The sequence below is a fragment of the Streptomyces sp. NPDC053079 genome, from assembly GCF_044546695.1.
GTDB lineage: Bacteria > Actinomycetota > Actinomycetes > Streptomycetales > Streptomycetaceae > Streptomyces.
This window is the reverse complement of the sequence record NZ_JBITZJ010000003.1, coordinates 479,635-710,320: the sequence shown is the minus strand read 5'-3', so window position 1 is coordinate 710,320 and position 230,686 is coordinate 479,635. Positions and strand designations below refer to the sequence as shown.

The window sequence follows — 230,686 nt, the reverse complement described above, 5'->3', positions numbered from 1 at the left end:
GTCCCCGACCCCGTGATCCAGGAACCCACCGACGCGATCATCCGCATCACCTCCAGCGGGCTGTGCGGCTCGGACCTGCACCTGTACGAGGTGCTCACCCCGTTCATGACGCCCGGCGACATCCTCGGCCACGAACCCATGGGCATCGTCGAGGAGACCGGCTCCGAGGTGCCCGGCCTCTCGCCCGGGGACCGCGTCGTGGTCCCCTTCCAGATCGCCTGCGGCGGCTGCTTCATGTGCGGCCAGGGCCTGCAGACCCAGTGCGAGACCACCCAGGTGCGCGAGCACGGCATGGGCGCGCAGCTGTTCGGCTACACCAAGCTCTACGGGTCCGTGCCCGGCGCCCAGGCCGAGTACCTGCGGGTGCCGCAGGCCCACTACGGTCCGATCAAGGTGCCGCAGGGGCCGGCCGACGACCGGTTCGTCTACCTCTCCGACGTCCTGCCCACGGCCTGGCAGGCCGTGCGGTACGCCGGGGTCCAGCCCGGCAGCAGCGTGGCCGTCCTCGGCCTCGGCCCCATCGGGACCATGGCCTGCAGGATCGCCCGCCATCTGGGAGCGGCCCAGGTGATCGGCATCGACCACGTGCCCGACCGGCTGGGACGCGTACACGGCGAAGGTGTCGAGATCTTCGACCTCGACACCTTCGACAACGAGAAAGAGCTGCTGGCGGCCGTCGGTGACATCACCGACGGCCGCGGCCCCGACGCCGTCATCGACGCGGTGGGCACCGAGGCCCACGGCAGCCCCGCCGGGCGCCTGGCCCAGCAGGCCGCCGGGCTGATGCCGCCGCGCTGGGCGGAGAAGCTCATGCACCGGGCCGGCGTGGACCGCATGAGCGCCCTCCACCTGGGCATCGCCCTGGTGCGCAGGGGCGGAACCCTCTCCATCAGCGGCGTCTACGGCGGAATGACCGACCCCATGCCGATGCTCACCCTCTTCGACAAGCAGCTGCAGCTCCGCATGGGCCAGGCCAACGTCCGCCGCTGGGTGGACGACATCCTCCCGCTGCTCACGGACGACGACCCGCTCGGAGTCGACTCCTTCGCGACCCACCGCCTGCCGCTGGACGAGGCGCCGAGCGCCTACGAGCTCTTCCAGAAGAAGGCGGACGGGGCGCTGAAGGTGCTCTTCCGGCCGTAGGGGTCCGCTGCTCCCACCGCTACTAGGGGTACTGCCGGTGCTACGGGTTGAAGATCACGCTTGCGAACTTCACGCCCTTCGCCTTCTTCCCCGGCTCCAGGCGCGTCGCCGTGCCCTTGCACTTCTTGCCCGAGTAGACGGTGAGCGGCTTCTTCGTGAAGTTCTCGGGGGCGCTCGCCTCCTGCCCCATGTCCAGGCACTTGTGGTCCGGCGGGTTCTGGACCGAGTAGGGCTTTCCCTTGGGGCCGGCCCAGACGAACTGGCCTTCCGCGGCCACTGCCGAACCGGTGGTCAGCGATACGGAGAGGACGAGTCCTCCAAGGGTGGCCACTACGGTGCGGAACAGGCGCATCACAGCTCCTTGATCTCGACGGCTAGACAGGGGGCGCGAACAGGGGAACCGCCCCGAATACGGACAACGACGCTCATCGCCGCACGACACGCACCTAGCGGGTCGGATCGGGGTGGACGTCGCGCATGCGCATGCGCACTCAGGGTGAGATCGAGGGGTGTGGTGTGTGAGGCCGCCCATAGGGCCCGGATCACTGTCCCCTTTGTTTAGTAATGGGCGGGGTGTGTGTGGTGGGCTGGTCGGGGTTCTGTGTGGGTGTTTTACGGGGTGGGGTAGTAGGTCACATGATTGCCAGGGGTTTTGGCTGCCGCTAACAATTGCGGAGTCGCACGGCGCCGTCGATCGAGACGCGGCGCTCTTTTTGCGCCAATGACGGCCACTGCGACGTACGCGATTGGAAGAGGTTCGGTTCGTATGCGCTCCACCACGGTTTCCGGTTATACCCGTCTGGCCAAGGTCCATAAGTTCTCTGTCGCTGGTATCGCGGCCGTTGGTGTGGCTGCTGCGGCGTTCACGGCGGTCCCGGCCGTCGCCGCGGACGCGGGGTCGGCTTCGGTGAAGCCGGTGGCGTGGAGTGCGCAGTCGTTCGGTGAGACGCAGGACGCTGTTTTGGCGCAGCTGGAGGCCGAGGCGGCCACGCTGGCCAAGGCGGAGGCGAAGGCCGCTGTGAAGGCCGGTGCGGACGCTGCGGCGAAGGCGAAGGCCGATGCTGAGAAGGAGCGTGCTGCCAAGGAGGCTGCGAGCCGTTCGACCGAGCGCAAGCCGGTCAAGGCCGCCGCCCCCGCCAAGCCCGCTAAGCCCGCCGCTCCGGCCGCCAAGCCCGCCGCTCCGGCGAAGAAGGCTTATGCCGACAATCTGGACGGCTGGATCAATGAGGCCCTGGACATCATGAAGGCCAAGGGCATTCCGGGTACCTATGCGGGCATCAAGAAGAATGTGATGCGTGAGTCGACGGGTAACCCGCGGGCGATGAACAACTGGGACTCGAACGCGGCGGCGGGTATTCCGTCGAAGGGTCTGCTGCAGATCATCGACCCGACGTTCAAGGCGTTCCATGTCGAGGGCACCGCGTGGGACCCGTTCGACCCGGTCGCGAACATCGTTGCTTCCTGTAACTACGCTGCCGGCAAGTACGGCTCGATGGACAACGTCAACTCCGCCTACTGATCGCCGGTCGGACATCCATATGCGTCGAAAGGGCGGCGGCACCCCCACCGGGTGCCGCCGCCCTTTCGCGTGTCCGCTGCGGCAGCGGTCGGTCAGGTGACGTTGACCGCCGCCCACGCGCGGCCGGTCGCGTGGTACTGGGGGCTGGCCGTTCCGTAGAGTTCGCCGGCGGCCCACAGGGTCGCCGAGCGGGCGGCGTGATAGTTGGTGTTCGAGGTCATGCGCTGCGTGAGCGCCTTGAACCAGATCTTCTCGGCGGCGGTCCGTCCGATGCCGGTGACGGGCGTGCCGTCGTAGGTCGGGCTGTCGTACGACACGCCGTTGATCACCTTGGGGCCGCTGCCCTCGGCCAGCAGATAGAAGAAGTGATTGGCGGGGCCGGCGGCGTACCGGGGGTCCGTCTGGCCGATGTCGGAGGACCAGTAGTCCTTGGAGTGGCCGTCCCTCGACGGCCGGTCCATGCGGCGCAGGGGGCCGTCGCCGCCGTTGAGCCCGGTGCCCTCGGCGATGAGGTAGTCGCCCGGGTCCGCCGGATTCGCGGCGTGGAATTCGGCCGCAGCCGCGAACATGTCGCTCGTGGCCTCGTTGAGGGCCGCGGATTCCCCGCTGAAGCCCAGATTGGCGGTGGCCGCGGTGACGCCGTGGCTTGTCTCGTGCACGCCGACGTCGATTCTGGTGAGCGGGCCGTAGGGGGCCTTGGAATCGCCGTACGTCATGCAGACCCCGTAGAAGGCGTTGACGACGTCGACGCCGTGATGGACGCGGCTGCAGCCCGCCCGGCCGTCGCCGAAGACGCCTTTGCGGCCGTGGACGGAGAGGAAGTAGTCCCAGAACACGGAGTGGATGTAATGGGCGGCCACGGCGTCCGACTGCCGGCCGCCGTCGCACCAGACGTTGTCGTCGTCGGTGACCAGGCTGCCGGTTCCCGAGGTGCTCTGGTGCATGTCGTAGGTCTTGTGGCCGCCCCGCGTGGGGTCGCTGAGCTCGTACCGTCCCGTGCCGGGGTTGTAGGTGGTGTCGAGCGTGACCTTTCCTACCGTGGTCCCGCAGCCGACGCCGACGGCGTGCCGCGTCGGCGCGGCTGTGGGCCGGGCGCCGGCGCTCGCGGGAGCGCTCTGCAAGCCGGAGACGAGGACGACGGCCGCGACGAAGGCGCCGGCGGTCATGGCGCGGCGGCGGGAACGGGGGAGAGGGAGGGGCATGTCGGTTCCTTCCGGCATCGGCGGTGCGGGGAACGTGCCGCAGTCGAGCGTGCCAGCGCGAGCCCTTGATTGTCAGGGGCGTGACAATGGATCGCGTGAGGGTGAGGCCGGGGCCACCGACTGACTCAGCGCGCTGCCTGACCGGAGGCGCGCAGCAGGAGCAGGGTGTGGGGCCAGAGGCTGTCGAGGAGCTCGGGGGAGTTGGCGAGCTTGGCGAACATCACCATGCCCTCCAGCTGGGCCACGACGGCACGCGCGGTCTCCTCGCCGGCGCTCGTCACGGGGACGGAGCCCTCGGCGGCGGCCTGCTCGAGGGTCACCCGCACCAGTGCGATCTGCTCGTCGAAGATCTCCTGGAGACGGGCCTGGACGGCCGGCTCCTGGTTGCTGAGTTCGAGGGCGAGATTGCCCAGCAGGCAGCCGCTGACCGCGCCGGTGTCCTGGCGCACCTGGCGCTGCGCCCGCGTCATGTCGTCGAAGAGGTTCCGGAGCCGGTCCAGGGCGGGGGCGGCGGCGCCCAGCGTGGCGATCCAGTCGGAGCGCTGGCGGCTCCAGTGGGCGTCGATCACCTCGAGCGTCAGGGCCTGCTTGGAGGCGAAGAAGTGGTAGAAGCTGCCCTTGCGCACATCGGCGTGGGCGCAGATCTCGGCGACGCCGAGGGCGGTGTAGCCGCGCGTCCGCATCAGCTCGCAGGTGGCGTCGAGGAGGCGCTCGCGCGCGCTGCTGGTCCGTCCCATGGGGGCGAGTATACGGTCGGTCAACTATCAGGCGGGTACTGCTCTGGCCATTTAGTTGACCGGTCGTCTAGTGTGCCGGTGACGGCAGCGCCGCACGGCACGCCGGCACCGACTCAGGAGGACGACGCCCATGTCCGTACCGCCCCTGCCCCTCACTCCAGGCTCCTGCCCGCCAAGCCCGCACGGAGGCGACGGCATGAAGCCCGGCCGGCTCGGCGCACTGCTGGGGCTCGCGCACCCCATCGTCCAGGGGCCCTTCGGCGGCGGCCTGTCCTCGGTGGCGCTGGCCGTCGCCGTGTCCGAGGGCGGCGGCCTGGGCTCGTACGGGGCGCACATCCTGGAGCCCGACCGGATCACCGAGACCGTCGGGGAACTGAAGGCGGGCACCGGCCGGGCGTTCGCGGTCAACCTCTGGGTCCCGCAGCCCGGTGAACCCGGGCCGCACCCCGACCGCGCGGAGTGGGCCCGGCACGCGGACCGGCTCCGCCCGTACTACGAGGAACTGGGACTCCCATGGCCGCCGGAAGCCCCCGCGGCCGGCACGCCGGACTTCGACGACCAGGTCGACGCCCTGCTGGCGGCGCAGCCCCCGGCCATCAGCTTCGTCATGGGCATCCCGCCGCGGCGGGTGTTCGACGAGGCCCGGCGGCGCGGCATCGTCCTGATCGGCACGGCGACCACGGTGGACGAGGCCGTAGCCCTCGAAGAGGCCGATTTCGACGTCGTCGTGGCCTCCGGGAGCGACGCGGGCGGGCACCGCGGGGCGTTTCTGCGACCGGTGCACGAGTCGCTGGTCGGCACTTTCTCCCTGGTCCCGCAGGTGGCGGACGCGGTGTCGGTGCCCGTCGTGGCGGCAGGCGGCATCGCCGACGGCCGCGGCATCGCCGCGGCCCTGACGCTCGGCGCGGACGCCGTCCAGATCGGCACGGGCTTCCTCGCGACCCATGAGTCCGGCGCGAGCGAAATCCACCGACAGACCCTGCGCACACCGCAGGCCCGTACGACCGTACTCACCCGGCTCTTCTCCGGCCGCACCGCACGCGGCATACCCAACCGCTTCGTCCGCGACATGTCCGCCCACGAGAACGACGTGCCGCCCTACCCCCTCCAGAACACCCTGATGCGGCCGATCCGCCAAGCCGCCGCCGAACAGGGCAAGGCCGACTACGTCAACCTCTGGGCCGGCCAGGCGGCCGCACTGGCCGGCGCACCGCACGCGGACCAGTACCTGACGGACCTGCTGAAAGCCACCGAACAGGCCCTCGCCGCCCGACCGTGACAGGGGACCGGCGCGCCCGCCAAATCGGCTCGCCGTACGGCCCGTCGATGGCCGAGGATGGCCCCATGGTCACGATCGCCCTGGTCCAGGGCAACATCACCGAGCAGCACGTCGACGCCGTCGTCAACGCGGCGAACTCCTCCCTCCTCGGCGGAGGCGGCGTCGACGGCGCCATCCACCGCGCCGGTGGCCCCGAAATCCTCGCCGCCTGCCGCGACCTGCGCGCCTCCCACTACGGCAAGGGCCTGCCGACGGGCCAGGCGGTCGCCACCACGGCGGGCCGCCTCCCGGCCCGCTGGGTGATCCACACGGTGGGGCCGGTGTACAGCGCGGACGAGGACCGCTCGGCGCTGCTGGCGTCCTGCCACCGCGAGTCGCTGCGGGTCGCGGACGAACTGGGCGCGAAGACGGTCGCGTTCCCGGCCATCTCGACCGGCATCTTCCGCTGGCCGCTGGAGGACGCTGCGCGCATCGCGATCGAGACGGTGCGGGAGGCGAAGACATCGGTGGAGGAGGTCCGCTTCGTGCTGTTCGACGAGCGGGCGTACGATGCCTTTGCGTTGCAGATGCCTTGATGGCCGGACGGTCCGGAGGACTTCCGTCGCCCGGCCCTGCATCCCACCCTCAGGTGCCGTTTTCGCAACTGCGATCGATCGATCCTCGCCGTAATGGGCTTGGCGACATACCGCCCTTGGCGGCGGATCAGCCCGCCGTGAAGGTGGAGGGCGTGTGCCGGCGGGCCCGCCGCCGGTAGCGGAAGCGTGAGAGGACGTGCCACGCATGGCCCCGATCCCGGTCAAGCCCGGTAGGTACAAGATCCACGCGCACATCATCGGACCGACCTCGCTCCTGACGGCCACCGAGTACGCCGTCAAGCACGGTGCTCCCGTCATCACCGACCGCTTCAACCCCCTGCCGATCGAGCAGGAGTGGATCATCGACACCACAGAGCAGAGTGTCCCGGGGGCGCCTTACGTGATCCACCTCGCCCACCACCCGGAGGCGGGTCTCGTGGTCCCCGAGGACAAGCTCTTCGTGAACAGCGTTCCGCGCGCTGAATGGGCGAAGTTCACGTTCGAGCGGGTCATCGGCGGAATCAAGATCCTGTCCGACAAGGGCCTTGCCCTGCGCGCCGGGCATCGGGGTGCGCAGATCACGCTCGTGCCGCCCAAGCCCGAGTTCCAGGAGACCTGGACCCTTGAGTACCTGGGCCCGATCTCGGACGAGGAGCAGTAGGAGCAAGGAGGCGGGGCGACCGGTAGCCGTCGTGGCCCGGTCGCCCTGACGTTTCCTCGATCGACAACGGGCGCCGCGCGTCCGCGCTCCCGTCGTCGTACGCAACCCGGACGTGCCGCACGACGCGGCGAGCACGATGAAGGTGGCGGTGCCGGCCGCGCTCCACCGCAGCGGGATCGACCTGGACGCACATATCCCTGTGGTCAATCGCTTCACCTCTGTGACCGGTTCGGCCACCTACGTCAACTCGCGTGCGCACGACAGCGATCCGGCGCCGTGGGAACGACTCGGCTCGACCGCGTCGCTGCGCCGGCTCGCCGGGCGGATGGTCACGCACTCCTCGAACCTGGCCACCAACCTCTGCCTCGCCGAAGTCGGCCGGGACTTGAGCAGGTTGATGCGGATGTACCGGGATGGCCGTCCGGGCGAACAGGAAGAAGCCGGTCTCCACGGGCATCCGTGCGCTGAGTGCGCCGCTGTCCATCAGCACCCTGCGACGGTCGCGGACGTGCCGTATCAGCGCGCCATTGCCCTCGCCGAGCATGACGTCGGCCGCACGGTGCGCGAAGAGACGGTCGGAAACGCCACATCGCCATGCAGATTCAGGTGGCCGGAACGGGTCGCGCGAGGCCCTCATCGCGCGTCACTGCTGTGCGAAGTGTTTCTCGAGCCAGCTGAGCAAGGTCGCGAACGCCGGGGACATGGTGGTGTCCGACTGGGTGAGAACGGTCGAACGGCCGCCGTTCTCCACCGTGATCGTGTAGCTCATCGCGTCCCTGGCGCGGCCGGGCCGTTCCTCCTCGGCCGCCGGAACGGCCGCCGCCACCAGCTGGGCCAGCTCCACCGCGGCGTTCTCGGGCAAGGCGTCGGTGTCCAGCACCTTGGGCGGGAGGCGGAGGCGGATCGCGGCCGCCTGCCCACCGTGTGTCGTCAAAGACACCTTCATCGTCAGCGTGCCGCTTGCTTGGCCAGCCCTGCCACCTGGCTGCTCAGTGCTCCGAGCTGCTTGGCCAAGGCTGCCAGGCCGTCCTCCCGGCCCACGCCACCGTCCCGGCCGGCCGCGAGGCTCCGCGCCCGGGCGACCCCGACCGGGACACCGCTGATCTGGAGGCCCACCTCCTGCCACGCCGCCAGTACGGCCAGCTGTTCAGCGCTGCCGTCCCCGTACAGCTCCCCGGCCTTCTGGTAGGTGGTGTCTGCGAAACTCTGGAACTGAGTGTCGACGGTGGAGGCCTTGAGTGATTCGTACCAGATGAGTCCGGGAGCCCCCCAAGCGAATCCGCCGATGTTCATCGCCGTCAGATAGAACGCCTTGTTCGGAATTCCGGAGTTGATGTGCACCCCGCCGTAGTCGCCCATCTCGGTGTCCGGGAGGTTGACGAACTTGTTCATGTGGTCGGGCTGGGGGTCCTTGCCGAACAGGGCGTTGTCGTATGCCTGGCCCGGGGCCGCCAGCGATCGCAAGGCGTCGGCGTCGATGTCCGGGGTGAAGACCTCGGCCCCGATCAGCCAGCTCGCCTCCTCGGCCGACTGCTTCCGCGACCACTGTGTGACCAGCGCACCGAAGACGTCCGAGATGGACTCGTTCAGGGCCCCGGACTGATTGTGGTACTCGAGCCCCGCGGTGTGCTCGGTGACGCCGTGCGTCAGCTCGTGGGCGATGACATCGAGGGATCCGGTGAAGTCGGTGAAAATCATTCCGTCCCCGTCGCCGAAGACCATTTGCTGACTGTCCCAGAACGCGTTGTTGTACTTCGCGCCGAAGTGGACGTACCCATCCAGGCGCATGCCCCGGCCGTCTATCGAATTGCGATTGAACACCTCGCGGTAGAAATCGCGCGTCGTGCCGAGTCCGTCGAACGCCCGGTTGACGGACCCGTCCGCGGACGCCGGTCCGTCTTCCGGCCGGGCCAGAGCTGCGGAGGGGAGAAGCCGACCGTTCCGGCAGTCGAAGAGGGTCCGCCGGCCGTTGCCCGGGGTGGCGGCGCCGGCGAAGGACGCACGGACCGTGCGCTCACCCCGCAACCGAGCGGTGGTCAGCAGGGTGTCCAGGGCGGCCTGGTGCACGTCGCTGTCTTCGCTTCTCAGGAGCTTGTCGAGAAGGTGAGGGGGGATGATGCAATTGAGGCGGCAGGTCCTGGTCATGGGATACCTCATGTACAAGAGGATCGGTGGCGAACGGACATCTCCCGCGCGCAGTGGAGGGCGGGATACACCTCCCGGGCGCAGGCTGCGCCGTGTGGCGAGCGGCTCGTCCGTCTACGTCACACATGCGGTCGAAGAGGCGAAAAGCATGCCTACTTCGAGTAGACGCTCGATGCCGCCGACGCGCACCCCGAGCGGGGGTTGTCCCTCCCGGGCGCGCGTGGGGTTCCGCCTTATGACGTCAGAAGGGATTCCGCGGTCTCGCGCAGTGTCGCCCTGACGGCGCGGGGGTCGTCGAGGTAGCCGCCCACCATGGCTCCGTCCCGCAGGATGACCAGGGTCCGGGCCACGCGCTCGGGATCGGGATGACCGGCGTCGCGGACCACCGCGCACAGCACGCCGTGGAACCAGCGGCGGTGCTCGGCGATGAGGACGCGTACCCGATGCGTGGGGTCGGGGTACTCCGCGGCGGCGTTGAGGAAACCGCAGCCGTGGAACCCCGGCCGGCAGAGGTTGTCGCCGATCATGTCCATGATGGCGAGCAGGGCGTCACGGCCCCGATGGGCGGCGAGAACGGCCGCCACGGCGTTCTCCACCCTCGCTCCGCGGGCCTCCAGATAAGCGACGACCAGCCCGTCCTTGCTGGAGAAGTGGCGGTAGAACGTCGCCCTGGTGACCCCTGCCTCCTTGACCAGCCGATCCACGCCCACGGCCTGGATGCCCTGCTTGTAGAACAGACGTCCCGCAGTGTCCAGCAGGCGCTCTCTGGGGTGGGCTGGCTCGGTGGCTTCCGTGGTCATGGGCACAGCGTAGGGAAGGGACGGCCGGTCCCGTGCGGTCAGGGGCGTGATTTCGCGGGCACTACGCGGGCAGCCGCTCGTACGTGGTGACCAGGGGTTTGGTCTCGTCGACGACGTACGTGGACAGCATCATCGTGGTCACCGTGCCGACGTTGCGGGCGTTGTGGACGGCGCCGGAAGGGATGAAGAAGGGGTCGCCGGTACGCAGCCGTAAGACGTGGCCGTCGTCGAACACCATCAGCACGTCGCCGCGGACGATGTAGCCGACCTCCACCCCGGGGTGACTGTGCCGGCCGGACTCCCTGCCCCGGGGGATCTCCACCAGGGTCTGGACGGTGTCCCAGCCCTTGGCCGGGGAGGGGTGGCGTTGGAGCAGGGTCCGGGTGACTCCGGAGGTCGGGTCCTGGTCGATCATGATCGGGTTCCGTTCCAGTGATGGGGTCTTCCAGGAAGAACGATCGTTCTTTCTTCTTCGGCAGCCTGCCGTCCCGGCACGGGGGAGCGCAAGGGGGAGGGGGCGCCAGTTCCGGCCGTCCTCGAAGTCCAAGCACCCCTGATGTGCGGGGACTTGGCGTGCGTCACCTGTTTGACCAGTGACGCGTGCTGTGCCACAGTCGTCCGGTACGCCCACGGCGGCCATCGGACCCCTGTGTGCGTGGGATCTCCTGCGAGGCGCGGATCGCTCGCAGGCCGGCACTTCGAGACGCACGGAGGGCTTCATATGATCAACAGGCGTACGTTCGGCCAGGCTCTCGGCCTGGGTGCCGGTGGCGCGGTCGCCGCGACACTGGCGGGGCCGTCGGGACCGGCACATGCCTCGGCTCCGGCAGGGCAGGCGGCCGGCACGGCCGCCGCGCCCGCGGCCGGTCCCCGCAGGAGCACCGCGTTCCCCCCGCTCAAGAAGGTCAGGGCCGGTCTGCTCGAGATCGGCTACGCCGAGCTGGGGCCGGCTCACGGGGCGCCGGTCATCTGCCTGCACGGCTGGCCGTACGACATCCACAGCTTCGTCGATGTCGCGCCCCTGCTGGCGGCGGAGGGTCACCGAGTGATCGTTCCCTATCTGCGCGGCCACGGCACGACGCGTTTCGTCTCTCCCCGGACGTTCCGCAACGCGCAGCAGTCGGCCCTCGCCCTCGACGTCATCGCCCTGATGGACGCGTTGGGGCTGGAGAAGGCGGTGCTTGCCGGATTCGACTGGGGAGCGCGGACCGCCGGCATCATCGCGGCACTGTGGCCCGAGCGCTGCAAGGCCCTGGTATCGGTGGGCGGCTACCTCGTCATCAATCTCGAGGCGAACCTCCAGCCGCTGGCGCCGGCGACCGAGCGCGCCTGGTGGTACCAGTACTACTTCTCCACGGAGCGGGGCCGGATCGCCATGGAGGACAAGACCAAGCGGCACGACCTGACCCGACTGGTCTGGGACACCGTGTCCCCGACATGGGACTTCGACGACGCCACCTTCGAGCGCACGGCTGCCGCCTTCGACAACCCGGACTACGCCGCCATCGTGATCCACAACTACCGATGGCGGCTGAGCCTCGCCGAGGGCGAACGACGTTACGAGCCGTACGAGAAGCGGCTCGCCGCCCGGCCGGTCATCGCCGTGCCGACGGTGACGCTCGACGCCGAGCGCGACCCGTTCACGGTTCCGGGCGACGGGACCGCGTACCGGGACAGATTCACGGGCCCGTACGACCACCGCACCCTGAAGGGCATCGGCCACAACGTGCCGCAGGAGGCACCCGGAGCGTTCGCCCGGGCCGTCCTCGACGCCGAGGGAGAGGGAAGCTGACGATGAAAGACCTCAACACGCAGGACGACGGCAACACGCAGGACAGCGGCTCGGCGATGCGCCACGCGCGCTTCGGCGCGCTGCCCCAGCGGATCGCCTACGAGGACATGGTCGAGGTGAAGGCGGCCTCGCCGCGGGACCCGGCACGGGACAACCCCGAAGGAGCGAGGACTCTTCTCCCCTGCCTGGCGTGGGACCTGGTGCTCTGAACGTGCGCCCACGCCTGTGGGGAGAGCCGGAGTCCGCGGCGGGCACGGGCCCCGCTGCGGCGGCCGACGATCCTTGCGAGCGCCCTGGTCACCCGTCAAGATGGTGACGTGAATCTGGATCACGTCTTCGTGTGCGGCAATCCGGCCCTGGACTTCGTCGTCACGCTCCGGGCACGCCGCACGGCGCGATTCGAGATGTTCACGGCACCGGATCGCCTGGACGCCTGGTACGTGGAATCCGGCATCGTCGACTCCGTCTCACCCGCCCGGCAGGCCGACGTGGAGCGGGCGACGACCGTACGGGAGGCCGTCTACCAGTTGATCACGGCCCGGCGCCTCGGCGCGGACTTCGACGACGAGGCGCTGGCCGTGCTCAACGACGCGGCCCGCAGGGCTCCCGCGGCACCCCGGCTGACCCACTCCGGCCGCTGGACGGCGGCGACGCAGCGAGAAGCACTGTCCACCGTCGCCCGGTACGCGGTGGAACTGCTGAGCGGCCCGGACGTACCCCTGCTCAAGGAATGCGACAACCCCGAGTGCACCCGCGTCTACATCGACCGCTCGCGCGGCAGGCGGCGCCAGTGGTGCGGCATGGAGTCCTGCGGCAACAAGATCAAGGCCGCCGCGTACCGCGCCCGCAGGAAGACCGCCGTCACCCCGGCGGGATGACCGGGGCTACGGGCTACGGGCTACGAGGTGCGGGGCAGTGGGCGCGGGCGGCCCGTCATTCGCCCTCCACGACGGACCATTCGGTGACGAAGAAATACTGCCGGTCGACCTCGCCCTGGGCCTCCACCACATGGCCCGCAAGGTGGTTCTGGCCGCTCGGCTGGAAAGGGTTCTCGCCGGGCAGCCGCACCACGTAGTCGCGCTCCCCGCTGTGCAGGACCAAGGCGTCCCGTTCGCTCTTGGAGCCCACGTCGACGCGTTGGACGGAGACCAGACCGCGCAGGCGCGTCACGGTCACCTCGCTTCGTACTCGTCGACGGACAAGACGTTGCCGTCCTGTTCGCGGACGACCACGATGACATCAGTGTGCACGGGTGCGTCGGGTCGGCGCTCGGCGTGCAGGAGGTGTTGACGCGGCGGCGGACCGAAGGACTTCTGTGCCGCGCCGGTGTGTTTCCACACTTCCGCAAACGAGGAAACGGTCGCCGACGCCGGCAGGTCGTGCCGAGCGCCGATCTCACGGAGGCGTTCTTCGAGACCGGGGTCCCGTTCGCTGCCGGGAATCGGTTCGGGCACCGACACGGACTGGTCCAGCACGCGGGCGACGAGCTTCGCCTCCCGGCGGCGCTCGGCCCTGGCGGCGTTCGTGTCCGTCTCGGCCGTGACTCTCGCGGGCTGCACCACCTTGACCGAGGGGTCACCGAGGAGCACGAACTGAGAGAGCGTCTTGAGGTCCATCGGGCCGAGGCGGGACTTCTGCCTCACATAATCCAGTCTTGCCTTGAGCGCGGCGTAGCCGCTGGACTGCCCCTGAAGGAGTTCCCGTACGAGGTACTGGGTGATCAGGTCTGCCTGGTCACAGCTGTCCGACGGCCCGTACGCGATGGTCGTACTGCCGAAGAAGACCAGCGCGCCGCTCTGGAGGTAGGTATTGCACAGGGGCATCTGTGGGGCGGCGCCCGGCTGGTACAGCTCGGCGCCGTAGCAGCACTCCGCCGCCAGGAGCGTCCCCTCGGTGAGGCGCTGGTCGACGTCGTCGACCTTGAGGGCCACGGGATACGAGTCGCCCTGCTGCCCGTACCACTGGGGATTCCCACTGGCTCCATGACAGTTGACGAAGTGGCTCTTGGTCGCGAGGGGGTCCGGCTGCCACGGTGAGCCGTCGGGCGGTATCAGGTGAAGGACGGTGGCGTCGCCGAAGAGAGTCGACAGGTTCTCCTGTGTCGACTTCTGCCATACCGCGGCGGAAAGCCCGAAGTACCCCTGGTACACGTCACGCTCTGCCGGTGCGGCGGCAGCGGCATACCCGAGGAGGCGTACGAGGTACTCCGGGTCGTGCTCTCCCGTCACATCGGGGAGGCGGCCGACGACGCGACTGGGATTGGTGAATCGGCTCGACTCGTGACCGCCGGTTTCGTAGGTGGTCTCGCACGCGTACGGCAGGTCGCTCGGAACCGAAGGATCGCCGTCGTCGACCGCCTCGTTCTTCAGATCCTGGTGCGGGACGACGTCGCGGCTTCCCAGGAGCATCATGTAGTCGGGCTGGGCCGAGTGGAACACCGCGTCTATGGCGTCTTTGTTCTCCCTTTCATCGGTTTCGCTCGTGACCGCCGGGGTGCCGAACGGGGCCATGTCGCCCTCATCGCTGAGATCCACCACGGTGGTATCGATGCCACGGTCCCCATCGGCCGAGATCAGGCCGGCGAGCGCGTTCCGCACTGATTCGAGGTCGGATTCTCCGTACCCTTTGTTCCGCATGGCGGAGTAATTGGTGATCACGATCTTCGTCGCGTTCATGGAATCACCTTCTTGAGCAAGCGCGAGGGGCAGCTGACGGTTCCATGCGCCCACAAAGCTGCCTTAGTCCCACTGTGCACCCTCCTATGGGAATCGAGTCAAACGGTGGAGGGAGGCACCTGCCTGGTCCGGGCTCATCCCGGTGACCTCGACCAAGTGGGCGAAGGCCTGGGCCTCCAGGCCGCGGACCGGGGCGTATCCGAAGTGCGTGACGGTGTGGGAGTCGGTGAACAGGCAGATCAGCCGCTTGAGCGTCTGCACACGGCGCGCCTCGTCGTACACCCACCGCTCGTGCGCCTCAGCCACCGCTCGACCTGCCGGTCCTCTCCCGCTCCGCACGCTTCGCAGCGCCTTCCGGCCCGGCGGGTGATCATTCGGCGGAGCCGTTCCCAGTCCCGCGGGGCGACGCAGGAGCGGACGTTGGTGAACCAGCAACTGCTGGGCACCAGGTCGACGAACAGCCCGCTGCCGAGTGTGCGGTCCTCACCCGGCAGCAGGTCCGGGACGTGTGGGCACGTTCAGCGGAGGGCGGGAAGGCGGATGGCGGTGATGCGGCCGGCCGTGTCGAAGTCGATCTCTGCGGTGGTGTTGCCGGGGAGCTCGGCGACGATCCGGTGGTCCTCCCCCCGCCACAGGACATCGTGGTGCTCGAAGTATCCGGTCACCACCTGGCGGGCCGAGTGCCCGATGAGGGAGACGCCCGTCATCAGCGTCCTCGGCAGCGCGACGGGGTTCAGGCCGACGCGGGGGACCTGCGGGTCGTCGGGCAGGAAGTACACCTGAGTGGTGGGGCCGGCGGGCACGCCGATGTAGCCGGGGGCGCCGGTGACGCCCATTCCGGCGAAGGCCAGGGTCTCGGCCGCACGCCGCGGATCGGCGAAGCCGGACAGATCGAGGGTCTCGGCGGTGAACTCGGCTATGTCATGGGACCGTCCGAAGCCCTCGATCTCCTCGGTGAGGGAGACGACCGGGGTGCCGCGCAGCCCGGGGTTGGCCCAGCCCCACATCCACGAGCTGTCTTCCGAGTCGTACGTGCCGAGCACGGCGACGCTCAGCTCCACCTCGCCTTGCCGGTACAAGCACGCGGGCAGGTCCGCGGTCCACGGGCCCTGGGGCAGGAAGTCGGCCAGGGCCTGCAGCTGCGCGGCGCCCCACGCCGCGTGCCGCTCCGCCTCGCACAAGAACGCGTCACTGAAGTTGATCACGATCCGGGAGCTTACCGAGGGTCCGTGGAGACAGCGCGGGCATGACTGCCGGTCATGAGCGGCATCGCGGCGGCCCTTGCACCTGGCTACCGGCTTCCTGGGCCTGCCTCCGGCGGCGGCTCGCATTCCCGGCGCGGGCCAGGATAGGCATGTCCCGGAAGGGCTGCCGCTCGCCCTCCCGCATACGGGGTCGTGGCGCCGGCTGTGCGCCAGATGCCGTTCGGTCTCAGTCACGCATCCGGCAGGACGAGCCAGACTTCGGAGAAGGCGAGGCCGTGCTCGTGGGTCACCACGCCGCACCGGCAGCCCAGCGTGATCAGACGCCAGTCGCAGGCCACCGTCCACGGGCCACTCGTACCACCGCACCCTGGGCAGCCGACGGTCCGGGCCGTCCACACCCCTGGGGCGGGCCGGTCGTGACGACGGAACCGGCCCCCGTACGTGACCTGCCAGGCCACGGCGGGGGGCGTGAGTGGCACGGTCCCGGGCGGGCACGTCGCAGCCAAGGTGGTGAACAGTGCGATCAGGTGGGGGAGCAGGCCCTCGCCCGCTTCGGTCGGCGGCACCACCACGCCGTCCGTTGTCGTCGGCGCGGCCCCGTATCTCGGGGCTGCGGCCGCGGCCGGCGGGTTCGGGTAGGCGTGCCAGGGCAGGAGGGCGCGGGCGACGGCGGCCAGGAGGGCAGCGGTCGGCGGGCTGACGTCGCCCGCGTCCAGGTGGTGCAGGGCGGTGCGCAGGATGCGTTGGAGCCGCCGGTCCCGGTCCGTGGCCCGTTTCCGTGCCGTCGCGATCTGCTGGGGCGGGAGGGGAGCGGTGAGGCCGGCTAGGACGGCTGCCGCCGCCTCGGTGTCCGCCGGGGTGGGACGCCACTCCCCGGCGGCCAGGAGTCGCCGGGCTCGCCATGACTCACGGTCGAGGGCGCGCGTCAACAGCGGGCAAGCGCCCGAGGCTGCTACGTGGGCGTCGTGTCCGCTCGTCATGGTGTCCCCGTTTCCCTGTCCGGTGCCCCGTCGCGCCGTGTCCGCGCACCTGCCGTGGACACCGGTGGAGATTCCATCAGTTGGCGCTGCGAGTGCCACAGCTGGCATGCAGGGCACCCCCGGCACGCCGCTGATCTGCGGCGGGAGCGCCGGCCCGCCTCGCCTTACGCTGCCGCTATGGCTCTGGATCTCACGCTGTTCATGGCGGACTGGAGCGGTTGAGCGCCATCCCCGTCGAGAACCGTATCCGAGCCCTGGACGACACGGCCTGGCCACCGGATCGGGGTCTGCATGGTGCGCCGAGTACGACTTCTTCACCACCACCGGCTCCTATAGCCCGCATGCCCGCGCGGGCGACGCATGGGCCGACATGCGGCTCCGCGCGGAGTAGCGATCCCCGACGTGCGCGAGCGGCTCTTCGACGCCGCGGAGCGGGTTCTGGCCCGTGAAGGCGCGTCCGCGCTGACCAGCAGGGCGGTCACCACAGAGGCGGGCTGCGCCAAGGGCCTGCTGCATGCCCACTTCGACGGCCTGGACGAGCTCGTCGCCGAACTGGTCCTCGACCGGTTCGCGCGTACGGTGCGACGGGCCGAGGAACTGGTCGCGCGGGCAGGGCAGTCCACCGTGGCGGACAACCTCGTGACGGTCGCGCTCGCGCTCCTGCACTCCCTGAGTCCGACGGTCGTCGGCCTGGCGATGACACGCCCAGGCGCTTCTCTCCGGATCCGTCAGGCGCTTGCGGCAGGCGCCCCGAGTTTCACTGCGATCCAGGATTCCATCACCGGCTGTCTGGAAGCGGAGCAGCGGCTCGGGCGCTTCGCGGAGGGGGCGGACACTTCCTCGATCGCGCTCGCGATCGTCGGAACCGTCCACCATCTCCTGATGACCACCTGGGCCGATGCTCCCGCCCCCCGCGAACAAGTGGGGCGCCTGATCGTTCTCCTCGTCGGTGCCGGCATCGACGGGGCTGCGAGCGCTCGCGATCGGGCATAGCGAACGGGACGCCAGCCGGACAGCGGAGCGCCCGGTGCCGCGTGTGCGGCGCCGGGCGCGGGTGGTGGCGGTGGACGATCAGTGTGCGCTGCGGAAGCGGCGCAGGCGGAGGCTGTTGGCGACGACGAAGACCGAGGAGAAGGCCATCGCGGCTCCGGCGATCATGGGGTTGAGAAGGCCGGCGGCAGCGAGGGGGAGGGCCGCGACGTTGTAGCCGAAGGCCCAGAAGAGGTTGGACTTGATGGTGCCGAGAGTCTTGCGGGCGAGGCGGATGGCGTCGACGGCGGCGAGGAGGTCGCCTCGTACGAGGGTCAGGTCGCCGGCCTCGATGGCGGCGTCCGTGCCGGTGCCCATGGCCAGTCCGAGGTCGGCCTGGGCCAGGGCCGCGGCGTCGTTCACGCCGTCACCGACCATGGCGACCGAACGTCCTTCGGCCTGCAGGCGCTTGACGACGTCGACCTTGTCCTCGGGCATGACCTCCGCGATGACGTCGGAGGGGGCGATCCCGACCTCGGCGGCCACGGCCTCGGCCACAGCCTTGTTGTCGCCGGTGAGCAGGATCGGCGTCAGGCCGAGGGAACGGAGCCGGGTGAGGGCCTCGGCGCTGGTGGGCTTGACCGCGTCGGCGACCTCGAGGACCGCGCGGGCCCGACCGTCCCACGCCACGGCGATCGCCGTACGGCCCGCCGCCTCCGCGCCGGCCTTCGCCTGCCGTAGCTCGGTGGGCAGGGACAGTGCCCATGCGGCGAGGAGCTTCTCGCGGCCGACGAGGACGGCGTGGCCCTCGACGACACCCTGGACGCCGAGGCCGGCGACATTGGCGAAGTCCTCCGGTACGGGGAGGGCGCCGACCTTCTCGGTGGCGCCCGCGGCGACGGCCTGGGCGATGGGGTGCTCGGAGGCGTGCTCCAGGGCGCCGGCCAGGCGCAGCACCTCGTCCTCGGCCTCGCCCTCGGCGAGGTGGACGCCGAGCAGGGTCATCTTGCCGGTGGTGACGGTGCCGGTCTTGTCGAGGACGATCGTGTCGACCTTGCGGGTGGACTCCAGGACCTCCGGCCCCTTGATCAGTACGCCGAGCTGGGCGCCGCGCCCGGTGCCGACCATGAGGGCGGTCGGGGTGGCGAGGCCCAGGGCGCAGGGGCAGGCGATGATCAGGACGGAGACGGCCGCGGTGAAAGCGGCGGTCCAGCCTTCGCCGGTGGCGACCCAGAAGCCGAGGGTGGCCAGGGCCAGGACGATGACGACGGGGACGAAGACAGCGGAGATCTTGTCGGCCAGGCGCTGGGCGGCGGCCTTGCCGTTCTGGGCGTCCTCCACCAGGCGGGCCATGCGGGCGAGCTGGGTGTCGGCACCGACGCGGGTGGCGCGGACGACCAGGCGCCCCCCGGCGTTGACGGTCGCGCCGGTGACCGCGTCACCGGCGGACACCTCGACCGGCACCGACTCGCCCGTCAGCATGCTCGCGTCCACGGCCGAGCTGCCGTTCTCGACGACGCCGTCGGTGGCGATCTTCTCGCCCGGGCGGACCACGAAGGTGTCACCGACGGCGAGTTCGGCGACGGGGACGCGGACCTCGCGTCCGTCGCGCAGCACGGTGACGTCCTTGGCGCCCAGCTCCATCAGCGCCTTGAGCGCGGCGCCGGCCCGGCGCTTGGAGCGGGCCTCGAAGTAGCGTCCGGCCAGGATGAACGCGGTCACTCCGGCGGCGGCCTCGAGGTAGATGTTGCCGCTGCCGTCGCTCCGGGACAGGGAGAACTCGAAGGGGTGGGTCATGCCCGCCATGCCGGCGGTACCGAAGAACAGAGCCCACAGGGACCAGAGGAACGCCGCCGACGTGCCGACCGAGACCAGGGTGTCCATGGTGGCGGCGCCGTGCCGCAGGTTGGTGAACGCGGTCTTGTGGAACGGCCAGGCGCCGTACGTGACGACGGGGGCGGCCAGGGTCAGGGAGAGCCACTGCCAGTTGGTGAACTGCAGGGCGGGCACCATCGCCATGGCGATTACGGGCACGGACAGGACGATCGCGGTGATCAGACGCTGCCGCAGCGGTGCGAGGGCGTCGGGTGCGGCCTGCTGCCCGGCCTCGGAGCCGTCGGTGCCGGTGCCGGTGCCGGTGCCGGTGGCGGGGACGGCCGGGGGCCGGGGGAGGGCGGCGGTGTAGCCGGTCTGCTCCACCGTGGCTATCAGGTCGGCCACCTCCACGCCGGCGCCGAAGACCACCTTGGCCTTCTCCGTCGCGTAGTTGACCGTGGCCTCCACGCCGTCCATGCGGTTGAGCTTCTTCTCGATGCGGGCCGCGCACGAGGCGCAGGTCATGCCGCCGATCGCCAACTCGACTTCGGCTGGGGCAGTGGCAGGTGCGGTGATGCTCATGATGCTCCTCGTGCGCGGATGGGGCGGGCGGGACCGGGCCCCGGCGGATGGGCCGACGGCGGCGTGAGCGCCGCGCCGCCGGCCGGGGATCAGTGGGCGGAGAGGTTCACGGCCCGGCCGGTCAGCTCGTAGCCGGCCTCGTCGACGGCGTCGGCGATCCGGGCGTCGTCGGGCTCGTCGGTGGTCGTGACGGTGACCAGGCCGGTGGCCACGTCGACGGTCACACCGGACACGCCCGGTACGGCGGAGACCTCCTTGGTGACGGCGGTCTCGCAGTGGCCGCAGGTCATGCCCTTGACCTTGTAGACGGTGGTGACGCCTGCGACCGCCTCGCCGAGCGGGGTGGCGGAGCCGGAGCAGTTGTTTTCGGGGGAGCAGCAGGACATGGGTGCCTCCGGTCGTTGATCCGTCTGTGGGTGCCTCGCGGAGCACCCATAGAGATTTATACCCCCGGGGGGTATCTATGGCAACCCCCGGGGGGTATCCGGGGGCGAGGGTGGAGTCATGCCCGGTCGACGCGGATTTCCGCTGGTCAGGGTGGGGGGCTTGGCGGGGGGCGGCTTGCTCGTGCCGGCCCGGAGGCCGGCGTGATGGGCATGTGGGCCCATTACCCCTAGGGGGTATCCGGGCGCCAGCGGTCGACGCTTTATGTTTATTGAACATTCAAAGACGTAGGGTGTGCGTCGAGCGGGCTGCTTGAAGTTTCAAGAGCCAGAGATCCCCTCACCAAGGAGTTGCTGTGAAGTCCACCCGCAAGGCCTGGGCAGTAGCCACCGCCGTCGGCGTACTCGCCGCGAGCGGCGCCACCGTCGCTGCCGCCACCCCCTCCGCCCGCCCGGCGTCGCAGAACGCGAGTGAGGACGAGCAGCTGCAGAAGCTTTACGAGGAGGCCGTCGCCGAGGGCGGTCGTCTGGTCGTCTACGCCGGCGGCGACAAGCCGGGCCAGGCCGACTACCTCAAGAACGCGTTCGTCAAGAAGTTCCCCAAGATGAAGGTCGACACCGTCGTCGACTTCAGCAAGAACCACGACGCGCGCCTCGACAACCAGATCGCCGAGCACAAGGTCGTGGCCGACGTCGTCCACCTCCAGACCCTCGACGACTTCCCGCGCTGGAAGAAGGAAGGGGCCCTGGAGAAGTACAAGCCGGTCGGCTGGAGCAAGGTCTACGACAAGGTCAAGGACAAGGACGGCTACTACACCGGCCTGTTCTTCATCGGCTTCGCCAACGTCACCGCCACCACGCTCGGCGACAACGCCCCCGTCGAGGCCCAGGACTTCCTCAAGCCCGAGTACAAGGACAAGCTCGTCTTCACCTACCCCAACGACGACGACGCCGTCCTGTACTACTTCAAGCAGCTCACCGACACGTACGGCTTCGACTACCTGAAGAAGCTGCGCGCCCAGAACCCCAAGCTCGTCCGCGGCACCGCCGACGCCTCCGCCCTGGTCGGCAAGGACGGTTACGTGGCGAACTTCGGCAGCTCGGGCAGCTCCAGCGGCCTGTCGAAGACGAGCATCCCCGAGAAGTCGCCTTGGGTCGCGTGGCCGCAGACCGGCGCCATCCTCAAGGACGCCCCGCACAAGGCCGCCGCCAAGCTGTACATGAGCTGGATCCTGTCGAAGCAGTACCAGCAGACCTCGTACGGCTGGAGCGCCCGTACCGACGTCGCCGCCCCGGCCGGCCGCAAGGGCATCTTCGACTACGACAACATGAACCCCCTCGGCCTCGGCAACTTCATGAGCGACCGCGCCGCCCTCGACCGCTACAAGGCCCGCATCAACCTCTACGTCGGTGACGTCAAGGGCGCCAACCCCGCCGATCCCGAGAGCAAGCTCGGCCTGTACCCCGTCGACCAGAACGGCACCCAGGGCTGACGGAGGTAGGCGGGAGGGACGACCGCCCGATGAGGGGGGTGGGGCCCGCCCCGGGCAGGGGCGGCGCCCGCACCCCCTCCCACGTCACATGTGGACGTCGACGCAGGCCCGGCCGACGGCCCGCTTCACGGCACCGGAGGCGTCGTGCTCCACCCCCTCGGCGCAGAACTTGGTGTGGTTGCCCACGCCGTGGCCCACCGCGACGCCGTACCGCGAGCCCTTGTGCCAGTGCGCGACCGCGCTCTGGCCCTTGACGCCGGGGCCGTACAGGCGGAAGTGGCCGTAGAACTGGGAGCCCGGCGCGGGGGTGACGGTGAGGCGCGCTACGTACAGCCCCGAGCCCTCGACCTCCAGACAGGTCTGACCCCCGCACCCTCCCCAGTTCGCGGACGCCGGGGACGCCGTGGCGGTGAACAGGGCCGCGGCTCCGACTGTCGCGGCGACTGCCCGCAGGGCCCAGCGAGTTCGTACAGCGATGCGGTTCATCTGCTCCACCTTCTTCGATTCGTCCGCCACTGGCCTAAACGATCAGGGCTTTGACGGGTTACACGAACCACCGGACAGGCGGACGGGGTCGGGAGACGCAGGTCACATTCGCCCGTGTCACAGGGGGCAGGGCTGCCTCGTCTCAGGGGTGTAGGCATTGACGACCACTGAGGAGCACACCATGGACGCGCGACTGAACTTCTTCACCGCCCCGATGGCCGGCAAGGCCATCAAGCACCTCATGGCGGTGGGCAAGATTCTCAAGGACTCGCCGCTGCCGGCCGCGACGCAGGAACTGGTCTCGCTGCGCGTGAGCCAGATCAACGGCTGCGCCGTCTGCATCGACATGCACACCAAGGAGGCCGCTGCCGCCGGCGAGACCTCGGTGCGGTTGAACCTGGTGGCGGCGTGGCGTGAGGCCACGGTCTTCACCGAGGCCGAGCGTGCCGCGCTGGAGCTGGCGGAGGAGGGGACCCGGGTCGGGGACGCGGCCGGCGGGGTCGGTGACGAGGTGTGGGCGCACGCCGCCAAGCACTACGACGAGGAGCAGCTCACCGCCCTGGTGCTCCTGATCTCCTTCATGAACATGGCCAACCGGCTGAACGTCATCACCCGGCAGCCGGCCGGCGACTACGAGCCCGGGCAGTTCCACTGAGCGGCATCGACATCGGCATCGGCGACCGGCTCGGGGCCCGGCTGCGGCTCCGGGCCCTCGGGTCCGGGGCGTTAATCTGGCCCGCCGGTGGTGCGGATGATCACCACGAGACGCCTGGGCCGGTGAATACGGCCAGGTGAGAGGGTTTCAGGGGGAGAGGAAACGGCGTGAGCAAGGTTGAGGAGTTCGAGGAGCTGCGGCCGCTGCTGTTCTCGATCGCCTATCGGATTCTGGGCAGTGTGAGTGAGGCCGAGGACGCGGTGCAGGAGACATGGCTGCGCTTCGACGGCTCGTCGACCCGGCCCACGTCGACCAAGGCGTTTCTGTCGGCCGCGGTGACGCGGATCTCGATCGACGTGCTGCGCTCGGCGCGCGTGCGGCGGGAGGAGTACGTGGGGCCGTGGTTTCCCGAGCCGCTGCTGAGCGACCCGTATCAGGATCCGGCGCGGTCGGTGGAGCTGGCCGACTCGGTGTCGATGGCGGCGCTGCTGTTGCTGGAGCGGCTCAGCCCGCTGGAGCGGGCGGCCTTCCTGTTGCGGGAGGTGTTCGGCTTCGGGTTCGACGAGGTCGCCGCGGCGGTGGGACGTTCGGAGGCGGCGTGCCGGCAGCTGGTGGTGCGGGCGCGGCGGCACATGGAGGCCGGGCGGCCGCGCTTCGAGGCCGACCGTCAGGAGCGACAGGAACTGGCGAAACGATTCTTCGATGCGCTGAAGAACGGCGATGTGGGCGGGCTGCAGAACCTGCTGGCCGCAGACGTGCAGCTGGTCGGTGACGGCGGCGGCAAGGCGCCGCAGCTGGCCAGGGCCATCATCGGCGCGGAGAACGTGGCCCGGCTGCTGGGCACGGTCTACCCCTGGATGAGCCGGATCGAGGTGACGTTCGAACTGCACGAGGTCAACGGCCAGCCCGGTGCGATCTTCCGCGACCGGGACGGCAAGGTGATCCACACCATGGCCCTCGATGTGCTCGACGGACAGATCCAGGCGATCCGCTCGGTGCTCAACCCCGACAAGCTCGAGCACATCGGGCCGGTCGCCGACGCCTGGGCCATCAACCGCGAGCTCAAGCAGGCCCGTCGGCAGCGGGGCTGACCCGGGGAGCGGTGCGGGCCGAGTGCCGGTGCCCGGTCGCAACCCTGCGCCTGTGCACCGGGATTGCTCGGCCCGCTTCCGTGCCTTCCGGCATGGCCGGAACCGCTCGCACGCTCATCGTACGGCCAGGCGTATTTACCACCTGTCCGAATGAACGGCGGTTCCTCATCCCGGCAAAGCGGCCATGCATAGCACTGGGGGGCGATCCAGGGCGTGCCGTCGGTGCGCAACGCCGCAGCACACCCGGCCCGACTCCCGCGCGAGGCTCAAACCAGCGGTCTGACCTCATCTTTCTCGCACTCGTCATCCTTCTCGCACTCGTCGCTTGTCACTCGTCGCCCGGCAACGCACCAACGCCCCACCGCGCCATCGCTGACCGACACGCAAGTGGAAGGAGCGCCTCCCAATGCACGCCGGTGATCCCGTTCCGGACGTACACGCCGCGTACGACGCCGCCTGCGCGCGACTCCTCGGGCTTCAGTCCGACGACGGGTCCTGGGAGAGCGAGATGGAGTGGAACACCACCATCCTCTCCCAGTACGTCATCGTCACGCGGGTGCTGGGCCGCCCACCGGACGAGACGACCCGGCAGGGGATGATCACGCACCTCCGTAACACGCGTACCCCGGAGGGCGGTTGGGGCATGCACCCCGCGGGCCCTGCTTCGCCGTACGCCACGCTGCTGGCCTACGTGGCTCTGCGCCTGCTCGGCGTGGGGCCGGACGAACCGCCGGCCGCCGAGGCCGGGAAGTGGCTCGGCGCGCAGCCGGGCGGTGCGCGGGCCGTACCGCAGTGGGGGATGTTCTGGCTGGCGGTGCTCGGCCTGGTGCCCTATCGCGAGGTGGCCCCGTTCCCGCCGGAGGCGATGCTCCTTCCCCGGTGGGTCCCGCTCCATCCGGAACGGCTGCTCGGCTGGACCCGGATGCTCTACCAAGCCATGAGCTACCTCTACGGGGCACGGTTCCGCGCGGACCTGGGCCCGCTGGCCGACGAGCTCCGCGACGAGCTGTTCCCCGCCACGGCACCGGGCCCGGCGGACGGGCGCCGTCCCGATGTCGTCCTTCCACGCGGTCGCCTCCTGCGCACCCTCCAGCACGTCATGCGCGGCTGGGAACGCGTGCACAGCCGTCGGCTGCGCCGTGCCGCCCTGGAGCGCTGCCACCGCGCGGTCGTCGACGAGCAGCACGCGTCGCCGGTGCACGGCCTGTCCTCGGTGAACGCGCTGGTGGAGTGCCTGGTCCTGTTCGCGCACGACCGGCGTCACCCCTTGCTCGACGCGGCGGTGGCCAGGCTGGAGTACTGGCGCTGGGCCGACGAGAAGAACGGGGTGCGCGTCTGCGGCGACCGGGCCATCGTGTGGGAGACCTCCTTCGCCGTGAGCGCTCTCCTGGCAGTGGGGGCGGAAGACCGCTCGGAGCGGGTGGGGCCGGCGGTCCTCCGGGCGTCCGCCTATCTGCGTGACGCCCAGATCACCACCTATCCCGGACTGTTGCCACCCCTGCGCTCGGTGATCGGAGGCTGGGCGTTCTCCGACGGTGACAGCCGCTGGCCGGTCGGCGACTGCACGGCGGAGGCCGTCAACGCGCTGCTGAGCGTTCCGGACGCCCGGCACCTCCCGCCGTGGTCCCTGCCCGGTGCGCTGGACGTGATCCTCGACCGGCAGAACCGTGACGGCGGCTTCGGAACACTCGACCGCCAACGCGTCGGCCGGTGGCTGGAAGCACTCAACCCGACGGAGATGTTCGCCAACTGCATGGTCGATTCGTCGTCCGTCGACTGCACCGGCTCCGCGCTCACCGCGCTGGCCCGGATGCGCGCACTCCTCCCCCCGGAGGGGCGACGGCGGGCCGACGCGGCGATCAGGCGGGGAGCCGCCTTCCTGCGTTCGGTCCAGAACCCCGACGGATCTTTCACCGGTTCCTGGGGCATCAACTACACCTACGCCGCCTTCCACGCCGCCCGTGGCCTCCGCGCGGCGGGCGCCTCGCCCGGAGATCCGGCCCTGGGCGCCCTGGGGCAGTGGCTGGCCGCCACGCAGCTGGCGGACGGGGGATGGGGCGAGGACTGGCGGAGCTGTGCCGAGGGCCGCTACATCGCGCTCGCCCACGGCCTGCCCGAGATGACCAGCTGGGCGGTGCTGGCCGGGCTGGACACGCTGGGCCCCGGGCACCCGTCCGTCACCGGCGGCGTCCGGTGGCTGTGCGCCGCCCGGCGGCCCGACGGTTCCTGGCGCGACGACCAGGTCAACGGGGTCTTCTTCGCCACCATGATGCTCAACTACCACCTCTATTCGGCCTACTTCCCGACCCTGGCCCTGGGGCGCTATCTACGGGCGGTCGGCTCACCCGGCTCACACCACAAGGAGCGGCATGACCACTGAGACCGACGCGACGGCACGGTTCCAGGCCCTTACCGCCGACCCCCGGCGCCGCCGTGACGAGTCCACCGCGATGGTGGAGCAGTACTTCACCCTGACCGGGGACCTCTACCGGGAGAGCTGGGGTCCCCACCAGCACTTCCCCTGCTATCTCCCCGGACAGAGCCGCGAGGAGGCGACCGAGGCCCATGTGCGGGACCTGGCCGACCGGGCCGGGCTCACGGCCGGTTCGTACGTGCTGGACCTGTGCTCCGGCGTCGGCGGCCCCGCCTGTACCGTCGCGGCCCACACCGGCGCGCGGGTGGTCGGGGCCGACCTGGTGGCCGCCCGGGTCCGGGAAGCCGAGGACAACGCCCGGAAGCGGGAGCTGGACGACAAGGTCTCCTTCCGCGTCGCCGACGCCACCGCCCTGCCCTTCGACGACGCGGTCTTCACCGCCGCCTACAGCATCCAGGCGTTGTGCCACGTGGCGGACAAACCCCGCGCCCACCGCGAAGTCGCCCGCGTGCTGCGGCCGGGCGGGGTGTGGACCGGGTACGACTGGATGCGCGCGGCGGCAGCGGAGGCGGACGGGATCGCCGAGGACATCTGCCGGGCCCACGGCCTGCCCGCGCTGGCGACGGTGGACGAGCTCCGGCAGGACCTGACGGCTGCGGGCTTCACGGACGTTCACGTCAGCGACGGCCGGGACGTCGGCGACTGGTCACCCAACTGGGCCCAACTGGAGGAACTCGTCGCGCAACTGCCGCCCCGCGACGAGCTGCCGCCCCTGCTGCGCATGATGACCGACGGTGCCCGCGCGCTGTGCACGGGTGCACGCAGTGGCGCCTTCTTCATCGGACACTGGCACGCCCGCCGCGCGGAGGAAGGACCATGACCGGCGATCGCCCACCGAACCCCGCACAGAACTGCCCCGCCCACGCGGAACATCCGGGCTCCGGACCGGACACGGCCCGGGAACTGCCCACCGTGCCCGGGGGCCTGCCGCTGATCGGCCACGCCGTTCCCTTCTTCCGTGACCCCGGGGGATTCCTGCTGCGCCACCACGCCGCACTGGGCGAAGCCCTCGCCTTCAGGTTCCTGGGGACGAAGGTGGCCTCCCTCTGCAGTCCGCAGCTCAACGCCGCCGTCCTGGGACACGACGACAGCGAACTCAGCCGCGACGTCAGCAACGGCCGCCTCACCCCCTTGTTCGGCGAGGGGCATGCGCTCGACGACGCTCTCGAACTCGTCACCTGGCAGAAGAAGATCATGCGCCCGGTGCTGCGGCGTGAGGCCATGGCCCAGCACGTGACGACCATGTACGAACAGGCCGAGCGGTACACCGTGGGCTGGGGCACGAGCGGCGAGGCCGACCTCGTGACCGCCGTCCGTGAGGTGACGGCGCTCTTCGCCGCCCACTGCCTGATCGGGCCCCGGTTCGGCCGTGCGATGGGCCCGTCCCTCCCCGCCCTGCTGCAACACCTGGTGTCCGCCTTCTACTGGTCCTTCGTGATCGACCCCAGGGCGCCGCTGCCGGTCTACCGCCGAAGGGACCGGGCGCGTAACACCCTCGCCCGTGCGGTCAAGGACATCGCGCCCGGGGACCGTCCCCACGGCCTCGAACACGGCCTGTTCGAGACGATCACCGGCACGCCCCGGCCGGACGGCACCACACCCGACGTGAACGCCGCTGCCGCCGTCATGCTGAGCCTGCTGTTCGCCAGCTACGAGACCACCGTCGCGCAGACCGCGTGGACGGGCGTCCTCCTCCTGCGGCACCCCCGCTGGCTGGATGTCGTACGCGCCGAACAGGACGCGCTCTTCGGTGCGACATCGGTCCCGACCCTGCAACTGCTGAACGAGATGGACTGGTTGGGGCACTGCCTGATGGAAGCGGAACGCCTACGTCCGTCCGCTCGCGGCATCCTGCGCACCGCGACCCGTGACGTGACCATCGGCGGCCACCTGGTGCCGCGCGGTCACACGGTGGTGATCTGCCCGGCGGCCTCCCACCGTCTGCCCCAGGTCTTCCGCGACCCCGACCACTACGACCCCGACCGCTACGCCTCCCGCGCGGAACACCGCGCCACTCCCAGCCCGCTGATCGGCTTCGGCGGAGGAAACCACCCCTGCCTGGGGATGACCTTCGCCCTGCAGGCGATCAAAGTCTTCTGGAGTGTCCTCCTCCGCGACTTCGACCTCGAACTCGTCGACCCCGACGTCCGCCCGGCCCGCCTGGTGTTGATCGCTCCGCCCCGCCGCCCCTGCCTGCTGCGCTACCGCCGCAGGAAGCCATGAACCCGGTCGCGTACGACGTCGCCGTCATCGGCGCGGGACCGGCGGGCTGCGCCGCCGCCCTCGCGCACGCGCGGCGCGGCCTCGGCGTGCTGCTGCTGGAAGCGGCTCGCCGGCCGCCGGCGCGGCTCGCCGGTGAGTGGATCCACCCCACCGGCCTCGACGCCCTGCGCCGGCTGGGCGTCGACCTGCCGACGGCCCGCACGACCTCCGCTCTCGGCTTCGTACTGCACCCCGAGGACGGCGGTACGCCCATCACGCTTCCCTGCCCCGACGGCGAACGCGCCGTCACCATCCGGCACGACGACCTCGTCGCCACCCTCCGCGCCAGGGCGTCCGACCACCCGGGCGTCACCCTGGCCCTCGGCGCCCGGGTCCGGTCCGTCGAGCACACCACCGTCACGTACGACATGGACGCCGGCCCCACACGCCACGTCCGCGTGCGGCGCGTCGTCGGCGCCGAGGGGCAGACGTCCCTCCTCCGGCGCGTGCTGCGCCCCGCCCCCGCTCCCGCCACCATGGTCTCGCGCACGGCCGGGCTGCTGATACGCGGCGTCCCGCTGCCGAAGGAGGGCTACGGCCATGTCTTCGTCGGCGCCCCCGGACCCGTCCTGGCCTACCGGCTGGACCGTGACACCGTACGCCTGACCCTCGACGTCCCTGTACTGCCGCTCCGCTCCGACCCGTTGCCGGCCTACCTGCGCCGGTCCTACGCCCCCCTCCTCCCGGAGGACATGGCCGAGGCCCTGCGCGATGCGCTGGAGCGCGGCAGCGTCCAGTGGGCCGCCAACCGGCTGCGCCCGCGCCGCTTCCACGGGCGCGGCCCGTACGCCCTGGTGGGCGACGCGGTCGGCACCTGCCACCCGCTCACCGCGTCCGGGCTGAGCTTCGCGCTCCGGGACGCCGAATGCCTCGCGCACACCAGGGGCGTGGCCGAGCACGGCCGCCGCCGACGGGCCGCCGGCCGCGCGGGCGAACACCTCGCCACGGCCCTGCACCGCCTCTTCTGCGACCCCGGCCGGCCCACCACCGAGCTGCGCGCGAGCCTGTACGCGGTCCTGCGGGACAGCGCCGCCGAACGCGAGCGCATGATGCGGGTGCTGTGCGCCGAGGAGCACAGGACGACGGCGCTGGCCGGTGCGGTGCTGCGCGTCGCCGCACACGCCTTGGGTGAACGCCTCCACGCCCGCGAGGGCCACGCCCGGTGGCACGCTTCGGCGCGGGCCTGCGCCGACTATGCGGCCTGGTTGTGGTGGATATGCCGCAACCGCACCCATCCGGAACATCCGTCGGGCGGAGACGTGCCCGGAGCCGGTCCGTGACCCGCGGCAGCACCGTGGTGGTGATGCTTCCGCTGATGCTGGCGCTGTTCGTCGCGAGTCTGGACCAGACGATCGTCACGACCGCCCTGCCCCCGATCGCCCGGGACCTGCACGGCACCGCCACCGACGTTCCGTGGATCGCGACCGCCTATCTGCTGACGAGCGCCGTGAGCACGCTGGTCTTCGGCAAGCTCGGCGACATGTACGGCCGCAAGAGGATCTTCCAGTTCTCCCTGTCGGTCTTCCTGTGCGGCTCCCTGCTGTGCGCCACCGCCGACAGCGTGCCGTATCTCGCTCTCTGCCGCGCCCTGCAGGGCATCGGCGGCGGCAGCATCATCTCGCTCGTGATGGCCGTCACCGGCGATCTGGCGGCACCGCGGCAACGGGCCCGGCACCAGGCGCTTCTGGGCATGGTCGCCGCGCTCGCGCTCGTCGCCGGGCCGCTGCTCGGGGGCGCGTTCGCCGACGGGCTGTCGTGGCGCTGGATCTTCTACGTCAACCTGCCGATCGGCGCCGTCGCCTTCGTGGTCGTCGCGCTGCGGCTCCATCTGCCGCGGCCGGCGGAGGCGGCCGGCCGGGTGGACGTCCTCGGGGCGCTGGTGGCCGCCGTGTTCACCACGTCCGTCGTGCTGGTCACCACGTGGGGTGGCGACCGCTATGCGTGGGGCTCGCCCGTGATCCTGGCGCTGATCGCTCTCGGGGGCGCCTCCCTGGTCCTGTACCTGTTCGTCGAGCGCCGGGCGGGCGATCCGATCACGCCGCTGCGGCTCTTCCGCCGCCCGGTCTTCGCTCTGGCGTCGGCGCAGTACCTGCTCGTAGGGATGGTGCTGTTCGCCGGAATGCTCTACGTACCGATGTTCCTGCAGCTCGTGCAGCGCAAGTCCGCTTTCGAGGCCGGGCTGTTCGTCATCCCGCTGCTGCTCGGCCTCGTCGCCGCTGCGGCGCTCTCGGGGCCGGTGATCGCAAGGACGGGGCGCTACAAGTTCTATCCGGTGACGGGCGCGGTGCTGGCCGGTGGCGCGATGGCGCTCGTCAGCCGCGCCGGACCGCACACGGGGGCGCTGTGGCTGATCGTCCCGCTGGCGGTCGCGGGTGCGGGGACCGGCTTCTTCGTCCAGGTCGCGCTGCTGGCCGGCCAGAACACGGTCGGGCACGAGGACGTGGGCGCCGCCACGGCCGTACTGAACTTCTGCCGCACGCTCGGCGGCGCCTTCGGTACCGCCCTCTTCGGCGCGATCCTCGCCGCCGGACTCCACTCCCCACGGCCGGGCGCGGCGGAGAGCACCGCGGCCTTCCACGCCGTCTTCGGCTGGACCGTGCCGCTTATGGCGGTCGCCTTCGTGCTGGCGTTCGCGATGCGGGAGGAGCCGCTGTCCGAACGGCGGTCTTGAACGTTCGCCAGATGACCCGGGAGCGGGCCGCGGCGGAAACTCCGCCGTGGGTCTCAGCGAGCCGGAGCGACTCACCGGCCGCGCCCTAGGACGGAAGTCCTAGCGGGAGATCCGTACAGCGCCGGTGCCGGGGCCCGGCCGGCGGCTGGAAGGGTGGTGATCCTCCGGAACCCGCCGGAACCGCCCCTCCCCCCGGGAGATCATCGTGGAGACCTCGCCCAGCCGTCACTCAGCCGCCCCCGAACCGTCAGGGGCCCTGCGGCTGATGGAGGAGACCTTCGGGTTCCTCCATTCCGCCGCCCTGCGGACCGCCGCGTCGCTGCGGATCGCCGACCGGCTGGTCGACGGGCCGCGCACCGCCGCCGAGCTCGCCGCGGACACCGGCACCGACGGCGCGACACTGCACCGGTTGCTGCGGCTCCTGGCATCGCGAGGCGTCTTCCAGGAGGACGGGACGGGCGCATTCGGGCTGACGCCCGCGGCGTACGCCCTGCGCACCGACGTCCCCGGCTCGTTGCACTCCACGGTGCTCCTGCTCACCGACGACATGTTCGTGCGCTCCGCAGCCGACCTCGCCGAGACCGTACGCACCGGGGAATCCGCATTCCCCAGAGTCTTCGGCACCCCCTTCTTCCAACACCTCGAGGCCGACGGCGCGGCCCGGGAGGTCTTCGACGCCGGGATGGCGGCCTTCTCCGGTCCGCTCGACGACGCAATCGCGGCCGCGTACCCGTTCCCGGACCGGGGCACGGTCGTGGACGTCGGCGGCGGACGGGGCGGACTGCTGCGGGCCGTCCTGTTGCGCCACCCCGGCCTGTCGGGCGTCCTCTTCGACCGGGCGGCGGCGTTGCACGAACCCCTACTGGACGAAGAGGAGTTGGCCGGACGCCGGCGGGCCGAGCCCGGGGACTTCTTCGCCACCGTCCCGGACGGCGACGTCCTCCTCCTCAAGCATGTCCTTCCCGACTGGAGCGACGAGGACTGCGTCCGCATCCTGCGCTCCTGCCGCCGGGCCCTCGCCCCGGGCGGCCGGGTCCTGATCGTCGATGCCGTCCCGGCGCCGGGCAACGCCCCGCACCCGGGCAAGGAGCTCGACATCCTGATGATGACCGCCCTCGGCGGCAGCACCCGCAGCCCCGCCGAGCTCGACGCCCTCTTCGCCCGCTCCGGACTGCGCTACGTCCGCACGCTGCCGACGCCCGGCTTCGCGTCGATCGTGGAGGCGGCCGCCGACGCCTGTGATCGGTAACCGTCGTAGTCGTCCCAGTCGGTGGCGGCCCTGGTCAGTTGCTCCCAGGTCGGCCATGCGGACCCGGTCCGCTCGCGGTGGAGCTCGCCGGGCAGACTGAACAGGGGGATCTTGCCCGGATTGGCGAGTGTTTGGGCGACTACCGCGTCGCGCAGCACCGGTGCGACGTGCAGGCGCGGCAGCGCGGCGTGGACGCGGGCGACGTACGCGGCCGGGACGGGGTCCGGGCCGCCGGTGATGTCGAATCTGGAGCCGGCGGACACCAGGGCGATCTCGGGGCGCTTGCGGGTGGCGATGCCGTCGCTGGTGTGCAGGGCGATGGCGTCCCAGACGACCTCCACCTCGGCGGCCGGAAGTCCTTTCTGGGTGAGGAACTCGGCGGCCAGGTCGGCGCCGTCGACCTCGAAGCGCTGGTCACCGTTGCCCTGGGGGCTGAGTCCGGCGTCGTGCAGTACGGAGCCGAGGAACAGCAGCTGGTCGTCGTAGTCGTGGCCGGGGCGCAGGCCCTGCTGTTCGCCGAGCCGGCGACCGTAGAGATAGGTGCGCACGCTGTGGTGGAAGACGGCGGTGTTCACGATGCTCTCCGCGAAGCGCAGCGCGGCCAGCGCCACGTCGGTACGCGGCAACGACAGTCCGTCGTGGTCGAGGCCCATCGGGGTCATCCTTTCCGGACGGGTTCGGTATCGGGGTGGTGTGCCGGGAAGCGGTCGTCGCCGATGTGCCGGAGCACGAGCAGCCCGCCCAGTCCTGGGACCAGGGCGCGCCAACGGGCGCCCGGGGGAGAGGACTTCGCCATCGGCCAAGTCGTCGCGATGACGACGAGGTAGGCCATGCCATGCGTCGGTCCACCCAGCGCGGTGATCTCCCGTACGTGCCAGGTGAGCAGGTTGACGAGCAGGGCAGTCAGGGATGCGGCTTCGATGAGGGCCGCGATCCGTAGCGTGCGCACGAATGATCACGCTCCCGTCGTGGAGCCGGGACGGACGATCATGAGGACGACCACGACGGCCCACAAGAGGTTGAAGACGCCGGTGAGCATGCCCAGACGGGCCACGGCGGCGGGCGGCGACCCGGTGTCCGCCGCGGCGCCCTGGGGCAGCCCGAGGAGGCTCAGCTGGCCCGGCAGGACGGCCAGCACCAGGGTGGCCGCAGCGATCGCGGTCAGGACGAGCGAGGCGATCAGCCAGGCGTCGCCCAGGACGCCGAGTTGGACCGCGGTGGCGATCCCGAACACCGGCACGGCGATTCCGACGACGGCGTAGCCCCGGCAGATCCGGTGCAGGAGGGCGGCGACCTCGGCCGCGCGTCCGCCCCCGTCCTTGTCGCCGGACGCGGCCTGCCACGCGTAGCGCGGGAACAACGAGGCCGCCACGGCGACCGGTCCGAGGACCAGGATCGCCGCGAGCACGTGGATGGACAGCAGGAATTTGGTCACTTTGGGCTCCGGGAGGGGGGCGCGTCGGCCGACTGGGGTGCCCAAAGGTTCGGTCTGTGCATGTCGATCAGTCTGCTGCGGGGCGGAGCCGGCGAACAGTGGCAGGAATGCCTGCCAGGCGCAAGATACGGCCACCTCGGAATCCATTTGGTCAATGGCGGCGATTTGATGAAACTAGCTGCATGTCAGAAGCACAGCACTTGGTGGAACGGCACACGATTCTGTCGGTGGTCGTCGGATCGCGCGCGTTCGGGCTTTCCACGGCCGCCTCGGACGTCGACCGCCGTGGCGTGTACGTGGCCCCCACCGCCGACTTCTGGCGTATGGCCAAACCGCCGACCCATATGGAAGGTCCGCTGCCCGAGCAGTTCAGCTGGGAAGTGGAGCGGTTCTGCGAACTCGCGCTGTCCGGCAATCCCAACATTCTCGAAGTTCTGCACAGCCCGCTCGTCGAACAGCGCTCCGCGCTGGGCGCGGAACTGCAGGACCTCGCCCCGGCGTTTCTCTCCCGCAGGGTGCACAGCACGTTCGCGCGGTACGCCATGTCCCAGTTCACCAAGGCGGAGAACCGCCGCGAACGCGAGGGCGAGCCGCGCTGGAAGCACATCATGCACATGCTCCGCCTGATGATCAGCGGTAGCTCGCTGCTGGAGAGCGGCACGATGCACATCGACGCCGGCCCGTACCGCGAACGCCTGCTGGCCGTACGCCGTGGCGAACTGTCCTGGGACGAGGTCCGCACCTGGCGCGACGAGCTGACCGCACGCCTGGACCGGGCGCTCGCCACGAGCCCGCTCCCGGAACACCCCGACACCGCCTGCGTGGAGAACTGGCTGATCTCGGTCCGCCGTCGCTCCCTGACCACCGGAAGCACCCTCATATGACCACGCACGCCGTGAACCGCCTGCCCGACCTGACGCAGGCCGTCGCCGAGCAGCGGCACCCCCTGCTCTTCGCCACGGTCTACGTGCTGTCCCTGCACGACGTCGAGTCGAGGGTGACCTTGTGAAACGGGGCAAGAATTTCACTTCGGGCGATGGGTCGCAGTGTTCGTCAAGGGGTGCTGCGGACGCCGGCGCCGGGCGAGCGGCCTTCGCGGCCCGGACGGCGGTCCGTGACGTCGCGGCCCCGCTGGAAGCGGAGATCACTGGCACCGACCGCGCCGCCTCTCTGTCGCTGGTCGCGGTCGTGCCGCTTGTGGAAGGCTTCCCGCCCCGGTCCTCGTTGACGGAACTGGCCAACTCGGTGGCTTGTCCGGAGGCGGTGACGAGCGTCCGGCCGTTGAAGCCGCCCTCGCGCTGGGCCGATGAGCTGGGGCGGGCCATCGACGGGACGGCAGGGCCGGTCGCCTTCGGCGGCCGGCCGGCACCGGGCCGCCCCGGAGCGCTCGCCGTGGCCGGGGCCGTCGAGCGGCATCTGGGCAGTGTGCGCATGGCCGCAGAGGTCGTTGTCGCCGAAGGCGATGGATGTCCGGCGACCTGGCGCAAGAGCTTCGTGCTCGTCACGCGGTCGCACATCGCTCTGCTCATGCTGAGCGTCGACGACTGAAATGTGAAAGCCCGGACAAGAGGAGGGTCGCGTCATGAGCGAAGGCGCACCGGTTTTCTACATCTTCCTGGTGGCGGGGCATGACGCGTGCACGCGGATGGCCGCGGCGCTGGCGGAGATCTTCGCCGTGCCGGTCCACGACGTCGAGCTGTACGACGGTGACGACGTGACCGGCATGCAGGACTGCCGCTGGGACGCCCCCGTGCTCTGCGGCTACCAGCGGCGCAAGGGGGACCTGGACTGGGCGTTCGACGTCGGCCTCGCGAAAGAGGTGTCCTACCGCCCGGCCGAGCAGGATCTCGCCGTGCTCCTCGCCCGCACCATGGGCGTTCCTCTCCTCTTCTCCGGCGATGTGCACCTGCCCTGGATCTGGCAGGTCGCGACGGCGAACGGCGAGGTGGCGTACGCGCGCCTCGACGAGCCGGAGGAGGTGGGGGAGGGGCTGAAGATCCCGGCGGTGGAGATCGCGGTTCCACAGTTCCCGAACGCCGACGTCCTCGTCTTTCCGGAACTCGACCGACCGCCCGCGGTGAAAAACCCTTGGTGCCCTCGGCCCCCATCCCCCTAGAGTGATCGATATCCAGGTGCGAAGGCGGGACCTACTTCGACTCCACATCGGGAGGTCGCGGGTTCGAGTCCCGCCGCCGGTACTCATGCCGGCGTAGCTCAGGGGATAGAGCGCCTCGTCGGTTCCGCCGCCTTGATCTCTGGACATCGGCTTCACGCACCTCCCGGTGCGCGGGCCACGGCTACTTCGTTGTGATCGAATTCCATGCCGTGGCCACTTTGAACTCGGGAGGCGCGGCATCGGGGCGTCCGGTGCGCAGGTGACGGTTACTTCATTGGACAGCGGGTCGCGGGTTCGAATCCCGTCCCAGCTATGGGCTGGTGTAGCTCAGCAGGCAGAGCAGCTGTATGTACCGTCGCCGACCTCGTGATCTCGGACGCCCCACGCCGTGCTTCCCCGAACGAATTCGGGGGAATTCACATGGCACGCTTCAACGTACGCGCGCCCAAGGCGGCCCGTCCCGCCTCGCCCGTGACCACGACCGGGCGCACCCGCACCCACCTCGGCGGCAAGGGGTACGTGCGGGACGACCGCTCCGAGCTGTTCCTGCTCGCGGTCGCCAACTTCGTCTCCCAGCAGACCTACCACGAAAGCGGCGCCGGCCGTGACGACCGCTTCGCCGCGCTCGTACGCAAGCTCGCCGTTGAGGACGCCGCCTGGACCGCCGGTCTCCTTCGATGGCTGCGCGGCGACGGCCGGATGCGCACCGCCTCCCTCGTCGGCGCCGCCGAGTACGTCAAGGCCCGGCTGGAAGCCGGCGCCACCGACGGTCCCACCAACCGCCAGGTCGTCGACTCCGTACTGCGCCGGGCCGACGAGCCCGGCGAGATGCTGGCCTACTGGACCTCCGCCTACGGCCGTAACGTGCCGAAGCCGGTCAAGCGGGGCATCGCCGATGCCGTGCGCCGCCTCTACACCGGCCGCAACCTCCTGAAGTACGACACCGCCTCCAAGGGCTACCGCTTCGGTGACGTCCTCAACCTCGTCCACCCCACGCCCGACCCGGACAAGCCGTGGCAGGGCGACCTCTTCCAGTACGCCCTGGACCGCCGCCACAACCCGGACAGCGCCACCCCGCCCGCCGCGGACCGCATCCTCACCGCGCACCGCGAGCTGATGGCCGTCCCCGTCGCCGAACGCCGCGCCCTGGTCACGGGGCCGGGCGGCGCCGAGCGGCTCGCCGCAGCGGGCATGACGTGGGAGGCGCTGGCGGGCTGGCTGCAGGGCCCGATGGACGCGGCGGCCTGGGAGGCCGTCATTCCCTCCATGGGGACCATGGCCCTGGTCCGCAACCTGCGGAACTTCGACGAGGCGGGCGTCCGCGACGAGGTCGCCCGGCAGGTGGCCGCCCGGATCGCCGATCCGGAAGAAGTCGCCCGGTCGGGGCAGTTCCCCTTCCGATACCTGGCCGCGTACCAGCACGCGCCCTCGCTGCGCTGGGCCTACCCGTTGGAGCAGGCCCTCGGCCACTCGCTGGCGAACGTGCCGGCACTGCCCGGCCGCACCCTGATCCTGGTGGACCGCTCGGGTTCCATGTGGTCGCCGCTGTCGGACCGGTCCGAGCTCAACCGCGCGGACGCCGCCGCGATCTTCGGCACGGCCGTGGCGATGCGCGCCGCCGACGCCGACCTGGTGGAGTTCGGCACGACCAGCGCGCCCGTGGCGTACCGCAGGGGCGAGTCGGTCCTCAAGGCGCTGGAGCGGTTCGGGAGCCTCGGCGGCACCGACACCACCGAGGCCGTGCGCCGGCACTACCGCGGCCACGACCGGGTCCTGATCGTCACCGACGAGCAGGCGTCCTACCACCGCGCGGGCGACCCGACCGAGCAGGTCCCGGCCCACATCCCGGTCTACACCTGGAACCTCGCCGGCTACCGTCCCGGCCACGGCCCGTCCGGGTCCGCCCATCGGCACACCTTCGGCGGGCTCACCGACGCGGCGTTCCGACTGGTGCCGTTGCTCGAAAGCGGCCGGGACGCCCGCTGGCCCTGGGAAGACTGAGCGGGCGGCGGTCGGACGAGCGCCCTGCCTCCGACCGCCTGCCTCGATGAGAGGCAGACCGCTATCCCTTCTCACGATTCTCACGACGCTCGTTCTGCTGCCGCCGCCAGGCGTTCCCGAACCACATGGCGAGCACCACCGGCACCGCGCCCACCAGGGCGATCGTCTGCTCGTACCCCCGGTCCGTCCACGGGACGAGCACCAGCACGAGCGCGCACAGCGTGCCCCACGCCGCCTGCGCGAGGGGCAGTCGCGAGGGCCAGTAGCGTCGCAGCAGCGACCACACGGTGTTGCGCGCGCCCCGGGGGAGCTTGCGGTACGCGAAGAACCAGGCGCCGAGGCCCCAGGTGACGCTCATCAGCACCAGGGACCACAACCGGGTGTCGAGCGGCACGGGCAGTTCCCTCGGGGCGTCGCCCGTCGGGAAGGCCCGTGACGTCAGGGCGGCGATCACGAGGCAGATCAGGGCGAACCAGCGGGTGCGGCGCAGCAGCCGGAGAACGACCACGTTGAGCTTGTGCTCGATGTAAGGGGAGTCCGGCTTGGCGCCGAGGGCGGCGCTGTACTCACCGGCCAGTTCGGGCAGCTTGATGCGCTGCGCGTCGCTGTGCAGCTCCGCGAGCTGGGCGCGGGCGTCGGCGTAGTCGGGGTCCAGGCGCAGGGCGTTGCGGAGCGCCTGCTCCCGGACGTCGAGGCGGCCGATCAGCTCTGCGGGGTGGGCCAGGTTGAAGTGCGCCGTGGGGTTCTCGGGGTCGAGCTCGACCACCTTGCGGTGGGCCTTGTAGCAGCCCTGATGGTCGCCGGTGAAGAGCAGACACCTGGCGAGCACGCTGTGCGCGGACGCCTCCTCGGGGCCTACCCGGACGGCCTCCCGGGCCGCCTCGAGCGCCTCGTCGACGCGCATGAAGAACGGCAGCAGGAAGGCCCGCCGCTCCCACGGGTACCAGCACTCGGGGTCGGCGGCTATGCCCTCGTCCGCCGCCTTCAGGGCGCCCTCGTGATCGCCGGCGCGGAAGCGGCAGTGCGCCAGGTGGGACCACGCCCAGGCGTCCCCGGGCGCATCCACCAGATACCGGGCCAGGAGCTCGGCGGCCTGGTCGAAGCGCCCGATGTCCATGAGGGCGCCGGCGCGTTCCTTGAGCTCCGTTCCGGTGCCCATGTTCGTGTTCACAGCATCTTCCGCTTCTTGAGGTAGACCAGGAGTTCGTCGTACGCCCCGCCTTCGTTGGCGAACTGGGCGACGTTGCGGGCCGAGGCGAACCACGGGCCGGTGGAGGGCCTTATCTGGCCGAGGACGGCCGTGAAGTCGGCCATCCCGATCATCCGGGCCTCGCCGCTCCGTACGGAGTCCATCAGCGCGCGCTCGGCCGCCGACTCGCACAGGTGCTGCAGGTCCGCGCCCGAGAGGCCATCGGTCCGCCTGGCCAGCTTGCCCAGGTCGATGCCGGCGACCGGCCGGTCCTTGAGGTGGTGGCGCAGGATCGCCTCACGGGCGGACTGGTCGGGCGGCAGCACGAGCAGCATCCGGTCCAGCCGGCCCGGGCGGCGCAGCGCGGTGTCCACGTCCCAGGGATGGTTGGTGGCGGCGAGGACGAACACGCCGTCGTCGGCCGAAGCGCTCACCCCGTCGAGCTCGGTGAGGAGCTGGTTGACGGTGGTGCGCATGCCGGTGTGGCGTACCTGGCTGCGCTTGGCGCCGAGGGCGTCGATCTCGTCGAGGAAGAGCACGCAGGGGGCGTTGCGTCGCGCGGTCTCGAAGAGCTGGCGGAGGTTGCGTTCGGAGTTGCCCATCCACATGTCGAGGACGTCGCTGATGCTGACGGACATGAAGCGGGCCCCGAGTTCGCCCGCGACCGCACGGGCGATGTAGGTCTTGCCGCAGCCGGGCGGACCGTACATGAGCAGTCCGCCGCGCAGGTTCTTGCCGTAGAGCTTGCGCAGTTCGGGGTTGCGCATCGGGGCGAGGAAGGCGGCCTCCAGGCGCTCCTTCACCTGGTCCATCCCTCCGACGTCGGCGAGGGTGAGGGAGCCGCTCTCGACGTCCCAGGGGGAGATGCCGTCGTCGTCCGGGCCGGTGGTCTCTCCTTCATGGGCCGGTACGGGTGCGGGATCCTCGTCCCGGGCCGACTGGACGAAGCGGGGCGGGACGACGCCCGACAGCTCGTCCTCAGCACGCCGCCAGTCGTAGCCACCGGAACCGCCGGGAGCGGCATCGGGGCCGGGGGCGGGTGCGCAGTCCTGCTCCTGTACGTGCGGGGCCGCCGGCACGGCGGCCTGCGGCGCGACGGCCCGGGCCATCAGCGCCTGCGCCTCGGCGTTGCCCGGCTCGCGCTGAAGAGCCGCGGCGACCTGGACGATCCCCTCGTTCCGCTGCTCCTGCCCGAGCAGGAGCTCGGCGAAGTGCAGGCGCAGGGGCACGTCGTCGGGGGCGGCGTCCACGGCCGCGCGCAGGCTTTTGATGAGGGGGGACTCGTCAGGCATGGGCAAAGGTTAGTGCGAAGCGCTTCGGGCCTCGGATTCGTGGGCACCCGAGATGATCAATGCAGTCTCGGCACGGCCGTACAAGACGAGCTCCTCATCTTGACGGCTTCCGGATATGCCTCGGCCTTCTCGTGTTCGGCGAGCGCGCGGTGGTGAGGAAGTCCAGGACGAGGGGGCTGGCGTGGGTGCGGAACTCCTCGAAGTAGGCGTGCCGGGCTCCGGGAATCAGGTGCAGTCGGGCGTCGGGGATGCGGTCGGCGAGCAGGGGTGCGTTGGCGGTGGGGTTGAGCAGGTCGTCGCTCCCGTGGACGACCAGGGTGGGTGCGCTGATGTCCGGCAGGAGGTCCCAAGCGTTGTGCCGGTTACTGGCCGTGAGGTGCCGGCGTCGAGCGTGGGCGGGCATGCCGGGATCGCCGAGGGTGTGGTGTGGGCCGGGATGGGAGGCGAGCCATCGAGGGGTGTACATCAGCTCCAGCAGGGCCTGTCGCGCGGCTCCGGGCTGAGGTTGCGCCAGGGCTTGGCGGACGTCGTTGCCGCGTTCGACGCTGTGCGGTCCGCCGGGTGAGGTGCAGCCGAGAACCAGGGCGCCCACCCGGTGGGGGTGGCGGCCCGCGAGTTGCTGGGCCACCCGTCCGCCCATGGACGTGCCGTAGACGTCGGCCCGGTCGATGCCGAGTTCGTCGAGGACGGCGATGACGTCCTGGGCGAACAGTTCGGTGCTGTAAGGGGTGTCGGGCTTGTCGCTGTCGCCGGTGCCGCGGTAGTCGAGCGTGAGGGTGCTGCGCGCGGGATGGAAGTCGGCACGAACCACATCCCACCAGTGGTGGTTGCTGGCCTGGCCCGCCAGCAGGACCAACGGCGCCCCCTGGCCCTGGAGCTGGTAGGCGATGCGGGTTCCGTCCGGTGTCATAGCGTACGTCATCGGCTTCCTCGCTCCCGTGCCGTCGGGCAGAGTACCCGCGTGGCCCCGGGCCTGAGCGGACGGCGAAGCCGGGGCGATCATTTCGGGTGCTTCGTCGCCACCGGTCATGCAGGGCAACCTCATGGCTGCCGGTACACAAGGGCGGCGGATGGCCCGCGCGGTCGGGCGCTGGAAGAAGTACCGGCCCGGCCCTCAGACACCGGCTGCCACCGCAGCGCCCAGTCCCAGCAGGACGACGCCGGTGGTCACGCCGAGTCCCCGCAGGACGGTCGGCTTCGACACCAGGTCGCGCCCTCGGCTGACGGCCCAGGTGAGCAACATGTACCAGGAGGCGCTGACGAGCGCCCACACGACTCCCAGGGCGACGGTCGACAGGAACACCGGTCCCTTCGCGGTCACGAACTGGGGCAGCACCGAGATGGCGAACACGCCCGCCTTGGGGTTGCCGAGGTTGGTGCTCAGGCCGATGAGATATCCGCTAGCGAAGCCGGTGCCGCGCTCGCCCTTGTCGGTCGGGGTGGTGGAGACGGTGGTGTTGATCGTGGTCCGAAGCGTCTTCACCCCGAGGTACATCAGCACGATGCCGCCTGCGATCCGGAGCGCCGTGTACGCGGTGGGGCTGGCCAGCAGGACGGCGGACAGACCGGCTGCGGCGGCCGTGGACCACAGCAGGAAGCCGGTGGCATTGCCCGCGAGCGTGCCTTGGAGCGTACGTTGGCCGCCTTCCAGAACCTGCCGGATCATCAGGGCTGCACTCGCGCCTGGCAGCATCGCCAGCAGCAAGGTGGTGGCGATGAAAACGGGTACATGCGTGGGCATGGGAAAGAACCCCTCCCGGGGATTGCGGCCGATGGGTGCACCACCAGGCTTCCTCTCCCGTACTCATAAGAGAAGTTAAAAGAGAAGGGTGCAGCGTTAGGATTAGTGAATGGTGGTGGACCCGGGACAGCTCCGGCTTCTCGCGTTGATCGAGCGGCACGGCTCCTTGACGGCGGCGGCTCACGCCCTACGACTCACGCCCGCGGCGGTCACACAGCAGGTGGTCAAGGCCGAGCGCGACTGGCAGGTGCCCCTGGTCATCCGTGGTCCTCGCGGGGCAACGCTCACCGCGGCCGGTGCGCTGCTCGCCTCCCACGGTCGAACCGTGGAGGAGGCGTCGGACAAGGCCGAGGCGCAACTGGCCGCACTGCTCGGCCACCTCTCCCTACGGCTGCGGATCGGAACGTTCCAGGCGGCTGCCCTGCACCTGCTGCCACCCGCCCTGACGGCCCTGCGGCACCGTCATCCGGACGCCGACGTCTCGGTCGTGGACGTGGTGTCCGGACGCGGAGCGGACGAGATCAGCGCCGGGCGCCTCGACGTGGCCATCGTCGCGTCCTGGGGCACGCCGCTCGCGCCGCCCCCACACATACGGGCCCACTCGCTCCTGTTGGACCCGATGGTCGTGGTTCTCCCCGACGACCATCCACTGGCCACCGGGCAGCCCGCGGACAACGAACTTCACCTGGAACAACTGCGCGACGAATCGTGGGTCTCCATCCTGGCCGGCCATGCCGCCCGTGAACAATTCCACGACGCTGCCCGCGAGGCCGGCTTCACTCCCACCGTGCGGTTCGAGACCGAGTCCTACGATGTCGCCCAGGCCCTCGTCGGCACGGGCATCGCAGTGGCCCTGGTCTCGCGCCTGGCCCTGGCCCATGCGCCTGGCACCACCCACCGCGAACTGGCCCACCCCAGGCCCTACCGCCAGCTCTACGCCGTGACCAAAACAGACGCCAGCCTCACACCACTCGCACACATGCTCATCGACCTCCTACGCGATGTCGCCCGCGACATCACCGTCGCCTGGGAGGCTCCCCTGCAAGAGAAACAACGCTCATCGAACTCACCGCACGGAGCCTGAAAAGCCCCCGGTTCCGAATCGATACCGCCTGGTCCGGAGCGGCCGGCCCCGCTCCGACCGTCCATCGACGCCGGTAGAACAGGTCCTGGTTCGCTGAGTTCCGGGGCGCAGGATCGTCCACGCGAGGCCGGAGTCCTGGACGACCTGCTCGCCGTGGCGGTGGCCGGAGCTCAGCGGGTCGGTGGCGCCGTGGGTGACGCCGCTGGTGGAGAGCTTGACCAGGTGCTGGACGCCGGCTGCGCGGGCGGCGGCGACGAGGGTGCGCTCCTGGACCGGGCCCTCGGGTCCGTAACCCGGCGGGACGACGAAGACGCGGTCGATGCCGTCCAGCGCGGCGGGGAGCGTCTCGGGCTTGTCGAAGTCGCCGGCGACGACGTCGACACCGGAGGGGAGGCCGGACTTCTCGGGTGTACGGGTCGTGGCCCGCACGGGTACGCCATCGGCGGCGAGCCGTGCGACGAGTTCGCTGCCGACGTTGCCGGTGGCACCGGCGACCAGAATCATGCGTGGATCTCCTTTTAATGGCGAACCGCAGTTCCGGCCGCTCCCATGCGACCTTTGGGCGGCGACGGAGCAACCGTCCCCACCCGCTCGGCGCCCAGGCGGCGGTAGAACTTCTCGGCCGGGGGATGAGAGACCACACGCACGTCGCTCGCCCCGGCCTTCCCGGCCTGGCCGATCATCTGCTCCACCAAGAGGCGACCGACCCCCATCCCCTGGGCGTCATCTGTTGGGCGGAACCGTCCGCCTGCCGGAACGCCCGGGATGTTTCCCGCCCTCGTTCAGCCGGAGGCCGAGCCGCTGCCCCCGTTCCCCGAAGCGGCCTTCTCGGTCAGCATCGTGTGCGCGGCGCGCAAGGTCGTGGCGGCGCGCAGGTCCTCTTCGGTGACGTGGACGCCGTACTGCTCCTCGAGGGCGATCTGCATCTCCAGGGCGAGGAGGGAGTCGGCGCCCAGGTCATTGACGAAGTGGGCGTCGTCGGTGACCTCCTCCGGATCGAGTTCGAGGGTCTCGGCGATGGTCAGGCGCAGCTTCTCCAGGTCGATGACGACGCTGTCGGGGTTCATCGGTCCTCCCGGGTGTGGTGGGTGGTGGGGTGAGGGCGCACCAGCGTCAGGGCGCAGGTGCCCTCCGGGCTGGTGGTGGCCACGAGGCGGGGCGGGCCCTGGCCGGTGAGTGCGTGGATGACGTGCAGGAAGGGCAGGAGCGTGCCGGCGGCTGCCGGTACGGCGCGGGTGCGGGCGCCCACGTCACGCAGGTGCGCGGCGAGGGCGGTGCCCACCGGGCAGGTGTCGGTGACCAGGTGGACGGGTGGGGGGCCGTCATGGCCCTGGGGGGCGAGGAGGCGGGTGAGGGCATCGTCGACGGTGCGCCGGGCGACGGTCCGTGACGCGTCGGCGGGGAGGAAGAAGACGACGGTGCGACAGGTGCCGTATGCGGTGGCGCCGCGTGCGGCGGCCTGGGCGGAGGGCTCGAGCACCAGCACGGCCGCGCCCGCCTCGAGCACGCCGCGGCCGGGGGCGTGCCGGGGCGGCGGGGCCTCGGTGGAAGCGGCCAGGAACACGTCGGAGCGGCCGGCGACGACCGCGCGGGCCCCGGCGCCCAGCGCTTCCAGGGCGGCTGTGCGGGGAGAGGTCAGGGTGAGGTTCCAGCCCTTGACCCCGTGGTCCATCGCGACCCGGCCGGCGAGGGTGTTGATGGAGAAGTACGGGGCGGTCGCCGGGCCGAGCCGGGCGGCGCCGGGGCCGCTGATCGTCTCGTCCATGGCGTCGATGAGGGTGGCGATCCCGTTGTTGGTGCCGACGGCCATGCCGCGCCGTGTCTCGGGCACGCCCTGCCAGAGGTCCCCGGCGTCGGAGAGGGCCCTGCGGGTGGCGGCGAGAAGGTAGCGGCACGAGGGCGGGACGTACTTGTAGCCGCGGGGCCCGAGTTCGGCCGCGACGTCGAACCACGAGTCGGTGGGGTCGGGCCGTCCGTCGTCGTCCAGAGCGAGCCGGGACGGGTCGTTCCCCCAGGGGCTGACGATGCCGATGCCCGTTACGACCAGCGCGTCGGCGCTCATGCCCCGTGTCCTTCCACGTGTCCATCCGCGGGCCCTTCAAGGACCAGTGACACGTTGTTGCCCCCGAACGCGAACGCGTTGACCATGACATGTCGGCCGGTCAGCGGTATGGGCCCGCCCTGCGGCAGCCTGACGGGGCACTGCGGATCCTGGTCGGCGCCGAGCGGCAGGTTGGGCGGTACGGTGCGGTGGTCGAGGATGAGCGCACCGGTGAGGGCGCCCAGCGCTCCGGCGGCCCCAGCGGTGTGGCCGATGAGAGCCTTGAGGCTGTAGAGGGGCGGCGCCGGGCCGTCACCGAAGATGGCTCCCAGCGCCTCGCTCTCCACCACGTCGTTGAGGCGGGTTCCGGTGCCGTGCGGTACGACGCAGCCCACCGATGACGCGGCGGCGCCGGCGTCGTGGAGCGCGTCGGTCATGGCCCGCCGGATCTGGGCACCCTGCGGATCGGGCGCCGTGAGGTGGTGCGCGTCGCAGCTCCAGCCGGAGCCGGCCAGCGTGGCGTAGCGGCGTACCGCACCGCGGGCACGGGCGTGTTCGGCCGATTCCAGGACGAGGACGGCGGCGCCCTCGCCGAAGACCGTGCCGCCGCGCTCGCGGTGGAAGGGACGGCAGGCGTGCGGGTCGACGGCGCCCATGCGGTTGAAACAGCCGAGCGCGACCCGGCTGTACGCCTCGGCGCCGCCGGCCACCACGACGTCGGCCTCCCCGGACCGGATCGTGTCCGCGGCGATGCCGAGGGCGAAGCCGCCGGCCGCGCACGCGTTGCTGACGCTCGTCGCGCCGCCGCTCGCGCCGAGGTCGGCGCTGACCGCGGCGGCCACGGTGAAGGGGGGCGTGCAGGGGCGGGCGGGGTCCAGCGGCCGTTCCCACTCGTCGGCGTTGCCGCCGCCGGTGCCGATGACCACGTGAGCGCGCGCGAGCTGCCGGGAGTTCAGCCGGGCGTCGGCGACCGCCTCCCGGGCCGCGGCCAGGGCCAGGCGGGTGGCCCTGCCGTCGGGCCCGGGTTCGGCGGGGGCCATGTGGATCAGCGGAAGCGGCATCCGGGCGCCGGGGTCGTCGGCGCGCGCCGGGAGGCTGTCCGGGGCGGCGCACAGCGCGCGCCACATGGCCGTCACCCCCGCACCGAGGCAGGAGACCGCTCCCGCCCCGGTGATCAGGACCTGCGTCATCCGTCTCCTTGTGCTGCGTCGTCGAACGGTGCGGTGGTGAGCAGGACGGCGGCCGCGGCGTCGTCCGCGGGCCCGCCGCCGGCCGCGGCGAGGGCGGGGCCCGGGGGAGCGGCCGCGGCATCGAGCCAGGCGGTCGCCGCTACGCACTGGAACACTCCGAATGCGCCGGAGGCCGACGGCAGCGTGCGGCCGAGGTCGAGGACGGCGGTCGCGGGCAGGCCCGGTGGCCCGGCGTCACGTCGAGTGCCGGGACCGCCGGCTTCCGGCGGCAGCCACAGCCCCACCTTGCCGTCGCGGGCCGCCCCGGAGGCCGTGGCCGCCGCGACGGCCGCGGCCACGTCCCGCCGCCGCGCGTACCCCGTGACCGCCGTACGGGCGCGGCGGCCGCGTGCGGCCGCGGCCGCCCGGGTCTCCAGGACGAGCGCCGCCGCGCCGTCCAGCGGCACCGGCCCCCGCGCCGGCCGCCGTACCACGGGGTCGGCGGGTTCCACGCCGATGACGAGGACATGCCGGGCCCGCCCGGCGGCCAGGGCGAGGGCGGCCCAGCCGACCGCGTCGAGCCCCGAGGTGGCGCCGTTGCACAGCATGAGGTTGGCGCCGCGCAGCCCGAAGCGGATGGCCACGCTGGAGGCGGTGGCGTTGCTGCAGGCGTTGGGCAGGTCCATGGTGCGCAGGCCGGCGGGGCCCTCGTGGTCGAGTGTCCCGGCCACCCGGCAGACCGTCTCCAGGGTCCCCAGGTTGGAGCTGATGACGGTGCCCACCGTCATCCCGGGCACCGTGAGAGCGCCGTCGTCGAGCAGTCCGGCGTCGGTCAGCGCGGCCTCGCCCGCCAGCAGGGCGAGCCGGGTCGCACGGTCCTTGAAGCGTGACTCCCGCTCGTAGGGCGGCCACGGCCCCGCTTTCGACGGGGGACCAGGAGCGGGCCCGAACAGGTCCGCGGCGCACCGTGCGCCGCGGAGCGCGACGCCGGTCCCGGTCACGACCGGGTCGGCCGGGCGGGTCATGCCGCCCTCCCCACGATCGCCACGGCGTGAACCCCGCCGAAGCCGAAGGAGTTCACCTGCGCGACCTGCCCGACCTGCCCGAGCCGCGCTTCTTCTCCCTCCACCCGGCATCCGGTGCTGAACCGCAGCCCCGCCGCCTCCTCGATCGGCTCGCGCAGGCCCACCACGGGTGGCACGCGCGCGGTGCGCAGGCACTCGGTGGCGAGCACGGTGGACAGCAGCCCGGAACAGCCGGAGGCGTGGCCGGTCATCCCCTCGACGGCGCAGATCAGCGGGCCGCCGCTCCGCCCGAACACCCGGGCCAGGGCCTGCGCCTCGGCCCGGTCGTTGAGGGGCGCGCCCGTGCCCTGGGCATGGACGAGGCCGATCTCGCCGGGCGTGACGCCGGCGCGCTCGTGGGCCTGCCGCTGGGCGCTGACGAGCCCGTCCGGGTCCGGTGTGGTGACGTGGCCCGCGTCGCAGTGCAGGCCGACGGAGCGCAGCACCGCCCGGGCCGGGCCGGCGCCGGGGCGGCGCAGGACGACGGCGGCGGCGCCGTCGCCGAGCAACTGGCCGGCACTGCGGCGGTCGAAGGGGCGGACCTCGCGGGGAGCGCCGGGCTGGACCCGGTCGAGGAGGGCGTACATACCGGCCGTGATGGTGTCGGCGCCCGCCACCACCACCGTCTCCGCACGGTCGGCGGCGAGCAGGTCGGTGGCCAGGGCCAGCGCGTACAGGGAGGCGGAGCAGGCGCCGGCGAAGGTGTGGGTGTCACAGGCCCCGAACCGGTCACGCAGCGCACGGCCGAAGTGCGGATCGGGCGGGCTCGGGCTGCCGGCCAGCCAGTCGCGTTCCACCGCACGCAGGTTGCGCAGTCCGCTGCCGACCAGGACCGGGACCCCGGAGAGGTCCTCCGGCAGCGAGGCCTGTGCGAGGGCCTCCGCGACGGCCCGGCACAGCCAGGCCGCGGGCTGCTGCGGAGGGTCGCTGACCTCGAAGGCGTGCCGGGTGCGCAGCCGGGTGGTGTCGAAGGCCCGCACCCCGGCCGGTGCGCCGCGGCCCGCGCACAGGGCCTCGAAGACCTCGGCGGTGCCGGCGCCGACGCTGGTCACCAATCCGGTTCCGGTGATCGGCCAGCCCGTTGCGGTCTGCGTCACGGTCTCCCTCATCGCGTCCGCCAGGATGCGGCCACCTGGTCGGCCAGCTCGCGGAGGGTGGGCGGGTCGCCGAACGAGGAGGTCAGGGAGCAGCCGAGCGCCGTGCCCAGGGTGGCGACGATGTCGATGAGGATGAGGGAGTCGGCGCCGAGCCGGAAGAGGTCGTCGTCCACGCCGGGCAGCCGGCCGTCCTCCGGTTCGAGCAGGCGGGCGGCCTGGTGGCGCAGGAACTCCTGCAGGATCGCACCGCGTTCGTCCGGGTCCGCCTCCTCGACGCGGCGGCGCAGGTCGTCGGGGCGGGCGGCGGGCCCGGTGCGCCGGGAGGCCGGCTCGACCCAGTGGCGTCGCCGCTCGTAGGGGTACGTGGGCAGGGGCACCCGGCGCCGTCGCCCGGGCCCGAACCACTGCTCCCAGCGGACGTCGGCGCCGTGCGTCCAGGCACGGGCCAGGGCGTCGAGCAGGACTTCGGTGACCGTCCGGCAGGCACCTTCGGACACCCCGAACGGCAGAGGGACCATCCCGGCGTCCTTCAGCAGAGCCTCCGTCGCCTGCTGATCCCCCTGCTGGTCACCCCGCGCCGCGTCCGGCCGCGTCCAGGTGCCCGGGTCGGTCGCCCGGTGCGACGGCAGCCAGCCCTCCCCGAGGCTCACCGGCAGACCCGGCGTGCCGCCGCACGGCACGACGGTGGCCCTCCCGGTGACCAGCGACAGGGCGTCGCCCGGCCCGAACACCCCGGCCAGGCACCCGGCGACGATGCGCCCGCTCCCTCGGCCCACGACCGCGTGCGGGCGCACACCCCACTCCTGGCACACCCGGGCCAGCGCGTACGGCACGACGAAGGCCGCCGAGTCGCGGTCCGCGAGCAGGGCGGCGGCGTCCGTCCGCAGCTCCTCCGCGCAGGCGTCGACCACGTCGCGGAACGCCGCCAGCTCCTCGTACGACTCGGCGGCGCCCGGCATGTCCGCGACGTCCGCGACGTCGGGCAGCACGAAGGCGAACCCTGCCGGGGGTTCGTCGGCCTGCCCGGTCCGTACCCGTTCGGGGTCCAGGATGGCCAGGCCGAGGGCCGCGTCACCGGTGTCGGTGCAGACCACGGCCCGTCGGTGCGCGTGGTGCCGGCGGCCCGCGGCCAGGGTGTGCGCGACCGCGTCGAGGTCCAGACCCGGGCGACGGCGCAGGTGACGGGCCAGGTCACCGGTGGCGCGGGCCAGTGCCTCGGGGGTGCGTGCGGAGAGCAGCAGCGGCTCGGCCGCCCGTGCCGCGGGACCGGGCCCGGGGGCGGGCGGCTCCTCAAGGACGACATGGGCGTTGGTGCCGCCGACGCCGAACGAGCTGACGCCCGCCCGCCGTGGCCCGTCCCCGTCCGGCCAGGGCACGGTGGCGGCGCCGACGCGGAAGGGGCCCGCGGCGAAGTCGATGTCCGGGTTGGGGGTACGGAAGTGAAGGCTGGGCACGAAGGTGCGGTGCCGCAGCATCAGCACCGCCTTGATCAGGCCCGCCATGCCGGCGGCCGCGTCGAGGTGGCCCACGTTGGTCTTGACCGAGCCCAGCACGGTACGGCCGGCTCCGGTCGGGCCGAACGCCCGGTTGAGGGCGCTCACTTCGATGGGGTCGCCCAGGGGGGTGCCGGTGCCGTGCGCCTCGACGTAGCCGATGGTCTCCGGCGGGCAGCCGGCGACGCGCTGGGCCTCGCGGACGGTCGCGGCCTGCCGCTCGACGCTCGGGGCGGTGAACCCCGCCTTGGCCGAGCCGTCGTTGGTCACCGCCGTCCCCTTGATCACGGCATGCACGGTGTCGCCGTCCGCCAGGGCGTCGGCCAGCGGCTTGAGGACGACGACACCGACCCCGCTGCCGAGCACCGTGCCGCGGGCGTCGGCGTCGAAGGCGCGGCAGTGCCCGTCCGGCGAGAAGATCATCCCTTCCTGGTGGAGGTGCCCCTCGTCCTGCGGCATCCGCAGATGCACGGCACCGGCCAGGGCCGTCCCGCATTCACCGGACAGCAGGCTCAGGCAGGCCAGGTGCACGGCGACCAGGGAAGTGGAACAGGCCGTGCCGACGCTGACGCCCGGCCCGCGCAGGTCGAGCTTGTAGCAGACACGGGTGGCCAGATAGTCCTTGTCGTTGGCGAGCATGAGCCGGTAGCGGCCGAGCGAGGAACCGGCGGTGTAACGGTCGGAGAGGTTGCCCGGCAGGTAGGTGTTCATGCCGGCACCGGCGAAGACGCCGATCTCGCCGGGGTGGGTGCCCGGGTCGTACCCGGCGTCCTCCAGGGCGGCCAGCGCGCACTGCAGGAAGTGCCGGTGCTGCGGGTCGAGCATCTCCGCCTCGTCCTCCGGGATCCCGAAGTGGGCGGCGTCGAACAGCTCGATGCCCTCGATGCCCTGCACCGCCCGGACGAAGCCGGGGCGCGCGAGCTCGGCCGGATCGGCCCCGGCGCTCAGCAGCTCCTCCTCGGCGGGGAAGCGCACCGCCTCCCGGCCCTCCCGCAGCAGCTCCCAGAACGCCTCCACGGTGGAGGCCCCCGGGAACCGGCAGGCCATTCCGATGATCGCGACGTCGCAGTCCGTCATGTCCCCGTCCCGTTGCTCCGCGTCCCGTTGCTCCGCAAGGTGATGCCCAGCTCCGCCGCCGTCTCGCGCATGGCGAGGAACCCCTGGGCCACGAAGCGCGCCGCTTCCTCCGAGGCGTCCAACCTCCGGAAGACATCGATGAGTTCGCGTTCCTGCGCCGCCGGGTCACCGCGGTTGCCCGCGATGTCGAGCACGACCCACTTCAGCCGCTCCTCGATCGACGGGAGATCGGCGGCGCGCGGGAAGGCGATGCTGAAGGTGGAACGGCGGTGATTCGCGTCCCTACGCACCGAACGCCGGTGACTGGCCGCGTTGAGCTTGTAGAACATGCAGTCCCAATTCACGAACGAGTAGTAATTCAGCAGCGGGAAGAGGGTGCAGTGCGTCTCCATCGGCGACGAGGTGTACAGCCCCTTCGCCTTGAGCTCGGCGACGATGCGGTCCGGGTCGTACGCGTAGCGCATGGCGATGAACGGAAAGACGATCCGCGGCAGCTCCTCCTCGTCGGCGAAGAGCACCTCCTCCAGCTCGCCGCGGAACAACTCACCGGTCAGCCGCCGCCCGAAGGTCCGGTAGAAGCCCCGCACCACCTCGCGGGTGTCCGACTCCATGGTCAGGATCTGCTGCGGGTCGGCGCACAGCACGATGTAGGGGATGCGGTGCCGGAAGGCGTGGAGAATGGCCCGGATGACGAAGAAGGAGCGGCAGGAGACGCACGGCAGCTTCTCGTCCAGATAGGTGCCGGGCTTGGCGGGGGTGCGGTTGAAGACCTCCCGCATCATCGCCTTGATGTTGTCGTCGTCGGAGTCCAGGACGAACGTGGCGGGGATCCGCTCCCTGGCAAGCCGGATGTTCTCGGCGGCGTGCGCGCTCTCGAAAGGCACGTCGAAGGTGTAGGCGAGCACGCGTTTGCCGTATTCGTTGACGAACTTGTCCAGCATGTAGGTGCTGTCCTTGCCGCCGCTGTACATGAACAGGCAGTCGTGGTCCGCGCGCGGATCGGGACTGCTGCGGGTGAATTCCTCGAAGATCCGCCGGGTGTAGGCGAAGTTCTCCATCAGGTCCCCGGCGACGTCGAGTTTGCACAGGCTGCACACTCCGTCATCGCCGAGAGTGACCCCGGGATGGCTGTCCTTCAGAGCGCAGACGGTGCATATGGGCATGCGCTTCTCCTCTTCCGTTTCCTGTTCCTTTCCTGCACGGCCGGTCGGTGCGGCTCAGCCGCGGCGCCGTCTGCGGAGCTCGCTCAGTGCGCCCCGGGCCGGCACCGCTCTGCGGGACGCGACCGGGGTCGGTGTCGGTGTCGGTGTCGGTGTCGGTGTCGGGGCCGGGGGTTCCGGGCGAAGGGTCAATGAGCGGGCCATGGAGCGGATCGTCGGGTGCGTGAACATCTCCACCCGGGTCAGCGGGAGCCGGGCCCGGGTGCGCAGCCGGGCCATGACGCGCATCAGCAGCAGCGAATTACCTCCCACCTCGAAGAAGTTGTCCTCCACGCCCACCTGGTCGAGCCGGAGCACCTCGCGCCAGATCTCGGCGATGGCCTGCTCGGTGCGGCCGGCCGCCGCAGCCACGTCGTCGGTCCTCACCGCCCGGGGGGAGGGGAGGGCGCTCCGGGCGGTCTTGCCGTTGGCGGTGCGCGGGATGCGCTCGAGCGTCACGAAGAGGGAGGGGATCATGTAGCCGGGCAGTACGGCACCCAGGTGCTCGCGCAGCCGGGCCGGTGCGGCGGGGGCCCCGCACGGCACCACGTACCCCACGAGCCGGTCCTCGCGCACGGCGACCACCGCGTCGGCGACCGACGGATGGGTGCGCAGCGCCGTCTCGACCTCGCCCGGCTCGATGCGGTGGCCGTGCAGCTTGATCTGGCTGTCGGTCCGTCCCAGGTACTCCAGGTGCCCGCCCGGCAGTTGACGGACCACGTCTCCGGTGCGGTAGAGGCGTTCAGCCGCGTCGGCAGTGGTCACGAACCGCTCGGCCGTGGTCTCCGGCCTGTTCAGATAGCCGGAGGCGAGCCCTTCTCCGCTGATGTGGAGCTCGCCCGGGATGCCGGGCGGCAGCGGCCGCCCGCGCGCGTCCAGTACGTGGAAGCGGGTGTTGGCGATGGGCCGGCCGATCACGGGAGGCCGGTCCGGCAGCACTTCGGCGACCGCCGACCAGATGGTGGTCTCGGTGGGCCCGTACATGTTCCACAGCCGGCCACCGCGACGCAGCAAGTCGGCCGCGAGGTCGGGCGGCAGTGCCTCGCCTCCGCACAGCATCCGCAGCGGGGCATCCTCGGGCTGTCCCTGCCAGCCCGCCTCGAGCAGCATCCGCCACGTTGCCGGGGTGGCCTGCATGACGGTCGGGCGGCGGCTCTCCAGCAGCCGGCGCAGGCGGAAGCCGTCGGCCGCGACCTCGGCCGGGGCGAGTTCGACCTGCCCGCCGACGGCCAGCGGAACGTACAGCTCCAGGCCGGCGATGTCGAAGCAGACGGTGGTGACGGCCAGCAGCCGGTCCCGGTCGGTGAACCCGGGGTCGAGAGCCATCGCGCACACGAAGTTGGTCAAAGCGCGGTGGCTGATCCGGACGCCCTTGGGCCGGCCGGTGGAGCCCGAGGTGTAGACGACGTAGACGTCGGCGTCGTCCGGTACGTCCGTACCGTGCACGGGCTCGGCCGCCTCGATCGCGGCCCGGTCGCGGTCCACCAGCACCGTGCCGGTGCGCGGCAGTGCGCCGGCGAGGCCGGAGGAGGTGACCACCAGCGTCAGGGCGGCATCGCTGATCACGTCGGCGACGCGCTGCGGCGGGTAGAGGGGATCTAACGGCACGTAGGCGGCCCCGGACTTCATGATGCCGAGGAGAGCCACCACCAGGTCGGCCGAACGCTCCAGACAGACCCCCACCCTGCGCCCCGGTCCCACGCCCCGGTCGCGCAGGTGCCCGGCCAGGGCCGAGGAGCGCCGGTCCAGTTCGCCGTGGTGCGTCGTCCCCCGCTCGTCCACCACCGCGGGGGCGTCGGGGCTCAGCCGGGCGCGACGGGCGACGAGCCGGTGGACGGGGGTGGCGAGCGGGAAGTCGGCGGCGGTGTCGTTCCAGGCGGCCATGGCACGCCGGTCCTCCTCGGTGCCCAGCGGCACGCGGGCCGGGTCGGCGTCCGGCGCCTGGGCGAGGGCGCGCAGGTACGCCGCCGCGTATCCGGCGGGCGGCCCGTCCGCGGTGGTTGCCCACCGGCAGTCCCCCTTCCCGCGGGGAATCCCGATCCACAGCGCGGTGCCGGGAGGCGGCGGCGCCGACTCGTCGCCGTCGGTGAACTCCACGGTGACGGGCAGAGCGCCGTCGGCACCCCGGCCCCGAAGCCGCGGGTAGCGCGTCCACACGTCCCGGGCGAAGCGGCCGCGCCCGGTCGCCTCCCGCAGCCCCCGGGCCACCTCGGCGCGCAGCCGCGCGAAGCCCCGCCCGCCCAGGCGGGGTACGCGCAGCGGCACCCAGTCCGCGTAGAGCGCGTCGACCACCGGATGGCCGCCCTCCGGCACCGGCAGACGCAGCCGTACGTCCGTGCCCGGCGCCACTCCCACACGCACCAGAAAGGCCAGGAACGCCGCCAGCAGCCACTCCGCCCCCTCCGCCCCGTCCGGCACCGGGATGCGGGCGGGCTCCGGGGCGGGCCCGGTCTCCGACCGGTACGGCAGGTCCCCCGGCGTCGGATCCGCCAGCCGCCGGATCCAGAACGCTTCGCTCCGCAGGGCCTCGGCCTCGGCGCGCTGCGCGGCGTCCAGCAACTCCGGCCCGGGCACGGCGATCCGGGTCCGCGGCCGTACTCCGCGCTCTGCGAGTTCCCGGGCGCCGAGCGGTGTGCCGTGGGGTGTCGCGAGACGGGAGAGGCGTACGTCCTGCCCTGCCGTGGCGACCACGACGGAGCCGTCCTCCCCGACGGCCAGCACGGTGCCCGGAGGCCGTGCCGCGCTGCCGGGCAGCACGTCCAGCCGGCCTACGATCGCGGGCCGGTCGCCGACGACCGCCTTGGCGGTGCCGAAGGCGTTGGCGTGCGGGCCGAAGTCGGTGGCCCGCACGGCGGCCGCCAGCTCCTCGGCAGGGCGGTCCCAGCGCAGGAAACCTCCTCCCGGCGGGCGCTCGAAGCGGCCGTGGGAGCTACGTCGGGCCAGGTCCTGGGGCTGCCGGCGGATCCGGCCCCCTTCCAGGGCGTCGAGCAGTTCGGCGAAGGAGTCGACGCCCGCCTGGAGGCACTTGACGTTGAGGGTCTCGCTGGTCTCCCCCCGCTCCACCGGGACGGACCGGCTCGCCAACACGTCCCCGGCGTCGGCCTGTTCGGTCATCACATGCCAGGTGACGCCGTGCGTGCGCTCGCGGGCGAGCACCGCCCATGTGGTGGCGTACAGTCCGGCGTGGCGCGGCAGCGGCCCGTCGTGGAAATTGACGGGCAGTTCCCGCGGCAGGTCGAGCACCTGCGCGGGCAGCATGCGCAGGTTGGCGACGCTGAAGAGGTAGTCGAACGGCTCGGCCGAAAGGAACGCCACCAGGTCCGGCCCGAATCCGGTGGCCGGCAGGCCGGCGCTCTGTGCCCAGGCGCGGATGTCGGTGTCGGGCGAGACCACGCCGAGCACGCGGTGCCCCCGCTCCAGCAGCAGCTCCGCGCAGGAGACCACCATGGAGTTCTCGCCGACCAGGTGGCAGCCGAAGCGTCGTTCGCCGGTCATCACAGCCCCAGCCTGGCCATCGCCCTGCGCAGGGCGGTCAGCCGTGCGGCGTGGCGTTCGGCGCTCGTCCCCGGCCGGGGATCGAAGAGGTTCGCCCGGGTGTGGGCGACGACTTGGAGGTCCGTGTACTGCAGCAGGCCCTCGGCGCCGTGCCGGTAGCCCGTCCCGGAGTCCCTCCGGCCGCCGATGGGCGCGTCATAGCAGGCATGGGCCGTGCGGAAGCCCTCGTTGACGCTGACGGCGCCGGCATGGAGGCGGGCGGCGACCCTCGTGGCGTGGGCGGCGTCGCGGCTCCACACGCTGGCGGTCAGCCCGTACTGCCCTTCGTCGGCGAGGGCGACCGCTTCCTCGTCGTCGTGGAACGGGCCGACCGACACCACGGGGCCGAAGGTCTCCTCTTCGTGCACGGTCATCCCGGTGCTCACGTCCGCCAGTACGGTCGGCTCGTGGAACAGTGGCCCGATGTCCGGGCGCGGGCGCCCGCCGCACAGCACCCGAGCGCCCTTGGCCACGGCCTGGTCGATGTGTGCGGTGACCCGTTCGAGCTGGGCCCGGGTGGTGAGCGAGCCCATGCCGGCGCTGAAGTCGAAGGCGGGGGAGAGGCGCAGCGCGGTGGTGTGCGCGACGAAGCGTTCGACGAACCGGTCGTGCAGCGCCTCGTGGACGAGGATCCGCTCGACGGACATGCACAGTTGTCCGGCGCTGGTGAAGCAGGCCCGTACCGCTCCGGCGGCCGCCCGTTCGACGTCGGCGTCGGCGAGCACCAGCATCGGGTTCTTGCCGCCGAGTTCCAGCATGCTGCCGATGAGCCGGCCGCCCGCCATGCGGCCCAGCGTGCGCCCGGACGCGGTGGAGCCGGTGAAGGCCAGGTGATCGGCCTGCTCCAGCAGGGCCGGACCGATGTCCGCGGGGTCGCCCACGACGACCTGCCACACGTCCCGGGGAAGGCCCGCCTCCACGCACAGCTCCCGCGCCCACAGCGCGGTGCACGCGGCCTGCGTGTCCGCCTTGTGCACCACGGCGTTGCCCGCGAGCAGGGCGGGAACGACGTCGGCCACGACCAGACTGAGCGGATAGTTCCAGGGGGTGATGACGGCCACGACGCCCTTGGGGTGGCGCAGCACGCGGACCGCGGTCACCAGCGGCAGCGCACCGGCCCGGCGGCGCGGGGCGAGCAGGGCGGGGGCGCGTCGCGCGCAGTAGTGGCAGACCCCGGCCGCGTCGGCCACCTCCTCGAAGGCGTGGGCGCGGGCCTTGCCGGTCTCCCACTGGATGAGGTCGAGGGCCTCGCGCTGCCGGTCGAGCAGCAGGTCGTGCAGCCGGCCCAGGATCCGGGCCCGGACGCGGGGCTCCCGTGCGGCCCAGGCGTGCTGCGCCGCGCGGGCCCGGTCGTGGGCGAAGGACACGTCGGCGCGCGTGGAGGAGGGCAGACGGGCGATGACGTCGAGGGTGAACGGCGCCCGGGGAGCGAGGACGGGGCCGGTTCCGGCCAGCGTCGCGGCCAGCCGCCCCGTGGTGGAGGACAGGGCCGGTGCGGGCCCCGGGCGGCGCGTTGCTGCTGTCATGGGTCAGTCCTCGAGGTGAGTCGGGCCGCCGTCGGCGTAGAGGGAGTCGATGAGCTCCCGGTAGTGGTGCTCGATGCGCCGGCGCCGCATTTTCAGCGTGGGGGTCACCAGCCCTGTCCGTGGTGTCCAGGTGTGGTCGAGGACGGCGAACCGCCGGACCCGCTCCGGCCGGGACAGCCGCCGGTTCGCGCGGGCGACGGCTTCCCGGACGCACGCGGTGCCCTCGGGACCGGCGTCGCCGCTCACGGTGATGAGGGCGACGTTGTACGGGCGGCCGTCGCCGATCACACAGACCTGGTCGATCAGCGGTTCGCCGTCGCCGATGTGCTCCTCGATCCTGGTGGGTGCCATGTTCTTGCCGTACGCGCTGACGATCAGGTCCTTCTTGCGTCCGGTGATGCGCAGCCAGCCGTCGGCGTCGATCGCGCCGAGGTCTCCGGTGCGCAGCCAGCCCTGGTCGTCGAGGACGGCGGCGGTCTGCCGCGGCCTGTTGCGGTAGCCGCGCATCGTCAGGGGCCCGCGGACGAGGATCTCGCCGTCGGCCTCGGTGCGCACTTCCACGCCGGGCAGTGGCGGCCCGATCCGGCCCGGCCGGTACTGCCCCGGCACGGTCACGCACGCGGCGGCGCACAGCTCGGTCATGCCCCAGATCTCGCCCGCCGGCAGCCCCAGCGCGTGCAGGAAGCGCATGGTCTCCGCGCGTACGGGCGCGGCTCCGACGTGGACGAACCGGGCCTCGTCCAGCCCGAGCAGGGCACGGACGGGGGCGAGGTGGGTGCGGTCCAGCCGGTCGTACTCGGCGCGCGCCGCCCGCGTGCCGGGGCCGTCGTCGCCGTCGGTCAGGGTGCCGCCCAGTTCCAGGGCCCGCAGGGCGCCCCGCCGGAAGTCCTCGGGGGCCCGGCCGAGTTCGTCGAGCAGCCGGGCGCGCAGCTTCTCCCAGATGCGGGGCACCGAGAACAGCCAGTGCGGCCGGACGGCCGGCAGGACGGCGAAGATCCGCTCCGCCTCCGGGCAGCAGGTGACGTCGGCGCCCAGAACCATGGGCAGGTAGTGGGAGCAGCAGCGCTCGGCGATGTGCGCCATGGGCAGGTACGACACCAGCCGGCTGCCCGCCTCCAGCGGCACACGGTCCAGGAAGGCCCGCCCGGTGGCGCGGATCGCGGCGTGGGTGAGCTCGACGCCTTTGGGCCGCCCGGTGGTGCCCGCGGTGTAGACGAGGGTGAGGACGTCGTCCGGCCGGGCGGCGCGGGGGCCCGTGTCCGCTTCCGGGGCCGTGGCGTCCAGCAGTTCGGCGAGCGGGCGCACCCCGGCGTCCGGGCCTGCCGCACCGTCGACGACGACCAGGTGCCGCAACCCCGTACAGGCCGACAGCAGAGCGGTGGCCCGCTCCCGGCCCGGCTCGTCGCACACCAGGACGCTCATCCGCGAGTCGTCCACCAGGAAGCGCAGTTCCTCGTCGGCAGCGGAGGGGTAGAGCGAGCAGGTGGTCACCCCGAGCGTCATCGCGGCGGCGTCCGCGATGTGGAACTCGGGCCGATTGCCGAGCAGCAGCCCCAGCGTGTCGCCCGGCCGCATGCCCAGCCGGGCCAGACCGGCGGCGCAGCGCCGCGCCTCGGCCCGGTAGCGCCCCCATGTGTACGGCTCCCGGCCGGGGGCGCGCAGGGCGGGGCGGTCGGCGAAGGCCCGGGCGGTCAGGTCGAACGCGTCGGGGAGGGAGGGGGCGTCGAGCGCGTGCCGAAGGTGGTCCGCGGGGATGCCGGTTCCGGTGGCGTACGTCATCTCACCCATCAGGTCAGCTCTTCTCCCTCAGCGGCCGGCGGGGTGCCGGCGGCGGTACGCGCGGCGCTGGGGGATTCGGGCAGGTGGCGGTACTCCAGGGCGCCCAGGGCGAGCCGCAGCCGGGGAGCGGCGACGCCGAGCAGTTCCCCGAGGGTGCCGAGCCGCGTGGAGACCCGGGGGCGTCCGGTGACCAGCGCGGTGGCCACCATGCGTGCCGCCTGCCGGGGGTCGAGGGCGGGCAGGCGGGCGAAGGCCGTGGTGGGCGCGCTCATCCGGGTGCGCACCAGCGGCAGGTGGACCGTGCTGACGGCGATGCCCTCGCGCCTGAGCTCGGGGGCCAGGGACTGGCCGAAGGCTTCGAGGGCCGCCTTGGAGGGGTTGTAGGCGGTGAAGCGGGACATGCCCAGCTGCAGCCCGATGGTGGTGATGTTGACGATGTGGCCGTGACCGCGCTCCCGCATGCCGGGGAGCAGGCCCAACGTCAGGTCCACCGCCCCGAAGTAGTTGACCGCCATGGTCCTGCGGTAGTCGTGCGGCCTGTTCGCGGCGTGCACGGTGCCGCGCCGGATGGACCGGCCGGCGTTGTTGACCAGGACGTCGGCCCCTCCACCGTCGGCGGTCAGTTTGTCCGTGAACGCCGTCACCTCCTCGTGAGCGGTCAGATCGACCGGGAAGACGCTGACCTTGCCGGCGCCCTCCCGGGCCTGCCGTGCCGTCTCGTACAGGGCCTCCAGGTCGCGTCCCAGCAGGATCAGCTCGGCCCCGGAGGCGCCCAGCAGGATCGCGAGCTGCCGGCCGATGGCCCCGGAGGCACCGGTGACCACCACCCGGCGGCCGCCGACCCGCGCGGCCAGCCAGCGGGTCAGCCGGCTCCCGCGGCCCTTCTGCCGGGTCACTCGGGAGCGCCCCGCCGGCTGCCCTTGGCCACCGAGACGCCCTGCAGGTGCGAGGTCCGCAGGATCGGGTAGTTCAGCTCGCCGAACGGTCCGCCGGTACGGCCGGTGCCGCCGTGCGTGCCGAGGTAGGGGGCGAAGCCGATGTGGGATTCGTTGACCTTCAGCAGCCCGGCGTTGCTCACCCGGCGGACGAAGGCGTCGATGACCTTGTCGTCACCGGACCACAGCGAGTTGCGCAGCCCGTACTCGTTGTCGTTGACGAACGCGATGACCTCATCCATCAGTTCACCGATCCCGTCCCGCTCGTCGGGGACCACGACCGCCAGCAGCGGGAAGAACGTCTCCTCGCGCACGGCCCGGACGCGCCGCGCGTCGCGCAGACCGGCGATGCGTACGACGGTGGGCTCGAGGAACGGTCCGGTCAGCGACGCCTCCCCCGCGACGTCGACGCGCTGGCCGCCGCACAGGACCCGGCCGCCGTGCCCGCGGGCGTCGGCGAGGACCTCATGGAAGCGGTCCATCTTCCATACCGGGCTGAGGAGCACGTCCGGGTCGCCGGGGTAGCCGGGGCGCAGCCCGTGGCAGCGGGTGACGAGGCGCTCCAGCAGGGCGTCGGCGACGTCCGGGTGGACGACGGCGCACTTGGGCACCATGCAGATCTGCCCGGAGCCGTAGAAGCACTCGGCCAGCGCCTCGGCGGCCCCGTCGAGGTCGGCGTCGTTCCACACCACCAGGGTGTCGTTGCCGGACAGCTCCAGCACCGGCTTCTTGCCGTGCGCCACGCACTCGTTGCCGAACTCCAGGCCGACGTCGCTGTCGCCGAAGAACATGATGTCGTTCACGTACGGGCTGGCCAGCCACTGGCGGAGCATGGGGCGGGTGGCGCCGGAGACCAGGTTCACGGTGCCGGGCGGTGCCCCGAGCTCGTCGAGGACGGGTACGACCAGCTCCCGGTAGATGAAGGCCACGCCCAGGGGTGCGGTGCGGGGGGCCTTGACCACGAGGGTGTTGCCCGCGCCGAGACTGGCCGTGCCCAGGAAGGAGTTGGAGGCGGCGGCGTTCTGCGGTGGGTTGAGGCACACCACCCCGTCGGGCTTGCGCAGCAGGGCCAGGGTGCGGTGGGGGTCGTCGAAGCGCTGCTCCAGCTGGCTGCGGTAGAAGGAGACGGTCTCCTCGCTGCTGCCCGTGAGCAGGCCGGCGATCTCCCATTCGGCCAGGCGGCGCGGGTGGCCCTCGGAGATGAGGATCGACAGCAGCTCGTCGTAGTGCTTCTTGAGGGCCGCGTGCAGCCGTGGCCCGAGCTGCATCCGGGTGTCCAGGTCGAAGGAGGACCACTCCGGCTGGGCCCGGTGCGCGGCCAGCAGGGCGTCCGTCACGTCGTCGGCGCTGCTGAGCCCGACGCGGCCCACGATCCCGGCGGTGTCGCCGTCGGGATCGCCGCCGGCCCGCTCCAGGCGTCGTTTGCGGGTGAAGGTGCCCCGGGGGTCGGTCAGGAAGGCGCCGGCGTCCGGGCAGTACGTCCAGCGGGTGCCGGGCCGGTCCTGCCCCGCGATGTACTGAGCGTAGGAGTACATCCGGTCACCGCCCGCCCCGGCCCGCGAGCACGGGGTCGCCCGCGGCGAGAGCGCACTCGTACGGTTCCGTATCCGCCATCTCCCCGGCGGTGAACGATCCGTAGGCGCCCAGGTCGAGCAGGCCGTGGCCGCTGTAGCAGAAGACGATCACGGCGCGGCGCCGTGTGCGGCGGCACTCCTCGGCGACGTCCATGGTGGCCCGGATGGCGTGCGCGGTCTCGGGCGCGGGCAGCAGGCCGTGCAGGCGCGCGAAGAGCGAACCCGCCTCGAAGACCTCCTTCTGCGCGTACGCCCGGGAGTCCAGGATCCCTTCGTGGCGGGCGAGGCCGACGAGCGGGGCGGCACCGTGGTAGCGCAGCCCGCCGGCGTGGATGGGCGGCGGGACGAAATCGTGCCCGAGGGTGTAGGTGCGGGCCAGCGGGCCCAGGCCGCTGGCGTCCGCGAAGTCGTAACGGTACTCGCCCGAGGTCAGCGTGGGGCAGGCGGCCGGTTCGGCGGCGAGGATGTGGAGGTCCGCGCCGGCCAGCTTGTCGCCGACGAAGGGGAAGGCGAACCCTCCCATGTTGCTGCCGCAGCCCACGGAGGCGACCAGGAAGTCCGGCTGCTTGCCGATGTCCTCCAGCTGCTCGCGGGTCTCCAGGCCGACGACCGTCTGGTGGAGCAGGACGTGGTTGGCGAAGGCGCCCATCGAGAACCGGTCGCCCGGGTTCTGCCGTACGGTCTCCAGCGCCTCGCTCACGGCGGTGGCCTCGGAACCGGGATGGTCGGGGACCTTCTCCAGCAGGGAGCGGCCGTAGGCGGTGTGGGGTCCCGGGCTGGGCAGCACCTGCTGGCCGAAGGTCTCCATGAAGTGCCGCCGGTAGGGCTTGGTCTCGAAACTGGCCCGGACCATATAGACGAGGGCCTTCACGCCGAACAGGCTGCACGCCAGCGACAGGGCGCTGCCCCACTGGCCCGCGCCGGTGTCCGTGACGAGCCGGTCGACGCCCTCCAGCCGGGCGTAGTAGGCCTGCGCCAGCGCCGAGTTGAGCTTGTGCGACCCCGACGGGCTGGCGCCCTCGTACTTGAAGTAGATCTCCGCCGGGGTGTCCAGGTGGCGCTCCAGGGCGTGCGCCCGGAACAGCGGCGTCGGCCGCCACAGGCCGTACGCCGAGCGGACCTCCTCGGGGATGGTGATCCACCGCTCCGGGGACATCTCCTGAGCGATCAGTGCCTTCGGCAGCAGTCGTTCCATGAAGCCCTGGCCGACCGGCTCCCTCGTCGCCGGATCGAGGTAGTCGTCCGGCACACGTGGCAGATCGGGCAGCACGTTGTACCAGCGCTTCGGGATCTTCGGGAGCGGAAGATCGTGACGCTCCAGAGCATGCACGGTGCCGTACTTCCCTTCGTCGTCTCGCACGTCGCCATCACGCGGCCCGGGCCCCGGCCGCGCCCGGCTCATCCGGGCAGGGCCTTGCAGTGGTACGTGAACTCGGCCTCGGCCACGCACGTGTCGTCGGTGTCGTGGAGGCGCGAGACCACGACCACCTCGAACCGCTCGCCGTCGGCGAGAACCGGATACCCCTGGGGCAGTGCGCCGGCCGGCACGTCCGCGACGGCCCGGATGTCCCCACGGGCCTTCTTGCGGTAGTCGATCCGCGATTCCCGGAGGACGAAGACGCTGGTGGCGATCCTCTCCCGCAGCATTCCGGCGAGAGCCGCCCCGGCCGCCGCTTCGGCGAGCAGGAAGAGAGCCCCGGCGTGCCTGGTGCCCACGTGATTACCGGTGTCACCGGAGTCCGGAAGCAGGGCCACGGCGCGATCGGCGCCGAGCTCGACCACTTCCACACCGACGAATTTCTGAAACGGAACCAGTTCATTGACGTACGCCCGGATCTCTTCCAGCGACGGAAGGGTCTGCGGGGCGGAGGGTAACGGCTGGGAACTCAGAGAAATCTCCCATCGGCCTGTGGGTGCCAGGGAAAGCCGAGCGGGAGACGTGGGCTGACGCCTCCCGACTGCGCACAACGGTCCCGGGACCTGCTGGGCAGCGTCAAGTGAATTCCGGGTTGATGCGTAAGTGAGATGAGAGGGTCATCGGATAGTCGTACTGCTCATATTTATTGGGGTCGGGTTTACCGATCACCTGCTTGGGGAGGTCTGCACTCTGCGAGTGCTCAGGACGATATCCGGAATCCCGCTCACCTACGCGATGTGGAGTTTCCTTGGAACGCCAAAAGAGCGAAGGTGTCGTGCCCACGGGAGAGAAGACCAGCCCCGCGGGACGGATCGTCGGCGAAGAGACGGCCGAGCCGCCGGTCTTCCACCGCCGCTGGCGGGTGCTCGCCTGTCTGGTCGTCAGCCTCGTCCTGGTCGTGCTCGACACGTCCATAGTCAGCGTCGCCCTGCGCACCCTCGCCCTGCCCGCGCCCGAAGGCCTCGGCGCCACCTCCGGCGAACTGCAGTGGGCCGTCGACTCCTACACCCTCGTCTTCGCCACCCTGCTGGTCTCCGCCGGGCTCTTCGCCGACCGGTTCGGACGCAAACGCACCCTCCTGGCGGGACTGCTGATCTTCGGCGCGTTCTCCGCGGCGTCCGCCTACTCCGACACCGCCGGCGAACTCATCGCCGCACGCGCGGCGATGGGCATCGGCGCGGCGCTCGTCGTCCCCGCCACCCTGGCCGTCATCACCAACGTCTTCCCGCCCCGGGAACAGGCCAAGGCCATCGGCCTGTGGGCCGCCTCCGCCGGGCTCGCCGTGGCCATAGGCCCCGTCACCGGCGGCCTGCTGCTCGAGCACTTCTGGTGGGGCTCCCTCTTCCTCATCAACGTACCCCTCGTACTCGTGGGCACCGCCGCCATCGCCCTGACCGTCCCGGAATCGGCCGACCCCGTCCGCCGGCCCTTCGACCCCGTCGGGGTACTGCTCTGCATGGCGGGCCTGGGCACCCTCGTCCTCGGCATCATCAAAGGCGGCGAGAACGGCGACTGGACCACCCCGGCCGTCTGGGCGACCATACTCGCCGGTGCCATCCTCCTGGCCTGCTTCGTCCTGTGGGAACGCCGCACCGCCCACCCCGCCCTGGACCTCCGCTGCTTCCGCGACGCCCGCTTCTCGGCCGCGGTGGGAGCCATCAGCGTGGTCTTCTTCGGGCTGCTGGGCTCTTCCTTCTACATGATCTTCTACCTCCAGAGCGTACGCGGCTACACCGCCCTCCAGGCCGGCTGCTGCCTCCTTCCCCTCGCCCTCGCCCAGATCGCCTTCTCCCCGCTCAGCACGGTCACGGCCCGCACCCTCGGCCCACGCCCCGTCTGCACGGCGGGCCTGGCACTGACCGCCCTGACCTTCCTCGGCGTGAGCTTCCTCGACCAGAACTCACCGCTCTGGCAATGCGAGGTCCTCTTCTTCGTCATGGGCGGCGCCATGGGACTCGTCATGCCCGCCGCCACCTCCTCCGCCATGGCCACCATGCCCCGGCACCGGGCCGGCACGGCCGCCGCCATGCTCAACTCCCTGCGCCAGGTCGGTGGAGCCCTCGGCGTCGCCGTCCTCGGCTCCCTCCTCGCCTCCCGCTACCACGACCACCTCCAACCCCACGTCCAGCCCCTGCCCGCCGAGCTGCGCCCACTCGCCCAGGAGTCCGTCGCCGGCGCCCTCAGCGTCGCCGACCACCTCGGCCCGGCCGGCGCCCGCCTGACCGCCCACGCCGTGGACGCCTTCATATCGGCGATGCGCCTCACGTCACTGGCGGCGGCCGGCGTGATGCTCCTGGGCACCCTCGCCGTATTCGCGGCGCTTCGGGACGATCGGAAGGACGGCCCCCTGGACACCTAGGCTGTACAGCGCTTCACCCATGGGGGAGTGCTCTCCGGCGACGTGGGCACGGACCGAGGCGAGGTAGTCGTCACGGCTGACGCGCCCGTCGCCGTTGGTGTCGAGTGCGGCGAAGGCCGTTTCGATGTTGCCGACCGGGTTCCCCAGTGCCGTGCGCAGCTTCGTGAACTCCGGGAGGGCCAGAACGCCGTCCTCGTCGGTGTCGACGAGGTCGAACAGCGCACTGAGCACGGGCTTGCAGACGGTGTCGAACGCCTCGGGGCCGGCCCACGCTGCGTACTCGTCGAAGGTCACTCCTCCGTCGCCGTTCGCGTCCATCGACGCCCACGCCCGCTCACCGGCTGTGCGCGCGGCGGTGACCAGAGGATCGTCCTCGGCGCGTCCCGAGGCCAGTGCCACCCGCTCGGCCCGGGCGGAGTATTCGTCCTTCGAGATGACCCCGTCTCCGTCGGCGTCGAGCATGGCGAAGACGAGTCGCTTCGCGGTGATGTCGTCCATGGAAGACCCTTCCGCTGGGTTCATTCGGGTTTGTTGCGTCATGGGGCGCTGGGTTCGGCTGTCCCTACCCCGCACCCCGGTGTTCACGCTTTGGGTGCAGCCCCCGCGCCACCGGTCCGCGGTGTGCGTGGCGCATATCCCGCGCACGGGGCGGACATGCGCTGGTGCGTGCTGCCAGGAGCCTGGGTGGCGGAGTCGCCCGGGGGTAGTCAGTGGGCCGGTAGTGGATCCGGACTTGCTGGAGGATGCGTGGTCGGCAGGCGTGGTGCGGCGGTGGCGTTGAGTTCTCTGGCCTTGGTGGGCTCGATGTGGGTGGGGGCACCGGCCGGTCAGGCCGACGAGGGCAGACACAGAGGCGTCGTCCTGTGCACGGGCGCCAGTAACAGTACGTACGACCCGCCCCTGGGCCTGGTTCCACGCGAGACCCGCGTCCGCACCGAGGCCCAGTACACGTGCACCATCGCACCCGGCCGGACCGTACCGGCCACCGGCTCTCTGGACGGGGCGTCGCCGACAGCGTCCTGCAACGGTTTGAGCAACCCCCGTATCACGGAAACCGTGCGGTACGGCGACGGCAAGAGGTCATTGATCGTCTACGACAGCGGCACCACCACCCGTGTCGCCGGCGCTCTCGACGTCAGCCTGTCCGGCCGGGTCACCGAGGGCCGTGGCAAGGGCCAGTCGGCACAGCGGAACGTACTCCTCGCGCTGCCCCGCCAGCTGCCCACGGAGTGCCTTTCTTCCGGCCTGCAGGGGAACAGCGGCCACGCACAGTTGGAGGTCAAGCCGTGACCCCGGCCTCCGTGGGGCTTCCCACCGAACCCATCGGCAGCATTCCCCGGCCCCCTGAGCTGCTCGCGGCCATGACGGACCGTGCCGCCGGCCGGATCAGCGACGACGAACTCGCCGCCGCCCAGGACCGCGCGGTCCGCGACACCGTCCGCCGCCTGGAGGAGATCGGCTCGCCGGTCGTCACCGACGGCGAACAGTCCAAGCCCAGCTTCGCCACCTACCCCCTCGACGGGCTGGACCGGTTGGCACCCGACGGCGTCGTCATCCCCTTCGCCGACGGGCACCAGCGACAGCTGCCCCGCCTGACGACCGGACCGCTGCGCTACGCCGTGCACGCCGACCGCTATCTGCGGGCCGCACGCCGGCACGCGACCGTCCCCGTCAAACAGGCCGTCATCGCCCCCTCGGCGCTCAGCCTGCTCTATCCGGCGGACGGCATCGACGGCTACCCCCGCGAAGCCTTCCTCGACGATCTCACCGCTGAAGCCGAGGCCGACATCCGCGGCTGCCTGGACGGCGGCGCCCACATCGTCCAGCTCGACTTCACCGAGGCCCGCCTCGCACTGAAACTGGACCCTGGCGGTGGCCTGCTGGAGCAGTTCATCCTGCTCAACAACCGCGTACTGGACCGCTTCTCCATCGCCGAACAGGCCAGGATCGGCGTGCACACCTGCCCCGGCGGCGACCAGGACTCCACCCACAGCCTCGATGTGGACTATGCGGCTCTGCTGCCCAGGCTGCTGCAGCTCAAGGCCGGAAACTTCTATATCCAGCTGGCCAGCGAGCCGGACCCGGACAAGGTCCTCAGCGTCCTGGCCGACCATCTGCCCGGCCACGGCCGGGCGTTCATCGGTGTCACCGACCCCATCGACCCGCGCGTCGAGACCCCCGAACAGGTCCGCGACCGTGTCCTGGCCGCCGCCCGCCACCTGCCCGTCGACCGCCTGGGCACATGTGACGACTGCGGCTTCGCACCCTTCGCCGACGACACCTCCACCTCCCGCGACACCGCCTTCGCCAAGATCCGCGCCCGGATCGAGGGCACCGCCCTGGCCTCCCGCGAGCTGGGCGTCTGACGGCGCCCAGGCTATTCGTGGGGAGTCGCTGCGGGGGTGTGCGGGATGGGGATGACCCTGGCCATCACCGAGGAGATCGGATCACCGCCGAGGACGTCCCGCAGTTCCTTGACGCCTTGCTCCCGCTGCGCCGGGGTGAGGGAGACGTAGCGTTCGATCCGTTCGTTGAACGTCTGTCGGAATCTGGCGTAGAGCTCGTCGTCCTCGCGGATTCGGCCGGCGATACGGACGAGGTCCGCGGTGCCGGCGAAGTCGTCCTCGGAAAGGTGGTGATGCGGTAGGACGTCCGCGAACCGGCCGGCCATCCGGCCGAAGAGCGTGCCGTCGAGCTGTCGCACGGTGAAGACGTGTGCGTAATGCTGCTCGTGGATTGCCAGGGGAAGCTGTGCGAGTGCGATCGACTCGTGAAGCGCGGTGAGCCCGGGCGCGAGCAGGTGATGAGGCGTGCTCGCCACGTGCCTCAGCAGTTCGCGCTGCGGCACGAAACGGCATTCGGCCCGTCGGTTCGCGGCGGTGACGGTCTGCTCCCGGTGCGCACCGAAGGGGCCGCCGCAGACCAGGACGCGCGCGAACCGGCGCCAGTCGCGCAGGAGGTCCACCACCCATCGGTGGAGCAGCCGCAGGTAGTCGTTGTTGACGTCGAAGTCCAGGAGGAAGTTCTTGAATCCGCCGACGTTGATGAGTAGGTCGTACTCCGGTTCCGCGTCACGCGGCAGGGTCCGCAGGCCCTCGACGTCGATGACCGAACCCGTCACATGCATCGCCGGGCCCATGCCCCCACCGGGATCGATGAGTTCGGCCATGCGCTGCGGGACACCGGGAAAGTTCTGCACCACGCTGTGTGTGGCGAGCAGGTGGGCCGCGATGACGCGCTCGTGCGGCGAGAGAGCGCCCAGGTGCCGGTCGGCGGCGGCGAAGGAGTCGCGCGGCATGCGTTCGCAGAGGTCGCGGATCTCGGTGAGTGGACGTCCGACCTGCCAGAAGCTCAGCAGACTGTCCACCATGACCACCGGCCGGCCCGCCACGACGGCCCGCACGACCAGATCGGCGTCCATCACCGAGACGACCTGATCGCATCTCTCCAGCAGGCCGTCGAGCACCGTGGACGCGGTCCCGGAGGTCTCGGAGGTCTCGCGGATTTCGTCGAAGGCGTCCGCGTTGCGACGGGCGAACGCCGCCGCCACGTCGTCGCCCACGAATATCCGCTCGTGACCGGAGAGCAGCCGGGATACGGCGACGAGCTCGGCTGCCGGCCCGAAGCCGCAGTTCTGGGCTCCCATCACGATGCGCACGGCCCGGAGCCCCTGTGTCGTTGCGCGTACGCATTCGTCGCGGGCGTGCCGGCCAGGACGTCGACGAGACGCCCGGCGAATTCGACCGGGTATTTCGCGTAGCCGACGTGGCCGCCGGGGAACTCCGCCAGTTCTTGGCCGAGCCGTTCCGCGAGGACGAGCGCCGGCTGGTGGATGAGGTGCGTGCGCGATTCACGCCCCCCTGCCACGACGATGAGGTCCGCCGCTGCAGCGAGCGCGGCGAGGTCGGGAACGAAGCGCGTGGACGGCCGTACCATGTGGGCCAGGAAGAACGCGCTGTTGTCGTACGCCTCCGGCAGCACCGGCGCGGGCCGGCCGCCGAAGAGGGGCTCGAGCATGCGAAGCGCCGGCGCGACGCCCTCGCGCCGGAACACCTCGTGCACGTCGTCGAAGAACGCCCGGTGATGCGCGGCGTCCGGAAGGAGCCCCATCGCGGGCGGCTCGTGCGTGACCACCGACCGCACCCGGCCCTGATGACGCATCGCGAGTTCGAGGGCGACGAGCCCGCCCGAGCAACTGCCGAACACCTGCGCAGGCTCGTCCGCGACGGCCACGTGGTCCAGGAGGCGACACGCGTCGTCGGCGTGCACCTCGATCCGCTGATCCGTCGGCGGGCCGTCGAGCGGACTGCGTGAGTAGCCCCGCGGATCGTAGGAGACGACGCGATGGCACGCGGCGAGAGCGGCGGCCAAGCGCTCGAAGACGGCCGCATCGGAATTGCCACCGGGGATGAGCAACAACAGCGGCCCGGAACCGCGTACTTCGAAGTAGAGGCTTGCACCTGGTACCGCCAGAGTGCCGGTCTCCAAGGCGTCCATCACCCTCCAGGGCCAGCAGCCGGGTGGCGTCGTAGCGTCCCGCCCACACTACTTACGGCAAGGCGTCCCGAGAACCACTCCTCTTCCTTCGGGAGCCGCCCCGTGGGGCGCTTCCCGTCGCAGGGCGAGGCGTGCTCATGCCTACGCGCGCCTCACCGCGACCGCACGTGCCTTCCCGCCACTCCCGCGAGCGGGTCTCGCAGGCGGACGAGCAGGGCATCGCACACCTCACGCCGCCCACCGCGAAGGAGACCCATCATGGCCGTCATCAGATCGTGGACGCGTTCCGCAGCCCTGGCAGCCCTCACCGTGCTCGGTACGGCCGTACCGGTCACGGGCCCCGCCCATGCAGCCCATGCAGCCCACGCAGACTCGCCCGCACAAGTGCAGTGCCAGGGAACCGAGTCCGTCACCTACCGCCCGGGAGTCACCCTCGCGCCGCGGAACATCGAGGTCACGACCAAGGGACGGTTCGGCTCCTGCACCGACAGCGCGGGCAAGGTCACGAGCGGGTCGTACGGCGAACGGTTCACGATCTCCGCCGGCTGCAACGACCTCCTCGGCCCGTTCGAGGACCGGCGGACCATCAAGTGGAGCACCGGCGACACCAGCGTCATCCAGGCCACCGGCAACAGCACCGCCGTGGCCGGCCAAGTCGTCACCACCATCACCGGCACCGTCACACAAGGCCGCTTCCAGGGCCGGACCGCACTGCAGATCATCACGCTTCCCCAGCCGGGAGCCCTGCAGTGCCTCACCACCGGGTTCACGGGGGCGACGGGCGTGACGACGCTGACGATCACCTGAGGTCGCCGCCTTTGCGAAACGAGTACGGCCGGCTCTCGTACGAGCCCCCCTTCCCGGGCGGTGGCTCCGGCCATCCCGCCGCGCTGCCCGGCGCCGCCGAGATGGCCTGCTACGGCATGAAGGCACCCGAGACCACCCGCTATTACAGCCGCGGCATGGCGCTGAACCACCGGGCGATGGAGGCCGCCCGCCCCGGCGGACGCGGCCGTGGGGCTCGCCGCATGCCACAGCGGGGAACGCAGGTCCGGCCTTCACTCATAGGGGTGATGATGGCGTCTTCGTGCCGACCGTCGGGAAGTCTTATGACGGTAGTACGGGACGGTCTGCCGGGGGGCAGAGGGGGGCTCGTGTGATGCCGCAGGAACTCGACCGTCGCCTTTCCCGGGACCCGGTGGCCATCGTGGGGCTGGCCGGGATGTTTCCCAAGGCCCGTGACGTCCGCGCGTTCTGGGACAACATCGTGGCGGGTCGCGATTGCACCGAGGAGGTTCCCCCCGCCTGGTGGGAGCTGGAGGACTACTACGACCCCGACCCCTTCGCCCCGGACAAGACCTACGGTCGGCGCGGTGGCTTCCTCACTCCGGTGAGGTTCGACCCGATGGAGTTCGGCATGCCGCCGAAGACCCTCGATTCCACCGGGCTCGTCCAGTTGCTGAGTCTCGTCGTGGCGCGCGAGGTGCTGCGCGACGGCGCGCACGGCCGTGACGGCTGGTACGACCCGCACCGTACGGGCGTGGTGCTGGGCGTGTGCGGCACCAACACCACCCTCATGCCGCTCGCGGCCCGGCTGCTCGCACCCCTCCTGGTCAAGGCGATGCGGGCCCGCGGCAGCGCCGAGGAGGAGGCGCGGCAGGCCGCGCGCGACTACCTGCGGGAGCTTCCGCCGTGGACGGAGGACTCGTTCCCCGGGATCCTGGGGAACGTCGTCTCCGGGCGGGTCGCCAACCGCCTGGACCTGCGGGCGGCCAACCACACCGTGGACGCGGCGTGCGCCAGTTCGCTGGCGGCCGTGCGGGCCGCGGTCGACGAGCTGATCTGCCGCCGCGCCGACCTGGTGATCACCGGCGGGTGCGACGCGGACAACTCCATCGTGTCGTTCATGTGCTTCAGCAAGACGCCGGCGTTGTCCTTCAGCGGTCGGGTGCGTCCCTTCGACGCCGAGGCCGACGGCACGCTGATCGGCGAGGGCATCGGGATGCTGGCGCTCAAGAGGCTGGCCGACGCCGAGCGCGACGGGGACCGCGTCTACGCGGTGCTGCGCGGACTCGGAAGTTCGAGCGACGGCGTGGCCAAGAGCATCTACGCGCCCAGCAAGGAAGGCCAGTTGACGGCGCTCCGGCGTGCGTACGACGACGCCGGGTGCCCGCCGGACTCGGTGGAGCTGGTGGAGGCGCACGGCACGGGCACCCCCACCGGCGACGAGGTGGAGGTCACAGCGCTCAACGAGCTCATGGGCGTGCCCGGCGACAGCCGGCACGTGGCCGTGGGCAGCATCAAATCGCAGGTGGGCCACACGAAGGCGGCGGCGGGTGCGGCAGGGCTGATCAAGGCGGCGCTGGCCCTGCACCACAAGGTGCTGCCGCCCACCGTCAATGTGTCGTCACCCGCGCCGGCCGTCACCGCGGACGGCGCCGTCTACGTCAACACCACTGCCCGGCCGTGGGTGCGCGACCCAGGCCGCCCGGTGCGGCGCGCGGGCGTGTCCGCCTTCGGGTTCGGCGGGGTGAACTACCACGCCGTGCTGGAGGAACACCACGCTGGCATGGCGCAGGAGCGGGCGGCGCACCTCGTGCCCCGGGCCTGTCTGTGGCACGCCCCGGACCCCGGGGAGCTGCGCTCGCTCCTCGAAGCCGGCGCGGAGCCTGCCGAGGGCGGCCACGTGCCCCCGGAGCACGCCCGGCTGGGGTTCGTCGCGGCGGACGAGGAGCACCGGGCGTGCCTGCTGGCCGCCGCGATCGACAGGCTCCGCACGTGCGGAGCGGAGGAGGAGTCGTGGCGGCTTCCCGAGGGCGTGCACTACCGCCGTACGGCGCTGCCGGCCGGTACGAAGGTGGCGGCGCTGTTCACGGGGCAGGGCAACCAGTACCCGGAGATGGGGCTGCGGGCGCTGCTGGCCGTTCCGCCCCTGCGGGCGGCCTTCGACGAGGCCAATGCCCTGTCCCCGCCCGGGGACACGATGGCCCGGACGGTGTTCCCGCCCCCGGGCGACAAGGACACCGCCCGCGCGGCCCGCGAGCGGCTGAACCGTACCTCCTATGCCCAGCCGGCCATCGGGGCCCTGGCGGCCGGGCAGTACCGGTTCCTGCGGGAGCTGGGGTTCGCCCCGGACGGCGTTCTGGGGCACAGCTTCGGTGAGCTGACGGCACTGTGGGCGGCCGGAGTGCTGGGCGACGACGCGTTCCTGTCCCTGGCACGGGCCCGGGGGCGGGCGATGGAGGAACGGCCGGAGGTGGGATCGGACCCCGGGGCGATGGCCGTCGTCCGGGCCGCGGACGGGACGGTCGCCGACCTTCTGGCAGCCCACCCGGAGTTGTCGGTGTGCAATCGGAACGCCCCCGACGAGCAGGTCGTGGGCGGTCGCACCGATGCCGTCGAGCGCTTCGTGACCCACTGCCTGCGGGAGGGCGTACCGGCGAAGCGGCTGCCGGTCGCCGCCGCGTTCCACACCCCGCTCGTCGGGCACGCGGCCCGTCCGTTCGCCGAGGCCTGCGCGCGGGTGGACTTCGCGGCTCCCCAGGTGCCCGTCCACGCCGGTGCGGCTGGCGCGGCCTATGGGCGCGGAGCGGACGCCGACCGGCGCACCCTGGTGGAACAGCTGCTGAGGCCGGTGGACTTCGCGGAGGCTCTGCGGCGGATGCGGGCCGACGGCTTCGGCGTCTTCGTCGAGTTCGGCCCGGGCAGCACGCTGACCCGCCTGGTGGAGCGCACGCTCGACGCCGACGCGGTGGTGGCGGTCCCCTGCGACCGGGGCGAAGGCGGTCCCGACGGCGCCGCCGTGCTGAAGGAGGCGGCCCTGCGCCTGGCGGTGCTGGGACTGCCGGTGGCCGGCATCAACCGGTACGACGCCCCGGCGCCGGACGAGCGGCCGGCCCCGTCGGCGGTGGCCCGGGTGCTGGAGGGGCCGAACTTCGCGCTCCGGGCCCGCGAGGAGCGGTTCCGGCAGCGGGAGGGCCGGCTCGGCGGGCCCGCGAGCGGGCCGCTCCTGCCCATCGCCGACGGCGTGCCGGCCCCCGCAGGGGCCGCCCCGGACCCGCTGGCCCGGGCCGCCGCCGACCATCTCGCCGCCCACGTCCGCTACCTCGACGGGCAGTTGGCGACCCAGCGGGAGCTGGTGGAGCTGCTGCGCTCCCGGACGAGCGGCGGCCAGGGCCCCGACGCGGCCCTGGCCGCGACGGTGGGCGCGATCACCGAGCACAGCCTGGCCGTGGGCGAGGCCCATACCCGGGCGGGCGAGGTGGTCGCCGAGCTGCTGGGCGGACCGGGCGCGGCGCCGACGGCATCCCCCGCACCGCCGGTGACGGGCGGCAGGGCCGTTCCCCCGCCCGGCTCCGGTGCCGTACCGCCCCCCGCCGCGGACGCCATGGAGCGGGCGCCCGCCGTCGACGGGACGCCCGGTACCGGCCCGCAGGAGGACGACCGGTCGGCCCTGGCCGCGTTGATGGCCGATGACAGGACGCTCCACGGGCCCGTCCGGGACATCTCGGACATCGATCCGGTGGAGGTGGAGCAGGTCCTCCGCCAGATCGTCGCGGACAAGACCGGCTACGACGTCGGCATGCTGGAACCGGACATGTACATCCAGGAGGACCTGGGCATCGACTCCCTCAAGCAGGTGGAGATCGGTGCCGAGGTGTGGCGCCGGTACCCGGTGATCAAACGCGAAGAGCTCTTCCGCTTCAGCGAGGCCCGTACGGTCGGCGACCTGAGCACGATGCTCAAGGAGTTGTTCACCTCCCCGCGGTCCGGCCTGCGGCACACCGGCGGTGTGCCCCTCGGCCAGGCGTACGTCTCGTTGCGGACCCTGCCGCCCGTGGACGTCCTCACCGGTGTCCATGACGAGCAGCCGTGCGCCCTGATGCTCGACGACGGCGGCGAGCTGTGCGCCGCCCTCGGGCGGGCGCTGGCCGGCCGCGGCTGGAGCGTGCGGCGTCTGACCACGCCCGGCGTGCCCGCCGACGGCCGGGACGCCCATCCGCTGGACGGCTGGTCGGACGGCGAGCTGCGCGACCGTGTCGCCGAGGCCCTCGGCGAGGTCTCCCGCATCGACCTGTGCCTGCTGCCGCTGAGCCGGTCGCGCATCACCAACGCCGACGAGGCGGTCAACCGGCTGACGCACGGGCTGCTGTTCGCCAAGCGCGCGAGGGCGGTGCTGCTGGAGGCCGCCCGGACGGGCCGCAGGGCGGCGTTCGTCACGGTGACGCAGCTCGACGGGGCCCTGGGGTACGCGGGCTCCGGCGCAGAGCCCGTGGCCGCACTCGCCGGAGGTATGGCGGGCCTGGTCAAGTCCGTCGCGCTGGAGTCGTCCCCGGTCTTCTGCCGTGCGCTCGACCTCGCCCCGGACATGGCACCGGACGCGGTGGGCGAGGCGCTGCTGGAGGAGATCGCGGACGTGGCCACCGATGTGCTGGAGGTGGGCCGGGACGGGAGGCACCGGCGCACTCCGGCCCTGTCGGACGGCCCGCAGCGGCTCCTGCCGCACGCCCCCGGCGGCCCGCCCGGCCTCACCGAGGACGACACCCTTCTCGTCACGGGCGGCGCGAGCGGCATCACGGCGTGGTGCCTGGAGGCCCTGACGGAGGACCACCGGTGCGGGTACGTGCTCATGGGCCGGCGGCCGGGCACGGACGACGGCGTCCGGCAGACGCTGGAGACGCTGCGCTCGCGCGGCGTCCGGGCCGACTACGTCAGCGCCGACGTCCGGGACGCGGCCGCCGTACGGGCGGCGCTGGAGCCGCACACGGGGCGCATCACGGGGGTGCTGCACGCGGCCGGTGTGCTCGGCGACCGGCCGCTCGCCGAGATGACGGCCGAGTCCGCGGCCCCCGTGATCGGGGCGAAGCTCTCCGGCCTGCAGCACGTGCTCGACGCCGTCGGCCCCGAACGGCTGCGGCATCTGGTGGTGTTCGCCTCCGTGGCGGGGCTGTGGGGCAACGTACGGCAGGCCGACTACGCCCTCGCCAACGAGGCCATGGTCCGCCACGCCTGCGCGGCGCAGGCGGCGTACCCGGCCCTGCGGGCGACCCCCGTCGTCTGGGGGCCGTGGGAGGGCGGCATGGCCGAGGGCGTGCACCGGCTGTTCACCGAGGCTGGCGTACCCGTGCTCTCGCGCGCGGCCGGCACGGCCTATTTCCGTGGCCTGATGGGGCCGGAACACCCGTCGGGCGAGGTCACCGTGGTGGGTCCCGTGGCGCCGTGGCTGTGCCGGAAGGACGACCTGCCCCCCGAGGGGCTGACCGCCGTGCGCTCGCTCACCGGCCTGGAGGACGAGCCGATGCTGCGCGACCACAGCGTGGCCGGCCATCCCCTGGTGCCGATGACCGCCCTCCTCGGAGGAGTCCTGCACACCCTGGAGCGTGCCCGGGGCGGCGGCCCTCCGGCCGTACGGTGCCTGGACCTCCGCATCGTCCGGGGCCTGTACCTCGACGGCCACCACCCGCGGGCCGTGTGCTTCCGCCTCGTGCCGGACGAGCAGGCCGACGCCGTCCGGGCGCGGATGCACAACGCGGACGGAACCGGCGGCCAGACGCACTTCGAGGCGCTCGTGGTGTGCGCCGACGAGCCCGGCGAAGCACCGCGCCTCACCCTTCCCCGGTACGAGCCCACCGGCACCCCGCACCCCTGCTACACGGAGCGGACCATCTTCCACGGACCGTCCCTGGCCGGGCTGTGGGACGTACTCGAGGAGGACGCGGAGCGGCTCGTGCTGTCCGCGCGGCTGCGCGACCCTGCGTTCGCCTCCGGGGCGTACGCCGGACAGCTGTTCAGCCCCGCGCTCTCCGACCTCCTGCTGCAGGGAGCCGCACTGGTCACCCACCGGCTCAAGGGCAGCGGCGGCATCCCCGTGAGCGCCGAGCGCGTCGACCTTTACGCGCCCCTGCCCGACGACGAACCGTTCGTGGTCGTCGCCGAGGCTGACAGGACGTCCGTGCTGGACACGTACTGCACCGTCACCGCGTGCGAGCCCGGCGGCCGGGTCCTGCAGAAGTGGACCGGGCTGCGGATGCTGGACGTGAACGACGTCCAGGCGATCCGCCTGCTCACGACCTACGTCTCCTCCCACGCGGCGTCCGGCCGTACCGGCACCGGGTGAGGGCGGCCGCCATGGACGAACTCCGCTTCGAGGGCACGCCCGTGGGCCACGTGCCCGGTCCCACCGCCGCCGGACCGGCCGCACCCCCGGACACCGGCGCGCCGGTGTCCGGACCGGCCGCGCGGGACCGCGGCCATGTCACGGACCCGGACGCCCTGGCCGTACGCATGGCTCAGCAGGTGCAGCGGGCGCACGCTGCCGTCGTGGAGGCCCACCGTGCGATCAGCGCCTGGCAGGTGCGGCGCCTGGTCTCTCCCGCGCCGTACGCCGCGCCACCGGAGGCGGCACCGCCCCCGGCCGTACCCCAGCGCTCCGCGCCGCCGCCACGGGTCCCCGGCAGCGCGGCAGCCAGCCACGCCCTGAGCAGCCTGAAGGCGCAGTGGTCGGCCCACGCGGCGGTCACCGCCCCGAGCCGGGAACACGCGCACCCCGACCGCACCGCCCTCCTCGCCCCGTCGCCCTCCGACTGGTCCCGCCTCGGCGGACCGGGCGTCGTCATGCGCGCGGCGGCGGTACGGCTTCGCGAGGCCGGGCCCCTGACGCCCGGGCACATGGAGGTCACATGGCACGGCCTGCCGCCCTCCGGGCCGGTGCCCCTGCGCACGTCGTACTCCGCCACCGGAACCGGCGGCCCGGACCACTGCGACGTGCGCGACGGGGACGGCCGCACGCTCCTGACCGTGTCCGCCGGTACGACGGGCGGCGGGCCCGCCCGGCCCGCCGTACCGCGCCACCCGCGGGAGTTCAAGCCGCCGGCCCGTACGTCCGTCGGCCGGCTGTCGGCCCACGACCTCGACGCGCTGGCCCGCGGCGAGGTGGCGGCGGTCCTCGGCAGTGCCTTCGGCCAGCAGCACGTGGCGCCGGAGCTCCGGCCCGAACCGTGGCCCGAGCGGCTGCTGGAGGAGGTGGGCGGGATCGCGCCGCGCGGCGGGCACTGGGGGCAAGGACTGCTGACCGCCACCACCCTGCCGGCCGGCGACGGGGACGCCTGGCCCTTCCTGCTGGGGGCCGTGACCGAGGCGCTGCGGGTGTACCTCTTCCACCGGGGCGTCCATCTGTGCCTGCCGGGAGCGCACGCGGTCCCCCTGCCGGGCGGCACGGCCCACGTGGAGCTGCTCGGCCCGTTCGGCGGGCCGCTGGGACTGCGGGCGGAGATCAGCGGCACGGGCTGGATCCCGCGCCCCTTCGTCACCGCCGACGCGGAGGTCACGTCCGCGGACGGAGAGGTGGTGGCCCGGCTGCGGGACGTGGGCGTGGCGCTCTACGGCAGGCCCGAGCTCGACCCCCGGCTCCACATCGACGACGCGGGCATCCGACTGACCTCCGGCGGCGGCCCGGCGTACTCCAGCGAACTGCACATGGCGCACGCGTCCGAGGGGGACGTGGCGCAGCTGGCCGCCGCGAGCGGGACGTACGACGCCTCACTGTGCCCGGTACGCCCCCGCCTGCCCCGGGGCGACTTCCTGATGATCGACCGTGGAGTGGAGGTGGCGCAGGGGACGGCAGCGGACCGGACCGGCGCGTGCGGGATCACCGAGTACGACATGCCCCCCGCCCCGTGGTACTGCCGGGAGAACGGGACGCGGTCCGTACCGGCGCTGGCGCTGATGGAGATCTCGCTGCAGCCGGCGGGCCTGCTGAGCGCCCTTGCCCTGGGGGTGGCGCTCCAGCACCCCGACGAGCCCTACGTCTGCCGCAACCTCAACGGCACGGCGACGCTGCTGCGCGACGCCGACCCCCGCGGCACGACCGTCACCCAGCGCATCACCGTCCTGTCGGTCACCGACCTGCCCGGCGCGACACTGCACCGCTACCGCTTCGAACTGAGCACCGGCGGCGAGGTGTTCTACGGGGGCGAGGCGCTGCACGGCTACCTCACCCAGGGGGTGCTGGACCTCCAGCAAGGCATGGACAACGGCCGGTGCGTCCCGCCGTGGCTGGACCGGCAGGGACCGCCGCCGGCCGGGCTGCGCCGGCTGGACGCACAGGGCGACGCCCGGCTGGGCACCGGACGGCTGGCACTGCTGGAGGACCTGGTGCTGGTGCCCGGCGGCGGCGAACACAAGGCGGGGTACGTGCTGTGCACCAAACCGGTGCGCCCGGACGACTGGTACTTCGACCACCACTTCTTCCGTGACCCGGTGATGCCGGGCTCGGCCGGCGTACAGATGCTGTTCCAGGCGGTGCACGCGTTCGCGCTGCACACCGGGCTCGTCGACGACCTGCCGGACCCTGAGCTCGGGCTGGTCACCGGGGAGCGGCTGAGCTGGAACTACGGCGCGCAGATCCTGCGCGAGCACCAGCAGGTCCGCGGCGAGGTGCACATCCGCAAGGTGACCCGGAAGCGGGACCGGCTGCTGATCCGCGCGGACGGCAGCGTATGGCGCGACGACCTGCGGATCTACCACGTGCGGAACATCGTCCTCGGAAACCGGCCGACGGACCGCGAGGGCGGTGACTGATGGACCGCGCGACCGCCGTGCACAGCGATCCGGAGGGCGTGTACCGGGTGCTGTCGTCGCTGGAGGTGCCCTGCCACCTGGTGCACAGCGGGGGAGCGGTGGGCATGTGCCATGTGCCGCCGCGGGGAGCCGAGGTGCTGGCCACCGCGGGGGCGATGCCGCCCGAGCGGCTCGGCTCTCCAGACTTCCCGCGCCGGCACGGCGTGCGGCTGCCGTACATGGCGGGGGCCATGGCCGGCGGCATCGCCGGTACGCGCCTGGTGGCCGCCCTGTCCCGGGCCGGCGCCCTCGCGGCGTTCGGCGCGGCGGGACTGCCGGAGACACGGATCGACACGGCGCTGGGCGAGCTGGCGCGGGAGCTGGGCGACGGGCCGTACGCGTGCAACCTTATCCACAGCCCCGTCGCGCCGCACCTCGAACGGATCGTGGTGGACCTGTGCCTGCGGCACCGGGTGCGGTGCGTGGAGGCGTCGGCGTTCGTCCAGCTCACGCCGGAGCTGGTGCGCTACCGCCTCACCGGGCTGCGGCGCGAGGGGACGGGCGGGGTGCGCGCGGAGCACCGCGTCATCGGCAAGGTGTCCCGGGAGGAGACGGCGGAGATGTTCCTGCGGCCGGCGCCGCAGGCGCTGGTCCGCGCGCTCCGGGAGCAGGGGCGGGTGACCGCCGAGCAGGCGGAGCTGGCCCGCGGGGTGCCGATGGCCGACGCCGTCACGGTCGAGTCCGACTCGGGCGGCCACACGGACCGCAGGCCGCTGGCCGTGCTGCTGCCCGCGCTGGCCCGGGTGCGGGCGCGGGTCGCGCGGGAGTACGGCGACGGGCTGCCGCCGGTGCACCTGGGGGCGGCCGGCGGCATCGGCTCGCCGCACGCGGTGGCGGGGGCCTTCGCGCTGGGCGCCGACTATGTGGTCACCGGCTCGGTGAACCAGGCCACGGTGGAGGCGGACACCTCGGCGGCGGTCAAGCGGCTGCTGGCGGAGGCGGGGATCGCCGACTGTGTCATGGCGCCGGCCGCCGACATGTTCGAACAGGGCATCCAGGTGCAGGTGTTGGGGCGAGGCACGATGTTTCCCGCCCGAGCCGGCCTTCTGTACCGCCTCTACCACGAGCACGGCGGCCTCGACGAGTTGCCGGACGCCGAGCGGCGGCGCCTGGAGGAGCGCGTGCTGCGCCGGTCGCTGGACCGGACGTGGGAGGAGACGGCCGCCTACCTGAAGGAGCACCATCCGGACTGGCTGGCCCGGGCCGAGCGCGATCCGAAACACCGTATGGCCATGGTGTTCCGCTGGTACCTCGGCATGACCTCCCGGTGGGCCGTCACAGGAGCACCGGACCGCGCGGGGGACTGGCAGATCTGGTGCGGCCCGGCGATGGGGGCGTTCAACCTCTGGACCGCCGGCACGGCCCTGGCGGCACCCGCCGGCCGCGGGGTCGCGGTGGTGGCGGGGCACCTGATGCGCGGCGCCGCCTACCAGACGCGGGCCGGCCACCTGCGGGCCACCGGCGTCCGGATTCCGGCGGCCGGCAGCGAGTACCGCCTTCCCGCGGCACCCGTCGGCTGAGAGAGACGGCTCCGTCCTGCTGGTTCGCTCAACTCCGGCGTCGGGGGCCTCGGCGGGTCCGGTCCACTCACTCGTGCGCAGGTTCGGCGTCGCCGTATTCGTCGTGCCAGTTCCACCATTCGTAGGGCGGCGTCTTGGGGTAGCCCTCGGGCGAGTCCTCCCAGGTCTCCTGCCGCCCGAGTGCCGTCATGTCGAGGTAGCTCCAGGTGCTCCCCAGCGCCTCGTCGCCGCGGGCGTTGATGAAGTAGGTGCGGAACACGCGGTCGCCGTCGCGGATGAAGGCGTTTGTGCCGTGCCACTCGTCCACACCGAAGTCGGCGTCGAAGTCGTCGGTGATCGTGTACCAGGGCATCGTCCAGCCCATCCGCGCCTTCACGCGCCCGATCTCCGGCTGCGGCGCGCGCGAGGCGAAGACGAGCGTGGTGTCGCGGGCGTTGAGATGGGCGAGGTGCCCGACGTGATCGGCCACCATGGAGCAGCCGCTGCAGGCGTGGTCGGGCCAGCCGGACACGCCGGGCTCGAAGAAGGCACGGTAGACGATCAGCTGACGGCGCCCGCCGAACAGGTCGAGCAGACTCGCTCTGCCCTCGGGCCCGTCGAACTCGTACTCCTTCTCCACCGCCGTCCACGGCATCCGCCGGCGCTTGGCGGCCAGCGCGTCACGGGCGCGGGTCAGCTGCTTCTCCTCCACCAGCAGTTGCCGGTGGGCGGCCTCCCACTCCTGCGGCGAAACGATCGGGGGTGTCTTCATGATGACGTCCGCCTTCCGACTCGGTCCGCTCAGCGGGACCCGGTTCCAGGGTCGGGCGTCACCGCCCCGCGCGCACGCCGATGCCCACAGAATCGAACGTGCGACCTAATGTGTGCGGTTGCGCAGATCCTTGCTGTAGACGTACCGCAGGCCGCACCCGTCCTCGTACGGGTCGCCGTCAGAGCCGAGCCATCCCCATATCGGCTGCATCGGGAGCCAGGTCAGGCCGAGGAGCCAGCGGCCCACGGCCTGCCAGAAGCGCGGCCGTCCCGCGTCCGCTTCGCGGACCACCCGTGTCGCCAGGAGGAACTTGCCCACGGTGGTCCGGAAGATCACCGCCCCCAGCACGTGGTGGACGAAGGACACCCCGAAGACGCACGCCACGACGTAGATCCAGTAGTTGTCGGCGGTCTTGTCCGCAAGCTGGAGCGCCAGGCCGCAGCCGCCGAAGAGCGTGATCGCACCGTCGACCGTGGCGAAGAGCATGCGGCGGACGTCGCCGACCTCCTCCGGGACGGCGGGGGGCGACGGAGGCTGCTGCGGGTGCGGATGCGGGTACTGCTGCGGGTGCTGCTGCGCGTACGGGTGTGCGTACGGGTGTGGCTGTGCCTGTGGGTGTGCATAGGGCTGTGCGTACGGATGCGGGGGCTGGGGAGCGTACGGCTGGTGCGGAGGTGGCTGATGGGGCTGCTGTTGGATCACGGGGCGCCATCTTGCCTTACGTGAGACGTGCCGGCGGTCGCGGTCAGGGGAGCTGAGCCGTGATCACCGTCACCGTGCAGAGCAGGGCCCGCCTCGTCGACGAAACGGATGATCAGCCACCGATTTGCCCTCGTGAGCGAGTCCAAGGTGGATCAGGCCCCCTTGTACGCTGAGCCGCATCTCTTGGAAGGACAAGTCTCATGCCCGACAAGCCCTTGCGTGAAGAAGACGGGCTCACGTCCCGGACCGTCCTCGCCTCACGGGAGGGTCTCGTGCTCGCTGAGCCGCTGGCCGCGGACGAAGAGATCCTCGCTTCCCGAGGAGACGGCGCGTTCGACGTCGACAGGGACACCGATGCCGGGCCGCTGCCCATCAGCACCCCGATCGAGCGCGCCTGCATACTCGACGGTGCGACGGGAGAACTGCTCGGCAGTGCCAGCTGGCACGCGGTCAGTTACGGTCCCGCCGTGTCATGCCTGGCGTGGAACATCGGTCTCGGGTTGCTGCCGTCCGCCCGCGGGCGCGGCATCGGCGGCACGGCCGCCCGTCTGCTCGCCGAGCACCTCTTCGCCACGACCGAGGTGTTCCGGGTGGAACTCTCCACCGACGTCACGAACGTGGCCGCGCAGCAGGCGGCGCAACGCGCCGGCTTCCACCGGGAAGGCGTCATCCGCGGCGCCCAACTGCGCGATGGACTCCGCCGGGACCTCGTCGGCTACAGCCTTCTGCGCAGTGACCTGCAGCCGAGCCGTTCCGGTGAGGACGCCGGGCGGTATCCCGTCGTCCGGCCGGGGGGTGGGGCATGAGTGTCCGCCGCGCGCCGTCGGAGTCCGGCCGCGTCCCGACGCCGAAGGCCGCGCCCCCCTTCGACCCCGAACTGGGCGCCGTGCTCGCGGGCTTGGGCAAGGGGTCGAGGGAGCCGATCACCCCGGACAATCTCGAGGCCCGGCAGGAGCGGGATGCCGCGGCCCGGCCCAGGCCGACTGCCGAGGATCTTCGCGCCGACGGCCGTTTCGAGGTGACGGAGATCTGTGTGCCGGGACCGCCCGGCGGACCGGACGTCACACTCGTGAGCGCGCGGCCGTCCGGGCTCACCGGACCGCTGCCCCTGCTGTATTACATGCACGGCGGCGCAATGATCATGGGCAACGCGTGGTCCGTGCTTCCGCGGATTCTTCGCGAGTGGGCCCTCCCGCTGGGGCTGGCCGTCATCTCGGTCGAGTACCGATTGGCACCGCGGGTGCAGTTCCCCGAGCCGCTGGAGGACTGCTACGCCGGGCTCGTCTGGGCGGCCGAGCACGCGGCCGAACTGGACATCGACGCGGACCGCATCATCATCGGAGGCAAAAGCGCCGGCGGCGGGCTCGCCGCGGCCCTCGCCCTGCTGGCCCGTGACCGCGGCGGTCCCGGGGCACTGGGACAACTGCTGCTCTGCCCGATGCTCGACGACCGCGCCACATTTTCCGGTGATCAGATGTCGGGCCTCGACGTGTGGGACGTCACCTCCAGCGCGACGGCGTGGAAGGCGCTGCTGGGTGACCGCTACGGTGCCGCGGACCTACCGCCATACGCGGCCCCCGCCCGCGCCACGGACCTTTCCGGACTTCCCCCGGCCTATGTCGACGTCGGGTCGGCCGACATGTTGCGGGACGAGGACGTGGCCTACGCGAACGCGATCTGGCAGGCAGGCGGCCAGGCCGAATTGCATGTGTGGCCCGGCGCCTACCACGGCTTCGACAGCATGGCACCGCGGGCGGCCCTCAGCCAGGACGCCCGCGACGCCCGTACCCGCTGGCTCCAGCGCCTCCTCGCGCAGGCCGCCACGGGGCACCGTCCTGCTGGATGAGCGGGTCCTGTTCGCCCGGGGTTCACCACGGCTCTGCGGCCGGTGCCGCCGAGCGGCTCACCGGCCCAGGCGGGCGGCCTTGACCTCGCGTCGCGCGAAGACGTCCTCACGACGGTCCGCCATCTGCCGCAGCGCGTCCTTGCGGTCCCGCTTGGACAGCCGGTCGAGATAGGTGTGACCGAAGAGATGGTCGGTTTCGTGCTGCAGGCACCGCGCGAAGTAACCCGTTCCTTCGATGACAACGGAGTTGCCGTCCTTGTCGAGCCCGCGGACGACGGCACGATCAGTACGGGGGACCGTCATGGTGGCACCGGGCACGGAGAGGCAGCCCTCGAATTCGTCGATGAGCCGGCGGCTTCCCGGATCGGGCAGGTCCAGGACAGGGTTGATGACATGACCGACGTGCCGGATCCCGTCGTCGTTCGGGCAGTCGTATACGAACAGCCGTAGGTCGACGCCTACCTGGTTGGCCGCCAGGCCGGCGCCGTCCGCCACGTGCATCGTCAGGAACATGTCGTCGATCAACGCCGACAACTCGGGAGAGCCGAATTCGGTCACCTCCTGGCACGGACGGCTCAGGACCTCCTCGCCGACCACCGTGACCCGCCGCACCGAACCCCGTGCCACCTCCGGTGGCAGAGCGGGATACGAGTCGACGGGTTGGCCTTGCACACGGACCCGCCGGTCCATGGGACGGGACGGCTCGTGACGAACAGGCATCGCTGTCTCCCCTTCTGCGTACGCCGCGTACGCCGTGGCTGAGCAAGATCGTCTTGCCAAGGCCTTTGCAAAGTAGCAGACTTTGCAAAGTGACTGAAGATGATCTCAGGTCCCAGCCCGACCGGAACCGGCACACCGGCGACGAACTGCGAGAGCATGAGGTCCGCACGGCCCTGCTGAGCCTGTTGGCCGAGGTCGGCACCGCCACGGCGACCGAAGCCGCCGCCCGGCTGGGCTACAGCTCCGGGCTCTGCTCGTTCCACCTTCGGCAGCTCGCGCGCCACGGGCACATCGAGGAAGCCCCTCACCGCGGGGGCCGCGCACGCCCCTGGCGCCTGCGGCAGCACAACCCCACCGCCGGTGCACCCGGGGAGGACGAGTTCGGTGACTTGGCCCGAGGGCTGGAGGACGAGAGCTGGCAGCGGTGGCTCGCCCGACGCGATCAGGCGCCGGGCGAATGGCGCCATGACGAGGCCTTCAGCGCTGTCGCCTACCTGACACCCGAAGAGATGACCCGGGTCGCGGACGCCGTCCGACGGGCGCTCGCCCCCTACCAGGACCGCGAACAACGCCCCCTGGCCCGGCCCGACGACGCCCGACCGGTCGCCCTCATCACCAGGCTGTTCCCCTTGCTTCCCCACGGGCAGGACGAGGCGGGCCAGGCCTGAGAACGCCAAGGGCGCCCTCATCCGAGGGCGCCCTTGGCGATATAGCAGCTACAGCTTGTGTCAGTACGCGGAGTTGACGTTGTCCATGGAGCCGTACTTGTCGGCGGCATAGTTGCAGGACGCGGTGATGTTGGCGACCGGGTCCCAGATGTCCCAGGACGTGCCCTCGACGTGGTAGGCCTTGAACGTCGGGTCGATGATCTGCAGCAGACCCTTCGACGGCACACCGTTCACGGCGTTGACGTCCCAGTCGTTGATCGCACGCGGGTTGCCCGTGGACTCACGCATGACGTTGCGCTTGATGCCCTCGTACGAGGCCGGGATGCCCTTGGAACGCAGGACGTCCAGGGACTCCGTGATCCAGCCGTCCAGGTTGTCGGCGTACTTCTTCGGCGCCGGAGCGGCCGGCTTCGCAGCGGGCTTCATCGGCTTACGGGCCTCGGAACGGCTCGCGCGCTCCTGGTCGGCCTTCGCCTCGGCCTTGACCTCGGCCTTCGCGACAGCGTCCGCGGCAGCGGCCTTGGCCTGCGCGGCCGCGGCGTCCGCGTACTGGGTCAGCTCGGCGCTCTGCGTCTCACCGAAGGACTCGGCGCTCCAGGCCACGGGCTTGACCGTCGTCGTCTCGGCGGCGTGGGCGTTCGGGACGACCGCGAGCGCCACGGCGGCGGAGGCGGTGGCGACGATGCCGGCGGCGGAGAACTTGTGGACCTTGGTCAGACGGGTATAGCCGGAGATGGTGGAGCGCATAACTGAGCTGAACCTCTTCCAGTAGGGGACGTCGCAGTGGCCCGTGCGGCGCATAAGAGAAGCGCCGCGTCTCGAACGACGGCGCCGTGCGACCCCGTAATTGTTAGCGGCGGGGAAAACCGCTGGCAATTGTGTGACCTACTATCCGTTTGCATTCCGGCGTGCTCGATCAACGGGTAATCCATGCAATAGGGGGGCCGGATATCACTAAGCGATTTCGTATGTGATCCGCGCCCCATGGCCGGCCTCACAGCGGGCACCCCGGATCGTCACGCAGTGTGCGCGGACGTAAGCGGTCGGTCGACCCCTCGGCGGCGGTGTTCACCCGTCAGGGCGAACACCGCCGGGGCTCGCCGGACCGTGGGCCCGGGGGTGGCACCCTCTCGGAACATGACCGACATCATCAAGAACGCCGAGCTCGTGCCCGCCCAGGAATTCCAGCGCATGGACGCGGACGGCGACGGAGCCGTCGACCTGACCGACTTCCTGCGGGCGCCGCACCGGCTCCTGGCCGAGCTCGGCATCCCGGAGGAGTCGGACAAGGGGCGGGCGCTCCTCGACGCCAACAGGACCCAGTGGACGTTCCTGCTGTCCCTCGGCGACGCCGACGGTGACGGGATCCTTACGGTCGGTGAGTACGTGGCCGCCCGTACGTCGCCCGGATTCCGTTCGGCGGACCGCCCCGGCAAGGGGGAGGTGTGCCGGACCCTGTTCGACGTGCTCGACCGCGACGACGACGGCTCACTCGACCGTGACGAGTTCCTCCGGGCCGGCGACTTCCTGGGCATGTCGGCCGCCGACGCCGGGGCGTACTTCGACGAACTCGACACCGACGGCAGCGGACGCATCAGCCCCAAGGAGTTCCTTAAGGCGGTGAAGCGCTTCTACACCAGCTGAGCTGCACCAGCTGAGCCCTCAGGCGGCCGGGCGCCAGGGGCCGACCGCCAGCTTCCCCGTGCTGCCGAGGTCCACACCGCCGTCCGGCGTGAGCCGCTGCCACGTACCGCCGGGGGCGGGGGCCACGTTCAGGTGCGTACCGTGCAGCGGGGGCCGGCTGGTGTCGTCGTAGGTGTTGCGCCACAACACCACCGCTTCGGCCGCCTGGCCCGGCCGCAGTGTCACCGGGCGCGGTACGGAGTCGTCGACGCCGCTGCTGGCGACGGCCGCGAGGCCGTGGTGGACGGCTACGTCGAGTGCCTGTCCCCGCTCGTCCAGGACGCGGACGTCCGGGTAGCCGTTGACCGTGCGGGAAGTGCTGCCGCAGTTCACCAACCGCACCTCGAACGAACGCAGGCCCATGGCGCCGTCCACGGCCCCGGCCGTCACCCGCAGGCCCTCCTCGGCGCAGTCGGACGGAACCGAGGTCGGCGCGGAGGGAGCGTGAGAGCCGGTGCTGGGCCTGGTCGGCGGACTGGGCGAGTAGGGGCGGAACGATTCGGGAGACAGCCGGTCGGGCCTGACGACGTGATCCGGTACGGGAGACGCGGGCGCGGGTGCCGCCCTGGCGGTGGGGCCCGCGTCGGACGGCGCACCGCATCCGGTGAGCGCGACGCCGCAGACCGCGAGCGCCAGGCCGATGGGGCGGCGCGTCGTGGACCCCTTCACACCCGTCCGTTTCATCGGGCGATCGTCTCATGCCGCCCCCCACGCTCCCTTCAACGGTGCCTCGCCTCAAGGGAACTCACGTAGCGGCTGTCGCCACCGCGCCGCGGCGCTACGGCCCGTTACGGCATGATCGTGACGGACGAAAGCGTCGGATCGCGACGCGAACGGAAGAGCTGAAGGATGAGGTGTGGCGCATGGATGTCGACGCCGCTGTGTTCGATGTCTTCGGGACGATGACCGACTGGCGCTCCAGCGTGAGCGAGGAGCTGGCCGACATAGCCGGCCGGGCCGGGTTACGCGCCGACTGGCCCGCCGTCACGGACGCCTGGCGGCACCGTTACCGCCCGTTCCTGCACAAGGTCCTGGCCGGGGACCTGCCCTGGCGGCCGCTGGACGAGCTGCACCGGCTCGCGCTCGACGACGTGCTGACCGAACACGGACTCGGCGCCCTCGGCGAGGCCGATCGGGACGAGCTGGTGCGGGCCTGGCACCGCCTGCGCCCCTGGCCGGACGCCGCCCCCGGCCTGGAGATTCTCCACGGTTCACGCATCGTCACCGCGACCCTCTCCAACGGGGGAGTCGGCCTGCTCACCCGCCTCACCAAACAGGCCGGGCTCCGCTTCGACTGCGTCCTGTCGGCCGAGCTGGCCACGTCCTACAAGCCCGACCCGCGCGTCTACCTCATGGCCGCCGAGCTGCTGGAGGTCGAGCCGCGACGGCTCCTCATGGTGGCCTGCCACCCCGATGACCTCGAGGCGGCGGCCAAGGCCGGGCTCCGCACCGCCTACGTCCCGCGCCCGCGGGAGTGGGGTCCGGACGCCGCCCCGGTCGAACCGCCCGTCGACGTCGACCTCATCGCCGACGACATCGTCGACCTGGCCCGCGCCCTGGCGGGAACGCCGTGACCGCCTGGCCGGGGCACGGGCCGCACGCATCGGGGCTGCCGCGATATGGGCAGGCCGTCAGGTCTCGTCCTCCATCGCGGCGTCGCAGGTGCTGCAGACCCGGTCGGCGTATTCCGGGGCGTACCACGAGGAGCCGGGGTGCTCCGCCGGTTTCCACGGGGCCGTCTCCATGGCGAAGGTGTCCTTGCCGCAGTACGTCCGTGGACCCAGCGCCGAGGAGCCCGGGGCGGTGGGTGCCGCATGCACCCGGCGGACGACCGGGGCCGCATCGCCGCCGGACGCTCTGCCGACCGCGGCCGGCGCCCTGTCGAGCTCGTACACCACGACGATCTTCATCATGTGTCCGACGGTAGACCGCCGTGCGGGAAATCGCCGTGCGCGAGTACGCCGAGTGCAACTGCGCCGGGGAGGGAAGCCGGGCTCCACCGCCTCGCGCTAGCGTGGCGAACGTCAACAGAACGGATCAAGAGAGAGCGGTGCCCAATGCCCAGCATGACGCTTGACGTTCCCACCCCGGACGGTACGGCCGACGCCTTCCTCGCCGTCCCCGACGGCGGCGGCAGCCACCCCGGCGTCCTCCTCTACATGGACGCCATAGGGCTGCGGCCCATGCTGCGCGAGATGGCGGAGCAGCTGTCGGCGCACGGCTACTGCGTCCTCGTCCCCAACGTCTTCTACCGCACCGGACGCGCGCCCGTGGTCGAGCTCCCGGACCTGACGGACCCGGAGAACCGCAAGGCCTTCATCGCCCGCATCATGCCGCTGCTGCACGAGCACACCCCGCAGCGCGCCCTCTCCGACGCCCAGGCCTACCTGGACTTCCTGGCGGCGCGGCCCGAGGTCCGCCCCGGTCCGATCGGTGCCGTCGGGTACTGCATGGGGGCGGCGCTGGCCCTGCGGACCGCGGCGGCCCACCCCGGGCAGGTGGCCGCCGTCGCCGGCTTCCACCCCGGCCCCCTGGCCACGGACGCGCCCGACAGCCCGCACCTGCTCGCCCCCAAGGTGAGCGCGGAGGTCCACTTCGGGATCGCCGAACACGACGAAGCGATGCCGCCCGAGGCGGTCGCCCGGCTGAGCGCGGCCCTGGACGAGGCCGGAGTGCGCAACAGCTGCGAGGTGTACCCGGACACCGTGCACGGCTTCACCATGGCCGACACGTCGGCCTTCAACCAGGCCGGGCTCGACCGGCATTGGGGCCGCCTGCTGACCCTCTTCACGCGGACCCTCAACGTCGGCTGAGACCCGCCTTCGCCGGTCGCTCACCGATGACCGGGGGATTCAGGACCCGGCCGCTGGAACAACCGTGCTGCGCCTGATCGTTGTACGCATGTACGACCAACTACTGTTCCTGATCAGGAAGGCGTTCCTGTGATCGTAGTAACCGGTGCGACCGGCAACATCGGACGTAGCCTCACCCGTCAGCTCCTCGCGGAGGGCGCGTCCGTACGTGCCCTGAGCCGGAACCCCGAGCGTGCCGGGCTGCCGGCCGGGGCCGAGGTCGTGCGGGCCGACCTCACCGAGGACGGGTCCCTCGAACAAGCCCTCGGAGGAGCCGAATCGCTCTACCTCAACCTCGCGGCGGGTGGCGACCGGGCGGTGGGCCAGGCCGTCGACGCCGCCGTCAAGGCGGGCGTGCGTCGCATCGTGCTCAACTCCTCGTTGTCGGTGGCCGTCGACGGCGGGAACTTCATCGCGCGCATGCACGCCGCAGCCGAGGAGGCGGTCCGTGCCAGTGGCCTGGAGTGGACCTTCGTGCGCGGTGGGATGTACGACACCAACGCACTCCAGTGGGCCGAGGGGATCAAGGCCGCCGGTGTCGTCCGCGGCCCGTACCCGGAGGCGGTCGCCGCGCCCGTCCACGAGGACGACCTGGCGGCCGTGGCCGCCCGCGCCCTGCTGGACGGCAGCGGTGAGCTCCTCGGCAAGGCCCCCGGCCTCACCGGCCCGCAGGCGGTGACCTTGGCGGGGCAGGTGGCCGCGATCGGGCGGGCCATCGGTCGCGAGATCCGCTTCGAGACGATCTCCCCGGAGACGGCCGCCGAACAGTGGGCCTCCTCGGGCCTCCCGGTGGAAGCCGCCCGTCAGCTCATCGGCTACTTCGGTGCCTCGGTCGGTACCGAACCGCTGATCACCGACGAGGTCCAGCGCATCACCGGGCGGCCGGCCCGCACTTTCGAGGAGTGGGCGCGCGACCACGCCGACGACTTCCGCTGACGGGCGGCCCGGGAGACACCGGGTGGGCGGCGGGTGCGAGGGAGGACGTGACGTCACACGCCACGGATCACGCGGCCGCTCACCCGGCCCGGGACGATGCGGATCCAGAGGTCGCGGGTTCCGCCCGCCCAGGGCCGGGCCCCCGGACGCCGGGCGAGGGCGCGTACGGCGTCGGGGTCGGTGATGTGTGCGGCCGTTCCCGTCACGAGGACGCTCCAGCCGGTGCTCAGGTGTTCGTCGAGGCGGTCGGTCTCGAAGGCCAGCTCCGACCCGTCGGCGACGGCTGCGGTGCTTCCGGCCTCGGTCCGGTAGACGATCGCGTGCGCGTCGACGAGGAAGTTGACCGGGAGCAGCACCAGTTCCGCGCCGGAGGAGAATCCCAGGCGGCCGATGCCGTGCGTGCCGAGTCTCTCCCAGCACTCGCCTTCCGACAGCCGCATGAGCACGGGATGGGCGCCCGGCCCCGGCTGCCCGGGCGGGGCGTCGCTGCGGCCGTTCAGCAGCTCCTCGTACGGCATCTCCAGGGCGGCGGCGAGGCGCATCATGGCGGCGGGATCGAAGGTGCCGCTGAACTTCTCCAGCCGGCGCAGGTAGGCGAGGGACATGCCCGCGCGGGCCGCCACCTCCTCCTGGGTCATTCCCAGCTGCTCGCGCCTCAGCGCGCTGCGCGTGGCGAAACCGTCCCCTTGGGCAGAGGGGGCGTCCGGTCTGTCGGGCTGTGGCTCTTCGCCCCGCATGGACCGCCCACCTCCGCTCGCTCGATCCCCTGTCCGGCCAGGGGATCAGACGGAGTGGCCACGCGCCGGCGCCGGTCCGGTGCGGTGGCCGGCAGTTGCCCGGAAAGGGTGACGACGCCCTCGTCCACCTGGACCGCGCACCGCGTCGGGGGCGGGCGGCCCTCTCCCTCACGCGTGCGGGACGACGGAGACGGGACAGGCGGCGTGGTGCAGCGCCGTGTGGCTGACCCGGCCGAGGTGCAGGCCCCGGTGGTCCTGCCGCCGGGCGGCGCCCAGTACCAGGAGGTCGGCGTCGGCCGACGGCTTGAGCAGTGCCTTGTGGACGGGGCCTTCGATGACCGTGCGCTGGACCGTGACGTGGGGGTACTCGCTCCGCGCTTCGCTGAGCACCTCGTCCAGGATGCCGGTGGCCTGTTCCTCGTAGGCGCGTACGGTCTCGTCCAGGACGATGAGGGGGTCCGTGGGCTGCTGCGGTGCGCGCCACGCCCGTACGGCCTCGACCCCGCATCCCCGCGCCTCGGCCGCACGCAGGGCGAACCGCACGGCGGTCGCCGCCTCGTGGGCCTCGCCGACCCCGACGACGACCTTGTGGCTCATGCCGCGTATGTTGCGTTCCCTGCCGCGCACGACCGTGACCGGGCAGTGAGCGCGGCCTGCCACGGCCAGGCTCACCGACCCCAGCAGCATTCCTTTGACGACTCCCCGCCCCGAGGAGCCGGTGACCAGCGCGGCCGCCTTCCGTGACTCTTCCACGAGCGCGTCCACCGCGTCGTCCGGCACCGTCACGGCCCGCACGGTCACGCCCGGGGACAGCTGTCCCGCGCGCTGCCCGGCGGAGGCGAGGACCCGCTCCGCCATGACCTCGTCCGCGGGGCGTTCGCCGCTGAACGACTGCTCGGAGCCCTCGTAGCGCTCCCACAGCGATGCGTAGACGACGCGCAGTGCCAGACCGAAGCGCGCCGCCTCCTCCACCGCCCAGTCGAGCGCCGCGATGCTGCCGTCGGAGCCGTCGACCCCCACGACCAGAGGAAGCCCTCTCACCGCTGCCCGCCGCTCCCGTACGGGCCGTACAGGTCGAGCAGCCGGGTGCGGGCGGACCTCAGCCGGTGGCCGATGACTCCCACGACGTAGGTGAGCAGCGCGTGGTCGATGACCGGATCCCGGGCGCACAGCTCCAGGACCGCTTCGGCGTCGAACTCCCAGGCGTGCACCGGGCTGGTGGTCCCGGCGCCCAGGTGCCACTGCCGTGGCGGGCACACCCAGGACCAGCCCAGCAGTTCCCCCGCCCCGATGGTCTCGACGACGGCGGCCTGCCGGCCGGGGACGTGCACGTCGAGGGCGACACCGCCGGTGTCGACGACCCAGAAGCGGTCGGCCTTGGTGCCCTCCTCGAAGATGCGGGCCCCGGCCGGGAACGAGACCTCCTTGGCGAGCGCCATCAGCCGGTCGCGGTGGTCCTCGGGAATGGTGGAGAAGAGGCCGGTCCTGGCCATGGCGAGCCGTCCTCCCGCGCCGTGGGGCCGACCGTGCCGGTCGGGTTGCCCTTTCAGCGTGACCACACCGCCCGGAACCTGCACGCCGAGCGCGGCGGGAGTGAGCCACACGGTGCGTGCTGCGCCACCACCCCGGACCGTCGTCTCACAGCGCGCGGACGCCGACGCGCCTTTCGGTGAACGGGCCGAAGTCGTCGGGGATGCGGAAGCCGGCCAGTACCACCTTGCCGCAGCCGTGCGTGGCGGGCTCCACGCTGAGCGTGCCGTCGTAGGCGGCGGCCAGGCCGGCGACCGTCCGCAGGCCGTCCCCCGTCGTGTCCGGGGACACGTCGGGGAGACGGGGGTCCTGGTCCGCCACGCCGACGACGAGCCGGCCGCCCCCCACCGCGATGGTCACGTCCGCCGTGGGGGAGCGGTCGGCGGCGTGGCGGACGGCGTTGGCGACCAGTTCGCTCACCACCAGCAGGACGGCGCCGGCGAAGGCGCTGTTCGTGGGGATCGCGTACTCCGAGAGGGCCATCGCGGTATCGCGCCGTGCGTGGCGCACGGCCTCGGGGACCAGGGGAACGGTCAGGACGCGGCGCCTGGCCGGCGAAGGGTCGTGTTCGCATGCTGCCGTGGGGATTCGCCTGTGGTGCCGCTTCATCGCACTGCCTCCGGCTCCGCGTCGAGGAGGCCTTCGAGGCGTTCGTTCTGCCCGGCCAGCATCTCGGTGAGGATGCGGCGTGCGGCGCGCAGGAGCTCGGCCACGTCGCCGCCGGCCAGTGCGTAGACGACGGTCGAGCCGGTGCGGGTGGAGGTGACGATGCCCGACCGGCGCAGCACGGCCAACTGCTGTGACAGGCTGGAGGGTTCGATCTCGATGGCGGTCAGCAGATCGCGCACCGGCGTCGGGCCGTCCTGCAGCAGCTCAAGTACCCGGATGCGCACCGGATGCCCCAGCATGCGGAAGAACTCGGCTTTTGCCTGATACAGCGGAACCGGCATCCCTGTCACGGCCCGACCTCCACGTCCGGATCGCATTTTTGACCAATGCGGAAACTGGTGAATTGAAGAACTCTTCAAGTCTAGCGGGGGTCGAGGCCGGTGCTTCCTCTCCGGAGCGGCGGGCAACGGCAGCGGCCTCCGGCGTGCGAGCAGCGGGGGTCCGGGCAGCACTGAACCGCGAAGCGGGTCGGAATCGGAAGCCGCGGACGGGCCCATGGGGCCGTCCGCGGAGGGAGACCGGAAGGGCCGGCCCTGACCGGCCTACGGTCAGGACCTGCCTGGCTGCATGTTTCCCTGCGGAGTGAACCGCAGTTCCCGCCGTCAACCTGAGGGTGTCTTTCACTCTTTCGGGGGATGTCTATGCCGCGTCACTCGTCATGACGGACGACACAGAGGGCCCAGATCACGAACGCGCACAGGGCGATGACGACGATCGACCACAGCGGGTAGTAGGGGATGAAGAGGAAGTTGGCGATCAGGAGCAGCGCGGCGATGCCTACGCCCAGCACTCTGGCCCAGGTGGAGACCTTGAACAGGCCGACGCCCACCATGACCGCCGCGATGCCGAGGAAGAAGTGCACCCAACCCCAGCCCGCCACGCTGAACTTGTAGATGTAGTCGGGTGTGCTGACGTACACCGCGTCATGGACTATCGCCGAGATTCCCCGGAATATGTCCAGGAATCCCACGAGCAGCAGCATCACGGCCGCGAAGACCGTCAGTCCGGCTGCTGCCGCCAGGGACCGTTCGCTGTGCTGATGGAACGAGGAGGTCATGTCCTTCTCCTTTTCAGTGCACTTTTCAGTGCAGGATCTTCTCCTTCGCCCTGCGGAATTCCTCGTCGGTGATGTCTCCTCTGGAGCGGATCTCCGAGAGTTTCAGGAGTTCGTCCGCCTGGCTCCTTTGGCCCGTGCCGCCGGCCGTCTCGCGGACGTACTGGTCGAACGCCTCCTGCTGTGCCTGGAGGTGGCGCCGCTCACGGGTGCCCATGCTCCGGCCCCGGGCCAGGATGTAGACGAAGACGCCCAGGAAGGGCAGCACGATGGTGAGAACGAGCCAGCCGGCCTTGGCCCATCCGCTCAGCGTGTCGTCACGGAAGATGTCGGCGATGACACGGAACAGCAGGATGACCCACGCAACCCACAGCACTATCCACAGAACGGTCCAGAAAGCTCCCAGAAGCGGGTAGTCGTAGGCCAGTTCAACGTATGCGCTCATGATGCGGACCCCTTGTCGGTTCGGCTGTCACGCCCCGGATTTCCCGCCGTTCGTGGTGGAGGCGGCGCCCAGGATCTCGAGGATCACCAGGACGAGGACGGTGATGAGGAGGACCAGGGCCACCGCGGCCGCGGTGGGGTAATTCCAGAGGAACAGGACCAGTGCCGCCGCCGCGATGACGATGCCGGTGGTCCAGCGTCGGTGCGTCCGCAGCCAGTGGCCGGTCGCGCCGGTGCGCAGACCGGAGTGGGCCATGGCCCGGCCGGTCGCACCGGTGGCCCGGGAGCTCATCGAGCGGACGAACCGGGCGCCGCGTCCGGGACCGTAGAGGTATGCGGCCACTGCCGTGATGACCGCCGCGACGAGGACCGTGCGGGTGCTGTCGCGCAGGAAGCGGACGAAGGTGTCGTAGATCGCGGCGGCGGCGTCCGGGGGCAGGGTGGTGGGCGGGACGGAGTCCAGGTAGATACGTCGTGCGACGACGAGGCCCACGAGGAGCAGGACCATCATCACGCCGATGCCGACGGCCGCCACCATGAGTGTCACCCTGTGCGCGGGCGCCGTCCACACGGCGAGTGCGGCCAGGATGATCGCGGTGACGGGCAACCACGTTCCGACGACGTTGAGCAGGCGCATGCCGCTCTGGGCATCGTCGAGCTTGTCGGTCTGGAACAGGGTGATGGATTTGTCGACGTCGGGGATGCTCGCGGCCTTCTCGTAGCCCTCGTCGACCAGCTTCTGCTTGACCTTGTCCACGACCGTGCCCAGATCCAGGACGACGGCGTCGCCCTTGGCCTGGACGGCGCTGCCTCCCTCGCCCGTGAGGGTCTTGACGACGGCCGCGTGGGCCCGCTGGTTCGCTTCGTTCCACAGCTGGGCGAACTGGTCGCTCGTGACGACCTTGTTGACCACGTTGTGGACGGCGGAGGTCATAGCGCTCTTCAGCGGACCCTCGAGGAGGTGCGACTTGTCCACGATCGCCGGCGGGGCATCGGCCTTGGCGAGCGCGTTGCTCAGGGCGTCCGTGATGCCTTTGACGTCGACGTTGTCGACCACGCGCGTGGTCAGCCGGTCGGTGACGGCGTTCTGTACGGCCGGGTCCTTGGCCAGTGGCGCGACGGTCTGGACGTAGCGGTCGGTGTCCGAGACCTGGCTGTCGGCCCAGGCCGCCACCACCGCGAGCGGCGAGAGGACGAAGGCGAGGATCAGGAGGACGGATGTCGCCGCATACCGCAGACGCCGGTGGTGAACGGCCTCGCGGGCTCGTAGGCGCGCGTAGTCGTCGCGCTCGGCGGGCGTCAGCGGACGGTCACCGGGCGCGGGACCGGGGCCCTGGGGGCCGGGAACGCGAGGCGGGTCCATGGCCTGTTCCCTCCTGGACGGGTATGTCCCGGCGCTTGCGGGACGACGTCATTGGCAGCGTGACCGGGCCCCCCTACGCGCCGCATCACCCGCACCGGGTGAGCCGGCAGCAGAAGGGCGGCCTCATTCCGGCAGGCGCCGCATCTCCTCGACCCGTAGCCCGAGGTCCTGGAAGCGGGCGAGGAGCCCGTACAGATGGGCCTCGTCCATGACCGGGCCGGAGAACAGCGTCTGCCGCGGCACCGGTTCTGCTCGCAGTTCCGGGAACGCCTCGGCCATGAGAGGGGAGACGCTGCCGGTCACGCGGAATTCGTAGCGCATGGTCGTGCTGCTCCCGCCGCTTAGGGAACGTCCTCAGAGGCAGGTTGCGCCGGCCGGGGACCTGTGCCACCACCCGGAACAGGTGGAATCGACCCTGCGGAGCGGAGCCGGAGAAGCGCGGAGACAGAGGATATGCGGAGTCAGAGGATGTGCAGTTCCCTGCCCCGCTCCACGGCCTCACGGCGCCGGGAGACGCACAACTTGCGGTAGACGCTGCGCAGATGGGTCTTCACGGTGTTGACGGAGAGGGTGAGCTCGGCGGCGATCTCGTCGGCGGACATCATCCTCTGCACGCACACCAGCACATCGCGTTCACGGCTGCTGAGGGGCTGCATCGCGCCCGGCAGCTCCGCGCCCTCGTGCGCGGTGAGCCAGGCGCCCCGGCCTTGCGTGGGGCCGGTGCCGTCGGCCCCGTTCAGCAGATGCCGCAGCCAGGGGCCGGCTTCGGTGAAGGGCCGGCGCAGCCGCTCGGGCCGGGCGGCGTCCAGTGCCTGGCCCAGCAGCCGCTGGGCGGCCGCCCGGTCGTCGGCCAGGAGCGCGGCGTGGGCTCGCAGCAGCCGAATGCTCACCCGGTCCGACAGGCCCGCGTCGGGAAGGCCGTCGGCACGAGCCAGCAGCCGCAGCGCGCGGTCGGCGCGGCCGGCGACGAGGTGGGCCCGGGCGAGGGCGATGAGCGGGGCCGGTCCGTCGGCGTGGGCGCTGTGCACGGCGGCGACGGCTGCCTGGTGGTCACCCCGGACCAGCGCCACGACCGAGCGCGTGAGGGCGAGCCGCTGGGCGGGCCACCGCTCGTCTCCGGCACCGGCGAGGGGGAGCGCGGTGAGGGCCGCCTCCCAGCGTCCCCGGGCCAGTTCCAGGCGGGACCGCAGCACCGTCGCCTCGGCCGCCAGGGCCGGGTCCTCGTGGACGTCAGGACAGGCGAGGGCCTGTTCGAGGCGACGGCGGGCGACTTCCTGGTCGTCGCGTTCGCACGCCACCACGGCCAGCGCGAGGTAGCCGGACCCGGACCGGTGGTCCGGCGGGAGACCGTGCTCGTCGGCGCTCATCAGGGACCGCAACGCGTGGTCCTCCGCCGAGGTCAGGGCGCCCTCGACGCTTTCGGCCAGCGCGAGCAGGCCCAGGGCCGCGTGGCGCAGGGGAAGGAGCCGTTCGCTCGTGCAGGCGTCGACGGCCTCGGCGCACAGGCGGCGGGCGTCGAGGAGACGGCCGGAGCCCAGGAAGGCGCGGGCGAGCCCGTGGAGCCGCAGTGCTTCGAGCTCCGGGTGCGCCCGGACCCGCTCGAACCCCACACGCCGCATCAGGTCCGAGACGGCACGTGCCGCGTCCTCGGCCGCCCCGGGCCGCCCCGCGTCGCCGTCCCCGCCGCGGCCGTCACACTCGTCCGCCGGCTTCGTTTCCTGCGGCTCGCACAGCAGGCGCAGCAGGGCGTAGGCGAGCTCGACCTCCGGATCCGGCTCCTCGCCGTCGCGGTGCAGGTGCCGCCCGGCCACGGCGAGGCGTTCGCGGCAGCCGGCGCGGTCGCCTCGCGCCAGCCGGCACGCGGCGGCCACCAGGGCCGGTTCGGCTCCCGGTACGGAGGGCGGCATACGGGCGAAGGCCCGCTCCACGCGTTCGGCTTCCGCCGTGGCCAGCAGGGTGCCGACCAGCAGCCGGTGCACGGCCTCGGAGGCGCCGTACTGCCAGTCACCGGCCTGTGCGGCGTGCTCCAGCGCCTCGGTGACGTGGCCCGCCTCGGCCAGCCACCGGGCGGCCCGGGCGTGCAGCCGTGGAGCGAGGCCGGGATGGCGGATCCGCAGCTGGGCGCGGAGCACCTCGGCGAACAGCGGGTGGACCCGGCACCAGGCCGTGCCGGCGACGGGCTCGACGAAGGCGTTCTCGTGGGTCAGCCGCGCCAGGACCGCCTCCGCGTCCCCGCCTCCGGTCAGGGTGTTCGCCAGGTCCGGGTGGAGGCGGTCGAGGACGCTGGTCCGCAGCAGCAGTTCTCTGGTGGCGGCAGGCTGGGCGCCGAGCACCTCGGCGCGCAGGTAGTCGGAAACGGCCTGCTCGGAGCAGGTGAACGAGCGGGCGAAGCCGGCCGGGTCGCCGGACTGCCCCATGGCCAGGGCACACAGCTTGAGACCGGCGGCCCACCCCTCGGTGCGCCGGGTGAGGGTGCGGACGTCCTCGTCCCCCGGCCGCAGGCCGTGTCCGCGCAGCAGCGCGGCCGCCTCGTGCGGGGTGAAGGCCAGGTCGGCACCGCGGAGCTCCGTCAGCCGGTCCTCGGCCCGGTAGCGGTGCAGCGGCAGCAGGGGGTCCACCCGGCTGGTCACGACCAGCCGCAGCGGGGGTCCGGCGTGGTCGAGGAGGAACTCCAGACCGGCCGGCACCCGCCGGCCCGCCACCTTCTCGAACCCGTCGAGCACCAGGACCACGGGTTCGGCCAGCTGTTCCGTCGCGGCGGCGAGCCGCGTCAACAGCGAAGAGCCGACGCTGCCGGGGCAAGCGGGCACGGTGATTCCGGCGGGCAGATGGGGGAGGGCGCGCCGCAGGGCTTCCACGACGTAGCTCCAGAAGACGCCCGGTGCGCCGTCGTGCGCGTCGAGGGTCAGCCACGCCACGTGCCCGGCCGGCCCGATATCGCGCGCCCAGACGGCCGCGAGCGCGGTCTTCCCCGCGCCGGCCGGGCCGGTGACCAGCGTCAGCGGCCCGTTCGTACCGTCACCGAGCCTGTCGAGCAGCCGGTGCCGGCAGACGTGGGCATGGGGAACAGGGGGTACGGAGAGCTTCGCGTCGAGCAGGGGATCGCCGGACCAGGCCAGTCTCGCCCCGCGCCCGTCGTCGGAGAGCGGGAGTTCGGTCGCAGGCATCCGATCACCGCCGTGCCATGGGGAAAGCGCGGCCCCGAAAGCGCGGCACCGGCTGCGCACACCCGCACCATGCGGCCGGGCCGTCGCAGCGGACCGCTCAGTCCATCTTCACCACGGACGGCCGGTGATCGCACACGGACCCCTCGCCGACCGGCGGGCGACACACCCCCGCCCAAAAGCGCCGACCGGTCGCCCAGCGGTTCTAGGGTGCGGACAAGCGGCCGCTCGCTCGCCCGTCACCGTGGCGCACCGGAAAGTGAAGAGGGCACAGGCATGAAACGATGGCGGGCCCTGATCGTGCTAGGGACGGCCCAGTTCCTGATGGTGCTGGACACGTCGGTGATGAACGTCTCGATCAGCACACTGGTCAAGGACTTCGACACCGAGGTCACGGCGATCCAGGCGGTCATCACCCTCTACACGCTGGTCATGGCCGCCTTCATGATCACCGGCGGGAAGCTCGGCGACGCGTTCGGCCGCCGCCGGGCCTTCGCCGTCGGACTGGTCGTGTACGGAGTCGGCTCCGCCCTCACCTCGCTGGCACCGTCGCTGTGGGTGCTGGCGCTGGGGTGGTCGGTGATCGAGGGCCTGGGCGCCACCCTCGTCCTCCCGGCGCTCGCGGCGCTCGTCGCCGGCGCGTACCGCGGCCGGGAACGGTCGGTCGCCTACGGCGTCATCGGCGGGCTGGCCGGTGCCGGCATCGCGGTGGGGCCGCTGCTCGGCGGCTGGGTGACGACGTATCTGACCTGGCGGCTGGTGTTCGCCGGCGAGGTCGTGCTGGTCATCGCCATGCTGTGCGTCGTGCGGTGGATCCCGGACGCCCCGCGGGGGCCGCGCACCGCGCTGGACAAGGGAGGCGTCGTGCTGTCCGCGGCCGGGCTGGCCCTGGTCGTCCTGGGCGTGCTGCAGAGCAGCTCCTGGGGATGGCTCAAGCCCCGCAACCCGCCCTTCACCCTCCTCGGTTTCTCCCCGACCGTGTTCGTCATCGCGGCGGGGGCCGTCCTGCTGTGGCTGTTCTGCTGCTGGGAACGCCGGCAGCGGACGCGGGGGAGGGAACCCCTGGTGCGCCTGCCCCTGTTCGGGATCCCGCCGCTGCGGTCCGGGCTGACCATGCTGCTCTGCCAGAACCTCGTCCTGCTCGGCCTGTTCTTCGTCATCCCGCTCTACCTCCAGGTCGTCCAGGGCCTCGACGCCTTCCAGACCGGACTGCGCCTGCTGCCCGTGTCGGTGACGATGCTCCTGTCCGCCATGGCCGGCCCGCTGCTCGGCCGGATCGCCGCACCCCGGACAGTGGTCCGCTGCGGACTGCTCGTGCTCGTCGTGGCGGCCGTGTGGCTCCTGGCCACGATCGAGCCCGAGATCGACAACCTCTCCTTCGGCCTCGCGATGGCCGTCCTCGGCCTGGGCATGGGGCTCCTGGCCTCCCAGCTGGGCAATGTCGTGCAGTCCAGCGTCGGGGAGGCCGACCGGAGCGAGGTCGGCGGCCTGCAGTACACCGCGCAGAACCTCGGTTCGTCCCTGGGCACCGCACTCATCGGCTCCCTGCTGATCGGAGCCCTGGTCCACGCCTTCACCACACAGATCGACAGCAACCCGAAGGTCTCGGACGCGGCCCGGCAGCAGGCGGGCATCGCCATGGAGGCGGGGGTGAGCTTCGTCAGCACGGACCAGGTGCGCACCGCCGCCCAGCGGGCCGCGCTCCCGTCGTCCGAAGTCGACGCGATCGTCGACTCCTACGCCACCGCGCAGCTCAACGCCCTCAAGGCCGCCGTCCTGGCCGCCGCGGCCATCCCCCTCGCCGCCTTCCCGTTCACCCGCCATCTGCCGGCCGGGCGGACGACCGGGAAGGCCGCCCCATGAGCGCGGTCCTGCGCCCCCTCGGGACCGCGACCGGCCTCGTCGTCGCCTACTACCTCCTGCCCCTGGACAAGAGGTTCGAGGGCAGCACCGCCGTCGGCCTCGTCCTCGGCCTTGCCGTCGTGGCGGCCCTCTTCACCTGGCAGATCCGCTCGATCCTGCGGTCCACCAGGCCCCGGCTGCGCGCCGTCGAGGCGCTGGCCACCACGGTGCCGTTGTTCCTGCTGCTCTTCGCGGCCACCTACTACCTCATGGAGCAGGCCGAGCCGGGGAGCTTCACCGAGCCGCTGAGCAGGACCGACGCCCTGTACTTCGCGCTCACGGTGTTCAGCACCGTCGGCTTCGGCGACATCACTCCCCACGAGGAACAGGCCCGGATCGTCACCATGGTGCAAATGCTGGGCGACGTCCTGCTCGTGGGCCTCGCCGCCCACGTCGTCGTCGGCGCGGTCCAGTCCGCTCTCGCCCGCGGATCAGCCGACGGACCGCCCACTGCCACGGGAGGGCCCCCGGACTCCGGGGACGCCGGCCGGCGGTAGGGCGCGGCCCGCGGTGAAGGCGAGCGTCCACAGGCGCCGCCAGTCCAGGCGTGGTCGCGCCGGCGGAACACCCGGACGGTTCCGGGGAACCCGTACGAGCAGCGCACCGGGCTCCGACGCGCAGCGCACGGGCGTGGGCAGAGCCAGCGCCTCGCCGTCGACGCCGACCTGGACCTCCGGCTGATCGGCGTCGATCACCAGCTCGCCGGCGGTCAGGGAGCGAAGGCCCGGCGCGTGCCGGCCGCGGAGCAGGTCGGCCGCCTCGACCGCACTGTCCACCGTGATGCTCAGCACGCCCAGCACTCCGCCGTCGAGCCGGTCGCGTCGGCCCAGCCCCGCACGGTCACCGACCCGGTAGGGGTTGTTGCTGACCAGAACGGCCTGCGGGCCGTCGACGGTGACGGCATCCGCGCGGACCGACAGCCGCGGGCCGTGCTGACGGGTCAGCACGCCGGGGAGCAACTGCAGGACGGTGCCGACCTTGTCGTCGCGGTACGCCGGGCTCTGCACGACCTCCGCGTACGCGCCGAAGGAGGCGTTGTTGACGAAGACGCGCCCGCCGACCCGTCCGAGGTCCACCCGGAACTCCACCCCGTCGGTGAGGGCCTCCAGGCTCCGCGACGGGTCGTCCCGGTCGAGCCCGAGGTCCAGGGCGAAGTGGTTGCGTGTCCCGGCCGGCAGCACCATGAACGGCACCCCGCGCTCCGCCGCCACGTCCGCCACCAGCGCCTGCGTCCCGTCGCCACCCGCCACCCCGAGCAGGTCCGCGCCCCGGTCGAGGGCGTCGCGGGCGAGCTGGGCGACGTCCCTGTGGCGGGCGGTGTCGAGGAGCAGCACGTCCGCGCCCATGGCTTCCGCCTTCTCCTTCAGCCGGAAGCGCCCCACCTTTCCGCCGCCCGAGCGCGGATTCATCAGCAGACAGGCATGCCCGGGGGGTGGAACGGGACGGCCGGGGGCCGTGCCCGGCGTCGCGTCCGCCCTGAGGGCGGCCCAGCCCGCGGCCGCGGCCAGCGCCCACAGCGCCAGACAGACGAGGACGACCCAGAGCAGTCGCGCCGCGACGTACGACACGAGCACGGCCACCGGCGCCGCGGCCGCCAGCGCCGCGGCGACGCCCCTCACCACGCCCCGGCGGGTCAGCGCCCACCACCCCGCCGCCGCCGCGACGGCCAGGCCCGCCAGCCCTACGGCCACCAGTGCCACGCTCTTGAGCCCCGCCACGCACAGCAGGAGCACCCCCGCGCCCACGGCCGCCGCGACCGCCAGACGCGCGCACCAGCGCTGCCCGGCCCCCCGGTGTGCGGCGACGTGTCCCATGGCGCCTCCAGGGCTCGCGGCGTGTGCCCTCCTTCGCCCATGGTGGCCGCCCGACGGGGCCACCACCGTCACCCGCGACGGGTGAGGCAGGCCCGGTCGGCGGGGGCCCACAGTGGGACTGCCACAGGGCCGGGTTGACCGGTGAGCGCCCCCTGTGGTCCCCGCCCACGGCGACAGCGGAGGAAAGCGGACCCGGATGAACGGCGACGGACTTAACGACGGTGGGCCGGGCCCGGCCCACCCGGACGAGTCGGCAACCGTGCAGGCCCAGGCGCTGCTGCCGATGATCTGGGCCGACCCGCAGCACATGCCCGAGCAGCTGGCCTTCTTCGCGGTGCGGCGGTTCGGCCCCCGGGCCGTCGCCTCCGTGGCCCGCCGGAAGCAGCGCAAGCCACTGGCCGGCGACGACGAGCTCAGACGGGACGCCATCGCCCACGGAACGCGCATGACGATCGCCGACGGCGCCGCGCTGGGCGGGCCGTTCATGGTCCTCATGCCGGTGAGTTTCGTGGCGGCCCTGCTCTCCCAGGCCCGGATGGTCCTCGAACTGGCCGTTCTCGCCGGGCACGACGCCCGCAGCGAACGACGGGTGGCGGACCTGCTGGTCCTTCAGGACGTGTATCCGTCGACCGAGGCGGCCACCGGGGCCCTGAACGAGGTGAAGCGTCATCCGCCGGGGGGCCGCGGCCGGCTTCCCCGGCGGACACGATGGTCGCTGGTCGTCAGGATGGCGGAGATCCTCGGGATCATGGGCGGGGGCGAGAAGCGCGGCAGGCTCCAGCAGGTGGTGTCGACGGCCCTGATCGTGGCCCTGTTCCTCGTGGGCATGGTGCTGCCGCTGATATGGGTGCCCGCCCTTGCCGCGATCTACCGGCAGAACACCTTGCGGCTCGGAGCGAAGGCCGTGCAGTACTACACCCCGGGAGCCGCGGGGGACCGCATCAGTAAGCGGAAACGGTTCGTCCATGTGCCCAGGGCGGCGGGGATCGCCGCCATTCTGCGGGTCCTCTGTCTCGCCGTGGTGCCCTTCGTGGCCGCCGCCGCGGTGGTTCTGGCGGGGATCCGGCTGGCCGGCGGGTTCTGGGGCACCGCCCTGATCGTCCTCGTCGTGCTGTCCCTGCTCGCCGCGGGCGCCTGGTTCGTACACCACCGCAGGTCACGCCGGCGATGAGGACGGAAGACGCCGGCGATGAGGACGGAAGAGGAAGGAAGGAGACGGCCGTGAACACGGAGGACCTCCATCCGGCGCCCCGCGAGCGCGCGGCGCGCGGCAAGGCGGCACGCGGCCGGGTGCCGCGCTCGGCCCATGCCGGACTCGACCCCCGGCCCGACCGCGTCGACCCGGTGCGGATCCTCGAACGGCAAAGCGCCGACCGCCTCCCGGAACTCGTGCCGGTCCGCTACGGGCGCATGCTGGAGTCGCCGTTCTCCTTCTACCGCGGCGCCGCCGCGGTCATGGCCGCGGACCTGGGCACCCAGCCCCGTACCGGCATCGAGGCGCAGCTGTGCGGAGACGCCCACCTGCTGAACTTCGGGCTCTTCGCCTCACCCGAACGCCGTCTGGTCTTCGACCTCAACGACTTCGACGAGACCCTGCCCGGGCCGTGGGAGTGGGACGTGAAACGGCTGGCCGCCAGCCTGGCGATCGCGGGACGGGAGAACGGTTTCCCGCGGAAGCGGCGCGAGGACGTCGTCCGCGGCACCGTGCGCTCGTACCGGCGGGCGATGCGCGTCTTCGCGGGGATGCGTGACCTCGACGTGTGGTACGCGCACGTCGATGCCGAGCGCCTGCGCGAGCTGTTCTCCGACCGGCTCGACAAACAAGGACGCCGCCGGATGTCCCGGGCGCTGGAGACCGCCCGGAGCCGCGACCATCTGAAGGCCTTCCAGCGGCTCACCGTGGTCGTCGACGGCACCCGGCGGATCGCCGCCGATCCGCCGCTGCTCGTCCCCCTGAGCGACCTGATGGCCGACGACCGGAGGACCGAACTCGAAGGCCGCCTCCGCCTCCTCGTCGAGCAGTACGGCAACAGCCTCGCCTCCGACCGGCGGCACCTCCTGAGCCGGTTCCGGATGGCCGACGCCGCGCGCAAGGTCGTGGGCGTCGGCAGCGTGGGCACCCGCTGCTGGATCGTGCTGATGCTCGGCAGGGACGCCGACGATCCCCTGTTCCTGCAGGCCAAGGAGGCCGGCCCGTCGGTCCTCGCGCCGTACACGCGCCCGAGCGGCTACGCCAACGAGGGGCAACGCGTGGTCTGCGGGCAGCGCCTGATGCAGGCCGCCAGCGACATCCTCCTCGGCTGGGAGCGCGCCGCCGGGATCGACGGCAGGGAGCGCGACTTCTACGTACGGCAGTTGCACGACTGGAAGGGCGGCGCCCGGCCCGAGAGGATGTCGCCCGGGCAGCTGCGGGCCTACGGCGAGCTGTGCGGCGCCACCCTGGCCCGCGCCCATGCCCGTTCCGGCGACCGCATCGCGATCGCCGCCTACCTGGGGAGCGGGGAAGCCTTCGACCGGGCCCTGGCCGACTTCGCCGAGGCGTACGCCGACCGGAACGAGCACGACTTCCGGGCACTCGCCGACGCCGTGCGCGACGGCCGTGTCGCGGCCCGGCGGGTCTGACGGACGCGGGCCCGCCGGGCCTCGGTCACCGCTCCTTCCACTCGGGCGGGCCGGGTTCGCCAGGCAGCCCGTCGGCCACGCTCTCCCGCAGGGACGGCCGGCGGGCCCGGGCATCCTCGTACCACCGGCCGTACCGGTCCGCGAGAGGGACGGACGAGAGGCCGTGCAGGAGGACGCTGAGCCCGACGGTGACCGCGATCACGGTGCCCATGAGCCGGGTTCCGGGGGCCTCCTCGGTCGCCACGAGGAGCCCGAGGACGAGGGAGGGCAGGCCGCGGGGGCCGAACCAGGCGGTGTAGGCCGCGGTGGGCGCGCCCAGCCGGGTGCCCGCGAGGGCGAGGGCGGTGGGCAGCATGCGCACCACCGTCAGGCTCAGCACCGCGTAGGTGACGACGCGCCAGTCCAGGTGCGTCAGAGCGGGGCCGAGCAGCACCGCGCCGAAGACCAGGAAGCTCAGGGCGGCCGCGAGCGCGGCCAGATGCTCCACCGAATCGAGGGTGTCGTCCTCGTCCTCCGGAGCGAGGCCCGGCCGCGGCCCCACGCGCACGGCGAACGCGAACGCGAAGCCCGCCACCCAGGCGGCGACGAACGCGCTGCCCCCGGTGGCGGCCGCGAGCGCCCCCGCCAGCGTGACGAGGGCGAGCGGCAGGATGCGGCGCCACTCGTGGGTGATGCGGCCCGAGGCCCGCGCCCGGCACAGCAGCCGCCCGCCGAGACCTCCGGCCGCCAGGCCCAGCGCGGTGCTGAGCAGCAGGACGTGCAGGAGCACCCCCGTCGGCCCCTGATGGGACGCCGCCGTCCCGGGCAGGCCGGCGAGCAAGAGGGCGAAGACCGGCAGGACCAGGCACTCGTTGAGACCGCACTCGGCGTTCAGTCCGTGCCGCACGACCGCCGGGATGCGCGGCGAGAACACAGCGGCCTTCCCCACGGACGCGTCGGTGGGCGCGAGGATCACCCCGACGAGCGCCGGCTCCCAGCCCGTCAGCCCCGGCACCAGCCCCCACGCCAGCAGCCCGCCGCCCACGATCGTCAGCGGCAGCCCGACGACGAGCAGCCGGGCCGGCAGGAACCAGCCGCTGCGGAACTCCTCCGAACGGACGGTGGCGGCGTCGGTGAACAGGACCAGTGCCAGGGCCACCTCGGCGAGGGTCAGCACCGGACCGGCGTCGCGCTCCAGATTCAGGAGGCCGAGGCCGACCGGGCCGATCAGCACGCCGGCGGCGGTGAACACCATCGGCGCCGACACGACGGTGGCGGCCAGACGCCGGGAGACCAGCGCGTACCCGCCGCTGACGGCGGCCACCGCGGCCACAGCCCACCCGCCGCTCCCGCTCACGTCTCTCCTCCGACCGCCCGTGGCGCGCGCCGGGCGCCGGCCCGGCCGCGAACACCGGCCGGGGATCGGAGCGTAACGCCGTCGACGCGCTGTCCGGCGGAGTACGGGCGGGGTGTGGCGGCCGGCTCCCCTGAGTGGATGACGCGGCAGGCTGATCGACGGAGGTCACTGGTCGGGCGCCGCGCGCAGCGCGTCCTGGTAGAGCCGGAAGACGCGGGGCAGAGGTCGGCCACGCGCGTCCTCCCGGGCCCGGGCCTTGAGGAGAGCGTTCCAGCAGGAGGCGGTCAGGCGGCGGGCCCGGCTGCCGGGCCAGGACTCCGGGAGGAGCTCGGGCGGTAGGAGGGGATCCGGTTCCATCGCCCGGGTGAACTCGGCCGCGAGTTCGACGGCCATGGTCAGTTGCTCGGCCTCCGACAGCGGCGTACCCCCCGAAAGGTGTGCCAGGCAGCTCTCGGCGAAGGCGGCGAGCCGCCGGTGCCGTTCGGCGATCTCCTCCAGCGGCCAGAGGGCGGCGGCCAGGCCCGGCGGGTCGACGAGGTCGCCGATGCGCAGGTCCGTGCTGGTGAGGCGGGTGAGCGAGTCGCCCACGCCGAGGTGGCGCGCCTGGGCCTCGACGAGCTCTCCGATGGGGTTGGCGCTGACGTACAGGCCGCCCTGGACGGGAGCGGCGCCGAGATGGAGGAGGGTGTCGCGGAGCGCGTCGCGGGCGCCTCTGCTGGATTCGGGGATGGCGAAGGCGAACAGGTGCCATGTGCCGTCCCACGGGGCGAGCCCGTGGTCCTGGCGGTAGGCGTGGCGTACGTAGGCGGCATCGGGCGCGAGGGAGCCGGTCACGTCGGCGACCGCGCGCAGTACGGCCTTGCGCCCCCGGCCCTCGTGGGTGAACCGGCCCTCGGCGGCCAGCCGTTTGACGCACAGCCGGACCTGCTGGTCGGTCATGCCGAGGATCCCGGCGACGGTGTACAGCTCGCCGGCGTCGACGGTGCCGTCCTCGCGGACGAGGGCGTGGACCAGCAGGCGCGTGGGAATCTCCGGTCTCCCGGCCCGGCCGGCGGCCCCGTCGGGGGATGTGTCGGCGGTCTGACGCGCGGTCATCGGCCCTCCTCGCTGTCCGCCGTGTCCGCGGCCGTGACCGGGCGGTGCATGGTGGTGACGGCACCGAAGCCCATCAGGCCGCGCAGGTACGGCGTCCGCTCCGTGCGCACGGCGGTGAAGCCGCGGCGCTCGTACAGGGCGCGGGCCCGGGGGTTGACGTCGATGACGTCCAGCCGGATCCGGTGGCAGCCGGCCTCGGCGGCCACGGCGGCGACCTCGCGGAGCAGCAGGGTGCCGATGCCGGAGCCCCGGTGCGCGGCGTCGACGGCTATGCCGTCCATCACGAGTTCGCCGGCGGCGGGTCTCCGCTCGAACAGGGCGAGGACGGCCAGCCGCGGCAGGCCGCGGACGGGGCCGTAGGCGGACAGTACGTCCTTGACGTCTCCGCCCGTCAGGGCGCGGTCGCCCAGTTGGTACCCGGCCACGCCGACCACGTGTCCGTCGGCGAGCGCGGTGACGCCGCGGTCGTGGTGGAGGTGGGCGGCGATGAAGGCCCGTGCCTTCTCGGGCGGGTTGAGCGCGGGGCCGAGCTTGCGGCCGAACGCCTCCCAGTACAGGTCGGCGACCCGGCTCTCGGCTCCTGTGGGCACCCCCCGGCGCACCACCAGTCCTTCGCGTGCCGCGGTTCCGCCCCGTCCGACTGTCGTGTTCATCGTCGCCCCGCCTCCCTCGATCGACTGCCCCTTGCGCGTTTGACTCTATTACGTTCATGCTCAGAACGAGCGTTTTTCAAACGATAGATTTTGGGGTGGGTTGTGAGGCTCGGCAGACGGGACGGGGCCGACGGGCGCCGGCTCGACGGCGTGCTCGCCAGGCCGGCGTCGGGAGCCGGTCCGTTCGGTCTGGTCGTCTTCGTCCATGGCGACGGGCCGGTCGACGCGACCCATGAGACGTTCTACCGGCCCCTGTGGGAGTCCTTCGCCCGGGCGGGCTACGCCTCGCTGTCCTTCAGCAAACCCGGTGTCGGCGGCTCGGAGGGCGACTGGCTCGATCAGAGCATGGCGGACCGGGCCGAGGAGACCCTGGCCGCGGTGGCGTGGGCCCGTGCCCGGCCGGACGTCGACGGCCGGCGGATCGGTCTGTGGGGCGCGAGCCAGGCCGGGTGGGTGCTGCCGAAGGTCGCCGCCCGGGACCGGAGCCTGCGGTTCGTCATCGCCGTCTCGCCGGCCGTCAACTGGTTGCGTCAGGGCCGCTTCCACCTCCTCGCCCGATCACGCGAGGACGGCGCCTCCGAACAGGAGGTCCGGGCCGCGTTGCGCCGGCGGGAGACGACCTTGCGACTGCTGCGACGCGGTGCGTCGCCCGGATGCCGCGCACTCCCTGGTCCGGCACGCCGTCGAACGCTCCGGGGCGCGGCTCACGCTCACCGCGGTGCTGGCCCCCAGGTCCCTGTTCGCCGCCGGATTCCTCGCAGACCAGGGCCGGTACGTGCGGGAGAAAACGGAGCGGCCCGGCCCTCGATAGGGCCGGGCCGCTCCGGATCGGGCATGCGCGGAGGTCAGACCACCGGAACCGGGAAGGTCGGGTACTCCACCCCGGAGACGTGCTGGACGACGCGGATGACCTGGCACGAGTAGCCGAACTCGTTGTCGTACCAGAGGTAGAGGATCGCGTTGTCGCCGTCGACCTTGGTGGCGCCGGCGTCGACGATCGACGCGTGGCGCGAGCCGATGAAGTCGCTCGAGACCGCGTCGGGGGCGGTGGTGAAGTCGATCTGGCGCTTGAGCGGCGAGGTCAGCGACACGTTGCGCAGGTAGTCGAGGACCTCCTCGCGGGTGGTCTCGCGCCCGAGCCGCAGGCTGAGGATCGCGATCGAGACGTCCGGCACGGGGACGCGGATCGAGCTGCCGGTGATCGGCGCCTTGAGGTCGGGCAGCGCCTTGGCGACGGCCGAGGCGGCACCGGTCTCGGTGATGACCATGTTGAGCGGCGCGGAGCGGCCGCGACGGTCGGCGCTGTGGTAGTTGTCCAGCAGGTTCTGGTCGTTGGTGAACGAGTGGACGGTCTCCACGTGGCCGCGCAGCACGCCGTACTCGTCCTCCATCGCCTTCAGCGGCGGGACGATCGCGTTGGTCGTGCAGGACGCGCAGGACAGGACCCGCTCGTCCGGCTTGATCATGTCGTGGTTGACGCCGTGCACGATGTTGGGCACGTCACCCTTGCCGGGCGCGGTCAGGACGACCTTGTCGATGCCGGGGCGCAGGTGCTTCGACAGACCCTCGCGGTCGCGCCACTTGCCGGTGTTGTCGATGAGGATGGCGTCCTTGATGCCGTACGCCGTGTAGTCGACCTCCGACGGGTCCCCGGCGTAGATCACCTTGATCTCGTTGCCGTTGGCGATGATCGTGCTGTTCGCCTCGTCGACGGTGATCGTGCCCTGGAACTGGCCGTGGATGGAGTCGCGGCGCAGCAGCGAGGCGCGCTTGACGATGTCCTGCTCGCCGCCCTGGCGGACGACGATGGCCCGCAGCCGCAGACCGTTGCCGGAGCCGGCCTTCTCGATGAGCAGGCGCGCGACGAGGCGGCCGATGCGGCCGAAGCCGTAGAGGACGACGTCGCGGCCCTCGGAGCGCTCGGCCTTGTTCTCGCCCGTGGCGCCGGCGACGGCGCCGGCGGTGAACTCCTCCACCGACAGGCCGCGGTCGTCGGTCTTGTACGTCGCGGCGAGCATGCCGATGTCGATCTGGGAGGGGCCGAGATCGAGCGTGGTGAGAGCCTGCAGGAACGGCAGGGTCTCGGTGACCGAGAGCTCCTCGCCGGCGATCTGGCGGGCGAACCGGTGGGTCTTGAGGATGCTGACCACCGACTTGTTCACCAGGGAGCGGCTGTGGAGCAGGACGGTGACGTCGCGCTCCCGGTGCAGCTTCCCGATGATCGGGATCATCGACTCCGCGATCTCCTCGCGGTTCTTCCAGCTTGTGAACGAGTCTTCGTTGACTATCACAGGTGGTCCATCTTTCGAGCTAGGCGGCGCTCATATGCTAACCCCACGCCAGTTCGACCCTTCACATGGTGCGGCCCAGGGGAGAATGTCCCAGTTTGGGATGCCCTTTTGGTCGGGTGTGGGCGATGCGCCGTGTTTGGGAGGGAGGGTGGGAGCGACGACTGGAACATCGGAGGTCCAGGGCGCAGGCTTGAATCATGCGGTCGCTCCTCGGCTCAGCTCCGCGACCGCGAACGGGTACCCCTGGCCGGGTCCTCTTCGCGTTCGGGCAGTGCGTGCCGTTCGCGATCGCCCTGCTCGTGATCGCGATCGAGCTCTCACCCGCGCACTTTCTGTATACGGGCCCTCTGCTGACCGCGACGCCGGCCCTGGCCGCGGTGACGATGGGCCCCAAAGGCACCCTCCTGGCCGCGGCCGTCGCCGTGGCCGTCAGCGTGATGACCGCCACGTACAACGACGCATGGGGCAGCCAACAGGTCTACACCAATTTCCTGGCGCTCTTCCTGGTGTCCGTGGCCAGCATCACGACCAGCAGCGCCGTACAGACGCGCAGGCGGAACGAGCTCGACCAGGTCCGCCGCATCGCCGCGGCGGCGCAGGAGGTCATCCTGAGACCCGTGCCCCCTCGGCTGGGCCCGGTGCGGCCCGCCAGCATGTACCTCGCGGCCGAGGCGGGGGCGCAGATCGGCGGTGACCTGTACGACGCCGTACAGACCCGCTACGGGGTCCGGATGATCGTAGGGGACGTCCGGGGCAAGGGGCTGCCCGCCGTGCGCGCGGCCGCCGCCGTGCTGGGCGCGTTCCGGGAGGCCGTGCACTACGAGGACGACCTGGTGGAGGTCGTGCACCACTGCGTGGCCGCGCTGCAACGGGAGTGCGCCGTACCGGGCGCGTTCGATCAGGAAGCCCTGATGGAGGGGTTCGTCACCGCTCTCGTGGCCCAGGTGCCGGACGAGGCCGTGGTCGAGGTGGTCAATCGCGGCCACCCGCCTCCCCTGGTGCTGCGCGACGGCAAGGTCCGGACCCTGATGGCCGCCTCCACGCTGCCGCCCCTGGAACTCGAGGAATTCGTCAACGACCTCCCCGACAAGGCGGAGAGCTACCCGTTCCTGCCCGGTGACCGTCTGCTGCTGTACACCGACGGCGTGATCGAGGCCCGCAACCACGACAGCGACTTCTTCCCCCTGCCCGAGGCCATGGAGGCGGTGCACGCCCGCACCCCGCAGGAGTTCCTGGAAGGACTGCACCAGGAACTCGTCCGGCACACCGAGGGCTGCCTGACGGACGACGTGGCGATGCTCGCCTTCGACCGCGTCGACCACACCGCGTAAGGAGGCGCCATGACCATCCGCATCGCCACCTTCAACGCCGAGAACCTCTTCCGGCGGCCCGTCGTCTTCGGCATCGAGGACGCCGCGAAACGGCGGGGCGTACTCGACGCCTTCAACAGGCTCATCGAGCTTCTCGACCATTCCGAATACACGCGCGACGACAAGACGGAGATCCTCGGCATACTCGCGGCGCACGGCGTCGACAGTGCCCAGGAGACCTCCACGCGGGCCATCGCCCTGAACGAACCCCGCGGCGGCGCGAGGCTGCTCAGGATCCAGGGCGGCGTCGTCGAGGTCAGGGCCAAGGGGCGGCCGCACTGGGTCGGCTGGGTCGAGCTCGTCCGTGGCGACCTCAGTCTGGAGGGCGTCAAGAACACCGCCCGGGTGATCGCCGAGGTGGACGCCGACCTGCTGCTGACGGTCGAGGTCGAGGACCGGCTCACCCTGCACCGCTTCAACGAGCAGGTGCTCGCGGGACAGTTGGGCGCGCGGCCGTATCCGTTCAATCTGCTGATCGACGGCAACGACAGCCGCGGCATCGACGTCGGCGTGCTCAGCCGTCACCCCATCACCTCGGTGCGGTCGCACATCTTCGACACCAAGGAAGGGGACCCGGTCTTCAGCCGGGACTGCCCGGAATTCGAGGTCGACTTCGGCCACGGGGTCCGCCTGTGGCTGCTGGGGAACCACTTCAAGAGCAAGATAGGCAACCCGGCCGACACCCTCCGCCAGCGCAAGCGGCAGGCCGAGCGGGTCGCGGCGATGTACCGGGCGGCCCTCGACCGCTGCGCGCGCGTGGTGGTCGCCGGAGACCTCAACGACACGCTCGACAGTGAGCCGCTCGCGTTCCTGCTGACCGCCGGGCTGCGGGACGCGATGACCCACCCCAGCTACACGGGGGATCCGGGGACCCACGGCGACGGCGAGTCGCCGGGCGACAAGCTCGACTACCTCATGTTCTCGCCCGAGCTGTGGGACACGGTGCAGGCGGTGGACGTGGAGCGGCGCGGGATCTTCACCCCCGGCAAGTGTTTCGACACCGTCACCTCGAAGGGCGACCAGGCCTCCGACCACGCCGCCCTCTTCGCCGACCTGGCGCTGTGAGCCGTCGACCTGCCCCCCTTGGCCGACCTGATGGTGCGTTATCAGCCACCTCGGCCATCTGGCGCGATGCGACGGCATCGTCGCCCGCGCCTCGGTACCCGCACGATCGAAACAGGGGCATTCGCGACATGGCAGACGTGATCGCCGTCCGTTCGGTGGCGTGTCGGTGGCGTGATTGCGACGGTGCCGCTCCGGTCGTCTCGACCAACATCATCAGGCGCTGCTTCACTTGCGCGGCGGGAGCTCCTCGTAGCCCGATCGGGCTAGTCAGGGGGGCTCCCTCTTGACGCACGCGCCCAGATGGAAGGTACCCGGGATGTCGACCGCCGCGCACCGGCAGCAGCCTCACCAGCCCGAACAGCAGGCAGGCCGGGCACAGCTCGGCCTGGGGATCGCCGCCGCGCGCAACCTCGCGACCACCACCAAGAGCGTCCCGCAGATGCAGGGCACCAGCTCGCGGTGGCTGCTGCGCATGCTGCCCTGGGTGGAGGTGAAGGGCGGCGCGTACCGGGTCAACCGGCGTCTGGTGTACGAGGTCGGCGACGGCCGGGTCACCTTCGTCCAGGACGGATCCGCGGTCAGGGTCGTCCCCGCCGAACTGGGGGAACTGCCGCTGCTGCGCGGGTTCCACGAGGACGAGGTGCTGCGGGCCCTGGCCGAGCGGTGCCGGCGGCAGGAGTTCGAACCCGGCCAGGTGATCGCCGAACGCGGCCGGGCCGTCGACCACGTCTATCTGATCGCCCACGGCAAGGTGGAGAAGGTCGGCGCCGGGAAGTACGGCGAGGAGACCCGGCGCGGCGTGCTGGCCGACGGAGGGTTCTTCGGCGCGCAGGTGGTGGCCGAGGAGCCGGGGGAGTGGGAGTTCACGGCGCGCGCGATGACGGCGTGCACCGTACTGGCCCTGCCCCGGTACGCCTACGAGGAGGTGGCGGGCCGCAACGAGCGGCTGCGGGCCCACGTCCGGCGCCGCGAGGCCGAGAAGGCGCGGCCGCAGAACAAGAAGGGCGAGGCGAACATCGCCCTCGCCTCCGGCCACACCGGCGAACCGGTCCTGCCGGGCACCTTCGTCGACTACGAGCTCGCGCCCCGCGAGTACGAACTGAGCGTGGCCCAGACGATCCTGCGGGTGCACAGCCGGGTCGCCGACCTCTACAACGAGCCGATGGACCAGGTCGAGCAGCAGCTGCGGCTGACCATCGAGGCGCTGCGCGAGCGCCAGGAGTCCGAGCTCGTCAACAACCCCGAGTTCGGCCTGCTGCACAACGCCGACTACAGCCAGCGCATCTCCACCCACTCCGGCCCGCCCACCCCCGACGACATGGACGAGCTGCTGAGCATGCGGCGGGGGACCAGGGCCTTCTTCGCCCACCCCCGCGCCATCTCCGCCCTCGCCCGCGAGTGCAACAAGCGGGGCCTGGCCTTCGACAGCGCCGACGTGGGCGGCCACCCCGTGCCCGCCTGGCGCGGCGTGCCGATCCTCCCCTGCGGCAAGATCCCCGTCTCCGACGAGGGCACCTCCTCCATCCTCGCCATGCGCCTGGGCGAGGCCGAGCAGGGCGTGATCGGACTGCGCCAGACCGGGATCCCCGACGAGTACGAGCCCGGCCTGAACGTACGGTTCATGGGCATCAACGACCAGGCCCTCATCTCCTACCTGGTCAGCACCTACTACTCGGCGGCCGTTCTCGTCCCCGACGCGCTCGGCGTCCTCGAGAACGTCGAGGTCTTCCACACCCCGTCCTGACGGGCACCACCCCCGACGGAGAGAAGAACCTGTGTCACTGCTGTCCAGGGTCACCGCGCCCACGGCCCGCCACGACGTGGCGCGGCTCGTGGCCACGCTGCTCACCCACCACCAGGGCGTCCGCCGTTCCGCGCCGGGCACGCTGCCCGGCACCGCCGCCCGCCCGGCGGGCCCCGTCCTGCCCGCCGGGCCGACGGGGCTGGGCACCTCCGCCGCCCGCATCGCGTCCCGCGGGCCGGCCCGTGAGAGCGCCGCCACCCCGGACGGGCGCGGTGCGGCCGTCCCCGAGCTGTACTGCCCGCCCGCGCTCCGGGACGACCCGGCACTGGGCCGGGAGGTCAACGACCGGCTGGTGGAGTGGGCCGACGGGGCCGGCATCTACGCCGGACGGCTCGACCGCGTCCGCGCGGCCGACTTCGGACGCCTGATGATGCTGGCGCACCCTGACACCGACGACCCGGATCGGCTGCTCGCGGCGGGCAAGTGCGCGCTCGCGGAATGGGCCACGGACGACTACTACTGCGACGACGAGACCGTGGGCTCCCGCCCCGAACTCCTCGGCTCGCACCTCGGACTCGCCTACGCCGCCCTCGACCCCGCCCACCTCCCGTCCCGGTACGCGGCCGCCTGGGAGAGGGACCTGCGCGACGACCCCGTACGGGTCGCCCTGCGCTCGGCCCTCGACCACCTGGACCGCTACGCGGAGCCGTCCCAGGTGGGCCGGCTGCGGCACGAGGTCTCCGTCCTCTTCGTGGGCTACGGCCAGGAAGGCTCCTGGCGGTCCCGGGGCCACATGCCCAGCGTCCACGAATACCTGGCCCACCGTCAGATCAACAGTTTCCTCCCCTGCATCGCCCTGACCGACGTGGTGGGCGGCTACGCCCTGCCCGCCACCGAGTACGCCGACCCGCGCGTGCGCCGCGCCGTCACGACGGCCGCCACGGCCGCCACGCTCGTCAACGACCTCTACTCGATGACGAAGGAACACGACTCCTCGGGCGTGGAGTTCAACCTGCCCACCGTGATCGCCGAGGAGGAGCGGTGCTCACCGCGCGAGGCGATCGAGCGCAGCGCCGACATCCACGACGAGCTGGTCCACGCCTTCGAGACGGAGGCCGCTGCCCTCGCCCTCACCGGCTCGCCCCAGCTGCGCCGGTTCCTGGCGGGCGTGTGGGCCTGGCTCGGCGGCAACCGCGAATGGCACAGCGGCAGCCCCCGCTACAACGGCGCCTGAGCCCACGCCCTTCTTTGTCACCCCACGCATTTTTCTGCACGTCCAAGGAGCACCCCATGACGACCACGCCCGCGCCCACCGGCGTCCTGCGCACCGCCTACCAGAAGGCCGTCGCGGAGTACTGGAACAACGAGAAGGACCCGGTCAACCTGCGCCTGGGCGACGTCGACGGCCTCTACCACCACCACTACGGGCTCGGCGACTACGACCCCTCCGTCCTGGAGGGCCCGCAGGAGACCCGGGACGAGCGCATCGTCCAGGAGCTGCACCGGCTGGAGTCGGCACAGGCCGACGTCCTCCTCGACCACCTGGGCCCCATAGCCCCCGACCAGCGCCTGCTGGACGCCGGCTGCGGCCGGGGCGGCACCAGCATCATGGCCAACGCCCGCTTCGGCTGCCAGGTCGACGGCCTGTCCATCTCCCAGTCCCAGGTCGACTTCGCCAACGACCAGGCCCGCAAGCGGGGCGTGGACGACAAGGTCCGCTACCACTTCGGCAACATGCTGGACACCGGCCTGCCCACCGGCGCCTTCCAGGGGATCTGGAACAACGAGTCCACCATGTACGTGGACCTGAACGAACTCTTCGCCGAGCACGCCCGCCAGCTGGCGTACGGCGGCCGCTACGTCACCATCACCGGCTGCTCCAACGACGTCACGGGCCTGCGCTCCAAGGCGGTCAGCCGCATCGACGAGCACTACACCTGCAACATCCACCCCCGCAGCGCCTACTTCAAGGCCATGGCCGCCAACGGTCTCGTGCCCATCAACGTCGTCGACCTCACGGCCGACACGATCCCGTACTGGGAGCTGCGCGCCCAGTCCTCCCTCGCCACCGGCGTCGAGGACCCGTTCCTGACCGCGTACAAGGAGGGCAGCTTCCACTACCTCCTCATCGCCGCCGACCGCATCTGATCACCTTCCTCACCCATCGCAGCCACCCTGACCGGGGACGACGGTGTCGGGCTCAGTAAGGGCCCGACGACTGGCCGCTGAACACGCCCGTCGTGGACCTCTTCGCCCCGGAGCTGGTGGCCCAGGAGATCAGCCGGGACGAGTTCGAGGAACAATGGGCCCGCGCCCGTCAGGCGGAAGCCGAGTAGGACGCGAGGGCACGGCTCGTGACCCGAGAAGGCTGCCGTCCGCAGGGGACGGCAGCCTTGGGGCTGCTACTGGGGCTTGAAGGAACGGACCTGGTAGCTGCCCTGCAGATTGCCTCCCTTGCCGGCAGGGGTGGAGCCGACCCGCTTCTGGTGATTGGTGCCGGTGAAGTACTGCACCCGGTGCCCCGTTCCGTTCCATACGGAGCGGACGTTCTGCCCGCGCTGGATGAAGGAGCAGTCGTCGGCGGTGTTCGCCCTGCCGCTGTCGGCCCACTGGCAGCGCGTCCCCCCGCCGTTCCAGTCGCTGTAGATGCAGAAGTGCCCGGGCGCGCAGTTGTAGCCCGCCAGGTGGGCGGGCGCCGCGGGGGCGGCGGTCGCGGCGGGGCCGGCGCCGAAGACGGCGGCCAGGGCGGCCGCGGCGACGGCGAGTGAGTGAAGACGACGCATGGCAAAGCTCCATTTCCAGTTCGGCGGTCCGGAGCCACCGCACCACGCAGGTGAGGCGGGGCAGCCCTGATCAGCCCAACGACCCGCCCGGGGCCAGGAAACGGCCGTCCGGCGGCATGCGCACCGCCTCAGATCTCGACCGGCAGGCCCTTCGGTTCCTTGACCCGCTTCATGATGATCTGCGAGTTGACCTCGGTGATCCCCGACAGCGCGGTGAGGCTTTCGATCCACAGCCGCTCGTAGGCGGTGAGGTCGGCGACCGCGATGCGCAGCAGGCAGCCCGGGCTGCCGAAGAGCCGGTACGCCTCGATGACGTCGGGGATGTCCTGCAGGGCGGCCTCGAAGGCCTCGACGGCCTCGCGGTCGCGCTTGACCTCGATGGACACGAGGACCTCGAAGCTGCGGCCGACGGCCTCGGGATTGATGATCGCCCGGTAGCCCTGGATGACGCCGTCCTGTTCCAGCTGGCGGACGCGGCGCATGCACGGGGAGGGGGTCAGGCCGACGCGCTGGGCGAGCTCCTGGATGGTCAGCCGACCGTCGTCCTGGAGCTCGCGCAAGATATTTCTGTCGATGCGGTCCATCACGCAATTATCCACCACTCCTGGGCGGTCACACCGCCCATTTCGGCGACCCGATTGCGCGCGATTCGTCCTATCGTTCACCTGCCCGGTGGCGACCGCCGCGACCGGCCAGAGAAATGATCTTGAGGAAGGCGGGCAGACGTGGGACAGGTCGTCGTCATCAGCACAGGCGGAACGATCGCCAGCCGCTGGCAGGGGTCCGGTTTCGCCGCCGACGCGCGGGGCGGTGACGTGCTGGCCACGGCCGCGGTGCCCGAGGGCGTGACCGTACGGGTCGTCGACCTGATGAGCGTGAACAGCGCCCGGATCACCACCCGCGACCAGCTCGCGCTGCTGCGGACCGTGCACGAGGTCCTCGCCGACCCCGCGGTGGACGGCATCGTCGTCACCCACGGCACGGACACCCTGGAGGAGTCGGCCTTCCTCCTCGACCTCCACCACGGCGACCCCCGCCCGGTGGTCCTCACCGGCGCCCAGCGCCCCCTCGAAGCCCCCGACGGCGACGGCCCGCGCAACCTCCGCGACGCCCTGCTGGCCGCGAGCTCGCCCGCGCTGCGCGGCCACGGCGTACTCGTCGCCTTCGACGGACAGATACACGCCGCACGCGGCACGATCAAGGTGCAGACGCTGGCCGCCGACGCGTTCGCCGACCCCTCCGGCAGCCCCGTCGCGGACGTCAAGGACGGCCACGTCCTCGTCCGCCGCCGGCCCGAGCGCCCGGAGCCGCTGCCCCTGCCGGCGGCCGACGCGCCCCTCCCGCGGGTCGACATCGTCACCCACCACTGCGACGCGGACCCCCTGCTGTTCAACGCCGCCGTGCAGGCCGGCGCCCAGGGCATCGTCCTCGTCGCGACCGGCGCGGGCAACGCGACCCCCGAGGTCGTCGCCGCCGTCGAAGCGGCCGTCGCCCGCGGCGTCCTCGTCGCCCTGACCACCCGCGTCCCCGCCGGACCCGTCGCCGAGATCTACACCCAGGGCGGTGCCGTGGACCTGGCGGCCGCGGGCGCCGTACTCACCGGCACCCTCCGCGTAGGCCAGGCGCGCATCGCCACCCTCGCCGCCGTCCTCGCCGTCCCCGACGCGGACGACACCGCCGGCCGCACCCGCGCGCTGCGCCACGCCGTGGCCGCGCCCCCGGCGTCCTGACCCGGGCCCCCACCCCCACTCCCGCTCCCCCCACCTCAGCTGATCGGATCCCCCCCATGTCGGCCGTCCCCGGTCCGTCCCGCACCGAACACGACCTCCTCGGCGAACGCGACGTCCCCGCCTCCGCGTACTACGGCGTCCACACCCTGCACGCCGTCGAGAACTTCCCCATCACCGGCACCCCCATCTCCGCCTACCCCGACCTCGTCACCGCCCTCGCCTCCGTCAAGCAGGCCGCCGCGCTCGCCAACCGCGACCTCGACCTGCTCGACGACCGCAAGGTGGACGCGATCGTGAAGGCCTGCGAGGAGATCCGCGCCGGCCAGTGGCACGACCACTTCGTCGTCGACGTGATCCAGGGCGGCGCCGGCACCTCCACCAACATGAACGCCAACGAGGTCATCGCCAACCGCGCCCTCGAACTCCTCGGCCACGACAAGGGCGACTACGGGCACCTGCACCCGCTGGAGGACGTCAACGCCGGGCAGAGCACGAACGACGTCTACCCGACCGCCGTCAAGGTCGCGCTGCAGCTCGCCGCCGAGCGGCTGCTGCAGGCCATGGACGTGCTGCGCGAGGCCTTCGCCGGCAAGGCGGAGGAGTTCGCGGACATCCTGAAGATGGGCCGCACCCAGCTGCAGGACGCCGTGCCCATGACGCTGGGCCAGGAGTTCGCCGCCTACGCCGTCATGCTGGAGGAGGACCGCGCCCGCCTGGCCGAGGCCTGCGCCCTCATCCGTGAGATCAACCTCGGCGGCACGGCCATCGGCACCGGCCTCAACGCCCACCCCAACTACCCGGGGCTGGCCTGCAGCCACCTGAGCATCATCACCGGCATCCCGCTCGCGGTCGCCGGTGACCTCGTCGAGGCCACGCAGGACATGGGCGCGTTCGTCCAGCTCTCCGGCGTGCTCAAGCGGATCGCCGTCAAGCTCTCCAAGACCTGCAACGACCTGCGCCTGCTGTCCTGCGGCCCGCGCGCCGGCCTCGCCGAGATCAACCTGCCGCCCGTGCAGGCGGGTTCGAGCATCATGCCCGGCAAGGTCAACCCGGTGATACCGGAGGTCGTGAACCAGATCGCGTTCGAGGTCATCGGCAACGACGTCACCGTCACCTTCGCCGCCGAGGCCGGCCAGCTCCAGCTGAACGCCTTCGAGCCGGTCATCGCCCACAGCCTCCTCAAGAGCATCGGCCACCTCAGCGCCGGCTGCCTGACGCTGGCCGAGCGGTGCGTCACCGGCATCACCGCCAACCGCGAGCACCTGGCGCGCCTCGTCGCGCAGTCCATCGGCCTGGCCACCGCCCTCAACCCGCACATCGGCTACGAGCAGGCCACCGCGGTCGCCCAGGAGGCCCTGACCACGGGCGCCGCCGTCCACGAACTCGTCCTGGCCAAGGGGCTGCTCACCGAGGACCAGCTCCGGGAGATCCTCCACCCGGACAACCTCGCCCGCCCCCACGCGCGGACCGCCGCCACGGCCGTCCGCTCCTGAAACAGAAAGAAGAACTCCTCTCATGGCAACGGCGCCCAGCGTCTCGTACTCGATGACGGTCCGGCTGGAGGTCCCCGCGGGTGGTACCGCGGTCAGTCAGCTGACCACGGCTGTGGAGTCCTCGGGTGGTTCGGTGACGGGTCTGGATGTGACCGCTTCGGGTCACGAGAAGCTGCGGATCGACGTCACGATGGCGACGACGTCGACTGAGCACGCGGACGAGATCGTGGAGAAGCTGCGCGGCATCGAGGGTGTGGTGCTGGGCAAGGTCTCCGACCGTACGTTCCTGATGCACCTCGGTGGCAAGATCGAGATGGCGTCGAAGCATCCCATCCGCAACCGTGACGACCTGTCCATGGTCTACACCCCCGGTGTGGCGCGGGTGTGCATGGCGATCGCGGAGAACCCCGAGGACGCCCGCCGTCTGACGATCAAGCGCAACAGCGTCGCGGTGGTCACCGACGGCTCCGCGGTGCTGGGGCTGGGCAACATCGGCCCCAAGGCGGCCCTGCCGGTGATGGAGGGCAAGGCGGCCCTGTTCAAGCGGTTCGCGGGCATCGACGCCTGGCCGATCTGCCTGGACACCCAGGACTCCGACGCCATCGTCGAGATCGTCAAGGCCATCGCCCCCGGCTTCGCCGGCATCAACCTCGAGGACATCTCCGCCCCGCGCTGCTTCGAGATCGAGGCCCGCCTGCGCGAGGCGCTGGACATCCCCGTCTTCCACGACGACCAGCACGGCACCGCCATCGTCGTCCTCGCCGCCCTGACCAACGCGCTGCGCGTGGTGGGCAAGAACATCGGTGACGTACGGGTCGTCATGTCGGGTGCGGGCGCGGCCGGTACGGCCATTTTGAAGCTGCTGATCGCCGCCGGTGTCAAGCACGCCGTGGTCGCCGACATCCACGGTGTCGTGCACGCCGGGCGTGAGGACCTGGTGTCGGCCGATCCGGGTTCGGCGCTGCGGTGGATCGCGGACAACACCAACCCCGAGGGCATGACGGGCACCCTGAAGCAGGCCGTGCGGGGCGCGGATGTGTTCATCGGTGTGTCGGCGCCGAACGTGCTCGGTGGCGAGGACGTGGCGGCGATGGCGGAGAACGCGATCGTGTTCGCACTTGCCAACCCCGACCCCGAGGTCGAGCCGGCTGTGGCACGCCAGACCGCGGCGGTGGTGGCGACCGGGCGGTCGGACTTCCCGAACCAGATCAACAACGTGCTGGTGTTCCCGGGCGTCTTCCGCGGTCTGCTGGACGCCCAGTCGCGTACGGTCAACACCGAGATGATGCTCGCGGCCGCCGGCGCGCTCGCCGATGTCGTCGCCGAGGACGAGCTCAACGCGAACTACATCATCCCCAGCGTCTTCAACCCGGGAGCCACCGCGGCCGTCGCCGCCGCGGTGAAGCGGGCCGCGCTGGCCCAGGGGACGGCTCAGGCCGGGTAGCCGTCCGAGCTGACGGGCGCCCCTTGCTCCGGCTCGGACGGAGCCGAAGAGCCGGATTCCGGGGGCGCCCGGCTCCTCGCGGATGACGGTCTGCGGGACCGCGGGGTTTTCGATCTTGACCTCAACCGCACTTGATGTACGAGGGTTGCCTCATGACACACCTCGCCACGCTGCGGAACTCCGACTCCGGTATCACCCTCATCAGCCGCTGGACCACTGGCGACCGCGAGCGCTCACGCGCTGCCGCGGACGCCCTCCTCGACACCTGGTCGTCGCGCGCCAACACCCCCGCCGCCCTGCTGGCCACGCACGTCTTCCTCGACGAGGACGGGACGGGCCTCCTCATCCACGGACAGTGGACGAGCGCCGAGGACCATCTCGCCTTCGTCCGGGAGGGGCGCGCCGCGCGGGTCGACAGCATCGACGCGCGCGTCCCCGGCATCGAGCGCCTCGGGCTGAACCGTACGCAGCCCTACCGAGAGGTGGTGCTCGGCCCCGGCCCGGCGGGTGAGGTCTTCGCCTTCGCCACGTACGACGTGGAATCCGCCGAGGCGGCGCGGGACCGGGCGGACGGGCGTGCGGCGGAGCTGACGGACGCGGCGCCGTCGGGGCTGCTGGGCGTTCACCTGTACCTCACGACCGACGGCGGGCGGGTCGTGGAGCTGGCGGAGTGGGCCGGGACGGCCGACGCGGCCGCGCGGGAGGCGGTGCACGCGGCCGGGACCCGGTTCTACCGCTTCCACGGAGCGAGTACCGGCCGGTAGCGGTCCTTGCCGGGCGGCTGACAGGTTGCGCTGTCACGGCAGGGTGCGGGGCCCCTCCGGCCGTGTGAGGCTGGAAGAGGATCCCGTAATCCAAGAGATCGGATCAGCCATGGCCGGGATGCCGAAGTGGATGCACAAAGAGCACGGCGACGCCGAGGACAAGCGCAAGCAGCAGGAGAAAGCCGCAGGCGCCACGGAGAAGGAGCGGGCGGAGGCGCCGGAGGAGCCCCCCTACAAGCCCGCCCCCGAGACGGACATTCTCGGCTGGGGACATCGGCACACGTCCTGAAGCGTCACGCCCGCCGGGCCACCGCTCGCAGCCGTGGCTCTCACCCTCCCTTGGGTACGTCGGTGAACAGCTCCAGCACGCGCTGCCGGTTCTTCTCCGCACGGGGCAGGTCCTCCGCGACCACGCAGAACAGGACGTCCCGGTGCGTCGGGTCGAACGCCGAGTTCACCACCACGCCCGTCCCCCTCCCCGGGTCGTAGGCGAGCCCGGCGTCCGCGAGCCGGCTGAGGGCGGCGTCGAAGGACGGGACCGGCCAGCCGACGTGCTCCAGCAGGACACGGCGGGCGGGGTAGTCCTCGCCCACGATCCGGCCGCCGATCACCGCGTAGAGATGCGTGGAGCCGGTCACCCTGCCGTTGAACTCGGTGAAGTACAGCTCGCCCGACGGCGTCACGATGGCGTCGGCGGAGAGCATGCCCCGGTAGCCCATGGCGTGCAGCGGCTCGCAGATGCGGCGGCCCTGCGCGAGCAGAGCGGCCAGCGTGGGTGCCTCCAGGCTCTGCACGGGCATGATCTGCCCGCTGGGCGTCGGCGCGTACAGCAGCTCCCCGTCCCCGGACCGCTCGACGCCCACGTCCGACAGCCGGAACTCGGCGAACACCGAAGCGGAGTCGGGAAAGTAGCGCTCCACGACGAGCCGGCGGCGGCCGCCCTCCGTCAGCCGCCCCCACTGCGCCTCCACGTGGCGGCGCAGGCCAGGCCGGTCGGGCAGGACCACGACGTGGGGCGCGCCGCGCGGGGTGATGCCACCGCCGCGGCTGAGGATCTCGTTGCCCTTGCCCGCCTGGCGGAACTCCTGCTTGGTGATCACCGGATGCCCCGCGTCGAACAGCCTGCCGATCGTCTGCTCCGCCGCCACCGGGTCCGCGCACACCGCGCCGTCCGGGACCGGTGCGCCGGCGCCGGCCGCCAGGGCGCGGAAGACCGCCTTGCTGTTGACGAGGGCGCCCCCGCCCTGGCCGATGAAGGCGTGCCCGGGCACCAGGTGGAGGAGGTCCAGCGCGCGGGCGAACTCCACGACGGCGGCGTCGGGATGGAGCATGACGACGCGGTCCACCGTCCGTCCCGCGAGAGCAGCTCGCACCGCGTCCTGGAACGCGGGGCCGGCGAGCAGGGCTGCCGAGAGCATCGCGCCGTCCGGCGGCACGACCACGCGGAGCGACGCGGGATCCGTACCGGTCAGCGAGGTGACGTAGTGGACGAAGGAGTCGTCGGGCCGTTCGGGCAGGACGAGGACGTCGTCGTCGCGTGCGAAGAACAGGGTGCGTTGGGCGTACCACCGCGCGGTCGCGTACCGCGCCTCGTCCGCGCCGTCGAGCTCCTCACCGAAGTCGTTGCCGATCAGCAGCCGTGCCACACGCCTTCTCCTTTCGCCTCGTCGATTGCGCAGGGTCAGCCGGACACCTCGGCCCGGGCGGGCTCGGGCACGGGCGTGGTGAGCCGTCGCGCGCCCAGCGCCGCGAACGAGAAGGCCACGCAAGCGGCGCCGGCCGGCAGGGCCAGGGCGCGGCCCGGGCCCAGGGCATCGGCCAGGGCGCCGGCCAGCCAGCCGCCGCCCGCCACGCCCAGCGCCATGGCCGTGTTCTCCACGCTCATCCCCTCGGTGAGCAGTCCAGGCGGCAGCAGCCGCTCCACCAGGACCAGGCCGGAGATCCCGATGGGGGTGACCGTCAGCCCCGCGACGAACATGCTCAGCGCGAGCGACCAGACGTCCCGGGCCACGACCAGCGGCAGCAGCCCCACGACCTGGGCGCCGAGGGCGCGGATCCACAGCAGGTGCGGCGGCGCCGCCCAGGAACGCGCCCCGTACCACAGGCCGCCGATCATGCTGCCCACCGCAAGTACGGCCAGCATGGGTCCGGCCAGGGCCCGCGAGCCCAGCTCCGCCGACCGGGCCACGACGACGATGTCGAACATGCCGACGACACAGCCGGCGGCGCAGGCGACCGCGGTGATCACGAGCATGCCGGGGACGGCGAGCGCGGACCCGGTATCCTCGCGGCCCCGGCGGGGCGGCGGCTCCGAGCCCCGCTGCAGCGCCAGGGCGCACGCGCCGCCGACAGTCAGCACCAGGCAGCACGCCAGCCCGGCGAGCCGGTGCACGCCGGTGGCCAGGGCGGTGACGAGGACCGGGCCGGCAATGAAGGCGGTCTCGTCCAGCACCGCCTCGAAGGAGAAGGCGGTCTCCAGCCGGGCGCCCGCGGGCTTCACGCCCGGGCGGGCCAGGACGTGGGCCCAGCGGGTGCGGACCATGGTGCCCGTCGACGGCCGGGAGGCGCCCGTGACCGCGCCGGCCAGGCACAGTGCCCACAGGGGCGTCGAGGGGCGGGCGAGGGCCATCAGCGTCGTCAGGCCGGCGAAGTGCAGCGCGGCCGAGGCGAGCAGCACCCCGCGCTGCCCGTGCCGGTCGGCGAGCCGGCCGGCGGCCGGGGCCGCGGCGGCGTAGCCGAGCATGGTGGCCGCCGCGACGGCGCCCACGTCCCGGTAGGAGCCGGCGGCCCCCGGCAGCGACGAGAACAGCAGCACGATGCCCAGCCCGAGCATCGCCACCGGCAGCCGGCCGACGAACGCGGCCGTGCTGAAGGCGGCCGTGCCCGGAACCGTGAAGATCCCCCGGTAGGAACGGATCACGAAGCCGCCTCCGTCGGGCCGCCGAGGTCCTGCCGCATCCTGCCCAGCAGCGCGAGGGCGTCCTCGCGCTTGGTGTCGGGGGCCTCTTCGGCGAGGAACCGTGCCAGCTCCGCGACGGCCGCCCCGCCGCCGCCGAGCTCGGCCCCGAGCAGGCGCAGCACCGCCGGCACGGTCCGGGACGTGAAGTACAGGGACTTGGCGATCTCCAGGAACCGCTCGGCGACGGTCGCGTCCACCCTGCCCGCGTCCACACCGGCCCGGACCGCGAACCGCAGGTTGATCAGCGGCTCGGAGGAGGCGTGCAGCGTCCGGGGGTCGTAGACGAGGGCCACCTCGTCGTCCGCGTCGACCGCGCCCGAGGCGTAGGCCTCGAAGACGCGCCCCACACCCGTCACGCCGTAGGGCGCGCACTCCACGGCCCGCAGCGCGCCCATGCTGGAGGACCCGTACACCGGGACGCCGGAGTCCACCGCGCGCAGGACCTCCTTGGGCGAGATCGCGGGAGCGCCCAGGAAGCGGCCGTCGACGATGCCGATCGCGGGGGGTCCGACGGGGCGGGAGAGCAGGGCCTCGATGTCGCCGCGGGCGACGGGCGGCAGGTACTCGGCGTCGAGCTCGCGGGCCGCGGCCGCGCGGTCGAGGCTGGGGCCGAGAAAGACGACGGGACGCATGCGGAACTCCTGGCCAGGAAGGGTGCCGGAACGGCCGGCCCGACGGGTCACACGGGGGAGAGCGTACGGACCGCCGCCTGCCAGGCGGCGGCGCCACGGGCGCCTATCCGGCAGTAGTCCGTCGCCCATGACTCCAGTCCCGGGACCATCACCCGCACCACGCTGACGGGGATCTGCGGCGGCGAGAGGTCGACCACGACGACCCGGGGGATGCCCGCGGCCCGCAGCCGCTCCAGCATCAGGTCGATGTCCGCGCGGACGTCGTCGCCCGGATGGGTGGCGATCTCGCTCATGCGGACGGTGCGGCCGGCCGGCTCCCAGGCCCAGCCGTGCTCGTCGACCGAGGCCGAACGCCGCACGTGCAGCTCGTACTTCGCGACCTCCTGCCCGGGCAGGCTGATGTCCTCGCGCATGGCCTGGACGTCGACGGCCCGCGCCTGGGCGCACTCGCTCAGCGCCCGGGTCAGGGCCACCTCGGCGTCGGGGTGCGCCCCGTACCCGCCGTGGCCGCTGGAGACGGCGAAGCCGATGTCCGCGCTCGTCGCCGCGAAGAAGCTGGGGATGCCCAGGTCCGAGGTGACGTCGACGGCGCGGACCTCGACGCCGGCCGTGTGGAAGCGGGCGAGGAGCTCCTGCGCGCCGGGCGGTGCGCTCTCCAGGCGTACGTGCGGGTGCAGCCCGCGCAGCCGGTCGATCGTCGCGGCATCGGCGAGGGGAGAGCGGGGGGCGTGCCCCCCGCCCTCGTGTCCCGGGGCCTGGAGCACCTGGGTGAGGTAGTTGCTGACGAGTTCGGCCAGCGTCATGGAGTCGCGCTCGATGAGCTCGCACAGCGCGTGGCAGACGGCCTCCTCGACGCTGTTGCCCGAGGCCAGCCCATTGGTGGAGGTGATGCGGTAGCAGGGCTGTTCGTGGAGCCGGGCCTGGTAGACGGCGCCGTCCTGGGGGACCAGGACCGGTTCGTCGTTCAGCAGGTCCCAGCCGCGCACCCAGGAGAGGGGGCCGTCGTCGCGGTAGTCGTGGGCGAGCTCGAGGTGGTAGTCGCCGGGGTGCAGCACGCTCCGGCCGGCGGCGGCGAGTTCCTCGTACGACGCCACGAGCTCCGGCCGGAGAGGGAGCCACGCGGAGTACCGCTCGATCGCCTCCATCACCGCGCTGATCCGGGCGTCCGCCCGGCACGCGCCCTTGCCGCTGTAGACGGAGATGCTGTCGTTGGAGCGGGGGATGACGGCGCTGTAGACGGGGATACCGACGCAGTCCAGGCCGGTGATGTCGGCCAGCCGCGTGATGCCCGCTCTGCGCAGGTGCGGCCGCACGCGCCGCCAGGTCTCCTCGGTCGTCACCTCGCGATGGGCGCCACGACCGGCCGCCTTCGCCACGTGCGTGCGCAGTTTCATGCGTCCCTTCCCCGGGCCGGCGCGAGACGACGGGTCCAGGAGCACACCCGGGCGCACCCCTGGACGAGGATCACCGTACGGTCTGGGCGCGCGGCGCCGTGAAGAAGGATTCGCCGGCACCACGCACGCTCTGGGCCCGCGGCGCGGTGAAGAACGACTCACCCGCACCACGCACGCTCTGCGCGCGCGGTGCGGTGAAGAAACACTCACCGGCGCCCGAGCGCGTCTCCAGGAAGGTCTGCAGCTGTTCCGGACTCAGGTCCGCGAGCTCGGACAGCGCCGCACTCCGCATGTCTTTTCCGCCCATGCGCACAGTCCTTTCTTTCGGTTGCTCCGAATGTTCCGGGAATCCCCGGAACCCGCCCTCCCGTGAATATGGGGCGCGGATTCCGTGATGAAAAATTCCCATCCGAGCGTGACACGGGGCGAGTTGACGGTCAAGACCGTTACCGGCGCCCGCCCCGCCCGTCCCGTCCTTCGATTAACCGAATTAATCGGCGCATTAATTATTCGCCATTGTCGGTGCCGCCGCCTGCTGGCACAGTTGATGTCCGCGTGCCCGGGCGAGGGGAGAAAACATGTCGGTGAACAGCTTTGACGAGTGGTCACCGCTGCGCGAGGTGGTCGTCGGCTCCGCCCTCAACTACACCTCGCACGACCGTGAGCTCTCGTTCGACCTCTTCTTCCACGACAACCTCGTCCGCTCCGAGTGGTACTACCCCCGCCTCTCCACCCCCGGAGCCGCCCCGCCCGGCGACCGGACAGCGCGCCGTTCACCCATCAAGCAGCGGTACGTCGACGAACTCGCCGAGGACCTCGAAGGGCTCGCCGAAACCCTTCGCTCCCTGTCGGTCACGGTGCTGCGCCCCATGGACCTGGACGGGAGCACCACCGAGGTGCGCACCCCGGCGTGGTCCGCCGCCGTCGTGCCGCCGCTCAACATCCGGGACAACACCCTCATCGTCGGCGACGAGATCATCGAGACGCCGCCGATGATCCGCTCGCGGTACTTCGAGACGCAGTTCCTCAAGCCGGTCTTCGCCGCGTACTTCCGCCGGGGCGCCCGCTGGACGGTGATGCCGCGCCCGCTGATGACGGACGCCTCGTTCGACCCGTCGTACGCCGAGGGAACGGCCGGCGGGCCCACCGAACCGGTGGCCGACCCCCGACCGTCGCCCTACGACGTCGGCTTCGAGATGATGTTCGACGGAGCGCAGTGCCTGAGGCTGGGCCGCGACATCGTCGCCAACGTCTCCACCGCGCACCACGCCCTGGCCGTCGACTGGCTCGAACGCCACCTGGAAGGGCGGTTCCGCATCCACCGGGTGCACCGGCTCAGCGACAGCCACATCGACAGCATGGTCCTCGCCCTGCGCCCGGGAACGCTGCTCGTGCGCTCGCCCGAGGTCGCCGAGCTGCTGCCGAAGCCGCTGCGCTCGTGGGACCTGATCGTGCCCCCGCCGCCGCGGACGAACGCCTTCCCCCGCTACGACGATGACGACCTCGTGCTCACCAGTCCGTTCATCGACCTCAACGTGCTGTCCGCAGGCCCCGACACCGTGCTGGTCAACGACGCCTGCCCCGAGCTCGCCCGCACCCTGGAGCGGCACCGGTTCACCGTGGTCCCCGTCCGCCACCGCCACCGGAGGCTGTTCGGCGGGGGCTTCCACTGCTTCACCCTCGACACCGTCAGGGACGGCGGACCCGAGGACTACCTCGGCGGCTGACGGCCGGACCAGGAGACGGCATGAACCCCACCCACCCCACCGCCCCCGCACCCGGTCCGGCGCCCGTGCCGCGGATCACCTCCGTGGGCACGGCCGTACCCCCCTGCTCGTACACCCAGCGCGAACTGCTGGAGACCTTCGGCGTGGTGGACCCGCGCGTCAGGTCGGTGTTCCTCAACAGCGCCATCGAGCGACGCCATCTGATCCTGCCGCCGCGGCGGGCGGACGGCACCCGGCGGCCCGAGACGCAGGGTGAACTGCTGCGCAAGCACACGCACGCGGGCCTGGCCCTGGCGCGTCAGGCCGCCGGAACCGCCCTGGAGCGGGCCGGCGCGACCCCGGCGGACGTGCGGTACCTGTGCTGCGTGTCCTCGACCGGGTTCATCACCCCCGGCTTCAGCGCGCTGCTCCTCAAGGAGCTCGGCGCCCCGACCCACTGCTCCCGCCTCGACGTCGTCGGCATGGGCTGCAACGCCGGCCTCAACGCCCTCGCCGCCGTGGCCGCCTGGACGAGCGCGCACCCCGGCCGGACGGCCCTCATGGTGTGCGTCGAGGTGTGCTCGGCCGCGTACGTCGTCGACGGCAGCCTGCGGACCTCCGTCGTCAACAGCCTCTTCGGCGACGGCGCGGCCGCGATCACCGTGACGGCGGGGGAGCGCGACGGGCCGCCGGGAACGGCCGGGCCGGCGGTGCTCGGCTTCGCCAGCCGGATGATTCCCGAGGCCATCGACGCCATGCGCTACGACTGGGACGACGACCAGGGCCGATTCAGCTTCTCCCTCGCCCCCGACGTGCCCTACGTGGTGGGCGCCCACGCCCGCCGGCCCGTCGACCGCCTCCTGGCCGGCTCCGGCCTGCGCCGCTCCGACATCGCGCACTGGGTGCTGCACTCGGGCGGCAAGAAGGTCATCGACTCCGTCCGCGTCAACCTCGGGCTCACCCGGCACGAGACCCGGCACACCACGGGCGTGCTGCGCGACTACGGCAACCTCTCCAGCGCCGCCTTCCTGTTCGCCTACGAACGACTGACCGAGGAGTCCGCCGCCGCACCCGGCGACCACGGCGTCCTGATGACCATGGGGCCGGGCTCGACGATCGAGACGGCGCTGGTGCGCTGGTGACCGGTGAGAGAGACGAGCCAGAGAGGATCGCGATGGACGTGCGCAAGGACGCGCCGGAGCTCGCGGGGGCCCTCGCCCTCACCTGGGAGGCGGGGCAGGGCCGCACGCTCGCCGACCTGACCGCCTCGCTCGACGCCGTCTGCGACCGGGCGGAGGACGCCGCCGACGGGGCCACCGTCATCACCCTGTGGCTCGGCGCCACGGCACCGGACGCCCGCTCGTGGCCGGAGGAGACCACCATCCGCCAGGTCAACCGGTGGGAACGGGCCGTACGCAGGCTCGAACGCCTGACGGCCGTGTCCATCGGCGTGGCGAGCGGCACCTGCGGCGGCCCCGCCCTCGACCTGCTGCCCGCCACCGACTACCGGATCGCCACCGCGGACCTGCGCCTGCTGCTGCCCGTCCACACCAGCCGCCTCTGGCCCGGCATGGCGGTGCACCGCCTGGTGAACCAACTGGGCGTCGCCCGGGCCCGGCAACTGCTGATGTGGGGATCGGAACTGACCGCCGAACGCGGCCTGCGCCTCGGCCTGATCGACGAGATCGCCCCCGACGCGACCGAGGCCGTGCGCGCCGCCGTCCTCCTCCTCGGCCGCGCCGCCGGCCCCGACCTGGCCGTCCTGCGCCAGCTCATGCTGGAAGCGCCGGTGACCTCCTACGACGAGGCACTCGGCGTCCACCTGGCCGCCTGCGAACGCGAATTGCGGCGCAGGCGCACCCCCGACCCGGCCGGCGAGGCCGCCCCGGACACACCGGACACGGCGGACGCCGCCGGCGCGTACGGCGAGGACAGGAGAGGACCGGCATGACGGACACCCGCCGACAGGCCAACGCAGAGCGCGGCCCGGCCGCACTGGCGACGCTGGCCACCCCCATGTCCGTACGCGTCGCCGCGACCCTGCGGCTGGCCGACCACCTCGCCCCCGGGCCGCGCACCGCCGCCCAACTGGCCGCCGCCACCGGCACCCACGCCCCGACCCTCGACCGGCTGCTGCGCCACCTGTGCACCCTCGGACTGCTGCACCACGACACCCCCGGCCACTACCGGCTCACCGCCGACGGCGAGCCGCTGCGCGAGGACCACCCCGGCGCACTGCGCGCCCGGCTGGCCCTCGACGGCCCGGAAGGCCTGGCGGACCTCTCCTTCATCCACCTCCTCCACACCGTACGCACCGGAGAACCCGCCTTCCCCCGGCAGTACGGCCACACCTTCTGGGAGCACCTCGCCGAGGACGACGCCCTCACCGCCGCCTTCCACCACCGCATGGGCCGCGCCGTCGACACCCTGGCACCGGCCGTCGCCGCCGCCTACGACTGGGCACCCCTGGAACACGTCGTCGACGTCGGCGGCGGGAACGGCTCCCTGCTGACCGCCCTGCTGCTGCGCTGCCCCCGGCTGCGGGGCACGGTCCTCGACCTGCCCGACGCGGCCCCCGCCGCCGAACGGGCCTTCGCCGACGCCGGCGTCGCCCCTCGCGCCGCGTTCGTCGCGGGCAGCTTCTTCGACCCCCTGCCCCCGGGCGCACCCGCCTACGTCCTGTCGGCGGTGCTGCACAACTGGGGCGACGACGACGCCCGGGCCATTCTGCGCCGCTGCGCGGAGGCGGCCGGGCACGAAGGCCGGGTCCTCGTCATCGAGAAGAGCGCACCGGCCGGCGGCGCCCCCGGCACCGAGGAGGACCTGCGCATGCTCGCCTACTTCGGGGCGCGCGAACGCGGATCCGACGAGATCCGCCGGCTCGCCGCCACCGCAGGGCTGACGGCGACCGGGGTCCACCCCGCCGGCCCGGTCGCCGTCGTCGAACTGCGCGGCGCCCGCACGTGACCACGGCCTTCACCCTGAGGGAGACGAGATGACCCGCGCACTGGACCGGGAACGCCTGGAGAAGCTCGCGGCGGAATTGACGGAGAAACAGTTCGAGGGCGTACCGAGGGTACGGGAATTCCATGAGGGCACCTGGACCGACCGCCGTTACTACACCCGGTACCTGAAGGAAGTGGTGCTGCAGATCCGGCTGAACAACGTGGCCGACGCCTACGCGCTCTACAAGGCCAGTTACGGCGACTACCGCCTCGCCGGAAAGCTGGCCCGGTACCTGGCCGACGAGATCGGGCACGAGGGGATGTTCGTCGGGGACCTGGCCCAACTCGGCGTGAGCCTGGAGGAGATCGACGCCACCCGGGTGTTCCCCGCGACGGCCAAGACCATGGGCTATCTGCGGATGGCCACCGACGAGCGCGGACCCGCCCCCGTCGCCCTGTGGGACTGGTACCTCGAGTGGTGGTCGGACCGGTACATGCAGGCCATCACCGATGCCGCCGCGCAGGCCTTCGGGACGCGCTGCACCCGGGGCGCCCAGGCGCACCTCGACCTGGACGCGTCGCACGGCCACGACGACATGATGTTTGAAACGACCGCGAAGGCCGTCGAGTTGTACGGCACCGCGCGGGACGCCTACGCAGATCTGGAGATCTTCATCGACCTCGGCAAGGAGCTGTACGTCCAGCTCCACGACGAGACGGTGGGCACCCCGGCGGCCCGCTGAACCCCGCGCGGGGGAGGGCCGCGGAGCCCGGCGCTCCACGGCCCTCCGAACCGCCCTTCGCGGGCATTCGTCTGCTTCACGCCAAACTGCGTTTTCGTCTCGAATGGGGATTGCCGCCGCGCCCGGCCGGGGGAGAGTGGGGTTAGTTATGTCCCCAAAAGGTCGGTGACCGGAGGCCGGAGGGCGGGGTGGATCTACGTGCCATCGAGACGTTCCTGGTGTTGTCCGAGGAGCTGCACTTCGGCCGCGCCGCCACGCGGCTGTGCGTCACCCAGGGGCGGGTGAGCCAGACCATCCGCGCCCTGGAGGACGAGGTGGGGGCGCGCCTCTTCGAGCGGACCAGCAGGCAGGTCAGGCTCACCGCGCTCGGCGAGCGCTTCCACGCCGGGGCCCGGCGCGGCCACGACGAACTGCTGCGCACGCTGCGCGAGTGCCGGGCCGCGGCCCGCGGCCTGGCGGGACGGCTGCGCATCGGCTACATGCCGAGCGTCGGCGGCGCCTTCCTCATCCAGGTGGCGCGCGCCTTCACGGACCGCCATCCGCACTGCGACGTCGTCCTCAACGCCCTCGTCGGCTACGGGAGTCTGAGCCCCGGGCCGCTGCTGAGCAAGGGCGAGGTCGATCTGGCCCTCGTCTGGTCGCCCGGCGGCGACGGACGGGCCGTGTGCTGCCCGGACACGACCGTGGGCCCGACGGTCGCCGCCGAGCCCCGGGGCGTGGTCGTCCCCGCGGGGCATCCCCTCCACCACCGCCCCGAGGTGAGCCTGGAGGACCTCGTCGACTACGAACTGATCCCGCCCCCCGACACCGTCGGCCCCGGGGCGCGCGAGCTGTGGACGCCCCAGCGCACCCCCTCGGGCCGCCGGCTGCGGCACACGGCCGACGGCCTGGCGCAGATGACGGGCAGGAGCCAGATCCTCACCGCCGACGTGCTCGCGCTCGTCGCCCGCGGCCGCGGGCTCCATCTGACCGTGGCCTCGCTGCTGGACCACTGCCCCTTCCCGGGGCTGGCGGTCGTCCCCGTCGTCGACATGCCGCCGGTGGTCGTCGTCCCGGTCTGGGCGACCGCCGCCGAGACCCCGGCCGTGCGCGCCTTCGCCCACGCCGCGGCCGACACCCCACGACCCGCCGGATGCGCGGCCGCCGGCCTGGCGCTCGCGCCGCGGGGGACGGGCTGACGCCTCGTCCCGCCCTCCGGTGTCAGACCCGGACGCTACGATTAAACGTTTGTTCGAACTCGTAGGGGTGGGGAAAGCGTGAGGACAGAACTGAGGGAAGTAGCGGGGGAACTCGCCGGGTTGCTGTGGCGGGAGCACACCGTCTACCGCGACCGGTCCGGGCACGTTGTGATCAGGGGCGAGCACGTGCAGCGCTGGATCAGCCTCGCTCCCGCCGGGGGCAGGGGCGAGGTCGCCCTGCGGGCGGGACGCATCCTCGAGGGCGGCACCACCGCACCGGCGCGCGCGGAAGCCGTCGTGCCGCTCTCCGCCGGGACGGTCGCGCTGGCCGCGGCCTGCCGCAGGCTGCTCGCCGAGACCGCCGAAGCCGCCGCAACGCCGGTGCGGAGGACGCCCGTCGGCCGCCGCGACCGGGGTTCCGGGCGTACGGCGAGGCCCCGCCGGGGACGCTCCGGCCGCCGCATGAGTCCCACCTCGTGGGTCGTGCTCGCCTGCGTGGCCGGGTTCCTCGGCCTGTGCTTCTACAGCGTCTGGCCGAGCGGCAGCTGACCGGAGCGGACGCGGCCGCCGTCACCCCCGTCACTGCCGTCCGGCGCTGCGGCTCGGGAACGGTTTCACCCTCGTCACGTTGTCACTGCCCGCACAGGCTTCGAACTCGCGGTAGCTTCCGCACGCCCGCACGAAGGCGACCAGCAGCTCCGGACGCGGCGTGCTCCTCCCGCGCAGAACGTCGGCGAGGGTGCTCCGCGGCAGTACGTCACCGTGCTCGGCCGCCCGTTCCTCCAACTGCCGGTACGTCAGCCCCGAGCGCTCTTGAGATGCCGCATGGCGGCGATGAACTCGTCGGCATCGGCGACCTGGTGAGGCGGTAACTCCGTCGGCTCCCCCATGGCCCTCATCGTCACCGGGCCGGGCCCCGGCCGCAATGCCTGTCGCCGCTGCCGGGGATGCACCGGCATGCGTTCTGTGGATTGATGGGGGAAGGGGCGGGGAGACCGGCCGCACGCCGGTCGGTACGGCCGGCGATGCGAGAGGACGGGTGTCATGCCGAAGGAGACGGTGGCGGAGCAGTTCGTCGACATCCTGGCGCGCGCCGGGGTGCGGCGGCTCTACGGGGTCGTCGGAGACAGCCTCAACCCCGTCGTGGACGCGGTGCGCCGCAACGCCGCCGTCGACTGGGTCCAGGTCCGCCACGAGGAGGCCGCCGCCTTCGCCGCGGGGGCCGAGGCCCAGCTGACCGGCAGGCTGGCCGCCTGCGCGGGCTCCTGCGGTCCGGGGAATCTGCACCTCATCAACGGCCTCTACGACGCCCACCGCTCCATGGCCCCCGTGCTCGCCCTGGCCTCGCACATCCCGAGCGGCGAGATCGGCACCGGGTTCTTCCAGGAGACCCACCCCGACCAGCTCTTCCGGGAGTGCAGCCACTACTGCGAGCTGATCTCCAGCCCCCGGCAGATGCCGCGGGTGCTCCGCACGGCCGTCCAGAACGCGATCGGCCGCGGCGGGGTCGGCGTCGTCGTGCTGCCCGGTGACGTCGCGGGCGAGCCGGCCCCGGAGCGCACGAGCGAGCACGCGCTGGTCACCGCCCGGCCGTCGGTGCGGCCCGGGGACGCGGAGATCGACGCGCTCGCCCGGATGGTCGACGAGGCGGGGAAGGTGACCCTGTTCTGCGGGAGCGGCACGGCGGGCGCCCACGAGGAGGTGATGCGGTTCGCCGAGCGGGTGAAGGCACCCGTCGGACACGCGCTGCGCGGCAAGGAGTGGATCCAGTACGACAACCCCTACGACGTCGGCATGAGCGGCCTGCTCGGCTACGGTGCCGCCTACGAGGCCACCCACGCGTGCGACCTGCTGATCCTGCTGGGCACCGACTTCCCCTACAACGCCTTCCTGCCCGACGACGTGAAGATCGTCCAGGTGGACGTGCGGCCCGAGCACCTCGGCCGGCGGTCCGCGCTCGACCTCGCGGTGTGGGGCGACGTCCGTGAGACGCTGCGCTGTCTCACGCCCCGGGTGCGGGTCAAGAACAGCCGGAAGTTCCTCGACAAGATGCTCGCGAAGCACGCCGACGCCCTCGAAGGGGTCGTCAAGGCGTACACCCGCAAGGTGGAGAAGCACAAGCCGATCCACCCCGAGTACGTGGCCTCGATCCTGGACGAGGAGGCCGCCGACGACGCCGTCTTCACCGTCGACACCGGCATGAACAACGTGTGGGCGGCCCGCTACCTCACCCCCAACGGCCGCCGCCGCGTCATCGGCTCCTTCACCCACGGCTCGATGGCGAACGCCCTTCCCCAGGCGATCGGGGCGCAGTTCCTCGACCGGGGCCGGCAGGTCGTCTCGATGTCCGGCGACGGGGGGTTCTCCATGCTGATGGGCGACTTCCTGACGCTGGTCCAGTACGACCTGCCGGTGAAGGTGGTGCTGTTCGACAACTCCTCCCTGGGCATGGTGGAGCTGGAGATGATGGTGGGCGGCCTGCCGTCGTACGGCACGACCAACCACAACCCCGACTTCGCGGCCATCGCCACCGCGGCCGGGGCCTACGGCGTGCGGGTGGAGAAGCCGAAGCACGTACGGGGCGCGCTGCGCGACGCCTTCCGGCACGAGGGGCCGGCGCTGGTGGACATCGTGACCGATCCCAACGCCCTGTCCATCCCGCCGAAGATCACCGCCGAGATGGTCAGCGGCTTCGCCCTGTCGGCGGGACGGATGGTGCTGGCGGGCGGCGTGGGCCGGATGGCCCAGATGGCCCGCTCCAACCTGCGCAACATCCCGCGGCCCTGACGGCGGCTCGGTGGCCGCGAGCGGGCCGGGCCGGACCCGGGCAAGGTTAGGTGTATGGTGCAGGTGATGTGTCCGAGGTGTCGGATCGAAGGTGTTCGGCGTGGATCGGCCCGCATTTGAAGTTGAAGTGGCCGTTTTGCCTCGTAATGGCGAGATGTGATGGTCTGTTGTCCGACCGCCATCCGGCCAGAGAAAGGTCCTCACGGGATGCCCCTCGCGCTGCTGCGCCGTTTCAAGAGCTCTCCGCGGCAAGGGGGTGCCCCGATTCCCCGCGGTGCGGGAGCCGTCGACTGCCTCGTCCTGGACCCGGTGCAGTTGCCGTTGCACCGGGCCGAGGTCTCCGTCCGGGACGCCGGTGGTGGGGAGGTCCTGCACGGGCAGACCGACCCGCACGGGAGGTTCGCCGCGACCGTGGCGCCCGGTGAGTACGGGATCGTCGTGACGGCCGAGGGCCTGCAGCCCGTGCGCCGGTCCTTCGAGTGCACCGCACAAACGCGCACCGAAGTCGGGCCGATCGGCATGGACCCCGCTCCCGCGCCCGCCACGCCGGGGCCGGGGGCGTGGCGCATCGACCCCGACCACACGGCGGTGCGCTTCATCGCCCGGCACATCGGCCTCGCCGAAGTGCACGGCAGGTTCAACCGGTTCCAGGGCAACCTGTGGGTCGGCGAGCGCATGGAGCAGTCACGGCTGGACGTGGTGATCGAGACGGCCAGCATCGACACGGGCGTCGAGCAGCGCGACAACCACCTCCGGTCACCGGAGTTCCTGGACGTCGCCGCATACCCCTACATGCGGTTCACCAGCGAACGCTTCCTGCACCGCGGTGGTGCGCGCTGGACCGTCCAGGGCGTGCTGAACCTGCACGGCGTCAGCCGCAACGTCTCCCTCGACACGCGCTACCTGGGCATCGGCACCGGCATCATGGGCGAGACCCGTACCGCCTGCTCGGCCAGTACCGAGCTGCACCGCGAGGACTTCACCCTGAACTGGCGGTCCATGCTCCAGCGGGGCATCGTCATGATCGGCACGACCATCAGGGTCGAGCTGGACATCCAGGCCGTGCCCGAGGCGTGAGCCGTCCACGAACGCCGGCGCCGGGGAGCCCGTTTCGGGTTCCCCGGCGCCGTTCGGATTGCGGTGGCGCACGTACCTACCGGCGGCCCCGCATCAGCAGGTAGAGGAAGTACGGCGTGCCGATCACCGCGGTCATCAGGCCGGCGCCCAGCTGGGCCGGTGCGATGACGGTACGGCCCACGAGGTCCGCGGTGCAGACGAGGAGGGCGCCCAGGAGGACCGCGACCGGAACGACCCTCGCGTGCCGGCGGCCCACCAGGGCCCGGGCCGCGTGCGGTGCCACGAGGCCGACGAAGCCGATCGTGCCCGCGGCGGCCACGGCGGTGGCGCTGAGCAGGACGCTCAGCGCGAGGAAGCCCAGCCGCCCCCGCGCCGGGTCGAGTCCCAGGAGCCTGGGGGTGTCCTCGTCGAGTGATACGAGGTCGAGCTCGGTGCGGCGCAGCACCGCGACGAAGACGCCCACGGTGAGCACGGCCGCGAGCGGCGCGACGTCCGGGAGGGTCCGCCCGTAGGTGGAGCCCGACAACCAGGTGAGGGCCTTCGTCGCGTTGAACGGGTCGGTGAGCACGATGAGCAGGCTGATCAGCGCGGAGGTCCCGGTGGCCATGCCGAAGCCGACGAGGACGAGCCGGTTCTGCCGGAACCCGCCTCGCGCGGCGAGTCCGAAGACGACGACGGCACCGATCGCGGAGCCCGCGAAGGCGGCGCCGGCCAGGCCCCACGAGCCGGCCGACGGCACCGTCGTCACCAGGAGGACGGCCCCCAGCGCGGCCGCGTTGGAGACGCCCAGGGTGCCGGGCTCCGCGAGCGGGTTGCGGGTGACGGCCTGGACGAGCGTCCCGGACAGGGCGAGGGCCGCGCCCGCGAGGAGCGCCGCGAGGACCCGGGGCACGCGGGTGTCGAGGATGAAGCCGACGGTGCGGCCCGCCCTGCCCTGGGCCCAGTTCACCACGTCGCCGAGCAGCAGCTTGCTGTCGCCCAGCAGCACGGCGGCGACGGTCACGCCGACGAGTACGGCCACCAGGACGGCCGTGGTGGTGAGGAAGACGGTCCTGCTCCGAAGGTGCAGCCGTTCGGACGTGGCGGCGCCCGCGGTGTCCCGGACCCGCGTGGCCATCACGATGAGGAACACGGCGCCGACGAGGTTGGTGGCGACGCCCGTCGGTACGGCGACCGCCACGTCCGCCGGCACGACGGTGCGCAGGAGCACGTCCGAGCCGAGGACGAGCACGGCACCGGCCAGGCCCGTGACCGGAAGGCTCGCGCGCGCCCGGGTGAACGCGCGGACCCTGCGGGCGAGGGGGCGGATGAGGGCGGGGGCGCACAGGCCGACGAAGCCGATGGGTCCGGCGAGCGTGACGGCCGCCGTGGAGAGCAGCGACGCGAGCACGACCACGGTGACCCGGGTGGCGCGGACGGGGACGCCGACGCCGCGGGCCGCGTCGTCACCGAGGGCCAGGGCGTCGACCCGGCGGGCGACGAGGAGCAGCCCGAGGAGACCGGCGAGGGCGACCGGCGCCATCTGCAGGACGCCGTCGAACCCGTTCTGGGAGATGCTGCCCTGGTTCCACTGGAAGAGGCCCTCCGTCTGCCGGGGGAACAGCAGGAGCAGTCCTTCGGTGACGGCGGTGAGGCCCAGGGTGAGGGAACTGCCCGCGAGGACGAGCCGGACGCTGCCCGAGCCCAGGCCGGACAGGCCGAGCACCACGGCCGCCGCGACGAGGCCGCCGGCGAACGCGACGGCGGACGAGGCGAACAGCGGCAGCGAGACGCCGGTAACTGCGGCCAGGCCGAGGGCCAGGTAGGAGCCGGCGTTGACGGCGAGGGTGTCGGGCGAGGCGAGGACGTTGCGGCTGACCGCCTGCAGGGCGGCGCCCGCCATGCCGAGCAGGGCCCCGACGAGCAGTCCGGCGGTCATTCTGGGCAGCCGGGAGGAGACGACGACGGAGGCGTCGGCGGGGTCGGCCCGGCCGGTGAGCGCCTTCCAGACCTCGGGAGCGCCGACGGCGGCGGTGCCTTGGGTGATGTCGACGAGTGCGAGGCCCGCGACGAGGAGGACCAGAGCGGCCGTCACCGCGGCCGCGCCTGTCCGGGAGGCGGCCGCCGACGGGCGGGTGGCGGGAGGGGATGCGGTGACGGCCATGGTGCTACTTCTTCTTCAGCGCCTCGACGACGGCGTCGACGTACTTGCCCATCGACTGGGGACCGCCGAACATCCAGATGCCGTCGGGCAGCCGGTGGACGTTGCCCTTCTCCACGAACGGCAGGGACGTCCAGGCGGAGTCCTTCGCCAGGGCGCCGGTGAACGGGGTGCTGTTCTTGTCGCCGTCGCTGCCGATGTAGGCGAACTGCACGTTCTCGCCGAGCTTGGTGAGGCCCTCGACGTCGGTGGAGCCAAGGCCGTAGCTCTCGTCGCCCTTGACCGTCCAGGCGTTCTTCAGGCCGAGCTTCTCGTTGACGGCCCCGATGAGCGAGCCGCTGGTGTACGGCCGGATCGTGACCTGGTTGGAGACGACATAACCGTCGGCGAAGGCGTACTCCGCCCCGGCGCGACCGGCGTCGGCGAGGGCCTTCTTCCCCTCGTCGAGCTTCGCCTGGAACTGCTTCTTGAGCTCGTCGGCCTTCTTCGTGGTGCCGGTGGCCTTGGCGATGAGGTCCAGGTTCCTGGTCATCTGCCCGATCGGGTCGGAGGCGGCGGCGGCCCGCAGCTCCAGGACCGGGGCGACCTTGCGCAGCTGCTTCACGGCGGCCGCGGGCAGGTCGCTGGTGGCGACGATGAGGTCCGGCTTCAGGGCGGCGATGGTGTCCGTGCTGGGCTCGCCGCGCGTGCCGATGTCCTTGGGGTCGTTCTTGAGCGGGACGGCGGTGTCCCAGGTCTTGTAGCCCTTGACGTCGGCGACACCTGCGGGGTCGACGCCCAGCGAGACCAGGCTCTCGACGGCGTTCCACTCCGTGGCGACGACCTTCTTGGCCGGGCCCTCGAGCTCCACCTTCGCGCCGGTGGAGTCGGTGAGGGAGATGCGCTCGGCGGTGCTCTTCTTCTCGTCGTCGGCGGCGGGCTCGGTCGTTCCGCAGGCGGTCAGGGTGAGGGCTGCGACGGTGGCGGCCGCTGCGGAAATGAGGAGGCGTCTCATGAGGTGGTGCTGAGCCTTTCGCTTCTGGTGTGGTGCCGGCCGATCGCGCGGGTGCGCAGGCGGCCTGTGAGGGGGTCGGTGTCGACCTCGATGCGGATGCCGTAGGTGTCGGTCAGGCGCTCGGGTGTCAGTACGTCTTCGGGGTCGCCGTCGGCGATGACCCGTCCTGCGTGGAGCAGCACGATCCGGTCGGCGACCGCCGCGGCCTGGTCGAGGTCGTGCAGGACGGCGCCGACGGCGATCCCATGGTCGTCGGCCAGGTCGCGCATGAGGTCGAGGAGCTCGATCTGGTACCGCAGGTCGAGGTAGGTGGTCGGCTCGTCGAGGAGCAGCACGCCGGTCTCCTGGGCGAGGCAGCCGGCCAGCCAGACGCGCTGGAGCTGTCCTCCGGAGAGGTGTTCGGCGCCGCGCTCGGCGAGTTCCGCGACGCCCGTCATGGCCAGCGCGCGGTCCACGGCGTCCCGGCCGTCCGGGTCCGCCTTGCCCCAGCGGCCCCGGTACGGGTAGCGGCCGAATTCGACGACGTCCCGTACCGTCAGCCCGCTGGGGGCGGGGCGCCCCTGGGTCAGCAGGGCCACGCGGCGCGAGAACTCGCGGGGAGACAGCGCGAGGCCGTCGGTGTCGGCGTCGATGACGAGCGTGGCGGCCCGCGGCCGCTGCAGGCGCGCGACGGTCCGCAGAAGCGTCGACTTCCCGCTGCCGTTCGGACCCACCAGGACGGTCACTTCGCTGGGCCGCAGCGTCAACGACGCGTCGTGCACGACGTCGGCGCCGTCGTACGCCACAGTGACACCCGTGGCCGACAGTTCATGACCGCGGGGGCGCCTGGTCGTGGAGGTCTCTTCAGCAACGTTCACGCCGGGAAGGTTAGCCTAACCTTACAGCGTCCTGAAAGGTGCCCGGGTTGGCCGAGCGCAAGGCGAAATTTGGCCATGTTTGGGCGAGTTGCGGGTGTTCCGCTGAGCACGCCCTCCCTTACTTGTCCCAGATCCTCCGGTACGTCGCGCGGAACCCGGGCGGGTCCCAGGCCGTGACCCCGGCGCTGTTGGCGGCCGTGGAGATGTGCACGGGGGCGACGTATCCGCTGGCGGGTCTGCCGGCGAAGGCGCGGTTGAACTCGTCGATGATCTGCCAGCCCTGCTCGAAGAGCGGCTCGGGGACGGTGGCCGACTGGAACTGCCGGCTGTTGACGCGCTGGAAGGCGGAGGGGTCGCCGTCGCCCGCGCCGATGTTGAAGGGGGGCCCGACGCCCTTCTTGCGGGCGGCGCGCAGGGCCGGGGCGGCGTCGGCGAAGTAGACGTCGTTGATAGCGACGGAGTGGGTCCAGGTGTCCGCGAAGCGGGACAGGAGCGAGGACACCTCCTGGGGGGTGCGGCTGCTGGTGTCCGAGATCGGGATGTTCTCCTCCGCGAGGAGCCGCACCCCGGAGCAGGCGGCGAGCCCCTTCTTGATCAGCTCGGACTTGTTCTTGGCGAACGGGATCGAGGCGTCGGTGAACACGACGACCCCCGCGTCGCCGTGGGAGTGCACGATGATCCAGTCGGCGCTCCTCCGCGCGACGTCCTCGACCTTGGTGGTGATGTTGCTGAAGAGCGCGGGGTTCCTGCTCGGGCCGGGGGCGTCGACCGCGTGCCAGCCGACGAGCGGGATGCGGTCCGCGTTGGCCTTCGCGACCTGCTGGGACGTCAGACGGGGGTCGAAGCCGCCGATGACGATGCCGGAGGGCCGCAGGGCGAGGGCCTGGCTGAACGCCGCCTGGATGCCGGCGGGGGTGCCCTGGCCGTCGATGACCCGGAGGTTCCAGCCGATGGCCATCGCGGCCTCCTCCACGCCCTTGGCGGTGCCCGCGACACCCGGGTTGGTCATGCTCTGGGCGACGTACACGACGCTCTTGCCCGGTACCGCCCGGGGGCCGCCGGTGGGGCCGTTCCACGCGGCGTCGGTCTTCTCGGCCTGCCGGACGGCCGCTTCGGACCTGGCCAGGGCGGCCGGGCAGCCGACTGCCGTCGGAGCGGAGGAGGGGGGCAGGCCGGTCGACGAACCGCGCTCGCAGCCGGCCAGGGCGGTGGCCGCCATGACCAGGGCGACCCCGTACGCCTGGCCGGTCCTGGTCACGGGGCGGCCCTGGACAGATCGTGGGGCGACCGGGAGGGCTCCGCCCGGCGCCGGCGCAACTGCCGGCGGGCGGCGTAGCCGGCCAGGCCCACGGCGATCAGCAGGGTGCTGCCGTTGAACAGCGGGGTGACCCAGAACTGGGCGCCGAGCTGGCCGATCCCGGCGAGGCCGACGGCGAGGACCGTGACCGCGACGAGCGTGCCCAGGGCGTTGGCGCGGCCGGGCCGGATCGCGGTGGAGCCGAGCAGCGCGCCGACGAAGGCGGGCAGCAGGTAGTCCATGCCGACGCTGGGGTTGCCGATCTGCTGCTGCGCGGCGAGCAGGACCCCGGCGACGCCGACGACCAGGCCCGAGCCGACGAAGGCGAGGATGACGTAGCGCCGGCAGGGGATGCCCACCAGGTCGGCCGCCCGGGAGTTGGAGCCGATGACGTACAGGTACCGGCCCAGCGGCAGCCGTTCCAGGAGCAGCCACAGGACGGCGGTGAGGGCGAGGACGTAGAAGGCGGAGACCGGCAGGCCGAGGAACCGGGAGTCGTAGAGGGCGGTGAAGTCGGGCGGCAGGCCGTGCGGGCCGGGGACGATCCGGGCCCCGCCGGTGATCCAGCCGGTGAAGGCGTACATGACGCTGCCGGTGCCGAGGGTGGCGATGAAGGAGTCGATCCTCGCGAACTCGACGACGACGCCGTTGACGACGCCGACGAGCACGCCGCACAGGACCACCGTGAGGCAGGCGAGCGGCCACGGCCATCCTTCGGCGACGATGAGCTGCATCGTCAGGACGTGTGCGAGGCCGAGGCCGTAGCCGATGGACAGGTCGAACCTGCCGGTGGCGATGGGGATCGTCGCGCCGAGGGCGAGCATGGCGGAGATCGAGTGGTTGGACAGGACGGCGGAGATGTTGTCCAGCGTGGGGAAGGTGTCCGGCAGGGCGAGGGAGAAGGCCGCGAACAGCAGGCCCGTCAGGCCCAGGAGGCCGTAGGCGCCGATGAGGTGCCCGAACCGGCGGCTCAGCGCGGGGCGGGGGGCGGGGGTCATCGCTGCGGCGTCCCGGTGAAGGCGGCCGTGGCCGACGCGGCGCGGGCGAGCGCGGTGACCGTGAGTGCTTCGCCGCCCAGCTCCACCGTCACGGTCCCGCGGACGAACACCAGGGCCCGGTGGCACACGCCGGCGACCTCCTCGAAGTCGGTGGAGATGAGCAGGACGGCGAGCCCTTCGGCCAGCGGCTCCCGCAGCAGCCGGTAGATCGCCGCCTTGGCGCCGACGTCCACTCCGGCGGTCGGCTCCTCGAGGATCAGCAGGCTCCGGCTCAGCCCGAGCCACCGGCCGATCATGACTTTCTGCTGGTTCCCCCCGGAGAGGGTGGCGATCGGCGCCTCGCTGTCCCGGGGGTACACCGAGAACCGCTCGATCAGGGCGGTGGCCTCGGCGCGCTCGTGCCCGGGGCCGATCCAGTGCCCGCCCGTCAGCCCGGCGGCCCGGGGGTTGGCCAGGAAGTTCTCCCGTACGGTCAGGTCGGGGGCGCAGCCCTCCTCCTGACGGTTGCTGGTCACGAAGCCGACGCCGGCGTCGACGGCTTCCGCGACCGAGGCCGGCCGGTACGGCCGCCCGTCGAGCAGGGCCCGTCCCTCCAGGAGCGGCCGGGAGCCGGCCAGGGCACGGCCCAGTTCCATGTGCCCGGCGCCCGTGAGGCCCACCATGCCGAGGACCTCGCCGGGATGCACCCGCAGGGTGACCGGTCCCGCGTTCTCGGTGCGTACGGCGTCCAGGCTCAGGACGGGCAGCCCCACCGAGGGCTCGGCGAAGCGGTGGCGGCCCGGTTCGTGGCCCACGATGTCGTGCACCAACCGCGTGGAGGCGTAGCCGGCGAGCGGGCCGTGGCTGACGATGCGGCCGTCGCGCAGCACGGCGAAGGTGTCGGCGACCTTGTACACCTCCTCGAGCCGGTGGGTGACGAAGACGACGGCATGGCCGCGGTCGCGCAGCGTGTGCAGGACGTCGAAGAGCCGGGTGCAGTCCGCCGCCGGGAGGCTGGCGGTCGGCTCGTCCAGGACGATGAGTTCGGAGCGCGTGCACAGGGCGCGGGCGATGGCCACCAGGGAGCGTTCGGCCCGGGTGAGGTCGGCGACGACCGCGTCCGGGTCGAGGCGCGCGCCGACGATGCCCAGCGCCTCGGCGGACCGCCGGCGGGTCCGCCGCCAGGACACCAGCCCCGCGCGGCGCTGGTAGCCGGCGCCCAGGGCGATGTTCTCGGCGACCGTCATCCACTCGACCAGCCCCAGGTCCTGATGGATGAAGGACATGGTGCGGGCGGCCGCCTCGGTGCCCAGCGGATGCCCGGCGACGGTCACCTCGCCCGCGTCCGGGTGGTGGATGCCGGCCAGCACCTTGATGAGGGTGGACTTTCCGGCGCCGTTGGGACCGAGCAGAGCCAGGACGGAGCCGGAGCGGACGTCGAGGTCGACCGCGTCCAGCGCGAGCGTGCCGCCGAACCACTTGCTGAGTCCGCGTATGCGGACGAGAGGCCGGGGGCCTCGGCCTGGGGGAGGGGCGATTTCGGGAGTGTCGGGCACAGACTTCTCCGGGACCTGTCAGGACCGGCTACCGCATTTCGGACATGCTACGGCCCGTTCCGGCTTCCATGCCGGATGGGCCGTCGGATTGCGGGAATGTCGTCGATGCCGCCAGCCCCTCACAGCACCGCGACCGGATTGACGGGCGAGCCCGTGCCACCGGGGATGTTCAGCGGGGTCACGGCCAGGAGGAAGGTGTGACGGCCCGTCGCGGCGCAGGCGGCGGAGAGGGCTTCGAGGTCGAGGTTGTCCAGCAGCGGCACTCCCATCGCGGCGACGGCGAGCGCGTGGACCGGGGAATGGACGCCCTCGACCGGCGAGGGACGTACGTCGCTGTCGCCGTCACCGCCGAGCAGGGCGATGCCGCGCTCGGCCAGGAGCGGCACGGCACGCGCATGCAGGCCCGCGCAGGCCGCGTCGGCGTTCCAGGGGCCCACCTCCCGGCGCCGCCGGAAGCGGCCGACGCGCAGCAGCACCGCGTCGCCCTCCGCGATCTCCACGCCGAGCGCCGCCTCCGCCGCCGTGATGTCCGCGGCGTGCACGGCCTGTCCGGGCTCCAGCCAGGGGATCCCCCGTACGGCCGGGAGGTCGAGGAGCACCCCCCGGGTCACCAGAGGGCCGAGGGCCGCGACGTCACCGAAGCGGGCACCGCCGGCGCCGACGAGCTCCCCTGCCGTGCCGCCGTCGTAGAGCTGCCCGCGGTAGGCGATGTGGGACAGCGCGTCCAGATGGCTGGCGCCCTTGCCGTGGTAGTCGACGCCGATGAAGTCCTTGTGGGTGGAGGGCTCGGGAGGCTCCACGTCGCCGAGGTCGGACATGTAGTGCAGGGCGGGCTTGGTGTTGTCCGGGGCGTGCGCGGTGTCCCACGGCCGTGCCATCGGGACGACGGTTCCGGAGCGGACCAGGGCGGCGGCCCGCCGGACGTGGTCCGCGGTCACCCGGTTCCAGGCCCCCCGGTCGGCGGGCGTCCAGCGGCCCCACGTGCGGAGCGCCTCGAAGAGGGTGTCGAACTCCCGGCGGGAGACGGGCGGCCCGTTGCAGGCGCCGGGCGGTGGGGGAGTCGGGGCGTCGGCGGGGTTGCTGCTCATCCGGTACTCAGCGCTCCAAGGGTGGACGGGCCGGTGGCAGGGGCGGGCGCGCGGCGTGGGACGGGGGTGGATATCGGCCATTGCGGCCGCCGGGACCGGGCGCCCCCGCTTCGCCTCCGCGAGCCTGCCGACCCTGTGTCATCAGCCATTTTTCCCCACGGAGCGCCGTCGATCCGCGATCGGCGAAACGTGACCGACGAATATGACCGGATCCATGGCTTTCTCGCCCCTGCCCGGCTGTGTTCCAGTGCCACGAGGCACCGGCACTGTGTTCGTTGAACGAGAACGTGAACGAGAGACTGACCGAGGAATGGGTTCCCCCGCGCCCGCAGCGACCCCGTCGCCCGCTCGATGAGAGGTGTCATGGCCCAGGAGATGAGGGAGTGGATCGAGGCCGAGGTCGTCCCCTACCAGGACAAGCCCCTCGAGTGGATCTCTCAGTACCACTTCTTCCGCGACCCCGCCCGGGCGGCGTACGTCGACCACAACTACTTCTTCTCACCCGCCGACGGAGTGGTCCTCTACCAGAAGGTGGTCGGCCCCCGGGAGCCGATCCTCGACATCAAGGGCAAGTCCTACGCGCTGACCACCGCGTTCCGCGACGAGTCGTTCGACCACCGGTGCCTGGTCATCGGCATCTTCATGACGTTCTTCGACGTGCACGTCAACCGGATGCCCTACGGAGGGCGGCTGTCGTTCGCCCTCAAAGAACCCATCGGCACCTTCAACCGCCCCATGCTGGCCATGGAACAGGACCTGCTGGACCAGCTGCGCATCGACCCGGCCCACGCGGGCTACCTGCACTACAACGAGCGCATGGTCAACAGGGTCGACGCGCCCCGGCTGAGGGGGCCGTACTGGATCGTCCAGATCGCCGACTACGACGTCGACTCCATCACGCCCTTCCGGCAGCGGCAGGGAATGTTCTGCACCCAGGGGCGCCGCTTCTCCCAGATCCGCTACGGCTCGCAGGTCGAACTGGTGATCCCGCTGTCGGCCGACCGGGAGTACGTACCCGTCGAGACCGTCGGCCGGCATGTGAAGGCGGGGCTCGACCCACTGGTGAAAATCCAGTGGTGACGACAGGGCCGAGCACGTCAGGACGACGGAACGGAGGGACAGGTTCGTGAGTTTCCGGCCAGGGAGGGGGATCGCCCGCACGCGGGCGACCGGGCCCGAGACGGCAAGGTTCCACCCGCACGGCCCACCCGCACCCCGCAACCGCCCGTTGCCCCTGTCCGCCGGCCAGCTGTCGGAGTGGGTGCACGACCGGCGCATCGACGGCGAGCTGAGCCACGAGCCGACGATCGTACGGCTGACGGGCCCGCTGCACACCGCCGCCCTGCGCGGCGCCTACGCCGAACTCGTCCGCCGCCACGAGTGCCTGCGTACCCGGTACCCCGTCGTCGGAGGGGAGCCGGTGCAGGTGGTCGAGGAACCGGCACGCGACCCGCTGCCGCTGATCGATCTCAGCGGGCTGCCGCGGGAGCACCGCGAACGCGAGGCCGTAAGGATCGGCGAGGAAGCGCTGTGCACGCCCGTCCCCCTGGACGAACGGCCCCCGGTGCGCCTGGCGTTGATCCGGATGGCGCCCGGCGACCACCTGCTGCTCGTGGGGATCCCCCACATCACCGCCGACCTGTGGTCGACCACCCTGCTCAACGACGAGCTCATGGCGCTCTACCGCGCCGGGAGCGACGGACGTCCCGCGCCCCCGGCCGCCGCTGTCGCGCAGTACGCCGACTACGCGATCTGGCAGCGCGGGTGGTGGAACGAGGCCCGCACCGCGGCGGAGGCGGAGCGCTGGCGGGCCCGGCTGGCGGGGCTGGCCGCGGTCGAGCTGCCCCTGGACCGCCCCCGCCCGCCGGACCGCCGGCGGGACTGCTTCGTCGTCGACGAGGAACTCGACGCCGCGCTGAGCGAGGAACTGCGCGCGTTCGCCCGCTCCCGGGACATGACCCTGTACGTCGTGCTGCTGGCGGCCTTCCACTGTCTCGTCGGCCGGGCGGGGGGCGCCGAGCGGCTGGTGACCACCTCGCTCGTCGCCGCACGGCACGGGCTCGCCGTGCAGGAGATGACCGGCCCGTTCTCCGACTACCTGGCCCTCGTCGGCGACCTGTCCGGCGACCCGGACTTCCTCGAGGTCCTGCGCCGCGTGCGCGAGGAGTGGCTGACCGCCCACGAGTACCAGCGGCTGCCGTTCCCGGAAGTGGTCCAGCGCATGGACCCGGCGCGGGAGCTGCACCCCCATCCCCTGGAGCAGATCGGCTTCGACCTGCACAACCTCCCGCCCGCCGTCCTGGACTTCGCCGGTGACATCGCCGTCTCGGAGCTGGAGCTGGAACCCGTGGAGGACGGTACGGACCGGGTGCCGTGGATCGCGGACCTGTCGTTCGACGTCTACGACTACGGCACGGGGCTCATCCCGTTCCACGTCATCCTCGACGGCCGCCTGTTCGACGCCGCGTCGGCACGGGCCTGGGCCGACCGGTACCGGGCGGTGCTGCGCGAGGTGCTCGCCGATCCCGCCGTGCGCGTGTCCGCTCTGAAGGCCGTCCCGGCGCCGGAGCGGGCCGGCACGGTCTTCGGCGGCCGGCAGATCGACGTCGGGCGGGTGGAACGCGCGCTGGAATCGGCCGGGGGCGTGGACGCCGCGCTGGTGATGGTCCGTCAGCGCCGCACCGGCACCGGACTGCGGGTGCGCGAGCTGGTCGCGTATGTCGCGGCCGGGGACCCGCCGGGTCCCCTCGCCCACGACCTGCGCGAGCGCGTGCGCGGGAGCCTGCCGGCCGGATGGATGCCGACGGTGCTCATCGGACGGCCGCCCGCGGAGATCCGAAGAGCCGTGGCCGCCCGGGCGGCGGGCGCCGATCCCGCGGACCTGCTGCCGGCGCCCGAGGACTGCCCGTGGCTGCCCGAAGGGGCCCCGCCCCCCTCGGACGATGTGGAGCGGCGGCTGGCCGGGCTGTGGGCCGAGGCGCTGGGCGCACCGCCGGCCGGGATGACCGAGCGCTTCTTCCGTGACGGCGTCGGCGACAAGGACGCGATCGCCTTCCTCGACCGCGTCGCCGACGACCTCGGAATCGACGTCCCCTTCGCCGATTTCACGGCGATGCCCAACCTCCTCTGCTTGAAGGACATTTGGTTGAGAAACAACCCTGTAACGCCTATCGCTCGAGTGGTAGAGTCGGAAACGACCGGGGCCGAATAGCGTCCTCCGGTCGTCGGGCGCCGAATGCTCAACGGGCGCCGGCTCTCGAGAAAAATCGGGCGCACCCTCATAACGGTGCGTTGTTCCCCAAAAAAGTTGTGTCCCGGTCGCCCCTGCTCCGTGCGCCGGACGCTTCATGGTGCCAGATCTCGGTGAATTGCCTCGGCATGCCCGGGGCGTGCTCAGCGCTGCTGTCCACACAACGCGCCAAGGGAGATGGATCGTGACGGAGACGGCGAATTCCGGCTACCGCGTCTCGCCTCAGCAACGCCACTTATGGGCCACGCTGAGCCGTGGCCGGAAGGACTCCTTCACGCAGTCCACCGTGACCGTGGAAGGCCCGCTGGACCCCTCGCGCCTGCGCGCCGCCCTCACCTCGGCGGCGGCCGCCCACGAGTCGCTGCGGACGACGTTCACCGGCCTCGCGGGCCGTACCGCACCGGTCCAGGTCGTCCACGACCCCGGCGACGTCCCCCTGGCCACGGTGACGCTGCCGGCCTCCTGCGCCGACGGCTCGGGCCCCGAGCTGGAGACGCTGCGGCGCGCCGAGCGCGAGGGGCTCGACCCGCGAGGCGGCCCCGTCTTCCGGGCCGCCCTCGCCCATGTCGACGACCGCCGCGCGGTGCTGGTGCTGACCGCGCACGCGCTCGTCGCGGACCGGGCGTCCCTGCGCCTGCTCACCGAGGAGATCCTCGCCGCCTACGACCGGGAGGACCGATCGGCCGACCGGCCGTCGCCCTTGCAGTACGCCGACTTCGCCGCCTGGCACAACGACCTCCTGACCGACGGGGACGCCGCCGCCGACCGGGCGTTCTGGTCCGGCCACGCGACCACCGCGGACGACGGGCCCCCGCCCGGCGTCATTCTGGAGGGCGCCGTGCCGGGCACCTGGCGCGTGGCGGAGTTCGAGCTGCCGGCGGACGTGACCGAAGGGGTCGGCCGGGTCGCGGAGCGGCTGTCCGTCGACCCGGACACGGTGCTGCACGCGGCGTTCCGCGTCGTGCTCTGGCGCCTGGCGGGGGAGCGGACCCTGCCGGTCGCGCTCACCTGCGGCGGCCGCTCCTACCCCGAGCTCCGCTCGGCCGTGGGCGCCTTCGAGCGCGACGTCCCGCTCATCCACGAGATCGGCCACGACCTGCCGTTCGCCGCGTGCGTGACCGCACTGGACGCGCTCGTCGCCCAGGGCGAGGAGCGCTTCGACCATTGCGACCCCGAGCTGCTCGGCGGTCTGGACAGCGGGCGCGAAGGCCCGTATTTCGCATTCGACCGCGGGCGGGCCGAACCCCCGCTCAAGGGCTCCGACGTCGTGTTCACCACCGTCCGCCAGGAAGCCGCTTCCCCGATTCCGATCCGATTGACCGCACGGCGCGCCAACGGCACGGTGCGCATGGAGCTGGGATACGACGAAGCCCGCGTCGACGAGGCCTTCGAGCAGAACCTCGCCTATTGCTTCACCCGTATTCTGCGCGGCGCCGTCGAGGCGCCCGAGCGGGCTGTCGGCGACATTCGCATGCTGTCGCCGGACACCGAACGGGACATCCGGGAAGCCGGCCGCGGACCACGCGTCGAATATCCCCGGAAGAACGTGCACGAGCTGTTCTCCGAATGCGCCGCGAGGAGGCCGGAAGCGGTCGCGGTCCGCGCGGGGGAGGACGTCCTCACCTATGCCGGGCTCGACGAACGGGCCAACCGGCTGGCACACCATCTGGCCGGCCTCGGCGTACGGCCCGGCGAGCGCGTCGTGGTCTCGGTCGGCCGGTCCGCCGAGCTGCTCGTCGCCCTCCTCGGCGTGCTCAAGGCCGGGGCGGCGTTCGTCCCCGTCGACGTGGGCTTCCCCCGCAAGCGGCTGGAGTTCACCCTCCGGGAGACCGGCGCGTCCGTGCTGCTGTGCACCGCCGACGTACGGGACCGGGTCTGTGCCGGCACCGCCCGGGCCGTGGCCCTGGACGCCGACTGGCCGCGCATCGCCGAGCACCCCGCGACCCCGACCGGCATCCCCACCGCGCCCGGCGACCCGGCGTACGTCCTCTACACCTCCGGCACCACCGGCACGCCCAACGGCGTGTGCGTCCCGCACCGGGCCTTCGCCAACTACCTCCACTGGTGCGCGGACGCCTACGAGCTGGACCGCGGCACCGGCGCCCTCGTCCACACCTCGATCGGCTTCGACCTCACCCTGACCGGCCTGTTCGGACCGCTGATCGCCGGCGGGCAGGTCGTCATGCTCTCCGAGAGCGCCGGGGTGACCGGCCTGATCGGCGCCCTGCGCACCGCGCGGGACCTCACGCTGGTCAAGCTCACCCCCACCCACCTCGACGTGATCAATCAGCTCCTCACCCCCGAGGACGTACGCGGCGCGGTCCGCACCCTGGTGGTCGGCGGCGAGGCCCTGCGGGCCGAGAGCCTGGAGCTGTTCCGCGCCGGGGGAGCCCGCGTCGTCAACGAATACGGCCCCACCGAGACCGTGGTGGGCAGCGTGGCGCACGTCGTCGACGACACCACCGCGCACAGCGGACCGGTGCCCATCGGCCGCCCGATCGCCAACACGACCGTCCACGTGCTCGACCAGCGCGGACGCCCCGTACCCGACGGCGTGGTCGGCGAGCTGTGGATCGGCGGCGCCGGCGTCGCCGACGGCTATCTGCGGCGGCCGGAGGCCACCGCACGACGCTTCCTCCCCAGCACCTTCCCGCCCGACGGCGGCCGGCTCTACCGCACCGGCGACCTGGCACGCCGCCGCGCCGACGGCCTGCTGGAGTACCTCGGCCGCACCGACGGACAGGTCAAGATCCGCGGTGTGCGCGTGGAGCCGGCCGAGACCGAGAGCGTCCTGGCCGCCCACCCCGGCGTGGCCCAGGCCGTGGTCGTCGCCCGGCTGGACGACGACCCGGGCCGTTCGTCGCCGCTCGCCGGCGAACGCACGCTCGTCGGCTACGTCGTCCCGGCCCCGGGCACCCCCGCCCCCGCGCACGCGGAGCTCGCCGCGCACTGCCGCGAACACCTGCCCGAGCACTTCGTGCCGTCCGTGTTCGTCACCCTCGACGCCCTGCCGGTCACCGGCCACGGCAAGGTCGACCGGGCCGCGCTGCCGAGGCCGCACGCACCGGCGCGGGAGAGCGCCGCGTACGTCGCGCCCCGCACCGCCACCGAGGAGATCCTCGCCGCCACCGTCTCGAAGGTCCTCGGCGTCCCGCGCGTCGGCATCGACGACAACTACTTCGTCCTCGGCGGCGACTCGATCCGCAGCGTCATGGTGGCCAGCCGGGCCCAGGCCCGCGGCGTCGACGTCACCGTGGCCGACCTGCACCGCCACCCCACCGTCCGCGCCTGCGCCGCACACCTGGACGCCCGCGAGGACCTGCCCGCCGCACCCGTCACCGAGCCCTTCGCACTGATATCGGACGAGGACCGGGCGATGATGCCGGCCGACGTCGAGGACGCCTTCCCGCTGAACCTGCTGCAGGAAGGGATGATCTTCCACCGCGACTTCGCGGCCAAGTCGGCGGTCTACCACGCCATCGCCTCCGTGCGGCTGCGGGCGCCCTTCGACCTCGCGGTGATGCGGATGGTCGTCCACCAGCTGGTGGAGCGCCACCCGATGCTGCGCACCTCCTTCGACATGGGCCGCTTCAGCCGGCCGCTGCAGCTGGTGCACCGCGAGTTCGACAACCCGCTGCACTACCGCGACCTGCGCGGCCTGAGCGCGCGGGAACAGGACGCACGCGTCGAGGAGTGGATCGAGCGGGAGAAGGAACGCGGCTTCGAGCTGCACGAGTTCCCGCTGATCCGGTTCATGGTGCAGCGGCTGGAGGACGAGGTCTTCCAGTTCACCTACGGCTTCCACCACGAGATCGTCGACGGCTGGAGCGAAGCCCTGATGATCACCGAGCTGTTCAGCCACTACTTCTCGGTGATCTACGACGAGCCGATCTCCATCAAGGCGCCCACCTCCACCATGCGCGACGCCGTCGCACTGGAGCTGCAGGCCCTGGCGGACCCCCGCAACTACGCCTTCTGGGACTCCTACCTCGCCGACGCCACGCTGATGCGGCTGCCCAGGCCCGGCGCCGGACCCCGGGCCGACAAGGGCGAGCGGGACATCACCCGCATCGCCGTACCCGTGCCCGCCGAGCTCTCCGACGGCCTCAAGCGCCTCGCCGCGGCCAACGCCGTACCGCTCAAGACCGTCCTGCTGGCCGCCCACATGGTGGTGATGTCCCTCTACGGCGGCCACGAGGACACCCTCACCTACACCGTCACCAACGGCCGCCCCGAGAGCGCCGACGGATCCACCGCGATCGGGCTGTTCGTCAACAGCCTGGCCCTGCGGGTCCGCATGGCCGGCGGCACCTGGCCGGAGCTGATCACCGCCACGCTGGAGTCCGAGCGCGCCTCCATGCCCTACCGCCGGCTGCCGATGGCCGAACTCAAACGCCACCAGGGCAACGAGCCGCTCGCCGAGACGCTGTTCTTCTTCACCAACTACCACGTCTTCAACGTGCTGGACCGCTGGATCGACCGGGGCGTCGGCCACGTCGCCAACGAGCTCTACGGCGAGTCGACCTTCCCCTTCTGCGGAATCTTCCGGCTCAACCGGGAGACCGGCGCCCTCGAGGTGCGCGTCGAGTACGACAGCCTGCAGTTCTCCGACACCCTCATGGAGAGCGTCTGCGACAGCTACGCACGGGTGCTCGCCGCGATGGTCGCCGACCCCGACGGCCGCTACGACCTCCCGGAGTTCCGCTCCGACGCCGACCGGGCGGCCCTGGAGACCTTCACCCGCGGTGCCGCCCTCCCCGCCGAGGACGGCTGCCTGCACGACCTGGTGGCCCGGTGGGCGGCCGAGCGCCCGGACGCGCCCGCCGTCCAGCTGGACACCGACACCCTCAGCTACGGCGAGCTCAACCGCCGCGCCAACCGGCTCGCGCACCATCTGCGCTCGCTCGGCGTCGGCGCGGGGAGCGTGGTCGGCGTCCTGGCCGAGCGCTCCGTGGCACAGATCGTCAGCCTGCTGGCGGTGCTCAAGGCGGGCGGGGCGTACCTCCCGCTCGACCCGGCCCAGCCCGACGAGCGGATCGCCGCCGTCGTCGCCGCGAGCGACGCCTTCGCGGTGGTCCACCAGACGGGCCTGGCCGGACGGCTGCCCCACGGCGTGCGCACGGTCGAGGCCGGCGCGGTCCGCGCGACGGGCCCCGCCCACGACCCCGTGGGCGTCGCCACCCCGCGCGACGCCGCCTACGTGATGTACACCTCCGGTTCCACCGGGCAGGCCAAGGGCATCGTCGTCGAGCACCGCAACGTCGTGGCCTCGCTCGCCGCCCGCCGCGTCCACTACGGGGACGACCCCGACCGCTTCCTGCTGCTGTCCTCCTTCGCCTTCGACAGCTCCGTCGCCGGGATCTTCTGGACGCTGACCCGCGGCGGCACCCTCGTCCTGCCCGGCGAGGGGCAGCAACTGGACCCCGCAGGGCTGGTGGAGACCATCGCCCGGCAGCGCCCCACCCACACCCTCGCCATCCCGTCCCTGCTGGCACCCGTGCTGGAGCAGGCCGGGCCCGGCGACCTCGACTCGCTGCGGACGGTCGTCGCGGCGGGCGAGTCGTGCCCGGCCGACCTGGGGCGCCACTGCAGGGAACTGCTGCCCGAGGCCGCCTTCCACAACGAGTACGGCCCCACGGAGACCACCGTGTGGAGCACCGTCTGGTCCGGGGAGGTTGCCCACGAGGGGCCGCACCTGCCCATCGGGCGGCCCGTGGCGGGCACCTGGGTACACCCCCGCGACCACCTCGGCCGCACCGTCCCCCTCGGCGTTTCCGGTGAACTGATCGTCGGCGGGGCCGGGGTGGCACGCGGCTACCTGGGCCGCCCCCGGGACACCGCCGCGGCCTTCCGCCCCGACCCCGCCGCGCCGGTCCCCGGCAGCCGCGCCTACGCCACCGGCGACCTCGGCCGCTATCTGCCGGACGGGAACCTGGAGTTCCTCGGCCGCGCCGACCACCAGGTCAAGATCCGCGGCTTCCGGGTGGAGCTCGGCGAGATCGAGGCCGTCCTGGACACCCACCCGCACCTGCAACGGGCCATCGTCACCGCCCGCGGGGAGGACGCCGGCGACCAGGTGCTCGTCGCCTACGTCCTGCCGGTGCCCGGCAGGCGCCCCGAGCCCGCCGACGTCCAGGCGTACGTACGCGACCGGCTGCCCCGCTACATGGTGCCCACCGCGGTGATCGTGCTCGACGCCGTGCCGCTGACCGCCGCCGGAAAGGTGGACCGGGCCTCGCTGCCCGCCCCGAGCCACGCCCAGCTGACCCACGGACAGGAGTACGTCGAGCCCGGCACCGAGACCGAGCGGGCACTGGCCGCCATCTGGGCCCACGTGCTCAAGCTGGACCGGGTCGGGGCCGGGGACCGCTTCTTCGACCTGGGCGGGGAGTCCCTGCGCGCCATGCAGGCGACCGCGGCGGCGAACAAGGTCTTCAAGACCCGGGTCTCGGTGCGCAGCCTCTTCGCGTCCCCGTCGCTGCGGGAGTTCGCCCACGAGATCGACAAGGCCCGCCTCGCCGACGCGGCGCCCGCCGGCACCTCCGGGGGTGCCGCCGAATGACCCCGGCCGCCGCCGGCACCTCCTCCCCGCTCTCGCCGGCCCAGCGCAGGATGTGGTTCCTGCACCAGCTCGCCCCGGAGGTGCCCGCGTACAACATCTGCACCGCCATCGAGCTCACCGGCGAGCCGCACCCGGCGGCGCTGCGGGAGGTGGTGCGGCGGCTCGGCCTCCGGCACGAGGCGCTGCGCACGGTGTTCGAGTCCACCGGCGACGCCCCCCGGCAACGGGCCGCCGACCGGCCGGCGCCCCTGCGGGCGGTGGACCTCGGCGGGCTGACCGACGCGGACCGGGAAGCGGAGATCGAGCGGACGCTGCGGCGGATCGCCGCCCGCCCCTTCCGGCTGGACACCGGGCCGCCGGCGGAGTGGACCCTGCTGCGCTGCGGGGCGCGCCGCCGGCTCCTGGTCCTCTGCGCGCACCACATCGTCTTCGACGGCGGTTCGCTCGCGGTGGTGTGCCGGGAGCTGGAGGAGGGCTACGCCGCGGCCCTCGCCGGCCGGCCCGGCCCCCTCGCGGCACCCGGGCCGTCCTACGCCGGCCGGTGCGCGGCGCGGCCACGGGAAGACGACGAGGCGGGCCGGGAGTTCTGGCGCCGCGAGCTGGCCGGCGCCCCGGCCCGCACCGCGGTCCTGCGCCGGACCGGCCGCCCCGGCGGCGGGCCGCCCGCCCGCGCCACCGTCCCCTGCGGAGCCGGTGACCTCGTGGCCGCGGCCGCCCTCTGCCGCGAGGAGGGCGTCACCAGCTACATGCTGCTGCTCGCCGCCCTGGCCTGCCTGGTCGGCAGGTACACCGGCCAGCGCGACGTGGTGATCGGCTCACCGGTCTCCCTGCGCGAGGACGACGAACAGCTCGCCGCCGTCGGCCCGTTGATCAACATGCTGCCGCTGCGCATCCGGCTGCACGGCGACCCCGGCTTCGGCGAGGTCCTCGCCCGTACCAGAGAGGCGCTGCTCGGTGCGCTGGAGCACCGCACGACGCCCTTCGAGGACATCGTCGACGCGGTGGGAGCCGACCGCGAGCCGGACCTCAGCCCGCTCTTCCAGATCCTCTTCGCCTACGAACGCCCCGCACCGCAGCCCGCCCTGCCGGGCGTGCGCGGCCGCATCGTGCCCGTGCCCGCCGCGGCGGCGAAGTACGAGCTCGCCGTCACGGCCACCGAGACGCCAGGCGGCCTGGAGCTGACCGCCGAAGCGGACCACGGCTACGGCCACCCCGGCGAACTCGCCGCGTTCGCCGGCCACTTCGGGGTGCTGCTCGCAGCCGCCGTGCGCGCCCCGGACACCCCGCTCAGCCGCCTGCCCCTGCTCACGGCCGAGGAGTCCCGCCGGCTCGCCGACAGCGCGCCCGCCGGCACCGCCCGGCAGGAAGCGGACCGCCCCGTGCACCGGCTGGTGGAGCGGACCGCGGCCCGCCGCCCCGACGCCGTGGCGGTGGTCGCCGGCACCGCACACGTCAGCTACCGCGAATTCAACGCCCGCGCCAACCGGCGCGCCGCACGGCTGCGCCGGGCGGGCGTGGCCACCGAGGACGTGGTCGCGGTCTGGCTGGAGCGCGGCCTCGAACTGCCCCTCTCCCTCCTGGCCGTGCTCAAGTCCGGGGCCGCGTATCTGCCGGTCGACCCGGGACTGCCCGTGGAGCGGGTCCGCCTGATGCTCGCCGACGCCCACGCCTCGCTCCTGATCACCGACTCCGGACTCGGCGACCGGCTGGACCCCGCCGACGTGCCGCAGCTGCGCGTCGACGAGCCCGCGCCCCCCGCGCACGAGGGCGACAGCGCCGACCACGCCGGGCCCGACCGGCCCGCCGGCCTCGCCTACCTCCTCTACACCTCCGGATCGACCGGACGCCCCAAGGCGGTGGCGATCCAGCACGACAGCGCGACGGCGTTCCTGCAGTGGGCCGGCCGCGCCTTCGGCGCCGGGGAGATGTCCGCGGTCCTGGCCACCACCTCGGCCGGCTTCGACCTGTCGGTCTTCGAGCTGTTCGCGCCCCTCGCGCACGGCGGCACCGTGCTGCTCGCCGACAGCGCTCTGCACGTGGGCGCGCTGCCGTGGGCCCCGGCGGCGACGCTGCTCAACACCGTTCCCTCCGCGGCCGCGGCGCTGCTGGACGCCGGCGGTCTGCCGGACGGCCTGACGGCCGTGAACCTGGCCGGCGAGCCCCTGGCCGGGGAACTGGCCGACCGGCTGTACGCCCGGCTGCCGGGGGCCGTCGTGCGCAACCTCTACGGCCCCTCGGAGGCCACCACCTACGCCACCATGGCACGCGTGCCCGCCGGCGGCGGCCGGCCGCCGGCCATCGGCCGCGCCGTCGGCCCGGCCCGGGTGTGGACCGCCGACGCCTGGGGCCGGCCCGTGCCCGGCGCGGTCGTCGGGGAACTGCTGATCGGCGGGACGGCCCCGGCCCGCGGCTACCTGGGCCGGCCCGGGCCGACCGCCGAGGCGTTCCGGCCCGACCCGTACGGCCCGCCCGGCTCCCGCCTCTACCGGACCGGGGACCTGGCCCTGCGCCGCCCCGACGGCGAGTTCGTCTTCGTCGGACGCGCCGACACCCAGGTCAAGCTCCGCGGCGTACGGATCGAACTGGGCGAGGTGGAGGCCGCGCTGCGGGACTGCGCGCCGGTCGCCGAGGCCGCGGCCGTGGTCGTCGGGGCCACGGCCGAGACCCGCCGGCTGGTCGGCTTCGTCAGCCCCCTGCCGGGCGAGCACGTCGAGGTCGAGCGGACGCTGGCCGCGCTGCGCGCCAGGCTGCCCGCCATCTTCGTGCCCGCCGTACTGGTCGTGCGCGACGCCCTGCCGCACACCGCCAACGGCAAGACCGACCGGGCCGCCCTCGCCCGCCTCGCCGACGGACACCGGCCCGCCGGCGGCTCGTACACCCCGCCCCGCACCCCCCTCGAGAAGGCGATCGCCGAGGTGTGGTGCGACGTGCTCGGCGTCGAGCGGGTCGGGATACACCAGGCCTTCTTCGACGCCGGCGGCAACTCCCTGTCGCTGCTGCGGGTGCACCGCAGGCTGGCCACCGGCGTACGCGCGGACCTGCGACTGGTGGACGTCTTCCGGCTGCCGACCATCGCCGCGCTCGCCGCGTTCCTCGACGACGGCGGGGGCGGCGCGGACGGCGGTGACGGTGCGCGGGACGGCGCCGTGGCCGAGGCGGCGCGACGGGCGGGCCGCCGCCGGGCCGCCGTCGGCGCCCGACGCCGGGAAGGCGGGCACCGATGAGCGCGGACACGAGGGCGGACGGGACGGACGGGACGATCGCCGTGATCTCGCTGGGCGGCCGCTTCCCCGGCGCCGACGGCGTCGAGGCCTTCTGGGAGAACCTCGTGCGGTGCGAGGACTCCATCAGCCGCTTCTCCGCCGAGGAGCTCCTCGCCGAAGGCCGCGACGACGCGTGGGTGCGCCATCCGCGGTTCGTCGGCGCGGAAGGCGTGCTCGGCGACATCGCGCTGTTCGACGCGGAGTTCTTCGGCTACGCCCCCCGCGAGGCCGCCGTCATGGACCCGCAGCACCGGCTGTGCCTGGAGACCGCCTGGCACGTCTTCGACACCGCGGGCTACGACCCGGCGGCCACCGGGGCGGCGACCGGCGTGTTCCTCTCCGCGAGCCTCAGCTCGTACCTGATCCGCAACGTCCTGCCCGGGGGCGGCGCGCAGCGCCTCCTCGGCGGCTTCCCGCTGCTGATCCACAACGACAAGGACTTCCTGGCCACCACCGTCTCCCACAAGCTCGGCCTGACCGGGCCCAGTTACGCGGTCGGCTCGGCCTGCTCCTCCTCCCTCGTCGCGGTGCACCTGGCCTGCCAGAGCCTGCTCGGCCACGAGTGCGACATGGCGCTGGCCGGCGGCATCTCGCTGCAGGTCCCGCAGGGCCAGGGCTATGTGTACGCCGAGGACGGCATCTACGCCCCGGACGGGCGCTGCGCGGCGTTCGACGCCGGCGCGGGGGGCACGGTGGGCGGCAGCGGGGTGGGGCTCGTTCTGCTGAAACGGTTCGCCGATGCGGTGCGCGACGGCGACCGGGTGCACGCGGTCCTCCTGGGCTCGGCGGTGAACAACGACGGCGCGGACAAGGTGGGCTACACCGCGCCGAGCGTCACGGGCCAGAGCGCCGTCGTCGCCGAGGCGCTGGCGGTGGCGGGGATCCCCGCCGACACCGTCGGCGCCCTGGAGGCGCACGGGACCGGTACGCGGCTGGGCGACCCGGTCGAGGTCGAGGCGCTCACCCGGGCCTTCCGCGCGCAGACCGACCGCAGCGGCTTCTGCGCGCTCGGCTCGGTGAAGGCCAACGTCGGCCACCTCGACGCGGCGGCGGGCGTCACCGGACTGATCAAGGCCGTGCTCGCGGTGCGCGAAGGCGTCATCCCCGGCACGCCGCACTTCCGCTCGCCCAACCCCGCGATCGACTTCTCCCGCACCCCGTTCCACGTCACCGCCGACACGGTCCCCTGGCCCGGGGCCGCCCACCCCCGCCGGGCCGGCGTCAGCTCCTTCGGCATCGGCGGCACCAACGCTCACGTGGTCCTGGAGGAACCCCCGCCCACCCCGCCCCGCGCCCCCGATGCGGCGGCCGCGGTGCCGCTGCTGCTCTCCGCCCGCAGCCGCGAGGCGCTGACGGACGCCGCCTGCGACCTCGCCGCCTGGACGCGGCGACGGCCGGGGCCACGCCTCACCGACCTGTCGGCCACGCTGGCCGGCCGCCGCGCCTTCCCCCACCGCGCCGCGGTGGTGTGCCGCGGCCTGGACGAGGCCGCGCGGCTGCTGACCGACGCGCCCGGCGAAGCCGCGCACCCGGGCAGGGAAGCGGTGTTCCTGTTCCCCGGGCAGGGCGCCGCCGCACCCGGCACGGGCCGTGGCCTGTACGCCGGCGTGCCGCGCTACCGCGCCCACTTCGACGCGTGCGCGCAGGCGTTCGACGCGCTCGGCGCCGACGTGCGCGCCGCGGCGCGGCCCGAGGACACCAGGGCCGCGCAGCCCGCGCTGTTCGCCGTCGAGTACGCCCTCGCCCGCACCCTGACGGACTGGGGGCTGCGCCCGGCGGCGATGCTCGGGCACAGCCTCGGCGAGTACGTCGCGGCCACCCTGGCCGGAGTGCTGTCGCTGCCGGACGCGGCGACGCTGGTCCAGGCCCGCGCCGCGGCGCAGCACGCGCTGCCGCCCGGCCGCATGCTGGCGGTGCCGCTCGCGGCGGACGCCCTGCGCCCGCTGCTGGCCGGCGGACTGGAGATCACCGCCCTCAACGCCCCCGACCGCTGCGTGGTCGGCGGGGCGCCGGAGCCGGTGGAGGCCCTGGCCGCGCTGCTCGCCGGGCGCGGGGTGCACACCACGGCCCTGGCCACCGGGCACGCCTTCCACTCGGCGGCCGTCGAACCACTGCTGGACGACTTCCGGGCCGTCCTGGAACGCGTCGAACTGCGCCCGCCCCGCCTGCGCTACGTCTCCTCCCTCACCGGCGACTGGGCCGACGAGGCGGTCGCCTCCCCCGCCTACTGGCTGGAGCACATGCGCCGGCCCGTACGCTTCGGCGACGCGCTGCGGCGCTGCCTGGACCTCGGCCCCGTCGCCCTCCTCGAAACCGGACCGCAGGCCGGCCTGACCGCCCTCGCCCGCCGCTCGCCCGGCTTCGACGACCGGCACCGCACGCTGCGCTGCCTGACGGGGGACGACGAGGCGACCTCGCTGACGCGGGCGCTGGCCGAGGCCTGGCGGTCGGGGTGCGACGTCGACTGGACGGAGTACCACCGCCCCCACCACCCCCGGCGCACCACGGTGCCCGGCTACCCGTTCCAACGGGCACGCCACTGGGTGGACGCACCCGTGGACAGCACGCCGGCCCAGCCCGTCCCCGCCGGCCCGTCCGCCGCGCCGGACCGGGCTGACGCGGGCGTCTCCCTCGCGGACCTCGTCGGCGGACTGCGTGCCGAACTGCGGGCGGACGCCGTCGTGCCGCGCGGCATCGACGACCGGCCCGGGCTGCGGACGGGGCTGAACCGGCTGTGTGCCGCCCTGGCACGTGACCACCTCGCCGCCGTCCCCGAACCGGGCGGCGTGCTGCCGGAGTTCCGCCGGTTCGCGGACTTCCTGCGGGCCGTGGCCGAGCAGGCGCCGGCGGAGGCCGCCGAGGCCGTCGCCGCGGACGTCGTCGGCGCACACCCCGACTTCGCCGGGCTCGTCGAGCTGCTCACGCACTGCGCCCGGGCCTACCCACGGGCGCTGTCCACCCCGGGCGCCGCGCTCGACGTCCTGTACCCGGGAGGCGACGGTGAACTGCTGCGCCGCACCCTGGGGGAGCGCACGGCCGACCACCGGGCGACCGGGCGCCTGACCGAGCTGACCGGGTCCCTGCTCGACCGGCTCGCGGCCGGGCGCGAGCGCCCGCTGCGGGTCCTGGAGGTCGGCGCGGGGGAGGGCAATCTCACCCGGGCCCTCGTGGGGCGGGCGCCCGGCAGGCTCGAGTACCACGCCACCGACGTCTCCCGGCTGTTCGTGACCCGGCTCGGCGAGGAGGCGGCCCGCCGCGGCCTGGACTTCGTCCGTACCCGCGTCCTGGACATCGCCCGCGGCCCCGGCGCGCAGGGCTTCTCCGGCGAGCGCTTCGACCTCGTATGCGGCCTCGACGTGGTGCACGCGACCCCCGACCTGCGGACCACGCTCGGCCACCTGCGGTCGCTGCTGGCCCCGGGCGGCACGCTCGCCCTCGTCGAGACCACCGCCCGGGACCCCTGGCTGACGATGGTCTGGGGCCTGACCTCCGGCTGGTGGAGCCACACCGACCGGCGCGTGGCCGGGCCGCTGCTCGACGCGGACGGCTGGCGCGAACTCCTCGACGGGCTGGACTTCCCGGCCGTCGACGTGATCGTGCCGCCCACCGGTCCGCGCGACGCGGCGCTCGTCCTGGCCCGGCAGCCGGGGACGCCCGTGCGGGACGTCGGCGGGTGGTGCTACGCGCCCGGCTGGCGGCACGCCGCGCCGGCCCCCGCCACCGAGGTGGCGGGGGAGTGCCTGCTGTTCGGGGACGGGGAGACGGCCAAGGCCGTGGCCGGACGGCTGGAGGCCCTGGGGGTGACGGTGACCACCGTCGGCGGCGAGGAGCCGCCGACCCCGCAGGAGTACCGGCGGCTCGTCGGCGACCGCACCCGCCTGGCGGTCCAGCTGTGGCCGCTGCACGACGCCCTGCGCCGGGGCGGGGCCGCCTCGGCCGGCACCGCCGGCGCGGCCCAGGAGGCGGGGCTGCACGGTCTGCTGCACCTCGCCCAGGCCTTCGGCGCACGGGAGATCCGGCACCCCGTCCGGCTCGTCGCGGTGACCACCGGCGCGCAGGAGGTGCTCGGCGACGACCTGGCGCACCCCGAGCACGCCACCGTGGCCGCCGCCGCCAAGGTGATCCCCAGGGAGTACCCGTGGATCGCCTGCACCGCCATGGACGTCCCCCCGGACATGGACGCCGACCGGCTGGCCGGCCTCGTCGTCGCGGAACTGCGCGCCGCCCGCGAGACCACCGTCACCGCCCACCGGGGCCGGCGCCGCTTCACGCCCTGCTACGACCGCCAACCCCTGCCCCCGGTGGGGCAGGACCCCGGAATCCGGGCGCACGGCGTCTATCTGGTGTGCGGCGGCCTCGGCGGGATCGGTCTGCACCTGGCCGAGCACCTGGGCCGCACCCCCGCCACCGTCGTGCTGACCCACCGCCGGCCCTTCCCCGCCCCCGGGGAGTGGGAGACGCTGCCCGCCGGACACCCGGAGGCGGCGGTCGTCCGCCGGCTGCGCGGGATCGTCGCCGCCGGCGGCACGGTCCTGGTGCGCCGGGCCGACATCACCGACCGCCGCGCCATGGGCGCGCTGGTGGCGCAGGTGGAGCGGGAGCACGGGCCCGTCCGCGGCGTCGTGCACGCGGCCGGCACCCCCGACACCGCCGGCATGATCCAGCGCCGGGACCGGGCCGCCACGGACGCCGCCGTCGCCGCCAAGCTGACCGGCGCCCTCGTGCTCGACGAGGTCTTCGCCGGCCGGGAACCGGACTTCCTCGTGCTGTGCTCCTCGATCGGCACGGTGCTGCACAAGCTGAAGTTCGGCGAGGTCGGCTACGTCGCGGGCAACGAGTTCCTCAACGCCTTCGCCGCCCACCGCGCCGCCCGGCGCCCCGGCAGGACCCTGTCGATCGCCTGGACCGACTGGCAGGAATCGGGCATGTGGGCCTCCGCCCAGCAGCGGCTCACCGAGCGCTACGGCACCGCCGCGGACCTGCCCGTACGGCCCGGGGGCGACCTTCTGGGCGCCCTCACCCCGCAGGAGGGCGTCGAGCTGTTCGCCCGGCTGCTCGCCGCCGGCACCGGCCCCCGCACACTGGTGTCCACCCAGGACCTGGACGACCTCCTCGCCCGGCACGAGGCGTACACCACCGACGACCACCTCGCGGCCCTGCGCGAGCTCAAGGTCACGGGCTCCGCCCGGGACCGCACCCACCTGCCGACCCCCTACGCGGCCCCCGCCACGCCCACCGAGCGCCGCATCGCCGACTGGTTCCGCGACCTGCTCGGGTTCGACGAGGTCGGCGTCGCCGACGACTTCTTCGCCCTCGGCGGCGACTCGCTGCTCGCGCTGCGCCTGCTGGCGCAACTGCGCGACACCTACGGCGTGCAGATCCCGCTCGCCCGCATGTTCGCGGAGCCCACCGTGGCGGCGCTGGCCGCCGCCGTCGACCGGCCCGGCGACCCGGACGGCCCCACCGGCCAGGAAGAGGTGCTGCTATGACCGCGTCCAGCATCGCGGACCTCCTCACGGAGCTCAGCGGGCGACAGGTCACCCTCACCGTGGACGGCGACCGGCTCCGCTGCCGCGCCCCCCGGGGCACGCTCACCGACGAGCTCCTCGCGACGATCCGCGCCCGCAGGGACGAGCTGCTCGCCCACCTGCGCACCGCCCACCGCATCCCCCGCCACGACGGTCCCGCGACGCTGTCCTTCGCCCAGGAACGGCTGTGGCTGCTCCACCAGTTCCACCCGGACGACAGCGCCTACAACATCCCGCTGGAGATCGCCCTGCACGGCCCGCTGCGGCCCGCCGCCCTGCGCGCCGCCCTCGGCCAGGTGGTACGGCGCCACGAGGTGCTGCGCACCCGGTACGCGCTCAGCCGCGGCCGCCCCCGCCCCGTCGTCGATCCCTTCCGCACACCGCCGCTGCCCCTCGCCGACCTCGGCGCGCTCCCGGAGTCCCACCGCGGCGACGCCCTCGCGGGCCTGGCGGCACGGGAGGCCCGCCGCCCCTTCGACCTGGCGACCGGGCCGGTGCTGCGCGCCCTGCTCGTACGGCTGGCCCCCGCCGAGCACCGGCTCCTGCTGACCCGGCACCACATCGCCAGCGACGGCTGGTCCCTGGACATCCTCCTGCGCGAACTGGGCGCCCTCTACCGGGCGCACACCGCCGGCACCCCCGACGGCCTCGGCGAACCGCCCCTGCGCTACGCCGACTTCGCCGCATGGCAGCGCGAGGAGGCCGCACGGCCCGCCCTCGCCGAACGCCTGGCCCGCCGGGTCCGGCAGCTCACCGGAGCCCCGCCGACGCTCGGCGTCCTCGCCCCGGCACCCGCCGAACCCTCCCATGCACCGGCCCGGGCCCTGCGCTCGGACCTGCCGGGCGACCTCGTCGCGGCGTTGCGGACCCTGGGCGGCGAGGCCCGCATCACCCTCTTCCCCCTCCTGCTCGCCGCCTTCGGCTCCGCCCTGGCCGACCTGTCCGACCAGCGCGACCTGGTCGTCGGCGTGCCCGTGGCCGGCCGGCCACGCACCGAACTGGAGCCGCTGATCGGCTGCTTCGCGAGCATCGTGCCCCTGCGCCTGACGACGGACGGCACCACCACCCTGACCGGGCTCGCCGACCGCGCCCAGCAGCACCTCCAGGACGCGCTGGACGGGCCGGACGTGCCCTTCGAACGGCTCGTGGAGGCGCTGCGGCCCCGGCGCACCCTCGCCGAGAACCCGCTGTTCTCCGTGTCGTTCGCCTTCCAGAACACCCCCCGCACCCACGTGGGGCTGCCGGGCCTGGACGCGACGGTGCCGCCCGCGCCCAGCGTGGCCCCGAAGTTCCCGCTGGCGCTGACCGCGACCGAAGGGGACCACGGCGTCGGCCTGGAACTGGAGTACGACCCGGCCCGGCTGACGGAGCCGGCGGCGCGGGAGCTCCTCACCCGGCTGCGGGAGGTCCTCGAGGGCTCCCTCGCCGCACCGGACGCCCCGGCCGAGGCCGTGCTGCGCCGGGCCGTCGAACGCCGCCTGCCGCCGGCCCCGGACACCGCACGCGAAGGGCGCGCGTGCCTGCACCGGCTGGTCGAGGAGGCGGCGGCCCGCCACCCCGACGCCGTCGCCGTGACCTGCCGGGGCGCCCAGCTGAGCTACCGGGAACTGAACGCGCGCGCCGACCGCCTCGCGGCCGTCCTGCGCTCCCACGGCGCCGGCCCCGAACAGCTGGTGGGCCTGTGCCTGCCGACCGGCCCGCAGTGGGTCGTCGGGGCCCTCGCCATCCTCAAATCCGGCGCCGCCTACCTGCCCTTCGACCCCGGCGACCCGCCCGAGCGCCGCGCCGCCGTCGCGGCCGACGCCGGACTCCCGCTCGTCGTCTCCGACACCGAACTGCCCCCGGCGCGGCGGATCGACGTCACGGCCGCCCCCGCGGCGGACGACCCCGTGAGCACCGGCCGAGAGGCCCGGCCGGGAAACCTCGCCTATGCCATCTACACCTCGGGCTCCACCGGAGGGCCCAAGGGCGTCCTCGTCACCCACGCCAACATCACCGGACTGCTCCAGGCGTGCCGCGACGCCCTGCCGGCCTCGGACACCCCCCGGACGTGGTCGACGACCCACTCCCCGGCGTTCGACTTCTCGGTCTGGGAGGTGTGGGGCGCGCTGACCAGCGGCGGCCGGCTCGTCATGGTCCCCCCGGACGTCGTCCGCGCCCCGGACGAGCTGTGGGACACCCTGCGCGACGAGCGCGTCGAGATCGCCGGCCAGACCCCCAGCGCCTTCCACCACCTCGTCCCCACCGCGGTGCGCGCCCCCGAATCCGCCCTGCGCCTGGTGGTCCTCGGCGGCGAGGCCTGCGACCCGGCCCGGCTGACCCCCTGGTGGGACGCCATGGGCGACGAACGGCCCGCCCTGGTCAACATGTACGGCATCACCGAGACCACGGTCCACGTCACCGCGCGCAAGCTCACGGCGGCCGACCGCACGGGAAGCCCCATCGGCACGCCCCTGCCGGGAGCGCGCGCGGCCGTGCTGGACTCCCGGGGCCGCCCGGCCGGACCCGGCGGGCAGGGCGAGCTGTTCATCGGCGGCGTCGGACTGGCCCGCGGCTACCTGGGACGGCCGGGCCTGACCGCGGACCGCTTCGTCCCCGACGACACCCCGGGCCGCACCGGCGCCCGCCGCTACCGCTCGGGCGACCTCGCCCGCGTGCTGCCGGGCGGCGAACTGGCCTACCTGGGCCGCTCGGACGCCCAGGTGAAGCTGCGCGGATACCGCGTGGAACCCGCCGAGACCGAGGCCGCCGCCCTCGCCCATCCCGCCGTACGGGCCTGCGTGGTCGTGCCGCGCGCCGACGGCGACCGGCGGTACCTGGTGGCGTACGCCGTCCTCGACGGCGCCTGCGACCCCGCCGGGCTCCGCGCCCACCTCGCCGAACGGCTGCCCCGGTACCTGGTCCCCGCCGCCGTCGTCCCCCTCGCCGAGATCCCGCTCACCCGCAACGGCAAGCTCGACGTGGCGGCCCTGCCCGACCCCGCCACCGCCCGCGGACCGCGCCCGGCGCCGCAGCTCCCGCGCACCGCCACCGAGCGCACCCTCGCCCGGCTCCTCGCCGCGCTGCTCAAGACGGACCCGGAGACCATCGGGGTGCACGACAACCTCTTCGACCTGGGCGGCGACTCGCTGATGGTCACCCAGTTCCACTCCCAGGTCGTCGAGGAGTTCGCCGTGGACCTGCCGGTGCGCCGGGTCTACCAGGCCCTCGACATCGCCGCGCTCGCCGCGACCGTGGAGGACTTCTGCCACCGCGCCGAACGGGACGCGATCCTCGCCGCGCTCGCCGAAGCCGAGTCGATGGAGCTCACGACGCCGCCGCAGGAAGGGGAGCCATGTCCTCGACCCGAGTGAACCCCACCGCCGGCATCGTGGGGATCGCGCGCCGCCACGCCGCGCTGACCCCGGACCGCCCCGCCTACGCGTTCCTGCCCGACGGCGAGACGGAGAGCGTCCGCTTCTCCTTCGCCGGCATCGACCTGCGCGCCCGCGCCGTGGCCGCCGCCCTCCAAGGCCGCGGCCTCGCCGGCGAACGCGTCCTCGTCGCCTACCCGTCGGGCCCGGAGTACGTGCAGTCGTTCCTGGGCTGCCTGTACGCGGGAGCGGTCGCCGTCCCCTGCGACGAGCCCCGCTCCGGACCCGGCGCCGAGCGGCTGGCCGGCATCCGCGCCGACGCCCGGCCCGCCCTGGCCCTCGCGGCCGACGCCGGCCCCGGCCTGGCCGGCCTGCCCACCCTCGACGCGGCGCACGTCCCCGACTCCGCCGCCGACGCGTGGACCGACCCCGCCACGGGCCCCGCCGACCTGGCCTTCCTGCAGTACACCTCCGGCTCCACCCGGCAGCCCCGCGGCGTCATGGTCGACCACGGCAACCTGCTCGCCAACGAGCGGTGCATCGCCGAGGCCTGCGGCCACGACCACGACTCCACCTTCGTGGGCTGGGTGCCGTTCTTCCACGACATGGGCCTGGTCGCCAACCTGCTGCAGCCCCTCTACCTCGGATCCCTGTCGGTCCTGATGCCGCCCATGGCCTTCCTCCAGCGCCCGGGCCGCTGGCTGCGCGCCGTCACCCGCTACCGCGCGCACACCAGCGGCGGCCCCAACTTCGCCTACGACCTGTGCGTGGAGCGGGTCGGCGCCGCCGAGCGCGCGGAGCTGGACCTGTCGGGCTGGCGGGTCGCCTACAACGGCGCCGAACCCGTCCGGGCCGACACCCTGCGGCGCTTCGCCGACAGCTTCGCCCCCCAGGGCTTCCGGGCCGGCACCCACTTCCCCAGCTACGGGCTGGCCGAGGCCACCCTCCTCGTCGCCACCGGCCCCAAGGACCGGCCCCCGCCCACGCTCACCGCCGACCCCGCCGCCCTGCGCGACGGCCACGTACGCCCCGCCCCCGACGACACCCCCGGCACGGAACTCGTCGGCAACGGCACCGCACGGCCCGGCACCGAGCTGCGCATCGTCGACCCCGCCACCGCCACACCGTGCCCCGACGGACGGGTCGGGGAGATCTGGGTGCGCGGCCCCGGCGTGGCACGCGGCTACTGGGACCGCCCGGCGGAGTCGCGACGGCTGCTCGCCGCCCGCCTGGACGACGGGGACGGCCCGTACCTGCGCACAGGCGACCTGGGCGCCCTGTACGACGGCGAGTTGTTCATCACCGGCCGCCACAAGGACCTCATCGTCGTCCGCGGCCAGAACCACTACCCGCACGACCTCGAACGCACCGCGGAGCGGGCCCACCCGGCCCTGCGCCCCACCTGCGCCGCCGCGTTCACCACGGCCCGGGACGGCGAGGAGGCGCTGGTCCTGTGCTGCGAGCTGACCTCCTACCGCGCCCCCGACCTGCCCGCGATCGCCGAGGCCGTCCGGGCGGCGCTCGCCACCCGGCACGGCATCGCCCTGCACACCCTCGTGGTGCTGCGCCGGGGCGGCATCCCCAAGACCACCAGCGGCAAGGTGCGGCGCCGGCACTGCCGGGCGGCCTACCTGGAGGGGACGCTGCGCGTGCACGGCGAGGTCCACCCGGCCGGCGGGCGCGCCGACGAGGGGGAAACGCTGCCGGTGACCGGCGACCCGGAGCGGCTCGCCACCGCGCTGCGCGACAGCGCCGCGGCCCGCGCCGGCCTGTCCGGTGAACCGCCCGGCCTGGACGAGCCGGTCGGCGCCCTCGGCCTCGACTCCCTGGCCGCCCTCCACCTGCACCACCGCATCCAGGCCGCCTACGGCGTCACCCTGCCCACCACCGCACTGCTCGGCGACCTGACCTACCGTCAACTCGCCCGGCTGACGCTCACCGCCCCCGCCGCGGGCGAGCGAGCCCGTCCCGCCCCGGCCGGGAGCGCCGACGAGTGGCTGCCGCTCACGCACGAGCAGCGCGCCCTGTGGTTCGAACAGGCCCTCGCCCCGCACGCGGCCGCCTACCACCTCGTCCGCGCCCTGACCCTGCACGGCCCCCTCGACGAGAAGACGCTGGCCCGGGCCGTCGACCGCGTCGTACGCCGCCACCCCGCACTGCGCACCCGCTTCGCCCTGCACGACGGCGAACCCGTATGCCGCACCGGACAGGACGGACCCGGGCTGGAGGTGCGCGACGCCACCGGCACGCCCGAGCAGGAATTCCGGGAGCTGCTGGCCGAGGCCGGCGACCGCCCCTTCGACCTGCTCACCGCGGGCCCGCCCATACGGCTGACGCTGTACCGGCGGGAGGGCCACCACGTGCTGCTGCTCGCCGCCCACCACCTCGTCGCCGACTTCTGGTCGCTCGTGGTGCTGCTGCGCGACCTCGCCCGCGCCCACACCGGAGCGGACCTGCCGCCGGACGCCCCCGGACAGGGCGAACTACTCGCCGCCCAGCGCGAGTTCGACGACACGGCGGCGGACCGGGCCTGGACGCACTGGTCGCAGGCGCTCGCCGACGCGCCGCCCGCCCTCGACCTGCCCACCGACTTCCCCCGGCCCGCCGTACGCGGTTTCGCCGGAGCCACCCACACCTTCCGGCTGCCCGCCGACCTCACCGCGCGGCTCACCGCGCTCGCCCGGGAGCAGCACAGCACCCTCTTCACCACCCTCCTCGCCGGCTACCAGGTGCTGCTCCACCGGCTCACCGGCCAGTCCGACCTCGTCGTGGGCTCCCTGCTCGCCCGGCGCGAGGCCGCCGAGGCGGCGGACGCGGTGGGCTATCTGGTGAACCCGCTGCCGCTGCGCTCCACCCGCGCGCCCGGCGAGTCCTTCGCGGCGCTGCTGCACCGCACCCGCCGGACCGTGCGGGAAGCCGTGGAACACGGCGGCTACCCCTTCGGGCCGCTGGTCTCCCGGCTCGCACCGGACCGCACTCCCGACCGGGCCCCGCTCGTCCAGAGCCTCTTCGTGCTCCAGCGCGAATACGGCGAACAGGCCGACGGCTTCCGCTCCCTCGCGCTGGGCGTCGCCGGCCGGCTGCGCCTGGGCCCCCTCGACCTCGCCGCGCTGCCGCTGCCGCGCCGGTGGTCCCAGCTCGACCTCTCCCTCAGCATGGCCGAGACCGCCGACGGGCTGACGGGGGTGTGGGAGTACCGCACCGACCTGTTCACCGAGGCCACCGTCGCCGCCCTGAGCCGGGCGCTGACCAGTGTGCTGCGGGCGGTGACCGAGGACCCGCACGTTCCCGTCGACGCCATCGGCCTGACGCCGGCCGGGGAGCCGGAGGAGGACGGGCACGCGCGCGGGCCCGTCGTGCCGCGGCCCGCGCTCTCCCTGCACGGCCTGGCCGCCGCCACGGCCCACCGGCACCCGGAGCGCACGGCGGTCGTCGCACCCACCCCGGACGGCGGAGCGCACCACCTCAGCCACGGCACCCTGCACCGGGCCGCCACCACCCTCGCCGCACGGCTGCACCGGCTCGGGGTCCGGCCCGAGCAACCCGTCGCCGTACTCGTCGAACGCGGGCCGTACCTCCCGCTCGCCTATCTCGGCGTCCTGCACGCCGGAGCCACCGTGCTGCCCCTGGACCCGCAGGACCCGCCCCGCAGACTGGCCGCCACGATCGCCTCCGCCGGCGCGGACCTCGTCCTGACCGACGCGCCGTCGGCCGGCAGCGCGAGCGGGCTCGGCGCGCGCGTGCTGCGGGTGCGCGACGGCATCGACGGCCCCGAACGCCTCTCGGCACAGGTCCACCCCGAGCAGGCCGCCTACCTGCTGTACACGTCCGGCTCGACGGGCACCCCCAAGGGTGTGCTCGTCCCGCACCGGGCCATCGTCAACCGCGTCCTGTGGATGCAGGAGACCTACGGACTGCGCCCCGGCGAACGGGTCCTGCACAAGACACCGGTGACCTTCGACGTCTCTCTGTGGGAGCTGCTGTGGCCGCTCGCCGCCGGCGGCACCTCGGTGCAGGCCCGCCCCGGCGCCCACCGCGACCCCGACCATCTGGTGCGGCTCATCGACCGCGAGGCCGTCTCCACCGTGCACTTCGTGCCGTCGGTGCTCACCCCCTTCCTCACCGAACTGGCCCGCGGCGCCACCCGGCTGCCCGGACTGCGCCGGGTGGTGTGCAGCGGCGAGGCGCTCCCCGCGCGGGAGGTGGCCCGCGCGGCCGGACTGCTGGACGCCGACCTGCACAACCTCTACGGGCCCACCGAGGCCGCCGTGGACGTCACCGCCTGGCACTGCCGCACCCACGGGCCGGGGCCGGTGCCGATCGGCCTGCCCATCGCCAACACCACCGCCGAGGTCCTGGACGACCGGCTGCGGCCCCTGCCCCGGCCGGTGCCCGGCGAGCTGTACCTGGGAGGCGTCTGCCTGGCCCGCGGCTACCACCGCGACCCGGCCCTGACCGCCTCCCGGTTCCTGCCCGCGGCCGGCGGCGGGCGCCGCTACCGCACCGGCGACCTCGTCCGCCGCCGGGCCGACGGGGCACTGGAGTTCCGCGGCCGCACCGACGACCAGGTCAAGATCGGCGGCGTCAGGGTCGAGCCCGGCGAGGTCACCGAGGCGCTGCGCGCGCTGCCCGGCGTCGCCGACGCCGCCGTCGCCCCGCACGACGGGCGCCTCGCGGCCTACGTGGTGACGCGGGAGACCGCCGACGGGCGGCGCCCGACGCCGGACTCGCTGCGCGACGCGCTGCGGGAGCGACTGCCCGCCCCCTTGGTGCCCGCCTCCCTCACGCCGGTGGAGCGGCTGCCGCTCACCCCCGCCGGCAAGCTCGACCGCCGTGCGCTGCCCCGGTCCGCGGCGCCGCCCCCGGCCGGCGGGCAGCCGCCCCGCACCGGCACCGAGCGCCTCCTGGCCCGAGTGTGGAGCGAGCGCCTGGGGCGCCACGAAATCGGCGTGGACCAGGACTTCTTCTCCCTGGGCGGCGACTCCGTCCAGGCGATCGGCGTGGTCGCGGCCTGCCGCGCCGCCGGTCTGCCCGTGACCGTCACCGACCTGCTCCGGCTGCCGACCGTGCGCGCCCTCGCCCGCCATCTGCGCGGCAGGGAGGGGGAGGAGGACACGGCGCGGGACGCGGTGACCGAGCCGTTCGCGCTGTGCCCGCAGGCCGCGGGGGTACCGGGGCTGGAGGACGCCTATCCGGTGTCGATGGCGCAGCGGGCGGTTCTCTTCCACCGTGACCACGACCCCGGCTACGAGGTCTACGTCACCTCCGTCGCCGTCTCGCTGCCGCTGGATCAGGCGGTGCTCGCCGACGCCGTGGACCGGGTGGCCGCCCGCCACCCCTACCTGCGCTCGTCGTTCGACCTCGTGACCTACCCCGAGCCCATGCAGCTCGTACGCTCCCGCCTGCGGCTGCCCCTCCAGGTACGGGAGATGCCGGATCCGCCGGGCTTCGACGCATGGCTGCGGGCCGAACGCGCGCGCCCCTTCGACGTCACCACCGGCCCCCTGGCGCGCTTCACCGCGCACGACGCGGGAGCCGCCTTCCGGCTCACCCTCAGCAGCTTCGCCCTCGACGGCTGGTGCGTGGCGATCGTGCTGACCGAACTCCTGCGGGACTACTGGTCGACGCTGCGCGGCGAACGGCCGCCGACCCCGGAGCCCGTCACCTCCTACCGCGAATTCGTCGCCCTGGAACGGGCCGCCGGGCGCGACCCGGCGCACCGCGCGTTCTGGCGGGCGGAGCTGGCCGGCGCCCGCCCGAGCCGACTGCCGCGCCGCCCCGTGCCGCCGCCCGGGCCGGAGGGCATCCGCCAGCACCGGCACGTGGTCCCGGTCGACAAGGCGGTGACCGAGGGCCTGACGGCGCTCGCGGCCGAACTCGGCGTGGGCCTCAAGCACGTGCTGCTCGGCGTCCACCTCCGCATCGTCCGGGCCCTGTCCGGCACCGCGGACGTCATCACCGGGCTCGAGACCAACGGCCGCCCGGAGCGGCACGACGGCGACCGCATGGTCGGGGTGTTCAACAACATCCTGCCGCTGCGGCAGCGCGTGGACGGCGGGACCTGGGCGGACCTGGCACGCGCCGCACACGCCGCCGAGGCGCGCACGGGGGAGTTCCGCCGCCATCCGCTCGCCCAGGCGCAGCGCGACCTCGGGGCGGCAGCGCTGTTCGACACCCTCTTCGTCTTCACCCACTTCCACCTCTACCGCGAACTGGCCGGCTTGGACGGCATGGTGGTCTCCGACCTGCGCGCCCCCGACCAGACGTACGTACCGCTCACCGCGCACTTCAACGTCGACGCCACGGGCGGCGGCGGGCTGCGGCTGCTGCTGGAGTCCGACCCCCGTGAATTCCCCGCCGCGCAGGTCGAGGAGACCGGCGCGTACTACCTCCGGGCCCTGCGCGCCGCCGCCACCGCGCCGCACCGGCCGTACCGCGACACCCCGCTGACGGACGACGCCGGCACACCAGCGGTCCCGGACGTCGCGGAAGCACCGGTGCACGCGCTGTTCGCGGCGTGCGCCCGGCGCGGCCCGGACCGGATCGCGGTCCGCGACGAGGACGGTCAGACCTGCTACGGGACCCTCGCCCGCCGCGCCGCCCGCCTCGCCGCGACGCTGCGGAACGCCGGCGCGGGCCCGGAGACCGTCGTCGGGCTGTGGGCGCGGCGCCGCAGCGACACGGTCGTGGCGCTGCTCGCGATCCTGCATGCCGGAGCCGCCTACCTCCCGCTCGACCCCTCCCATCCACCGGAGCGGCACCGCCGGGTGCTCGCGGAGTCCGGCGCGCGGCTGCTCGTCCTGCCCGCGGACCTGGGCACCCCCCTGCGGGAGTGCGGCCTGCCGGTCGTGGCCCCCGACGACCTGGGCGAGCCGGTCCCCGCCGTCCCGGCCCATCCCGAGAGCCTGGCCTCGGTGATGGCCACCTCCGGCTCCACCGGCACCCCCAAGGTCATCGGCGTCCCGCACCGCGCCCTCGCGAACTACCTGCGGTGGGCGGTCCGCTCCTACGGCATCGGCGAGGACACGGAATCCCCCGTGCACTCCTCACTGGGCTTCGATCTGACGGTCACCGCGCTGCTGGCACCGCTGGTCGCCGGCGGGCGGGTGCAGCTGATCCCCTCCGACGCCCCCGGTGCGCTCGGCGAGGCGCTGGCCGGCGGCCACCACACCCTGCTCAAGATCACCCCCGCGCACCTCGCCGCGGTCGGCCACCAGCTGACGCGGCCGACGCACCTGCGCACCGTCGTGGTGGGCGGCGAACCCCTCCACGCCGGCCACGTGCGCGCCCTGCGGGCCTTCGCGCCAGGCGCGACGCTCGTCAACGAGTACGGGCCGACCGAAACCACCGTCGGCTGCTGCGCCCACCGGGTCGACGGCGACCCCGGCGAGACGCCGGTCCCGGTCGGCAGGCCGATCGGCGGACTCGGCGCGTGCGTTGTCGAGGACGCGGTGCCGGCACCGCCCGGGGTGCTCGGCGAGCTGTACGTCGGCGGTGCCGGCGTCACCCGGGGGTACCTGGGCCGGCCGGCGGCCACCGCGGCCGCCTACGTGCCCGACCCGGCGGCCCCCGGCGCCCGCCGGTACCGCACCGGCGACCTCGCCCGCCGGCTGCCGGACGGCGACCTGCTCCTGGCGGGGCGCGCCGACCGGCAGGTGAAGATCCGCGGTCACCGCGTCGAACCGGGCGAGGTCGAGCAGGCGCTCACGGCGCACCACGGGGTGCGCGAGGCGGCCGTGGTGGCGCGCGCGGCGCCGGGAGGCGGGCGCCGGCTGGTGGCGTACTGGGTGCCCGCCGACGCCCATCACCCGCCTGCCGCCCGCGAGCTGACCGCGGCGCTGGCCGCCCGGCTGCCCGCGTACGCCGTCCCCGCCGAGCTGGTGCGGCTCGCGGACCTGCCCGTCACGGCGGGCGGCAAGGTCGATCACGCCCGGCTGCCGGAGCGGGCCCGGCCCGCCGCCGCGCGCGAGCGGCGGCTGGCCGAGCTGCTGGACCGGGTCGAGCAACTGTCCGACGCCGAGGCCGCCTCGGCCCTGCGGCACGGCACCGCACCCGACTCCGTCCCGGGGTGCGCACCAGGAGGTGACGATGTCCGAGCATGACGACCGGATCGGCAGGCTCTCGGAGGCCCAGCGCGCCCTGCTGGCCCACTGGGCCAGGGAAGACCTCGCCGAGGCCGAAGCCGGCGCCGGCGGCGATGAGTGGCCCGCGCCGCCGAGGCCCGCGTACCGCCCGCCGGGCACCGGGGCCGAGCGCGTCCTGGCCGCCGTGTGGCAGGAGGTGCTGGAGAGCGACCGGGTGGGCCTCGACGACGACTACTTCGCGCTGGGCGGCGACTCCATCCACGCCATCGTGATCGTCGCCAAGGCACGGCACGCCGGCCTCGCCGTCGAGGCCCAGGACCTCTTCGAGGCCCGCACCCTCGCCGACGTCGCCGCACGGTCCCTGCCGGTGGCCGGGCCCCCGGCCGCCGACGGCGGGCCCGCCGGCCCGGGCACCGAACACCGGCTGACCCCGATGCAGCAGGGCATGCTCTACCACTCCGCCGGCGGCAGCACCCCCGGCGCCTATGTGGTGCAGGTGTGCTGCCGGCTGACCGGAGAGCTGGACGAGAGCGCGTTCCGGGACGCCTGGCAGGCCGTGGTGAGCGCCAACCCCGCGCTGCGCACGGCCTTCCGCTGGGAGGACCGGCCCCTGCCCGTCCAGGTGGTGGACCCCGCCGCGCCCATCCCGGTGGAGAGCGCCGACTGGCGGGCGCGGACCCCGGCCGAACGGGACGAGGCCTTCGACCGCTTCCTCGACGCGGACCGGGAACGGGGCTTCGACCTCGGCCGCGCCCCGCTCGCCCGCCTCGCCCTCTTCCGCGAGGACGAGCACGCGTACCGCTGCGTATGGACCCACCACCACCTCGTCCTCGACGGCTGGTCGCAGCAGCTGGTCCTGCGCGACGTCCTCGGGTGCTACGCCCGGCTGCGCGCGGGCGGTGCCGCCGAGCCGCCCCGGCGGCCGCCCTTCTCCGCCTACCTGGACCGCCTGGAGGGGCGGCAGGGGGCCGACGAGGAGTACTGGCGGCGCGCGCTCGCCGGCGTACCCGGCCCCTCCCGCGTCGCGGGACCCGGCTGCCGGGACGGCCAGGTGCTCGCCGTGCGCCGCGCCGAGCGCGAACACCGCATCGCCGGGACGACCGGCGAGGCACTGACCGCCTTCTGCCGCCGGCACGGACTGACCCCGGCCGCCGTGCTGCACGGCGGCTGGGCCGCGCTGCTGGCCGCCCACTGCGCACAGGACGACGTGGTGTTCGGCACCACCCTCGCCGGGCGCCCCGCCGACCTGCCGGGGGTGACCGAATGCGTCGGCCTGTTCATCAACACCCTTCCCCTGCGCGTGCGCTGCGGGGCGACCGTGAGCACGCTGGAGTGGCTCCACGGGCTCCAGCGCGACCTGACCGAGCTACGGGCCCACGAACACGTACCGCTCAGCCGCGTCGAGCGGGGGCTGGGCCTGGGCTGGGGCGACGGACTGTTCGACAGCATCCTCGTCGTCGAGAACTTCCCCGCCTGGGTGGCCGACGGCCATCTGGCGGGCGGCCTGCGGGTGGAGCGGCCCACGGCACTCGTCGACGAGGGCTACCCCCTGGTCCTGGAGGCCACCGTGGGCAGCCGTCCGGCGCTGCGCGCCCGCTACGACCCGCACCGCGTCGACGGCCACCGCCTCCAGGCGCGGCTGGCCGCCTTCGACGACTACCTCCAGCTGGTGACCGGCGACCCCGGCCGCCCGCTGCCGGCCCTGCGCGCCGCACTGGCGCGCGGCCACGCACGACGGGACGACACGGCACGCGGACGCCGCCGCGCAGAGGACCGCACCCGCCTGGCCCTCGCCCGGCGCCGGGCGGCGACAGACGACTGAGGGAGAGACACCGTGACACTGATCGTGGTGACCGGAGCCGGCGGTTTCATCGGCTCCCACCTGGTACGGCGCCTCGCCCGGGAGGGGCACCGGGTCCGCGGCGTCGACCTGGTGCGCCCGCACTACGAGCCCACCGCAGCCGACGAGTTCGTCATCGCCGACCTGCGCGACGCGGCCCGGGCGGCGGACGCCGTCGCCGGCGCGGACACCGTCTTCGCGCTCGCCGCCAACATGGGCGGCATCGGCTGGACCCACACCGCCCCCGCCGAGATCCTCCACGACAACCTGCTCATCTCCGCCAACACCGTCGAGGCCTGCCGGGCCGCCGGGGTGCGCACCACCGTCTACTCCTCCTCGGCCTGCGTCTACCCCGGCTCCCTGCAACGCGAGCCCCACGCCGCCCCCCTGGCCGAGGAGCCGGTCTTCCCCGCCGAGCCCGACATGGAATACGGCTGGGAGAAGCTCACCACCGAAATCCTGTGCCGCGCCTACCGCCAGAGCCACGGCACGGACATCAAGATCGCCCGGCTGCACGCCATCTACGGACCCGTGGGCACCTTCGACGGACCCCGGGCGAAGTCGCTGTCCATGCTCTGCGGCAAGATCGCCCGGCTGCCCGGGACCGAGGGCGAGATAGAGGTCTGGGGCGACGGGACGCAGACCCGCTCGTACTGCTACATCGACGACTGCGTCGAAGGACTGGTCCGGCTCTCCCGCTCCGAGGTGGACGAACCCGTGAACCTCGGCTCCGAGGAACGCGTCGACATCGCCACCCTCGTGGAACGCATCGCCGAGGTCGCCGGGAAGAAGGTGCGGTGCGCCTTCGCCCCCGACCGCCCCGTCGGACCGCGCGGCCGCAGCTCGGACAACACCCGCTGCCGCCGGCTCCTCGGCTGGGCACCCGGGACGTCGCTCGCGGACGGCCTGGCACGCACCTACCCGTGGATCGAGGCCCAGGTCAAGGCCGGCGCCGGGAGCCTCGATGGCTGAGCGCGAGCCCGTCAAGGACCTCGGACGGCTGCTGCTCGGCCACGCCGCCCGCTACCGCGGCCGCGAACTGCAGGACGTCGCCACCCGGGCGCTGAGGACCTCCGGCGGGGAGAACGCCTGGGTGGTGTCCGTGGTCAACGCCAGCCTCCGCGCCCGCCAGACACTGGACCACGCACTGCGCCTGGAACCGCGCCGCAGGCTTTCCCGGCTGCGCTTCCCCTTCTCCGGCACCCACCACGCCGCCGCGCCCAGGACGCTGTCGCTGCTGTGCCCCACCCGCGAGCGCGTCGCCAACGTCGAGCGCTTCCTGGACAGCGTCGCCCGCACCGCGGCCGCCCCCGGACGCGTCGAGGCCCTCTTCTACGTCGACTCCGACGACCCCGAACTGGCCGCCTACCAGGACCTGTTCGAGCGGGTCCGCTGGCGCTTCGGCCGCATCGGCCGGTGCGCCCTGCACGTCGGCGAGCCCGTCGGCGTACCCCAGGCCTGGAACCACCTCGCCGCACACGCCGACGGCGACGCCCTGATGATGGCCAACGACGACCAGCTCTACATCGACTACGGGTGGGACACCCGCCTCGACGCCCGCATCACGGAGCTCACCGCCCTGCACCGCGACGGCGTGCTGTGCCTGTACTTCGACGACGGCCAGTACCCCGAAGGAGCGTGCGACTTCCCGATCCTGACCCGGCCCTGGTACGACACGCTCGGCTACTTCACCCCGACGATCTTCCAGCAGTGGGAGGTCGAGAAATGGGTCTTCGACATCGCCGACCGGCTGCGCCGGCTCTACCCCGTGCCGGGCGTCCTCGTCGAGCACCGGCACTACCAGGACTACAAGGCCCCCTTCGACGCCACCTACCAGCGGCACCGGATGACGCGGGAGAAGTCCTTCGCCGACCACGCGCTGTTCCTGCGCACCGAGCGGAGCCGGCTCGAGGAGACCGAGAAGCTGCGCGCCGTCATCGCCGCCGGGACGCGGCACGCGGCCCCCGCGCCGGCCGTGCACGACGCGGGCGCGTTCTGGTTCACCGACGTCCTGCGCGAGCGCCACGCCAAACTCCTGGCCGAGGCCGACGACGCGGCCGCCGCCGGCAACGCGCCGGACGGCGCCGTCCTGCTCGCCGACGGCGCCTGGACCACCGCCGCGTACGAGACGTTCCCCCTCGCCACCGGCCTCATCGGCTCGATCCCCGAGGCCACCGTCGACGGCGGCCGGGCCGAGCTGATCGTGCTGCCGCCCGGCGGCACCCGGCACACGAGCGCCGTGCCCGGCGGCGACACCCTGCGCGTCCTGTTCGGGCTGCGGGTGCCGGCCGGCGGCCACGCCCGCCTCGGCGACCAGCCGCTGCCCTGGGACACCGGACAGTGCCTCGTCCACGACGCCGCCGTGCAGGGCACCCTGCGCAACGACGGCACACAGCCCCTGCTGGCGCTCACCTTCGTGGTGCCCCGGCCGGCACCGGGGGAGTGAGGGGCCATGTGCGGCATCGTCGCGATCTTCTCCGCCGACGGCGGACTCGGCCCCGGTGACCTGACCGCGCCGATGGCCGACCTGCGCCCCCGCGGCCCCGACGGGGAAGGCACCTGGGTCTCGCCCACGGGCCGTGCCGCGCTGGGCCACACCCGGCTCGCCGTGATCGCCCCCGCCTCGGGCCACCAGCCGATCGCCGGACCGCGGCAGTCGGTGCAGCTGGTCGTCAACGGCGAGTTCTACGACTACCGGGCCATCCGCCGCGAACTGCGCGCGGAAGGCTGCCGGTTCCGCACCGCAAGCGACAGCGAGATCGCGCTCCACCTGTACCTCCGGGACGGCCACCGGGCGCTCGACCGGCTGCGCGGGGAGTTCGCGTTCGTCCTGTGGGACGAACGCCGCGGCACCCTGTTCGCCGCCCGGGACCGGTTCGGCGTCAAACCCCTCTACTACACCGAGCGCGCCGGCCGCCTCTTCCTGGCCTCGGAGATCAAGGCACTGCTCTCCTGCGGCGCCGAGGCCCGCTGGGACACCGCGTCCTTCGCCGCCCACCTGCAACTGGGCCTGCCCGCCGACCGCACCCTCGTCGCCGGCATCCGCCAGCTCCCGCCCGGCTGCTTCCTGGAGGCCGACGCCCACGGCACGCGCGTGCGCCCCTACTGGGACCTCGACTACCCGCCCACCGCCGAACTGCCCCCCGCCGCCGGCCCCCGGCAGCTGGCGCGGCACCTGGAGGCCGTACGCGAGCAGGTCGACGAGGCCGTACGGCTGCGGACGGTCGCCGACGTGCCCGTCGCCTGCCACCTCAGCGGCGGCCTCGACTCCTCCACGGTCGCCGCCTCAGCCGCCCGCCACACCCGCCTCACCGCCTTCACCGTCGCCTTCGACGACCCCGCCTTCGACGAGAGCGCCGTCGCCCGGCGCACCGCCGCCCGCCTCGGCATCGCCCACCGCGAGGTCCCCTGCCCCCGCGGCCGGTTCGCCGACCAGCTGGGCCCCACCGTCCGGGCCGGCGAAATGGTGCAGGAGAACTCGCACGGCATCGCCCGCCACCTGCACAGCGCGCACATCAAACAGGAGGGCTTCACCGTCGTCCTCGCGGGCGAGGGCGGCGACGAGGTGTTCGTCGGCTACCCCCAGTCCCGCAAGGACCTGGCCCTGAGCCTGTCCGCCGGCGCCCGTGCCCGGGCCGCCACCGGCTACGCCCGGCTCGCCGGACAGGGCCTGCCGCCCTACCTGTGCGCGACTCTGGGCACCCTGGGATTCCTGCCGGGCTGGATCGTGGACCGCCACCTCGCGGTCACCCAGCCCGTCACCGCCCTGCTGCGCGGGGACTTCGCCGCCGAACTGGCCGCCGCCGACGCCGCCACGCCCCTCCTCGACGCCGGTGCCGGGCAGCTCGCCGGGCGCGCCCCCGTGCACCAGTCGGCCTATCTGTTCGCCAAGAGCTGGCTGCCCGGCTACCTGCTCGCCGCCGAACGCCTGGACTCCGCACAGGCCGTCGAGGTACGCCTGCCCTTCTTCGACCACCACCTCTTCGACGTGGTCCGGCGCACCCCCCTGGCCTGGTACGACAAGGACGGCGCCGGCAAGTACCCGCTGCGCGCCGCGATGGCCGACCGGCTGCCGCGCGAGGTCCTCGACGGGCAGAAGCGGGGCTTCTTCGCACCCCCCATGGTCGACGACGACGCCATGCTCTCCACCCTGCGCTCCCTGACCGAGGAGCCGGCCCTGCGCGACAACCCCTTCTTCGACCCGCACGCCGTCCGCACCCTGCTCGACCGGCTGGCCGCGGCGCCCGCGGCGCGCCGGGCCGGCAGCGAACGCCTGCTGCAACTCGTCGCGAGCACCTGCGCCCTGGCCGACGCGTTCGGCCTGAGCGCGAGCGCGCCCGCACACCCGACCCCGAGCCACCACGGGCTGGGAGGCCACCGACGTGTCTGACACCGACCACGGCACCGTGCCCGAGGACGACCTGGCGGCCAGGATCGCCGCCCTGCCCGCCGAACGCCGGGCGGCGTTCGAGGCCATCCTGCGCCGCACGGGCCCGGGCCACCGCCCGCACCCCGGCATCCGCCCCCATGGCGACAGTCAACCGCCGCCCTCCTTCGGCCAGGAGCGGATGTGGCTGCTCGCCGACCTCATGCCCGCCGCCTACAACTACGCCACCGCCCTGCGACTGCGCGGGGACCTGGTCGTCCCCGCACTGCACGGCGCGGTGCGCGCCATCGTGCGCCGCCACGAGGCGCTGCGCACCACCTTCCGCCTGGACGGCGACCGCCTCACCCAGGTCGTGCACCCCCCGGCGGACGTACCCGTACGCATCGTCGACCTCACCGGCCGGGGGGCCGACACCGGACGGCTGATGCGCGAGGAGGCCCGGCGGCCGTTCGACCTGGAGAGTGGGCCCCTGCTGCGGGTCACCCTGTTCCGGCTGGGCCCGCGGGAGCACGTCGCGCTGCTGGCCGTCCACCACGCGGTCACCGACGGCTGGTCCAACGGGGTCCTGACGGAAGAACTCGCCGCGGGCTACACGGACCTGTGCGCCGGACGGCCCGACCGCACGCCCCCGCCCCCCGTCCAGTACGGCGACTACGCCCGCTGGCAGCGCGAACGCCTCGACGGCCCCGAGCTCACCGCCCTGACGGACTTCTGGGCCGAGGCCGTGCGCGACCTGCCCCGCACGGCCCTGCCCACCGACCACCCCCGCTCCGCCGCCCGCCGCGGCGAGGGAGCCAACCACGCCCTCGTCCTCACCCCCGAGCTGACCGCCCGCCTCGCCGACCTGCGCCGCCGGGAGGGCGGGTCGCTGTTCATGCTGGTGCTCTCCGCGCTGCTGGTGGTGGTGCGCGGGGCGAGCGGACAGGACGACCTCGCGGTCGGCACCCTGGTCGCCGGCCGCACCCGCCCCGAACTGCGCCGCCTGATCGGCTACTTCGTCAACGTCCTGCTGCTGCGCTTCGACGCCGCGGGCCACGCCTCCTTCCTCGACCTGTGGCGGCGGGTCCGCGAACGGCTCGTCGCCGCCTACGCCCACCAGGAACTGCCCCTGGAGAAGGTCCTGGAGCTGCTGCGCTCCGACGGCGCCGCCGCCCCCACCGAGCCGCCCGTCAGCGTGGTGTGCGTCGCGCAGCAGCCCGCGCCCGCCGTCACCCTGCCCGGGCTCGAGGCGAGTGCGGAGGACGTCGACCTCGGCACCGCCCAGTTCGACCTCGTCGTCGAGGTGCGCGAGCGCCCCGAGGGCCTGCAGATCGCCTTCCAGTACGACCGCGACCTCTTCGCCGACGCCACGGTCCGGCTCCTCGGCGACCACCTGCGCACCGTACTCGAACAGGCCGCCGCCGACCCGTCACTGCCCTGCGCGGAGCTGCCGCACACGCCCCCGCAGGCCGCACCCGCCCCCGCCGCCACGGCCGCCCCGACTCTCCACCAACTGTTCGAAGCGCAGGCGGCGAAGACCCCCGACGCGGTGGCCGTCGTCGACGGCGACCACCGGATCTCCTACCGCGCCCTCAACACGCGCGCCAACCGGCTGGCCAGGCACCTGCGGGCCCGCGGGGTGCGGACCGAGGACCGGGTGGCGCTCGACCTGCCGCCCGGCGCCGACGCCGTGACCGCCACCCTCGCCGTCCTCAAGGCCGGCGCCGCCTACGTGCCGCTCGACCCGGGCCACCCGCGCGAACGGCTCGCCGCGATCCTCGCCGACGCCCGCCCCACGGCCGTCCTCACCGCCGCCTCCCTGCGCGACGAGGCCGCCGCCATCGCCCGGTACGCCGGGCACGACCTCGGCCTCCCCGTCCACGCCGACAACCTCGCCCACCTCCTCCACACCTCCGGATCGACCGGCGAACCCAAAGGCGTCCTCGGCCCGCACCGCGGCGCCGTGAACCGCGTCGCCTGGATGAGCGCCACCCACCCCTTCGCCCCCGGCGACGTGTCCGTGGCACGCACCGCCCCCGGCTTCGTCGACGCCGTCTGGGAACTCTTCGGCCCCCTGCTGGCCGGCGTCCCCCTCCTCGTCCTGCCCCCGGACACCGCCCGCGACCCCGCCCTCCTCGTGCGCGCACTGGAGGAACAGCACGTCAGCCGCATCGTGACCGTGCCCTCGCTGCTCACCATGCTGCTGGCCGAGGACACCGGGGACACCCCGCTCGACACCCGGCTGGCGTGCCTGCGGACCTGGATCACCAGCGGCGAGCCCCTCCACCCCGACCTGGCCCACCGCTTCCACACCCGCCTGCCCGGCCGCACCCTGCTCAACCTCTACGGCTCCTGCGAGGTCGCCGGCGACGCCACCGCCGCCCGCATCGACCCCCACCGCGCCGACGGGACCCCGCTGCCCGCGCGCTCCCCGGTCGGGACGCCCATCACCGGAGCGAGCGCGCTGGTCCGCGACGCCCGGCTGCGCCCGCTGCCCGCGCCGATGCCCGGCGAACTCTTCGTCGGCGGCGCGTGCCTGGCCCGCGGCTACCACGACCGCCCCGCCGCCACCGCCGCCGCGTTCCTGCCCGACCCGCACGGCACCCGCGGCGCACGCGTGTTCCGCACGGGCGACGTGGCCCGGCAGCGGGCCGACGGCCACCTGGAACTGCTGGGCCGCACCGACCGCCAGGTACAGATCCGCGGGCACCGGGCCGAGCCCGGCGAGGTCGAACGGGCCCTGCTGGCCCACCCCGAGGTGCGGGCCGCCGCCGTGACGGCGAACCCGGACGCCACCGGCCTGTGGGCCTACGTTCAGCCGGAGCCCGGGGCCACCCCGCCCGCGGCGGCCGAGCTGACCGGCTTCCTGCGCACCGCCCTGCCCGCCCCCCTCGTCCCCACGGCGATCACCGTGCTGAACGAGCTGCCGACGACCCCGCACGGCAAGACCGACTACCGGCGGCTGCCCGAGCCCGACCCCTCGGCCGCCCGCGCCCCCTGGGTCGCGCCGCGCACCGCCACCGAGGCCACGGTCGCCGGCGTCTTCGCCGACGCGCTGGCCCTGGACCGGCCACCCGGCGCGCACGACGACTTCTTCCTGCTCGGCGGGCACTCCCTCCTCGCCGCGCGGGTCGCCGCCGAACTGCGCGGCCGCTGCGGCGTGGACGTCGGCCTGCGGGACGTCTTCGCCGCCCCCACCGTCGCCGCGCTCGCGGACCGCGTCGCGGGCCGCACCCCCCTCGACGCCGGGGAGAGCACGGCCTTCACCCCCGACCCCGGCGCCCGGCACGAGCCGTTCCCCCTCACCGACGTCCAGCGGGCCTACTACGTCGGCCGCGAGGGCGGCTTCGCGCTCGGCGGCGTCTCCACCTACGCCTACCTGGAGATCGAGACGCCACGGCTCGACCTGGAGCGGTTCACCGGCGCCCTGCGGGGCGTGATCGACCGGCACCCGATGCTGCGCGCGGTGATCCGCCCCGACGGCCTCCAGCAGGTACTGGCCGAAGTACCCCCCTACGAGGTGGCGGTGCACGACCTGCGGGAGACGGACGAGGCCGGACAGCGCCACCGGCGGGCGGCGCTGCGCGAGGAGATGTCCCACCAGGTGGTGCCCGCCGACCGCTGGCCGCTGTTCGACGTCCGGGTCTCCATCGCCCCCACCACGACCGTGGTGCACGTCGGCGTGGACGCGCTCGTCTGCGACGCCCACAGCTTCGGCCTCGTCATGGCCGAACTCGCGGCGCGCTACACCGACCCCGCACGGGAGTTCGCCCCGCAGACGGCCGGCTTCCGCGACCACGTACTGCACCAGCAGCGGCTCCGCTCCTCGGCGCGGTACGAGGAGGCGCTGGCCTACTGGCGGCGGAGGCTGCCCGCACTGCCGCCCGGACCGGAGCTGCCCCTGGCCACCTCGCCCGAGAGCATCGGCACACCGCACTTCGAGCGCCGGTCCGGGCGGCTCGACGCCGCGTCCTGGGCGGTAATCAAGGAACGCGCCCGCGCCGCCGGGCTCAGCCCCTCCGGGGTGCTGCTGGCCGCGTTCGCCGAGGTCATCACCGCCTGGAGCGGACGCCCGCGGTACTCGCTGATGCTGACCGTCTTCGACCGCCGCCCGGTGCACCCCGACATCGGGCGGATCGTCGGCGACTTCACCTCGCTGAGCCTGCTGGAGGTCGACCACGGCCTGCCCGGCGACTTCACCGACCGGGCGAGGCGGCTCCAGGGCCGCCTCTGGGAGGACCTCGACCACTCCGCCGTCAGCGGGGTCACCGTGATGCGGGAATGGGCACTGCACCGCGACGCCCCGCCCCGGCTGCTGACCCCCGTCGTCTTCACCTCCAACCTGCCGGTCGGCGACACCGCCACCGACGGCGCGGACGGGGCGAAGGGGGAGTGGTCGCTGGGGGAGCCCGTCTTCGGCATCAGCCAGACCCCCCAGGTCCACCTCGACCACCAGGTCGCCGAGGACCGCGGCGAGCTGGTCTTCAACTGGGACGCCGTCGAGGAACTGTTCGCCCCCGGTGTCCTGGACGCCATGTTCGACGCCTACACCGCCTCGCTGGCCCGGCTCGCCGCAGATCCGGGCGCCTGGAAGGAACCCGGCCGGCCCCCGCTGCCCGCCGCCCAGGCGGCCGTCCGCGACCGCGTCGGCGCCACCGCGGCACCGCTGCCCACCCGCCTGCTGCACGAGGCGGTCGCGGACGCCGCACGGCGCCGGCCCGAGGCGACCGCCGTGGTCGCCGGCGACACCCGCCTGACCTACCGCGAGCTGACCAGCCGCGCCCGGCGCGTCGGCCACACCCTGCGGCGCCTCGGCGCCCGGCCGAACCAGCTGGTCGCCGTCGTCGCCCGCAAGGGCTGGCAGCAGGCGGTGGCCGCGCTGGGCGTGCTGGAGTCGGGAGCGGCGTTCCTGCCGCTGGACCCCGAACTGCCCGCCGAGCGCCTCGTCCACCTCACGCGGCGCGGCGAGTGCGCCGTCGTCCTCACCCAGCGGGCCCTGCTGGACGAACTGGCCGTCCCGGCCGGTGTCACCGTGCTCGCCGTGGACGACGACACCGCGCTCGACGACAGCCCCGGACCACTGGAGACGGTCCAGACCCTCACCGACCTCGCCTACACCATCTTCACCTCGGGCTCCACGGGCGAACCCAAGGGCGTCATGATCGACCACCTCGGCGCGGCCAATACCCTGGAATGCGTCAACCGGCGCTTCGCCACCGGCCCCGACGACGCCGTCCTCGCCGTCTCCTCCCTGAGCTTCGACCTCGCCGTCTACGACCTGTTCGGCGTGCTCGCCGCCGGCGGCACCCTGGTCGTCCCCGCCCACGCCCGCCGCCGCGACCCCGGCCACTGGGCCGACCTCGTACGACGCGAAGGCGTCACCCTGTGGAACTCCGTCCCCGCCCTGGGCACCGTCCTCGCCGAGTACGCCGAGGCCCTCGCCCCCGACGCGCTGCGCACCCTGCGCGCGGTGATGTTCAGCGGCGACTGGATCCCCCTCGGCCTGCCCGACCGGATCCGCGCCCTGGCCGCCGACGGGGCGACGGTCATGAGCCTCGGCGGCGCCACCGAGGGCTCGATCTGGTCGGTCTGGTACGAGATCGGCCGGGTGGACCCCCGCTGGCGCAGCATCCCGTACGGCACCCCCCTGGCCAACCAGCGCCTCGCCGTGCTCGACGAGGACCTGCGCCCCAGGCCCGACTGGGTCCCCGGCGAGCTCTACATCGGCGGCACCGGAGTCGCCCGCGGCTACTGGCGCGACCCCGAACAGACCGCGCGGCGCTTCCCGTCCGACCCCACCACCGGGCGGCGCCTCTACCGCACCGGCGACTACGCCCGCCATCTCCCCGACGGCACCCTCGAATTCCTCGGCCGGCAGGACGACCAGGTCAAGATCAGCGGCTACCGCGTCGAACTGGGCGAGATCGAGGCCGCCCTGGAACGGCTCGACGACGTCGCGGCCGGCGCGGTGATCGCGGTCGGTGAACCCCGGGGCGAGCGGCGCCTCGTCGGCTTCGCCGTCCCCGCGCCCGGCCGGCCGTTCGAGGCGGCCGCCCTGCGGCAGACCCTCGCCGCCCACCTGCCCGGCTACATGGTCCCCGCCACCCTGCTGCCGCTGGAACGCCTGCCCCTCACGGCCAACGGCAAGGTCGACCGGGCCGCACTCCAACGGCTCGTACCCGGGCGGGACCCCGACCGCACCGAGCCCGCCGCACCGCCACCCGCGCCGGCCCGCCCCGACGCCGCCACCGCGGTCCCCGACCGGCTCGGCGCCCTGTGGTGCGAAGCCCTCGGCGTGCAGAAGGCCGACCCGGACGCGGGCTTCTTCGCCCTGGGCGGCACCTCGCTGGTGGCGATCACCCTGGCCACCCGGATCCAGGCCGAACTGGGCGTACGGATACCGATCGCCCGGCTCTTCGACGCGCGGACGCTGGGCGGCCTCGCCGCCGCCGTCGCCGAACTGGCCCCGGCCGCCGGACCGGACACCCAGCAGACGATCACCCTCGACCCCGCCTCCCGCCACGAACCGTTCCCGCTGACCGACATCCAGCAGGCGTACTGGCTCGGCCGGCACCGCTCCCTCTCCCTGGGCGGCGTCGCCACCCACACCTACCTGGAACTCGACGTCGACGACCTCGACCCCGCACGGCTCCAGAGCGCCCTGCGCGCCCTGATCGAACGGCACGAGGCCCTCCGGCTCGTCGTACGCCCCGACGGCCTGCAACAGGTCCTGCCCCACGTCCCGCCCTACGTCCTCGCCCACACCGACCTGCGCGGCAGGGCGGACGCGGCGGACGAGCTGGAACGGGTCCGCGAGGAGATGTCGCACGAGGTGCGCGACGCCTCGGCGTGGCCGCTGTTCGACCTGCGCACCCACCGCCTCGACGACGTCAGGACCCGGCTGCACCTGAGCCTGGACCTCCTCATCGCGGACGCGCACAGCGTCCACGTCCTGACCCGTGAACTGCTCAGCTTCTACCACGATCCGGCCGCCGAACTGCCGCCCCTGGGCTGCTCGTTCCGCGACTACGTCCTGGCCGTGCGCGCCCAGGGCGAGGGTGAGCCGTACCGGCGGGCCGTCGCCTACTGGCGGGACCGGCTGGCGGACCTGCCGCCGGCACCGGGCCTGCCGCTGCTGTGCCGGCCGGAGGAGCTGACCGCGCCGAAGTTCACCCGCCTCGTCACGGGGCTCGACGCCACCGCCTGGGCGCGGGTGCGCGCCCGGGCCGCCGGGGCCGAACTGACCCCCGCCGCGCTGGTCTGCGCCGCCTTCTGCGAGGTCCTCGCGCAGTGGAGCGACGACGCGAGGTTCACCCTGAACCTCACCACCTTCCACCGCCCGCCCCTGCACCCCGGCGTCGACGACATCGTCGGCGACTTCACCACCACGACCCTGCTCGCGGTGGACGGCGAGGGCGAGACGTTCGCGGACCGCGCGCAGCGCCTGCAGCAGCGGATCTGGCAGGACCTGGAACACCGCGTCGTCAGCGGCGTCGAGGTGCTGCGGATGCTGCGCCGGGAACGGGGCGACAGGGACGGCGGACGGATGCCGATCGTGTTCACCAGCACCCTGCTGCCCGCGGGCGCCGCCCCGCAGGTCACTCCGCTGTCCTGGCGGGTGCGGCCGGTCTACGCCATCAGCCAGACCCCGCAGGTACTGCTCGACCACCAGGTGAGCGAGAACGACGGCCGCCTGGTCTGCAACTGGGACTTCGTCGCGGACGCGTTCCCACCGGGACTGATCGAGGCCATGTTCGGGGCCTTCGAGGCGGTTCTCGCCTCGCTCGCCGCCGACGACGACATGACGGGAGGTGGTCCGGAGTGACGAGCGCCCGGACCGTGCCGACACTGCTCCCCGCCGACCAGCGGGAGCTGCTGCGCGCGATGAACGAACGCACCGCGCCGGTGCCCGGGGGCACCCTCGCGGACCAACTGGCCGACGCCGCGCGCCGGCACGGCCCGGCCCCCGCGCTGATCGCGCCGGGCCTGACGCTGAGCCACACCGAGCTGGCCGCCCGCGTCGACGCCCTGGCCGCCCGGCTCACCGCCGAGGGCGTCACCCCCGGCGACCGGGTCGCCCTGACCGTGGAATACGGCTGGGAACAGATCGCGGGCCCCCTCGCCATCCTCCGCGCCGGCGCCGTCTGCCTGCCGCTGCCCCCCGACCTGCCCCGCCCGTCCCGCTGGCAGCGCGCCACGGGCGCGAAGGCCCGCGCCGTCCTCACCCAGTCCTGGCTGACCCAGCGCATGGACTGGCCGCCGGGCGTCCCGGTCGTGACGGTGGACGAACCGGGAGCGCTGGGGGAGGCCTTCGCCCTACCGGGCGGGAGGGATAAGCCCGGCACGTCGGCGAGGGTCGCCGCCGGATCGGCCGGACGACCCGGCCCCGGCCCACTCGGCGAGGCCGCCACCCCGCCGGCCGGGCGGGATGAGCCCCGCACGTCGGGCATGGCCGCCACCGCTTCCGCCGGGCGGGGCGAACCCACCGAACCGGCGACAGCCGCCACCCCGTCCGCCGGGCGGGACGAACCCGCCTCACCCGCCGGGCGATCCGCCGCCGGCGCCGCTTATCTGCTGGAGAGCCCGATCAGCCACCGGGCCGTCGCGACCGCAGCCCTCGAGGTCGGCCGGGCCTTCGGCGTCGGCCCCGGCGACCGGCTGCTGGCACTGGCCCCCGCCCACTCGCCGCTCGCGCTCTACGAACTGTTCGGGCCGCTGACCGCCGGCGCGGCCCTCGTCCTCACCCAGGACATCGACCTGCGCGCCCCCGACGCCCTCGAGGCCGTGCTGCGGGACCGCGACGTCACCGTCTGGCACTCGCCGCCCGCCCTCCTCGACCTGCTGCTCGACCACCTCGCCGAGCAGGGCCGCAAGCTCCCCGAAGCCCTGCGGCTGCTCCTCCTCGGCGGCGAGCGGCTGGACCCCGCGCAGGTCCGCCGGTTGCGCGACGCCGCCCCGCACGGACCGACCGTCGCCCATCTCGCCTCCGCGACGGGCTCCGGACCCTGGACCACCTGCATGGAGGTCGGCGAACCCGCCCCGGAATGGCGCTCGGTGCCCATCGGCGCGCCCCTGCCCAACCAGCGGGTCTTCATCCTGTCCGAGGCGGGCAAGCCCTGCCCGGTCTGGGTGGCCGGTCGTGTCCACTACGGAGGGGTCGCCGCCGAGGCCTGCCCCGGCGAGGAGCCCGTGCGGGAGACGGCCGTACACCCGGAGACCGGCGAGCCGCTGCTGCGCAGCGGGAGGTTCGCGCGGCTGCTGCCCCAGGGGGTCGTCGACGTGGTCGGCGACGAGACCGCCCAGGTCATGGTGCGCGGCCGCCCCCTGAACGTCCAGGACACCGAGACCGCGCTGGCCGCGCACGACGCGGTGCACACCGCCGCCGTCGTCCCCGTGGGCCTGGGGGACGACTCGCTGGCGTGGGTGCGGCTGCACCCCGGGGCCACGGCCGGCGAGGAGGAGCTGCTCGCCCACCTGCGGCGCAAGGTCTCCCCGTATCTGATGCCCGGCCGGGTCGAGGTCGTCGACGCGCTGCCGCTGACCGCGGACGGGCGCGTGGACCGGGCCCGTATCGCCGCCGGAACCCCCGCCCCGGCCCCGGCCCCGGACGTCGCCGCCCCGGCGCCGGCCACGGGCGTGAAGGGCGAGGCCGAGCTCCTGGCCGACGTCAGCCGCGTGACCTGCCGGGTGCTGGGCCTCGGCGCCGTCGAGCCCGACATGAACCTGCAGGACGCCGGGGCCACCTCCATCGAACTGGTCCGCCTGGCGACGGTACTCGAAGAGGAACTGGGCATCGACACCGACATCGAGGAGCTCCTGCGCTTCCCGTCGGTCGCCGTCATCGTGGGCAAGCACCTCGGCGGCCAGGACACCCCGCCGCCCGCCCCCGCCACCCCGCTGATCCAGGGCATCGGCGCCCGCCAGACGTTCAAGGACGCCCGCAACGGCATCCGGCACGAGTACGACGACACCGACGGCATCCCGCTGACCGGTCCCCCCGACCACCGCCTCACCACACGCCGCAGCCACCACGCCTTCGCGCCCCGCCCGGTGGAACTGGCCCCGCTCGCCGACCTGCTCGGGGTCCTGCGCGAGGTCCGCCAGGACGGCGAGCCGAAGTTCGCCTACCCCTCGGCCGGCTCCGCCTACCCCGTGCAGACCTATCTGCTCGTCCACCCGGGACGGGTGACCGGACTGCCCGGCGGCAGCTACTACCTCCACCCCGCCCGCCACCGCCTGATCCCCATCGACCCCGCCGCCACCCTGCCCGCCACGGCACACGCCGAGATCAACCGGGCCGCCTACGGACAAGCCGCGTTCTCTCTCTACCTCGTGAGCGCGACCGACGCCATCACCCCGCTGTACGGCGAACTGGCCTGGGACTTCACCGCCTTCGAGGCCGGCGCGATGACGCAGCTGCTGATGCGGCACGCCGCCAGGACCGGCCTGGGCCTGTGCCCCATCGGGTCCATGGACCCCGCCCCGCTGCGCGAGGTCTTCGCCCTCGGCGACCACCACCGCTTCGTCCACGCCCTCTTCGGCGGCCACCCCCGCGAGGAACGGCCGTGACCCGGCCCGGCCCCGCGGCGGGGCGCAGGCAGACGGCGGACAGCGACAGCGCGGCGTGGGTGGCACCCGTCGGCGCCCCCGGACTGCCCCTGGAGGCCGGGCCCACCCGGGACGGGGTCGACCTGGCCGAGTGGGCGCGCACCCACCAGGACACCGTAAGAGACCGGCTGCACGCCCACGGGGCCGTGCTGTTCCGGGGCTTCGGCATCACCCTGGAAACCTTCGGCGAGGTCGTCCGCGCCCTGGCGGGCGAGCCCGAGGCGTACGTGGAACGGTCCACGCCGCGCACCGAGCTGGGCCGGCACCTCTACACCGCCACCGACCACCCCGCCGACCAGCCCATCGCGCTGCACAACGAGAACGCGTACCAGCTGAGCTTCCCCGCCCGCCTGGTGTTCGGCTGCCTCACCCCGGCACGCACCGGCGGCGCGACCCTCCTGGCCGACACCCGCCGCGTACTGGCCCGCCTCGACCCCCGCGTCGTCGCCGCCTTCACCGAGCGCGGCGTGTGCTACCGGCGCACCTACCGAGAGGGCCTCGGCGTGTCCTGGCAGGACGTCTTCCGCACCCACGACAAGGACGCGGTCACCGCGTACTGCGCCGCACACCGCATCGACGTCGAATGGAAGGCCGACGGAGCACTGCGCACCACCCAGGTCCGCCCCGCCGTCGCCGTCCACCCGGCGACGGGGGAGCGGGTGTGGTTCAACCACGCCGCGTTCTTCCACGTCCTGGGCCACCCGCCCGCGATCCGCGACGCGCTGCTCGCCCAGTTCGACGAGCGGGACCTGCCCAGCCACACCTCCTACGGCGACGGCCGGCCCATCGAACCCGCCGTGCTGGAGCAGCTGCGCCACGCCTACGACGCCGAGCGGGTGGCGCCGCGGTGGCGGGCCGGCGACGTCCTGCTGGTGGACAACCTCCTCGCCGCACACGGGCGCGAGCCCTTCACCGGCGAACGCCGCGTCGTCGTCGGCATGGCGGACCCCCTCCAGTGGGCGGAGGTCCGCGCGTGACCGGCACCGCCGCCGAACCGCTGCCCGCCTCGTTCCTCCAACGCGGCCTGTGGCCCCTCGCCCGCGGTGCCCACCCCGCGGAGGTGACCCACATCCGCGCGCTGCGCATGACGGGCGACATCGACGAGGAACGGCTCACCGCCGCTGTCCGGCAGGTCGGAGCGGCCCTGCCGGCCCTGCGGGTGGAACTGGCGGACGGCGACGAACCACGCCTGCGCGTACGGCCACAGGCGCCCGAGCCCCTCACCGTCGACCTGCGAGGAGTTGCCGCAGCCGGCCGCGACGCGGTCTGCGTGGCCCTGCTGCGCGCCGACCGGGACCGGCCGGCCGCGGCCGGCCGGCACCGGGCGCGCTTCCACCTGGTCCGGCTCACCGACGACGAGATCGTGCTCGCCCTCACCGCGCACGGCCTCGTCCTCGACGCGCCGTCGCTCTACGCGCTGCTGGGCGCCGTCTGCCAGGCGTACACCGGCCGCTTCCGCGCCGGGCAGTACCGCGACTTCACCACGCTCCCGGGCTTCGACCCCCTCACCGACCGGGCCCGGGCCTCCCGGCGGCGCTGGTGGACCCGGCGGCTGACCGCGCTGCCCGGGGACCCGGAGAAGACCGCGGGGGCCGTGGGAGCGGGCCGGGCCACCGGCACCCACCGGCTGCGCATCCCCGCCCGGCGCTGGCAGGCGCTCGGCGCGCTCGGCGGGCCGCTGGGCGGCGGCGGCAACGGCCAGCTGGCCGTCATGGCCCTGGCGGCCTGGTGCCTGCGCACGCCCGGGCAGGTCGCCACGAGCGCCTTCTCCACCGTCGTGGACCTGCGCGACCACCTCGGACTGGGCCCCGTCGTCGGCCCCTTTACCGACCGGCTCGTGTTCACCGTCGACCCCGGCGGCCCGGCCCCCTCCTTCCGCGACGTCCTGCTGCGCACCCAGGCCGGGTTCCTCGACGCCGTCGTGCACTACCTGCCGTACGGCGAAGTGCTGGAACTCGCCGTGGCGGCCGGCCGGATCGCCCCGCCCCGCACCGCCGCGCACTGGGACGTGGCGCTGCGCTTCTGCCGCAACCCGCCGACCAGCGCGGCCACCAAGGGTGAACGCACCCTGGCCGAGCGGGGCCTGTCGATCGAGCTGTTCCGGGAGGCCGACCTGCTGGGCGCGGCCACCACGGTCCCCGCCGAACGCTGGGACGGCACGGTCCTCGACCTGTCCCTCGGCGAACTGGCCGAGGACACCGTCCTCGTCCTGGACGCCGACCTCAACCACACGCACCACGGAACCGCCCGGCACGTGCTGGACCGCATGGACGAGGCCCTGCGCGCCGCCGTCGCCGACCCCGACGCCCCCCTGCCCACCCCCGCCGACACCGCGAGGAGCCACCGATGACCGAGACCGCCGCCCAGACCACCGAGCCCACGTACCACGTCGTCGTCAACGACGAGGAGCAGTACTCCATCTGGCTCGCCGAACAGGAGCTCCCCGCCGGCTGGCGGACCACCGGCACCTCCGGCACCAAGGAGGAGTGCCTGAGCCACATCGACGAGGTCTGGACCGACATGCGCCCCCGCAGCCTGCGCGAGGCCATGCGCGCGGACCGCGACACCCCGGCCGCCGCCCCGGCCCCGGCCCCCGACCCGGCCGGGGACGGGCCGGGCCTCGTCGACCGCCTGTGCGCCGAGGACCAGCCGGTCGAGATCACCCTGCGACCGGAACGCACCCCCGCGGCCCTGCGGCAGGCCATCGACCGGGGCTACGTCTTCGTACGCTTCACCGGCACCCGCGGCGGCACGGAACTGGGCGTACGCCTCGACACCGACGCGACCTGTCTCGACGGCGCCGACTTCACCGCCGGCACCGGACAGATCGACCTCACCGGCACGCTCACCCTCGACTTCGAGGCGGTGCGGTGCCGGGCCCGCATCGACCTCACCACGCTGGGCGGCCGGGGCCGCCTGGAGCGGGAGGGAGAGGCCTAGGCCCGCTCCGGGCCACCACTCGGCCCGTCCGGCGTTTGAGGACCGGGGTCCGGGGCGGAGCCCCGGTTACGGGAAGGGGCGGGGTGGGGGAAAGAGCCACCGGCCACGACCACGCCGACTGCACGGAAGGGAGGGACCATGGGCGGCCCGACGCCCCCTCACATCTGTTTCTTCGCCCGTCTGCACAAGCCCGGCCTGGGCGACCTCATCCAACGCAACATCGCCCTCGCCCTCATCCACCGCGCCCACCCCACCGCAGACGTCACCCTCGTCGTGGGCGAGGACCTCGCCACCCGCTTCGGCGACGCCCTCGCCCACCACACCTACGCCACCGACGTCCTGCCCTGCCCCGCACGGGGCGAGAGCGACCCCCGCTGGCCCGGCTTCCTGCGCACCCTGGCGCAACGCCGCTTCCGGCGCTGCGTCATCGACCCCGACAGCGTGGGCCTGCACGCCGGGCACGCCCGCGCCGCCGGGATACCCGAGCGCATCGGCCTGCCCCAGGGCCGGCCGGGCGACGAGCACCTCACCCGCCCCCTGCGGCTGCCGCCGCCCCTGTGGGGGCGACCCGACCTGTTCGAGTACGCCACGGCGCTGGCCGACGGCCTGGGCCTGCCCGGACCGTTGCGGCCCGGCGACGTGGTGCCCGAGCTGCCCCGCCGGAGGCCGCCGGCACCGCGGGCCCGCCCGGCCGGCACGGTGGTCGCGGTGCACCCCGGCGGCGCACCGCACTGGAACCGCCGGTGGCCGCAGGAGTACTACGCGCGGCTGTGCGCCCGTCTCGTGACCCGCGGCCCGGCCGCCGTGTGCCTGCTCGGCGAGGAATCCGAACGCGGCGACCTGGAGCTCCTGCGGGACACCGTCCTGCGTCAGGCGCCCGGGGCCGCCGCCCTCGTGCGCGTCGAGGCCGGCGCGGACCTCGGCCGCACCGTCGACCTGCTGGCCGACGCGGACCTGCTGGTCGGCAACGACTCCGCCCTGGCGCACATCGCCGCCGCCCTGCGCACCCCGACCGTCGTGCTCTACGGCCCGACCGGTACCGAGTTCCTGTGGACCAGGATCTACCCCCACCACCGCGGCGTGTCCCTGCGCCGGCCGTGCCAGAACCTGCTGCACGCCCCCGGCCGGCTCGCCGACCGGCGGTGCGAGCACGACTGCGTGGTCGCCTACAGGGGCCCCGCGGGCCCGTACCCGCGGTGTCTGACCGAGCTCCCGATGGAGAGGGTGTGGAGCGCGGTGACGGCCCAGCTGGCGAGCCCTCGCCCCGCGACGATCAGGAGTACCCCATGAGCGCCGACCGACCCCCGGTGCGGACGATCCTGTCCGTCAACTTCAACCACGACGGCTCCGCCGTGCTGCTGCGGGCGGGCCGGGTCGCCGGTTACGTCAACACCGAGCGTTTCTCCCGCATCAAGAAGCACCCCGGGCTGCGCGAGGAGGACCTCGACGAACTGCTCGACCAGGCCGGGGCCGAACTGGCCGACGTCGACCACGTCATGCTCTGCAACCTGCACAACATGGACTCGCCCGACGTGGCCCGGCTGCACGGCTCGGACCTCAAGGAGACCTGGCCGGAATTCTGGGTGAACCAGCGCAACGACGAGGTGAGCATCCGCGGCCGTCGCATCCCCTGCACCGTCAACCCCGACCACCACCTCATCCACGCCGCCACCGCCTACTACACCTCCCCCTTCGACTCGTCGATGGCCGTGGCCATCGACCCCACGGGCTGCCGCGCCTTCGCGGGCAAGGGCCACCGCCTGTACCCCCTGCGCCGCGACCTCGACGCGTGGTTCAACGCCAACATCGGCTACTGCTACGTCTCGGAGCTGATGTTCGGCTCCAGCATCATCGGGGCCGGCAAGGTCATGGGGCTCGCGCCCTACGGCAGGCCCGCGGACGGCGAACCCGAGGAGGAGCTGCCCGACACCGTCCACGACTTCGCCTCGCTCGCGGCCCTCGCCGACCGGCACCCGCGCCCCGTCGAGGTCGACGGACGGCAGCTCAACGCCACCCTCGCCCACTACATCCAGCTGGGCCTGGAGCGCCAGATGGCCGCGGTCTTCGCCGACCTCGGCCCCCTGTGCGCCCGCAACGGCATCGGGCGCAACATCTGCCTGTCCGGTGGTACCGCCCTCAACGCCATCGCCACCCAGCTCGCCTTCGAGGGCTCGCGGTTCGAGCGCATGCACTTCCACCCCGCCTGCGGGGACGACGGCACCGCGATCGGCGCGGCACTGTGGCACTGGCACCACGTGCTGGGCAACCCGCGCCGCCACCACGCCAACGCCGACCTGATGTACTCCGTCCGCCGCTACTCAGGGCACACCGTCCGGCGGGCCCTGGAGGCCCATGCCCGGGACCTGGTCGTGGAGGAGGTCGGCGACTACGTCGGCAAGGCCGCCGAACTGATCGCCGGCGGCGCCGTCATCGGGTGGTACGACGGCGCGAGCGAGGTCGGGCCGCGCGCGCTGGGCCACCGCAGCATCGTCGCCGACCCGCGCGACGCCTCCATGCGGGACCGGCTGAACTCCCGCATCAAGTTCCGCGAGCACTTCCGGCCCTTCGCCCCGTCCGTCCTCAACGAGCGCGCCGCCGAGTGGTTCGGGCTGTCCGACAGCCCCTTCATGCTGCGCGCGGCCCCCGTGCTCAAGCCCGGCGTGCCGGCCATCACCCACGTGGACGGCACCTCCAGGCTGCAGTCCGTGACCCGCGCGGACGCCCCCGCCTTCCACGACCTCATCCACGCCTTCGAGGACCGGACAGGGATACCGATGGTGCTCAACACCAGCCTGAACACCAAGGGCGAACCGATCGTGGAGACCCCGCAGGACGCCGTCCGCACCCTGCTGGCCTCCCGGCTCGACTATCTGGTGATGCCCGGACTCATCATCAGCGGCCGGGCGGCGCGCGCATGACCGGGCGCTGGAGCGGGCGGATCAGCCGCCACGTCCTGGAGCGCGAGATCACCGCGATCTGGGCCGAGACCCTCGGCCGGGACGACGTCGGACCGCACGAGAGCTTCGTGGAGCTGGGCGGCGACTCCATCCACGCCATGAAGATCATCAGCCGGGTGGAGGACCTCATCGACGCCGAACTGTCCATCCGGGTCCTCCTGGAGACCCGGACCGTGGCCGGCATGACGGACCACGTCGACCGGATGCTGGCAGAGGAGCGGGCCACGTGAACACCGACCTGCCCGGTCTGCTCGACCGGATCGCCGGCCAGCGTGTCCTGGTCATCGGCGACGCCATCCTCGACACCTACGTGTGGGGCGCCACCTCGGGACTGTGCCGCGAGTCGCCCGTACCCGCCGTCAGCCTCACCTCCGTGCGCCACCAGTGCGGGGGAGCCGCCAACGTCGCCGTGAACCTGCGGGCGCTCGGGGCGGAGCCCGTACTGCTGTCCGCGGTGGGCGAGGACGCGGCCGGACACCGGCTGCGCGAGGCCCTGCGCGCGGAAGGCGTCGCCACCGACGGGGTGACGGCCCACCCCGCCCGCACCACCGTGACCAAACGCCGGGTCATGGCCGACGGGCAGATGCTGCTGCGCCTCGACGAGGGCGCCGAACAGCCCCTGACCACGGCCGACGGAAGCCTGACCGCACTGACCGCGGCCGCCGACGGCCTCCTGGAAACCGTCGACGCCGTGATCGTCTCCGACTACGGCTACGGTGTGTGCGGGCCGGAGACGACGGCCTGGCTCGCCACGCACCGCGACCGCTGCCCGCCGGCCCTCGTGGTGGACTCCCGGCGGCCCGCCCGCTTCGCCGCCCTGCGGGCCGGCGCCGTCAAACCCAACTACGACGAGGCCCTGCGGCTCCTCGACGACCCGGGCCCCCCGCCCGGCCCGGCCCGCGCCGACCGGCTCGCCCTCCTCGGCGACAAGCTGCTGCGCCTGACCGGAGCCGACCGCGTCGCCCTCACCCTGGACGCCGACGGATCGATGCTCTTCGAGCGCCACCGGCCCCCGCTGCGCACCTACGCACGCGGCGACCGGGCGACGACGAGCACGACCGTCGGCGCGGGCGACACCTTCACCGCGGGCCTCACCCTCGCCCTCGCGGCGGGCGCGGACTCCTCGGCCGCGGCGGAACTGGCGGCCGCCGCCGCGAGCACGGTCGTCGGCACCCCCGGCACCAGCAGGTGCGACGCGGGGGAGCTGCGCCGCCTCTTCGGCGGCACCGGCAAGGTCCGGCCCACCGGATCCCTGCCCGACTGGCTGCTCGACGCGGCCGGGCGCGGCCGCCGGGTCGTCTTCACCAACGGCTGCTTCGACCTCCTGCACGGCGGCCACGTCTCGTGCCTGAGCCGGGCGAAGGAACTGGGCGACCTGCTGGTGGTCGGCGTCAACTCCGACGCCGGCGTGCGCCGCCTCAAAGGAGCCCAGCGACCGGTGATCCCGCTGGCCGAACGCATGCGGGTGCTCGCCGCGCTGAGCTGCGTGGACCTCGTCGTGCCCTTCGACGAGGACAGCCCCGTCGCGCTCATCGAGGCCCTGCGCCCCGAGGTGTACGTCAAGGGCGGCGACTACACCCGTACGACCCTGCCCGAAGCGCCCCTGGTGGAACGCCTCGGCGGCACCGTCCACCTGATGCCCACCGTCGCCGACACCTCGACGACCGACATCATCAAGCGCATCCACGCCATGTCACCGCCCGGCGGCGAGGGAGGGACCCGATGAAAGCGACGGGCACCGCGATGGGACCGCGCCCGCTCCTCGACGCCATCGCCGAAGCACTGGGCGCGGAACGCGAACCCGCACTCGCCCTCTACGTCCACGTGCCGTTCTGCTCCTCGAAGTGCCACTTCTGCGACTGGGTCACCGACATCCCCGTCAGCAGACTCCGCAGCACCGGCGAGGAACGCTCCCCCTACGTCAGGGCCCTGTGCGACCAGATCCGCTTCTACGGCCCCCAGCTGACCAGGCTCGGCTACCGCCCCGAGGTCATGTACTGGGGCGGCGGCACCCCCACCCGGCTCACCGGGGCGGAGATGACGGCCGTCCACCGGGCCCTGGACGAGGCGTTCGACCTGTCCGGGCTGCGGCAGTGGTCGGTGGAGACCACCCCCAACGACCTCGACCCCGCCACCCTCGACGTCATGCGCGGCCTCGGGGTCTCCCGGGTCAGCGTCGGCGTGCAGTCCCTCAACCCGTACCAGCTGCGCAAGGCCGGCCGGGCCCACTCCAGGGAACAGGCCCTGGCGGCCCTGCCGATGCTGCGCCGGGCCGGCATCGACGAGTTCAACGTGGACCTGATCTCCAGCTTCCCCGGCGAGGCCAGGGAGTCCTTCGAGGAGACCCTGCGGACCGTCCTCGCGCTCGACCCGCCGCACGTGTCGGTCTACCCCTACCGCGCCACCCCCAGGACCGTCATGGCGATGCAGCTCGACCGCGAGTTCACCGAGGCCCGGGACCGGCACAGCATGATCGACGACTACGAGCTGGCCATGGAGGTGCTGGGCGGGGCCGGCTACCACGAGTACTGCCACGGCTATTGGGTGCGCGACGCCCGCCACGAGGACCAGGACGGCAACTACAAGTACGACCTCGCCGGCGACAAGATCGGCTTCGGCAGCGGCGCCGAATCCATCATCGGCCACCACCTGCTGTGGAACGAGAACGGCAAGTACGCCCAGTACCTGCTCGCACCCCGGGACTTCACGCACGCCCACCGCTTCACCACCGACGAACCGGACCGGCTGACGGCCCCCATCGGCGGCGCCCTGATGACCAGGGAGGGAGTCGACTTCGCCCGCTTCCGCAGGCTGACCGGACTGGACTTCGCGGACGTACGGCGGACCCCCTACGTCACCCGCTGGTTCGACCTCCTCGAACGCTGCGGCGGCCGGTTCGTCGAGACCCCCCACAGCCTCCGCCTGGAGAAGTCCTCCATCCACCGCGCCTACATCACCCACCTCGCCCACACCATGGCCCATGGCCTGGCGCCCGAACGCGCCTGAGGCGCCCGGCCGAGAGGACTCGCCCATGACCCACGCCGCCCCCCGCAGGTCCCAGGACGTGCGCACCCGCTACGCCGAGCTCATCAACGCCCTGCAGGCGGAGGGCGATCACGACGCGGCGCGCCGCTGCGCCGCGCTCGCCGTGGAACAGGGGGTGTGGCGCCACCCCGCGCAGCGCCCCGTGCACTACCTCCCCTCGATCCCCCCGCGACCGGTGTACGACCCGTCCGCGTTCTGGTTCACCGCCCATCTCCGGGAGAACCACGCGGCGATGCGCGCGGAGCTGGACGCGGTCACCGATCCCGCGGGCCAGGGCTTCCTGCCGGTCGAGGAGCCGCTGCTGGGCAAGGGCCGGTGGGAGCAGGTCACCTTCTACGAGGCGGGGCACCGCTTCGACGACGCCTGCGACCGGTTCCCGGTCACGGCCGCGGTGATCGAAGGCATCCCCGAGGCCTCGCACGCGGGCAGCGGCGTCGCCACCCTCTCCTGGCTCCATCCGGGTACGCACATCGTGCCGCACTGCGGTGGCACCAATGCCCGGCTGCGGGTGCACCTGGGGCTGAAGGTGCCTGAGGGGCCCGCCATGCGGGTCGGGGAGGAGTGGCTGCGCTGGGAGGAGGGCGGCTGCCTCGTCTTCGACGACTCCTTCGAACACGAGGTCCGGCACGAGGGGACCGAGCCCCGTGTCGTGCTGCTCCTGGACGTCACGCACCCCGCCCTCGACGTGCACACCCGGGACGCGATCCTGGCGGACCGCGCCTCCTTCGAGGAGCGCGTCGTCGGATTCATGAACCGGCAGGGCATCGGCCGGGTGGAAATCGGCGACTACCCCGACGACACGGTCCGGCTCTTCGCGGACCAGCGCACCACCGGCCTGATCCACCGTCATCTGCGTGAAGTCGGCGCGTCCGCAGTCGAGTTGCGTGACGGCCGCTTATGCTACGATTAAAAAATTCTCCACACATTACCAGAGCTTGACCTTTCCGGTCCGTGCGCGCGCATTCCCGGCACGGAGTGTGCGGGCACCGGAGAAGCTTGAATTCCTGATAAGTGGAAGTCGATTTACCACCAGCACGACAGAGAAATTCCGAAAGGGATCCGTCATGGTGAAATTCACGGGTGCCATCCCGGTCCTGACCGCCGTCGACGTACCGGCCGGCGTCGCCTTCTGGGTCGGCACGCTGGGTTTCGAAGAGGACTTCGCCGACGACGGCTTCGCGGGCATCCACCACGGCGACGTACAGCTCTTCATCAGCCGGACGGAACACCAGCTCGTCGCGGACAACACCTCCGCGTGGGTGGAGGTCCTGGGCCTCGACGAACTGCACGCGCAGTGGTCGCGGGTGCTCTCCACCGACTACGCGGACGCCTCGGGCCCGGCCATGACCGCGGTGACGGACACCCCTTGGGGGCGTGAGTTCGCGGTGCGCGACCCGGCCGGGAACTGCGTCCACTTCGCCGCCGAGCACTGAGCGACGAGCCGAGCCCCCCGCACCCGCCCGGACGACACCGGAGAAGAGACGGAGAGGAACAGGCATGGGAGACAGCGCGACGGCCCCGGCGCTCGTCGAAGCGGCCAGGAACGGCGACCTGGCGGCCCTCCACGCGGCACTCGCCGCCGGAGCGGACCTGACCGCCAGGGACGATGACGACTGGAGCGCCCTGGACCGGGCGGCCGGCCGGGGCGACGTCGCGGCCGTACGCGCCCTCCTGGCGGCCGGGGCGGACCCCGGCGCCGTGGGGCGCGAGGCGCGCACCCCCTACGAGATCGCCCTGGCCGCCGGCCACCTCGACGCGGCGCGGGAACTGCGCGCCGCCGAGGACGCCGCGAGCGGCCCCGCGGCGGCGCCGCGGCGCACCTGGGAACCGTACTGCCGCGCCTACCCGGTGGCGGAGCTCGCCCGCTACCCGCGGTGGGAGGAGCGGGGGGAGAGCGACGAGGAGGAGGACGGCGCGGCGTCCACGGTGTTCTACCTCCACCACGACCTCATCGTCACCCGCTCCATCTGGCACGGAGAAGACGTGGTGTTCGACGCGGTGACACCCGAGTGGGAGCGGTTCTGCCGCGACGACCTCGCCTTCGCCGCCCCCGACGACTTCGACCTGGTCCCATGACGACGGCCGGCCACGACAGGACCCTCCGCGTCCTCCTCACCTGCCCCGCACCCGCCTGCGACACCGGGAACCCCGGGGACGTCGGGCTGCAGGACAAGTCCGGGGCACTGCTGCCCGGCCGGGTACTGCCCGACGCGACGACGCGCTACGAAGTCGACGTGAAGCTCCGCCCGGTGAGCGCCGGCAAGGGAGCCGATGCCCAGGGCGGAGCCCTCGACTTCGCCGGCCCGTTCGTCCACGGAACACGCGGCGAGCGCTTCCTGTACCTGAGCAGACGCGACCCGGACGGCCCGGGCTGGGCCCGCCGCTGCAAGGTCATGCTGCCGGGGACCGCACCCGCCGACGCCGACAGCCTCTGCGCCACCCTGACCGACACGAGCACCAGCCGCGCCCGGCTCTCCCCGGACGGCTGGACCGTGGGAAAGCCGCCCGGTGGCTGACGACATGCGAGCACACGACACGACGCTGCGCACGGCCCGGCTGGCCCTGACGCCGCTGGACCCCGCCGCCGACGCCGCGCCGCTGCACCGCGCGTACGGCGACGATGAAGTGATGCGCTGGTGGACCAGACCGGCCTGCGCCGACGTCGCCGACACCGAGCGCTACCTCGCCTCCTGCACCGGGCAGAGCGGCGCCCGGCTGTGGACGGTCAGGACGGCCGACGGCGAGGCCCTCGGCATGGCGGGCCTCCTGGGCGAGGTCGAGGTGCCGGGGCTGACCTGGCTGCTCCGCAAGGACGCCTGGGGCCGGGGCTACGCCACGGAAGCGGCGACGGCCGTGGTCGGCCACGCCCTCGGCGACCTCCGCCTCGACCGGGTCGAGGCCTGGGTCGAGGCCGCCAACCACCGCTCCCTGGCCGTGGCCGGGCGCGCGGGACTGAGCGAACGCGCCCGGCTCGCCCAGCACTACGCCCACCGCGCCGGCCCCCACGAGGTCGTCGTCCTCGGCAGGCCGCGCGAGGACGAGCCGGCCACGCCCCTGTGCGTCATCGCCGAACTGCCGGTGCGGGACGTCGCGGCCACCCTCGCCCTGCTGGGCGCCGCGCTCGGTGCCCGTACGGGCTTCGTCATCGGCGATCCGCCGGAGTTCGCCGAACTCGCCCTGACACCGTGGAGCGGCGGCCCCCGGTTCCGGCTCGCGGCCGTCGGCCGCCGGCAGCGGGTGAGCCCGGTGCGGCTCCAGATCGACGTCGCCACCGCGGCCGGCCCCCTGCACCGCAGGGCCGTCGACGCCGGAGCCCGCGTCGACGGTCAGCCGGAACGCCGGCCCTGGGGCCGGACGGAATTCGTCATCACGCTCCACGAGGGCCACGAGCTGACCGTCTCCGTCCCCGCCTGAGCGACGGCACCATCCCCCCGCCCGCGCGGGGCGTTCTCCGACCCGTACCGACCGAGGATCCGTGCGCCGCGATCCGGTTCCCGCACGGAACCGGCCTGCCCGGCGGCCATCAACCGTCCACGTGCCGACCAAGGAGACACACCCATGTCCAACGCGGCCCGTCCGGCCGAAACGTCCGGCGAACCCTGGGAGCGGCTCAGCGACCACCCCGCCAACCCCAGCCAGCTGGGGCGGCCGGCCTTCCTGATGAACCCGCCGTTCTCCTACTCCTGCGAAGTCGCCAACAACGTCTGGATGGAGGACCTGACCGACGAGGAACGGACACCGGACGCGCAACGCGCCTTCGTGCAGTTCTTCGACCTCTACAACTACGTGGCCTCCGAAGCCCTGGTGACCCTCCTGCCGACGCCACGGACCACCGGGCTCCAGGACCTCGTCTTCACGGCGAACCTCGGCATCGTGCTCGAGCACACCGAGGACCGGAACACCGTCGTCGTCTCCCGCTTCACCTCACCGCCCCGGCAGGCGGAGACCCCCGTGGGCCGGGACTTCTTCCGGGCCATGGGCTACGACACCCACATACCCCAGGCGCGCTTCGAGGGGGAGGCGGAGCTGAAGTACCTCCGGGGAAACGTTTATGTGGGCGGCTACGGCCAGCGCTCCGACGCCGAGGCGTACACCTGGATGGAACGGACCTTCGACATGCAGGTCGTCAAGCTCCGGATGACCGACCCCCGCATGTACCACCTGGACTGCACCGTCTTCCCCCTCACCCCGGAACAGACGCTGGTGTGCACCTCGCTCTACGACCAGGCGGAGATCCGCGAGCTCGAGAAGCACACGGAGATCATCGACGTCGACGAGGACGACGCCTACACCGGCATCTGCAACTCCGTGCGCCTCAACAACGTCATCCTCAACTCCTCGCACATCCACGACCTCAAGGCGGGCACGGAGGAGTACGACAGCGAAGTGCGCAAGAACCGGAGACTGGAGGACGTCGCCTCCCGGCTCGCCTTCGAGGTCTCCTACTTCAACCTGTCCGAGTACCACAAGGGCGGCGCCCTGCTGTCGTGCATGATGATGCACCTCAACCGCTTCTCCTACGCCTTCCCCCTGCTGTGACGGGCCAGGAGGCGAGCGAGGCGGACGCGGAGCCCGCCGGGGCGCACGCGGCGGGCGGGCGGTGGCGGAACGCGGCCGTCCTGTGGTCGTTCGCCCGCCCGCACCGCCGCCTGCTCCTGCTGGGGCTGCTGCTCGGGCTGGGCACCACCCTGGCCCAGCTGGCCACCCCCCTGGTCACCAAGGACATCCTGGACGGGCTGGGGACGAAGGCCCCCGTCGGCCCGGCGATCACCCTTCTCGTCGGACTCCTGGTGGCCGGCACCGGCTGTGCGCTCATCCAGTGGGTCATGCTCGGCGGCCTCGCCGAACGCATCGTGCTGGAGGCCCGCAGCGCCATGGTCAGGCGCCTGCTGCGCGCCCGGGTCGGCGTCCTCGCCGGGCGCGCCGGCGGTGAACTCGTCACCAGCGTCACCTCCGACACCCTGCTGCTGCGCGAGGCGGCCGCGACGTCGGTCGTGGACCTCATCAACGCCGTCGTCCTGCTCACCGGCTCGCTGGTGCTCATGGGCGCCCTCGACTGGGTGCTGCTGGCCACCACGCTCGGCGCCCTCGCCGTCATCGGGCTGGTGATCGCCCTGCTGATGCCGCCGCTGGCGGCCGCCCAGCGCGAGGCCCAGGCCGCCGTCGGCCGCCTGGGCGGCGTCCTGGAAGGCTCCCTGCGCGCCATCCGCACGGTCAAGGCCGCCCGGGCCGAGGGCAGACAGTGCGACCGGGTGCTCGCCGAGGCCCGTGAATCGACCCGGCAGAGCATCAGGGCCGTCCGCTTCGAGGCCGTCGCGTGGACGGTGGCGGCCGGGGGCATCCACATCGCCATCCTGATCGTCCTCGCGCTGGGTGCGTGGCGGGTGACCGAGGGAGCGCTCCCCGTCTCCAGCCTCGTCGCCTTCCTCCTCTACGCGTTCCAGATCCTGGACCCGGTCAGCGGCCTGACCCGCACGGTCACCGAGCTCCAGTCGGGCATGGCCGCCTCGGCACGCATCCGCGAGCTGCAGCGCATGGAGGCGGAACCGCTCCGTCCGGCACCGGCGACGGCGCCCGCGCCCAGGACCGCGCCCGCCCCGCCGTCCGTCCCCGTCGTCGCCTTCCGCGAGGTGACGGCCCGTCACCGGCCCGACGGCCCGCCCGCCCTGGACGGCGTCACCTTCAGCGTCCCGCGCTGCGGGCACACCGCCATCGTCGGCCCGTCCGGGGCCGGCAAGACCACGGTCTTCTCCCTCATGCTGGGCTTCCTGCAGCCCCAGCGCGGCGAGCTCACCCTCGACGGCGTGCCGTACCCCCGTTGGCCCCTGGACGACGTCCGTGCCCGGATGGCCTACGTCGAACAGGACGCCCCCCTGCTCCCGGGATCACTGCGCGAGAACCTGCTCTGCCGCCACCCGGCGGCCGACGACGACACACTCTGGGCGGCCCTGCGCGCCGTGCGGCTCGAGGAGAGGGCGCGGGAGCTGCCGGACGGGCTCGACACGGTGCTCGCGGGGCCGACCATGTCCGGTGGCGAACGCCAGCGGATAGCCCTGGCGCGCGCCCTCGTCGGCGACCCGGAGATCCTCCTGCTCGACGAGGCCACCGCCCAGCTGGACGGCCTGACGGAGATCGCCGTCCGGGACGTCGTCCACCGGGTCGCGGAGCGCGGAGCCGTGCTCACCATCGCCCACCGGCTCTCCACCGTCACCGACGCCGACCAGATCATCGTCCTGGACCGCGGCCGCCTCCGCGCCCTGGGCACCCACGCCCAACTCCTCGGCGAGGACGGGCTCTACCGCGACCTCGTGGCCGCCCTGCGCATCGGCCCGGCGGCGACGGGCGGGCAGCCGGGCTGAGCCGCCGGCCGCCCGGTCACGCGGCCTGCCCGGCGGGCTCGAGGACGGCCTCGACATCCACCAGGACATCGATCATGTCACTGACCACCACCCCGCCCCGGTCCACCACGTCGTTCCAGCTCACGCCGTAGTCATGACGGTTCAGGCGTGCCTTGGCCGTGAACCCGGCGCGCCGCCTGGGCCCCCTGTCCTGCCCGTCCTCCCACCAGGGGGTGTCCCACTGCCCCAGGTACGACACCTCGAACGTCACGGGATGCGTGACCCCGCGTACGGTGAGATCGCCGGTGAGCTCGAAGCCGGTCGCGCTCACCCGGTGGACGCGCGAGGAGACGAACGTCCACGTCGGGTGGTTCTCGACGTCGAAGAAGTCGGCGCTGCGCAGGTGGGCGTCCCGCTCGGGCTGGCCGGTGTACACCTGGGTGGCGTCGATCACCGCCTCCACGTGGGCCTTCTCCGGCTCGTCGGGGTCGACCTCCACGGTCCCGCGCACGTTCTTGAACTGGCCGCGCACGTAGGTGACCATCATGTGTCTGGCGCAGAACTCCGCACCGGTGTGACCGGGCTCGAAGAACCACTTCGTCGTGGTCATGGCAGCTCCCTGGCGCTCGCCCCTTCAGCCAGCGTAGGACGGCGGCGGCCGGGATTCCTGCTGGAGGGGCCCGGGCGGCTACTGCTGCCCGTAGGCCATCCAGTTGCCCGGAGCGACCAGTGGCCGGAAGCCGATCTTCTCGTAGACGCCGTGGGCGTCCCCGGTGGACAGCAGGACGCGCTTGATGCCGAAGGGCGCGAGATGGTCGCGCACCCCCGTCACCAGCGCGGTGCCCAGCCCCTTGCCCCGGGCCCGGCGGTCGACGTAGACATCGCACAGCCAGGCGAACGTCGCGCGGTCCGTGACCACACGCGCATAGGCGACCTGGGCGCCCGACGCCTTCTCGTAGGCGCCGAAATTCAACGAGCCGGCCATCGCGCAGTCCTGCTTCTCGCGGGTGCGGCCCAGTGCCCAGTAGGCGTCGGTGGAGAGCCAGTGATGGACCAACGCGCCGTCCACGCGGGCCGGGTCGCTCGAGAACTCGTAGTCGTCGATCACGGAGGACGACATTGCCACCTCGTGAGAAGCCGTTCAACCGCACAGCCGCGGGGGTGCGGTGACGGGCGGACAAAGCAATGATCGAACAGTTGCGGCACCGTAGAACCTTCGCCTAGTGTGACAACTCGCTGCAAGATCACCTGATTTGAGAAGACATCTGCCGTACCGGAAGGGCCGCTGCGGAGCGGACCTCCGGAGCATGCCGGCAGGGCTCACTGTTCCAGGGGGATTCCAGATATGCGCACCACTTGGCAGGGGGGACGCCGGGGAGCCCTCTCCTTACGGCATCCGGCCTTCGTCTTCCTGCCGCGGTCATGACTCCGCGGATCGGCATCACGGCACGCTATCGCAAGGCCCTGCGCAGCTACTGCGTCCACGAGGGCTACGTCGACGAAGTCGTCCGGGCCGGAGGCCTTCCCGTCCTCGTCCCCTTCGGCGACGCGTCCCGGTGCGCGGACGTCCTGCGCTCCATCGACGGCCTCATGCTCACTGGAGGCGAGGACATGGACCCCTCGCGCTACGGCGGCGCCGGACGGCAGGACGGCTACGACTATTTCCCGGACCGCGACGACTTCGAGCTCGCCCTCGCCGGGATGGCCCTCGAAGCGGGCGTGCCGACGCTCGGCATCTGCCGCGGCTGCCAGATACTCCACGTCGTCGCGGGCCACACCCTGATCCCGCACGTACCCGACGTCCTGGGTGACCTCGTCGCCCACCGCACGTCGGTGACCGAGACGTCGGAGCACTTCGTCACGCTGACGGAGGGCAGCCGCGTCCGGGACGCCTACGCACAGCAGTCCATGCTCGTCACCTCCTACCACCACCAGGGCCTGGAGTTCGGCGAGGACACGGACGCGCGCTGGCGGGTGACCGCCCGTGCCGACGACTCGCTCGTCGAGGCGATCGAGTACACCGGCGACTGCTGGGCCGTCGGCGTGCTGTGGCACCCCGAGCTGCCGGTGAAGGGCGGGAGCGAGGCGGGCGACCCGCTGATCTCCGCGTTCGTCGCCGCCGCGGGAGCGGCGTGATGTTCGCGGTCGAACGCCTGGGGCCGCAGGCCCTTGGACTCCTCCTCGACCTGCAGGAACGCATCCACTCCGGGCTTCCGGACCCGAGCGTGTTCCAGCGCAGCTCCGCCGAGTTCCTCTCCTACTGCCTGGCCGACGGCGGCCGCTGCTACGCCGTGCGGCACCGTGGCGACACGGTCGCCTACCGCATCGTCTACTTTCCGCGGGACCGTGAATTCAACCTGGCGAAGGACGTTCCGCTGCCCCCGCGGGAATACGCCCACGTCGCCCATTGGGACACGATCGCGGTCCTGCCCGAGTGGCGCGGGCACCGGCTGTCGGCCCTCATGAACACCCGGGCCCTGGCCGACCTCGAGGAGACGGGGATCCGGCACCTCTTCGCCACCAGCTCACCCCGGAACCCGCACGGGGTCCGGTCGCTGATCGGCGCGGGATTCCGCCCCGTCCGCCTCGTCGAGAAGTTCGGCGGAAACCTGCGGTTCCTGTTCTACCGGCCCTTCCCCGGCGGCTGGGACCCCGCACAGGACGACGCGGCGCACGGCACGCACGACGACACCGGCGCGAAGCTGCTCGCGCTGTCCGCCACTGGCGACCTCCGGGCCGCGTTCGCGAGCGGGTGGATCGGCACGGGGATCCACATGGGCGCCGCGACCGCGGCGAACGGCGGCGCGCCCCGCCTCCGGATGCGTCGCCGCTCTCTCCCCTTCGGCAACTGACCCTTCTCGTCGCACACCGCGTCAGCGGACAGGGAGCGCTCTCCACCATGAAAATTTTGCTGACCACCTCCGACCCGGACCTCGAGACCTCCGACTTCCTGCGGCCGGGAAACGTGGTCCACATACCGGGCCTCCACGGCGAGCCGGACGAGGAGCTGCTCGACGCCCTCATCCTCCACGGTGCCACGGCCCTGATCACCCCCCGCCGGCCGGACGACGCCATGCTCCGGCTGTGGTCCGAGAGCCTCAAGGGGCCGAAGTTCCTCGCCTACCCGGCCGCTCCCGCACAGCCGGCCGGCCCCGTGGCCTGCGCACCGGCCGGCATCAGCGAATACCGGCAGGACGGCACCGGCCTGGAGCCGACCGGCGACGCCTTACGCGCCTGCGAACAGTGGTTCACGCGCACCAGGACGCCGGCTCCGCTCCTCGTCGAGGGGCAGCGCGACGTCGTCCTGATCGGCGCCGGCATCGTCAACCTCATCACGGCCCTGCACCTGACGGACCACGGATTCCGGGTGACGATCGCCGACAGGTCACCCGCACCGGGCAGCGCCGACTGGCGGCGGTACGGCTGCACCCACGCGGGCGACGACGCACGGATGTTCACCCTCACGGAGATGGACAGCTACAACAACCGCGATCCGCACACCGGCGGCCCGGACTACTTCCGGGCGCCCGTGGAGAACGCGGGCTGGCTGGCCTCGGACCGGCACCCCGCCTCGCGCGAGGAGGCGGCGTGGATCGAGGAGTTCGAGAGGATCCCCTCCTGGCTGGCCCGCGCCTACAACGCCGACGTCTTCGCCTTCAACGCCGAATCCCACGACGGCTGGGAGCAGCTGCGCCACCGCCACCCCGGCCTGTTCGAGGACGTCGTCCTCGCGGACGGCATCCTGCGCCTGTACAGCGATCGCGCCCATCTCGAAGCGGCGGTGGCGCGCCACCACGCGATGGGCGTCGCCGTGCGCGAGCTCACCCCCGGCGGCATCGCCCGGGAGTACCCCGGCCTGGTCCAGCCGATGCGCACCGGCGTCCTGGTCGGCGGCTTCACCGTTCCGGGGTTCACCCTCAACGTCCACAAGTTCTCCGCCAGGATCGTCGAACACCTCAAGGGCCGGGGCGCCGCCTTCCTCTGGGACACCCCCGTCTCCGGGGTCCGGCGCGACGCCTCAGGGCGGATCGTCGCCTTCGACTGCCCGGTCCCGCTTCCCGCCGGCGCCCACGTCGTCGCCTCGCCCGGTGTCCACGGAAGGGCTCTTCTCGAGGGATCCCCGTGCGAAGGCAGGATCCACGGTGTCCTCGGCGGCTGGATACGGATGAGCAACGGGACCGTCCGCCTGAAGAACTCGCTCAAGGTGGCCCGTAAAGGACACGTCACCGAGGACGCGAACGTCACCGTCGCCGTGGACGCCGACGGCCGGGACATCCTGATCGTCGGATCAGGCTACGGCTACACCGGGGCCGACCCGGACGCCGTGGACGAGCGCCAGCTCGACGCGATGAAGCGCGGCATCCTCGACACCGTCGAACGGCTCTTCCCCGGCCACGAGCCCCTCACCGGCTCCTCGCACCCGGCGGAGAACTACGACTTCAAGTACTGCGTCCGGCCCTGGACGGCGACGTCCCTCGGCGTCTACCACGCCGAACGGACCGAGGACGGTGGGCTCTTCGTCGTCAACGGCGGCCACAACACCGGCGGCTTCGCCCAGGCGCCCGCCGTCGCGCACGCCGTTCTCGCCTCGCTCCGGGGGCAGCCGCACCCCATGCACCGGCTGTACCGCCCGGACCGCTTCACGGGATTCGCCGACGGGGACGCGGTGCCCGGCAGGCCCGAGAAGGAACCCGTCACGTCGGACAGCTGAGCGCCCTCCGTACGACTCGCGACACTTCAGGATCGAGAATGTCAGTGGACAAGACCATGCCATCGGACCGCACCGAGCCCCCCGCGCCCGGAGGAGGCGTTCCCCCGCTGGAGCCCGCGGACTGGGAGGAGTTCCGGGCGCTGGGCAAGCGGATCATCGACGACACGGTCGACTACCTCGCGGGCCTGCGCGAGCGGCCCGTGTGGCAGCCCGTGCCCGAAGAGGCCCGGACCGCGCTGAGCGAGGGCCTGCCCGAGCACCCCACGCCGATGGCGGCCGTCTACGACGCGTTCCGCTCGACGGTCATGCCCTACCCGCGCGGCAACATCCACCCGCGGTTCTGGGGCTGGGTCAACGGCTCGGGCCTGCCGGTCGCCGCGTACGCCGACCTCCTCGCGTCCGTCATGAACTGCACGCTCGGCTCGGGCGAGAACGCCGCCATGATGGTCGAGGAGCAGGTCATCGAGTGGCTCAAGCAGGCGTTCGACTGGCCGGGGGAGGGCTCGGGGATCCTCACCAGCGGCTGCTCCATGGGGCAGATCGTCGCCCTCGCCGCGGCCCGTCAGGCCGGGGCCGGGCGGTGGGACATCCGGCACGACGGCACCCGGGCCGCGCCGCGGCTCACCGTCTACGGTTCCACGGAGACGCATCACTCGTTCGAGAAGGCGGTCGAGCTGCTCGGGATAGGGACGGCGTACTTCCGCGCCGTTCCCGTCGACGGCGACTTCCGGATCGACGTCGCCGCCCTGCGGCGGGCGATCCGGGAGGACCGCGCCGCGGGCTTCCATCCCGTCTGCCTCGTCGGGAACGTCGGCACGGTCAACACCGGCGCCGTCGACCCCCTCGACGAGCTCGTGGCCGTCGCCCGCGAGGAGGACCTGTGGCTCCACCTCGACGGCGCCTTCGGGGCGTTCGCCTACCTCCTGCCCACCCACCGCGAGATGCTGGCCGGCCTGAAGGAGGCGGACTCCCTCGTCTTCGACCTCCACAAGTGGTTCTACATGCCGTTCGACGTGAGCTGCGTGCTGGTCCGCAGGCCCGGCATCCTCGAGGAGACATTCAGCTCGAACGCCGACTACATCAGCAGGACGACGAGCGGCCCGGCCTCGTACCCCGTCGCCTTCTCCGACCGCGGCATCGAGCAGTCCAGGCGCTTCCGTGCCCTCAAGGTCTGGTTCGCGCTCAAGACCCACGGCATCCACGCCTTCGCGGAGTCCATCGCCGGCAACATCGAGCAGGTCGCCCACCTCACCCGCCTGGTCGACGCGGCGCCGCGGCTGGAGACCGTCTCCCGCAGCGACCTCAACGTCGTGTGCTTCCGCTACGTCCGGCCGGACGCCGGGACGGACGAGCTGAACGCCGTCAACCAGGAGATCCTCACACGCCTGCAGCTGGGCGGGCTCGCGGTCCCCTCGCACACGCTGATCGACGGTAAGTTCGTCATCCGGGTCGCCAACACCAATCACCGGACGGTGAAGGAAGACATGGACTTTCTCGTCGATCAGGTCGTCTCGATCGGCGACGACGTGGCCGGGGCCCGGGCGGGTGCCGGTGCATAGCGCCCGCGCCTATTCGGTGGGGCTGCCGGCGGCACTCGCCGCCACGGCCCTGTGGGGCTTCACCTTCCTCGGCCCCGCCGCCGTCGACCCCGTCAACATCTACTACCTCGTGGTGGGCAGGTACGCGGTCTTCGGCCTGATCTCGCTGGTGGTCCTGCTGTGCAACCTCGGCAGGCTGCGGGCGCTCGGCACGGCGAACGTCCTGAAGGCGATGCACCTGGGCGTCGTGGGCTACATCGGCTTCTATCTCCTGCTGTCGATGTCCGCCTCGATCGGCGGCGGCGTTCTCGCCTCGACCCTGACGGGCCTGATCCCCGCGTTGGTCGCGCTCACCTCCAACTCCCTGGAGAAGGCGCTGCGGTGGCGCAGGCTGCTGCTGCCGGTCGCCATCATGTCCTGCGGCCTGCTGCTGGTCAGCGGCGACGTCACCTCGGTCTGGTCCGACGGCAAGGGGCGCGACGCCCTCGTCGGGACCGGCCTGGGCGTCGCGGCGTGCCTGGCGTGGTCCTACTTCGTCATCGTCAACGGCATCATCCTCAAGAGGGCCCGGACGCCCGTCGACAACACCGTCTGGACCGCGAGCATCGGATTCGGCGCGTTCGGCGCCTCGCTGCTCCTCCTGCCCCTGGCGTGGTCGGGGGAGGGCCCCTCTCCGCTCTCCGACGGCGGTACGTTCTGGTCCTTCCTGGCCTGGTGCACCGCGCTGGCCGTGCTGGGGTCCTGGTGCGCCACCTGGTTCTGGAACATCGCGACGAAGCGCCTGCCGACCACGATGATGGGGCCGATCATCGGCATGGAAGCGGTGTTCGGCGTGGTCTTCAACCTGATGTGGGAGGGACGGATGCCCGCCTTCCATGAATTCTGGGGCGGGCTGCTCGTCGTGTCCGGCGTCTTCCTGTGCGCCTATGTGTTCAACCGGGCCCGGCCGGCCGCCACGGGCTGAACGGCCGGCCCCCGCAGGACGGACGCCCTGCGGGGGCCGTTCCCGCCTCGGCGGACCGTCAGCCCACCGTCACCTTGAGGATGCGGCCGGAGGCTTCGACGACGAACAGGGTGCGCCGGGGGTCGTTGTCGCCGAAGGCGCGGGCCACCCGGACGCTGCTGGGCATCCGCAGGCCCTTCACCAGGACGCAGGACCGGCCGCTCTCCGGATTCACCCGGATCAGTTCGCCGTCGCGGAAGCTCGCGACCACCAGGTCGCCTCCGAAGGAGGTGAGGTCGTCCAGGAGCTTGATGCCCAGGATGCCGGAGCTGAGCTCGGTGACCGCGGTGTGGTGCGCCGGGTCCTTCAGGGGGATCCGCACGACCGGCGACCTGGTGTCGGTGATGACGCTCGCGTACAGCTGGTCGCCGACGATCTCCAGGCCGTTGGTGCCGAAGACGTTCGCCTTCCTGGTCCACTCCTCGTCCCGGGTGCCGTCCGGCCGGATCTTGAGGATGCCGGTGGCCAGCTCGCGGCTGACGTAGAAGTTGCCCTCGGCGTCGATGGCGAGGCCGTTGATGCCGGTGATGCCGTCCACGACCTTCTCGGGCTTCGGCGTGGCGGCGGTCGGGTCGAAGCGCATGATGCCACCGGCCGGCCTCAGCGGGTTGACGCCGAAGTTGACGTACATCATCCCGTCCGGACCGCGCCGGATTCCACCGGGACCGCTCACCGGGAAGCTGGTCCTGAGGGTCCCGTCGGGGGCGTACCCCTCGACGCGGTGCTTGGTGATGTGGGCGACCCAGAGCGTGCCGCGCCCGTCGAACTCGAGGTTCTCCCGCCAGTCGAGCAGCGGGACGCCGCCCTTGCGGAAGACCTCCACCTTCGTCTGCTCCTGGCACGAGGCCGGCGCCGCCGCGGCCGGCGGTGCGGCCGCGGCGGCGGCTGTTCCCGGCAGGCCCAGCACCAACGCGGCCAGCAGACTTCCCACGACTTTCATCGAATGAGTACGCATGACCACCGTTGTAGTGCCCGGCGTTCTCCTCCCACCAGTCACTCGCCTGCCAACTGTTACCGCCTAGTAATCGCCTAGGGCTCCTCCTGCCGGACGACGCACAGGCCCCAGATGACGAAGACGCACAGCGCGATGGCCACGATCGACCAGAGCGGGTAGTAGGGGATGGACAGGAAGTTGGCGACGAGGAGCAGGGCCGCCACGCCGACCCCGGCGATCCTGGCCCACAGGCTGACCTTGAACAGGCCGACGCCCACCATGATGGCCAGGATGCCGAGGAGGAGGTGGATCCAGCCCCAGCCCGTGAGGTTGAACTGGAACACGTAGTGGGGCGTGGTGACGAAGACCTGGTCGTGAACGATGGCCATGATGCCCCGGAAGACGTCCAGGAACCCCACGATCAGCATCATGACGGCGGCGAAGACCGTCAGCCCGCCGGCTGCGGCTTGCTTCTCGGTTCGGGGGTTGAGCGTGGATGACATGGGATCTACCTCCGTTGTCTGCTCGTCACGTCCCGGGGTTCTGCCATGGTCACTACCAGCGTCCGTGCGACGGGGGCCGGGCGCCTCACCCGGACCGGGTGAGGCGCCCGGCCCCCGGGGGCGAGGCGTGGACGGGGCTCAGGCCGCGTCGTACCCGTAGGGGAAGGTGATCTCCGCCGTCTCGCTGTCGGGGATCAGGCGGGCCAGCCCCTCCGCGCAGAACGTGGCGTTCTCCACCGAGCGCGGCAGCATGACGGCCTCGTACGCCCGGACCGCGTCGTCGACGCTGTCCTCGGTGACGAGGGCCCGGGCGAGGTCGGCGCCGTCGAGCATGGCGAGGTTGGCGCCCACGCCGAGCGGGGGCATCAGATGAGCGGCGTCCCCGAGCAGGGTGACGCCGGGGGCGTGCTCCCAGGTGTGGGGGACGGGCAGTGCGTACAGGGGCCGGTGGACGAAGCCGCCGTCGTTGTGCCGCAGCAGGTCGAGCAGGCTTTCGTCCCAGCCGTCGTACCTCTGCAGCAGGTCTGCCCGCACGGCGTCCGTGTCGTCGAGGTCCAGGCCGGCGTGCCAGTCCTCGGCGGCGCGGAAGGCGGCGTAGACGCGGATGCTGCCGTCGCCGTTGCGCTGGGCCATCAGCGCCCGGCGCCCGCCCTTGGCCGACAAGGTGCCCTGGCCGACCAGGCGGGCGATGCCGGGGTGGCGTATGTCGCAGTCGTCGAAGCAGGCCTCGACGAAGGTGACGCCGGTGTAGGCGGGCAGGGCGTCGGAGAGGGCGGGGCGGACCCGCGACCAGGCGCCGTCGGCGCCGATGACCAGGTCGAAGTCCTCGGTGGTGCCGTGGGTGAAGCGCACGCGGCAGGGGCCGTCGCCCAGCGGTACGACCTCCTCGACGCCTTCGCCCCAGCGGACGGTGCCCGGGGCGAGGGAGTCGAGGAGCAGGCCGCGCAGCAAGCCCCGGTCGATCTCCGGCCTGCTGGTCTCGCCCTCGGCGGGCAGCCGGTGCCACAGGACGGCGGCACTGCGGTCGAGCAGGCGCAGTTCCTGCCCTTCGGGGCGGGCCAGCGCCATGACCCGGTCCAGCAGGCCGGCGGCGCGCAGGGCCTCCTGGCCCGTGTCGGCGTGCATGTCGAGCGTGCCGCCCTGGAAGCGGGCCCCGGCGGAGGCCTCGCGCTCGTGGACGGTCACGGCGTGGCCGTGCCGCTGCAGGATGCGGGCGCACAGGAGGCCGCCGGGGCCGCCGCCGACGATGGCGATGCGAGCAAGGTGATGGGTCGTCATGGGCCCACAAAAGCACAGCGGTTAAATAAGTGCAACGGCTAAACTTTCGAACCGGGTCAACTCCAGGGGGTAGGGTGGGCCGCATGACCGGAACGACGGGGCGCCGCGAGCGCAAGAAGGCCCAGACACGGCAGGCGCTGGGGGACGCCGCGCTGCGGCTCTTCCTGGAGCGCGGCTACGACGACGTCGGCGTCAGGGAGGTGGCGGAGGCGGCGGACGTGTCGGTGACCACGCTGTTCAAGCACTTCCCCAGCAAGGAGGCCCTCGTCTTCGACGAGGACGCGGGCCGGGAGGCCGCGCTGGTCGCCGCCGTGCGCGAGCGGCCCCCGGGCCGGTCCGTCCTGCACGCGCTGCGCGACCACGTGGAGCGGACCCGGCTGGCCCTCTCCAGCGACGACCCGGCCTTCCGCGCCTTCGATCGACTGGTGAACTCCACTCCCGCGTTGAAGGAGTACGGGGACCGCATGTGGCTGCGCCACGAGGCCGCCCTGGCCGCCGCCATCGCCGAGGACGCCGGAGCCCCCGAGGGCGATGTCGGCGCCGCCGCGCTGGCCCGCTTCGTCATGGAGAGCCCGGTCCTCGCCCGGAGGAGCGAGGACCCCCGGCGCGCCCTGCGCGAGGTGTTCGCACTGCTGGAGAACGGCTGGGGAGCCGGTCCGCGCTGACCTCGCGGCGCCGTCGTGACGGACTGCGGATCGAGCGCCGAACGTCAGTACGTATCGGCCCTCTTGGCGCCCGGAGCGGGCATGCGTACCGTCACCGGTGTGGGAGGCGTCCCCTTGCCCGAAAGGCGGCGGCGTGCCCCTTTTCCCGATCGCGCTGCGTACCGCGTTCCGCCGTCCCGACACCGCCTGCGCCCCGGCCGGGGGTGAGGGCGCGGTGCCGGCTCGCGGCGGGCCGGCGTGGGTGACGTGGGGTCTGGCGGGGCTGCTGTTCACGGTGTACGCGGCGGTGTCGGTGCGCCGGCACCAGCGGATGCTGACCACCGGCTTCGACCTGGGCATCTTCGAGCAGGTCGTCCGCTCCTACGCGCACGGGCACCTGCCGGTCGTCGAGCTGAAGGGACCGGGCTACCCGGAGCTCGGGGACCACTTCTCCCCGGTCCTGGCCACGTTGGCGCCCTTCTACCGGCTGTGGCCCTCACCCCTGGTGCTCCTGCTGGCCCAGGCCGCCCTGCTGGCGGTCGCGGTCGTGCCGCTGACCGGATGGGCGCGCCGGGAGCTGGGGGACCGGGCCGCGTGGATCGTGGGGCTGGGCTACGGCGCGTCCTGGGGAATCGCCTCCGCCGTGGGCTTCGACTTCCACGAGGTGTGCTTCGCCGTGCCGCTGCTGGCTCTCTCGCTGGCCGCGCTCGGCCGGAACCGCCTGGTGCCGGCGGCCGCATGGGCGCTGCCGCTGCTGCTGGTCAAGGAGGACCTGGGGCTGACGGTGGCGGTCATCGGCGTCCTGATCGCCCGGCGCGGCGGCCGCCGGCTGGGGCCGGCCACCGCGGTCGCCGGGGTCGCCGGCACCGTCCTGGAAGTGCTGGTGGTCATCCCCGCCCTCAGCGCCGCCGGCCACTACGACTACTGGGAGAAGCTGCCGGCCTCCACCGGCTCCACCGCCTCCGGGCTGCCCGCGCTGCTGTACCGGGGAACGATCGGCCTGGTCGCGATGCCCGAACCCAAGGCCGTCACCCTGATCCTGCTGTTCGCCCCCACCGCGTTCGTCGCCCTGCGCTCCCCGCTCGCGTGGACGGTCGTGCCCACGCTCGCCTGGCGGTTCGCCTCCGACAACCCGCTGTACTGGGGGACCGGCTTCCAGTACAGCGCGGTGCTGATGCCGATCGTCTTCGCCGCCTGTCTGGACGGGCTCACGAGGCGGCCGGCGGTGGCTCCGCGGGACCGGCGGTGCCATCTGATCGTCACGGCGGCGGTCACCGCCGTGCTGCTGCCGCAGTTCCCGCTCTTCCAGCTCGCCCTGCCCGGCACCTGGCGCACGCCTGCGCGCGTCGCCGCCGCCCACCGGATCATGCGCCTCATACCCGACGGGGCGACCGTCGCCGCCTCCAACCATCTGGCGCCCCAGCTGGCCGCCCGCACCACCGTCTCCGAGTTCGGCATGAACGGCAGCCGCCCCGACCCCCAGTGGATCATCATGGACACCACGACGTCCCGGGGCTGGCCCCTGTCCGGTGTCGAGCAGGGGCGGTTGCTTCCCCGGGTCCGCGCCCAGGGCTACCGCGTCGCCGCCGACGCGGACGGCTACCTGCTCCTGCGCCGGACCGCGTCCGCCGCGCCGTAACCGCGCGGAGGGAGCCGTTCAGTCGTGGATGCGGGCGAGCAGCTCCCGGGTGCGGGGCCCGTCGAACTCCGCCAGCAGGACCGACTGCCAGCGGCCGAGGTAGAGCGCGCCCGCCGTGACGGGGATGCTCAGTTCGGGGTGGGTGGCCACGATGGCGCGGGCGTGGGAGTGACCGTTGTCGCGTTCGCCGTGCACCAGCCGCTCGGCGGGGGTGCGCAGGGTGTCGTGGGCGTAGTAGTGGTGGGCGCTGTGCGGGGCGAGGCGTTCCAGGAGCTCGCGCAGGTCGCACTCCAGCCCCGGGTCGCGTTCGTTGACGATCAGACCGCAGGTGGTGTGGCCGCAGTACAGGTGCAGGGTGCCTTCGGCGACGCCGGACTCCTCGGTCAACTGCCGTAGCTCGGCCGTCAGGTCGACGACGGCGTCGGGCCCGCCGACGGTGACGGTGAGCCGGGCCGAGAGGGCGATCGAGCTGCCTTCCGGACGGGCGTCGCGTGAGGTCACGTCAACGCGTGGGCCCGAGACGGTGGTCATGGTGCCTCCAAGAGGGTGCGTTTCCGCGGGGACCGATCGCACCCTGAACGCTGACAGCACACCGCGAGGGCGCGTAACGGCCCTTCCGGTCACTTCCGCGCCCGCCCGGCCGCCGCCGAGCTCGTGGAAGGTCCCGCACCACAGGACGCATAGGGTTATAGGGAAGTCAAGTGTTCGAAACGTGCACAGGGGGCGTGCCCGCTCTGTGCCGTGCAGCCAACAGAAGGGCGGTCATGCGGTGGAGGCTCCGCGCGTCGAGTTCAAGGTGCTGGGGCCCCTCGAGGTCGTCGCCGGCGGCCGTGCGCTCCCGCTCGGCGGCCCGAAGCAGCGGACGCTGCTCGCCACGCTGCTCGTCAACGCCCACACCTCGGTGTCCGGAGAGCGCCTGTGCGACGCGATCTGGGGAGCGGCCCCGCCGGCGTCGGCCCAGGCCAACGTCCGCAGTTACGTCGCCGCGCTGCGCAGGGTGCTCAACCCGGCTGCGGGCGAGGACCGGTTGAGCCTGGGTCACGGCGGCTACCAGCTGCGCGTCCTGCCCGGCGAAGTCGACCTGCAGCTGTTCGAGGACCTGGCGGCGCGCGGCCGCTCCGCGCTGGCCGGGGGAGAACCCCGGGTGGCCGCCGGCCATCTGCGGACCGCCCTGGGACTGTGGCGCGGCGGCGCGTTCGACGGGGTGGCGCACCACGAGGACCTGCACATCGAGGCGGCCCGCCTGGAGGAGGCCCGGCTCGCCGCGACCGAGGACCACGCCGAGGCACGCCTGGCGCTCGGCGAATCCCGCGAGGTCGTGGGCCTGCTCCAGGCGGAAGTGACCCGCTATCCGCTGCGCGAGTCGCTGTGGGCGAAGCTGATGACCGCGCAGTACCACTGCCACCGTCCCGGCGACGCGCTGCAGTCGTACGCCCTGGCCCGCACGGCGCTGCGGGACGAGCTGGGGCTCGAACCGGGCGCCGAGCTGCGCCAACTGCACCGCGCGGTCCTCACCGGCGGCCCGCTGCCCGGCCCCCCGGGCGCTTGCGGGCGGACGGAACGCCCCGCGGACACCTGGCGGCCGTCGAGCCAACTGCCGGCCGACACCACCGACTTCATCGGACGGGACCGGGTGCTGGAGCGGGCCTCGGCGCTGCTCGACCCCTTCGGCAAAGCGGCCCACGAGGCCTCGCCCTGCGCCGTGCCCGTCGTCCTGCTCACCGGGCTCCCCGGGGTCGGCAAGACCGCTCTGGCCACCCGGCTCGCCCACCAGCTGCGCGACGTCTTCCCCGACGGCCGCCTGTTCGTGCACCTCGGCGGCGCCCGCAGCCCCCAGCGCTCACCCGGTGCGGTCCTCGCGGACCTGCTCGTCAGCCTGGGCGTCGCCGGCCCGTCCATCCCCGAGGCGACGGTGGACCGTGCCGCGATGTTCCGCGCCCTGCTCTCCGGCCGCAAGGTGCTGGTGCTGCTCGACGACGCACGGGACGAGGCCCAGATCCGGCCGCTGCTGCCCGGCACCCCCGGATCCGCGGCCCTGGTCACCAGTAGGGCACGGCTGGCGGGCCTGACGGGGGCTCACCTGGTCGACGTCGCCCCGTTCGACCACGAGGAGTCGCACCACCTGCTGCGGCGCATCGTCGGCCCCCAGCGGCTCGCGGCGGAACCGGAGGCCACCGAGCGGATCCTGGCCGGCTGCGCGGGACTGCCGCTCGCGCTGCGCGTGACCGCCGCGCGGCTCGCGAGCCGCCCGCACTGGCAGCTGCGGCGCCTGGCCGAGCGGCTCGCCGACGAACAGGGCCGGCTCGGCGAGCTGACGGTGGGTGACCTCGCCGTCCGTACCAGCGTCGCCGCCAGCTACCACGCCCTCCCGGCCGACGCCGCCCGCGCCTTCCGGGCCATCGGCATGCTTCCCTCGCCGGACTTCCCGGGCTGGGCCCTTTCCGCCCTGCTCGACTCCTGCGACACCGACCATGTGACCGACGCGCTGATCGACGCCAACCTCGTCCAGGTCGAGTCCCTCAACGCCCAGGGGCAGCCGCGCTACCGCATGCACGACCTGCTGCACGTCTACGCGGCGGAACGCGCCACGGCCGAGGAACCGCCCGCGTGGCGGCGGACCGCGGTGGCGCGGGTCCTGGACGGCTGGCTCTCCCGGGTACGGACCGCGGCCGACCAGCTCATCCGCCGGGGACCGGGCGACCGGCCCCGGGGCGAGCCCGGCGACCTCGTCCAATGGCTGGAAGGCGAGCGGACGAGCCTGGTCACCGCGGTCGAGTTCGCCGCCGGCGCCGGCTACGGAACCCGGACGGCCGCCCTGGCCCACGCCATGGAGGACGTCTGCCACCTGCGCAACTGGTGGGACGAGTGGGAACAGGTGGCACGGGCCGCCCTCGAGCGCGCCGGAGCCGACGGCGACGCCGTCGCCGCCGCGGTCGCCGAGGGCTCCCTGGCCCGGTCCTTCGCCGTACGGGGCCGCGTCGACGACGCGGTGACGCGGTGGGCCGCGGCCATCGAGCGCCTGGACGAGCTGGGCGAGGAGCACCACGCCGCCCGCCTGCGCACCCACCGCGCCTTCGCGATCGCCGACCGGGGCATGGCCGACCTCGCCCACGACGACGCCGCCTCGGCGGCCGCCGTGATGGGCCGCCTCGGCGACGAACACGGCCGGATCGTCGCCCTGCGCAGCCTCGGCTTCGCGCTCACCTACCGGCAGCGCGACGCCGAAGCCGTCGAGGCCCTGGAGCCGGCCCTGGAGGCCGCGGAGAGACTCGGCCACCCGCTCGCCCTCGCCGACGTCCTGCTGCTGCTGGCCTCGGCCGAGATCGGCCAGGGCCGCCTCGACCGGTGCGCCCGCCATCTGGACCGGGCCCTGGACGGCTTCCGGACGGTCCGGCACCGCCCCGGCGAGGCGTACGCGCTGCTGACGCTGGGCCGGATGCACCTCGCCCTCGGCCCCGAGCACGCCCCGCGGGCACTCGAACCGCTCGGCGAGGCCGCGGCCCTCTTCGCCGAGCTCGGCGAACGCCGCGGCGAAGCACTGAACTCCTACTGGCTCGGCCGTGCCCACGCCGAGCTCGGTGACGCCTCCCGGGCGGCGGGCCACCTCACCGCGGCCCTGGCCGGATTCCGCCGGCTGTCCATGCCGTACTGGGCCGACCAGGCACGGCTGCGGATCGAAGGCGCCGCACCGGTCCCGGCGTCCTCCACCGCCCTCCCGACGGAGCCCTCCCGCCGACGCTGACCTGCCCGTGTGCGCTCCTTGTGCGTTTCTCATGCGCGCACAGAGCACGGTGGGAACCAGTCCACGAAGGGAGGCGCGGTGTCCGATCTCGCCGCACCTGATATCGAACTGGTTTCCGTCGAAGTCCTCCGGGAGGTGCTGTCCCATCAACGCAGAATGCGTGGGGGCGGCTGCACCGGAAAGGTGTGCCTGCGCTGCGTCAGGCACCACCTGGACGCGGTACGCAGCGCCATGGAGAGCGGCCGGCGCATCGAGTTCGTCCTGCCGGCGTTCCCGACGAAGTCCCCGAACCCGGCCAAGGTGCTCGGCCCGCTGCCCGACCTGGCCGAGGAACTCGCCCTGCGCTTCCTCGACCAGCTGTGCGAGCGCATCACCGAGCTGTACCCGCCGGGGGCGGCCATCCTGATCTGCTCCGACGGCCGGGTCTTCAACGACCTGCTCGGGGTGAGCGACGAGGACGTCACCGGCTACGCCCGGGCCCTCGACGAAATGATCACCCGGATCGGCGCCACCCACCTCGAGCAGTTCACCCTCGACGACGTCTACAGCAACGCCGGGCACGAGGACATGCGCACCATGCTCTCGGCCGGCTACGCCCCGACGATCGAGGAACTGCGCGAGGAGGTCCGCGGCGGAGGCGCCCCGCTCGCCATGTACCGGGGCATCACCCGCTTCATGCTGGAGGACCTCTCGGGCCCGCACTACACGGGCACCCGGTCCGCCCTGCAGCGCAAGTGCCGTGAGCTCGCCTACCGCGTCATCCAGCGCAGCAGGGCGTGGGGCGACCTGCTGGACCGGCTCTTCCCCACCGCCATCCGGCTGTCGATCCACCCCCAGCCCTGCGGCACGGAGAAGATCGGCATCCTGCTCGCCGACACCCCGGACGCCTGGCTGACCCCCTGGCACAGCGTCGCGGTCGAGTCCGGCGGGCGCTACACACTCATGAAGCGCGCCGAGGCCGAAGAGGCCGGCGCCCGGCAGGCCTTCACGGACGGCCGCCCCAGCCACTACGTGCTGGAGACGGCCGAATCCGCCACCACCCTCACAGGAGACCACCATGACCGATGACCGCGACCCCCTCGCCGACAGCCGGTACGAGGTCACCGCGATCGAACCCTTCGGCGTGGCGGTACGGGCGCTCGAGGGGGGCGGCCACGTCGCCGACCTCCCCGTCGCACCCCTGCGCTCGCTCGTCGGCGAGCACCACATCGTCCTGCTGCGCGGCTTCGAGAACTTCGCCGGCCCCGACGAGCTGTCCGCGTACTGCGAGCGCTGGGGCGAGCTGAGCGTCTGGCCGTTCGGCACCGTCCTCGAACTGGTCGAGAAGGAACAGCCCGAGGACCACATATTCGACTCCAGCTACATGCCGATGCACTGGGACGGCATGTACCGCGAGCAGATACCGGAATTCCAGGTCTTCCAGTGCGTCCACGCCCCCGGCGCGGGCAACGGCGGCGAGACCACCTTCTCCCACACCACCGCCGTGCTCGAGCACACCGACCCCCGCACGGTCGAGCGCTGGTCGAAGGTGACCGGCACCTACCACCGCGCGATGGAGTACTACGACAGCGTCACCGTCTCCCCGCTCGTGACCGCCCATCCCACGCACGGCGCCCCGGTCATCCGCTACAACGAGCCCACCGCCGCCGACGACAGCGGCTTCGTCAACCACCCCGACCTGACGTTCTCCGGCGTCCCGGACGACGAGCTCGCCGAGGTCCACCGCAGCCTGCGCGCGGCCCTGTACGACCCCGCGCACCTGTACGCCCACAGCTGGCGGACCGGCGACCTGGTGATCACCGACAACTACACCCTGCTGCACGGCCGCAACGCCTTCACCAGCGGCGCCCCCCGGCACCTGCGCCGGGTGCAGGTGCTCGGCACCCCGCCCCTGGACAACCCGGGGCTGGTCCGATGAACACCGACAACACCCTGATGACCGGCGAGGAGTACCTGGAGAGCCTGCGCGACGGCCGCCAGGTGTACCTGGACGGGGAGCGCGTCAAGGACGTCACCCGCCACCCCGCCTTCCGCAACTCCGCCCTCTCGGTCGCCCGGCTCTACGACGCCCTGCACGACCCGGCGACCGCCGGCGTCCTCACCGGCGTCGACCAGGACACCGGCATCCGCACCCATAAGTTCTTCAAGCCCAGCCGCTCGGCGGCGGAGCTGGTCGAGGCCCGCGAGGCCATCGCCACCTGGGCGCGGATGAGCTACGGCTTCCTCGGGCGCACGCCCGAGTACAAGGCCTCCTTCATGGCCGGCCTGGGCGTCAACGCCGACTACTACGGCCCGTACGCCGCCAACGCTACCGCCTGGTACCGCGAGTTCGCCGGCAAGGCGCTGTACCTCAACCACGTCATCATCAATCCACCGGTCGACCGCAAGCGCGCCATCCACGACATGGAGGACGTCTTCGTGCGCGCCGTGCGCGAGACGGACGCCGGCGTGGTGGTCAGCGGAGCGAAGATGCTGGCGACCGGCTCGGCCATCACCAACGCCGGCTTCGTCGCCCCCGTCGGCTCGGCGGTCCTCGCACCCGGCAAGGCGGAGGCGTTCGCCCTGGTCTTCTTCGTCCGCATGGACAACCCCGGGGTGAAACTGATCAGCCGCACCTCCTACGCACAGGCCGCCGCAGGCCCCTTCGACGCCCCCCTGAGCAGCCGCTTCGACGAGAACGACAGCGTGCTCCTGCTGGACGAGGCGCTCATCCCCTGGGAGGACGTGCTCGTCTACCGGGACATCGAACGGGCGACGGGCTTCTACGCCACCTCCGGCTTCCCCAACCTCTACAACTTCCAGTCCGGCACCCGGCTGAGCGTCAAGCTGGAACTCATGGCCGGCCTGCTCTCCCGCGGCACCAGGGCCAACGGCACCGACGCGTTCCGCGGGGTCCAGGCCGCCGTCGGCGAGATCATCACCATGCGGGACATGGTGTGGGCGCTGACGTCCGCGATGGCGTACGACCCCGAGCCGGGCAGCGGCGGCACGGTCGTCCCCCGCCTGGAACACGCCTCCGCGATGCGGATGTACAACGCCCAGGTGTGGGACCGCGTCCACGAACTGTTCGAGACCACACTGGGCGGCTCGCCCCTGGCGGTGCCCTCCAGCGCCCGCGACCTGACCAACCCCGAGCTGCGCCCGCTGATCGACCGCTTCTACCGCGGCTCGGACACCGGCGCCGTGGACCGCATCAAGCTGCTCAAGCTGGTCTGGGACGCGATCGGCACCGAGTTCGGCGGCCGGCACGAGCTGTACGAACGCAACTACTCGGGCAACGGCGAGCAGGTCCGGCTGGACGCCCTGAAGTGGGCGACCCGGCGCGGCAGCCTCGCCCGCTACGAAGCCCTGGTGCAGGAGTGCCTCGACGACTACGACCTCGACGGCTGGCGCAGGGGCCCCTGGCACGACCCGGCGCTCACCGACTGACGCCCTGACGACCTGA

The 230,686-nt window shown here is 72.8% G+C and carries 181 protein-coding genes and 3 pseudogenes (1 of these 184 cut by a window edge); 102 read left to right on the top strand and 82 right to left on the bottom strand.

What is annotated here, in order from left to right:
* On the top strand, positions 1-1,143 hold the 3' portion of the coding sequence (locus ACIGXW_RS15425) for a zinc-dependent alcohol dehydrogenase (RefSeq protein WP_071962057.1). The gene continues 48 nt to the left of window position 1, outside the view; 1,143 of the gene's 1,191 nt are visible here — the last part of the coding sequence; its start codon lies off the left edge, out of view; it ends in the stop codon at positions 1,141-1,143.
* Between the two features lie 40 nt (positions 1,144-1,183).
* Here ACIGXW_RS15425 and ACIGXW_RS15420 read toward each other — a convergent pair whose 3' ends face one another.
* A complete protein-coding gene (locus ACIGXW_RS15420) occupies positions 1,184-1,495 on the bottom strand; it encodes a hypothetical protein (RefSeq protein WP_399573417.1) in 312 nt (103 codons plus the stop codon).
* Between the two features lie 414 nt (positions 1,496-1,909).
* On the opposite strand from ACIGXW_RS15420, the gene ACIGXW_RS15415 reads away from it, so the two are divergent.
* A complete protein-coding gene (locus ACIGXW_RS15415; RefSeq protein ID WP_399573416.1) occupies positions 1,910-2,662 on the top strand; it encodes a transglycosylase SLT domain-containing protein in 753 nt (250 codons plus the stop codon).
* A gap of 92 nt (positions 2,663-2,754) precedes the next feature.
* Here the strand turns inward: ACIGXW_RS15415 and ACIGXW_RS15410 are convergent, their stop codons facing one another.
* Positions 2,755-3,864, bottom strand: a complete 1,110-nt coding sequence (locus tag ACIGXW_RS15410) for a M4 family metallopeptidase (RefSeq protein ID WP_399573415.1) — start codon at positions 3,862-3,864, stop codon at positions 2,755-2,757.
* 125 nt (positions 3,865-3,989) lie between these two features.
* Entirely contained in the window at positions 3,990-4,601 is a 612-nt protein-coding gene (locus ACIGXW_RS15405) for a TetR/AcrR family transcriptional regulator (protein ID WP_399573414.1), read from the bottom strand.
* Between the two features lie 196 nt (positions 4,602-4,797).
* Between ACIGXW_RS15405 and ACIGXW_RS15400 the strand changes: the two genes are divergently transcribed.
* The 4 genes and pseudogenes from ACIGXW_RS15400 to ACIGXW_RS15385 all read left to right on the top strand — a co-directional run.
* Positions 4,798-5,880 (top strand): NAD(P)H-dependent flavin oxidoreductase, encoded by a 1,083-nt coding sequence (locus ACIGXW_RS15400; protein ID WP_399573511.1) that lies wholly within the window; start codon positions 4,798-4,800, stop codon positions 5,878-5,880.
* Positions 5,881-5,945: 65 nt separating this feature from the next.
* The gene (locus ACIGXW_RS15395) at positions 5,946-6,455 is read left to right on the top strand and encodes an O-acetyl-ADP-ribose deacetylase (protein ID WP_399573413.1); all 510 of its coding nucleotides are present in this window, start codon (positions 5,946-5,948) and stop codon (positions 6,453-6,455) included.
* 205 nt (positions 6,456-6,660) lie between these two features.
* Positions 6,661-7,116 carry a hypothetical protein gene (locus tag ACIGXW_RS15390; protein ID WP_399573412.1) on the top strand — a complete coding sequence of 152 codons (456 nt, stop codon included), beginning with the start codon at positions 6,661-6,663 and terminating at the stop codon, positions 7,114-7,116.
* Between the two features lie 109 nt (positions 7,117-7,225).
* Positions 7,226-7,501: pseudogene (locus tag ACIGXW_RS15385) on the top strand (serine hydrolase); the annotation flags it as partial.
* 258 nt (positions 7,502-7,759) lie between these two features.
* Here ACIGXW_RS15385 and ACIGXW_RS15380 read toward each other — a convergent pair.
* The 4 genes from ACIGXW_RS15380 to ACIGXW_RS15365 form a co-directional block, all read right to left on the bottom strand.
* Positions 7,760-8,056, bottom strand: a complete 297-nt coding sequence (locus ACIGXW_RS15380; RefSeq protein WP_399573411.1) for a protealysin inhibitor emfourin — start codon at positions 8,054-8,056, stop codon at positions 7,760-7,762.
* A gap of 8 nt (positions 8,057-8,064) precedes the next feature.
* Complete coding sequence (locus ACIGXW_RS15375; RefSeq protein ID WP_399573410.1) at positions 8,065-9,261, bottom strand: M4 family metallopeptidase; 1,197 nt, start codon at positions 9,259-9,261, stop codon at positions 8,065-8,067.
* Positions 9,262-9,494: 233 nt separating this feature from the next.
* On the bottom strand, positions 9,495-10,061 hold the full coding sequence (locus tag ACIGXW_RS15370) for a TetR/AcrR family transcriptional regulator (protein ID WP_399573409.1): 567 nt from the start codon (positions 10,059-10,061) through the stop codon (positions 9,495-9,497).
* 61 nt (positions 10,062-10,122) lie between these two features.
* Positions 10,123-10,476: a cupin domain-containing protein gene (locus tag ACIGXW_RS15365; RefSeq protein ID WP_399573408.1), complete on the bottom strand. Its 354-nt coding sequence runs from the start codon at positions 10,474-10,476 to the stop codon at positions 10,123-10,125.
* Between the two features lie 306 nt (positions 10,477-10,782).
* Between ACIGXW_RS15365 and ACIGXW_RS15360 the strand changes: the two genes are divergently transcribed.
* The 3 genes from ACIGXW_RS15360 (at position 10,783) to ACIGXW_RS15350 (ending at position 12,731) form a co-directional block, all read left to right on the top strand.
* Entirely contained in the window at positions 10,783-11,853 is a 1,071-nt protein-coding gene (locus ACIGXW_RS15360; RefSeq protein WP_399573407.1) for an alpha/beta fold hydrolase, read from the top strand.
* A 2-nt stretch (positions 11,854-11,855) separates the two neighbouring features.
* Positions 11,856-12,062 (top strand): hypothetical protein, encoded by a 207-nt coding sequence (locus tag ACIGXW_RS15355; RefSeq protein WP_399573406.1) that lies wholly within the window; start codon positions 11,856-11,858, stop codon positions 12,060-12,062.
* Positions 12,063-12,170: 108 nt separating this feature from the next.
* Complete coding sequence (locus ACIGXW_RS15350) at positions 12,171-12,731, top strand: ABATE domain-containing protein (RefSeq protein ID WP_071962035.1); 561 nt, start codon at positions 12,171-12,173, stop codon at positions 12,729-12,731.
* 55 nt (positions 12,732-12,786) lie between these two features.
* Here ACIGXW_RS15350 and ACIGXW_RS15345 read toward each other — a convergent pair whose 3' ends face one another.
* From ACIGXW_RS15345 to ACIGXW_RS15325, 5 genes are all read right to left on the bottom strand, one after another.
* The gene (locus ACIGXW_RS15345; protein ID WP_399573405.1) at positions 12,787-13,029 is read right to left on the bottom strand and encodes a hypothetical protein; all 243 of its coding nucleotides are present in this window, start codon (positions 13,027-13,029) and stop codon (positions 12,787-12,789) included.
* Complete coding sequence (locus ACIGXW_RS15340; protein ID WP_399573404.1) at positions 13,026-14,528, bottom strand: hypothetical protein; 1,503 nt, start codon at positions 14,526-14,528, stop codon at positions 13,026-13,028. The genes ACIGXW_RS15345 and ACIGXW_RS15340 overlap by 4 nt, the downstream gene beginning before the upstream one ends.
* Before the next feature lie 84 nt (positions 14,529-14,612).
* Positions 14,613-14,834 carry a hypothetical protein gene (locus tag ACIGXW_RS15335; protein ID WP_399573403.1) on the bottom strand — a complete coding sequence of 74 codons (222 nt, stop codon included), beginning with the start codon at positions 14,832-14,834 and terminating at the stop codon, positions 14,613-14,615.
* A gap of 212 nt (positions 14,835-15,046) precedes the next feature.
* Positions 15,047-15,733 carry a DUF6882 domain-containing protein gene (locus ACIGXW_RS15330; RefSeq protein ID WP_399573402.1) on the bottom strand — a complete coding sequence of 229 codons (687 nt, stop codon included), beginning with the start codon at positions 15,731-15,733 and terminating at the stop codon, positions 15,047-15,049.
* Positions 15,734-15,963: 230 nt separating this feature from the next.
* Entirely contained in the window at positions 15,964-16,713 is a 750-nt protein-coding gene (locus tag ACIGXW_RS15325) for a hypothetical protein (protein ID WP_399573401.1), read from the bottom strand.
* Between the two features lie 360 nt (positions 16,714-17,073).
* Here ACIGXW_RS15325 and ACIGXW_RS15320 point away from each other — a divergent pair, with 360 nt between their 5' ends.
* Entirely contained in the window at positions 17,074-17,706 is a 633-nt protein-coding gene (locus ACIGXW_RS15320; protein WP_399573400.1) for a TetR/AcrR family transcriptional regulator, read from the top strand.
* Between the two features lie 78 nt (positions 17,707-17,784).
* Here ACIGXW_RS15320 and ACIGXW_RS15315 read toward each other — a convergent pair whose 3' ends face one another.
* Both ACIGXW_RS15315 and ACIGXW_RS15310 read right to left on the bottom strand, forming a co-directional pair.
* The gene (locus ACIGXW_RS15315; RefSeq protein ID WP_399573399.1) at positions 17,785-20,079 is read right to left on the bottom strand and encodes a heavy metal translocating P-type ATPase; all 2,295 of its coding nucleotides are present in this window, start codon (positions 20,077-20,079) and stop codon (positions 17,785-17,787) included.
* Positions 20,080-20,168: 89 nt separating this feature from the next.
* A complete protein-coding gene (locus tag ACIGXW_RS15310; RefSeq protein ID WP_399573398.1) occupies positions 20,169-20,465 on the bottom strand; it encodes a heavy-metal-associated domain-containing protein in 297 nt (98 codons plus the stop codon).
* 353 nt (positions 20,466-20,818) lie between these two features.
* Here ACIGXW_RS15310 and ACIGXW_RS15305 point away from each other — a divergent pair, with 353 nt between their 5' ends.
* Positions 20,819-21,955 carry an ABC transporter substrate-binding protein gene (locus ACIGXW_RS15305; protein WP_399573397.1) on the top strand — a complete coding sequence of 379 codons (1,137 nt, stop codon included), beginning with the start codon at positions 20,819-20,821 and terminating at the stop codon, positions 21,953-21,955.
* Positions 21,956-22,039: 84 nt separating this feature from the next.
* Here the strand turns inward: ACIGXW_RS15305 and ACIGXW_RS15300 are convergent, their stop codons facing one another.
* Positions 22,040-22,441 (bottom strand): hypothetical protein, encoded by a 402-nt coding sequence (locus ACIGXW_RS15300; RefSeq protein ID WP_143170168.1) that lies wholly within the window; start codon positions 22,439-22,441, stop codon positions 22,040-22,042.
* A gap of 181 nt (positions 22,442-22,622) precedes the next feature.
* Here ACIGXW_RS15300 and ACIGXW_RS15295 point away from each other — a divergent pair, with 181 nt between their 5' ends.
* The 8 genes from ACIGXW_RS15295 to ACIGXW_RS15260 all read left to right on the top strand — a co-directional run bounded on the left by ACIGXW_RS15295 (position 22,623) and on the right by ACIGXW_RS15260 (position 32,803).
* Complete coding sequence (locus ACIGXW_RS15295; protein ID WP_399573396.1) at positions 22,623-23,096, top strand: carboxymuconolactone decarboxylase family protein; 474 nt, start codon at positions 22,623-22,625, stop codon at positions 23,094-23,096.
* 167 nt (positions 23,097-23,263) lie between these two features.
* Complete coding sequence (locus ACIGXW_RS15290) at positions 23,264-24,187, top strand: RNA polymerase sigma-70 factor (protein WP_399573395.1); 924 nt, start codon at positions 23,264-23,266, stop codon at positions 24,185-24,187.
* A gap of 406 nt (positions 24,188-24,593) precedes the next feature.
* Entirely contained in the window at positions 24,594-26,567 is a 1,974-nt protein-coding gene (locus ACIGXW_RS15285) for a prenyltransferase/squalene oxidase repeat-containing protein (RefSeq protein WP_399573394.1), read from the top strand.
* Complete coding sequence (locus tag ACIGXW_RS15280) at positions 26,557-27,441, top strand: SAM-dependent methyltransferase (protein WP_399573393.1); 885 nt, start codon at positions 26,557-26,559, stop codon at positions 27,439-27,441. The genes ACIGXW_RS15285 and ACIGXW_RS15280 overlap by 11 nt, the downstream gene beginning before the upstream one ends.
* Complete coding sequence (locus tag ACIGXW_RS15275) at positions 27,438-28,844, top strand: cytochrome P450 (protein ID WP_399573392.1); 1,407 nt, start codon at positions 27,438-27,440, stop codon at positions 28,842-28,844. The genes ACIGXW_RS15280 and ACIGXW_RS15275 overlap by 4 nt, the downstream gene beginning before the upstream one ends.
* Positions 28,841-30,163, top strand: coding sequence for an FAD-dependent oxidoreductase (locus ACIGXW_RS15270; RefSeq protein WP_399573391.1), 1,323 nt, complete (start codon positions 28,841-28,843; stop codon positions 30,161-30,163). The genes ACIGXW_RS15275 and ACIGXW_RS15270 overlap by 4 nt, the downstream gene beginning before the upstream one ends.
* Positions 30,160-31,554, top strand: a complete 1,395-nt coding sequence (locus ACIGXW_RS15265) for an MDR family MFS transporter (protein ID WP_399573389.1) — start codon at positions 30,160-30,162, stop codon at positions 31,552-31,554. The genes ACIGXW_RS15270 and ACIGXW_RS15265 overlap by 4 nt, the downstream gene beginning before the upstream one ends.
* A gap of 205 nt (positions 31,555-31,759) precedes the next feature.
* Positions 31,760-32,803 (top strand): methyltransferase, encoded by a 1,044-nt coding sequence (locus ACIGXW_RS15260; RefSeq protein WP_399573388.1) that lies wholly within the window; start codon positions 31,760-31,762, stop codon positions 32,801-32,803.
* Here ACIGXW_RS15260 and ACIGXW_RS15255 read toward each other — a convergent pair.
* From ACIGXW_RS15255 to ACIGXW_RS15245, 3 genes are read right to left on the bottom strand one after another with little or no spacing between them, the layout of a single operon-like run.
* On the bottom strand, positions 32,731-33,456 hold the full coding sequence (locus ACIGXW_RS15255; RefSeq protein ID WP_399573387.1) for an HD domain-containing protein: 726 nt from the start codon (positions 33,454-33,456) through the stop codon (positions 32,731-32,733). The genes ACIGXW_RS15260 and ACIGXW_RS15255 overlap by 73 nt on opposite strands.
* Positions 33,457-33,461: 5 nt before the next feature.
* Positions 33,462-33,752, bottom strand: coding sequence for a DUF3817 domain-containing protein (locus tag ACIGXW_RS15250; RefSeq protein ID WP_399573386.1), 291 nt, complete (start codon positions 33,750-33,752; stop codon positions 33,462-33,464).
* A gap of 6 nt (positions 33,753-33,758) precedes the next feature.
* On the bottom strand, positions 33,759-34,238 hold the full coding sequence (locus ACIGXW_RS15245) for a DUF2269 family protein (RefSeq protein WP_399573385.1): 480 nt from the start codon (positions 34,236-34,238) through the stop codon (positions 33,759-33,761).
* A 182-nt stretch (positions 34,239-34,420) separates the two neighbouring features.
* On the opposite strand from ACIGXW_RS15245, the gene ACIGXW_RS15240 reads away from it, so the two are divergent.
* The 5 genes from ACIGXW_RS15240 to ACIGXW_RS15220 all read left to right on the top strand — a co-directional run bounded on the left by ACIGXW_RS15240 (position 34,421) and on the right by ACIGXW_RS15220 (position 38,355).
* Positions 34,421-35,122 carry a DNA polymerase beta superfamily protein gene (locus ACIGXW_RS15240; RefSeq protein WP_399573384.1) on the top strand — a complete coding sequence of 234 codons (702 nt, stop codon included), beginning with the start codon at positions 34,421-34,423 and terminating at the stop codon, positions 35,120-35,122.
* Entirely contained in the window at positions 35,119-35,247 is a 129-nt protein-coding gene (locus ACIGXW_RS15235; protein ID WP_399573383.1) for a hypothetical protein, read from the top strand. Before ACIGXW_RS15240 ends, ACIGXW_RS15235 begins: the two co-directional genes overlap by 4 nt.
* A 179-nt stretch (positions 35,248-35,426) precedes the next feature.
* Positions 35,427-35,786: a hypothetical protein gene (locus tag ACIGXW_RS15230; RefSeq protein WP_399573382.1), complete on the top strand. Its 360-nt coding sequence runs from the start codon at positions 35,427-35,429 to the stop codon at positions 35,784-35,786.
* A 34-nt stretch (positions 35,787-35,820) separates the two neighbouring features.
* The gene (locus ACIGXW_RS15225; RefSeq protein ID WP_399573381.1) at positions 35,821-36,354 is read left to right on the top strand and encodes a hypothetical protein; all 534 of its coding nucleotides are present in this window, start codon (positions 35,821-35,823) and stop codon (positions 36,352-36,354) included.
* Between the two features lie 420 nt (positions 36,355-36,774).
* Entirely contained in the window at positions 36,775-38,355 is a 1,581-nt protein-coding gene (locus ACIGXW_RS15220; RefSeq protein ID WP_399573380.1) for a TROVE domain-containing protein, read from the top strand.
* A 61-nt stretch (positions 38,356-38,416) separates the two neighbouring features.
* Here the strand turns inward: ACIGXW_RS15220 and ACIGXW_RS15215 are convergent, their stop codons facing one another.
* From ACIGXW_RS15215 to ACIGXW_RS15200, 4 genes are all read right to left on the bottom strand, one after another.
* Entirely contained in the window at positions 38,417-39,526 is a 1,110-nt protein-coding gene (locus ACIGXW_RS15215) for a tetratricopeptide repeat protein (RefSeq protein WP_399573379.1), read from the bottom strand.
* On the bottom strand, positions 39,523-40,836 hold the full coding sequence (locus tag ACIGXW_RS15210; protein WP_399573378.1) for an AAA family ATPase: 1,314 nt from the start codon (positions 40,834-40,836) through the stop codon (positions 39,523-39,525). Before ACIGXW_RS15210 ends, ACIGXW_RS15215 begins: the two co-directional genes overlap by 4 nt.
* A gap of 94 nt (positions 40,837-40,930) precedes the next feature.
* Entirely contained in the window at positions 40,931-41,758 is an 828-nt protein-coding gene (locus tag ACIGXW_RS15205; protein WP_399573377.1) for an alpha/beta fold hydrolase, read from the bottom strand.
* Between the two features lie 192 nt (positions 41,759-41,950).
* A complete protein-coding gene (locus ACIGXW_RS15200; RefSeq protein ID WP_399573376.1) occupies positions 41,951-42,577 on the bottom strand; it encodes a LysE family translocator in 627 nt (208 codons plus the stop codon).
* 109 nt (positions 42,578-42,686) lie between these two features.
* Between ACIGXW_RS15200 and ACIGXW_RS15195 the strand changes: the two genes are divergently transcribed.
* Positions 42,687-43,661 (top strand): LysR family transcriptional regulator, encoded by a 975-nt coding sequence (locus tag ACIGXW_RS15195; protein WP_399573375.1) that lies wholly within the window; start codon positions 42,687-42,689, stop codon positions 43,659-43,661.
* On the opposite strand, the gene ACIGXW_RS15190 is transcribed toward ACIGXW_RS15195, so the two are convergent.
* The 16 genes and pseudogenes from ACIGXW_RS15190 to ACIGXW_RS15115 form a co-directional block, all read right to left on the bottom strand.
* On the bottom strand, positions 43,644-44,165 hold the full coding sequence (locus ACIGXW_RS15190; RefSeq protein ID WP_399573374.1) for an SDR family oxidoreductase: 522 nt from the start codon (positions 44,163-44,165) through the stop codon (positions 43,644-43,646). The genes ACIGXW_RS15195 and ACIGXW_RS15190 overlap by 18 nt on opposite strands.
* Before the next feature lie 16 nt (positions 44,166-44,181).
* A pseudogene (locus ACIGXW_RS15185) lies at positions 44,182-44,389 on the bottom strand (GNAT family N-acetyltransferase); the annotation flags it as partial.
* 54 nt (positions 44,390-44,443) lie between these two features.
* The gene (locus tag ACIGXW_RS15180; RefSeq protein ID WP_399573373.1) at positions 44,444-44,728 is read right to left on the bottom strand and encodes an acyl carrier protein; all 285 of its coding nucleotides are present in this window, start codon (positions 44,726-44,728) and stop codon (positions 44,444-44,446) included.
* Complete coding sequence (locus ACIGXW_RS15175) at positions 44,725-45,723, bottom strand: beta-ketoacyl synthase N-terminal-like domain-containing protein (RefSeq protein WP_399573372.1); 999 nt, start codon at positions 45,721-45,723, stop codon at positions 44,725-44,727. Before ACIGXW_RS15175 ends, ACIGXW_RS15180 begins: the two co-directional genes overlap by 4 nt.
* On the bottom strand, positions 45,720-46,892 hold the full coding sequence (locus ACIGXW_RS15170; protein WP_399573371.1) for a beta-ketoacyl-[acyl-carrier-protein] synthase family protein: 1,173 nt from the start codon (positions 46,890-46,892) through the stop codon (positions 45,720-45,722). The genes ACIGXW_RS15175 and ACIGXW_RS15170 overlap by 4 nt, the downstream gene beginning before the upstream one ends.
* Positions 46,889-47,896, bottom strand: a complete 1,008-nt coding sequence (locus tag ACIGXW_RS15165) for a beta-ketoacyl synthase N-terminal-like domain-containing protein (protein ID WP_399573370.1) — start codon at positions 47,894-47,896, stop codon at positions 46,889-46,891. Before ACIGXW_RS15165 ends, ACIGXW_RS15170 begins: the two co-directional genes overlap by 4 nt.
* Positions 47,893-49,032, bottom strand: a complete 1,140-nt coding sequence (locus tag ACIGXW_RS15160) for a beta-ketoacyl synthase N-terminal-like domain-containing protein (protein WP_399573369.1) — start codon at positions 49,030-49,032, stop codon at positions 47,893-47,895. Before ACIGXW_RS15160 ends, ACIGXW_RS15165 begins: the two co-directional genes overlap by 4 nt.
* A gap of 8 nt (positions 49,033-49,040) precedes the next feature.
* Positions 49,041-51,602: a type I polyketide synthase gene (locus tag ACIGXW_RS15155; protein ID WP_399573368.1), complete on the bottom strand. Its 2,562-nt coding sequence runs from the start codon at positions 51,600-51,602 to the stop codon at positions 49,041-49,043.
* Positions 51,599-52,765 carry an OzmP gene (locus tag ACIGXW_RS15150; RefSeq protein ID WP_399573367.1) on the bottom strand — a complete coding sequence of 389 codons (1,167 nt, stop codon included), beginning with the start codon at positions 52,763-52,765 and terminating at the stop codon, positions 51,599-51,601. Before ACIGXW_RS15150 ends, ACIGXW_RS15155 begins: the two co-directional genes overlap by 4 nt.
* 54 nt (positions 52,766-52,819) lie before the next feature.
* A complete protein-coding gene (locus ACIGXW_RS15145) occupies positions 52,820-56,296 on the bottom strand; it encodes an amino acid adenylation domain-containing protein (protein ID WP_399573366.1) in 3,477 nt (1,158 codons plus the stop codon).
* Positions 56,296-57,861 carry a succinic semialdehyde dehydrogenase gene (locus tag ACIGXW_RS15140; protein ID WP_399573365.1) on the bottom strand — a complete coding sequence of 522 codons (1,566 nt, stop codon included), beginning with the start codon at positions 57,859-57,861 and terminating at the stop codon, positions 56,296-56,298. The genes ACIGXW_RS15145 and ACIGXW_RS15140 overlap by 1 nt, the downstream gene beginning before the upstream one ends.
* Positions 57,862-57,864: 3 nt before the next feature.
* The gene (locus ACIGXW_RS15135; RefSeq protein ID WP_399573364.1) at positions 57,865-59,649 is read right to left on the bottom strand and encodes an AMP-dependent synthetase/ligase; all 1,785 of its coding nucleotides are present in this window, start codon (positions 59,647-59,649) and stop codon (positions 57,865-57,867) included.
* Entirely contained in the window at positions 59,649-60,536 is an 888-nt protein-coding gene (locus ACIGXW_RS15130; RefSeq protein ID WP_399573363.1) for an SDR family NAD(P)-dependent oxidoreductase, read from the bottom strand. Before ACIGXW_RS15130 ends, ACIGXW_RS15135 begins: the two co-directional genes overlap by 1 nt.
* On the bottom strand, positions 60,533-62,110 hold the full coding sequence (locus ACIGXW_RS15125; RefSeq protein ID WP_399573362.1) for an aldehyde dehydrogenase family protein: 1,578 nt from the start codon (positions 62,108-62,110) through the stop codon (positions 60,533-60,535). The genes ACIGXW_RS15130 and ACIGXW_RS15125 overlap by 4 nt, the downstream gene beginning before the upstream one ends.
* A 4-nt stretch (positions 62,111-62,114) precedes the next feature.
* Positions 62,115-63,509: a TrpB-like pyridoxal phosphate-dependent enzyme gene (locus ACIGXW_RS15120; protein WP_399573361.1), complete on the bottom strand. Its 1,395-nt coding sequence runs from the start codon at positions 63,507-63,509 to the stop codon at positions 62,115-62,117.
* A 38-nt stretch (positions 63,510-63,547) separates the two neighbouring features.
* Positions 63,548-64,117 carry a YiiD C-terminal domain-containing protein gene (locus ACIGXW_RS15115; protein ID WP_399573360.1) on the bottom strand — a complete coding sequence of 190 codons (570 nt, stop codon included), beginning with the start codon at positions 64,115-64,117 and terminating at the stop codon, positions 63,548-63,550.
* 224 nt (positions 64,118-64,341) lie between these two features.
* On the opposite strand from ACIGXW_RS15115, the gene ACIGXW_RS15110 reads away from it, so the two are divergent.
* A complete protein-coding gene (locus ACIGXW_RS15110; protein WP_399573359.1) occupies positions 64,342-65,925 on the top strand; it encodes an MFS transporter in 1,584 nt (527 codons plus the stop codon).
* Here the strand turns inward: ACIGXW_RS15110 and ACIGXW_RS15105 are convergent.
* Complete coding sequence (locus ACIGXW_RS15105; RefSeq protein ID WP_399573358.1) at positions 65,833-66,423, bottom strand: EF-hand domain-containing protein; 591 nt, start codon at positions 66,421-66,423, stop codon at positions 65,833-65,835. The two genes, ACIGXW_RS15110 and ACIGXW_RS15105, sit on opposite strands and share 93 nt — an antisense overlap.
* Before the next feature lie 273 nt (positions 66,424-66,696).
* On the opposite strand from ACIGXW_RS15105, the gene ACIGXW_RS15100 reads away from it, so the two are divergent.
* A complete protein-coding gene (locus ACIGXW_RS15100; RefSeq protein WP_399573357.1) occupies positions 66,697-67,215 on the top strand; it encodes a hypothetical protein in 519 nt (172 codons plus the stop codon).
* An 11-nt stretch (positions 67,216-67,226) separates the two neighbouring features.
* A complete protein-coding gene (locus tag ACIGXW_RS15095) occupies positions 67,227-68,291 on the top strand; it encodes a cobalamin-independent methionine synthase II family protein (protein WP_399573510.1) in 1,065 nt (354 codons plus the stop codon).
* Positions 68,292-68,302: 11 nt separating this feature from the next.
* Here the strand turns inward: ACIGXW_RS15095 and ACIGXW_RS15090 are convergent, their stop codons facing one another.
* Both ACIGXW_RS15090 and ACIGXW_RS15085 read right to left on the bottom strand, forming a co-directional pair.
* Positions 68,303-69,583: a hypothetical protein gene (locus tag ACIGXW_RS15090; protein WP_399573356.1), complete on the bottom strand. Its 1,281-nt coding sequence runs from the start codon at positions 69,581-69,583 to the stop codon at positions 68,303-68,305.
* Positions 69,571-70,422 (bottom strand): alpha/beta fold hydrolase, encoded by an 852-nt coding sequence (locus tag ACIGXW_RS15085; protein WP_399573355.1) that lies wholly within the window; start codon positions 70,420-70,422, stop codon positions 69,571-69,573. Before ACIGXW_RS15085 ends, ACIGXW_RS15090 begins: the two co-directional genes overlap by 13 nt.
* Before the next feature lie 258 nt (positions 70,423-70,680).
* Between ACIGXW_RS15085 and ACIGXW_RS15080 the strand changes: the two genes are divergently transcribed.
* The 4 genes from ACIGXW_RS15080 (at position 70,681) to ACIGXW_RS15065 (ending at position 81,560) form a co-directional block, all read left to right on the top strand.
* The gene (locus tag ACIGXW_RS15080) at positions 70,681-71,229 is read left to right on the top strand and encodes a hypothetical protein (protein ID WP_399573354.1); all 549 of its coding nucleotides are present in this window, start codon (positions 70,681-70,683) and stop codon (positions 71,227-71,229) included.
* Between the two features lie 352 nt (positions 71,230-71,581).
* Positions 71,582-77,539: an SDR family NAD(P)-dependent oxidoreductase gene (locus tag ACIGXW_RS15075; protein ID WP_399573353.1), complete on the top strand. Its 5,958-nt coding sequence runs from the start codon at positions 71,582-71,584 to the stop codon at positions 77,537-77,539.
* Between the two features lie 11 nt (positions 77,540-77,550).
* Positions 77,551-80,001 (top strand): 3-hydroxyacyl-ACP dehydratase, encoded by a 2,451-nt coding sequence (locus ACIGXW_RS15070; RefSeq protein ID WP_399573352.1) that lies wholly within the window; start codon positions 77,551-77,553, stop codon positions 79,999-80,001.
* A complete protein-coding gene (locus ACIGXW_RS15065; RefSeq protein ID WP_399573351.1) occupies positions 80,001-81,560 on the top strand; it encodes a PfaD family polyunsaturated fatty acid/polyketide biosynthesis protein in 1,560 nt (519 codons plus the stop codon). The genes ACIGXW_RS15070 and ACIGXW_RS15065 overlap by 1 nt, the downstream gene beginning before the upstream one ends.
* A gap of 67 nt (positions 81,561-81,627) precedes the next feature.
* Here ACIGXW_RS15065 and ACIGXW_RS15060 read toward each other — a convergent pair whose 3' ends face one another.
* Both ACIGXW_RS15060 and ACIGXW_RS15055 read right to left on the bottom strand, forming a co-directional pair.
* A complete protein-coding gene (locus ACIGXW_RS15060; protein WP_399573350.1) occupies positions 81,628-82,311 on the bottom strand; it encodes a DUF899 domain-containing protein in 684 nt (227 codons plus the stop codon).
* Between the two features lie 105 nt (positions 82,312-82,416).
* Positions 82,417-83,013, bottom strand: a complete 597-nt coding sequence (locus ACIGXW_RS15055) for an RDD family protein (RefSeq protein WP_399573349.1) — start codon at positions 83,011-83,013, stop codon at positions 82,417-82,419.
* A 200-nt stretch (positions 83,014-83,213) separates the two neighbouring features.
* On the opposite strand from ACIGXW_RS15055, the gene ACIGXW_RS15050 reads away from it, so the two are divergent.
* Positions 83,214-83,819 (top strand): GNAT family N-acetyltransferase, encoded by a 606-nt coding sequence (locus ACIGXW_RS15050; protein ID WP_071965580.1) that lies wholly within the window; start codon positions 83,214-83,216, stop codon positions 83,817-83,819.
* Complete coding sequence (locus ACIGXW_RS15045) at positions 83,816-84,859, top strand: alpha/beta hydrolase (protein ID WP_399573348.1); 1,044 nt, start codon at positions 83,816-83,818, stop codon at positions 84,857-84,859. Before ACIGXW_RS15050 ends, ACIGXW_RS15045 begins: the two co-directional genes overlap by 4 nt.
* A 57-nt stretch (positions 84,860-84,916) precedes the next feature.
* On the opposite strand, the gene def is transcribed toward ACIGXW_RS15045, so the two are convergent.
* Positions 84,917-85,579 carry a peptide deformylase gene (gene def / locus ACIGXW_RS15040; RefSeq protein ID WP_399573347.1) on the bottom strand — a complete coding sequence of 221 codons (663 nt, stop codon included), beginning with the start codon at positions 85,577-85,579 and terminating at the stop codon, positions 84,917-84,919.
* An 89-nt stretch (positions 85,580-85,668) separates the two neighbouring features.
* Here def and ACIGXW_RS15035 point away from each other — a divergent pair, with 89 nt between their 5' ends.
* A complete protein-coding gene (locus tag ACIGXW_RS15035; protein WP_399573346.1) occupies positions 85,669-86,247 on the top strand; it encodes a helix-turn-helix domain-containing protein in 579 nt (192 codons plus the stop codon).
* A 60-nt stretch (positions 86,248-86,307) separates the two neighbouring features.
* Here the strand turns inward: ACIGXW_RS15035 and ACIGXW_RS15030 are convergent, their stop codons facing one another.
* Positions 86,308-86,994, bottom strand: a complete 687-nt coding sequence (locus ACIGXW_RS15030; protein WP_399573345.1) for a transglycosylase SLT domain-containing protein — start codon at positions 86,992-86,994, stop codon at positions 86,308-86,310.
* A 390-nt stretch (positions 86,995-87,384) separates the two neighbouring features.
* On the opposite strand from ACIGXW_RS15030, the gene ACIGXW_RS15025 reads away from it, so the two are divergent.
* Positions 87,385-87,891 carry an EF-hand domain-containing protein gene (locus ACIGXW_RS15025; protein WP_399573344.1) on the top strand — a complete coding sequence of 169 codons (507 nt, stop codon included), beginning with the start codon at positions 87,385-87,387 and terminating at the stop codon, positions 87,889-87,891.
* 18 nt (positions 87,892-87,909) lie between these two features.
* Here the strand turns inward: ACIGXW_RS15025 and ACIGXW_RS15020 are convergent, their stop codons facing one another.
* Positions 87,910-88,614 (bottom strand): DUF4232 domain-containing protein, encoded by a 705-nt coding sequence (locus ACIGXW_RS15020; RefSeq protein ID WP_399573343.1) that lies wholly within the window; start codon positions 88,612-88,614, stop codon positions 87,910-87,912.
* A gap of 179 nt (positions 88,615-88,793) precedes the next feature.
* Here ACIGXW_RS15020 and ACIGXW_RS15015 point away from each other — a divergent pair, with 179 nt between their 5' ends.
* Positions 88,794-89,504 carry a haloacid dehalogenase type II gene (locus ACIGXW_RS15015; RefSeq protein ID WP_399573342.1) on the top strand — a complete coding sequence of 237 codons (711 nt, stop codon included), beginning with the start codon at positions 88,794-88,796 and terminating at the stop codon, positions 89,502-89,504.
* Positions 89,505-89,561: 57 nt separating this feature from the next.
* Here ACIGXW_RS15015 and ACIGXW_RS15010 read toward each other — a convergent pair whose 3' ends face one another.
* Complete coding sequence (locus ACIGXW_RS15010; RefSeq protein WP_399573341.1) at positions 89,562-89,843, bottom strand: hypothetical protein; 282 nt, start codon at positions 89,841-89,843, stop codon at positions 89,562-89,564.
* 144 nt (positions 89,844-89,987) lie between these two features.
* Between ACIGXW_RS15010 and ACIGXW_RS15005 the strand changes: the two genes are divergently transcribed.
* Positions 89,988-90,743, top strand: coding sequence for a dienelactone hydrolase family protein (locus ACIGXW_RS15005; protein ID WP_399573340.1), 756 nt, complete (start codon positions 89,988-89,990; stop codon positions 90,741-90,743).
* A gap of 129 nt (positions 90,744-90,872) precedes the next feature.
* Positions 90,873-91,718 (top strand): NAD(P)H-binding protein, encoded by an 846-nt coding sequence (locus tag ACIGXW_RS15000; protein ID WP_399573339.1) that lies wholly within the window; start codon positions 90,873-90,875, stop codon positions 91,716-91,718.
* Between the two features lie 53 nt (positions 91,719-91,771).
* Here the strand turns inward: ACIGXW_RS15000 and ACIGXW_RS14995 are convergent, their stop codons facing one another.
* The 10 genes from ACIGXW_RS14995 to ACIGXW_RS14950 all read right to left on the bottom strand — a co-directional run bounded on the left by ACIGXW_RS14995 (position 91,772) and on the right by ACIGXW_RS14950 (position 100,682).
* Positions 91,772-92,455: a pyridoxamine 5'-phosphate oxidase family protein gene (locus ACIGXW_RS14995; protein WP_071967384.1), complete on the bottom strand. Its 684-nt coding sequence runs from the start codon at positions 92,453-92,455 to the stop codon at positions 91,772-91,774.
* A 168-nt stretch (positions 92,456-92,623) separates the two neighbouring features.
* Positions 92,624-93,496, bottom strand: a complete 873-nt coding sequence (locus ACIGXW_RS14990; protein ID WP_399573338.1) for a universal stress protein — start codon at positions 93,494-93,496, stop codon at positions 92,624-92,626.
* Entirely contained in the window at positions 93,493-93,948 is a 456-nt protein-coding gene (locus ACIGXW_RS14985; RefSeq protein WP_399573337.1) for a Crp/Fnr family transcriptional regulator, read from the bottom strand. Before ACIGXW_RS14985 ends, ACIGXW_RS14990 begins: the two co-directional genes overlap by 4 nt.
* Positions 93,949-94,093: 145 nt before the next feature.
* Positions 94,094-94,594, bottom strand: a complete 501-nt coding sequence (locus tag ACIGXW_RS14980) for an ATP-binding protein (protein WP_399573336.1) — start codon at positions 94,592-94,594, stop codon at positions 94,094-94,096.
* Positions 94,591-94,935, bottom strand: coding sequence for a metalloregulator ArsR/SmtB family transcription factor (locus ACIGXW_RS14975; RefSeq protein WP_071967388.1), 345 nt, complete (start codon positions 94,933-94,935; stop codon positions 94,591-94,593). The genes ACIGXW_RS14980 and ACIGXW_RS14975 overlap by 4 nt, the downstream gene beginning before the upstream one ends.
* Before the next feature lie 368 nt (positions 94,936-95,303).
* A complete protein-coding gene (locus ACIGXW_RS14970) occupies positions 95,304-95,711 on the bottom strand; it encodes a hypothetical protein (protein WP_399573335.1) in 408 nt (135 codons plus the stop codon).
* A gap of 25 nt (positions 95,712-95,736) precedes the next feature.
* Positions 95,737-96,153: an SHOCT domain-containing protein gene (locus ACIGXW_RS14965; protein ID WP_071967394.1), complete on the bottom strand. Its 417-nt coding sequence runs from the start codon at positions 96,151-96,153 to the stop codon at positions 95,737-95,739.
* A gap of 27 nt (positions 96,154-96,180) precedes the next feature.
* A complete protein-coding gene (locus ACIGXW_RS14960; protein WP_071967395.1) occupies positions 96,181-97,515 on the bottom strand; it encodes a hypothetical protein in 1,335 nt (444 codons plus the stop codon).
* Between the two features lie 123 nt (positions 97,516-97,638).
* Positions 97,639-97,836, bottom strand: a complete 198-nt coding sequence (locus tag ACIGXW_RS14955; RefSeq protein WP_071967396.1) for a hypothetical protein — start codon at positions 97,834-97,836, stop codon at positions 97,639-97,641.
* A 140-nt stretch (positions 97,837-97,976) separates the two neighbouring features.
* Positions 97,977-100,682: a LuxR C-terminal-related transcriptional regulator gene (locus ACIGXW_RS14950; protein ID WP_399573334.1), complete on the bottom strand. Its 2,706-nt coding sequence runs from the start codon at positions 100,680-100,682 to the stop codon at positions 97,977-97,979.
* Between the two features lie 273 nt (positions 100,683-100,955).
* Here ACIGXW_RS14950 and ACIGXW_RS14945 point away from each other — a divergent pair, with 273 nt between their 5' ends.
* Together ACIGXW_RS14945 and ACIGXW_RS14940 are read left to right on the top strand one after the other, a co-directional pair.
* The gene (locus ACIGXW_RS14945; protein WP_399573333.1) at positions 100,956-102,542 is read left to right on the top strand and encodes an MFS transporter; all 1,587 of its coding nucleotides are present in this window, start codon (positions 100,956-100,958) and stop codon (positions 102,540-102,542) included.
* A complete protein-coding gene (locus ACIGXW_RS14940) occupies positions 102,539-103,078 on the top strand; it encodes a potassium channel family protein (protein WP_399573332.1) in 540 nt (179 codons plus the stop codon). The genes ACIGXW_RS14945 and ACIGXW_RS14940 overlap by 4 nt, the downstream gene beginning before the upstream one ends.
* On the opposite strand, the gene ACIGXW_RS14935 is transcribed toward ACIGXW_RS14940, so the two are convergent.
* Positions 103,013-104,395 carry a diacylglycerol/lipid kinase family protein gene (locus ACIGXW_RS14935; RefSeq protein WP_399573331.1) on the bottom strand — a complete coding sequence of 461 codons (1,383 nt, stop codon included), beginning with the start codon at positions 104,393-104,395 and terminating at the stop codon, positions 103,013-103,015. The genes ACIGXW_RS14940 and ACIGXW_RS14935 overlap by 66 nt on opposite strands.
* A gap of 196 nt (positions 104,396-104,591) precedes the next feature.
* Between ACIGXW_RS14935 and ACIGXW_RS14930 the strand changes: the two genes are divergently transcribed.
* Both ACIGXW_RS14930 and ACIGXW_RS14925 read left to right on the top strand, forming a co-directional pair.
* On the top strand, positions 104,592-105,566 hold the full coding sequence (locus ACIGXW_RS14930; protein ID WP_399573330.1) for a hypothetical protein: 975 nt from the start codon (positions 104,592-104,594) through the stop codon (positions 105,564-105,566).
* A 50-nt stretch (positions 105,567-105,616) separates the two neighbouring features.
* The gene (locus ACIGXW_RS14925; RefSeq protein WP_399573328.1) at positions 105,617-107,017 is read left to right on the top strand and encodes a DUF2252 domain-containing protein; all 1,401 of its coding nucleotides are present in this window, start codon (positions 105,617-105,619) and stop codon (positions 107,015-107,017) included.
* A gap of 25 nt (positions 107,018-107,042) precedes the next feature.
* On the opposite strand, the gene ACIGXW_RS14920 is transcribed toward ACIGXW_RS14925, so the two are convergent.
* The 3 genes from ACIGXW_RS14920 to ACIGXW_RS14910 all read right to left on the bottom strand — a co-directional run bounded on the left by ACIGXW_RS14920 (position 107,043) and on the right by ACIGXW_RS14910 (position 110,101).
* Positions 107,043-108,353: a cation:proton antiporter gene (locus tag ACIGXW_RS14920; protein WP_399573326.1), complete on the bottom strand. Its 1,311-nt coding sequence runs from the start codon at positions 108,351-108,353 to the stop codon at positions 107,043-107,045.
* Between the two features lie 165 nt (positions 108,354-108,518).
* The gene (locus tag ACIGXW_RS14915) at positions 108,519-109,448 is read right to left on the bottom strand and encodes a PaaX family transcriptional regulator C-terminal domain-containing protein (protein WP_399573324.1); all 930 of its coding nucleotides are present in this window, start codon (positions 109,446-109,448) and stop codon (positions 108,519-108,521) included.
* The gene (locus ACIGXW_RS14910; protein ID WP_399573323.1) at positions 109,445-110,101 is read right to left on the bottom strand and encodes a GNAT family N-acetyltransferase; all 657 of its coding nucleotides are present in this window, start codon (positions 110,099-110,101) and stop codon (positions 109,445-109,447) included. Before ACIGXW_RS14910 ends, ACIGXW_RS14915 begins: the two co-directional genes overlap by 4 nt.
* A gap of 102 nt (positions 110,102-110,203) precedes the next feature.
* Between ACIGXW_RS14910 and ACIGXW_RS14905 the strand changes: the two genes are divergently transcribed.
* Positions 110,204-111,025 carry an alpha/beta hydrolase family protein gene (locus ACIGXW_RS14905; RefSeq protein ID WP_399573322.1) on the top strand — a complete coding sequence of 274 codons (822 nt, stop codon included), beginning with the start codon at positions 110,204-110,206 and terminating at the stop codon, positions 111,023-111,025.
* On the opposite strand, the gene ACIGXW_RS14900 is transcribed toward ACIGXW_RS14905, so the two are convergent.
* Complete coding sequence (locus ACIGXW_RS14900; RefSeq protein ID WP_399573321.1) at positions 110,947-112,392, bottom strand: glyceraldehyde-3-phosphate dehydrogenase; 1,446 nt, start codon at positions 112,390-112,392, stop codon at positions 110,947-110,949. The genes ACIGXW_RS14905 and ACIGXW_RS14900 overlap by 79 nt on opposite strands.
* A 275-nt stretch (positions 112,393-112,667) precedes the next feature.
* Between ACIGXW_RS14900 and ACIGXW_RS14895 the strand changes: the two genes are divergently transcribed.
* The 5 genes from ACIGXW_RS14895 to ACIGXW_RS14875 all read left to right on the top strand — a co-directional run bounded on the left by ACIGXW_RS14895 (position 112,668) and on the right by ACIGXW_RS14875 (position 118,719).
* Entirely contained in the window at positions 112,668-113,723 is a 1,056-nt protein-coding gene (locus ACIGXW_RS14895) for a PP2C family protein-serine/threonine phosphatase (protein ID WP_399573319.1), read from the top strand.
* Positions 113,724-113,732: 9 nt separating this feature from the next.
* A complete protein-coding gene (locus tag ACIGXW_RS14890) occupies positions 113,733-114,827 on the top strand; it encodes an endonuclease/exonuclease/phosphatase family protein (protein WP_399573318.1) in 1,095 nt (364 codons plus the stop codon).
* Positions 114,828-115,143: 316 nt separating this feature from the next.
* Positions 115,144-116,571 carry a family 2B encapsulin nanocompartment shell protein gene (locus tag ACIGXW_RS14885; RefSeq protein ID WP_071967410.1) on the top strand — a complete coding sequence of 476 codons (1,428 nt, stop codon included), beginning with the start codon at positions 115,144-115,146 and terminating at the stop codon, positions 116,569-116,571.
* 31 nt (positions 116,572-116,602) lie between these two features.
* Positions 116,603-117,805, top strand: a complete 1,203-nt coding sequence (locus ACIGXW_RS14880; RefSeq protein WP_071967411.1) for a family 2 encapsulin nanocompartment cargo protein terpene cyclase — start codon at positions 116,603-116,605, stop codon at positions 117,803-117,805.
* A gap of 56 nt (positions 117,806-117,861) precedes the next feature.
* Positions 117,862-118,719, top strand: a complete 858-nt coding sequence (locus tag ACIGXW_RS14875; RefSeq protein WP_071967412.1) for a geranyl diphosphate 2-C-methyltransferase — start codon at positions 117,862-117,864, stop codon at positions 118,717-118,719.
* Between the two features lie 254 nt (positions 118,720-118,973).
* Here the strand turns inward: ACIGXW_RS14875 and ACIGXW_RS14870 are convergent, their stop codons facing one another.
* Complete coding sequence (locus ACIGXW_RS14870) at positions 118,974-119,354, bottom strand: peptidase inhibitor family I36 protein (RefSeq protein WP_399573317.1); 381 nt, start codon at positions 119,352-119,354, stop codon at positions 118,974-118,976.
* A 128-nt stretch (positions 119,355-119,482) separates the two neighbouring features.
* Positions 119,483-119,938, bottom strand: coding sequence for an Lrp/AsnC family transcriptional regulator (locus ACIGXW_RS14865; protein ID WP_399573316.1), 456 nt, complete (start codon positions 119,936-119,938; stop codon positions 119,483-119,485).
* 141 nt (positions 119,939-120,079) lie between these two features.
* Between ACIGXW_RS14865 and ACIGXW_RS14860 the strand changes: the two genes are divergently transcribed.
* The 5 genes from ACIGXW_RS14860 to ACIGXW_RS14840 all read left to right on the top strand — a co-directional run bounded on the left by ACIGXW_RS14860 (position 120,080) and on the right by ACIGXW_RS14840 (position 125,074).
* The gene (locus ACIGXW_RS14860; protein ID WP_399573315.1) at positions 120,080-121,084 is read left to right on the top strand and encodes an asparaginase; all 1,005 of its coding nucleotides are present in this window, start codon (positions 120,080-120,082) and stop codon (positions 121,082-121,084) included.
* A gap of 56 nt (positions 121,085-121,140) precedes the next feature.
* Entirely contained in the window at positions 121,141-122,577 is a 1,437-nt protein-coding gene (gene aspA / locus ACIGXW_RS14855) for an aspartate ammonia-lyase (RefSeq protein ID WP_399573314.1), read from the top strand.
* A 22-nt stretch (positions 122,578-122,599) separates the two neighbouring features.
* Positions 122,600-124,021, top strand: coding sequence for an NAD-dependent malic enzyme (locus ACIGXW_RS14850; RefSeq protein ID WP_399573312.1), 1,422 nt, complete (start codon positions 122,600-122,602; stop codon positions 124,019-124,021).
* 152 nt (positions 124,022-124,173) lie between these two features.
* Positions 124,174-124,785: a hypothetical protein gene (locus ACIGXW_RS14845; RefSeq protein WP_399573311.1), complete on the top strand. Its 612-nt coding sequence runs from the start codon at positions 124,174-124,176 to the stop codon at positions 124,783-124,785.
* A gap of 130 nt (positions 124,786-124,915) precedes the next feature.
* Complete coding sequence (locus ACIGXW_RS14840) at positions 124,916-125,074, top strand: hypothetical protein (protein ID WP_399573310.1); 159 nt, start codon at positions 124,916-124,918, stop codon at positions 125,072-125,074.
* 40 nt (positions 125,075-125,114) lie between these two features.
* Here ACIGXW_RS14840 and ACIGXW_RS14835 read toward each other — a convergent pair whose 3' ends face one another.
* The 5 genes from ACIGXW_RS14835 to ACIGXW_RS14815 all read right to left on the bottom strand — a co-directional run bounded on the left by ACIGXW_RS14835 (position 125,115) and on the right by ACIGXW_RS14815 (position 130,077).
* Positions 125,115-126,431 (bottom strand): peptide ligase PGM1-related protein, encoded by a 1,317-nt coding sequence (locus ACIGXW_RS14835; protein WP_399573308.1) that lies wholly within the window; start codon positions 126,429-126,431, stop codon positions 125,115-125,117.
* A 35-nt stretch (positions 126,432-126,466) separates the two neighbouring features.
* Positions 126,467-127,705: an MFS transporter gene (locus ACIGXW_RS14830; RefSeq protein WP_399573306.1), complete on the bottom strand. Its 1,239-nt coding sequence runs from the start codon at positions 127,703-127,705 to the stop codon at positions 126,467-126,469.
* Positions 127,702-128,376: a TfuA-like protein gene (locus ACIGXW_RS14825; protein ID WP_399573304.1), complete on the bottom strand. Its 675-nt coding sequence runs from the start codon at positions 128,374-128,376 to the stop codon at positions 127,702-127,704. The genes ACIGXW_RS14830 and ACIGXW_RS14825 overlap by 4 nt, the downstream gene beginning before the upstream one ends.
* A gap of 47 nt (positions 128,377-128,423) precedes the next feature.
* Positions 128,424-129,770: a YcaO-like family protein gene (locus ACIGXW_RS14820; RefSeq protein WP_399573302.1), complete on the bottom strand. Its 1,347-nt coding sequence runs from the start codon at positions 129,768-129,770 to the stop codon at positions 128,424-128,426.
* Positions 129,771-129,840: 70 nt separating this feature from the next.
* Complete coding sequence (locus ACIGXW_RS14815; RefSeq protein WP_143170549.1) at positions 129,841-130,077, bottom strand: thiovarsolin family RiPP; 237 nt, start codon at positions 130,075-130,077, stop codon at positions 129,841-129,843.
* Positions 130,078-130,348: 271 nt separating this feature from the next.
* Between ACIGXW_RS14815 and ACIGXW_RS14810 the strand changes: the two genes are divergently transcribed.
* The 9 genes from ACIGXW_RS14810 (at position 130,349) to ACIGXW_RS14770 (ending at position 140,206) form a co-directional block, all read left to right on the top strand.
* On the top strand, positions 130,349-131,497 hold the full coding sequence (locus ACIGXW_RS14810) for a glycine amidinotransferase (protein WP_399573300.1): 1,149 nt from the start codon (positions 130,349-130,351) through the stop codon (positions 131,495-131,497).
* Positions 131,498-131,517: 20 nt separating this feature from the next.
* Positions 131,518-132,618, top strand: a complete 1,101-nt coding sequence (gene dpgA, locus ACIGXW_RS14805; protein WP_399573298.1) for a 3,5-dihydroxyphenylacetyl-CoA synthase DpgA — start codon at positions 131,518-131,520, stop codon at positions 132,616-132,618.
* Between the two features lie 32 nt (positions 132,619-132,650).
* A complete protein-coding gene (gene dpgB / locus ACIGXW_RS14800; RefSeq protein WP_399573296.1) occupies positions 132,651-133,427 on the top strand; it encodes an enoyl-CoA-hydratase DpgB in 777 nt (258 codons plus the stop codon).
* Positions 133,424-134,443, top strand: a complete 1,020-nt coding sequence (locus ACIGXW_RS14795) for a methyltransferase (protein WP_399573293.1) — start codon at positions 133,424-133,426, stop codon at positions 134,441-134,443. Before dpgB ends, ACIGXW_RS14795 begins: the two co-directional genes overlap by 4 nt.
* Positions 134,444-134,471: 28 nt before the next feature.
* Positions 134,472-135,164: an iron-containing redox enzyme family protein gene (locus ACIGXW_RS14790; protein WP_071967426.1), complete on the top strand. Its 693-nt coding sequence runs from the start codon at positions 134,472-134,474 to the stop codon at positions 135,162-135,164.
* 188 nt (positions 135,165-135,352) lie between these two features.
* Positions 135,353-136,342, top strand: a complete 990-nt coding sequence (locus ACIGXW_RS14785) for a LysR family transcriptional regulator (protein WP_079274634.1) — start codon at positions 135,353-135,355, stop codon at positions 136,340-136,342.
* A 78-nt stretch (positions 136,343-136,420) separates the two neighbouring features.
* Positions 136,421-136,891: a hypothetical protein gene (locus ACIGXW_RS14780; RefSeq protein WP_399573291.1), complete on the top strand. Its 471-nt coding sequence runs from the start codon at positions 136,421-136,423 to the stop codon at positions 136,889-136,891.
* 495 nt (positions 136,892-137,386) lie between these two features.
* Complete coding sequence (locus ACIGXW_RS14775; RefSeq protein WP_399573289.1) at positions 137,387-139,129, top strand: pyruvate dehydrogenase; 1,743 nt, start codon at positions 137,387-137,389, stop codon at positions 139,127-139,129.
* Positions 139,130-139,336: 207 nt separating this feature from the next.
* On the top strand, positions 139,337-140,206 hold the full coding sequence (locus ACIGXW_RS14770; protein ID WP_399573287.1) for a YceI family protein: 870 nt from the start codon (positions 139,337-139,339) through the stop codon (positions 140,204-140,206).
* Between the two features lie 76 nt (positions 140,207-140,282).
* On the opposite strand, the gene ACIGXW_RS14765 is transcribed toward ACIGXW_RS14770, so the two are convergent.
* The 7 genes from ACIGXW_RS14765 to ACIGXW_RS14735 form a co-directional block, all read right to left on the bottom strand.
* The gene (locus ACIGXW_RS14765) at positions 140,283-142,349 is read right to left on the bottom strand and encodes an iron ABC transporter permease (protein WP_399573285.1); all 2,067 of its coding nucleotides are present in this window, start codon (positions 142,347-142,349) and stop codon (positions 140,283-140,285) included.
* Positions 142,350-142,353: 4 nt separating this feature from the next.
* On the bottom strand, positions 142,354-143,340 hold the full coding sequence (locus tag ACIGXW_RS14760; RefSeq protein ID WP_071967432.1) for an iron-siderophore ABC transporter substrate-binding protein: 987 nt from the start codon (positions 143,338-143,340) through the stop codon (positions 142,354-142,356).
* Complete coding sequence (locus ACIGXW_RS14755; protein ID WP_399573283.1) at positions 143,337-144,197, bottom strand: ABC transporter ATP-binding protein; 861 nt, start codon at positions 144,195-144,197, stop codon at positions 143,337-143,339. Before ACIGXW_RS14755 ends, ACIGXW_RS14760 begins: the two co-directional genes overlap by 4 nt.
* Before the next feature lie 118 nt (positions 144,198-144,315).
* Positions 144,316-145,416, bottom strand: a complete 1,101-nt coding sequence (locus tag ACIGXW_RS14750; protein ID WP_399573509.1) for a substrate-binding domain-containing protein — start codon at positions 145,414-145,416, stop codon at positions 144,316-144,318.
* A gap of 35 nt (positions 145,417-145,451) precedes the next feature.
* Positions 145,452-146,492 (bottom strand): ABC transporter permease, encoded by a 1,041-nt coding sequence (locus ACIGXW_RS14745; protein ID WP_071967465.1) that lies wholly within the window; start codon positions 146,490-146,492, stop codon positions 145,452-145,454.
* Positions 146,489-148,027 (bottom strand): sugar ABC transporter ATP-binding protein, encoded by a 1,539-nt coding sequence (locus tag ACIGXW_RS14740; protein ID WP_399573280.1) that lies wholly within the window; start codon positions 148,025-148,027, stop codon positions 146,489-146,491. The genes ACIGXW_RS14745 and ACIGXW_RS14740 overlap by 4 nt, the downstream gene beginning before the upstream one ends.
* A gap of 119 nt (positions 148,028-148,146) precedes the next feature.
* Positions 148,147-149,115 carry a cyclase family protein gene (locus ACIGXW_RS14735; protein ID WP_399573278.1) on the bottom strand — a complete coding sequence of 323 codons (969 nt, stop codon included), beginning with the start codon at positions 149,113-149,115 and terminating at the stop codon, positions 148,147-148,149.
* 363 nt (positions 149,116-149,478) lie between these two features.
* Between ACIGXW_RS14735 and ACIGXW_RS14730 the strand changes: the two genes are divergently transcribed.
* The 28 genes and pseudogenes from ACIGXW_RS14730 (at position 149,479) to ACIGXW_RS14595 (ending at position 211,270) form a co-directional block, all read left to right on the top strand.
* Positions 149,479-150,195: a phosphatidylserine decarboxylase gene (locus ACIGXW_RS14730; protein ID WP_071967468.1), complete on the top strand. Its 717-nt coding sequence runs from the start codon at positions 149,479-149,481 to the stop codon at positions 150,193-150,195.
* 148 nt (positions 150,196-150,343) lie between these two features.
* A complete protein-coding gene (locus tag ACIGXW_RS14725; RefSeq protein WP_399573276.1) occupies positions 150,344-152,326 on the top strand; it encodes a condensation domain-containing protein in 1,983 nt (660 codons plus the stop codon).
* A 223-nt stretch (positions 152,327-152,549) separates the two neighbouring features.
* The gene (locus ACIGXW_RS14720) at positions 152,550-158,927 is read left to right on the top strand and encodes an amino acid adenylation domain-containing protein (RefSeq protein ID WP_399573274.1); all 6,378 of its coding nucleotides are present in this window, start codon (positions 152,550-152,552) and stop codon (positions 158,925-158,927) included.
* The gene (locus ACIGXW_RS14715; protein WP_399573271.1) at positions 158,924-162,151 is read left to right on the top strand and encodes an amino acid adenylation domain-containing protein; all 3,228 of its coding nucleotides are present in this window, start codon (positions 158,924-158,926) and stop codon (positions 162,149-162,151) included. Before ACIGXW_RS14720 ends, ACIGXW_RS14715 begins: the two co-directional genes overlap by 4 nt.
* Positions 162,148-167,679, top strand: a complete 5,532-nt coding sequence (locus tag ACIGXW_RS14710) for an SDR family NAD(P)-dependent oxidoreductase (protein WP_399573269.1) — start codon at positions 162,148-162,150, stop codon at positions 167,677-167,679. Before ACIGXW_RS14715 ends, ACIGXW_RS14710 begins: the two co-directional genes overlap by 4 nt.
* The gene (locus ACIGXW_RS14705) at positions 167,676-171,071 is read left to right on the top strand and encodes an amino acid adenylation domain-containing protein (RefSeq protein WP_399573267.1); all 3,396 of its coding nucleotides are present in this window, start codon (positions 167,676-167,678) and stop codon (positions 171,069-171,071) included. Before ACIGXW_RS14710 ends, ACIGXW_RS14705 begins: the two co-directional genes overlap by 4 nt.
* Positions 171,053-179,173, top strand: a complete 8,121-nt coding sequence (locus tag ACIGXW_RS14700; protein ID WP_399573265.1) for an amino acid adenylation domain-containing protein — start codon at positions 171,053-171,055, stop codon at positions 179,171-179,173. Before ACIGXW_RS14705 ends, ACIGXW_RS14700 begins: the two co-directional genes overlap by 19 nt.
* Complete coding sequence (locus tag ACIGXW_RS14695) at positions 179,160-180,977, top strand: condensation domain-containing protein (protein WP_399573263.1); 1,818 nt, start codon at positions 179,160-179,162, stop codon at positions 180,975-180,977. The genes ACIGXW_RS14700 and ACIGXW_RS14695 overlap by 14 nt, the downstream gene beginning before the upstream one ends.
* Before the next feature lie 12 nt (positions 180,978-180,989).
* A complete protein-coding gene (locus ACIGXW_RS14690; RefSeq protein WP_399573261.1) occupies positions 180,990-181,967 on the top strand; it encodes an NAD-dependent epimerase/dehydratase family protein in 978 nt (325 codons plus the stop codon).
* Entirely contained in the window at positions 181,960-183,441 is a 1,482-nt protein-coding gene (locus tag ACIGXW_RS14685) for an aspartyl/asparaginyl beta-hydroxylase domain-containing protein (RefSeq protein ID WP_399573259.1), read from the top strand. The genes ACIGXW_RS14690 and ACIGXW_RS14685 overlap by 8 nt, the downstream gene beginning before the upstream one ends.
* Before the next feature lie 6 nt (positions 183,442-183,447).
* Complete coding sequence (asnB, locus tag ACIGXW_RS14680) at positions 183,448-185,385, top strand: asparagine synthase (glutamine-hydrolyzing) (protein ID WP_399573257.1); 1,938 nt, start codon at positions 183,448-183,450, stop codon at positions 185,383-185,385.
* The gene (locus ACIGXW_RS14675; RefSeq protein ID WP_399573254.1) at positions 185,378-193,186 is read left to right on the top strand and encodes an amino acid adenylation domain-containing protein; all 7,809 of its coding nucleotides are present in this window, start codon (positions 185,378-185,380) and stop codon (positions 193,184-193,186) included. The genes asnB and ACIGXW_RS14675 overlap by 8 nt, the downstream gene beginning before the upstream one ends.
* A complete protein-coding gene (locus ACIGXW_RS14670; RefSeq protein WP_399573252.1) occupies positions 193,183-195,930 on the top strand; it encodes an AMP-binding protein in 2,748 nt (915 codons plus the stop codon). Before ACIGXW_RS14675 ends, ACIGXW_RS14670 begins: the two co-directional genes overlap by 4 nt.
* On the top strand, positions 195,927-196,946 hold the full coding sequence (locus ACIGXW_RS14665; RefSeq protein WP_399573250.1) for a TauD/TfdA family dioxygenase: 1,020 nt from the start codon (positions 195,927-195,929) through the stop codon (positions 196,944-196,946). Before ACIGXW_RS14670 ends, ACIGXW_RS14665 begins: the two co-directional genes overlap by 4 nt.
* Positions 196,943-198,319, top strand: coding sequence for a condensation domain-containing protein (locus tag ACIGXW_RS14660; protein ID WP_399573247.1), 1,377 nt, complete (start codon positions 196,943-196,945; stop codon positions 198,317-198,319). Before ACIGXW_RS14665 ends, ACIGXW_RS14660 begins: the two co-directional genes overlap by 4 nt.
* A pseudogene (locus ACIGXW_RS14655) lies at positions 198,316-198,519 on the top strand (MbtH family protein); the annotation flags it as partial. The gene ACIGXW_RS14660 and the pseudogene ACIGXW_RS14655, both read left to right, overlap by 4 nt.
* A 528-nt stretch (positions 198,520-199,047) precedes the next feature.
* Positions 199,048-200,199, top strand: coding sequence for a glycosyltransferase family 9 protein (locus ACIGXW_RS14650; protein ID WP_399573244.1), 1,152 nt, complete (start codon positions 199,048-199,050; stop codon positions 200,197-200,199).
* Positions 200,196-201,827: a carbamoyltransferase C-terminal domain-containing protein gene (locus ACIGXW_RS14645; protein WP_399573242.1), complete on the top strand. Its 1,632-nt coding sequence runs from the start codon at positions 200,196-200,198 to the stop codon at positions 201,825-201,827. Before ACIGXW_RS14650 ends, ACIGXW_RS14645 begins: the two co-directional genes overlap by 4 nt.
* Entirely contained in the window at positions 201,824-202,096 is a 273-nt protein-coding gene (locus ACIGXW_RS14640) for a phosphopantetheine-binding protein (protein ID WP_399573240.1), read from the top strand. The genes ACIGXW_RS14645 and ACIGXW_RS14640 overlap by 4 nt, the downstream gene beginning before the upstream one ends.
* Complete coding sequence (rfaE2, locus tag ACIGXW_RS14635; protein WP_399573238.1) at positions 202,093-203,592, top strand: D-glycero-beta-D-manno-heptose 1-phosphate adenylyltransferase; 1,500 nt, start codon at positions 202,093-202,095, stop codon at positions 203,590-203,592. The genes ACIGXW_RS14640 and rfaE2 overlap by 4 nt, the downstream gene beginning before the upstream one ends.
* Complete coding sequence (locus ACIGXW_RS14630; protein WP_399573236.1) at positions 203,589-204,872, top strand: coproporphyrinogen-III oxidase family protein; 1,284 nt, start codon at positions 203,589-203,591, stop codon at positions 204,870-204,872. The genes rfaE2 and ACIGXW_RS14630 overlap by 4 nt, the downstream gene beginning before the upstream one ends.
* 25 nt (positions 204,873-204,897) lie before the next feature.
* The gene (locus ACIGXW_RS14625) at positions 204,898-205,821 is read left to right on the top strand and encodes an aspartyl/asparaginyl beta-hydroxylase domain-containing protein (RefSeq protein WP_399573234.1); all 924 of its coding nucleotides are present in this window, start codon (positions 204,898-204,900) and stop codon (positions 205,819-205,821) included.
* 154 nt (positions 205,822-205,975) lie between these two features.
* The gene (gene ble / locus ACIGXW_RS14620; RefSeq protein WP_399573232.1) at positions 205,976-206,344 is read left to right on the top strand and encodes a BLMA family bleomycin binding protein; all 369 of its coding nucleotides are present in this window, start codon (positions 205,976-205,978) and stop codon (positions 206,342-206,344) included.
* 64 nt (positions 206,345-206,408) lie between these two features.
* Positions 206,409-206,987, top strand: coding sequence for an ankyrin repeat domain-containing protein (locus ACIGXW_RS14615; RefSeq protein WP_071967492.1), 579 nt, complete (start codon positions 206,409-206,411; stop codon positions 206,985-206,987).
* Entirely contained in the window at positions 206,984-207,427 is a 444-nt protein-coding gene (locus ACIGXW_RS14610; protein ID WP_399573230.1) for a DUF5990 family protein, read from the top strand. Before ACIGXW_RS14615 ends, ACIGXW_RS14610 begins: the two co-directional genes overlap by 4 nt.
* Positions 207,428-207,431: 4 nt before the next feature.
* Entirely contained in the window at positions 207,432-208,325 is an 894-nt protein-coding gene (locus tag ACIGXW_RS14605) for a GNAT family N-acetyltransferase (RefSeq protein WP_399573228.1), read from the top strand.
* A 144-nt stretch (positions 208,326-208,469) separates the two neighbouring features.
* Positions 208,470-209,450 carry an arginine deiminase-related protein gene (locus ACIGXW_RS14600; protein ID WP_079274645.1) on the top strand — a complete coding sequence of 327 codons (981 nt, stop codon included), beginning with the start codon at positions 208,470-208,472 and terminating at the stop codon, positions 209,448-209,450.
* Positions 209,447-211,270, top strand: a complete 1,824-nt coding sequence (locus tag ACIGXW_RS14595) for an ABC transporter ATP-binding protein (protein WP_399573226.1) — start codon at positions 209,447-209,449, stop codon at positions 211,268-211,270. The genes ACIGXW_RS14600 and ACIGXW_RS14595 overlap by 4 nt, the downstream gene beginning before the upstream one ends.
* Before the next feature lie 16 nt (positions 211,271-211,286).
* Here the strand turns inward: ACIGXW_RS14595 and ACIGXW_RS14590 are convergent, their stop codons facing one another.
* Both ACIGXW_RS14590 and ACIGXW_RS14585 read right to left on the bottom strand, forming a co-directional pair.
* The gene (locus ACIGXW_RS14590) at positions 211,287-211,859 is read right to left on the bottom strand and encodes a YceI family protein (protein WP_399573224.1); all 573 of its coding nucleotides are present in this window, start codon (positions 211,857-211,859) and stop codon (positions 211,287-211,289) included.
* Positions 211,860-211,937: 78 nt separating this feature from the next.
* Complete coding sequence (locus ACIGXW_RS14585) at positions 211,938-212,369, bottom strand: GNAT family N-acetyltransferase (RefSeq protein ID WP_399573222.1); 432 nt, start codon at positions 212,367-212,369, stop codon at positions 211,938-211,940.
* Between the two features lie 302 nt (positions 212,370-212,671).
* Between ACIGXW_RS14585 and ACIGXW_RS14580 the strand changes: the two genes are divergently transcribed.
* Genes ACIGXW_RS14580 through ACIGXW_RS14560 form a run of 5 tightly spaced genes read left to right on the top strand, consistent with a single transcriptional unit; the run spans position 212,672 to position 218,462 of the window.
* Positions 212,672-213,385, top strand: a complete 714-nt coding sequence (locus ACIGXW_RS14580; RefSeq protein ID WP_399573220.1) for a gamma-glutamyl-gamma-aminobutyrate hydrolase family protein — start codon at positions 212,672-212,674, stop codon at positions 213,383-213,385.
* Positions 213,385-214,101 carry a GNAT family N-acetyltransferase gene (locus ACIGXW_RS14575; RefSeq protein WP_399573218.1) on the top strand — a complete coding sequence of 239 codons (717 nt, stop codon included), beginning with the start codon at positions 213,385-213,387 and terminating at the stop codon, positions 214,099-214,101. Before ACIGXW_RS14580 ends, ACIGXW_RS14575 begins: the two co-directional genes overlap by 1 nt.
* Before the next feature lie 47 nt (positions 214,102-214,148).
* A complete protein-coding gene (locus ACIGXW_RS14570; RefSeq protein ID WP_399573216.1) occupies positions 214,149-215,960 on the top strand; it encodes an NAD(P)/FAD-dependent oxidoreductase in 1,812 nt (603 codons plus the stop codon).
* A gap of 38 nt (positions 215,961-215,998) precedes the next feature.
* Entirely contained in the window at positions 215,999-217,519 is a 1,521-nt protein-coding gene (locus ACIGXW_RS14565) for a pyridoxal phosphate-dependent decarboxylase family protein (RefSeq protein WP_399573213.1), read from the top strand.
* A complete protein-coding gene (locus tag ACIGXW_RS14560; protein ID WP_399573211.1) occupies positions 217,512-218,462 on the top strand; it encodes a DMT family transporter in 951 nt (316 codons plus the stop codon). Before ACIGXW_RS14565 ends, ACIGXW_RS14560 begins: the two co-directional genes overlap by 8 nt.
* A gap of 58 nt (positions 218,463-218,520) precedes the next feature.
* On the opposite strand, the gene ACIGXW_RS14555 is transcribed toward ACIGXW_RS14560, so the two are convergent.
* The 3 genes from ACIGXW_RS14555 to ACIGXW_RS14545 form a co-directional block, all read right to left on the bottom strand.
* Positions 218,521-219,456 (bottom strand): SMP-30/gluconolactonase/LRE family protein, encoded by a 936-nt coding sequence (locus ACIGXW_RS14555; protein WP_399573209.1) that lies wholly within the window; start codon positions 219,454-219,456, stop codon positions 218,521-218,523.
* A 74-nt stretch (positions 219,457-219,530) separates the two neighbouring features.
* Complete coding sequence (locus ACIGXW_RS14550) at positions 219,531-219,938, bottom strand: hypothetical protein (RefSeq protein ID WP_399573207.1); 408 nt, start codon at positions 219,936-219,938, stop codon at positions 219,531-219,533.
* A 138-nt stretch (positions 219,939-220,076) separates the two neighbouring features.
* Positions 220,077-221,216 (bottom strand): FAD-dependent oxidoreductase, encoded by a 1,140-nt coding sequence (locus ACIGXW_RS14545; RefSeq protein ID WP_399573205.1) that lies wholly within the window; start codon positions 221,214-221,216, stop codon positions 220,077-220,079.
* Between the two features lie 83 nt (positions 221,217-221,299).
* On the opposite strand from ACIGXW_RS14545, the gene ACIGXW_RS14540 reads away from it, so the two are divergent.
* On the top strand, positions 221,300-221,881 hold the full coding sequence (locus ACIGXW_RS14540) for a TetR/AcrR family transcriptional regulator (protein WP_399573203.1): 582 nt from the start codon (positions 221,300-221,302) through the stop codon (positions 221,879-221,881).
* 133 nt (positions 221,882-222,014) lie between these two features.
* On the top strand, positions 222,015-223,499 hold the full coding sequence (locus tag ACIGXW_RS14535) for a DUF2079 domain-containing protein (protein ID WP_399573201.1): 1,485 nt from the start codon (positions 222,015-222,017) through the stop codon (positions 223,497-223,499).
* An 18-nt stretch (positions 223,500-223,517) separates the two neighbouring features.
* Here the strand turns inward: ACIGXW_RS14535 and ACIGXW_RS14530 are convergent, their stop codons facing one another.
* Entirely contained in the window at positions 223,518-224,030 is a 513-nt protein-coding gene (locus ACIGXW_RS14530; RefSeq protein WP_399573199.1) for a secondary thiamine-phosphate synthase enzyme YjbQ, read from the bottom strand.
* 238 nt (positions 224,031-224,268) lie between these two features.
* On the opposite strand from ACIGXW_RS14530, the gene ACIGXW_RS14525 reads away from it, so the two are divergent.
* The 4 genes from ACIGXW_RS14525 to ACIGXW_RS14510 all read left to right on the top strand — a co-directional run bounded on the left by ACIGXW_RS14525 (position 224,269) and on the right by ACIGXW_RS14510 (position 230,670).
* Complete coding sequence (locus tag ACIGXW_RS14525; protein ID WP_399573197.1) at positions 224,269-227,241, top strand: BTAD domain-containing putative transcriptional regulator; 2,973 nt, start codon at positions 224,269-224,271, stop codon at positions 227,239-227,241.
* A gap of 156 nt (positions 227,242-227,397) precedes the next feature.
* Positions 227,398-228,309: an isocyanide synthase family protein gene (locus ACIGXW_RS14520; RefSeq protein ID WP_079274651.1), complete on the top strand. Its 912-nt coding sequence runs from the start codon at positions 227,398-227,400 to the stop codon at positions 228,307-228,309.
* Positions 228,299-229,159, top strand: a complete 861-nt coding sequence (locus ACIGXW_RS14515) for a TauD/TfdA dioxygenase family protein (protein WP_399573195.1) — start codon at positions 228,299-228,301, stop codon at positions 229,157-229,159. Before ACIGXW_RS14520 ends, ACIGXW_RS14515 begins: the two co-directional genes overlap by 11 nt.
* Positions 229,156-230,670: a 4-hydroxyphenylacetate 3-hydroxylase family protein gene (locus tag ACIGXW_RS14510; protein ID WP_399573193.1), complete on the top strand. Its 1,515-nt coding sequence runs from the start codon at positions 229,156-229,158 to the stop codon at positions 230,668-230,670. The genes ACIGXW_RS14515 and ACIGXW_RS14510 overlap by 4 nt, the downstream gene beginning before the upstream one ends.
* The last annotated feature ends 16 nt before the right edge of the window (positions 230,671-230,686 follow it).

Bases quoted from the DNA above. Each gene is read 5' to 3' on its own strand.
- ACIGXW_RS15420 (WP_399573417.1), bottom strand. From the start codon at position 1,495: ATGCGCCTGTTCCGCACCGTAGTGGCCACCCTTGGAGGACTCGTCCTC.
- ACIGXW_RS15415 (WP_399573416.1), top strand. From the start codon at position 1,910: ATGCGCTCCACCACGGTTTCCGGTTATACCCGTCTGGCCAAGGTCCAT.
- ACIGXW_RS15410 (WP_399573415.1), bottom strand. From the start codon at position 3,864: ATGCCCCTCCCTCTCCCCCGTTCCCGCCGCCGCGCCATGACCGCCGGC.
- ACIGXW_RS15405 (WP_399573414.1), bottom strand. From the start codon at position 4,601: ATGGGACGGACCAGCAGCGCGCGCGAGCGCCTCCTCGACGCCACCTGC.
- ACIGXW_RS15400 (WP_399573511.1), top strand. From the start codon at position 4,798: ATGAAGCCCGGCCGGCTCGGCGCACTGCTGGGGCTCGCGCACCCCATC.
- ACIGXW_RS15395 (WP_399573413.1), top strand. From the start codon at position 5,946: ATGGTCACGATCGCCCTGGTCCAGGGCAACATCACCGAGCAGCACGTC.
- ACIGXW_RS15390 (WP_399573412.1), top strand. From the start codon at position 6,661: ATGGCCCCGATCCCGGTCAAGCCCGGTAGGTACAAGATCCACGCGCAC.
- ACIGXW_RS15375 (WP_399573410.1), bottom strand. From the start codon at position 9,261: ATGACCAGGACCTGCCGCCTCAATTGCATCATCCCCCCTCACCTTCTC.
- ACIGXW_RS15370 (WP_399573409.1), bottom strand. From the start codon at position 10,061: ATGACCACGGAAGCCACCGAGCCAGCCCACCCCAGAGAGCGCCTGCTG.
- ACIGXW_RS15365 (WP_399573408.1), bottom strand. From the start codon at position 10,476: ATGATCGACCAGGACCCGACCTCCGGAGTCACCCGGACCCTGCTCCAA.
- ACIGXW_RS15360 (WP_399573407.1), top strand. From the start codon at position 10,783: ATGATCAACAGGCGTACGTTCGGCCAGGCTCTCGGCCTGGGTGCCGGT.
- ACIGXW_RS15355 (WP_399573406.1), top strand. From the start codon at position 11,856: ATGAAAGACCTCAACACGCAGGACGACGGCAACACGCAGGACAGCGGC.
- ACIGXW_RS15340 (WP_399573404.1), bottom strand. From the start codon at position 14,528: ATGAACGCGACGAAGATCGTGATCACCAATTACTCCGCCATGCGGAAC.
- ACIGXW_RS15325 (WP_399573401.1), bottom strand. From the start codon at position 16,713: ATGACGAGCGGACACGACGCCCACGTAGCAGCCTCGGGCGCTTGCCCG.
- ACIGXW_RS15320 (WP_399573400.1), top strand. From the start codon at position 17,074: ATGGGCCGACATGCGGCTCCGCGCGGAGTAGCGATCCCCGACGTGCGC.
- ACIGXW_RS15315 (WP_399573399.1), bottom strand. From the start codon at position 20,079: ATGAGCATCACCGCACCTGCCACTGCCCCAGCCGAAGTCGAGTTGGCG.
- ACIGXW_RS15310 (WP_399573398.1), bottom strand. From the start codon at position 20,465: ATGTCCTGCTGCTCCCCCGAAAACAACTGCTCCGGCTCCGCCACCCCG.
- ACIGXW_RS15300 (WP_143170168.1), bottom strand. From the start codon at position 22,441: ATGAACCGCATCGCTGTACGAACTCGCTGGGCCCTGCGGGCAGTCGCC.
- ACIGXW_RS15295 (WP_399573396.1), top strand. From the start codon at position 22,623: ATGGACGCGCGACTGAACTTCTTCACCGCCCCGATGGCCGGCAAGGCC.
- ACIGXW_RS15285 (WP_399573394.1), top strand. From the start codon at position 24,594: ATGCACGCCGGTGATCCCGTTCCGGACGTACACGCCGCGTACGACGCC.
- ACIGXW_RS15280 (WP_399573393.1), top strand. From the start codon at position 26,557: ATGACCACTGAGACCGACGCGACGGCACGGTTCCAGGCCCTTACCGCC.
- ACIGXW_RS15275 (WP_399573392.1), top strand. From the start codon at position 27,438: ATGACCGGCGATCGCCCACCGAACCCCGCACAGAACTGCCCCGCCCAC.
- ACIGXW_RS15270 (WP_399573391.1), top strand. From the start codon at position 28,841: ATGAACCCGGTCGCGTACGACGTCGCCGTCATCGGCGCGGGACCGGCG.
- ACIGXW_RS15255 (WP_399573387.1), bottom strand. From the start codon at position 33,456: ATGGGCCTCGACCACGACGGACTGTCGTTGCCGCGTACCGACGTGGCG.
- ACIGXW_RS15240 (WP_399573384.1), top strand. From the start codon at position 34,421: ATGTCAGAAGCACAGCACTTGGTGGAACGGCACACGATTCTGTCGGTG.
- ACIGXW_RS15235 (WP_399573383.1), top strand. From the start codon at position 35,119: ATGACCACGCACGCCGTGAACCGCCTGCCCGACCTGACGCAGGCCGTC.
- ACIGXW_RS15225 (WP_399573381.1), top strand. From the start codon at position 35,821: ATGAGCGAAGGCGCACCGGTTTTCTACATCTTCCTGGTGGCGGGGCAT.
- ACIGXW_RS15220 (WP_399573380.1), top strand. From the start codon at position 36,775: ATGGCACGCTTCAACGTACGCGCGCCCAAGGCGGCCCGTCCCGCCTCG.
- ACIGXW_RS15210 (WP_399573378.1), bottom strand. From the start codon at position 40,836: ATGCCTGACGAGTCCCCCCTCATCAAAAGCCTGCGCGCGGCCGTGGAC.
- ACIGXW_RS15205 (WP_399573377.1), bottom strand. From the start codon at position 41,758: ATGACGTACGCTATGACACCGGACGGAACCCGCATCGCCTACCAGCTC.
- ACIGXW_RS15200 (WP_399573376.1), bottom strand. From the start codon at position 42,577: ATGCCCACGCATGTACCCGTTTTCATCGCCACCACCTTGCTGCTGGCG.
- ACIGXW_RS15195 (WP_399573375.1), top strand. From the start codon at position 42,687: ATGGTGGTGGACCCGGGACAGCTCCGGCTTCTCGCGTTGATCGAGCGG.
- ACIGXW_RS15190 (WP_399573374.1), bottom strand. From the start codon at position 44,165: ATGATTCTGGTCGCCGGTGCCACCGGCAACGTCGGCAGCGAACTCGTC.
- ACIGXW_RS15180 (WP_399573373.1), bottom strand. From the start codon at position 44,728: ATGAACCCCGACAGCGTCGTCATCGACCTGGAGAAGCTGCGCCTGACC.
- ACIGXW_RS15175 (WP_399573372.1), bottom strand. From the start codon at position 45,723: ATGAGCGCCGACGCGCTGGTCGTAACGGGCATCGGCATCGTCAGCCCC.
- ACIGXW_RS15170 (WP_399573371.1), bottom strand. From the start codon at position 46,892: ATGACGCAGGTCCTGATCACCGGGGCGGGAGCGGTCTCCTGCCTCGGT.
- ACIGXW_RS15165 (WP_399573370.1), bottom strand. From the start codon at position 47,896: ATGACCCGCCCGGCCGACCCGGTCGTGACCGGGACCGGCGTCGCGCTC.
- ACIGXW_RS15155 (WP_399573368.1), bottom strand. From the start codon at position 51,602: ATGACGGACTGCGACGTCGCGATCATCGGAATGGCCTGCCGGTTCCCG.
- ACIGXW_RS15150 (WP_399573367.1), bottom strand. From the start codon at position 52,765: ATGCCCATATGCACCGTCTGCGCTCTGAAGGACAGCCATCCCGGGGTC.
- ACIGXW_RS15145 (WP_399573366.1), bottom strand. From the start codon at position 56,296: ATGACCGGCGAACGACGCTTCGGCTGCCACCTGGTCGGCGAGAACTCC.
- ACIGXW_RS15140 (WP_399573365.1), bottom strand. From the start codon at position 57,861: ATGACAGCAGCAACGCGCCGCCCGGGGCCCGCACCGGCCCTGTCCTCC.
- ACIGXW_RS15135 (WP_399573364.1), bottom strand. From the start codon at position 59,649: ATGGGTGAGATGACGTACGCCACCGGAACCGGCATCCCCGCGGACCAC.
- ACIGXW_RS15125 (WP_399573362.1), bottom strand. From the start codon at position 62,110: ATGTACTCCTACGCTCAGTACATCGCGGGGCAGGACCGGCCCGGCACC.
- ACIGXW_RS15105 (WP_399573358.1), bottom strand. From the start codon at position 66,423: ATGGACGACATCACCGCGAAGCGACTCGTCTTCGCCATGCTCGACGCC.
- ACIGXW_RS15085 (WP_399573355.1), bottom strand. From the start codon at position 70,422: ATGGACGCCTTGGAGACCGGCACTCTGGCGGTACCAGGTGCAAGCCTC.
- ACIGXW_RS15080 (WP_399573354.1), top strand. From the start codon at position 70,681: ATGGCCGTCATCAGATCGTGGACGCGTTCCGCAGCCCTGGCAGCCCTC.
- ACIGXW_RS15075 (WP_399573353.1), top strand. From the start codon at position 71,582: ATGCCGCAGGAACTCGACCGTCGCCTTTCCCGGGACCCGGTGGCCATC.
- ACIGXW_RS15070 (WP_399573352.1), top strand. From the start codon at position 77,551: ATGGACGAACTCCGCTTCGAGGGCACGCCCGTGGGCCACGTGCCCGGT.
- ACIGXW_RS15065 (WP_399573351.1), top strand. From the start codon at position 80,001: ATGGACCGCGCGACCGCCGTGCACAGCGATCCGGAGGGCGTGTACCGG.
- ACIGXW_RS15060 (WP_399573350.1), bottom strand. From the start codon at position 82,311: ATGAAGACACCCCCGATCGTTTCGCCGCAGGAGTGGGAGGCCGCCCAC.
- ACIGXW_RS15050 (WP_071965580.1), top strand. From the start codon at position 83,214: ATGCCCGACAAGCCCTTGCGTGAAGAAGACGGGCTCACGTCCCGGACC.
- ACIGXW_RS15045 (WP_399573348.1), top strand. From the start codon at position 83,816: ATGAGTGTCCGCCGCGCGCCGTCGGAGTCCGGCCGCGTCCCGACGCCG.
- def (WP_399573347.1), bottom strand. From the start codon at position 85,579: ATGCCTGTTCGTCACGAGCCGTCCCGTCCCATGGACCGGCGGGTCCGT.
- ACIGXW_RS15030 (WP_399573345.1), bottom strand. From the start codon at position 86,994: ATGCGCTCCACCATCTCCGGCTATACCCGTCTGACCAAGGTCCACAAG.
- ACIGXW_RS15025 (WP_399573344.1), top strand. From the start codon at position 87,385: ATGACCGACATCATCAAGAACGCCGAGCTCGTGCCCGCCCAGGAATTC.
- ACIGXW_RS15020 (WP_399573343.1), bottom strand. From the start codon at position 88,614: ATGAAACGGACGGGTGTGAAGGGGTCCACGACGCGCCGCCCCATCGGC.
- ACIGXW_RS15015 (WP_399573342.1), top strand. From the start codon at position 88,794: ATGGATGTCGACGCCGCTGTGTTCGATGTCTTCGGGACGATGACCGAC.
- ACIGXW_RS15010 (WP_399573341.1), bottom strand. From the start codon at position 89,843: ATGATGAAGATCGTCGTGGTGTACGAGCTCGACAGGGCGCCGGCCGCG.
- ACIGXW_RS15005 (WP_399573340.1), top strand. From the start codon at position 89,988: ATGCCCAGCATGACGCTTGACGTTCCCACCCCGGACGGTACGGCCGAC.
- ACIGXW_RS14995 (WP_071967384.1), bottom strand. From the start codon at position 92,455: ATGCGGGGCGAAGAGCCACAGCCCGACAGACCGGACGCCCCCTCTGCC.
- ACIGXW_RS14985 (WP_399573337.1), bottom strand. From the start codon at position 93,948: ATGGCCAGGACCGGCCTCTTCTCCACCATTCCCGAGGACCACCGCGAC.
- ACIGXW_RS14980 (WP_399573336.1), bottom strand. From the start codon at position 94,594: ATGAAGCGGCACCACAGGCGAATCCCCACGGCAGCATGCGAACACGAC.
- ACIGXW_RS14975 (WP_071967388.1), bottom strand. From the start codon at position 94,935: ATGCCGGTTCCGCTGTATCAGGCAAAAGCCGAGTTCTTCCGCATGCTG.
- ACIGXW_RS14970 (WP_399573335.1), bottom strand. From the start codon at position 95,711: ATGACCTCCTCGTTCCATCAGCACAGCGAACGGTCCCTGGCGGCAGCA.
- ACIGXW_RS14965 (WP_071967394.1), bottom strand. From the start codon at position 96,153: ATGAGCGCATACGTTGAACTGGCCTACGACTACCCGCTTCTGGGAGCT.
- ACIGXW_RS14960 (WP_071967395.1), bottom strand. From the start codon at position 97,515: ATGGACCCGCCTCGCGTTCCCGGCCCCCAGGGCCCCGGTCCCGCGCCC.
- ACIGXW_RS14955 (WP_071967396.1), bottom strand. From the start codon at position 97,836: ATGCGCTACGAATTCCGCGTGACCGGCAGCGTCTCCCCTCTCATGGCC.
- ACIGXW_RS14950 (WP_399573334.1), bottom strand. From the start codon at position 100,682: ATGCCTGCGACCGAACTCCCGCTCTCCGACGACGGGCGCGGGGCGAGA.
- ACIGXW_RS14945 (WP_399573333.1), top strand. From the start codon at position 100,956: ATGAAACGATGGCGGGCCCTGATCGTGCTAGGGACGGCCCAGTTCCTG.
- ACIGXW_RS14940 (WP_399573332.1), top strand. From the start codon at position 102,539: ATGAGCGCGGTCCTGCGCCCCCTCGGGACCGCGACCGGCCTCGTCGTC.
- ACIGXW_RS14935 (WP_399573331.1), bottom strand. From the start codon at position 104,395: ATGGGACACGTCGCCGCACACCGGGGGGCCGGGCAGCGCTGGTGCGCG.
- ACIGXW_RS14930 (WP_399573330.1), top strand. From the start codon at position 104,592: ATGAACGGCGACGGACTTAACGACGGTGGGCCGGGCCCGGCCCACCCG.
- ACIGXW_RS14915 (WP_399573324.1), bottom strand. From the start codon at position 109,448: ATGACCGCGCGTCAGACCGCCGACACATCCCCCGACGGGGCCGCCGGC.
- ACIGXW_RS14910 (WP_399573323.1), bottom strand. From the start codon at position 110,101: ATGAACACGACAGTCGGACGGGGCGGAACCGCGGCACGCGAAGGACTG.
- ACIGXW_RS14890 (WP_399573318.1), top strand. From the start codon at position 113,733: ATGACCATCCGCATCGCCACCTTCAACGCCGAGAACCTCTTCCGGCGG.
- ACIGXW_RS14885 (WP_071967410.1), top strand. From the start codon at position 115,144: ATGTCGACCGCCGCGCACCGGCAGCAGCCTCACCAGCCCGAACAGCAG.
- ACIGXW_RS14875 (WP_071967412.1), top strand. From the start codon at position 117,862: ATGACGACCACGCCCGCGCCCACCGGCGTCCTGCGCACCGCCTACCAG.
- ACIGXW_RS14870 (WP_399573317.1), bottom strand. From the start codon at position 119,354: ATGCGTCGTCTTCACTCACTCGCCGTCGCCGCGGCCGCCCTGGCCGCC.
- ACIGXW_RS14865 (WP_399573316.1), bottom strand. From the start codon at position 119,938: ATGGACCGCATCGACAGAAATATCTTGCGCGAGCTCCAGGACGACGGT.
- aspA (WP_399573314.1), top strand. From the start codon at position 121,141: ATGTCGGCCGTCCCCGGTCCGTCCCGCACCGAACACGACCTCCTCGGC.
- ACIGXW_RS14850 (WP_399573312.1), top strand. From the start codon at position 122,600: ATGGCAACGGCGCCCAGCGTCTCGTACTCGATGACGGTCCGGCTGGAG.
- ACIGXW_RS14845 (WP_399573311.1), top strand. From the start codon at position 124,174: ATGACACACCTCGCCACGCTGCGGAACTCCGACTCCGGTATCACCCTC.
- ACIGXW_RS14840 (WP_399573310.1), top strand. From the start codon at position 124,916: ATGCACAAAGAGCACGGCGACGCCGAGGACAAGCGCAAGCAGCAGGAG.
- ACIGXW_RS14825 (WP_399573304.1), bottom strand. From the start codon at position 128,376: ATGCGTCCCGTCGTCTTTCTCGGCCCCAGCCTCGACCGCGCGGCCGCG.
- ACIGXW_RS14820 (WP_399573302.1), bottom strand. From the start codon at position 129,770: ATGAAACTGCGCACGCACGTGGCGAAGGCGGCCGGTCGTGGCGCCCAT.
- ACIGXW_RS14815 (WP_143170549.1), bottom strand. From the start codon at position 130,077: ATGGGCGGAAAAGACATGCGGAGTGCGGCGCTGTCCGAGCTCGCGGAC.
- ACIGXW_RS14810 (WP_399573300.1), top strand. From the start codon at position 130,349: ATGTCGGTGAACAGCTTTGACGAGTGGTCACCGCTGCGCGAGGTGGTC.
- dpgA (WP_399573298.1), top strand. From the start codon at position 131,518: ATGAACCCCACCCACCCCACCGCCCCCGCACCCGGTCCGGCGCCCGTG.
- dpgB (WP_399573296.1), top strand. From the start codon at position 132,651: ATGGACGTGCGCAAGGACGCGCCGGAGCTCGCGGGGGCCCTCGCCCTC.
- ACIGXW_RS14795 (WP_399573293.1), top strand. From the start codon at position 133,424: ATGACGGACACCCGCCGACAGGCCAACGCAGAGCGCGGCCCGGCCGCA.
- ACIGXW_RS14790 (WP_071967426.1), top strand. From the start codon at position 134,472: ATGACCCGCGCACTGGACCGGGAACGCCTGGAGAAGCTCGCGGCGGAA.
- ACIGXW_RS14775 (WP_399573289.1), top strand. From the start codon at position 137,387: ATGCCGAAGGAGACGGTGGCGGAGCAGTTCGTCGACATCCTGGCGCGC.
- ACIGXW_RS14770 (WP_399573287.1), top strand. From the start codon at position 139,337: ATGCCCCTCGCGCTGCTGCGCCGTTTCAAGAGCTCTCCGCGGCAAGGG.
- ACIGXW_RS14765 (WP_399573285.1), bottom strand. From the start codon at position 142,349: ATGGCCGTCACCGCATCCCCTCCCGCCACCCGCCCGTCGGCGGCCGCC.
- ACIGXW_RS14760 (WP_071967432.1), bottom strand. From the start codon at position 143,340: ATGAGACGCCTCCTCATTTCCGCAGCGGCCGCCACCGTCGCAGCCCTC.
- ACIGXW_RS14750 (WP_399573509.1), bottom strand. From the start codon at position 145,416: ATGGCGGCCACCGCCCTGGCCGGCTGCGAGCGCGGTTCGTCGACCGGC.
- ACIGXW_RS14745 (WP_071967465.1), bottom strand. From the start codon at position 146,492: ATGACCCCCGCCCCCCGCCCCGCGCTGAGCCGCCGGTTCGGGCACCTC.
- ACIGXW_RS14735 (WP_399573278.1), bottom strand. From the start codon at position 149,115: ATGAGCAGCAACCCCGCCGACGCCCCGACTCCCCCACCGCCCGGCGCC.
- ACIGXW_RS14730 (WP_071967468.1), top strand. From the start codon at position 149,479: ATGGCCCAGGAGATGAGGGAGTGGATCGAGGCCGAGGTCGTCCCCTAC.
- ACIGXW_RS14715 (WP_399573271.1), top strand. From the start codon at position 158,924: ATGACCCCGGCCGCCGCCGGCACCTCCTCCCCGCTCTCGCCGGCCCAG.
- ACIGXW_RS14710 (WP_399573269.1), top strand. From the start codon at position 162,148: ATGAGCGCGGACACGAGGGCGGACGGGACGGACGGGACGATCGCCGTG.
- ACIGXW_RS14705 (WP_399573267.1), top strand. From the start codon at position 167,676: ATGACCGCGTCCAGCATCGCGGACCTCCTCACGGAGCTCAGCGGGCGA.
- ACIGXW_RS14700 (WP_399573265.1), top strand. From the start codon at position 171,053: ATGTCCTCGACCCGAGTGAACCCCACCGCCGGCATCGTGGGGATCGCG.
- ACIGXW_RS14695 (WP_399573263.1), top strand. From the start codon at position 179,160: ATGTCCGAGCATGACGACCGGATCGGCAGGCTCTCGGAGGCCCAGCGC.
- ACIGXW_RS14685 (WP_399573259.1), top strand. From the start codon at position 181,960: ATGGCTGAGCGCGAGCCCGTCAAGGACCTCGGACGGCTGCTGCTCGGC.
- asnB (WP_399573257.1), top strand. From the start codon at position 183,448: ATGTGCGGCATCGTCGCGATCTTCTCCGCCGACGGCGGACTCGGCCCC.
- ACIGXW_RS14650 (WP_399573244.1), top strand. From the start codon at position 199,048: ATGGGCGGCCCGACGCCCCCTCACATCTGTTTCTTCGCCCGTCTGCAC.
- ACIGXW_RS14645 (WP_399573242.1), top strand. From the start codon at position 200,196: ATGAGCGCCGACCGACCCCCGGTGCGGACGATCCTGTCCGTCAACTTC.
- ACIGXW_RS14640 (WP_399573240.1), top strand. From the start codon at position 201,824: ATGACCGGGCGCTGGAGCGGGCGGATCAGCCGCCACGTCCTGGAGCGC.
- ACIGXW_RS14630 (WP_399573236.1), top strand. From the start codon at position 203,589: ATGAAAGCGACGGGCACCGCGATGGGACCGCGCCCGCTCCTCGACGCC.
- ACIGXW_RS14625 (WP_399573234.1), top strand. From the start codon at position 204,898: ATGACCCACGCCGCCCCCCGCAGGTCCCAGGACGTGCGCACCCGCTAC.
- ble (WP_399573232.1), top strand. From the start codon at position 205,976: ATGGTGAAATTCACGGGTGCCATCCCGGTCCTGACCGCCGTCGACGTA.
- ACIGXW_RS14615 (WP_071967492.1), top strand. From the start codon at position 206,409: ATGGGAGACAGCGCGACGGCCCCGGCGCTCGTCGAAGCGGCCAGGAAC.
- ACIGXW_RS14610 (WP_399573230.1), top strand. From the start codon at position 206,984: ATGACGACGGCCGGCCACGACAGGACCCTCCGCGTCCTCCTCACCTGC.
- ACIGXW_RS14605 (WP_399573228.1), top strand. From the start codon at position 207,432: ATGCGAGCACACGACACGACGCTGCGCACGGCCCGGCTGGCCCTGACG.
- ACIGXW_RS14600 (WP_079274645.1), top strand. From the start codon at position 208,470: ATGTCCAACGCGGCCCGTCCGGCCGAAACGTCCGGCGAACCCTGGGAG.
- ACIGXW_RS14590 (WP_399573224.1), bottom strand. From the start codon at position 211,859: ATGACCACGACGAAGTGGTTCTTCGAGCCCGGTCACACCGGTGCGGAG.
- ACIGXW_RS14585 (WP_399573222.1), bottom strand. From the start codon at position 212,369: ATGTCGTCCTCCGTGATCGACGACTACGAGTTCTCGAGCGACCCGGCC.
- ACIGXW_RS14580 (WP_399573220.1), top strand. From the start codon at position 212,672: ATGACTCCGCGGATCGGCATCACGGCACGCTATCGCAAGGCCCTGCGC.
- ACIGXW_RS14575 (WP_399573218.1), top strand. From the start codon at position 213,385: ATGTTCGCGGTCGAACGCCTGGGGCCGCAGGCCCTTGGACTCCTCCTC.
- ACIGXW_RS14570 (WP_399573216.1), top strand. From the start codon at position 214,149: ATGAAAATTTTGCTGACCACCTCCGACCCGGACCTCGAGACCTCCGAC.
- ACIGXW_RS14565 (WP_399573213.1), top strand. From the start codon at position 215,999: ATGTCAGTGGACAAGACCATGCCATCGGACCGCACCGAGCCCCCCGCG.
- ACIGXW_RS14555 (WP_399573209.1), bottom strand. From the start codon at position 219,456: ATGCGTACTCATTCGATGAAAGTCGTGGGAAGTCTGCTGGCCGCGTTG.
- ACIGXW_RS14550 (WP_399573207.1), bottom strand. From the start codon at position 219,938: ATGTCATCCACGCTCAACCCCCGAACCGAGAAGCAAGCCGCAGCCGGC.
- ACIGXW_RS14545 (WP_399573205.1), bottom strand. From the start codon at position 221,216: ATGACGACCCATCACCTTGCTCGCATCGCCATCGTCGGCGGCGGCCCC.
- ACIGXW_RS14540 (WP_399573203.1), top strand. From the start codon at position 221,300: ATGACCGGAACGACGGGGCGCCGCGAGCGCAAGAAGGCCCAGACACGG.
- ACIGXW_RS14530 (WP_399573199.1), bottom strand. From the start codon at position 224,030: ATGACCACCGTCTCGGGCCCACGCGTTGACGTGACCTCACGCGACGCC.
- ACIGXW_RS14520 (WP_079274651.1), top strand. From the start codon at position 227,398: ATGCGTGGGGGCGGCTGCACCGGAAAGGTGTGCCTGCGCTGCGTCAGG.
- ACIGXW_RS14515 (WP_399573195.1), top strand. From the start codon at position 228,299: ATGACCGATGACCGCGACCCCCTCGCCGACAGCCGGTACGAGGTCACC.
- ACIGXW_RS14510 (WP_399573193.1), top strand. From the start codon at position 229,156: ATGAACACCGACAACACCCTGATGACCGGCGAGGAGTACCTGGAGAGC.